Annotated in this window: 238 protein-coding genes, 1 pseudogene and 8 riboswitches (2 of these 247 running past the window's edge); of the genes and pseudogenes, 79 read left to right on the top strand and 160 right to left on the bottom strand. The window is 38.4% G+C overall.

What is annotated here, in order from left to right; all coding sequences use genetic code 11:
- Together AC1VNJ_RS15925 and AC1VNJ_RS15920 are read left to right on the top strand one after the other, a co-directional pair.
- Positions 1 to 694, top strand: partial view of a sensor domain-containing diguanylate cyclase gene (locus tag AC1VNJ_RS15925; protein WP_182421181.1) — the 3' end only. 818 nt of this gene lie to the left of the window's left edge; only the last 694 of its 1,512 coding nucleotides appear in the window; its start codon lies beyond the left edge, outside the window; it ends in the stop codon at positions 692 to 694.
- Positions 695 to 854: 160 nt separating this feature from the next.
- Positions 855 to 1,166, top strand: a complete 312-nt coding sequence (locus AC1VNJ_RS15920) for a DUF6509 family protein (protein ID WP_014460946.1) — start codon at positions 855 to 857, stop codon at positions 1,164 to 1,166.
- 387 nt (positions 1,167 to 1,553) lie between these two features.
- Here AC1VNJ_RS15920 and AC1VNJ_RS15915 read toward each other — a convergent pair whose 3' ends face one another.
- Together AC1VNJ_RS15915 and AC1VNJ_RS15910 are read right to left on the bottom strand one after the other, a co-directional pair.
- A complete protein-coding gene (locus AC1VNJ_RS15915; RefSeq protein ID WP_013056130.1) occupies positions 1,554 to 1,757 on the bottom strand; it encodes a cold-shock protein in 204 nt (67 codons plus the stop codon).
- 285 nt (positions 1,758 to 2,042) lie between these two features.
- Positions 2,043 to 2,210 carry a hypothetical protein gene (locus AC1VNJ_RS15910; RefSeq protein WP_013056129.1) on the bottom strand — a complete coding sequence of 56 codons (168 nt, stop codon included), beginning with the start codon at positions 2,208 to 2,210 and terminating at the stop codon, positions 2,043 to 2,045.
- Between the two features lie 111 nt (positions 2,211 to 2,321).
- Here AC1VNJ_RS15910 and AC1VNJ_RS15905 point away from each other — a divergent pair, with 111 nt between their 5' ends.
- The 4 genes from AC1VNJ_RS15905 (at position 2,322) to AC1VNJ_RS15890 (ending at position 5,810) form a co-directional block, all read left to right on the top strand.
- Positions 2,322 to 2,867, top strand: coding sequence for a YhcN/YlaJ family sporulation lipoprotein (locus AC1VNJ_RS15905; RefSeq protein ID WP_014460948.1), 546 nt, complete (start codon positions 2,322 to 2,324; stop codon positions 2,865 to 2,867).
- A 292-nt stretch (positions 2,868 to 3,159) separates the two neighbouring features.
- Positions 3,160 to 4,638 carry a sodium/proline symporter PutP gene (putP, locus tag AC1VNJ_RS15900; protein WP_042992235.1) on the top strand — a complete coding sequence of 493 codons (1,479 nt, stop codon included), beginning with the start codon at positions 3,160 to 3,162 and terminating at the stop codon, positions 4,636 to 4,638.
- Between the two features lie 183 nt (positions 4,639 to 4,821).
- Positions 4,822 to 5,481: an SIMPL domain-containing protein gene (locus AC1VNJ_RS15895; RefSeq protein WP_482641040.1), complete on the top strand. Its 660-nt coding sequence runs from the start codon at positions 4,822 to 4,824 to the stop codon at positions 5,479 to 5,481.
- Between the two features lie 62 nt (positions 5,482 to 5,543).
- The gene (locus AC1VNJ_RS15890; RefSeq protein WP_115653383.1) at positions 5,544 to 5,810 is read left to right on the top strand and encodes a hypothetical protein; all 267 of its coding nucleotides are present in this window, start codon (positions 5,544 to 5,546) and stop codon (positions 5,808 to 5,810) included.
- 36 nt (positions 5,811 to 5,846) lie between these two features.
- Here the strand turns inward: AC1VNJ_RS15890 and AC1VNJ_RS15885 are convergent, their stop codons facing one another.
- From AC1VNJ_RS15885 to AC1VNJ_RS15865, 5 genes are all read right to left on the bottom strand, one after another.
- Complete coding sequence (locus tag AC1VNJ_RS15885) at positions 5,847 to 7,028, bottom strand: trans-sulfuration enzyme family protein (RefSeq protein WP_028414067.1); 1,182 nt, start codon at positions 7,026 to 7,028, stop codon at positions 5,847 to 5,849.
- Positions 7,009 to 8,157 carry a trans-sulfuration enzyme family protein gene (locus AC1VNJ_RS15880; RefSeq protein WP_049163646.1) on the bottom strand — a complete coding sequence of 383 codons (1,149 nt, stop codon included), beginning with the start codon at positions 8,155 to 8,157 and terminating at the stop codon, positions 7,009 to 7,011. The genes AC1VNJ_RS15885 and AC1VNJ_RS15880 overlap by 20 nt, the downstream gene beginning before the upstream one ends.
- A gap of 71 nt (positions 8,158 to 8,228) precedes the next feature.
- A riboswitch (SAM riboswitch) is annotated at positions 8,229 to 8,346 on the bottom strand.
- A 166-nt stretch (positions 8,347 to 8,512) separates the two neighbouring features.
- A complete protein-coding gene (locus AC1VNJ_RS15875; protein ID WP_028414069.1) occupies positions 8,513 to 9,175 on the bottom strand; it encodes a hypothetical protein in 663 nt (220 codons plus the stop codon).
- A gap of 69 nt (positions 9,176 to 9,244) precedes the next feature.
- Positions 9,245 to 10,336: a spore coat protein gene (locus AC1VNJ_RS15870; protein WP_482641039.1), complete on the bottom strand. Its 1,092-nt coding sequence runs from the start codon at positions 10,334 to 10,336 to the stop codon at positions 9,245 to 9,247.
- A 131-nt stretch (positions 10,337 to 10,467) separates the two neighbouring features.
- On the bottom strand, positions 10,468 to 11,553 hold the full coding sequence (locus tag AC1VNJ_RS15865; RefSeq protein ID WP_049163639.1) for a CotH kinase family protein: 1,086 nt from the start codon (positions 11,551 to 11,553) through the stop codon (positions 10,468 to 10,470).
- Positions 11,554 to 11,724: 171 nt separating this feature from the next.
- Here AC1VNJ_RS15865 and AC1VNJ_RS15860 point away from each other — a divergent pair, with 171 nt between their 5' ends.
- Positions 11,725 to 12,267: a CotG/ExsB N-terminal domain-containing protein gene (locus tag AC1VNJ_RS15860; RefSeq protein ID WP_482641038.1), complete on the top strand. Its 543-nt coding sequence runs from the start codon at positions 11,725 to 11,727 to the stop codon at positions 12,265 to 12,267.
- Between the two features lie 151 nt (positions 12,268 to 12,418).
- Positions 12,419 to 12,565: a hypothetical protein gene (locus AC1VNJ_RS15855; RefSeq protein WP_482641037.1), complete on the top strand. Its 147-nt coding sequence runs from the start codon at positions 12,419 to 12,421 to the stop codon at positions 12,563 to 12,565.
- Positions 12,566 to 12,596: 31 nt separating this feature from the next.
- On the opposite strand, the gene AC1VNJ_RS15850 is transcribed toward AC1VNJ_RS15855, so the two are convergent.
- A complete protein-coding gene (locus AC1VNJ_RS15850) occupies positions 12,597 to 13,010 on the bottom strand; it encodes a YppG family protein (RefSeq protein ID WP_013056116.1) in 414 nt (137 codons plus the stop codon).
- A 229-nt stretch (positions 13,011 to 13,239) separates the two neighbouring features.
- Between AC1VNJ_RS15850 and AC1VNJ_RS15845 the strand changes: the two genes are divergently transcribed.
- Positions 13,240 to 13,434 (top strand): YppF family protein, encoded by a 195-nt coding sequence (locus tag AC1VNJ_RS15845; RefSeq protein ID WP_013056115.1) that lies wholly within the window; start codon positions 13,240 to 13,242, stop codon positions 13,432 to 13,434.
- A gap of 125 nt (positions 13,435 to 13,559) precedes the next feature.
- Entirely contained in the window at positions 13,560 to 13,730 is a 171-nt protein-coding gene (locus tag AC1VNJ_RS15840) for a hypothetical protein (RefSeq protein WP_165573332.1), read from the top strand.
- Here AC1VNJ_RS15840 and AC1VNJ_RS15835 read toward each other — a convergent pair.
- The 3 genes and pseudogenes from AC1VNJ_RS15835 to AC1VNJ_RS15825 all read right to left on the bottom strand — a co-directional run bounded on the left by AC1VNJ_RS15835 (position 13,710) and on the right by AC1VNJ_RS15825 (position 14,777).
- A pseudogene (locus AC1VNJ_RS15835) lies at positions 13,710 to 13,958 on the bottom strand (hypothetical protein). The gene AC1VNJ_RS15840 and the pseudogene AC1VNJ_RS15835 overlap by 21 nt on opposite strands.
- Before the next feature lie 168 nt (positions 13,959 to 14,126).
- Positions 14,127 to 14,477: a YppE family protein gene (locus AC1VNJ_RS15830; RefSeq protein WP_013056113.1), complete on the bottom strand. Its 351-nt coding sequence runs from the start codon at positions 14,475 to 14,477 to the stop codon at positions 14,127 to 14,129.
- Between the two features lie 45 nt (positions 14,478 to 14,522).
- Entirely contained in the window at positions 14,523 to 14,777 is a 255-nt protein-coding gene (locus AC1VNJ_RS15825; protein WP_033578427.1) for a hypothetical protein, read from the bottom strand.
- Between the two features lie 227 nt (positions 14,778 to 15,004).
- Between AC1VNJ_RS15825 and AC1VNJ_RS15820 the strand changes: the two genes are divergently transcribed.
- Positions 15,005 to 15,106, top strand: coding sequence for a hypothetical protein (locus tag AC1VNJ_RS15820; protein ID WP_016763465.1), 102 nt, complete (start codon positions 15,005 to 15,007; stop codon positions 15,104 to 15,106).
- Between the two features lie 11 nt (positions 15,107 to 15,117).
- On the opposite strand, the gene AC1VNJ_RS15815 is transcribed toward AC1VNJ_RS15820, so the two are convergent.
- Positions 15,118 to 16,110, bottom strand: coding sequence for a DUF2515 family protein (locus tag AC1VNJ_RS15815; RefSeq protein WP_482641036.1), 993 nt, complete (start codon positions 16,108 to 16,110; stop codon positions 15,118 to 15,120).
- Between the two features lie 73 nt (positions 16,111 to 16,183).
- Between AC1VNJ_RS15815 and recU the strand changes: the two genes are divergently transcribed.
- Together recU and AC1VNJ_RS15805 are read left to right on the top strand one after the other, a co-directional pair.
- The gene (recU, locus tag AC1VNJ_RS15810) at positions 16,184 to 16,783 is read left to right on the top strand and encodes a Holliday junction resolvase RecU (RefSeq protein ID WP_328173729.1); all 600 of its coding nucleotides are present in this window, start codon (positions 16,184 to 16,186) and stop codon (positions 16,781 to 16,783) included.
- 63 nt (positions 16,784 to 16,846) lie between these two features.
- Positions 16,847 to 19,672, top strand: a complete 2,826-nt coding sequence (locus AC1VNJ_RS15805; RefSeq protein ID WP_482641035.1) for a transglycosylase domain-containing protein — start codon at positions 16,847 to 16,849, stop codon at positions 19,670 to 19,672.
- Between the two features lie 35 nt (positions 19,673 to 19,707).
- Here AC1VNJ_RS15805 and AC1VNJ_RS15800 read toward each other — a convergent pair whose 3' ends face one another.
- The 19 genes from AC1VNJ_RS15800 to AC1VNJ_RS15710 form a co-directional block, all read right to left on the bottom strand.
- Positions 19,708 to 20,208, bottom strand: a complete 501-nt coding sequence (locus tag AC1VNJ_RS15800; RefSeq protein WP_482641034.1) for a YpoC family protein — start codon at positions 20,206 to 20,208, stop codon at positions 19,708 to 19,710.
- Positions 20,195 to 20,866, bottom strand: coding sequence for an endonuclease III (gene nth / locus AC1VNJ_RS15795; RefSeq protein WP_033578424.1), 672 nt, complete (start codon positions 20,864 to 20,866; stop codon positions 20,195 to 20,197). The genes AC1VNJ_RS15800 and nth overlap by 14 nt, the downstream gene beginning before the upstream one ends.
- Before the next feature lie 140 nt (positions 20,867 to 21,006).
- Positions 21,007 to 21,714 carry a DnaD domain-containing protein gene (locus AC1VNJ_RS15790; protein ID WP_016763459.1) on the bottom strand — a complete coding sequence of 236 codons (708 nt, stop codon included), beginning with the start codon at positions 21,712 to 21,714 and terminating at the stop codon, positions 21,007 to 21,009.
- Between the two features lie 334 nt (positions 21,715 to 22,048).
- Positions 22,049 to 23,341: an asparagine--tRNA ligase gene (gene asnS, locus AC1VNJ_RS15785; protein ID WP_033578423.1), complete on the bottom strand. Its 1,293-nt coding sequence runs from the start codon at positions 23,339 to 23,341 to the stop codon at positions 22,049 to 22,051.
- Positions 23,342 to 23,496: 155 nt separating this feature from the next.
- On the bottom strand, positions 23,497 to 24,681 hold the full coding sequence (locus AC1VNJ_RS15780; RefSeq protein ID WP_013082327.1) for a pyridoxal phosphate-dependent aminotransferase: 1,185 nt from the start codon (positions 24,679 to 24,681) through the stop codon (positions 23,497 to 23,499).
- Between the two features lie 133 nt (positions 24,682 to 24,814).
- Positions 24,815 to 25,303 carry a cell wall elongation regulator TseB-like domain-containing protein gene (locus tag AC1VNJ_RS15775; RefSeq protein WP_013056103.1) on the bottom strand — a complete coding sequence of 163 codons (489 nt, stop codon included), beginning with the start codon at positions 25,301 to 25,303 and terminating at the stop codon, positions 24,815 to 24,817.
- An 11-nt stretch (positions 25,304 to 25,314) separates the two neighbouring features.
- On the bottom strand, positions 25,315 to 25,485 hold the full coding sequence (locus AC1VNJ_RS15770; RefSeq protein ID WP_013056102.1) for a YpmA family protein: 171 nt from the start codon (positions 25,483 to 25,485) through the stop codon (positions 25,315 to 25,317).
- A gap of 188 nt (positions 25,486 to 25,673) precedes the next feature.
- Positions 25,674 to 26,471 carry a ComEC/Rec2 family competence protein gene (locus AC1VNJ_RS15765; protein WP_047751376.1) on the bottom strand — a complete coding sequence of 266 codons (798 nt, stop codon included), beginning with the start codon at positions 26,469 to 26,471 and terminating at the stop codon, positions 25,674 to 25,676.
- Positions 26,472 to 26,558: 87 nt separating this feature from the next.
- Complete coding sequence (gene dinG / locus AC1VNJ_RS15760; protein ID WP_154989275.1) at positions 26,559 to 29,360, bottom strand: ATP-dependent DNA helicase DinG; 2,802 nt, start codon at positions 29,358 to 29,360, stop codon at positions 26,559 to 26,561.
- A 202-nt stretch (positions 29,361 to 29,562) separates the two neighbouring features.
- Entirely contained in the window at positions 29,563 to 29,946 is a 384-nt protein-coding gene (gene panD, locus AC1VNJ_RS15755) for an aspartate 1-decarboxylase (RefSeq protein WP_028407965.1), read from the bottom strand.
- Positions 29,947 to 30,804 carry a pantoate--beta-alanine ligase gene (gene panC / locus AC1VNJ_RS15750; protein ID WP_482641033.1) on the bottom strand — a complete coding sequence of 286 codons (858 nt, stop codon included), beginning with the start codon at positions 30,802 to 30,804 and terminating at the stop codon, positions 29,947 to 29,949.
- Position 30,805: 1 nt separating this feature from the next.
- Positions 30,806 to 31,639, bottom strand: a complete 834-nt coding sequence (gene panB / locus AC1VNJ_RS15745) for a 3-methyl-2-oxobutanoate hydroxymethyltransferase (protein WP_033578419.1) — start codon at positions 31,637 to 31,639, stop codon at positions 30,806 to 30,808.
- Positions 31,640 to 31,912: 273 nt separating this feature from the next.
- On the bottom strand, positions 31,913 to 32,902 hold the full coding sequence (locus AC1VNJ_RS15740; protein ID WP_013056096.1) for a bifunctional biotin--[acetyl-CoA-carboxylase] synthetase/biotin operon repressor: 990 nt from the start codon (positions 32,900 to 32,902) through the stop codon (positions 31,913 to 31,915).
- Entirely contained in the window at positions 32,887 to 34,080 is a 1,194-nt protein-coding gene (locus tag AC1VNJ_RS15735; protein ID WP_482641032.1) for a CCA tRNA nucleotidyltransferase, read from the bottom strand. The genes AC1VNJ_RS15740 and AC1VNJ_RS15735 overlap by 16 nt, the downstream gene beginning before the upstream one ends.
- Positions 34,081 to 34,095: 15 nt before the next feature.
- Complete coding sequence (gene bshA, locus AC1VNJ_RS15730; protein ID WP_028414087.1) at positions 34,096 to 35,223, bottom strand: N-acetyl-alpha-D-glucosaminyl L-malate synthase BshA; 1,128 nt, start codon at positions 35,221 to 35,223, stop codon at positions 34,096 to 34,098.
- A complete protein-coding gene (gene bshB1 / locus AC1VNJ_RS15725; RefSeq protein ID WP_482641031.1) occupies positions 35,224 to 35,934 on the bottom strand; it encodes a bacillithiol biosynthesis deacetylase BshB1 in 711 nt (236 codons plus the stop codon).
- Between the two features lie 10 nt (positions 35,935 to 35,944).
- The gene (gene mgsA / locus AC1VNJ_RS15720) at positions 35,945 to 36,343 is read right to left on the bottom strand and encodes a methylglyoxal synthase (RefSeq protein ID WP_033578417.1); all 399 of its coding nucleotides are present in this window, start codon (positions 36,341 to 36,343) and stop codon (positions 35,945 to 35,947) included.
- A gap of 12 nt (positions 36,344 to 36,355) precedes the next feature.
- Positions 36,356 to 37,156 (bottom strand): 4-hydroxy-tetrahydrodipicolinate reductase, encoded by an 801-nt coding sequence (dapB, locus tag AC1VNJ_RS15715; protein WP_013056091.1) that lies wholly within the window; start codon positions 37,154 to 37,156, stop codon positions 36,356 to 36,358.
- Between the two features lie 13 nt (positions 37,157 to 37,169).
- Positions 37,170 to 37,499, bottom strand: coding sequence for a nucleotide pyrophosphohydrolase (locus AC1VNJ_RS15710; protein ID WP_013056090.1), 330 nt, complete (start codon positions 37,497 to 37,499; stop codon positions 37,170 to 37,172).
- Between the two features lie 312 nt (positions 37,500 to 37,811).
- Here AC1VNJ_RS15710 and AC1VNJ_RS15705 point away from each other — a divergent pair, with 312 nt between their 5' ends.
- A complete protein-coding gene (locus tag AC1VNJ_RS15705; protein ID WP_028414090.1) occupies positions 37,812 to 38,678 on the top strand; it encodes a YitT family protein in 867 nt (288 codons plus the stop codon).
- 29 nt (positions 38,679 to 38,707) lie between these two features.
- Here AC1VNJ_RS15705 and AC1VNJ_RS15700 read toward each other — a convergent pair whose 3' ends face one another.
- From AC1VNJ_RS15700 to AC1VNJ_RS15685, 4 genes are all read right to left on the bottom strand, one after another.
- A complete protein-coding gene (locus tag AC1VNJ_RS15700) occupies positions 38,708 to 39,385 on the bottom strand; it encodes a zinc metallopeptidase (RefSeq protein ID WP_013056088.1) in 678 nt (225 codons plus the stop codon).
- Positions 39,386 to 39,449: 64 nt separating this feature from the next.
- The gene (locus AC1VNJ_RS15695; RefSeq protein ID WP_034266841.1) at positions 39,450 to 40,226 is read right to left on the bottom strand and encodes a sporulation protein YpjB; all 777 of its coding nucleotides are present in this window, start codon (positions 40,224 to 40,226) and stop codon (positions 39,450 to 39,452) included.
- An 84-nt stretch (positions 40,227 to 40,310) separates the two neighbouring features.
- Complete coding sequence (locus AC1VNJ_RS15690; RefSeq protein WP_228307619.1) at positions 40,311 to 41,327, bottom strand: CAP domain-containing protein; 1,017 nt, start codon at positions 41,325 to 41,327, stop codon at positions 40,311 to 40,313.
- 190 nt (positions 41,328 to 41,517) lie between these two features.
- A complete protein-coding gene (locus tag AC1VNJ_RS15685; protein ID WP_028414093.1) occupies positions 41,518 to 41,937 on the bottom strand; it encodes a CBS domain-containing protein in 420 nt (139 codons plus the stop codon).
- 185 nt (positions 41,938 to 42,122) lie between these two features.
- On the opposite strand from AC1VNJ_RS15685, the gene AC1VNJ_RS15680 reads away from it, so the two are divergent.
- On the top strand, positions 42,123 to 42,482 hold the full coding sequence (locus AC1VNJ_RS15680; RefSeq protein WP_013056084.1) for a YugN family protein: 360 nt from the start codon (positions 42,123 to 42,125) through the stop codon (positions 42,480 to 42,482).
- Between the two features lie 36 nt (positions 42,483 to 42,518).
- Here the strand turns inward: AC1VNJ_RS15680 and ctaG are convergent, their stop codons facing one another.
- From ctaG to cyoE, 6 genes are all read right to left on the bottom strand, one after another.
- Positions 42,519 to 43,457, bottom strand: a complete 939-nt coding sequence (gene ctaG, locus AC1VNJ_RS15675; RefSeq protein ID WP_047751379.1) for a cytochrome c oxidase assembly factor CtaG — start codon at positions 43,455 to 43,457, stop codon at positions 42,519 to 42,521.
- A gap of 57 nt (positions 43,458 to 43,514) precedes the next feature.
- Positions 43,515 to 43,847 carry a cytochrome c oxidase subunit IVB gene (gene ctaF, locus AC1VNJ_RS15670; protein WP_014460982.1) on the bottom strand — a complete coding sequence of 111 codons (333 nt, stop codon included), beginning with the start codon at positions 43,845 to 43,847 and terminating at the stop codon, positions 43,515 to 43,517.
- A 4-nt stretch (positions 43,848 to 43,851) separates the two neighbouring features.
- A complete protein-coding gene (gene ctaE / locus AC1VNJ_RS15665) occupies positions 43,852 to 44,472 on the bottom strand; it encodes a cytochrome c oxidase subunit III (protein ID WP_013056081.1) in 621 nt (206 codons plus the stop codon).
- Entirely contained in the window at positions 44,472 to 46,337 is a 1,866-nt protein-coding gene (gene ctaD / locus AC1VNJ_RS15660; RefSeq protein ID WP_033578414.1) for a cytochrome c oxidase subunit I, read from the bottom strand. Before ctaD ends, ctaE begins: the two co-directional genes overlap by 1 nt.
- Positions 46,338 to 46,371: 34 nt before the next feature.
- Positions 46,372 to 47,427, bottom strand: coding sequence for a cytochrome c oxidase subunit II (gene coxB, locus AC1VNJ_RS15655; RefSeq protein ID WP_028414096.1), 1,056 nt, complete (start codon positions 47,425 to 47,427; stop codon positions 46,372 to 46,374).
- A 137-nt stretch (positions 47,428 to 47,564) separates the two neighbouring features.
- Entirely contained in the window at positions 47,565 to 48,503 is a 939-nt protein-coding gene (gene cyoE / locus AC1VNJ_RS15650) for a heme o synthase (RefSeq protein WP_028414097.1), read from the bottom strand.
- A 504-nt stretch (positions 48,504 to 49,007) separates the two neighbouring features.
- Here cyoE and AC1VNJ_RS15645 point away from each other — a divergent pair.
- Positions 49,008 to 49,910 carry a COX15/CtaA family protein gene (locus tag AC1VNJ_RS15645; RefSeq protein ID WP_482641030.1) on the top strand — a complete coding sequence of 301 codons (903 nt, stop codon included), beginning with the start codon at positions 49,008 to 49,010 and terminating at the stop codon, positions 49,908 to 49,910.
- Between the two features lie 39 nt (positions 49,911 to 49,949).
- Here the strand turns inward: AC1VNJ_RS15645 and pyc are convergent, their stop codons facing one another.
- The 3 genes from pyc to AC1VNJ_RS15630 form a co-directional block, all read right to left on the bottom strand.
- Positions 49,950 to 53,399, bottom strand: a complete 3,450-nt coding sequence (pyc, locus tag AC1VNJ_RS15640; RefSeq protein ID WP_033578413.1) for a pyruvate carboxylase — start codon at positions 53,397 to 53,399, stop codon at positions 49,950 to 49,952.
- Positions 53,400 to 53,532: 133 nt separating this feature from the next.
- Positions 53,533 to 54,723, bottom strand: a complete 1,191-nt coding sequence (locus AC1VNJ_RS15635; protein ID WP_014460986.1) for an FtsW/RodA/SpoVE family cell cycle protein — start codon at positions 54,721 to 54,723, stop codon at positions 53,533 to 53,535.
- 143 nt (positions 54,724 to 54,866) lie between these two features.
- A complete protein-coding gene (locus AC1VNJ_RS15630; RefSeq protein WP_370506486.1) occupies positions 54,867 to 55,133 on the bottom strand; it encodes an Fpa/YlaN family protein in 267 nt (88 codons plus the stop codon).
- A gap of 284 nt (positions 55,134 to 55,417) precedes the next feature.
- On the opposite strand from AC1VNJ_RS15630, the gene AC1VNJ_RS15625 reads away from it, so the two are divergent.
- Complete coding sequence (locus AC1VNJ_RS15625) at positions 55,418 to 55,915, top strand: hypothetical protein (RefSeq protein ID WP_028414101.1); 498 nt, start codon at positions 55,418 to 55,420, stop codon at positions 55,913 to 55,915.
- Between the two features lie 38 nt (positions 55,916 to 55,953).
- On the opposite strand, the gene AC1VNJ_RS15620 is transcribed toward AC1VNJ_RS15625, so the two are convergent.
- On the bottom strand, positions 55,954 to 57,282 hold the full coding sequence (locus AC1VNJ_RS15620) for a PhoH family protein (protein ID WP_013056072.1): 1,329 nt from the start codon (positions 57,280 to 57,282) through the stop codon (positions 55,954 to 55,956).
- A 216-nt stretch (positions 57,283 to 57,498) separates the two neighbouring features.
- Here AC1VNJ_RS15620 and AC1VNJ_RS15615 point away from each other — a divergent pair, with 216 nt between their 5' ends.
- A complete protein-coding gene (locus AC1VNJ_RS15615; protein ID WP_013056071.1) occupies positions 57,499 to 58,098 on the top strand; it encodes a YhcN/YlaJ family sporulation lipoprotein in 600 nt (199 codons plus the stop codon).
- Between the two features lie 26 nt (positions 58,099 to 58,124).
- On the opposite strand, the gene AC1VNJ_RS15610 is transcribed toward AC1VNJ_RS15615, so the two are convergent.
- Positions 58,125 to 58,580, bottom strand: a complete 456-nt coding sequence (locus AC1VNJ_RS15610; protein WP_033578412.1) for a pyridoxamine 5'-phosphate oxidase family protein — start codon at positions 58,578 to 58,580, stop codon at positions 58,125 to 58,127.
- Positions 58,581 to 58,765: 185 nt separating this feature from the next.
- On the opposite strand from AC1VNJ_RS15610, the gene AC1VNJ_RS15605 reads away from it, so the two are divergent.
- On the top strand, positions 58,766 to 58,966 hold the full coding sequence (locus tag AC1VNJ_RS15605; protein ID WP_013056069.1) for a YlaI family protein: 201 nt from the start codon (positions 58,766 to 58,768) through the stop codon (positions 58,964 to 58,966).
- 1 nt (position 58,967) lies between these two features.
- On the top strand, positions 58,968 to 59,402 hold the full coding sequence (locus tag AC1VNJ_RS15600) for a hypothetical protein (protein ID WP_482641029.1): 435 nt from the start codon (positions 58,968 to 58,970) through the stop codon (positions 59,400 to 59,402).
- Positions 59,403 to 59,428: 26 nt separating this feature from the next.
- Here AC1VNJ_RS15600 and AC1VNJ_RS15595 read toward each other — a convergent pair whose 3' ends face one another.
- Complete coding sequence (locus AC1VNJ_RS15595; RefSeq protein ID WP_013056067.1) at positions 59,429 to 59,746, bottom strand: YlaH-like family protein; 318 nt, start codon at positions 59,744 to 59,746, stop codon at positions 59,429 to 59,431.
- 160 nt (positions 59,747 to 59,906) lie between these two features.
- Positions 59,907 to 61,745 (bottom strand): translational GTPase TypA, encoded by a 1,839-nt coding sequence (gene typA, locus AC1VNJ_RS15590; RefSeq protein WP_013056066.1) that lies wholly within the window; start codon positions 61,743 to 61,745, stop codon positions 59,907 to 59,909.
- 113 nt (positions 61,746 to 61,858) lie between these two features.
- On the opposite strand from typA, the gene AC1VNJ_RS15585 reads away from it, so the two are divergent.
- Positions 61,859 to 62,044, top strand: a complete 186-nt coding sequence (locus AC1VNJ_RS15585; RefSeq protein ID WP_028414104.1) for a YlaF family protein — start codon at positions 61,859 to 61,861, stop codon at positions 62,042 to 62,044.
- Positions 62,045 to 62,152: 108 nt separating this feature from the next.
- Here the strand turns inward: AC1VNJ_RS15585 and AC1VNJ_RS15580 are convergent, their stop codons facing one another.
- Positions 62,153 to 62,959 (bottom strand): inositol monophosphatase family protein, encoded by an 807-nt coding sequence (locus AC1VNJ_RS15580; RefSeq protein WP_014460992.1) that lies wholly within the window; start codon positions 62,957 to 62,959, stop codon positions 62,153 to 62,155.
- A 195-nt stretch (positions 62,960 to 63,154) separates the two neighbouring features.
- Positions 63,155 to 63,340 carry a hypothetical protein gene (locus AC1VNJ_RS15575; RefSeq protein WP_013056063.1) on the bottom strand — a complete coding sequence of 62 codons (186 nt, stop codon included), beginning with the start codon at positions 63,338 to 63,340 and terminating at the stop codon, positions 63,155 to 63,157.
- 268 nt (positions 63,341 to 63,608) lie between these two features.
- Here AC1VNJ_RS15575 and AC1VNJ_RS15570 point away from each other — a divergent pair, with 268 nt between their 5' ends.
- Positions 63,609 to 64,244: a YktB family protein gene (locus AC1VNJ_RS15570; RefSeq protein WP_034266818.1), complete on the top strand. Its 636-nt coding sequence runs from the start codon at positions 63,609 to 63,611 to the stop codon at positions 64,242 to 64,244.
- A 2-nt stretch (positions 64,245 to 64,246) separates the two neighbouring features.
- Here the strand turns inward: AC1VNJ_RS15570 and AC1VNJ_RS15565 are convergent, their stop codons facing one another.
- The gene (locus AC1VNJ_RS15565; protein ID WP_165635682.1) at positions 64,247 to 64,474 is read right to left on the bottom strand and encodes a hypothetical protein; all 228 of its coding nucleotides are present in this window, start codon (positions 64,472 to 64,474) and stop codon (positions 64,247 to 64,249) included.
- A 128-nt stretch (positions 64,475 to 64,602) separates the two neighbouring features.
- On the bottom strand, positions 64,603 to 64,872 hold the full coding sequence (locus AC1VNJ_RS15560) for a UPF0223 family protein (RefSeq protein ID WP_165635681.1): 270 nt from the start codon (positions 64,870 to 64,872) through the stop codon (positions 64,603 to 64,605).
- A gap of 531 nt (positions 64,873 to 65,403) precedes the next feature.
- On the opposite strand from AC1VNJ_RS15560, the gene AC1VNJ_RS15555 reads away from it, so the two are divergent.
- On the top strand, positions 65,404 to 66,879 hold the full coding sequence (locus AC1VNJ_RS15555; protein ID WP_028414107.1) for an aminotransferase class I/II-fold pyridoxal phosphate-dependent enzyme: 1,476 nt from the start codon (positions 65,404 to 65,406) through the stop codon (positions 66,877 to 66,879).
- Between the two features lie 36 nt (positions 66,880 to 66,915).
- On the opposite strand, the gene AC1VNJ_RS15550 is transcribed toward AC1VNJ_RS15555, so the two are convergent.
- Positions 66,916 to 67,041: a GapA-binding peptide SR1P gene (locus AC1VNJ_RS15550; protein ID WP_013056059.1), complete on the bottom strand. Its 126-nt coding sequence runs from the start codon at positions 67,039 to 67,041 to the stop codon at positions 66,916 to 66,918.
- Positions 67,042 to 67,434: 393 nt separating this feature from the next.
- On the opposite strand from AC1VNJ_RS15550, the gene AC1VNJ_RS15545 reads away from it, so the two are divergent.
- A complete protein-coding gene (locus AC1VNJ_RS15545; RefSeq protein ID WP_033578409.1) occupies positions 67,435 to 68,955 on the top strand; it encodes a glycine betaine uptake BCCT transporter in 1,521 nt (506 codons plus the stop codon).
- A gap of 49 nt (positions 68,956 to 69,004) precedes the next feature.
- Here the strand turns inward: AC1VNJ_RS15545 and AC1VNJ_RS15540 are convergent, their stop codons facing one another.
- The 6 genes from AC1VNJ_RS15540 to AC1VNJ_RS15515 form a co-directional block, all read right to left on the bottom strand.
- Positions 69,005 to 69,247 carry a hypothetical protein gene (locus AC1VNJ_RS15540; protein ID WP_033578408.1) on the bottom strand — a complete coding sequence of 81 codons (243 nt, stop codon included), beginning with the start codon at positions 69,245 to 69,247 and terminating at the stop codon, positions 69,005 to 69,007.
- Positions 69,248 to 69,495: 248 nt separating this feature from the next.
- A complete protein-coding gene (gene lpdA, locus AC1VNJ_RS15535; protein ID WP_013082295.1) occupies positions 69,496 to 70,908 on the bottom strand; it encodes a dihydrolipoyl dehydrogenase in 1,413 nt (470 codons plus the stop codon).
- Between the two features lie 3 nt (positions 70,909 to 70,911).
- Positions 70,912 to 72,213, bottom strand: a complete 1,302-nt coding sequence (locus AC1VNJ_RS15530) for a dihydrolipoamide acetyltransferase family protein (RefSeq protein ID WP_028407941.1) — start codon at positions 72,211 to 72,213, stop codon at positions 70,912 to 70,914.
- Positions 72,214 to 72,315: 102 nt separating this feature from the next.
- Complete coding sequence (locus AC1VNJ_RS15525) at positions 72,316 to 73,293, bottom strand: alpha-ketoacid dehydrogenase subunit beta (RefSeq protein ID WP_013056055.1); 978 nt, start codon at positions 73,291 to 73,293, stop codon at positions 72,316 to 72,318.
- 3 nt (positions 73,294 to 73,296) lie between these two features.
- A complete protein-coding gene (gene pdhA / locus AC1VNJ_RS15520; protein WP_013056054.1) occupies positions 73,297 to 74,412 on the bottom strand; it encodes a pyruvate dehydrogenase (acetyl-transferring) E1 component subunit alpha in 1,116 nt (371 codons plus the stop codon).
- A gap of 581 nt (positions 74,413 to 74,993) precedes the next feature.
- On the bottom strand, positions 74,994 to 75,659 hold the full coding sequence (locus AC1VNJ_RS15515; RefSeq protein WP_028407940.1) for a YkyA family protein: 666 nt from the start codon (positions 75,657 to 75,659) through the stop codon (positions 74,994 to 74,996).
- A gap of 169 nt (positions 75,660 to 75,828) precedes the next feature.
- Between AC1VNJ_RS15515 and AC1VNJ_RS15510 the strand changes: the two genes are divergently transcribed.
- The gene (locus AC1VNJ_RS15510) at positions 75,829 to 75,939 is read left to right on the top strand and encodes a YjcZ family sporulation protein (protein WP_016763434.1); all 111 of its coding nucleotides are present in this window, start codon (positions 75,829 to 75,831) and stop codon (positions 75,937 to 75,939) included.
- Positions 75,940 to 76,113: 174 nt separating this feature from the next.
- The gene (def, locus tag AC1VNJ_RS15505; RefSeq protein ID WP_013056051.1) at positions 76,114 to 76,668 is read left to right on the top strand and encodes a peptide deformylase; all 555 of its coding nucleotides are present in this window, start codon (positions 76,114 to 76,116) and stop codon (positions 76,666 to 76,668) included.
- Positions 76,669 to 76,697: 29 nt separating this feature from the next.
- Here def and AC1VNJ_RS15500 read toward each other — a convergent pair whose 3' ends face one another.
- Entirely contained in the window at positions 76,698 to 77,480 is a 783-nt protein-coding gene (locus tag AC1VNJ_RS15500; RefSeq protein ID WP_033578407.1) for a Cof-type HAD-IIB family hydrolase, read from the bottom strand.
- A 549-nt stretch (positions 77,481 to 78,029) separates the two neighbouring features.
- Here AC1VNJ_RS15500 and AC1VNJ_RS15495 point away from each other — a divergent pair.
- Together AC1VNJ_RS15495 and rnjA are read left to right on the top strand one after the other, a co-directional pair.
- Complete coding sequence (locus AC1VNJ_RS15495) at positions 78,030 to 78,239, top strand: DNA-dependent RNA polymerase subunit epsilon (protein WP_013056049.1); 210 nt, start codon at positions 78,030 to 78,032, stop codon at positions 78,237 to 78,239.
- Between the two features lie 5 nt (positions 78,240 to 78,244).
- Positions 78,245 to 79,912, top strand: coding sequence for a ribonuclease J1 (gene rnjA / locus AC1VNJ_RS15490; protein ID WP_013056048.1), 1,668 nt, complete (start codon positions 78,245 to 78,247; stop codon positions 79,910 to 79,912).
- A gap of 42 nt (positions 79,913 to 79,954) precedes the next feature.
- On the opposite strand, the gene AC1VNJ_RS15485 is transcribed toward rnjA, so the two are convergent.
- The 6 genes from AC1VNJ_RS15485 to AC1VNJ_RS15460 form a co-directional block, all read right to left on the bottom strand.
- Positions 79,955 to 80,617, bottom strand: a complete 663-nt coding sequence (locus AC1VNJ_RS15485) for a potassium channel family protein (protein WP_028414113.1) — start codon at positions 80,615 to 80,617, stop codon at positions 79,955 to 79,957.
- A 149-nt stretch (positions 80,618 to 80,766) separates the two neighbouring features.
- On the bottom strand, positions 80,767 to 82,572 hold the full coding sequence (locus AC1VNJ_RS15480; protein ID WP_048020015.1) for an ABC transporter ATP-binding protein: 1,806 nt from the start codon (positions 82,570 to 82,572) through the stop codon (positions 80,767 to 80,769).
- A gap of 15 nt (positions 82,573 to 82,587) precedes the next feature.
- Positions 82,588 to 84,324 carry an ABC transporter ATP-binding protein gene (locus AC1VNJ_RS15475; protein WP_482641028.1) on the bottom strand — a complete coding sequence of 579 codons (1,737 nt, stop codon included), beginning with the start codon at positions 84,322 to 84,324 and terminating at the stop codon, positions 82,588 to 82,590.
- A 259-nt stretch (positions 84,325 to 84,583) separates the two neighbouring features.
- On the bottom strand, positions 84,584 to 85,480 hold the full coding sequence (gnd, locus tag AC1VNJ_RS15470) for a phosphogluconate dehydrogenase (NAD(+)-dependent, decarboxylating) (RefSeq protein WP_482641027.1): 897 nt from the start codon (positions 85,478 to 85,480) through the stop codon (positions 84,584 to 84,586).
- Positions 85,481 to 85,667: 187 nt separating this feature from the next.
- Entirely contained in the window at positions 85,668 to 86,114 is a 447-nt protein-coding gene (locus AC1VNJ_RS15465; RefSeq protein WP_028414116.1) for a TlpA family protein disulfide reductase, read from the bottom strand.
- 102 nt (positions 86,115 to 86,216) lie between these two features.
- Complete coding sequence (locus AC1VNJ_RS15460) at positions 86,217 to 86,765, bottom strand: peroxiredoxin (protein WP_014461006.1); 549 nt, start codon at positions 86,763 to 86,765, stop codon at positions 86,217 to 86,219.
- Between the two features lie 356 nt (positions 86,766 to 87,121).
- On the opposite strand from AC1VNJ_RS15460, the gene AC1VNJ_RS15455 reads away from it, so the two are divergent.
- Positions 87,122 to 87,985, top strand: coding sequence for a mechanosensitive ion channel family protein (locus AC1VNJ_RS15455; RefSeq protein ID WP_014461007.1), 864 nt, complete (start codon positions 87,122 to 87,124; stop codon positions 87,983 to 87,985).
- Positions 87,986 to 88,019: 34 nt separating this feature from the next.
- Here the strand turns inward: AC1VNJ_RS15455 and AC1VNJ_RS15450 are convergent, their stop codons facing one another.
- From AC1VNJ_RS15450 to AC1VNJ_RS15425, 6 genes are all read right to left on the bottom strand, one after another.
- Positions 88,020 to 88,265, bottom strand: a complete 246-nt coding sequence (locus AC1VNJ_RS15450; RefSeq protein ID WP_013056040.1) for a YkuS family protein — start codon at positions 88,263 to 88,265, stop codon at positions 88,020 to 88,022.
- A gap of 56 nt (positions 88,266 to 88,321) precedes the next feature.
- Positions 88,322 to 89,449 carry an N-acetyldiaminopimelate deacetylase gene (locus AC1VNJ_RS15445; RefSeq protein ID WP_098627124.1) on the bottom strand — a complete coding sequence of 376 codons (1,128 nt, stop codon included), beginning with the start codon at positions 89,447 to 89,449 and terminating at the stop codon, positions 88,322 to 88,324.
- Positions 89,450 to 89,593: 144 nt separating this feature from the next.
- A complete protein-coding gene (gene dapD, locus AC1VNJ_RS15440) occupies positions 89,594 to 90,313 on the bottom strand; it encodes a 2,3,4,5-tetrahydropyridine-2,6-dicarboxylate N-acetyltransferase (protein ID WP_013082280.1) in 720 nt (239 codons plus the stop codon).
- 129 nt (positions 90,314 to 90,442) lie between these two features.
- Positions 90,443 to 91,321 carry a LysR family transcriptional regulator gene (locus AC1VNJ_RS15435; protein WP_325076674.1) on the bottom strand — a complete coding sequence of 293 codons (879 nt, stop codon included), beginning with the start codon at positions 91,319 to 91,321 and terminating at the stop codon, positions 90,443 to 90,445.
- Positions 91,322 to 91,420: 99 nt separating this feature from the next.
- Positions 91,421 to 91,876 (bottom strand): cyclic-di-AMP-binding protein CbpB, encoded by a 456-nt coding sequence (cbpB, locus tag AC1VNJ_RS15430; RefSeq protein WP_013056036.1) that lies wholly within the window; start codon positions 91,874 to 91,876, stop codon positions 91,421 to 91,423.
- A gap of 382 nt (positions 91,877 to 92,258) precedes the next feature.
- Positions 92,259 to 92,495 carry a YkuJ family protein gene (locus tag AC1VNJ_RS15425; RefSeq protein WP_013056035.1) on the bottom strand — a complete coding sequence of 79 codons (237 nt, stop codon included), beginning with the start codon at positions 92,493 to 92,495 and terminating at the stop codon, positions 92,259 to 92,261.
- Positions 92,496 to 92,775: 280 nt separating this feature from the next.
- Between AC1VNJ_RS15425 and AC1VNJ_RS15420 the strand changes: the two genes are divergently transcribed.
- On the top strand, positions 92,776 to 93,012 hold the full coding sequence (locus AC1VNJ_RS15420) for a glutaredoxin domain-containing protein (RefSeq protein WP_013056034.1): 237 nt from the start codon (positions 92,776 to 92,778) through the stop codon (positions 93,010 to 93,012).
- Positions 93,013 to 93,041: 29 nt separating this feature from the next.
- Here the strand turns inward: AC1VNJ_RS15420 and AC1VNJ_RS15415 are convergent, their stop codons facing one another.
- The 3 genes from AC1VNJ_RS15415 to fadH all read right to left on the bottom strand — a co-directional run bounded on the left by AC1VNJ_RS15415 (position 93,042) and on the right by fadH (position 95,762).
- Positions 93,042 to 93,524, bottom strand: a complete 483-nt coding sequence (locus AC1VNJ_RS15415; RefSeq protein ID WP_048020016.1) for a DUF3993 domain-containing protein — start codon at positions 93,522 to 93,524, stop codon at positions 93,042 to 93,044.
- 156 nt (positions 93,525 to 93,680) lie between these two features.
- Positions 93,681 to 94,892 carry an EAL domain-containing protein gene (locus AC1VNJ_RS15410; protein ID WP_013056032.1) on the bottom strand — a complete coding sequence of 404 codons (1,212 nt, stop codon included), beginning with the start codon at positions 94,890 to 94,892 and terminating at the stop codon, positions 93,681 to 93,683.
- A 105-nt stretch (positions 94,893 to 94,997) separates the two neighbouring features.
- The gene (gene fadH / locus AC1VNJ_RS15405; RefSeq protein ID WP_028414119.1) at positions 94,998 to 95,762 is read right to left on the bottom strand and encodes a 2,4-dienoyl-CoA reductase; all 765 of its coding nucleotides are present in this window, start codon (positions 95,760 to 95,762) and stop codon (positions 94,998 to 95,000) included.
- Between the two features lie 171 nt (positions 95,763 to 95,933).
- Here fadH and AC1VNJ_RS15400 point away from each other — a divergent pair, with 171 nt between their 5' ends.
- Positions 95,934 to 96,800 (top strand): metallophosphoesterase, encoded by an 867-nt coding sequence (locus AC1VNJ_RS15400; RefSeq protein WP_013082275.1) that lies wholly within the window; start codon positions 95,934 to 95,936, stop codon positions 96,798 to 96,800.
- A 146-nt stretch (positions 96,801 to 96,946) separates the two neighbouring features.
- Entirely contained in the window at positions 96,947 to 97,285 is a 339-nt protein-coding gene (locus AC1VNJ_RS15395) for a hypothetical protein (protein ID WP_014461015.1), read from the top strand.
- A 39-nt stretch (positions 97,286 to 97,324) separates the two neighbouring features.
- Here AC1VNJ_RS15395 and AC1VNJ_RS15390 read toward each other — a convergent pair whose 3' ends face one another.
- Together AC1VNJ_RS15390 and AC1VNJ_RS15385 are read right to left on the bottom strand one after the other, a co-directional pair.
- Positions 97,325 to 99,448 (bottom strand): RNA degradosome polyphosphate kinase, encoded by a 2,124-nt coding sequence (locus AC1VNJ_RS15390; protein WP_482641026.1) that lies wholly within the window; start codon positions 99,446 to 99,448, stop codon positions 97,325 to 97,327.
- Positions 99,449 to 99,521: 73 nt separating this feature from the next.
- Positions 99,522 to 101,048 (bottom strand): Ppx/GppA phosphatase family protein, encoded by a 1,527-nt coding sequence (locus AC1VNJ_RS15385; protein WP_482641025.1) that lies wholly within the window; start codon positions 101,046 to 101,048, stop codon positions 99,522 to 99,524.
- 102 nt (positions 101,049 to 101,150) lie between these two features.
- On the opposite strand from AC1VNJ_RS15385, the gene AC1VNJ_RS15380 reads away from it, so the two are divergent.
- Positions 101,151 to 101,663 carry a L,D-transpeptidase family protein gene (locus tag AC1VNJ_RS15380; protein WP_028414122.1) on the top strand — a complete coding sequence of 171 codons (513 nt, stop codon included), beginning with the start codon at positions 101,151 to 101,153 and terminating at the stop codon, positions 101,661 to 101,663.
- Between the two features lie 254 nt (positions 101,664 to 101,917).
- Positions 101,918 to 102,385, top strand: a complete 468-nt coding sequence (locus AC1VNJ_RS15375; RefSeq protein ID WP_013056025.1) for a YkyB family protein — start codon at positions 101,918 to 101,920, stop codon at positions 102,383 to 102,385.
- A gap of 50 nt (positions 102,386 to 102,435) precedes the next feature.
- Here AC1VNJ_RS15375 and AC1VNJ_RS15370 read toward each other — a convergent pair whose 3' ends face one another.
- Positions 102,436 to 103,341, bottom strand: coding sequence for a chemotaxis protein (locus AC1VNJ_RS15370; RefSeq protein WP_033578400.1), 906 nt, complete (start codon positions 103,339 to 103,341; stop codon positions 102,436 to 102,438).
- Positions 103,342 to 103,638: 297 nt separating this feature from the next.
- On the opposite strand from AC1VNJ_RS15370, the gene AC1VNJ_RS15365 reads away from it, so the two are divergent.
- The 5 genes from AC1VNJ_RS15365 to AC1VNJ_RS15345 all read left to right on the top strand — a co-directional run bounded on the left by AC1VNJ_RS15365 (position 103,639) and on the right by AC1VNJ_RS15345 (position 106,995).
- Positions 103,639 to 104,238 carry a TetR/AcrR family transcriptional regulator gene (locus tag AC1VNJ_RS15365; protein WP_013082269.1) on the top strand — a complete coding sequence of 200 codons (600 nt, stop codon included), beginning with the start codon at positions 103,639 to 103,641 and terminating at the stop codon, positions 104,236 to 104,238.
- 113 nt (positions 104,239 to 104,351) lie between these two features.
- Entirely contained in the window at positions 104,352 to 104,546 is a 195-nt protein-coding gene (locus tag AC1VNJ_RS15360; protein ID WP_013056022.1) for a hypothetical protein, read from the top strand.
- 203 nt (positions 104,547 to 104,749) lie between these two features.
- A complete protein-coding gene (locus AC1VNJ_RS15355; RefSeq protein ID WP_013056021.1) occupies positions 104,750 to 104,971 on the top strand; it encodes an IDEAL domain-containing protein in 222 nt (73 codons plus the stop codon).
- A gap of 96 nt (positions 104,972 to 105,067) precedes the next feature.
- Positions 105,068 to 106,231 carry an aminotransferase A gene (locus AC1VNJ_RS15350; protein WP_033578399.1) on the top strand — a complete coding sequence of 388 codons (1,164 nt, stop codon included), beginning with the start codon at positions 105,068 to 105,070 and terminating at the stop codon, positions 106,229 to 106,231.
- A 152-nt stretch (positions 106,232 to 106,383) separates the two neighbouring features.
- On the top strand, positions 106,384 to 106,995 hold the full coding sequence (locus AC1VNJ_RS15345) for a nitroreductase family protein (protein WP_014461024.1): 612 nt from the start codon (positions 106,384 to 106,386) through the stop codon (positions 106,993 to 106,995).
- A 36-nt stretch (positions 106,996 to 107,031) separates the two neighbouring features.
- On the opposite strand, the gene AC1VNJ_RS15340 is transcribed toward AC1VNJ_RS15345, so the two are convergent.
- Positions 107,032 to 107,817: an SDR family oxidoreductase gene (locus tag AC1VNJ_RS15340; protein WP_028414127.1), complete on the bottom strand. Its 786-nt coding sequence runs from the start codon at positions 107,815 to 107,817 to the stop codon at positions 107,032 to 107,034.
- A gap of 140 nt (positions 107,818 to 107,957) precedes the next feature.
- On the opposite strand from AC1VNJ_RS15340, the gene AC1VNJ_RS15335 reads away from it, so the two are divergent.
- Positions 107,958 to 108,653 carry a GNAT family N-acetyltransferase gene (locus AC1VNJ_RS15335; protein WP_033578397.1) on the top strand — a complete coding sequence of 232 codons (696 nt, stop codon included), beginning with the start codon at positions 107,958 to 107,960 and terminating at the stop codon, positions 108,651 to 108,653.
- Positions 108,654 to 108,792: 139 nt separating this feature from the next.
- Here the strand turns inward: AC1VNJ_RS15335 and AC1VNJ_RS15330 are convergent, their stop codons facing one another.
- Positions 108,793 to 109,569: a hypothetical protein gene (locus AC1VNJ_RS15330; RefSeq protein ID WP_047751395.1), complete on the bottom strand. Its 777-nt coding sequence runs from the start codon at positions 109,567 to 109,569 to the stop codon at positions 108,793 to 108,795.
- Positions 109,570 to 109,810: 241 nt separating this feature from the next.
- Between AC1VNJ_RS15330 and AC1VNJ_RS15325 the strand changes: the two genes are divergently transcribed.
- From AC1VNJ_RS15325 to AC1VNJ_RS15315, 3 genes are all read left to right on the top strand, one after another.
- Positions 109,811 to 110,686 carry a LysR family transcriptional regulator gene (locus AC1VNJ_RS15325; protein WP_033578395.1) on the top strand — a complete coding sequence of 292 codons (876 nt, stop codon included), beginning with the start codon at positions 109,811 to 109,813 and terminating at the stop codon, positions 110,684 to 110,686.
- Positions 110,687 to 111,183: 497 nt separating this feature from the next.
- A complete protein-coding gene (locus AC1VNJ_RS15320) occupies positions 111,184 to 111,552 on the top strand; it encodes a CidA/LrgA family holin-like protein (RefSeq protein WP_014461029.1) in 369 nt (122 codons plus the stop codon).
- Positions 111,549 to 112,235 (top strand): LrgB family protein, encoded by a 687-nt coding sequence (locus AC1VNJ_RS15315; protein ID WP_033578394.1) that lies wholly within the window; start codon positions 111,549 to 111,551, stop codon positions 112,233 to 112,235. Before AC1VNJ_RS15320 ends, AC1VNJ_RS15315 begins: the two co-directional genes overlap by 4 nt.
- 41 nt (positions 112,236 to 112,276) lie before the next feature.
- On the opposite strand, the gene ptsP is transcribed toward AC1VNJ_RS15315, so the two are convergent.
- The 9 genes from ptsP to AC1VNJ_RS15270 form a co-directional block, all read right to left on the bottom strand.
- Positions 112,277 to 113,998, bottom strand: a complete 1,722-nt coding sequence (gene ptsP, locus AC1VNJ_RS15310; RefSeq protein ID WP_482641024.1) for a phosphoenolpyruvate--protein phosphotransferase — start codon at positions 113,996 to 113,998, stop codon at positions 112,277 to 112,279.
- Positions 113,998 to 114,264, bottom strand: coding sequence for a phosphocarrier protein HPr (locus AC1VNJ_RS15305; protein WP_013056011.1), 267 nt, complete (start codon positions 114,262 to 114,264; stop codon positions 113,998 to 114,000). The genes ptsP and AC1VNJ_RS15305 overlap by 1 nt, the downstream gene beginning before the upstream one ends.
- An 18-nt stretch (positions 114,265 to 114,282) precedes the next feature.
- Positions 114,283 to 116,337 carry a glucose-specific PTS transporter subunit IIBC gene (gene ptsG, locus AC1VNJ_RS15300; RefSeq protein ID WP_028414132.1) on the bottom strand — a complete coding sequence of 685 codons (2,055 nt, stop codon included), beginning with the start codon at positions 116,335 to 116,337 and terminating at the stop codon, positions 114,283 to 114,285.
- A 270-nt stretch (positions 116,338 to 116,607) separates the two neighbouring features.
- Positions 116,608 to 117,456 (bottom strand): glucose PTS transporter transcription antiterminator GlcT, encoded by an 849-nt coding sequence (gene glcT, locus AC1VNJ_RS15295; RefSeq protein ID WP_013056009.1) that lies wholly within the window; start codon positions 117,454 to 117,456, stop codon positions 116,608 to 116,610.
- A 131-nt stretch (positions 117,457 to 117,587) separates the two neighbouring features.
- On the bottom strand, positions 117,588 to 118,460 hold the full coding sequence (locus AC1VNJ_RS15290) for a hypothetical protein (RefSeq protein ID WP_033578393.1): 873 nt from the start codon (positions 118,458 to 118,460) through the stop codon (positions 117,588 to 117,590).
- A gap of 382 nt (positions 118,461 to 118,842) precedes the next feature.
- Complete coding sequence (gene ribH, locus AC1VNJ_RS15285) at positions 118,843 to 119,313, bottom strand: 6,7-dimethyl-8-ribityllumazine synthase (protein WP_013056007.1); 471 nt, start codon at positions 119,311 to 119,313, stop codon at positions 118,843 to 118,845.
- A gap of 91 nt (positions 119,314 to 119,404) precedes the next feature.
- Entirely contained in the window at positions 119,405 to 120,598 is a 1,194-nt protein-coding gene (locus AC1VNJ_RS15280; protein WP_028414135.1) for a bifunctional 3,4-dihydroxy-2-butanone-4-phosphate synthase/GTP cyclohydrolase II, read from the bottom strand.
- Between the two features lie 16 nt (positions 120,599 to 120,614).
- Positions 120,615 to 121,274 (bottom strand): riboflavin synthase, encoded by a 660-nt coding sequence (gene ribE / locus AC1VNJ_RS15275; RefSeq protein ID WP_482641023.1) that lies wholly within the window; start codon positions 121,272 to 121,274, stop codon positions 120,615 to 120,617.
- Positions 121,275 to 121,552: 278 nt separating this feature from the next.
- Positions 121,553 to 121,703, bottom strand: a riboswitch (FMN riboswitch).
- 107 nt (positions 121,704 to 121,810) lie between these two features.
- Positions 121,811 to 122,845, bottom strand: coding sequence for a YkvI family membrane protein (locus tag AC1VNJ_RS15270; protein WP_482641022.1), 1,035 nt, complete (start codon positions 122,843 to 122,845; stop codon positions 121,811 to 121,813).
- 332 nt (positions 122,846 to 123,177) lie between these two features.
- A riboswitch (SAM riboswitch) is annotated at positions 123,178 to 123,284 on the top strand.
- 107 nt (positions 123,285 to 123,391) lie between these two features.
- Here AC1VNJ_RS15270 and AC1VNJ_RS15265 point away from each other — a divergent pair.
- From AC1VNJ_RS15265 to AC1VNJ_RS15255, 3 genes are all read left to right on the top strand, one after another.
- On the top strand, positions 123,392 to 125,230 hold the full coding sequence (locus tag AC1VNJ_RS15265) for a bifunctional homocysteine S-methyltransferase/methylenetetrahydrofolate reductase (protein ID WP_034268187.1): 1,839 nt from the start codon (positions 123,392 to 123,394) through the stop codon (positions 125,228 to 125,230).
- On the top strand, positions 125,231 to 128,674 hold the full coding sequence (gene metH, locus AC1VNJ_RS15260; protein ID WP_034268190.1) for a methionine synthase: 3,444 nt from the start codon (positions 125,231 to 125,233) through the stop codon (positions 128,672 to 128,674).
- A gap of 367 nt (positions 128,675 to 129,041) precedes the next feature.
- Positions 129,042 to 129,839 (top strand): Cof-type HAD-IIB family hydrolase, encoded by a 798-nt coding sequence (locus AC1VNJ_RS15255; RefSeq protein WP_034268193.1) that lies wholly within the window; start codon positions 129,042 to 129,044, stop codon positions 129,837 to 129,839.
- Positions 129,840 to 129,896: 57 nt separating this feature from the next.
- Here the strand turns inward: AC1VNJ_RS15255 and AC1VNJ_RS15250 are convergent, their stop codons facing one another.
- The 5 genes from AC1VNJ_RS15250 to AC1VNJ_RS15230 all read right to left on the bottom strand — a co-directional run bounded on the left by AC1VNJ_RS15250 (position 129,897) and on the right by AC1VNJ_RS15230 (position 132,978).
- Entirely contained in the window at positions 129,897 to 130,103 is a 207-nt protein-coding gene (locus AC1VNJ_RS15250) for a hypothetical protein (protein WP_013055999.1), read from the bottom strand.
- Positions 130,104 to 130,151: 48 nt separating this feature from the next.
- Positions 130,152 to 130,415 carry a hypothetical protein gene (locus tag AC1VNJ_RS15245; protein ID WP_013055998.1) on the bottom strand — a complete coding sequence of 88 codons (264 nt, stop codon included), beginning with the start codon at positions 130,413 to 130,415 and terminating at the stop codon, positions 130,152 to 130,154.
- 204 nt (positions 130,416 to 130,619) lie between these two features.
- The gene (locus tag AC1VNJ_RS15240; protein WP_028414141.1) at positions 130,620 to 130,994 is read right to left on the bottom strand and encodes a hypothetical protein; all 375 of its coding nucleotides are present in this window, start codon (positions 130,992 to 130,994) and stop codon (positions 130,620 to 130,622) included.
- Between the two features lie 173 nt (positions 130,995 to 131,167).
- Positions 131,168 to 132,466: an NCS2 family permease gene (locus AC1VNJ_RS15235; protein WP_033578388.1), complete on the bottom strand. Its 1,299-nt coding sequence runs from the start codon at positions 132,464 to 132,466 to the stop codon at positions 131,168 to 131,170.
- A gap of 230 nt (positions 132,467 to 132,696) precedes the next feature.
- Positions 132,697 to 132,978, bottom strand: coding sequence for a hypothetical protein (locus AC1VNJ_RS15230; protein ID WP_033578387.1), 282 nt, complete (start codon positions 132,976 to 132,978; stop codon positions 132,697 to 132,699).
- A 653-nt stretch (positions 132,979 to 133,631) separates the two neighbouring features.
- On the opposite strand from AC1VNJ_RS15230, the gene AC1VNJ_RS15225 reads away from it, so the two are divergent.
- On the top strand, positions 133,632 to 133,991 hold the full coding sequence (locus tag AC1VNJ_RS15225; RefSeq protein WP_033578386.1) for a YueI family protein: 360 nt from the start codon (positions 133,632 to 133,634) through the stop codon (positions 133,989 to 133,991).
- A 163-nt stretch (positions 133,992 to 134,154) separates the two neighbouring features.
- Here AC1VNJ_RS15225 and AC1VNJ_RS15220 read toward each other — a convergent pair whose 3' ends face one another.
- The 4 genes from AC1VNJ_RS15220 to AC1VNJ_RS15205 all read right to left on the bottom strand — a co-directional run bounded on the left by AC1VNJ_RS15220 (position 134,155) and on the right by AC1VNJ_RS15205 (position 136,712).
- Positions 134,155 to 134,868 carry a cell wall hydrolase gene (locus tag AC1VNJ_RS15220; protein ID WP_045292786.1) on the bottom strand — a complete coding sequence of 238 codons (714 nt, stop codon included), beginning with the start codon at positions 134,866 to 134,868 and terminating at the stop codon, positions 134,155 to 134,157.
- 312 nt (positions 134,869 to 135,180) lie between these two features.
- Entirely contained in the window at positions 135,181 to 135,507 is a 327-nt protein-coding gene (locus AC1VNJ_RS15215; protein WP_013082248.1) for a hypothetical protein, read from the bottom strand.
- Positions 135,508 to 135,654: 147 nt separating this feature from the next.
- The gene (locus AC1VNJ_RS15210; RefSeq protein ID WP_033578384.1) at positions 135,655 to 135,849 is read right to left on the bottom strand and encodes a hypothetical protein; all 195 of its coding nucleotides are present in this window, start codon (positions 135,847 to 135,849) and stop codon (positions 135,655 to 135,657) included.
- 17 nt (positions 135,850 to 135,866) lie between these two features.
- Complete coding sequence (locus AC1VNJ_RS15205) at positions 135,867 to 136,712, bottom strand: patatin-like phospholipase family protein (RefSeq protein WP_028414145.1); 846 nt, start codon at positions 136,710 to 136,712, stop codon at positions 135,867 to 135,869.
- A 308-nt stretch (positions 136,713 to 137,020) separates the two neighbouring features.
- On the opposite strand from AC1VNJ_RS15205, the gene AC1VNJ_RS15200 reads away from it, so the two are divergent.
- Complete coding sequence (locus tag AC1VNJ_RS15200; protein ID WP_013055988.1) at positions 137,021 to 137,206, top strand: YkvS family protein; 186 nt, start codon at positions 137,021 to 137,023, stop codon at positions 137,204 to 137,206.
- Positions 137,207 to 137,522: 316 nt separating this feature from the next.
- Entirely contained in the window at positions 137,523 to 137,744 is a 222-nt protein-coding gene (locus AC1VNJ_RS15195) for a hypothetical protein (protein ID WP_049163571.1), read from the top strand.
- Between the two features lie 31 nt (positions 137,745 to 137,775).
- Here AC1VNJ_RS15195 and AC1VNJ_RS15190 read toward each other — a convergent pair whose 3' ends face one another.
- The 9 genes from AC1VNJ_RS15190 to AC1VNJ_RS15150 all read right to left on the bottom strand — a co-directional run bounded on the left by AC1VNJ_RS15190 (position 137,776) and on the right by AC1VNJ_RS15150 (position 145,532).
- Positions 137,776 to 138,477, bottom strand: coding sequence for an NAD(P)H-binding protein (locus AC1VNJ_RS15190; protein WP_028414147.1), 702 nt, complete (start codon positions 138,475 to 138,477; stop codon positions 137,776 to 137,778).
- 68 nt (positions 138,478 to 138,545) lie between these two features.
- Positions 138,546 to 139,043, bottom strand: a complete 498-nt coding sequence (gene queF, locus AC1VNJ_RS15185; RefSeq protein WP_013082243.1) for a preQ(1) synthase — start codon at positions 139,041 to 139,043, stop codon at positions 138,546 to 138,548.
- A 98-nt stretch (positions 139,044 to 139,141) separates the two neighbouring features.
- On the bottom strand, positions 139,142 to 139,873 hold the full coding sequence (gene queE, locus AC1VNJ_RS15180; protein ID WP_025749424.1) for a 7-carboxy-7-deazaguanine synthase QueE: 732 nt from the start codon (positions 139,871 to 139,873) through the stop codon (positions 139,142 to 139,144).
- The gene (gene queD, locus AC1VNJ_RS15175; RefSeq protein ID WP_013055983.1) at positions 139,866 to 140,306 is read right to left on the bottom strand and encodes a 6-carboxytetrahydropterin synthase QueD; all 441 of its coding nucleotides are present in this window, start codon (positions 140,304 to 140,306) and stop codon (positions 139,866 to 139,868) included. The genes queE and queD overlap by 8 nt, the downstream gene beginning before the upstream one ends.
- Complete coding sequence (gene queC, locus AC1VNJ_RS15170; RefSeq protein WP_482641021.1) at positions 140,306 to 140,971, bottom strand: 7-cyano-7-deazaguanine synthase QueC; 666 nt, start codon at positions 140,969 to 140,971, stop codon at positions 140,306 to 140,308. Before queC ends, queD begins: the two co-directional genes overlap by 1 nt.
- A 230-nt stretch (positions 140,972 to 141,201) precedes the next feature.
- A riboswitch (PreQ1 riboswitch) is annotated at positions 141,202 to 141,245 on the bottom strand.
- Positions 141,246 to 141,317: 72 nt separating this feature from the next.
- The gene (locus AC1VNJ_RS15165; protein WP_028414149.1) at positions 141,318 to 142,439 is read right to left on the bottom strand and encodes a GerAB/ArcD/ProY family transporter; all 1,122 of its coding nucleotides are present in this window, start codon (positions 142,437 to 142,439) and stop codon (positions 141,318 to 141,320) included.
- A gap of 22 nt (positions 142,440 to 142,461) precedes the next feature.
- Positions 142,462 to 142,698, bottom strand: a complete 237-nt coding sequence (locus tag AC1VNJ_RS15160; RefSeq protein ID WP_033578382.1) for a hypothetical protein — start codon at positions 142,696 to 142,698, stop codon at positions 142,462 to 142,464.
- Between the two features lie 11 nt (positions 142,699 to 142,709).
- Positions 142,710 to 143,909, bottom strand: coding sequence for a Ger(x)C family spore germination protein (locus AC1VNJ_RS15155; RefSeq protein ID WP_028414151.1), 1,200 nt, complete (start codon positions 143,907 to 143,909; stop codon positions 142,710 to 142,712).
- Between the two features lie 24 nt (positions 143,910 to 143,933).
- Positions 143,934 to 145,532 carry a spore germination protein gene (locus AC1VNJ_RS15150; RefSeq protein ID WP_028414152.1) on the bottom strand — a complete coding sequence of 533 codons (1,599 nt, stop codon included), beginning with the start codon at positions 145,530 to 145,532 and terminating at the stop codon, positions 143,934 to 143,936.
- 207 nt (positions 145,533 to 145,739) lie between these two features.
- Here AC1VNJ_RS15150 and AC1VNJ_RS15145 point away from each other — a divergent pair, with 207 nt between their 5' ends.
- On the top strand, positions 145,740 to 146,459 hold the full coding sequence (locus tag AC1VNJ_RS15145; protein ID WP_028414153.1) for a 3-ketoacyl-ACP reductase: 720 nt from the start codon (positions 145,740 to 145,742) through the stop codon (positions 146,457 to 146,459).
- Positions 146,460 to 146,524: 65 nt separating this feature from the next.
- Here AC1VNJ_RS15145 and AC1VNJ_RS15140 read toward each other — a convergent pair whose 3' ends face one another.
- From AC1VNJ_RS15140 to nhaC, 3 genes are all read right to left on the bottom strand, one after another.
- The gene (locus AC1VNJ_RS15140) at positions 146,525 to 146,650 is read right to left on the bottom strand and encodes a DUF6254 family protein (protein WP_013082238.1); all 126 of its coding nucleotides are present in this window, start codon (positions 146,648 to 146,650) and stop codon (positions 146,525 to 146,527) included.
- An 87-nt stretch (positions 146,651 to 146,737) separates the two neighbouring features.
- On the bottom strand, positions 146,738 to 147,619 hold the full coding sequence (locus tag AC1VNJ_RS15135; RefSeq protein WP_014461062.1) for an alpha/beta hydrolase family protein: 882 nt from the start codon (positions 147,617 to 147,619) through the stop codon (positions 146,738 to 146,740).
- Positions 147,620 to 147,928: 309 nt separating this feature from the next.
- Complete coding sequence (gene nhaC / locus AC1VNJ_RS15130) at positions 147,929 to 149,311, bottom strand: Na+/H+ antiporter NhaC (protein WP_482641020.1); 1,383 nt, start codon at positions 149,309 to 149,311, stop codon at positions 147,929 to 147,931.
- Positions 149,312 to 149,730: 419 nt separating this feature from the next.
- On the opposite strand from nhaC, the gene AC1VNJ_RS15125 reads away from it, so the two are divergent.
- Positions 149,731 to 151,845, top strand: a complete 2,115-nt coding sequence (locus tag AC1VNJ_RS15125) for an ATP-dependent Clp protease ATP-binding subunit (RefSeq protein WP_049163562.1) — start codon at positions 149,731 to 149,733, stop codon at positions 151,843 to 151,845.
- Between the two features lie 53 nt (positions 151,846 to 151,898).
- Here the strand turns inward: AC1VNJ_RS15125 and AC1VNJ_RS15120 are convergent, their stop codons facing one another.
- Complete coding sequence (locus tag AC1VNJ_RS15120; RefSeq protein ID WP_482641019.1) at positions 151,899 to 152,189, bottom strand: hypothetical protein; 291 nt, start codon at positions 152,187 to 152,189, stop codon at positions 151,899 to 151,901.
- A 340-nt stretch (positions 152,190 to 152,529) separates the two neighbouring features.
- On the opposite strand from AC1VNJ_RS15120, the gene AC1VNJ_RS15115 reads away from it, so the two are divergent.
- A complete protein-coding gene (locus AC1VNJ_RS15115) occupies positions 152,530 to 154,113 on the top strand; it encodes a PAS domain S-box protein (protein WP_482641018.1) in 1,584 nt (527 codons plus the stop codon).
- 25 nt (positions 154,114 to 154,138) lie between these two features.
- On the opposite strand, the gene AC1VNJ_RS15110 is transcribed toward AC1VNJ_RS15115, so the two are convergent.
- Together AC1VNJ_RS15110 and AC1VNJ_RS15105 are read right to left on the bottom strand one after the other, a co-directional pair.
- Entirely contained in the window at positions 154,139 to 155,833 is a 1,695-nt protein-coding gene (locus tag AC1VNJ_RS15110; protein ID WP_033578376.1) for a M3 family oligoendopeptidase, read from the bottom strand.
- Positions 155,834 to 156,004: 171 nt separating this feature from the next.
- On the bottom strand, positions 156,005 to 156,475 hold the full coding sequence (locus AC1VNJ_RS15105; protein ID WP_013082231.1) for a MarR family winged helix-turn-helix transcriptional regulator: 471 nt from the start codon (positions 156,473 to 156,475) through the stop codon (positions 156,005 to 156,007).
- 199 nt (positions 156,476 to 156,674) lie between these two features.
- Here AC1VNJ_RS15105 and AC1VNJ_RS15100 point away from each other — a divergent pair, with 199 nt between their 5' ends.
- Both AC1VNJ_RS15100 and AC1VNJ_RS15095 read left to right on the top strand, forming a co-directional pair.
- Positions 156,675 to 157,442, top strand: a complete 768-nt coding sequence (locus AC1VNJ_RS15100) for a DUF4931 domain-containing protein (RefSeq protein ID WP_482641017.1) — start codon at positions 156,675 to 156,677, stop codon at positions 157,440 to 157,442.
- 156 nt (positions 157,443 to 157,598) lie between these two features.
- Positions 157,599 to 158,330, top strand: coding sequence for a ZIP family metal transporter (locus tag AC1VNJ_RS15095; protein ID WP_028414161.1), 732 nt, complete (start codon positions 157,599 to 157,601; stop codon positions 158,328 to 158,330).
- 64 nt (positions 158,331 to 158,394) lie between these two features.
- On the opposite strand, the gene AC1VNJ_RS15090 is transcribed toward AC1VNJ_RS15095, so the two are convergent.
- The 11 genes from AC1VNJ_RS15090 to AC1VNJ_RS15040 all read right to left on the bottom strand — a co-directional run bounded on the left by AC1VNJ_RS15090 (position 158,395) and on the right by AC1VNJ_RS15040 (position 168,918).
- Positions 158,395 to 158,634, bottom strand: coding sequence for an aspartyl-phosphate phosphatase Spo0E family protein (locus AC1VNJ_RS15090; protein ID WP_013082228.1), 240 nt, complete (start codon positions 158,632 to 158,634; stop codon positions 158,395 to 158,397).
- Positions 158,635 to 158,911: 277 nt separating this feature from the next.
- On the bottom strand, positions 158,912 to 159,049 hold the full coding sequence (locus AC1VNJ_RS15085; protein ID WP_165573317.1) for a hypothetical protein: 138 nt from the start codon (positions 159,047 to 159,049) through the stop codon (positions 158,912 to 158,914).
- A gap of 127 nt (positions 159,050 to 159,176) precedes the next feature.
- Positions 159,177 to 160,517 (bottom strand): CoA-disulfide reductase, encoded by a 1,341-nt coding sequence (locus AC1VNJ_RS15080; protein ID WP_482641016.1) that lies wholly within the window; start codon positions 160,515 to 160,517, stop codon positions 159,177 to 159,179.
- Between the two features lie 86 nt (positions 160,518 to 160,603).
- The gene (locus tag AC1VNJ_RS15075) at positions 160,604 to 161,638 is read right to left on the bottom strand and encodes an ABC transporter permease (protein ID WP_028414163.1); all 1,035 of its coding nucleotides are present in this window, start codon (positions 161,636 to 161,638) and stop codon (positions 160,604 to 160,606) included.
- Positions 161,635 to 163,140 (bottom strand): sugar ABC transporter ATP-binding protein, encoded by a 1,506-nt coding sequence (locus AC1VNJ_RS15070; protein ID WP_028414164.1) that lies wholly within the window; start codon positions 163,138 to 163,140, stop codon positions 161,635 to 161,637. The genes AC1VNJ_RS15075 and AC1VNJ_RS15070 overlap by 4 nt, the downstream gene beginning before the upstream one ends.
- A gap of 16 nt (positions 163,141 to 163,156) precedes the next feature.
- Positions 163,157 to 164,233, bottom strand: coding sequence for a sugar ABC transporter substrate-binding protein (locus AC1VNJ_RS15065; protein WP_028414165.1), 1,077 nt, complete (start codon positions 164,231 to 164,233; stop codon positions 163,157 to 163,159).
- A gap of 122 nt (positions 164,234 to 164,355) precedes the next feature.
- On the bottom strand, positions 164,356 to 164,871 hold the full coding sequence (locus AC1VNJ_RS15060) for a cupin domain-containing protein (RefSeq protein WP_098112865.1): 516 nt from the start codon (positions 164,869 to 164,871) through the stop codon (positions 164,356 to 164,358).
- A 15-nt stretch (positions 164,872 to 164,886) separates the two neighbouring features.
- Positions 164,887 to 165,525 (bottom strand): methylthioribulose 1-phosphate dehydratase, encoded by a 639-nt coding sequence (locus AC1VNJ_RS15055; RefSeq protein ID WP_028414166.1) that lies wholly within the window; start codon positions 165,523 to 165,525, stop codon positions 164,887 to 164,889.
- Positions 165,522 to 166,187, bottom strand: coding sequence for a 2-hydroxy-3-keto-5-methylthiopentenyl-1-phosphate phosphatase (locus AC1VNJ_RS15050; RefSeq protein WP_048020344.1), 666 nt, complete (start codon positions 166,185 to 166,187; stop codon positions 165,522 to 165,524). The genes AC1VNJ_RS15055 and AC1VNJ_RS15050 overlap by 4 nt, the downstream gene beginning before the upstream one ends.
- Complete coding sequence (gene mtnW, locus AC1VNJ_RS15045) at positions 166,184 to 167,428, bottom strand: 2,3-diketo-5-methylthiopentyl-1-phosphate enolase (RefSeq protein ID WP_033578371.1); 1,245 nt, start codon at positions 167,426 to 167,428, stop codon at positions 166,184 to 166,186. The genes AC1VNJ_RS15050 and mtnW overlap by 4 nt, the downstream gene beginning before the upstream one ends.
- Positions 167,429 to 167,508: 80 nt before the next feature.
- Positions 167,509 to 167,615: riboswitch (SAM riboswitch) on the bottom strand.
- 130 nt (positions 167,616 to 167,745) lie between these two features.
- Positions 167,746 to 168,918 (bottom strand): pyridoxal phosphate-dependent aminotransferase, encoded by a 1,173-nt coding sequence (locus AC1VNJ_RS15040; protein ID WP_028414169.1) that lies wholly within the window; start codon positions 168,916 to 168,918, stop codon positions 167,746 to 167,748.
- A gap of 112 nt (positions 168,919 to 169,030) precedes the next feature.
- Between AC1VNJ_RS15040 and AC1VNJ_RS15035 the strand changes: the two genes are divergently transcribed.
- From AC1VNJ_RS15035 to AC1VNJ_RS15015, 5 genes are all read left to right on the top strand, one after another.
- Positions 169,031 to 169,813, top strand: coding sequence for a carbon-nitrogen family hydrolase (locus AC1VNJ_RS15035; protein WP_028414170.1), 783 nt, complete (start codon positions 169,031 to 169,033; stop codon positions 169,811 to 169,813).
- Between the two features lie 91 nt (positions 169,814 to 169,904).
- Positions 169,905 to 170,056: riboswitch (SAM riboswitch) on the top strand.
- A 135-nt stretch (positions 170,057 to 170,191) separates the two neighbouring features.
- Positions 170,192 to 171,364, top strand: coding sequence for an S-methyl-5-thioribose kinase (mtnK, locus tag AC1VNJ_RS15030; protein WP_028414171.1), 1,173 nt, complete (start codon positions 170,192 to 170,194; stop codon positions 171,362 to 171,364).
- Between the two features lie 35 nt (positions 171,365 to 171,399).
- On the top strand, positions 171,400 to 172,458 hold the full coding sequence (gene mtnA, locus AC1VNJ_RS15025; protein WP_482641015.1) for an S-methyl-5-thioribose-1-phosphate isomerase: 1,059 nt from the start codon (positions 171,400 to 171,402) through the stop codon (positions 172,456 to 172,458).
- A gap of 124 nt (positions 172,459 to 172,582) precedes the next feature.
- Positions 172,583 to 172,822, top strand: a complete 240-nt coding sequence (locus AC1VNJ_RS15020; RefSeq protein WP_154991552.1) for a hypothetical protein — start codon at positions 172,583 to 172,585, stop codon at positions 172,820 to 172,822.
- Positions 172,823 to 172,896: 74 nt separating this feature from the next.
- Positions 172,897 to 173,061 (top strand): hypothetical protein, encoded by a 165-nt coding sequence (locus tag AC1VNJ_RS15015; RefSeq protein WP_014461081.1) that lies wholly within the window; start codon positions 172,897 to 172,899, stop codon positions 173,059 to 173,061.
- Here AC1VNJ_RS15015 and AC1VNJ_RS15010 read toward each other — a convergent pair whose 3' ends face one another.
- From AC1VNJ_RS15010 to AC1VNJ_RS14975, 8 genes are all read right to left on the bottom strand, one after another.
- The gene (locus AC1VNJ_RS15010) at positions 173,062 to 173,565 is read right to left on the bottom strand and encodes a methylated-DNA--[protein]-cysteine S-methyltransferase (RefSeq protein WP_028414173.1); all 504 of its coding nucleotides are present in this window, start codon (positions 173,563 to 173,565) and stop codon (positions 173,062 to 173,064) included.
- A gap of 19 nt (positions 173,566 to 173,584) precedes the next feature.
- The gene (locus tag AC1VNJ_RS15005; protein ID WP_482641014.1) at positions 173,585 to 175,741 is read right to left on the bottom strand and encodes a PAS domain S-box protein; all 2,157 of its coding nucleotides are present in this window, start codon (positions 175,739 to 175,741) and stop codon (positions 173,585 to 173,587) included.
- 285 nt (positions 175,742 to 176,026) lie between these two features.
- Positions 176,027 to 176,740, bottom strand: coding sequence for a LutC/YkgG family protein (locus tag AC1VNJ_RS15000; protein WP_480381695.1), 714 nt, complete (start codon positions 176,738 to 176,740; stop codon positions 176,027 to 176,029).
- Entirely contained in the window at positions 176,718 to 178,157 is a 1,440-nt protein-coding gene (locus tag AC1VNJ_RS14995; RefSeq protein ID WP_014461085.1) for a LutB/LldF family L-lactate oxidation iron-sulfur protein, read from the bottom strand. The genes AC1VNJ_RS15000 and AC1VNJ_RS14995 overlap by 23 nt, the downstream gene beginning before the upstream one ends.
- A gap of 17 nt (positions 178,158 to 178,174) precedes the next feature.
- Positions 178,175 to 178,894: a (Fe-S)-binding protein gene (locus tag AC1VNJ_RS14990; protein WP_028414177.1), complete on the bottom strand. Its 720-nt coding sequence runs from the start codon at positions 178,892 to 178,894 to the stop codon at positions 178,175 to 178,177.
- A gap of 282 nt (positions 178,895 to 179,176) precedes the next feature.
- Entirely contained in the window at positions 179,177 to 180,007 is an 831-nt protein-coding gene (nadE, locus tag AC1VNJ_RS14985; RefSeq protein ID WP_028414178.1) for an ammonia-dependent NAD(+) synthetase, read from the bottom strand.
- A 35-nt stretch (positions 180,008 to 180,042) separates the two neighbouring features.
- Positions 180,043 to 181,563: a nicotinate phosphoribosyltransferase gene (locus AC1VNJ_RS14980; RefSeq protein WP_047751413.1), complete on the bottom strand. Its 1,521-nt coding sequence runs from the start codon at positions 181,561 to 181,563 to the stop codon at positions 180,043 to 180,045.
- Positions 181,564 to 181,701: 138 nt separating this feature from the next.
- Positions 181,702 to 182,421 (bottom strand): FadR/GntR family transcriptional regulator, encoded by a 720-nt coding sequence (locus tag AC1VNJ_RS14975; protein ID WP_482641013.1) that lies wholly within the window; start codon positions 182,419 to 182,421, stop codon positions 181,702 to 181,704.
- Between the two features lie 193 nt (positions 182,422 to 182,614).
- On the opposite strand from AC1VNJ_RS14975, the gene AC1VNJ_RS14970 reads away from it, so the two are divergent.
- Complete coding sequence (locus AC1VNJ_RS14970; protein WP_028414181.1) at positions 182,615 to 184,384, top strand: B12-binding domain-containing radical SAM protein; 1,770 nt, start codon at positions 182,615 to 182,617, stop codon at positions 184,382 to 184,384.
- Positions 184,385 to 184,411: 27 nt separating this feature from the next.
- Here the strand turns inward: AC1VNJ_RS14970 and AC1VNJ_RS14965 are convergent, their stop codons facing one another.
- The 7 genes from AC1VNJ_RS14965 to phaR form a co-directional block, all read right to left on the bottom strand.
- Positions 184,412 to 184,585, bottom strand: coding sequence for a thiamine pyrophosphate-dependent enzyme (locus AC1VNJ_RS14965; RefSeq protein ID WP_014461091.1), 174 nt, complete (start codon positions 184,583 to 184,585; stop codon positions 184,412 to 184,414).
- Between the two features lie 2 nt (positions 184,586 to 184,587).
- Positions 184,588 to 184,746 (bottom strand): hypothetical protein, encoded by a 159-nt coding sequence (locus tag AC1VNJ_RS14960; protein WP_025749458.1) that lies wholly within the window; start codon positions 184,744 to 184,746, stop codon positions 184,588 to 184,590.
- A 367-nt stretch (positions 184,747 to 185,113) separates the two neighbouring features.
- A complete protein-coding gene (locus AC1VNJ_RS14955; protein ID WP_255256020.1) occupies positions 185,114 to 186,493 on the bottom strand; it encodes a TrkH family potassium uptake protein in 1,380 nt (459 codons plus the stop codon).
- Positions 186,494 to 186,712: 219 nt separating this feature from the next.
- Positions 186,713 to 186,901: a hypothetical protein gene (locus AC1VNJ_RS14950; protein ID WP_080963408.1), complete on the bottom strand. Its 189-nt coding sequence runs from the start codon at positions 186,899 to 186,901 to the stop codon at positions 186,713 to 186,715.
- Between the two features lie 120 nt (positions 186,902 to 187,021).
- On the bottom strand, positions 187,022 to 188,110 hold the full coding sequence (locus AC1VNJ_RS14945) for a class III poly(R)-hydroxyalkanoic acid synthase subunit PhaC (protein WP_013055939.1): 1,089 nt from the start codon (positions 188,108 to 188,110) through the stop codon (positions 187,022 to 187,024).
- Positions 188,111 to 188,186: 76 nt separating this feature from the next.
- Positions 188,187 to 188,930, bottom strand: coding sequence for an acetoacetyl-CoA reductase (phbB, locus tag AC1VNJ_RS14940; protein ID WP_014461095.1), 744 nt, complete (start codon positions 188,928 to 188,930; stop codon positions 188,187 to 188,189).
- An 81-nt stretch (positions 188,931 to 189,011) separates the two neighbouring features.
- Complete coding sequence (gene phaR / locus AC1VNJ_RS14935; RefSeq protein ID WP_028414183.1) at positions 189,012 to 189,611, bottom strand: polyhydroxyalkanoic acid synthase subunit PhaR; 600 nt, start codon at positions 189,609 to 189,611, stop codon at positions 189,012 to 189,014.
- Between the two features lie 392 nt (positions 189,612 to 190,003).
- Here phaR and phaQ point away from each other — a divergent pair, with 392 nt between their 5' ends.
- From phaQ to AC1VNJ_RS14920, 3 genes are all read left to right on the top strand, one after another.
- Positions 190,004 to 190,444 carry a poly-beta-hydroxybutyrate-responsive repressor gene (gene phaQ / locus AC1VNJ_RS14930; protein WP_013055935.1) on the top strand — a complete coding sequence of 147 codons (441 nt, stop codon included), beginning with the start codon at positions 190,004 to 190,006 and terminating at the stop codon, positions 190,442 to 190,444.
- A 172-nt stretch (positions 190,445 to 190,616) separates the two neighbouring features.
- Positions 190,617 to 191,129, top strand: coding sequence for a polyhydroxyalkanoic acid inclusion protein PhaP (gene phaP / locus AC1VNJ_RS14925; protein WP_014461097.1), 513 nt, complete (start codon positions 190,617 to 190,619; stop codon positions 191,127 to 191,129).
- 143 nt (positions 191,130 to 191,272) lie between these two features.
- Positions 191,273 to 191,470 (top strand): alpha/beta-type small acid-soluble spore protein, encoded by a 198-nt coding sequence (locus AC1VNJ_RS14920; protein ID WP_013055933.1) that lies wholly within the window; start codon positions 191,273 to 191,275, stop codon positions 191,468 to 191,470.
- A gap of 52 nt (positions 191,471 to 191,522) precedes the next feature.
- Here the strand turns inward: AC1VNJ_RS14920 and sigI are convergent, their stop codons facing one another.
- The 5 genes from sigI to AC1VNJ_RS14895 all read right to left on the bottom strand — a co-directional run bounded on the left by sigI (position 191,523) and on the right by AC1VNJ_RS14895 (position 200,012).
- Complete coding sequence (gene sigI / locus AC1VNJ_RS14915; protein WP_033578364.1) at positions 191,523 to 192,233, bottom strand: RNA polymerase sigma factor SigI; 711 nt, start codon at positions 192,231 to 192,233, stop codon at positions 191,523 to 191,525.
- 362 nt (positions 192,234 to 192,595) lie between these two features.
- Complete coding sequence (locus AC1VNJ_RS14910; protein WP_028414185.1) at positions 192,596 to 193,411, bottom strand: TerC family protein; 816 nt, start codon at positions 193,409 to 193,411, stop codon at positions 192,596 to 192,598.
- 96 nt (positions 193,412 to 193,507) lie between these two features.
- Positions 193,508 to 193,603, bottom strand: a riboswitch (yybP-ykoY riboswitch).
- A 76-nt stretch (positions 193,604 to 193,679) separates the two neighbouring features.
- Positions 193,680 to 196,703: a PAS domain S-box protein gene (locus AC1VNJ_RS14905; RefSeq protein WP_482641012.1), complete on the bottom strand. Its 3,024-nt coding sequence runs from the start codon at positions 196,701 to 196,703 to the stop codon at positions 193,680 to 193,682.
- Positions 196,704 to 196,862: 159 nt separating this feature from the next.
- Positions 196,863 to 197,606, bottom strand: a complete 744-nt coding sequence (locus AC1VNJ_RS14900) for a LytR/AlgR family response regulator transcription factor (RefSeq protein ID WP_028414187.1) — start codon at positions 197,604 to 197,606, stop codon at positions 196,863 to 196,865.
- Positions 197,607 to 198,356: 750 nt separating this feature from the next.
- Positions 198,357 to 200,012 (bottom strand): alkaline phosphatase, encoded by a 1,656-nt coding sequence (locus AC1VNJ_RS14895; protein ID WP_028414188.1) that lies wholly within the window; start codon positions 200,010 to 200,012, stop codon positions 198,357 to 198,359.
- Positions 200,013 to 200,214: 202 nt separating this feature from the next.
- Here AC1VNJ_RS14895 and AC1VNJ_RS14890 point away from each other — a divergent pair, with 202 nt between their 5' ends.
- Genes AC1VNJ_RS14890 through AC1VNJ_RS14880 form a run of 3 tightly spaced genes read left to right on the top strand, consistent with a single transcriptional unit; the run spans position 200,215 to position 203,972 of the window.
- Positions 200,215 to 201,735, top strand: coding sequence for a spore germination protein (locus tag AC1VNJ_RS14890; protein WP_028414189.1), 1,521 nt, complete (start codon positions 200,215 to 200,217; stop codon positions 201,733 to 201,735).
- 14 nt (positions 201,736 to 201,749) lie between these two features.
- Entirely contained in the window at positions 201,750 to 202,835 is a 1,086-nt protein-coding gene (locus AC1VNJ_RS14885) for a Ger(x)C family spore germination protein (RefSeq protein ID WP_028414190.1), read from the top strand.
- Positions 202,836 to 202,847: 12 nt separating this feature from the next.
- Complete coding sequence (locus AC1VNJ_RS14880) at positions 202,848 to 203,972, top strand: GerAB/ArcD/ProY family transporter (protein ID WP_482641011.1); 1,125 nt, start codon at positions 202,848 to 202,850, stop codon at positions 203,970 to 203,972.
- A gap of 25 nt (positions 203,973 to 203,997) precedes the next feature.
- Here AC1VNJ_RS14880 and msrA read toward each other — a convergent pair whose 3' ends face one another.
- The 6 genes from msrA to AC1VNJ_RS14850 form a co-directional block, all read right to left on the bottom strand.
- Positions 203,998 to 204,960, bottom strand: a complete 963-nt coding sequence (gene msrA / locus AC1VNJ_RS14875) for a peptide-methionine (S)-S-oxide reductase MsrA (protein WP_028414192.1) — start codon at positions 204,958 to 204,960, stop codon at positions 203,998 to 204,000.
- 153 nt (positions 204,961 to 205,113) lie between these two features.
- Positions 205,114 to 205,542 carry a MarR family winged helix-turn-helix transcriptional regulator gene (locus AC1VNJ_RS14870; protein ID WP_028414193.1) on the bottom strand — a complete coding sequence of 143 codons (429 nt, stop codon included), beginning with the start codon at positions 205,540 to 205,542 and terminating at the stop codon, positions 205,114 to 205,116.
- 203 nt (positions 205,543 to 205,745) lie between these two features.
- Positions 205,746 to 206,246, bottom strand: a complete 501-nt coding sequence (locus tag AC1VNJ_RS14865; RefSeq protein WP_025749472.1) for a MerR family transcriptional regulator — start codon at positions 206,244 to 206,246, stop codon at positions 205,746 to 205,748.
- Between the two features lie 137 nt (positions 206,247 to 206,383).
- Positions 206,384 to 207,175, bottom strand: a complete 792-nt coding sequence (locus AC1VNJ_RS14860; RefSeq protein WP_228307609.1) for a phosphotransferase family protein — start codon at positions 207,173 to 207,175, stop codon at positions 206,384 to 206,386.
- Between the two features lie 305 nt (positions 207,176 to 207,480).
- The gene (locus AC1VNJ_RS14855) at positions 207,481 to 208,647 is read right to left on the bottom strand and encodes an ABC transporter permease (protein ID WP_028414195.1); all 1,167 of its coding nucleotides are present in this window, start codon (positions 208,645 to 208,647) and stop codon (positions 207,481 to 207,483) included.
- Between the two features lies 1 nt (position 208,648).
- Positions 208,649 to 209,386 (bottom strand): ABC transporter ATP-binding protein, encoded by a 738-nt coding sequence (locus tag AC1VNJ_RS14850; protein WP_028414196.1) that lies wholly within the window; start codon positions 209,384 to 209,386, stop codon positions 208,649 to 208,651.
- 175 nt (positions 209,387 to 209,561) lie between these two features.
- Here AC1VNJ_RS14850 and AC1VNJ_RS14845 point away from each other — a divergent pair, with 175 nt between their 5' ends.
- The 3 genes from AC1VNJ_RS14845 to AC1VNJ_RS14835 all read left to right on the top strand — a co-directional run bounded on the left by AC1VNJ_RS14845 (position 209,562) and on the right by AC1VNJ_RS14835 (position 212,749).
- Positions 209,562 to 210,260, top strand: coding sequence for a LytR/AlgR family response regulator transcription factor (locus AC1VNJ_RS14845; protein ID WP_016763353.1), 699 nt, complete (start codon positions 209,562 to 209,564; stop codon positions 210,258 to 210,260).
- A gap of 17 nt (positions 210,261 to 210,277) precedes the next feature.
- A complete protein-coding gene (locus tag AC1VNJ_RS14840) occupies positions 210,278 to 211,228 on the top strand; it encodes a sensor histidine kinase (protein ID WP_482641010.1) in 951 nt (316 codons plus the stop codon).
- A 219-nt stretch (positions 211,229 to 211,447) separates the two neighbouring features.
- Positions 211,448 to 212,749 carry an NCS2 family permease gene (locus AC1VNJ_RS14835; protein WP_013055916.1) on the top strand — a complete coding sequence of 434 codons (1,302 nt, stop codon included), beginning with the start codon at positions 211,448 to 211,450 and terminating at the stop codon, positions 212,747 to 212,749.
- 31 nt (positions 212,750 to 212,780) lie between these two features.
- Here the strand turns inward: AC1VNJ_RS14835 and AC1VNJ_RS14830 are convergent, their stop codons facing one another.
- Complete coding sequence (locus tag AC1VNJ_RS14830; RefSeq protein WP_028414198.1) at positions 212,781 to 212,975, bottom strand: hypothetical protein; 195 nt, start codon at positions 212,973 to 212,975, stop codon at positions 212,781 to 212,783.
- A gap of 174 nt (positions 212,976 to 213,149) precedes the next feature.
- Here AC1VNJ_RS14830 and AC1VNJ_RS14825 point away from each other — a divergent pair, with 174 nt between their 5' ends.
- Positions 213,150 to 214,319: an MFS transporter gene (locus tag AC1VNJ_RS14825; RefSeq protein ID WP_028414199.1), complete on the top strand. Its 1,170-nt coding sequence runs from the start codon at positions 213,150 to 213,152 to the stop codon at positions 214,317 to 214,319.
- A 256-nt stretch (positions 214,320 to 214,575) separates the two neighbouring features.
- On the opposite strand, the gene AC1VNJ_RS14820 is transcribed toward AC1VNJ_RS14825, so the two are convergent.
- Positions 214,576 to 215,022 carry a GNAT family N-acetyltransferase gene (locus AC1VNJ_RS14820; RefSeq protein WP_482641009.1) on the bottom strand — a complete coding sequence of 149 codons (447 nt, stop codon included), beginning with the start codon at positions 215,020 to 215,022 and terminating at the stop codon, positions 214,576 to 214,578.
- A gap of 113 nt (positions 215,023 to 215,135) precedes the next feature.
- Here AC1VNJ_RS14820 and AC1VNJ_RS14815 point away from each other — a divergent pair, with 113 nt between their 5' ends.
- Both AC1VNJ_RS14815 and AC1VNJ_RS14810 read left to right on the top strand, forming a co-directional pair.
- Positions 215,136 to 215,459, top strand: a complete 324-nt coding sequence (locus tag AC1VNJ_RS14815; RefSeq protein ID WP_482641008.1) for a CotG/ExsB N-terminal domain-containing protein — start codon at positions 215,136 to 215,138, stop codon at positions 215,457 to 215,459.
- A 147-nt stretch (positions 215,460 to 215,606) separates the two neighbouring features.
- Entirely contained in the window at positions 215,607 to 216,404 is a 798-nt protein-coding gene (locus tag AC1VNJ_RS14810) for a VOC family protein (protein WP_482641007.1), read from the top strand.
- A gap of 18 nt (positions 216,405 to 216,422) precedes the next feature.
- On the opposite strand, the gene AC1VNJ_RS14805 is transcribed toward AC1VNJ_RS14810, so the two are convergent.
- From AC1VNJ_RS14805 to AC1VNJ_RS14785, 5 genes are all read right to left on the bottom strand, one after another.
- Positions 216,423 to 218,036: a M20/M25/M40 family metallo-hydrolase gene (locus tag AC1VNJ_RS14805; RefSeq protein ID WP_482641006.1), complete on the bottom strand. Its 1,614-nt coding sequence runs from the start codon at positions 218,034 to 218,036 to the stop codon at positions 216,423 to 216,425.
- Positions 218,037 to 218,502: 466 nt separating this feature from the next.
- A complete protein-coding gene (locus AC1VNJ_RS14800; RefSeq protein ID WP_482641005.1) occupies positions 218,503 to 218,745 on the bottom strand; it encodes a hypothetical protein in 243 nt (80 codons plus the stop codon).
- Positions 218,746 to 218,813: 68 nt separating this feature from the next.
- A riboswitch (SAM riboswitch) is annotated at positions 218,814 to 218,915 on the bottom strand.
- Positions 218,916 to 218,978: 63 nt separating this feature from the next.
- Positions 218,979 to 220,133 carry an amidohydrolase gene (locus AC1VNJ_RS14795; protein ID WP_482641004.1) on the bottom strand — a complete coding sequence of 385 codons (1,155 nt, stop codon included), beginning with the start codon at positions 220,131 to 220,133 and terminating at the stop codon, positions 218,979 to 218,981.
- 47 nt (positions 220,134 to 220,180) lie between these two features.
- A complete protein-coding gene (locus tag AC1VNJ_RS14790) occupies positions 220,181 to 220,687 on the bottom strand; it encodes a GNAT family N-acetyltransferase (protein ID WP_482641003.1) in 507 nt (168 codons plus the stop codon).
- A gap of 206 nt (positions 220,688 to 220,893) precedes the next feature.
- Complete coding sequence (locus AC1VNJ_RS14785) at positions 220,894 to 222,138, bottom strand: methyl-accepting chemotaxis protein (protein WP_482641002.1); 1,245 nt, start codon at positions 222,136 to 222,138, stop codon at positions 220,894 to 220,896.
- Between the two features lie 261 nt (positions 222,139 to 222,399).
- Between AC1VNJ_RS14785 and AC1VNJ_RS14780 the strand changes: the two genes are divergently transcribed.
- From AC1VNJ_RS14780 to lepB, 3 genes are all read left to right on the top strand, one after another.
- Positions 222,400 to 223,152 (top strand): M48 family metallopeptidase, encoded by a 753-nt coding sequence (locus AC1VNJ_RS14780; protein ID WP_482641001.1) that lies wholly within the window; start codon positions 222,400 to 222,402, stop codon positions 223,150 to 223,152.
- Between the two features lie 290 nt (positions 223,153 to 223,442).
- Positions 223,443 to 223,778, top strand: coding sequence for a LapA family protein (locus tag AC1VNJ_RS14775; protein ID WP_416789334.1), 336 nt, complete (start codon positions 223,443 to 223,445; stop codon positions 223,776 to 223,778).
- Between the two features lie 190 nt (positions 223,779 to 223,968).
- Positions 223,969 to 224,520 (top strand): signal peptidase I, encoded by a 552-nt coding sequence (gene lepB, locus AC1VNJ_RS14770; protein WP_048020272.1) that lies wholly within the window; start codon positions 223,969 to 223,971, stop codon positions 224,518 to 224,520.
- A gap of 35 nt (positions 224,521 to 224,555) precedes the next feature.
- On the opposite strand, the gene AC1VNJ_RS14765 is transcribed toward lepB, so the two are convergent.
- A complete protein-coding gene (locus AC1VNJ_RS14765; RefSeq protein WP_016763336.1) occupies positions 224,556 to 225,002 on the bottom strand; it encodes a YndM family protein in 447 nt (148 codons plus the stop codon).
- Positions 225,003 to 225,143: 141 nt separating this feature from the next.
- On the opposite strand from AC1VNJ_RS14765, the gene AC1VNJ_RS14760 reads away from it, so the two are divergent.
- Positions 225,144 to 226,019, top strand: a complete 876-nt coding sequence (locus tag AC1VNJ_RS14760; RefSeq protein WP_482641000.1) for an aldose 1-epimerase family protein — start codon at positions 225,144 to 225,146, stop codon at positions 226,017 to 226,019.
- Between the two features lie 156 nt (positions 226,020 to 226,175).
- Here AC1VNJ_RS14760 and AC1VNJ_RS14755 read toward each other — a convergent pair whose 3' ends face one another.
- Both AC1VNJ_RS14755 and gloA2 read right to left on the bottom strand, forming a co-directional pair.
- Positions 226,176 to 227,042 carry a gamma-glutamylcyclotransferase family protein gene (locus AC1VNJ_RS14755; RefSeq protein WP_140450289.1) on the bottom strand — a complete coding sequence of 289 codons (867 nt, stop codon included), beginning with the start codon at positions 227,040 to 227,042 and terminating at the stop codon, positions 226,176 to 226,178.
- A 5-nt stretch (positions 227,043 to 227,047) separates the two neighbouring features.
- A complete protein-coding gene (gene gloA2 / locus AC1VNJ_RS14750; protein ID WP_014461134.1) occupies positions 227,048 to 227,446 on the bottom strand; it encodes an SMU1112c/YaeR family gloxylase I-like metalloprotein in 399 nt (132 codons plus the stop codon).
- Between the two features lie 147 nt (positions 227,447 to 227,593).
- Between gloA2 and AC1VNJ_RS14745 the strand changes: the two genes are divergently transcribed.
- The 3 genes from AC1VNJ_RS14745 to AC1VNJ_RS14735 all read left to right on the top strand — a co-directional run.
- Positions 227,594 to 227,794 carry a hypothetical protein gene (locus AC1VNJ_RS14745; protein WP_028414212.1) on the top strand — a complete coding sequence of 67 codons (201 nt, stop codon included), beginning with the start codon at positions 227,594 to 227,596 and terminating at the stop codon, positions 227,792 to 227,794.
- A 228-nt stretch (positions 227,795 to 228,022) separates the two neighbouring features.
- The gene (locus tag AC1VNJ_RS14740; RefSeq protein ID WP_033578339.1) at positions 228,023 to 228,388 is read left to right on the top strand and encodes a MerR family transcriptional regulator; all 366 of its coding nucleotides are present in this window, start codon (positions 228,023 to 228,025) and stop codon (positions 228,386 to 228,388) included.
- Between the two features lie 59 nt (positions 228,389 to 228,447).
- On the top strand, positions 228,448 to 229,293 hold the 5' portion of the coding sequence (locus tag AC1VNJ_RS14735; protein WP_482640999.1) for a hemolysin family protein. The gene runs 510 nt beyond the window's last position; the window shows 846 of its 1,356 coding nt (coding positions 1-846); it begins with the start codon at positions 228,448 to 228,450; its stop codon lies off the right edge, out of view.

Below are 229,293 nucleotides of genomic sequence, written 5' to 3'. Positions count from 1 at the left end.
TACCGATGAAGATCGAAAGGAGATTTTAAAACGTCTTCAACAAGAGAAATATGTAAAAAACTACATCCTAGAAGCACGTGAACATGGAGATTCTAAGTGGGTTATGATCAATTATGAATTACTAGAGTATCAAAGCGAAAGCTGCATACTCGCCGGTATTACCGATATAACCGATTTAAAAGCGGTTGAGCATGAATTGAGCTTGCACGCTTCAACTGATATGCTAACCGGAATTTTAAATCGAAGAAGCGGAATGGAAAAACTGCAGCTGGAACTGCTGAGAGCTAAAACCAATCATACATCTTTTCTATTATGTTTTATCGATATTAATTCTTTAAAACTAGTAAATGATCAATACGGTCATAGAGAAGGCGACTGGCTTATTAAAACAATAGCAGAATCAATTGGTGGCTATATTAGCAAGAATGATACGCTCTTTCGCTACGGAGGTGACGAGTTTTTATTAATTGCTCCTGAACAAACGGAAGAATACGTACACGAGCTGTGGCAAAATATTAATGAACAGCTAGAAGATAAAAAGAAAGAATTTAATAAGCCATATACACTGTCTGCGAGTTACGGGTTTATTATATGTGCGCCTTCAGACGACACCAACCTAGATACATTAATTCAAAAAGCAGATGCTGCTATGTATAAGCAAAAACATACGCGCGTTTCTTCCGCCTTTAAGTAAATCATCGAAGTCCTTGCGCCATCGCATCAAGTAGATTCGCTAAATAGAATGATCAAGGAATAAATCCGTGCATGAATTACGCGTGCACTTTCTTTCTTTGCAAAGAAAAACTATAATAGATGATGCAAGTATTTTACTGATATACGGAAAGGACGTACATATGTTTACAATTAAAGAATATACAGCTGAACAATTGCAGGATCCATTTGGTCTCCTTCTAGGTGAACGCTATGAATTTCATTTATACATTGAGGTAGAAGAAGAGGATGAATTATATACCGGCAGCGACCTTGCACTACGCGTAGTATATATTAAAGGCGAAGATAACACTTCTATTGCCCAAACTCATTTCTACGAAGTTTCAACAAATAAAGTATTAGACTTCGACCTTGAAGAAGAAGAAGCAGCAGCTGTCAAAGAGTTTTGTGGGAAACATTTACCTTCAGAGGAAGATACAAATAACGAGGAATAATTAAAAGAGGCTTGGACAAAAGTATTCTAGTTAAAGTTAAACAAGAACGATTAATCAAAATCACTGATTAACAGTTCTTGTTTTTTTCTGTCATGGTAAACATAGCTTTCATCTACTTCGTTTTTCCATTAGTTTTTTAACTACTTCTTTTGGTTCCCAGCATGTAAACTGATAAGAAGGACGGGTGTCATAGCCTAGTCTTTTGCATTGATACTTCATTCCCTTATCCAATTTAATGCTTTGAAAATGTTGACATGTGGCACAGCAATGAAATGAATTCATACCTTTCCTTCTCCCCTACTTTAATCTATTTTCTTAATCATACAAATAAAACGAATTTGCACAAAAAAAAGCTGCCTATTGGCAGCTTTCATATGTAGCGTTGAATTATAATTTTACAACATTCTCCGCTTGAGGTCCACGTTGGCCTTCAACGATTTCAAATTCAACTTTTTGGCCTTCTTCTAATGTTTTGAAGCCTTCAGATTGGATAGCTGAAAAATGAACGAATACGTCATTTTCGCCTGGTACTTCGATAAAACCGAAGCCCTTTTCACTGTTAAACCATTTTACTGTACCTGTAGTAGCCATGTAAAAAACCTCCAAAAAATGTAAAAATTTTAATATGTTACTCTATATTTACATTTATACCGTAAATAAAAAATTCACATATTATAAAAGAGACCTACGCGAAGTAGATCTCCTTTATAACAAGTGAATTTTCACTAAATCTAATTCGAGTGTATGGTCAAACGTAGTATTCATTACATTTATTAAATTTGGTTGCGTTTACATTATACTATACCTATATGTAGAATGCAAATATTGGGCCATTCTTAGCATACGGCTCAGCCGTTTTGCAAAATATTATCTTCCTTACGTCAACATGTTATCAATATGGGCGTCGATAATTTCTTTTCGCTTATTTTGCAGGGTCTCAAATAACAGCTTAGCTTCTTCTGAAGTTAACGCAAACGTTGTTGTTTCTTCATGGTTTTCTTCTTTTGTATGAAGCACAAATATGCTTTGTTGGATTCCACTCATACATATTCCTCCTTTTTCGATAGTATAGGCTTTTTTATATTTTTCATGTATGCTTCACACGTTTTTAACAAATTATAAGAAAGGTTAAAACTTATAAGGAGTGATACTATCATGAAGAAATCGTTTTTGTTTGTTGTAGGCTGCATGACGACCCTTTCTTTATTCGGCTGCAGCACAGCAGATCAAGGTAAAGATGGCGTCATTGACGATAATACAGTTCGCAACGTCACATATGAAAATGGAAACAATAAAACGAAAATGAATGATGTAAACGATACGCAAGACGTACAGCGTAATGAAAAAGAACAGTACAATCAGTCCGGCGGAATGAGAGTAGCCGATGTGGCAGCTGATCGTATCGTAGCGTTAAAAAACGTAAAAGATGCTAACGTAATCGTAACCGATCATACAGCTTACGTAGCAGCTGTATTAGACGATAACAAAGAAGGTAATCTCACAAAAGATATGGAGCATAAGATTGCACATGAAGTGAGAAAAGCTGACGGCAGTGTTCATCGAGTGTTTGTATCAACAAACCCTGACTTTGTAAACCGTATGAACGGATATGTAGACAAGCTTCAAACCGGCAAACCAGTCTCTGGACTGTTTGACGAGTTTTCAGAAGTGGTTCGCCGCGTATTCCCGAACTCACGCTAATATACATGAATGACAAAAGAGCATTTTACGAAATGCTCTTTTTATTTTATTTTTTGCATAAAATATTGCATAAAAATTGCTCTTATAAATTTCTGAATATTTTTATTTTACTTTATTTTGAAAACGTTTTCATTTCTGTAATATAAAGGTTTAGGGGATTTTAGACTTAGGTAATTTACGGTTTTGTGGGTTGATAGTAAGGGAAAAGTTTGTTAGTTTTAGAAACCATAAGATGTTTGCATGGCGAGCAGTGCTCGTTTCATGCATAAAAAATGCATAAAGGGGAGATTTGGTGGATATTGGTGTTTATATTTCACTGGGCATTTATTTTGTAGGAATGCTTGGAATAGGATGGTATGCCTACACAAAAACAACTCAAGACGTATCGGGTTACATGCTAGGCGGACGCGGACTAGGTCCGGCCGTTACTGCGCTTTCAGCTGGCGCTTCAGATATGAGTGGATGGATGTTAATGGGGCTTCCAGGATCCATGTATGTGACAGGCCTTTCAAGTTTATGGCTTGCAGTAGGTTTATCTATTGGTGCTTATTTAAATTATTTAATCCTCGCTCCGCGTCTTCGCACTTATACGGAAGTAGCGAACGACTCTATTACAATTCCAGACTTTTTTGAAAATCGTTTTGGCGACCACGCCAAGATTCTTCGAACAGTATCAGCGATTGTTATCTTTATTTTCTTCACTCTTTACACTTCAGCTGGTATGGTATCAGGCGGACGATTGTTCGAATCGGCATTTGGTGTGAATTATCAAATTGGCTTATTTGTAACAGCATCTGTTGTTATTGCCTACACTCTTTTCGGTGGATTTTTAGCTGTTAGTTTAACAGATTTTGTTCAAGGTGTTATTATGTTTCTTGCCTTAGTTTTAGTACCCATTGTAGCTTTCACCAATGTTGGAGGCGTTAACACAACAATGGATATTGTACAGAACATTAATCCAGCATACCTGGACATTTTTAAAGGTACAACCGTTTTAGGTATTATATCTTTCTTGGCCTGGGGACTTGGCTATTTCGGACAGCCTCATATTATCGTTCGCTTTATGGCTATCTCTTCTGTTAAAGAGTTAAAACCCGCACGTCGTATTGGAATGAGCTGGATGATTATTTCTATTATTGGTGCTATGCTGACAGGACTTGTTGGAATTGCATATGTAGAAAAAACGGGTATGAAACTAGCAGATCCTGAAACTATTTTTATTAAATTTGCAGATATACTTTTTAACCCGTTAATTACTGGATTTTTATATGCAGCTCTACTAGCGGCAATTATGAGTACGATTTCTTCTCAGCTGCTTGTAACGGCAAGCTCTGTTACAGAAGATTTTTACAAAACATTTTTCCGACGCAAAGCCTCTGACAAAGAGCTTGTAACAGTCGGAAGAGCTGCCGTTTTAGGTGTTGCAATTATTGGTATTTTGCTTTCTTTAAAACCTAGTGATACGATTTTAGGACTTGTCGGATATGCTTGGGCTGGATTTGGTTCTGCATTTGGTCCTGCTATTTTACTAAGTCTATACTGGAAGCGTATGACTCGATGGGGAGCACTTGCAGGAATGATTGTAGGTGCTGTCACGGTATTAATTTGGGTAAATACTCCGTTGAAGGATACTCTTTACGAAATGATTCCAGGGTTCTTTTTAAGTTTATTAGCTGTCATTATTGTAAGTTTCCTAACAAAGAAACCATCAAGCGATGTTCAACAGCAATTTGTTGAAATGAAAGAAATTTTAATAAAAGAATCGAAGTAAACAAAAAGAGGATGGACAAACATATTTCAATTGAAGGAAGCTCCGGACGATTCATCGTTCGGAGCTTTTGGTTGTGATAGTGAACGTAGATTGAATTGATTTAGTTATATCTCAATCTCTTTTTGTTTTTAATCTCTCTTCCTTATCATATATATATTAAAGATTAATAAAGGAGGTTTTTGTATGCAACATTCTTATTTCCCTTACGAACCTACACAGCAACTGCGCGCAGATACACAAAATAGAGAAATTAAAGTAACTGGTGAAGGAAGTGCTTCAGCCATTCCAAATGAAATTTCCATGACGATTGGAACGCGCACGGAAAACCGAGACGTTCAAGAAGCCTTAAAAGAAAATTCAGCTGTTTCAAATACTCTGCTGCAAGAGATAAAAAAACTTGGAATCAACGACCAGCAAATTGAAACAGCTTCATTCACTATAAATCCTAAATATGATTACAGCGATGGAAAATCGACTCTTACAGGATACGAAGTACAGCATTTGTTTAGAGTAAGAGTACAAGATGTAAAACAAGCTGGCGATGTTTATAACGCTACGTTTTCAAGCGGAGCCAACGTAGCGCAAGATCTTCAATTTCACGTTACAAATGATGATAAATATGAACAAGAAGCGATAAGTAAAGCTTTGCTTAACGCTAAAGAAAAGGCCTTTACCATTGCCAACACGCTGCAGCTCCCTATTAACCAAATCCCCATTTTAATCGAAGAAGGCCCCGTCTATCAGTCATCTGGCTCCTCGCCTAAGTTATTAGCAGCCTCTCCCCCTATCCAAGCTCAGTCCTTGACTGTATCCGCTTCTGTAAAAGTTACGTACACGTATTAATACTTATGATAAACTATAGATTATTATAATGAAGAAACTAATCTAAAGGAGCTCTTTGCACAATGACTTCTGAACATTTACTAGCAGCTTATCAAACCCTATGGTTAAACCGTTCGTTTGCTTCCAAACAATCCATGACAAGTGAAGATCAGCTTCACGAAGCCATTTTGAAAGATTTAAGAGATGAAATGACTCATCCGCGCGTTCGGCAAACACCGCATGTCAAATATCACCTTGGCATAAAAAGAATTCTAAACAGCAGCCTTTCCTCTGATGAAAAAGTTGCGCTTGCGTCCCTATACACAAACCTTTTAGATAGCTGTATATAACGATAGAAAAGGACTTCCTTAATGGAAGTCCTTTTTTTATTTAATTAACGCTTTTTCTTCTAAGCTTTGAAAAACAGCGTTAAAGTCTTGCTTCAAATCCTCGAATTCCTCTAACCCTACTGAAAGGCGAAGAAGTGAATCAGTAATTCCTTTTTCTTCACGTACTTCTTTTGGGATACTTGCATGAGACATTGTTGCAGGATGCGTGAGAATGGATTCAACTGCACCTAGACTAACGCCAATTGAAGCTAATTTGACTCCTTGTAAAATATGTCGTGCTACTTTTTCATCCTGCACTTGGAAAGAAATCATAGCTCCGTATCCATTTGCTTGTTCTGAAATGAGTTTGTGGTCCGGATGACTTTTTAAGCCCGGGTAGTATACACGGCTCACTAGAGATTGTTCTTCAAGCCACTTTGCAAACTGCAGCGCTGTTTTTAACTGCTGATCTAAACGAACTTTTAATGTCTTAATGCCTCGAAGCAGTAAAAAACAATCCTGTGGTCCCAAGATAGCACCAAAAGCATTTTGTACAAACTTTACTTCTTCCGCTAGCTTTTCATCGCTTACCACAACTAGACCGCCAATGACGTCACTGTGGCCGCTGATATATTTTGTAGCACTATGAATGACAATATTTACACCAAGGTCAATCGGCTGCTGTAGATAAGGTGTTAAAAACGTGTTATCCACAATTGTAAGGAGATTGTGCTCCTTCGCCAAACTTGCTACTGCTTTAATATCCGTTACCTGTAAAAATGGATTTGAAGGGCTTTCGATATAAATAGCCTTCGTATCTTTTGTAATAGCTTCTTCTACTTTCTCAACCTTCGTTGTATCAACAAAAGTTGTTTTGATACCAAACTTTGAAAATAATCGTGTTAATACACGATATGTCCCGCCGTACGTATCGTGTGAAACTAAAATTTCATCCCCTGATTCAAAAATAGATAACACCGATGAAATAGCAGCCATACCTGATGAAAAAGCAAAACCAGCGTATCCATTTTCTAGCTGAGCAATAGTGTTTTCTAAAGCCTCACGCGTTGGGTTTCCTGAACGAGAATAGTCATAGCGGCCGTTGTTCGTCTCATCTTCTTGGTTAAATGTAGATACTTGATAAATAGGTACGTTAACCGCTCCAAAATGACCGTCAATTCCTGTATTTGCATGAATTAAGTTCGTACCAAATCTATGTTTATTGTTGTTGGTATGCATCAAATGCCTCCTTTAAATCTTTAATTAAATCATCTGCGTGCTCAATTCCAACTGATAATCGAAGTAAACAGTTTGTTACTCCGACACGATTTCGAATTTCCTCCGGAATGTCAGCGTGTGTTTGACGAGCTGGGAATGTCATTAAACTTTCCACGCCTCCTAAGCTTTCTGCAAATGTAATAACTTTAACATTTTCTAAAAGTACTGACACGATGTCAGGGTGTGAGACAGCAAAAGAAATCATGCCTCCAAATCCAGTTGCTTGTTTCTTCATGATTTCATAGCCCGGATGTGTTTCAAGACCAGGGTAATACACTTTTTCCACGAGATCATGAGCAGTAAGCCAATTTGCAATTTTCAGTGCGTTTTCGTTATGTTTTTCCATACGAAGCGCTAGCGTCTTAATACCGCGCAATAACAGCCAGCTATCTTGTGGACCTAAGATTGCCCCAGCTGCATTTTGATAAAAACGAATTTTTTCTCCTAAGCTACTACATCGAGCGACTACAAGACCAGCAACTACATCATTATGACCCCCAATGTATTTGCTTGCACTATGTATCACAATATCTGCTCCAAGCTCTAAAGGACGCTGATAGTAAGGGGACATGAATGTATTGTCAATGATAGTAAGCAAATCATGCTGTTTAGCTAACGCAATTGCTTCTGGCAAATCAGTCACGTGCATCATTGGATTTGTAGGTGTTTCAATGAATAAAGCTTTCGTGTTGGGACGAAGCGCATCTTTTACTTGCTCGAGATGGGCTGTGTTGACGTACGAAACAGTAATTCCTTGCTCTGAAAAGATTTCATTTAGTACTCGGTACGTTCCTCCGTATAAATCCTCTGATACAATTAAATGATCTCCGTTTTTAAATAGCGCTAAAACTGACATTACACCCGCCATTCCTGAAGCGAATGCTACTCCTACTTCGCCTTTTTCTAAAGCAGCAATTGCTTCTTCCAATGCCGTACGAGTAGGATTTGCCGTACGTGCATAGTCAAATCCTGTACTTTGCCCTAAAGCAGGATGAGCAAATGTTGATGCTTGGTAAATGGGTGTTGTAATAGAACCTGTTGAAGGGTCACGACCTACTCCTGAACGAACTAATAAAGTTTCAATTTTCATCTATTTCTCTCCTTAACTCAAAATAAAAAACACTCTTCACAGATGGAAGAGTGTTCGTTTATACACGATTTCTCTCATCTGTTAGAACAATACTGATGTTCCACAGGAATTAGCACCGTTCAAATGAATGTTTCATTTGATGGTTGCCGGGCATCGCAGGGCCAGTCCCTCCGCCACTCTTGATAAGAGTTCTATATAATTGTTGGTGGTTAACGTTTGTTGTTACTAACTTTAATAAAGATTTTCTTTATTGTCAACATAATTTTCTAAAAAATTTAAATCATCTCATTTGTTTATTCAATATACTTGTCCTGATAAGTACATAAAAAAAGAGACGACACCGAGGTCTCTTTTTCTAAGGCAAGTGCACAGATTTTACGTGAGCTAACTTCCAATACATACTTTCTCCATTTGCCGTAATTAGTTCAACAATATTATTAGAAACTTCTTTAAGTACGCCAATTTTTTCTGATTGATCCCCTAAATCTAATACGACCAGTTGATTTTCATATTTTTTAAGCTGCTCTTCAAAGTTTCTGACAAAAGGTGCAGAGGCAGGCCTTACTGGGAGCTCTTTGTCACTTAAAGAATAAGGGGTTAACTCATTACTATAAGGGGTAAGCCATTTCAAATGATGTAGAGAAACAAAGACATTTTTATACACTGGAGAATAAAACACAAGATAATCATTCAGCACGCTTGTAATATAGCCATGCAATGATTTTCCTCCTGTTACATAAATTTCAATAAATTTCCCTTTTGCCTGCTGTAAAATATTACGATAAGAAATCCGCTGACTTTCTTCTATTAAGTTCTCTTCTATGGTTCGTAAAGGTGTATAATCTTCTTCTGAAACCTCTCGCAAGCGATGTATGTGTAAAAGAGGAATATACAAATAATCATGTCCATTATATAAAACCATTACATCTAACCCGAGATCAACAAGTTTTCCTATAAACGTTGTTTTCCCTGATATATCGACTTCAACAATTTTATCAATATAATGATTCATACTCATTCTCATTCTCCTCCTTTTTCCTATATGATAGAAAAGGTGCTTTATAAGCACCTTTTACGTTCCAGTTCGTCATGCTTTCCAACGATAATTTTTCGTTTTAATAACTTTTTCACCTGGTGTTGAAGAGCGTGAACCCGTACGGCGTCCTCCCGAGCGATCGTCTGTGCGACCTCCTGTACGTCTTCCGGTACGTCTTCCGGTACGGTCTCCAGTACGGCCATCCGTGCGACCTCCGGTTCTATCTACTGTAGTTGACTCTTGCATAGAATCTTCTTCATTTGTATCTCCATTTTGCTCAGAATTTTCTTCATTTTGCTTGAAAGATCCTTTTGATCCTAAGGCAATGGTTTTTACGTGTCTTGGTTGTAAACGTAAAACTTGATTATTTTGTACAAGAGTAAAGTTTCCACTGCGGCTTTGAACTAATACACCTTCCACAGCCTCTGGGCCTCCACCGTTAATAGCTACCCATCTATGTGAAAACTCTTCAAACAGTTCATTAAAACTTTTCGCTTTGATATAATCAGGTGTTTCTTCAACTAATAATGGATTTTGCGGAACAACAGGTGTATTTTTGCTTACAACTTCACTTACACTCTTTATATGCTCTACATTGATATAAACGACGCCGTCATCTTCTGTTAATAATACGACATACGCAGATTCAAATGAGCCTAATACGTCAAGGATTTTACCCACTTTCTTCTCTGGACCACCTTGATTTATTTGCACCTGCTTATCTTTCATTAATAATAGAGTACCTGCAAATGTGTTAGCTCTGTGAAGTTCTACTTCACTATTAAATCCAGAAAATGTTTGTGCCGAATTAGACTTCGTATCCTCTGTAATGCTTTTAACATGGGCAAGCTGATAATAAATAAATGTATACTGCTGCTGTGGAATAAGCTGAGCCGGCTGATTATTTTGCTGGTTGTTATTTTGATTTGTTTCAAGAGCAAGTGTTAAATAATCTGATTGAACGTCAATTAAATATCCCGTTTTAGATTCAGGCCCTCCGCGATAGACAGTTACTACTCTCCCTTTTAATGGTTTAAAGTGGGCAGAGTAGCCCGTGCTTTCAGATTGTTGAACTTTACGAGCGCGACTACGATTGGCATTTTGAGTTTGGTCTTGATTTTGGTCGTAGTAATAGTTACTCATTATTTTTCCTCCTTATTAATTGTCCTTATTGGTCATTCATAATGTATATATACGTATCATGTACAGCTATTGTCTTCCTGCATTTGCCTATTATTCTTAAATTCCACTTTTGCCTATCAGTCTAGTAAAATTCAAAAATCAAAAAGATGACTTTTAATGTACGCTGTTCGGTCTTTTACGAAAGAAAGCATAAGGTCTGGTTCCTTATGGAATTGCTCCAAGTTATCTTTTACGTAAGGATCTTTTAATACATATGGAGCAATATACTCATGCAGTTGATAAATGATTGGTTTCATGTATTCTATTGTAAATTGATTATTTAGAACATTGTTCATTTTTTGAATATATCTCTTTTTAATGCTGTTCACCGCCAGTAAGCGAGCTGTAAGCGTATTAAATCCTTGTGCACGGACATAGTCTCCTTCCATTACTTTTCCATTTACATCTCTTCCCCAAGTTGCATCATAATCCCATGGAATTAGTTCAAAGCGCCCGCTTTCATGATTTAGATAGAGCGCATAGTTATGGACAAAACCGTCGTAATTCTGCATACAAATAATACCGACTAACCAAGATAAGTAGCGGTCGACGTTCAGGTACTTCTCAATATTCTGTTCGAATTCCGTATTTGTCCATGTATTAAGATTAAATATAAACTTTTCTAATTTTTCCTCGTCTCCTTCTCTCACTGCTTTATCTTCATATCCAGATAACAAAGTTGTTTTTGGCTTTTTATCCAAATCGCTCATCAAAGAAAAATTAGCATCTCCGTCTACTGCATAAAATATAGATCCATCCGCTAAATTTCTTTTTTTCAAAAATAGTTCATCTACCGATTCGAGCTGAAGATATATTCCTTCATTTTTCCCATTAATCTTAAGAGTGACAAACTGAGAGTGGGGAGATAAAACATCTAAAGAAGAGAAAAAATCGAGGGACAATTTGTTACGCATAAGCGATGGATCTTTGTATTCAGCGTTTAGGTGTATTTCTTTGGCGCGCTGAAATATTTTCGGAGAATAAAATTCAATATAATATGACTTTTTCTTCATCTTCCGAATATGTGAGCCTCTTAGGAGCAAATCAATATCGTAGCGTTTTTTGTTAAACTTCATCGTTGCCTGAACCGCTTCTTCTGACCAAATATCTCTTTGCATTTCCTTTAAATCTTTTACATTCACAAACAGAGCGTATTGAGGGACTTCTTTTTGCTTCATGATTCGACCACCTTTCTTCAATTATTAAAGTATATGAAGGGTAAATTCTCCATGATACCCCGCAGCATCAACTATTTCCGCAAACTCCACTTTTGACTCATATCAAGGACAAGCATCAGCGCGTATTCTATTAATGCAAGACCTAGTCCAATTGACAAGGAGGTTTTTGTATTGCATATTACACCTGAAGAAATTAAAGAGGCTGCTGAAGCCCTAGAATGTACAGAACTGAAATCTTTTATGTTTCAAGAGCCAACTGCCGGTCCACTAACAAAGGCACGTCGCTCTTCTCGTAGCACTGGCCGCCGCTCTCGCCGTTCTACCCGCGGTACGCGTCGCTCTTCTCGCGGCTCTCGTCGTTCTACTCGCCGTTCTCGTCGTTCTACTCGCGGCTCTCGCCGTTCTACTCGCGGCTCTCGTCGTTCTACTCGCGGCTCTCGTCGTTCTACTCGCCGCTCTCGCCGTTCTACTCGCCGTTCTCGCCGTTCTACTCGCCGCTCTCGTCGTTCTACTCGCCGCTCTCGTCGTTCTACTCGCCGTTCTCGCCGTTCTACTCGCGGCTCTCGTCGTTCTACTCGCCGCTCTCGTCGTTCGACTCGCCGCTCTCGTCGTTCTACTCGCCGCTCTCGTCGTTCTACTCGCCGCTCTCGTCGTTCTACTCGCGGCTCTCGTCGTTCTACTCGCCGCTCTCGTCGTTCTACTCGCCGCTCTTAATTTCTCTAAACACTCATCTTTATTGCAAAAAAACGCCGAAGAACTACGAATGTCTTCGGCGTTTTTTTCCACTTATAGAAGGTGCACATTTGGAAATATACTAAGATGGAGCGTTATTCATTTTACATAGAAATAGAAAAGGAGAGCTTTTATGAAAAAAAATAAGCATCGAATTTTAACTTCATCAACCACAGATGTCGAAGAAATCAAACGTTTAAATGCGCAGTCTGGACTAACTTACAATGAAGTATTTGCACTTCTTGGAGAAACCTATTTGAAAAATCAACAGAAAAAATAATAAGCTGGGACTAGAAAATAACTTCTAGTCCTTATACTTTGAAAATCCCGGAAAATCCTTTTACTAAGGATGTTAATTGGTTCATAGCTCCCATCATCTGCCCGGCAGTATTCATCATCTTGTTCATATCGTAATTGCCATCACTCGATTTAAACTGAGACATTAATGACTGAAATTGAGATGGCTGAGGCTTTTGCTGCTGAGCTTTAGGGTATGGATTAAAAGGCGCACCTGCATTGTTGTACATGGGCTGCTGGTACATTCCGTTCATATAGGGAATTTGCTGAGGGCCAAAAGGCATTTGTTGCTGAGCGTAAGGATGTTGCGGCATATAAGCTTCCGTCCATGGCTGCTGGTGATACTGTGGAAATGGATGTACCTGACTTAAATCAAAACGTTCTGGTTGATGTTGCTCATAATACGGATAGTGCTTACTTGTATACATGCAAAATCAATACCTCCTTTTTAATATTACATAATATATAGTATGTATGCAGAAATAAGAGGTGACGTTCGTCTACTTGTACTTTTGGAGAACGTATTCAAAAATATGTAGGTTTCTGTCGAAAGTTTAAATTTTTCAAAAAAACGAGATTATTCAAATATATGGTACGATAAGAACAAGTGATACTACGATACGTAGTGGCACAAATGGGGATTAGGAGGGAATTTACATGTATGTGAACGAACTTCAAGAAGCTTTTATAGCGGTGAAACAATATGAGCCGCAGTCAAGTAATGAATTACTCGATTTTGCTCAGCAGCAGTATTTAAAAGGTTTTTTAACTCCTATGAATTACAAAGCCGCTGTACGTGAACTCGAACAAATTGGAGCTACTAAGCCTGATTTTAGTGCACAAGATGATTAATTTTTTTACTACCACTGAGAAATCGGTGGTTTCTTTGTTTCCTATAAAGTGGACACATACTTCTTTTTTGACTTGTTTATACTATAAAGGCTTTAACGTAGTATTCAATAAAGGAGGTTTATTTCATGAGTCGTGGAAAACATTTTGATCATAAAAAACAAGGACAAAGTGCAGTAAATAAAACAAATAACGCCGTTGCTTCTAAACATACCGAAAAAGTTGATTATCATATCGATACAGTTGCTTCACAAGATCACCCAGCTGTTTCTATCCAATCACAAAAAGATTTTGATTAACTTTTTATTGATCATGATAAAAAGAGGCTGGGACATAACAAAATGAATCCAATCTAGAAACGAACAAATGGGATACATGAGCTGAACCGCTTATGACACCGCAGTTGATCTCGGTGCAAGGCTTCGCTTTCCGCGGGCGGCCGCTGAGCCTCCTCGTCGCGTACGCTCCTGCGGGGTCTCATCTGTTCCGCTTTTCCCGCAGGAGTCTTCGCCTTGCCCTCCAATCAACTGCTAGAAGGAACAAGACAAATGAAACCTATGCCTCTCATCAAAAAAAACGAACTACGAATCAAAATTTTTGATCGATAGTTCGTTTTTAAATTCGTGTGAAATACTTTTGTCACAATCTCACACATAGAAAATCCCCACCTTGTAGATCTTAACGGAAGGCCGGGATTAATTATTCAATATCGACTCGAGCACATACTTATTTGAGTGATACATCTTTTTAAATCGCTTTTCTCGCGTCTCGGGATAAAATGACTGTAGTACAACGTTTTGTAAATTTTCTTTTAACGTCTCTACTTGATTAACATGAATATATTTTGGTCGCTCTTTCTTCAGCCATTCCGTTACGAGACTAGCCCATTCATCAAGTTCTTTGAAGAAAATGTCTCCATAAGGCTTTACTTCTTCAAAAAATTTCACTTCATAATTTTCTTCCTGTTGAATAGACGCTAATCGTTCTACAGCTACTTCATTATATTGAAACATGATCTCCGTACTTTTTTTCACATCTTCATTCATCGTTATTCGTCACCTCTACGATGACTATTGTAACATAAACAATCTTTATACTGTATGAAGAACCATTTCTCTTCGTCTTCTACTCCATTCTGTTTCGGAAGGCATGCTTTCATACACAGCTACTTCAATTTCTTGCAGCGATTGGTCAATGCGATGAACTTGTTCCATATATGTTTCTTCACAATGTGTAAATGCTTCATTTATAGATGTAGACATCGTTTTATCCACTAGATCTACTTGCTCTAGTAAGCTATCTAATAAAGTCATCATTTCGCTTGTTTTAACCATACTTTGTTTCATCGCCATCCCTCCAAATTTTCCTTTGCATAACGTATTCTCTTTTTTATTCAATGTCCCTTCACACATGACAAAACTAGTTTCTATTCGTCAAAGAAAGATGTTTTCGACATTTTCATTTATGGTGAATCGAAAGAGAACATATTGAAAACACTAGTATAGACATTTCAGCTAAGGAGATACATTCTGCTGCTGAACGTTCATTACAACATGATAGGAGGTGCCTAGACATGGCCAACAAACAGCAAAAATCACAGCCTAAAAATAAGCCTGAAACAAAAACCTACGGTGATCCTAAAAAGTTAAACGGTCCTAACCAGCCTTCTACTTAAGAACAAAACGGTCACTTGTGACCGTTTTTATTTACATTAACTACTTGCGCTACTTTCATTAATATATGCAGCTGCTTTTGCTTTTGAAGATACCACTTTGTAAAATGAACTTTCTTTGGAAAATGCGGCTTTTTCATGAGCTTTTGTTCCTCTTTTTTTGTTAAAAACCACTTTTCTCTCTTTTTTTCATGATGTCTAATAACCGGATACACCTTTCGAAGTGCAGGTGTACAACTGGTTTCATCCACAAAATACTGCTCATAATCGTATCTCGACCCCGTATGCTTTGTTTTCAAAGAAAATTCATAAAACAAGGGATAATACTTTTCATGAAATAATAAAGCCGCTAATTTCTTCCCCAAACCAATCCGGTTATTTACTTTTGTAAAATCATGAACAGAACAACCGTATAGCTCCCCTTTTGTAGTAGGAAAAAGGACGGAACTAAAGTGGAATATATCTTGAAAAAAAAACAGCATACTTTTAAATACTTTATCTTGATAAAAAGGCTGTTCAATAACGGGCTTTTGAATAACGTGCTGCTCATTTACAATTAACGCATGAATAAGCTGCAGTTCAGAAGGTTTCTGCATAAATTGCCTCCACTTTTCTTCGATAAAAGATGAAACATTTAAATAGGGAAGTAAATGAACGTAAGAGACATGTTTTTTACGCGAAACAGCATACAATAGTAATTGCGGGAAGGCATCTTTAAAAATAAGCCAATTTGCTCTTTCATACGTCAAAAATAATAAATCGCGCGTTTGCTTTGATAACGCTTTTTTCATTGGTTCTCCTTGCAAATCACACATATTCCACCCTGCGTTGCGCGATACCATACTTGCGAGAAATGCCCACTTTACTTCAGGATATCTATGATAAAAAGTTGCATAAGCTTGGGTTCTTGATATATTATCAATATTCAGCTTGTCTGTTGTTTTATTAATCGCCGTCAACAGCGCTTGTTCCGAACTATTGAGTGACATCTCTTCATCTTCTTTCATCTATTTTTATTTGTAGGATTTGGTATAATAGAATTTGTTTGTTTAATAGATTTACACTAAAGGAGTGATGGTTATGATTCGCTATCCTAACGGAAAGGCCTATAAGCCATTGAATACCAGCAGTCCTTCCCCTAAAAAGCTAGAAGCTAGCTATAGCAATCGTGGTATGACGCTGGAGGACGATTTAAACGAAACAAACGAATACTATGTTTCAAAAGGAATAGCCATTGTTCACAAAAAACCAACCCCTGTTCAAATTGTAAAAGTAGACTATCCGAAGAGAAGTGCCGCTGTTATCAAAGAAGCTTATTTTAAGCAGGCTTCTACTACAGACTATAATGGAATCTATAAAGGAAAACACCTTGACTTTGAAGCAAAAGAAACGAGAAATAAAACCTCATTTCCTCTGCGTAATTTTCATGAACATCAAATTGAACATATGAAGCAAATTGTGAAACAAAACGGGGTTTGTTTCGTTATATTAATGTTCTCTACTTTACAAGAAATATACTTGTTCGAAGCACAGTTCCTTTTTCCTTATTGGGATTCCATGAAAAAAGATGGACGAAAATCAATCCCTAAGGCAGATATTGAAAAAAAAGGACATTTCATCGAACTTGGTTACCATCCGAGAATCGATTACATAAAAACTATAGATAAATTATACTTTTAAGAGTATGATATATATGTTTACGGAAATCATTCTCTTACAATGCGTTGAAAGGTAGGAGTTTTTATGTCAGATAATTATCGCTCTCGTGAAGAACGACGAAGAGCTATGAATGACAACAAACCAGAAGGTAAATCTCAAGGAAAACCGAAAAAGAAGAAAAAAGGAGGCCTATTTCGTAAAATTGTTGCCGCAGTTTTACTGATAGGAATCATCGGGCTCATTGCCGGAGTGGGAACTTTTTTTGCTATGATAAGCGATGCTCCAAAAGTTGATGACTCGGTATTAAAAAACTCTTTTTCATCTAAAGTATATGCAAACGATGGAAAAACAGTTGTAAAAGAAATTGGAGCTCAAAAACGTACATATGTGCAATACGATGAAATCCCTCAAGTCGTCAAAAATGCATTTATCGCTACGGAAGACGTTCGTTTTTATAAACATCACGGCGTCGACTTTTACCGTATTGGCGGAGCATTAATGGCGAACTTTAAAAACGGCTTCGGTGCTGAGGGCGGTAGTACGATTACTCAGCAAGTGGTAAAGAATTCGTTCTTATCACCAAAGAAGACGGTTAAACGTAAAGTACAAGAAATGTGGTTAGCTTACCAACTTGAGCGCAAATATTCGAAGCAACAAATTCTTGAAATGTATTTAAACAAAATATATTTCGCATCAGGTGAAGTATACGGTATTGAACGAGCAGCTGAGAAATTTTACGGAGTTAAAAGCGTAAAAGATTTAACCCTTGATGAAGCTGCTATGTTGGCAGGCTTACCAAAAGCGCCAACTACTTATAACCCAGTTACAAACCCAGAGAATGCTACTAAACGCCGTAACACAGTATTAAACTTAATGGCTAAAAACGGCTTCATTACACAAGCCGAGGCCGACAAAGCAAAACAAGTAGATGTACAGGCTCACTTAGCTAAACAAACTGAATCAACATCTAAGTACGATGTATTTATTGATCAAGTAATCGAGGAAGTAAAAAAGAAAACAGACGCGGATCCATTTTCTGCGGGCTTAGAAATTTATACAACGCTTGACACGAATGCTCAGGACTATGTGGATGATGTGATGAATAACAAAGTAGTCAACTTCCCGAACGATAAATTCCAAGCAGGTCTTGTCGTTGTAGATAATGAAACAGGCGGTATTCAAGCAATTGGAGGCGGACGTAATCGTGTATCAGGCGGCTTAAACTTTGCAACAAATATGAGACGTCAGCCCGGCTCAACAATTAAGCCGATCTTAGATTACGGTCCAGCGATTGAGAACTTAAAGTGGTCTACTGGACAACCGCTAAAAGATGAAGAATATCATTATTCAAACGGCACGCCAATCCGAAATTTTGGACGCAACTATAAAGGTTGGGTTTCAGCGCGTGAAGCTTTAGGACGTTCACTGAACATCCCTGCTTTAAAAGCGTTCCAAGCAACCGGTGCGGACAAAGCAAAAGAGTTCGCTACGGGCCTTGGGCTAAAATTAGATGAAGAAGACGGCGAAGCTTATTCTGAATCTTATTCTATCGGAGGCTTCCGTACAGGTGTTACACCTCTACAAATGGCTGGAGCCTATAGTGCTTTTGCAAATGAAGGTATGTACAATGCACCGCATACGGTGACAAAGGTAAAATTCCCTGATGGAACAGAAATTGATTTAACGCCAAAACCAAAACGCGCAATGCAAGATTACACGGCATTTATGATGACGGACATGATGAAATCTGTTGTAAACGAATCATATGGTACAGCTCGTGCTGTTCGTACACCAGGATTAGAAATTGCGGGTAAAACGGGAACTTCGAACTTTAGTGCTGCAGAAAAGCAACGATACAATATTCCAGACGCTGGTGAAAAAGACGTTTGGTTTAATGGATTTACGCCAAACTATACGATTTCCGTATGGACAGGCTATGAAACTGCTAAAGACGGCTATATTTTAAGTCCTAACGAAACAGGCATGGCAAAAAATATCTTTAAGCATGTTATTACTCATATTTCTGAAGGCAAACCTAAAGGAAGTTTCAAGCAGCCGGACAGCGTAGTTGAACGTTCCGTGGAAAAACCAACGGGCAAAGACTTAAAACGCCCAAGCGGCTCTACTCCTTCGAGCTTAATTACAAAAGAATACTTTGTGCGCGGTACTGCACCGACAAAAGTATCTCAAACGTTTGTGAAGAAAGAAAAAGAAGAAAAGAAAGAAGATAAAAAAGAGGACAAAAAAGAGAAAAAAGACAATAAAGATGTGAAGCCAAAAATTACTGCTTCGTATAGCGGAGGAGCAATTTCAGTTAACTGGTCAGCGTCAAACGCAGCCAGTGATACGACCTTTACAGTCACAATGTCATCTCCTAACGGTTCTGAACAACTCGCATCTGGCGCAGGAGCCGGTGGAAAAACAATTTCCAATCCAGCAGCAGGCGCAACGTACAGTTTCACCGTAACCACAAATACGGGCGAAAGCGCTAGTTCTTCTGTAAAAGTCCCTGATTCATCAGATCAAGCTACCGAAGATAATTCTACTAAGCCTGAAGATGACGGAACAACGGACGATAATCAAAATGAAGACAATAGCAACACTGATCAAAACAACGGCTCTGATCAAGGTGACGATTCATCTACTAAGCCGGATGATAACCAAAACAGCAATAATGGCAGCAATAGTGACGGTAGCAATAGCAGTAATAACGGCAATACCGATAATAACAATAACGATAGCGGCAATACTAACGATGGTAATAACAACAATAATAACGGAGGCACAACTCCTCCTCCAGCAGACAATGGTGGAAGTGACTCAGGAAGTCAAACACCACAAACTCCTGCTACACCATCGACGCCGTCAACACCTGCTACACCGCAGCAAGAGCCAACAACTGAAAATTAACGCAGCAGTAAAAAGCCCCTACACGTGTAGGGGCTTTATTTCTTGTGAAGAATAAGCATTTTTGCATACTGCTTACGCAGCTCATTAAATAATTCTGTCAGCTGAATATACGCTTGATAAGAAGAAACTCGCTGCAGCAAAAACATAAGTCTCTCAGCACAGTTAATAGGCTTATAGGTTAGGTCCGCTATGTCTTCTTGCAGCCGATTTAAACGCCGAACGGGCTGTCCATTAATCCAAAACAGTAAACTAATATACATAGCAGCAGCTTGTTTCATACAAGGCGCTGCTTCTTTTGCTTTTCGCTGAGAAAAAAGCGTATGCAGTTCTTCCCTTTGAGTTTCCCACTTTTCAAAAAATGGCCGTATGTTCTTTTGAACATCCCTCCAAGGTGTTTTCGTTTCTTTATGTACATCGTATAAAATATCATAAGCAAAATAATTTCTTCCATTTTTTGTATCTACTTCAAGAACCCGATCTTCTTTTGAATAAAATGGTTCGCATATGAAATGTGACGGCACTTCAATCGGTAACATCTGTCTTCTTCTCTTTTCCTTTCATTCGTTTCTTTCCTTCTCGGCAAAGCTCAAGAAGCGGGCAGACATGACATTGAGGAGACTGTGCTTTACAGTGATAGCGTCCAAAGAAGATAAGTCGATGATGCGTAACGGACCATTCATCTTTCGGAATTTTTCTCATCAGCGTTTTTTCTACTTCCAAAACGGAATCTTTCCACCTGCAAATCCCAAGGCGTTTACTTACACGTTCTACATGCGTGTCTACGGCTATTGACGGTACTCCAAAAGCTACGGATACAACAACATTAGCCGTCTTACGCCCTACTCCCGGAAGATTGGTCAGCTCATCACGATCTTTCGGAACTTCTCCTCCGTATTCATCAATGAGCATACGGCAGAGCTTTTGAATGTTTTTAGCTTTATTTCTATATAAGCCGATTGATCTAATATCTTGCTGCAGCTCTTCTAACGAAACGGCTAAATAGTCTTCAGGCGTTTGATATTTCTTGAATAAATCCGCTGTTACGCGGTTGACTAAAGCATCTGTGCACTGAGCAGATAGCGCCACAGCAATGACTAAATCAAAGGGATTCCGATGATTTAACTCACAGTGGGCGTCAGGAAACATTTCTGCCATAGCATCTAGGCACTGTCTGATTTGTTTTAACGTTAACATACTAGTTCTCCTTCTTCTTACAGGTAGTTCCCTCCTATTTTACAATAGGGTTCCTATCAAATGCTACTTTTGTCCACATTCTTTTAAAAAAGCTGCTTCAAGATTCAATTACTTGGATCTTGAAGCAGCTTTTTATCCTGTCATTGCTCTAGCCAGTTAAAAAAAGGAATGGCTGATGTAGACTGAGAAGGGTTAACAGAAGATAGTTTTTTGGGCTGTTGATTTTGACGAAATTTTTGGCTATGCTTGCGGGCTTGATCAATGGTCTGAATGCCATTTTTCTTCCATTCGAATAAAATACGATCAATATACCGGAAGTTTAATTTTCCAGACATCACCGACTCTCTTAGTGCCGCTTTAATAATAATGGGGTCATGATGATCTTGATCAATCCACATCGCTAGCGTTTCGCATTCAAACGGAGACAATGCTCTGCCAAACTCTTTTTCAAACATTGTATATAAATTAAGCTCTTCTTGTTCTTCTTCGCTTTTTTCTACTTCTCTTGTTTCTTGCATCATATGATGAATAAGCTTTTCCCAAAGCGGTTTTAATGAATAACGTTCACAAATAAGGGCGTTTTGCTGTTGATCTTGCTCAATAGATAAAAAGCCGCGCTGAATTAATGCTCGCAGCGTATCCATACACACAGCACTTGAAATACTCATTTTTGCCGCCAATTCGTTAGGTGTCGGGAAACCTTCACCGCCTTCAATGGAAACATAAATATGCATTAACGTCATGAATTCCGTTTCGTTCATTCCCAAATCGCTATAGTGATTAAACAGCAGCTTCGGAATTGAAACTGTGCCTTGTTCAAACCATTCAATTAACGTTTCTTTTTTCATATCCGAACACCTCAGTAGTTAGTATATCATGAAGTTTATAGTCAAAGTAATAATTATTCGAAGCTAAAAAGCTTCTATGTAAAACTTTCCGCTGAAACCGTACCATTGCTCTGCACATATAAAATATATACGAACGATGACTTCCTTCCAAGAATATTACACTAACTTATTTTTTGGAGAATTGCAACTCCCTTTTAAGTTAGACTCTCTTCTATGTTTGCCGTTGTTTCCTTGTGATATAAGTAAAAACCTCGTTTTTCTTTTCTTTTTATGATTCATAAAAAAAGCTAAAAAAGTATCCTGACTACAGGAGTCAGAATACTTTTTCACTTCCTTACGGGTATAAACGGTTTAATAAGCGTGGGAATGGAATCGTTTCACGAACGTGTTCTACGCCGCTAATCCATGCTACTGTACGCTCAAGGCCTAAACCAAATCCTGAATGTGGAACTGAGCCATACTTACGAAGCTCTAAATACCACTTGTATGTTTCTGTATCTAATTTGTGCTCTTCTACACGCTGAGCTAAAAGCTCTTGGTCATGAATACGTTCAGAGCCTCCAATGATTTCTCCGTAGCCTTCTGGTGCGATTAAGTCTGCACATAATACTACGTCTTCATTTGTTGGATCTGGCTGCATATAAAATGGTTTTAATGACGTTGGATAGTGTGTAATGAATACCGGCTTGTCATAGCTTTCTGCGATAGCCGTTTCATGCGGTGCTCCAAAGTCATCTCCCCACTGAATGTCTGTAAATCCTTTTTCATGTAAGAATTTAAGAGCCTCATCGTACGAAATACGAGGGAATGGCGCTTTAATTTGTTCTAACTTAGATGTATCACGGCCTAGTACATTTAACTCTAACTTACAGTTTGTTAAAACAGACTGTACGACATGAGACACATACTCTTCCTGTACTTTCAAGTTATCTTCGAATTGGTAGAAAGCCATCTCTGGTTCAATCATCCAAAACTCAATTAAATGACGGCGTGTTTTAGATTTTTCAGCGCGGAACGTTGGACCGAATGAAAATACTTTTCCAAGCGCCATTGCCGCTGCTTCCATATAAAGCTGTCCACTTTGAGAAAGATATGCATCTTCGTCAAAATATTTCGTGTGGAATAATTCTGTTGTTCCTTCAGGAGCACTTCCTGTTAGGATTGGAGGATCTACTTTTGTAAACCCGTTTTCGTTAAAGAATTCATACGTTGCACGAATGATTTCGTTACGAACCTTCATAACAGCATGTTGACGTTTAGAACGCAGCCATAAATGACGGTTATCCATTAAGAACTCTGTTCCATGTTCTTTTGGCGTAATTGGGTAATCAACAGCTTCATGAATAACTTCAAGGCTTGTAACTGTTAACTCATAGCCAAACGGTGAGCGCTCATCTTCGCGTACCACACCTGTTACATATAGTGATGATTCTTGCGTCATAGATTTAGCTAATTTAAAAGTTTCTTCTTCTACTTCAGCTTTTACAACTACCCCTTGCATGAATCCTGATCCATCGCGCAGCTGTAAAAAGGCAATTTTACCACTTGAACGTTTATTCGCTAACCAAGCACCAATTGTTACTTCTTTTCCTACATGCTTGTTTGCTTCTGAAATCGTAATTTTCACGATTAATATCCCTCCAAAAAACTTACATTTCGTAATTATGTATGCCATCCTATTATACATTTCGACAAACATAATAACAAGTAACAAACAAAAAGAGCCTTCTAACACGTGTGATTTGTGCTAAAAGGCTCTTTTGTTTTTAAATATAATCTTTTTTATTTCATATGACGAGTCATGAATGATTGAATTCGTTCCAATGCCTTTTCTAGCAGATCTAGTGATGTAGCATAAGAAAGACGTACGTTTTCAGGTGAACCGAATCCTGATCCAGGCACTAGCGCTACCTTCTCTTCTTCTAAAATAGCTTCTACCCATGCATCAACTGTATCAAAGCCAGTTAACTTTGCAGCTTCAATTGCATTAGGGAATAAGTAGAAAGCACCCTGTGGTTTTAAGCATGAGAACCCTGGAATGTTAATCAGCTTTTCATGAATTACGTTTAGACGCTCTTCAAAAGCTTGTCGCATCATTTCCACCGGCTCCTGAGTGCCGTTATAAGCAGCGATTGTTGCATATTGAGCAATAGATGTTGGATTTGACGTGCTGTGACTCGCTAGGTTTGTCATCGCTTTAATAACTGTAGCATCACCAGCTGCATATCCAATGCGCCAGCCCGTCATGGAATGTGACTTAGAAACACCGTTAATGATAATTGTTTTTTCTTTTAACGCTGGTGAAAGCTGTGCAATCGATACATGTTCATTTTGACCATACACAAGCTTTTCATAAATTTCATCTGATACGATAAAAATATCGTGCTTCAAGCAAACTTCTCCTAAAGCTTGAAGCTCTTCTCTTGTGTAAATCATACCCGTTGGGTTGCTTGGTGAATTGATAATAACAGCTTTGGTTTTAGCAGTAATAGCCGCTTCTAATTGTTCAGGTGTGATTTTAAATTCGTTATTTTCAGAACCTTCAACGAATACGGGTGTACCTTCTGCTAACTTTACTTGCTCAGGATAACTTACCCAGTAAGGAGTTGGGATAATTACTTCGTCACCTTCGTCTAACAGAACTTGAAATAACGTATACAGTGCGTGCTTAGCACCTGTACAAACAATAATTTCAGAAGGTGAATACGTCAGGCCTTGATCGCGTTTGAATTTTTCAATTACCGCTTCTTTTAATGGTGCAAGACCGCCTGCTGGCGTATATTTTGTCTGACCATCATTCATTGCTGTAACAGCCGCTTCTAAAATGTGCTGCGGCGTATTAAAATCAGGTTCCCCTGCTCCAAGTCCAATCACATCATGACCAGCCGCTTTCAATTCTTTCGCTTTTGCTGTAATCGCTAATGTTGATGATGGCGTTAATGCTGATACACGTTTTGCTAACTTCACTAAAATCTCCCCCTATGAACTAAAGCTATAATCAGCCCGCAGGCTGATTATAGATAAAAAATTGGCTTCATTTTCATAAAGCGCTGAAATCTTATATTATGACACATATGACATTTCATATGGTATAAACGATTTATGATTGAGATAAGCTGTATCGTTTTATAAATTCACCGCTAGAGAAATCAAGATAATAGTATGTTAAATGTTTCTTATCTTTATCCACATATGTTACTTCCCACAGCGGCTTTTTATTTTCAATGCCTAGGCGCACCGACTTAATTTCCTGCGGATTTTTATCATTTTTCACAATGGAAATGGCTTTCTCTTTTGTGATCCCGCTGCTTGCTTTCTTTAAAACAGCTGTTTGTTTTTTGCTTTTAGGCATCCAAGCAATTACCTTTTGATTGCTTCGGTTTGTACCTTCTACTACATAAAATGCATGATTGCCGAAATATGGCTGGGTGCTTGTGACAGATTTCAAATTAAATTCTTTTTTTGCTTGAGATGCTGCTTTTTCCTCAGCAGACTGAACATCCTTCACAGACGAGTGATAAATGCTAAAAGAAATTCCTCCGATAATTAAAAGCACAGCAGCTACCGCTACAATAATTAACTTTTTCATAAAATCCCTACTTATGTACGATAAATTGTAAATACAGCTTTGCTTTGATCTTCTTCATCTAACGCTAATCCGAACATCAAATCTTGCTTTTTCAACGTGCGATTCAAACTATCAACAATTTTATATAAATCCGAGGAATTTTCCACGCGGACAGTTGATAATACTTCAATCCTGCTTTCCATTGTAAACCTCCTAGCTCGTCTATCACGACGCAAAAATGACGATATCCGTATTATAACAGGTATCAAAAACCATCGTCATCTTTTTCACTCATCAATCCAGCCCGTACGTTTTGCGTAAAAACCGAATAAATAAGTAAACATATATAATATTATAAGGAATTTACCTCTTTTTGCAAAAGGAAATTTGTTTATTTTGCAGAAAATTTCATCACATCATAGGATTTTAGCGACATTTTAATAGAGTAAGCGCTCCCCTCTCTTACGTCATATAATTCAATCCATTCAGCTGTTAAATTTGAAAGCAGTCGAGGGGAATAGGAACGCCCTGGTTTCGTAAACGCAACGGCAAGCTGTATATCTAATTGCTTCAAAAATGTATTCGAAAAAAACGTTCCCTCTCCAAAATTAGGAATTTTCAATATATCTACATGAGTAAGGGGAATGCGTAAAAACTTTTCCTCTACTTCATCTGAGCCGCTCATGGCATATAGAACTCGGTGCTCTCCAATCGTGAATAATAGATCCATAGCCGCTGTTTTTTGCTTCGATGCATGCAAGACATCAACGTGTATATTATCCGTTAACTGAAATAAATCATTTTCTTTCCACTTCTCTGTTTGAAATTCCGCCTGGTACTGAGCCGGCACAATAATACGCTCTATATGATAATCCTTCACAGCTCGCTGAACATTTGAATCATAGTACTTTTGCTGTTTCGTAATTATTAATTGGTTGATTTTTTTTACTTTATATCGCTGCAGCCACTTGTTTAGCTCGGGATAGGAAGATGCACTCCCGGTATTTACTAAAATCGCCTCACCGCTTCCGTCTTGAATCAGACTTGCTTCTCCATCTGAAAGAGGCAGAAAGGTGATCACTACTTCATCAGCTTGCAAACCAAAATCTACGTTTTTAATGACGGCTGCTGAAACCGAACAGGTCATAAAACTAAAAAACAGTACAGCACTTAGCAATATTTTAATCATACACTGTCCTCATTTGCTTATCATAGTATATTACTATCGTCTCTCAAGTGAAGAAACAGTATGCATAAAAAAAGACTTAAGCTATGCTCAAGTCTTTTCATTCCACCATTCTTTGTAGTCCAGTAAGATATTTGAAAACGTTTTTTGAACAACCTGGACTTTTGGAAGCGAGTGAAGGAAATGGTATCCATATGCTGTTCGCGTAATACGATTATCAAAAATAAATATAGCTCCCCGGTCACTTTTTGAACGAATCAACCGTCCAAATCCTTGTTTAAAACGGATAACGGCTTGAGGAAGTGAATAATTCATAAAGGGACTTTTCCCTTCTTTTTTCATCTGCTCAAATTTAGCTGTCAACAGAGGTTGATTTGGAGATGAAAAAGGAAGTCTGACTATTACGAGACATGATAATAAATCTCCTGGCAAATCAATTCCTTCCCACAGACTGTTTGTACCCAAAAGAATGGAATGCTCAAATTGACTGAAGTCTTTTAACAGTCTATTGCGATTTCTAGTTGTGACTCCTTGACCAAGCAGGACAAACTCTTCAAGATCGTTTAACTCTTTCAAATAACCATATGTAGCTTTCAACATGTCATATGAAGTAAAAAGCACCAGCATACGGCCATTTGTTACTTTGGCTACGTCAAGAATACTTTCTGCCATCATAGCGCTATACTCATATAATGATACTTCGTTAACAGCAGGCATATCCTGAGGAATATAGACTCTAGCTTGCTTCTCGTAATCAAACTCGGAAGGAAGAATGAGTTGAGCAGGCTGAAAGTCATATAACCCTAGCTCTTGAATTAAATAATCAAATGTTCCATTCACCGTCAATGTAGCCGATGTTAAAATAACGCTTTGTTTCTTAGCGAAAAATTCATCAGCCAGCGTATCGGCAATGGAAGTAGGCTGACTATAGATATACGTAGCATTTGCTGCTCCTTTTGGCTCAATTTCAAACCACGTTACGTAATTGCTCTGCTGTTTGAACAAAAGCTTTTCTATTTGCTGAGATATATGCTCAAATCCTTTAACAGCCGTTTGAAATTCATGAAGAGATGACTGTTCATTTTTTGTGGCTTTGTCATATAGATCGTCAAAGGAATGTCTTGCCCCATCATTCCATGTAAAAAGATCGTGAATTAAAAAACGAATGCGCGACGCTGCTTCTTGAATAGCCGTCCAGTAATGCCCATGCTCTTTTTCCACTTTATACCGATAGCTGCTCCTTCCAATCTCGCCCTGCTGATTGCCTGTTCTTTTTTGAACAAAAGAATGAATCAAACGAAATAAGTCATCGCACTCCGAATGAAGCTGCACAAACAGATTTTGAAGAAATTCAGTGTTAAGCTCGATGCTATATTTTACAAGCGTATGGTGAACTTTTTTTAACAGCCCTTTGTCTTGAATGGTTCCGATTCGGTTTAATAGCGCATGAACCGCAAAATAATCTAAGCGCTCTCCCAGTTCTTCTCCGGCAATGTCTTCTAAGTGATGAGCCTCGTCAATAATAATTTGTTCATAATCAGGTAGCAGCTCATGATTACTCATCACATCCATCAACAGTAAGCGATGATTTGTCACTACTATATGGGCATTTTGCGCTCTGTTCTGCGCTCGTTCATAAAAAGAATAAAGCTTCCAAGGATGCTTAAAGTCACTTGGAGACGGATTGCTTTCATTTAGCTGTTCCCAAAAAAGTTTACCCCCAGAAGGCAGGTTTATTTCATCGCTGTCGCCCGTTTCCGTTTCGGTCAGCCAAATAAGCAGCTTCGCTTTTGTGAGGATCGCATCGTAATTATTATTTCGTTCTTTTAAGAGCTGAATGAATTTTCTTATACTAATGTAATGTTCTCTTCCTTTTAAAACAGCTGCTGTGACAGGAAACGGAACAATCTTTTCTAAAATGGGCACATCTTTTTCGACGATTTGCTGCTGAAGCGTTACCGTGTTAGTTGAGATAATGACTGGGTGGTGATGAACAGAAGCATAAAACACGGCAGGAACTAAATAAGCGTAGGTTTTACCAATACCGGTCCCCGCTTCAATTAAAGCATGCTCGTTGCCTGCAAAGCACTCTTGTACAAAGTTCATCATCTCCCACTGCCCTTTTCGTTCTTCAAACAATGGCAGAGCCTGATGGAACAGCTTTTGCTTTTCAGTTTCAAATATTTCGTAAGTATGAGAGTGCTGCTTTTCATTAGCTGAATGCGGCTGATATTTGTTTAGCGCAATGCCGTGTATAAATTCATAAGAATCATCCTCGGCATAACTTTTATCATCTATAACTTGTTGAATCAGTTCTCCAATTTCACTTTTAAAGTGTAAGCTTAGCGCGTATAGCTGCTTCAAGGTTGTTAAAGGGAGCTTCTTTAATTTTTCAATTAGTAAAAGTAAAATACGTGCCGTTACTTCTGCATCACTATCTGCTTGATGAGGGTTTTCATGTTCAATATGTAAATACTCAGCTAATTGACTAAGTTTGTACCCATCAACTGTAGGCAGCAGAATCCGGGCCAGTTCGACGGTATCCACGGTTGAATTATAAAGCGTCTCCATCCCGCACTGATAGAGTTCTTCTTGTAAAAAAGTTAAATCAAATGCCACATTATGTGCAACAAAATAAGCATCATCTAGCAATTCTATAATTTTAGGTGAAATTTCTTCAAATAAAGGCGCATCTTTCACCATATCATTTTGAATGTTAGTTAGTTGTGTAATAAAAGGCGGAATATCCATACCAGGATTTAAAAAACTAGAAAAACGTTCAACAATTTTGCCGTCTTCTACTATGACAGCAGCAAATTGAATCATTTTATCTCCTTGTTTTGGAGAATGTCCCGTCGTTTCAAGATCTACCACAACAAAGCGTTTATTCACGGTCAACACCTCGCAAGTCTGTCTTTTTATAGTATAAAGTGAAAGCCTGCTCTATATGCTTTAAAAGCGCAACTCCTTCTCGTGAAAAACAGAGAGGCTTTCATACATAGAAGTTTTACTTTAGTGTGTATAGAGGTTTATACCGTTCACTTACTAGCGTATGTATTCAAATAAAAATCCCCCTCATAAAGGGGGACTGTTCTTATAGAATTGTACCAGCTGGTTCTTGTTTAAGCAATTGTTGGATTTTATTCTGCTCATTCATAATCGCTACGGTTGGATGATGGTGAGCTACTTCTTCATTTGCTACGAGCGCATAAGAGATAATGATGACGATATCTCCAGGCTGCACGAGTCTTGCAGCAGCTCCATTTAAACAAACTACGCCGCTCCCTCGTTCGCCGGGAATCACGTACGTTTCCAAGCGAGCTCCGTTATTATTGTTTACAATTTGGACTTTTTCGTTTGCTGCGATTCCTACTGCGTCGATAATATCTTCATCAATGGTGATGCTGCCAACATAATTTAAGTTGGCTTCAGTGACATGAGCTCTGTGTATTTTAGCGTTCATCATCGTGCGAAACATTTAGTTATCCCCCTGTACGTCTACAATTACATTATCAATTAAACGAGCTTTAGAGAATTGAACAGCTAAAGCGATAATGATTTTTCCAGCGGCTTTCTTAATTGGTTTTAGCTCTGGATACGTATAAACCTCGATATAATCCACTTTACCGCTCGTATGTTGCTCAATTTCTTTTCGAATGGTCCCTTTAATGATTTCTACTTGCTTCTCTCCGCCTTCAAGAAGCTGCAGAGCGCTTTGTAAACTCTTAAATAAAACAGGTGCCTCTTCTCTTTCTTTATCTGTTAAATATACGTTACGAGAACTTTTAGCTAATCCATCTGCTTCTCTCACCGTATCTACTGCTCTAAGCTCCACCGGGAAATTAAAATCTTCAATTAAACCATCTACTACAGCAACTTGCTGCGCATCTTTTTTACCAAAGTATGCACGATCTGGGGTTACAATGTGAAAAAGCTTTGTTAGTACCGTGGCTACTCCGTCAAAATGACCAGGGCGCTTCTGTCCACACAATACTTCTACACGATCTCTCACGGTTATAGCAACTGAACGGCTTGACTTATACATTTCCTCTACTGAAGGATAAAATAAATAGTCGACGTTAGCTTCTTTTGCCACACGCTCATCGCGCTCAAAATCTCTTGGATACGTATCAAAATCTTCATTTGGTCCAAATTGAGTCGGGTTCACAAAAATACTTAGCGCCACTACTTCATTTTCTGTGCGAGCTGCTCCAAGCAGAGTAGCATGGCCTTCATGCAAATAGCCCATCGTCGGGACAAATCCAATTGAACGTCCAAGCTGCTTTTCTTTTTTCATCTCCTGCTGCATGTCTTTAATTGTTGTAATGACTTTCATCTTATTTCCCTCCGTACAGTGCCGTTAACTGCTCTTCTTTCATTGAAAAAGTATGTGCTTCTTTCGGAAACTCTCTTTTTTTCACTTCACTTACATACTGAGAAAGCCCTTGTAAAATAGGCTCATTTATTTTCGCAAATGACTGAACAAATTTGGGCACACGCTCTACGCCGTACGTTAATACATCGTGGTATACAAGTACTTGACCATCCGTGTCAGCTCCTGCTCCGATTCCGATTGTTGGAATGCTTAAGCGTTCAGCTACTTGTTTTGCTACTTGTTTAGGAACACACTCTAATACAACAGCAATAGCTCCCGCCTGCTCACACTTGATTGCGTCTTGGATTAGCTGTTTGGCTTCTTTCGCTTCTTTCCCTTGCACTTTATAACCGCCCAGAACACCGACAGACTGAGGTGTTAACCCGAGATGTGCAACAGCCGGAATACCAGCTTGCGTCAATTCTGAAATTGTATAGAGAACATCGTTTGCACCTTCTACTTTTAAAGCATGAGCTCCGCTTTCCTGCATAATGCGAGCAGCATTTTTCATCGTGTCTTCTTTCGACACGTGATAGGACATAAACGGCATGTCGGTGACGATAAATGTATCACTAGCCCCTCTTTTAACCGCTTTTGTATGATGAATCATATCATCTACCGTTACAGGAATCGTAGAGTCATATCCTAAAACGACCATTCCTAGAGAGTCGCCTACTAAAATCATGTCTACGCCTGCTTCTTCAGCGTACTTAGCTGACGGATAATCGTACGCAGTCAGCATCACAATTGGTTCATTGTTTTGTTTCATACGTAAAAAATCTAATTTTGTTTTCACTAACTTTCTCCTCCTTCTCAGAGGAGATGAGCGCACGTCTGCACACAAAAAAGCCCTTCTACCTATAAAAGGAAGAAGGACTTTGACAGACTTCATCTATAAAAAGCACACTTTACCTAATGTGCTTACCTACGCGTCATCCCTCTGTCCTAGTCCTTAATGGATCAAGGCAGATTTATTGTCGTATTAAAAATAAACAAACGAGTATCAAGTGAAGTTCTTTCGATACTACCTTGATACTCGTATTATAATAAAAATTTCTTTATTTTTCTACTATTTTTTAGCAGAGAGCTCAATATCTGCAGAATGAATTCGGTGTATAACACCTTCATCGTCTTCAATCAATAAAACGCCTTCATCTGTTATACCTTTTGCAAAGCCTTCAATGTTGGCTGTCATCGTCCGTGCTATAATTCGCTTTCCAATGCTGATTGCATACGTTTCCCAAAGAACTTTAATTAAACCAAAGCCATTTTTTAAGTATTCTTCATAAAGGGTTTCTAACTTTAAGAAAAACGCTTGCATCAAAGCGGCACGATTAATTTCTTCACCTTTTTCAATACGTAAAGATGTGGCAATGTGTTTGATTTGTTCATTAAAATCCGTTTCCTGCTGATTCACATTAATGCCGATTCCAATGATGACCGAATGAATCCGGTCAAAATCAGCCTGCATTTCCGTTAAAATCCCAACTAGCTTCTTCCCATTTAATAAAACATCATTCGGCCATTTAATGTCTGGAGAAAGGTTCGTCACTTCTTGAATGGCCTGTACAACAGCCACTGCTGATAGTAAAGTCAGCTGAGGAGCCTGCTGCGGAGGGATAGAAGGACGCAGTATAATACTCATCCAGGCACCAGTATATTTTGGGGAGTACCACGCTCTATCAAGTCTTCCTCTTCCTGCCGTTTGCTCTTCAGCAACTACGACCGTTCCTTCTTTTGCTCCTTCTTGAGCAATTCGATGAGCAATTTTTTGAGTAGAATGCACGCTTTCCTCATAGTGAATATACTGGCCGATTTTTGTTGTTTGAAGCCCTAATAAAAGCTCGTTGCTGCTTACTTTGTTCGGCTTCCCAACAATGCGATAGCCTTTTTTACGAACAGCTTCAAGTTCATAGCCGTCTTTTCGCAGCTCTTCGATATGCTTCCATACAGCTGTTCTTGAACAGCCTAATAAATCGCTGATCTTTTGGCCGGACACATAGTCCCCATCTGCGTTCGTAAACATTTCAAGCAGCGTTCTTCTTATATCTGACTGCAAGACTGCACCCACTTTCTTATTGAAGATTTCGTGTTCATTAACTCATTGTATAGAACTTTCTCCTCAATTTCTTTTAATAGTTGAGACACCCATGGACCACCCTTTTTACCTGTCCATACTAAAAGATCTTGACCATTTATATCTAAATCTTTTAAAGAATGAATAGGCAGCTCGCTATAGATGTAAAGAAGCTCATGTTCATTCATATACTCATTGCTTCGAAGAAGTTGTAAAATACGATTCACGCTCACGCTGGCCTGCTCTCCAATTGTATACATGATGCGTTTTGACCATCCATTTTCCAAAACGTCCCGAAGACCAATAGACTGAAGCTGAATATCTTTAATTTGCTTATTGGGTAATTTCCAGCTTTTAAAAAATGCCTGCTTGTCTTGAATGTCGAGCAGATGTACAAGAAGTGTCCACGACTCCGATACTCGCTGAAGCATCATCCAATCGTGTGCACAAACAGATCGGAATTTTTGCGGATCTACATTCAATTCGGGCAAGTAGCGATACAGCTCCGTATCTGCTACAAGTGCTAATGCTAAAGACGGCCGCTTTCCGCTCAGCATTTTTTCGAATTCAACTGTAATGCGTTCAATAGAAACATGCCTCAGTAGTTCACCGTATTGCTGAATGGCTCTTTTAGTTTGATCAGACAGCGAAAACGCCAGCTGACTGACAAAGCGAACGGCTCTCATCATACGAAGAGCATCTTCATGAAAGCGTTCTTTAGCATTTCCGACAGTACGAATTAACTGGTTTCGTAAATCTTCCCTTCCATTAAATGGATCAATAATTTCTCCTTTTGCATTCATAGCCATTGCATTAATTGTAAAATCGCGACGCTGCAAATCTTCTATCAAAGACGAAATAAACGTAACGGACGAGGGACGACGAAAATCATCATATTCTCCCTCAGAGCGAAAAGTGGTCACCTCATAGGTCTCGTTCTCATGGACAACGACAACCGTACCATGCTCGATTCCTACATGAATCGTCTTAGGAAAGAGTTCCATCACTTGTTCCGGCCTAGCTGACGTAGCGATATCAATATCTCCAATCGTCCGATTTAAAATGAGATCCCGGACCGCTCCTCCAACAAAATACGCTTCGTAACCGGCTGTCTCCAGTTTTTCAATAATATAAAGCGGATGAATGAACGGTTCTTTCATAACGTCCTCCATTCTTCAACCCTGTACCAATTTATAATAAAGTTTTTCATATTGACTCACAATCTCTGTTGAATGAAATTTATGATTAACTGCGCTTAGAGACGCTTCCCTCATTTGGTGATGCAGCTGTTCATTTTCAAGTAGCTGAATTGCTTTGCTCGCTGCCTCTTCGACGTCTCCAACTTCGCAAATATATCCTGTTTTTTCGTGTTCAATTACTTCGGGAATTCCGCCTATATTTGTTCCGATGCATGGAACACCACAAGCCATAGCTTCTAAAAGTACAAGCCCAAAGCTTTCTTTTTCAGATAATAACAGTTTTAAATCGCTAATCGAATATAATTCTGCTACATTTTCTTGTTTCCCAAGAAATAACACAGAATCTTGAAGATTTAGCTCTTTTACCAATTGAGACACAACCGTCATTTCAGGGCCGTCTCCTACAAGCAGCAGCTTAGACTGAAGCTTTTCATTAATAATAGCAAATGTTTTGACTATATCTGTAACTCGTTTGACTTGACGAAAGTTTGAAATATGAATAACGACTTTTTCATTTTCTAATATGCCATACTCCGCTTTTAAATACTGAACTTCTTTTTTATGATAAACTCGTTCATCAATAAAATTATACATCGTTTCAATTTCTTTATCTGGACTAATTAAATGGTGAGTTTGATCAACAAGTGACTGAGATACAGCCGTCACTGCATCTGATTTCTCAATTCCAAATTTAATTAAGTCTTTTAACGATGGATCCTCTCCTAGAACCGTAATATCTGTTCCATGAAGAGTCGTCACAATTTTCACTTCGTGCTCTACCATTTGTTTAGCTAAAATCCCGCAAACTGCATGGGGGATTGCATAGTGCGTATGAATAATATCAAGCTTTTCTCTTTTAGCCACTTCAGCCATTTTACTGGATAAAGCGAGATCATACGGAGGGTATTTAAAGACGGAGTATTGATTTACATCTACTTCGTGAAAATAAATATTTGGATATACTTTCGTCAATCTAAAAGGCATGCTAGAGGAAATAAAATGAATTTCGTGCCCCTTTTCAGCCAGCAGCTTCCCTAGCTCCGTTGCTACCACTCCTGAACCTCCAACGGAAGCATAACATGTAATACCAATTTTTAACTTCATTTATTTTCCACCTACTAAATCGTCGTACATCAAAATCGGTTTTTTAGATAAAAAACCTTCACCGTAAGCTATCCCGACTTCTTTGCCAAATAACCGCTCTCTGCTCTCTACCGTTTCAATATATCCGTTTACGAGCGGCGTATCAAACGTATCTGCTGTTTTTATAAATTGACTTTCATAAGCCTCTAGACTAGCTACTTTCTTTTGAAACGTGCTTGATACATCTACGATAAAATCTGGCTTATGAAATCCATTTATCATATAGAAATATAGAGACTCCGCACGATGAGCTTTTTGCTTCTTATCATCTATATAATTTTTAACGCCAGCGGAAAACATGGCCTCTTCTACAAGCTTTGCACAATTTCCATGATCAGGATGACGATCTTCAAAATAAGGAGCAAATATAATCCTTGGTTGATACGTGCGAATGACTGATGCAATTTCAGCTATATATTCTGGCTTTAAAAACAAACCTCTGTCTGTCAAATGCAGATGAATTCGCTCATGAACACCTAAGACTTCAGCTGCTTTAGACGCTTCTTGTTTTCGAATTTCAACCGTTCCGTTTGAAGAAAGTTCAGCTTGCGTCAAATCGCAAATAACTACCTTCAAACCTTGTTCACTCATTCTTGCAATGGTTCCACCCATGCCGATTTCTACATCATCGGCATGAGCACCAAAGGCAAGGATATCTATTGTTTCTTTCATTATCTTCACCCTATTTTTTTATAATTGAACGCCAATGCAAATCGCCTCGTTCAAGTCCATGAATTAAAATCTCTGCTGTTCCCATATTCGTTGCAAGAGGAACCGCATAGACGTCACATAGACGCATCAGAGCTGAAATATCAGGTTCATGAGGCTGAGCTGTTAACGGATCGCGGAAAAAAATAACCATATCCATTTCATTTTGAGCAATTAAAGCTCCTATCTCCTGATCTCCTCCAAGCGGTCCTGATTGAAAGCGGTGAACCTGCAAACCTGTTGCTTCTGAAATACGCGTTCCTGTTGTTCCTGTTGCGAACAGCGAATGTTCCTGTAAAATCGCTTGATAGGCTGTTGTGAATTGTACCATATCATTTTTCTTTTTATCATGTGCAATTAAGGCGATTTTCATTTTTCTCGCTCCTTAGTCAATAATATTTTCTAACCCATATACAAGTGTGTCTACGTTCATAACTGTGTCAACAGCTAGCTTCACACCTGACATAAAAGAAGCGCGGTTGTATGAATCATGACGAATTTTTAACGTTTGTCCAAATCCTCCGAACATCACTTCTTGGTGAGCAATCAGTCCTGGCAAACGTACGCTATGTAGGCGGATTCCTTCATAATCTGCACCGCGTGCGCCCTCTAGTAATTCTTTTTCCTCAGGGTGGCCCTGTTTTTTTGCTTCACGAACTTCACTGATCAGCTCCGCTGTTTTTAAGCCTGTTCCTGATGGTGCATCTAACTTTTGATCATGATGCATTTCAATGATTTCTACATCATCAAAGTATTTAGCTGCCATTTGTGAAAACTTCATCATTAAAATAGCGCCAATCGCAAAATTAGGTGCAATAATACAGCCAAGTTCCTTCTCTTCAGCAAGCTGCTTTAATTCTTTTAAATCTTCTTCTGAAAAGCCAGTTGTTCCTACAACAGGTCGTACTCCATATGTTAAAGCTGTTTTAGTATGAACGCGTCCAATTTCAGGTGTTGTCAAATCAACTAAAACATCTGCCTTAACGTCTTGAAAACATTTTTCAATATCCGTGTAGATCGGCGCTTGTACATTTGGCATTCCTTCAATATCACTTATGTATTTTCCTTCATTGATACGATCCACCGCTGCTACTAATTCAAAATGCTCTGTTTCTTCTATTAATAATACAGCTTCTTTTCCCATACGACCTCTTGGTCCTGCAAGTACAATTCGAATTTTGTCCATTCTTTTTCTCTCCTTAGTCTTCTTTTTTCGTCCAGCGATCTTTGTCACGCGTATTAAATTTATTCATAACGCGATCATGCGCTTCTTGTAAATCAATATTTAATGAATTTGCAAAGCAAATTAATACAAATAAAATGTCGCCCATTTCTTCTTCGACCGTACGTTCTGCTTCAGTCGTTTTCTTCGGCTTTTCACCATAATAGTGGTTAATTTCGCGCGATAATTCGCCCACTTCTTCCGACATTCTCGCAAGCATAGCAAGAGGACTAAAATATCCTTCTTTAAATTGGCTAATATATGCATCAACTTCTTGCTGCATTTGCTCCATCGTTTTTTTTGACATCTTTTTATTTCACCTCTTTTAGAAGTACACTCAGCTTACTATTATAACATCTTTACTTCAAATTATTTAGTGTAATTACTTCTTCTTACCACGCCTTTGTCAGATGCTCTTTCACAATATTCCTCACGTTTCCCTTAATTCTCAAAAATCTGTCTATATTTTACGAATTGAGGATACTACTAATACATAGCACTAGAAGAAACATCATCACTTTTTACTATTTTCAAAAATCTTTTCGATAGTTATTTACGAAATGAAATATATTCCTTTATGATAAGGTAGTGCAAAAACGGTCATAGGAGGTTTGTAAGTATGAAAGGTCTCAGATTAAAAAATATTATTTTTATACTGCTTGGTTCTGCTATATTTGCGTTTGGACTTGTTAATTTTAACATGCAAAACAATTTAGCTGAAGGTGGATTCACAGGCATTACCCTGCTTTTATTTTTCTTATTTAACATTGATCCCTCTTATTCTAACTTAGTGTTAAATATTCCTTTGTTTTTTGTAGGGTGGAAACTATTAGGGAGAACAGCATTTATTTATACCATGCTCGGAGTTGTTAGCTTATCGCTATTTTTATGGATATTCCAGCGCTTTCCGGTGAATATGCCCCTGCGCCATGATATGACTCTAGCAGCTCTTTTTGCCGGTGTTTTTATTGGAGTGGGTCTTGGCATTATTTTCAGGTTTGGAGGAACAACAGGAGGAGTCGATATCATTGCTCGTGTTGTTCAAAAATATATCGGGTGGAATATGGGGAAAACGATGTTTCTTTTTGACTTTATTGTAATTAGTGCGTCTCTCATTTATTTATCCTACCGAGAAGCTATGTACACACTTGTTGCAGTCTTTGTCGCTGCACGGGTTATTGACTTTATGCAAGACGGTGCGTATGCGGCCAAAGGCGCAACCATCATTTCGAATCATAACGAAGCCATATCGGATAAAATTATGAAAGAAATGGATCGAGGCGTGACGATTTTAAAAGGACAGGGTTCTTTTTCTAAGCAAGATACCAACGTGCTATACTGCGTTGTTAGTAAAAATGAAATTTTCCGTTTAAAGCAAGTTATTACTTCTGTAGATCCACACGCCTTCGTTGCAGTTACGGATGTTCATGATGTCTTAGGTGAAGGATTTACCCTTGATGAAAATAAAAAACCGCTTGAAAGATAAAAAAATACCGCATTAGCGGTATTTTTTTATTAGTCGTCGTTATTCATTCCTGTATAAATCATGATTAAACGAACCAACTCAAGAACTGCTACTGCTGCGGCTGCTACGTATGTTAAAGCCGCTGCGTTAAGCACTTTGCGCGTCTCGCGCTCTTCGTCATTTCGAATCGCTCCGACTGAGACGATTTGCGTCATCGCTCGGCTTGAAGCGTTAAATTCAACAGGCAGTGTTACAACTTGGAATACGACCGCTGCTGCCATGAAGATAATACCTAACAATAGCAACGGCTTAATCGACGCGATAATTCCAATCATAATTAAAATCCAAGAAGCGTTTGATCCAAGGCTTGCCACCGGCACAAGCGAGTGGCGAAGGCGTAAAAACGAATAGTTTTCTTTGTCTTGAATCGCGTGTCCCACTTCGTGAGCCGCAACGGCAGCGCCTGCGACAGACGTTCCGTAATAGTTGTCTTCTGACAAACGAATGACTTTTGAGCGAGGATCGTAGTGATCGGATAAAAATCCGCCTACAGGCTCTACGTGAACGTTGTACAATCCGTTTTCATCCAAAATTTTTCTTGCTACTTCTGCGCCTGTCATTCCTGATGAGTTGCTTACTTGTGAATATTTTTTGTAAGCACTTCTCACCTTAAACTGTGCCCAAATTGGCACAAGGATAATAATGAGAAAATAAATCAAAAAGCTCATTTACCCACACCTTTCATTATGTGTTTGACTACTCTTTTATTTTAGACAATTCTGCGCTTTTACGTCAATCATTACGCCCTCTGGCTGACTTTCTTTTCTGGTCAGCGAAATACTTTCGCGCTCCTACATAAAAAAGTGTAGCAATAATAATACTTCCGGTGGTGATTGTAACCCAAATAAAAGACGGGTCCGTACGATTTTCTTTTACTTGTTCAAAAAAATCTTTTAAATTTTGTTCCATTTGGTTGAACTGGTCATCGTTAATCTCACTTAGCGTTCCTTCACTTTGTAAAAAGTGAACGTCTGCGCTCACACGCTGTACGTAGGGAGACGACACGTCTACCTGCGCGCTCGGTAAGATCATATCATATTCCTTTAAAAATTGCTTAAGCTGCGCTTCATAAGCCGCCTGTTCTCCTTTTACTGCTTCATTTCGCATCTCTTTAAATGTTGCTAGCATACTGCCTTCGAGTTCAGTCCACATAGGCTGATGCTTGCTGTGCAGCGCATCGACTAATAATCGAAATTGAGTAGCTTTTTGAAGACGTTCTTCATCACTGGAATCAGAAGATAAAAGAGACCTTTCTACCTGTTCATAACAAAGAGTTAAAATACGTATATCTTCGGCCGATACGCCCAAAGAAGCTGTATTGAGACTGGTAAATTCATTCGAAAAATTTCTGAACAAATGTTGGGCTGCTTTATACTCCTTTTGCTCTACAAGCGATAGCGTTTGATCAGATAAGTTATCAAGCTTTTCCCACTGCCCTTCAGCTGCATGTACAGTAGTCGTATATGCAAAGAAAAGTACGAGCAATATTCCTACTATTCTTCCTTTCATTCTCGTCCCTCCTCTAACCTCTACTAAAACTTATGAGAAAGAGGACAAGAGTAGACCTATTTTCAAAAGGAAGTTTTAATCTTACTATTCATTCATCGGAGTGATAAAGTTTTGCGTATAATACTTCTCATATACACCTACACCAAGACGCGTAAACTCTTTATTGAGTAAAGCCTTACGATGTCCCTCACTATTAAGCCACCCTTCAACCGCAGCGATTCCATCCTGATAATTCGAGGCAATATTTTCGCCCGCGATACGGTATACTACATCACCTTTTTGCAGACGGTTGCCTAAATCACCTTGTGCTGGTGAAACGTGAGAGAAATAGTTTAAGTCACTCATTTCTTTGCTGTGTAAATAAGCTACTCCGGCAGTGGCTTCGTCCCAAGCTAAAGGTGACAGCTGAAAACGGTCTCGAATTACATTTGTAATATCGATAATTTGCTGCTCTTCTCCTTCTTGGACACTTTTCCACTCCTCTGCTGTCAATGACGGAGCTGTTGGAAGCTCGCCGCGATAAACAATTTCGTACGGACGCTGTTTTAATAGCGTGTCCATATCCATAATTCGAATACTTGAGATTGTATTAAGGAACTGATCAAAATATAGTTGGACGTATACATCTCCATATTTAATAATTGGACGCATTTTCATATCCTCTTCACTCAGACGAAATCGGTATTCATTTCCGTCTTTTTGAAGCGTGAGTTCGGATGAAAGTGAAACTCTTTTTTCCACTTCTTCTCGCTTCTCACCAATCTCAAAAGGATCTGTATTTGTTTTTGAACCAATGACGTATACGGATACGACTTGATTATTTTCTACTCCTACCTGCGCATACGTTTGACGATTCTTTTTGTAAATCCACCAGTCATAGCCATATGCAGAAGAATCAATACGATTCGGCTCTCCAAGCATTCCAATTAACTGTTCTGAATGATCTCCAATGAGCCTCATCATATTTTCACTTTGTTTTTCATAAGAAGCCACTTCTTGGGTGGGCTGACTTTTGGAATCCGTTTGGTTTTGCTCAATATTTTGACCCGTTAGATATTTTTCTAGCTGAGGTAAATAATCCTCCGCGTATACAAATGCCACTATTAATACGAGAATAAAAATAACTTTTTTCAGCTTTTCTTCCTCTCCTTACACCTGTTTTCTTTACCTGTTTAACTTATTTTTATCTCTATTATACATGCATTCAAAAAAAAATAGCTATCGGTATGAAGGAAACAAAAGAAAAAGCCAACTATTTACGAATATCCTGCAAACAGTTGGCTTTCGCTTTTTAATGCGTATGTTCTGAAATGTCTGAGAGCGCTTCTCCTGCACGTTCATTTGCATAGCGAAACGTTGATAAATCACCTAGCGAAACAATCCCGACTAGCTTTTGATTTTCCACAACAGGAAGACGACGGATTTGATGTTGAGCCATAAGCTTAGAAGCTTCTTCTACAGAGGCTTCCGCTGTAATAGTTATAAGCTCTTCACTCATAACATCCGTTACTTTACTTGAATTTGGCTTCTTTTCTGCAATGCCTTTTATAACTAAGTCTCGATCTGTAATCATTCCTACTAACTGATCTCTATCGACAATTGGAATTGCGCCTACATTCCATTCCTTCATTTTCACTGCCACTTCATATACGTTATCGAGCGTGGTGCATGTTTCCGTATCAGCTGTCATTACCTCTTGTACAGTTTTCATTGTTTTATCCTCCTTTACATAGTGTGTTCGCTTTATAGTGTGACCAACTTTTTAGTAAACTTTCGCATTTAAAACGTTTAAATAAAAATAGATAACGTTTACATTTTTCCTTATTAGATATTGCAAGTTTTATCCATTCGGCTTATGATTTAGTTGGGGTATATCTGTTTTGGGAGGGAGTTCATATGAAATTTGAATATGCAAAGTTTGATTCATTAAAGGTAGATTTAGATTTATTAGATGAGATTATGCATCAATTTGGCCTGGTCCGCGCCGGACAATGGGATTATGAACGCGTGACGTACGATCGAAAATTCGAGTTTCAGCGAGATACCTTCTATTTGCGAGTCCAAGGACATGCTATTTCAGGCGATGTAGGGGGCAGGCATGCTGTTATTCACCTTATGACACCTCTATTAGGCAAACATTATTATCCTCACGGTGTAGAATATGGAGACGGAGAATATTTCCCGCCATCCCTTGTAGAACAGTGTGAAAAGATATTAACACAAATCAAATCACAGCTTGAAACCGTTCAGCTATAGAATTAGAAAAAGCGCAGTAATCAGACTGCGCTTTTTTTAATTCAAAGGAGGAGTAGACGGAAATTCCTTTGGTTTTATATCTTGAGATTCAGTAAAATCAGGCATGTACGTATCTTTCTCTCGTTCTTTTCGAGCCCACTGAAAAAAAATAAAGCCTAAAACCGTTCCATACACAATTTCTTGAATGATCTTCATAATAACGCCGCCTAGCTGCTGGTCTTCCACGGGTGGCAGCGTATTAAACATCTCAGGAGCAAGCTGACCTAAACTTGCAATCATAGAAGGCGGTACACAAAGGGAAAGAGCTTGTACCCAAGCGCTTGAGTCTGTATACGTCGCATACAAAGAATGGTTTGCAAAAATAATCAGCGCGCACGCTGGAGTAAGAAGTACGCCATCTGCAAAAATGTATCCAAGCTTTTTTAAAGAACTTAGCGTTTGTTCTTCTTCTAGCTGATTAATGAGTGGCCACCACATACAAAATGCAGCGATAAATAATACAACACTCACGATTCCGTGAAGCGTCATATCCGTTTTAATAACATCAAAAAGTAGCGGAATATGATACAAAGAAAATAACCCATTGAATAATAGTAAAGCAATTAAGGGCTTTGTAAAAAATTTAAAAACAGGTTTAACCCCTCTTACATAAATAACAGAACGAGCTAACCACGGTGGAATTCCTAAAATAAAAAGCGGAGGAATCACCAAGTAAACAATTGCCATTTGCGTCATATGAGCACTAAACATAAAGTGCCCTAGTAAATCTACAGGTCCTCCTTTACATATATACAAAAGAACCATGCTGATAACAAAATACGCTTTTGTTTTTCTGTCTACGGCCGCCGCTCCTATAAAATTCCCTCTCCATCTACCAACGATGAAAAAATATAAGACGGTCACCAGACAAATGGTTAAAAAATAGTAAGGACTCCAAAGTGCTTCAAAACCAAACATCTGCAAATTGTTAATCAACGTATATTCCTCCTTCTACAGATGATGAAAAGGACTGGCGTATGCCAGCCCTTTTCTTTACCACCAAATAATGGTTACAAAAGCTAAAATGGTTAAAAGAGCTACCAATACGCCTGAATACAAGAAAAATGCTGGTATGGTATGTCCTTTGTGGTTCATATGCATGAAATAATAAAGTTGAAAGATGACTTGAACAACCGCCAAGAGCACAATCACCGGCATAATGTACCATCCGCTAAACTCTTGATAAACCGCAAAAAAAGCAATTAGTGTTAAAAACAACATCATTGCAAAAGAGATAACTTGCATCTTCATATCTTCTGCGTTTCTTTTTTTACGATATTCTAAATTGAGCCTTGGGTTATCTGAGTTTGATTGATTTGTCGTCATCAGCTTATCCCACCATTCCCATTAAATATACAACCGTGAAAATAAAGACCCACACAACATCGATAAAGTGCCAGTATAAACTTGCGACATAATATTTAGGAGCGTTATATAAGTTTAGCCCCCGCTTCGCATTTCGAATCATCAAAGAACCAATCCAAAGCAGTCCGAACGTTACGTGAGCTCCGTGTGTCCCAACCAGCGCGTAGAAAGAAGAACCAAATGCGCTGCTTGTAAACGTATGCCCTTCATGAACATAATGCCTGAACTCATAGATTTCTAGCCCTAAAAACGCTAAACCTAAAAGCCACGTAACGCCTAACCATAGCTGCATCTTTTTAAACTCAAAATTTTTCATATGATACATAGCATATACGCTTGTTAGTGAACTTGTTAATAAAATCATGGTTGCTGCAAAAACAAGCTTAATATCAAACAATTCTTCCGGCTTAGGTCCTGACATCGTTGAATTGCGCAAAGCTAAATAAGTAGCAAAAAGTGAAGCAAACAAAACCGTCTCCCCGCCTAAAAAGAGCCAAAAGCCGGTAAATTTATTTTTCCCTTCAAGCGTTGCTTTTTCAGGCGAAGCAGGGAAAGTTTCAGCGGTTAGCTTTTGTTCAGTCTCCATTACATCTTCGCCTCCTTGTCATCATCAACTAAGTCTTCTTTGTGAATATGAAAACCGTGATCATCAATCCATGAACGGAAGAACATCGATAAAAACATGACGATCATTCCGATAATCCCTACAACATCTCCCCACGCATGATCATTTCGATACAAAAAGCCAATCCCTGCAATAAACATCCCAAGCGATATCATAAATGGAATAAACGATGAGTTTGGCATATGAATATCACCAAGAGGTTCGGCTGGCGTCATTTCTTTATTTCCTGCCATTTTTTCAATCCAATATGCATCTAACCCGCGTACAAGCGGCGTTTGTTTAAAGTTATACTCTGGTGGCGGAGATGAAATAGCCCATTCTAATGTACGTCCGTCTCCCCAAGGATCTCCTCCTACCTTTTGTCCTTTGGCAGTGGTTTTTATAATGTTAACAAGTAAAATGAGCGTAGCAACCGCCATGAAAGCAGCTCCTGATGAACTGATTGCATTCCCAAGGTCGAGACCTTGATTAGGCAAGAACGTCCATACGCGGCGAGGCATCCCCATTAGACCTAAGAAATGCTGAATAAAGAACGTTAAGTGGAAACCAATCAAAAAGAGCCAGAACGTTGCTTTACTTAACTTTTCATCTAACATCTTGCCAAACATTTTTGGCCACCAGTATGTGACACCTGCTAATATAGCGTATACGACACCGCCTACGATAACGTAATGGAAGTGAGCAACGATAAAATAAGAATCTTGAAATTGATAATCTGCAGGTGCTACAGCTGCCATAACTCCTGTTACTCCCCCGATAACAAATGACGGAATAAAGGCGACAGCGTAAAGCATTGGAGACGTAAACTCAATACTTCCTCCCCAAAGCGTAAACAGCCAGTTAAAAATTTTAATTCCAGTTGGAACGGCGATGGCCATCGTAGCGACAGCAAAAATGGCATTTGCAATCGGACCAAGTCCGGTTGTAAACATGTGGTGAGCCCACACCATGAACCCTAAAAATCCGATTAATACGGTAGCAAAAACCATCGACGAGTATCCGAATAATCTCTTTCTTGAAAAAGTAGGTAAAATTTCTGAGAAAACACCAAACGCTGGAAGAATTAAAATATATACTTCCGGATGACCGAATATCCAGAAAAGATGTTCCCAGATAATCGTATTTCCACCCATTGTGGCGTCAAAAAAGTTTCCACCGAACAAGCGGTCAAAAATCATTAAAAACAATCCAACCGTCAGTGCTGGAAACGCAAACAAAATAAGAGCTGATGCAACAAACGTCGTCCACGTAAACAGCGGCATACGCATATAAGTCATACCTGGCGCCCTCATGTTAATGATTGTTACGAGAAAGTTGATACCTGAAATCAATGTCCCGGCTCCGGAAATCTGTAAACCTATCGCATAAAAATCAATTCCGTGACCAGGCGATGCAATAGACAGCGAAGCATATGATGTCCAACCTGCATCAGGTGCTCCTCCTAAAAACCAGCTTAGATTTAAAAAGAGTCCCCCAAAGGCAAACAACCAAAAACCTAACAAATTTAAAAATGGAAATGCTACATCTCGAGCTCCGATTTGCAGCGGAACAACTGCATTCATCATAGCAAAAAGAAGCGGCATGGCAGCTAAGAAAATCATCGTTGTTCCATGCATTGTTAAAATTTCATTATACGTTCCTGCACTAACAAAGTCATTGCTTGGTATAGCCAGCTGAATACGTATAAATAGCGCTTCCACTCCTCCGACTAGAAAAAAGATACCGCCGGCAATTAAATAAAGAATGGCGATTTTCTTATGATCCACGGTTGTCATAAAGTCCCAAATTGTTCCACCTACACCCTTCTTTTGACTGAGTGTACTCATCGCTAAACCTCCCCTTTTAAAAACGACTGGACGTTTATTTTTCTTTTAAACTCATTAAATAGTCTGCTAGCTCATTTACTTGTTCATCAGTTAAGTCAGGATATGTACCACTCATCTTATTACCCGGCTTAACTTTCTCAGGGTTTTTTAACCATTTTTTGATATTTTCCTTGTTGTGAGGAAGCACTCCGGCTACACGCTCACGTTCAGAAAAACCGGCTAAGTTTGGTGCTTGACGAGCTTGCTCTGGACGATTGTCTTTGACATCAACAGCATGGCATCCGATACAGCTTTCATTAAAGACCTCTTGACCCGCTTTTGCGGATGCTGTTTCTACATCAGGCTTTGCCTTTTTCAAATCTTTTGCCCACGTATCAAATTCATTGCTTGATACAGCCCTTACTTTAAAGTCCATAAGAGAATGAGATGGACCGCAAAGCTCAGCACATTTTCCGTAGAAAACCCCGTTAGCTTCCTTCGATTTTTTAGAATCAAACACTAGCCAGAATTTATTATCATTTTCTGTGTTAGCATCGAGCTTTCCTCCAACTGAAGGAATCCAGAATGAGTGCTTGACGTCAGAAGCTTTAATATTAAAGTAGACTTTTTTATCCGTTGGAACAACTAGATCTTGGGATGTAATAATTTTTTGATTAGGATACTCAAATTCCCACCAGTACAAGTTAGCACGCACATTTACTACGACAGCATCTTTGTCCTTCATTCCTTTTACGTCCGCTAGCTTAAATGTTGAGATGACCGTTGGAACAGTCAAAATAATGAGCAGCAAGATAGGAATCACTGTCCATATAATTTCTAACTTTCTGCTTCCTTCCACTTGCTTTGGAATCACGTTTTCTTCGCCTTTACGACGGCGAAAGCGCAGAATAACAAATATAAAGATAATGGTGACCACAATAATAACTAAAACCATGATGGCTGTACTAAGAAGCATAAGCGAATATTGTTCTTCAGCTACCTCACCTGCAGGCTTAAGTGTTGACAAAAACGGTTTTCCACAGGCCGATAACACGAATGCAAGCAGCGTAAATAACGACAAAACACGAAAGTTCAATCGCCATTTTTTCATACCATTCCCCAACCTCTCTTTCATTGACGTGATTTCATCTATGCCCTCTTGAGCATAAAACTTATTCCTTCTATAATGAATTCTACATGTAGAAGAAATCCCCCTTGTGCAGCGTCGCATTCAGTGAAAGATTTTATCTAGGCAAAAAGCGTTGCGACAATCATTGAGACAAATAAAATAGTTAAATAGTTTAGTGAGTAGACAAACATCATGCTAGCCCACTTTGTGTCTTCTTGTTTATTGTATTGAGCAAATCCTAAAAATAGCCATCCTATGTTTAAAACAGTGGCCAAAATTAGAAATGGAATGCCTAATTCGTATAAATAAAGAGGTAATGGCAACAAACAAGCAATCCAAATGAGAATCTGTCGTTTTGTAAGCTCAAAACCATGTACAACAGGCAGCATAGGGATTCCCGCTGCTCGATATTCTTCACATCTTCGCATAGCAAGAGCTAGAAAATGAGGCGGCTGCCAAATAAACATGATTAAAAATAATACCCAAGCCACTACGTGTAAATTGGGATCGATAGCGGCCCATCCAATTAATGGCGGGACAGCGCCTGATATACTTCCGATTACTGTATTAATTGTGTATAGTCTTTTGGACCACATGGTGTAAAGAACTACATATGTAAGTATTCCTGCTAATCCGATGAGAGCGGCTACGGAAGAAACAACTAGTAGCATAAGCAAGCCGGTTAACGTCAAACCGATTCCAATCCCAAGGACCGTCAAAGGTGTAAAACTTCCTGTCACTGTAGGTCGTCCCTTTGTTCGTTCCATTAGAGGGTCAATGTCACGATCTATGTAATTGTTCAAACTGCATGAACCGGCGATGATAAGTGAAGAACCTATTAAAGTAAAAAATGCTTTATCCAGGTTTTCTAAGAAGTGTTGTTCGTTGAAGAAAAGAGCTAGCCAAAAACCAGTAAAGGTGGTGATGAAATTTGAGTTGACTATTCCGATTTTAATCGTAGCTAAAAAATCTGACCAAATGGAACTATTTTCGCTTACATGAGCTGTGTTAGGCGATGCAGAAAGCGTTGAATCTTCCACCATTTTTGAATCTTCCATGGCGCTTCCTCCTTTACTCATCCACAGACTTTTATCTAGTAAATAAAGAGTCTATAAATGAAGGCGTTTTCAACATATTTTTACAAAAATCTCCTCTTTGTTCACAAAGAAGTCATATTCCTCTCACCGAAACTACTTAAAAGCTTCACATGTAAACGATAAAATAGTAGAGAATTATCTATTTCTCATGTTTATTAAACCATATTTTGCCGTTACTTTGTGAAGAATTCATGAAAAAAATATGGATTTTTTTTGTCATGAGCTAAATGCATGTCCCTGTCACTTGTTAAAAGATATTTCTGCAAGTAAAATAGTTTTCTGTACGGTACCTTTTACATATCTGCAGAGTCAAACTCATGAACAAACCTTACACTTTCTACCATTATAACAAATTCAATCAAGTTTATGGAGAATAAATGAAATTTATGTTTAATATACAAAAAGATTAGGATAAAATGTTTAGCTCGTTATATTACTTACTTTGCTTTTAGGATGGTGATTATTGTGCGACTTGGATTAAAGTTTTTATCCGTTGTGACGAGCATAGCCATGTTACTTATTCTACTTGGCGGTGCTCTTGTTACGAAAACTGGTTCAGCAGACGGGTGCGGAGATTCTTGGCCTCTGTGTAACGGACAGCTCATTCCCGACCCTTTAACATTTGAAACCGTTGTTGAATTAAGCCACCGCTTAGTTTCTAGCGTGTCGGGCTTTCTTGTACTCGCTTTATGCGTATGGGCGTGGATTTCACTAGGACATATAAAAGAAGTTAGACCTTTAGCGTTTATCTCTTTTTTCTTCCTAGTACTGCAAGCATTAATTGGGGCCGCTGCCGTTATGTGGGGGCAATCAGATGCGGTGCTTGCTCTTCATTTTGGTATTTCCCTTATTTCGTTTGCTTCTGTGCTGCTGTTAACACTTATCATCTTTGAAGTGGATCAAAAGCTCGACACAGCTAACATGCAGCTAGGCTCTAAAATGAAAAAACATATTTACGGGGTTATCTTATACACATATGCCGTTGTGTACACGGGCGCGCTTGTTCGCCATAAAGAAGCTAGCTTAGCCTGTCCAGACGTTCCATTTTGTTCAAACGGAAACGGTTGGCTACCCGTTGATTTGAATCAGTGGATTCAAATGGGACATCGATCCGCTGCTGTTTTAACGTTTGTATGGATTTTAGCTGCCTTTATCCATGCAGTTAAATATTATCGTCATCAAAAAAATATTTTTTACGGATGGTTAGCTGCTCTCATTCTAGTTATTTTTCAGGCGGTTTCCGGTATGCTTGTTGTTGTCACACGTCTGCAGCTAGAGCTCGCGCTTGCTCATTCTTTAATTATCTCTTTCCTATTCGGTGTATTAAGCTACTTGACCTTACTTGCAACGCGTCATACACATAATTAATTAAAAAAGGTACGAGCTCTGAGCTCGTACCTTTTTTGATTAGCTTTCTAATTCAATTAATAAATCTCCCGGCTGGATGCCATCTCCATTCGATACGTGTACTTGTTTAATCACGCCGTCAAATGGTGCTTGCACGGTTGTTTCCATTTTCATTGCTTCTGTGATCATTAAGTGATCACCTTTTGAGACTTTATCGCCTTTTTCTACTACTACTCGAATAACGGTTCCAGGCATTGAAGCGCCAATGTGGGCCGGATTTCCTTGGTCGGCTTTTTGTTTTGCCGTAACGGTTGTTTTGACACTTTCGTCTTTAATCACGACTTCACGAGGCTGACCGTTTAATTCAAAGTATACTGTTCGCGTACCGTCTGCCTGCGGTTCTCCAATGGATACAAGGCGAACGATTAAGGTTTTTCCTTTTTCAATCTCAATTTCAGCCTCTTCTCCTAAACGCATGCCGTATAGGAAAGTCGGTGTATCAAGAACAGAGATGTCTCCGTATTGTTCGACTGCTTTGTGATAATCCATAAATACTTTTGGATACAGTGCATAAGCAATGGCGTCAAAACTCGTCACTTGACGATTTAAGTCTTTAAATAGCTTTTCTTTCACTGCATCGAAGTCCACATCTTCTAACAGTTCTCCAGGACGAACTGTAATAGGTTTTCTGCCTTTTAGAATGATGCGCTGAAGCTCTTTAGGGAATCCCCCGTGAGGCTGTCCTAAATACCCTTCAAACAATTCAATAACGGAATCCGGGAAGTCAAGCGTTTCACCGCGCTCAAACAGCGTTTCTTCTGTCAAATTGTTTTGAACCATAAACAATGCCATGTCTCCAACTACTTTTGATGATGGCGTAACTTTTACAATATCACCAAATAACAAATTCACGCGTGAATACATATCTTTTACTTCATCCCAGCGGTTTCCTAAACCAACTGCTTTTGCTTGTTGCTGTAAGTTGCTATATTGACCGCCTGGCATTTCATGCTCGTACACTTCCGTATGAGGAGCATTCATCCCGCTTTCGAAGTCTTGATAATATTTTCGCACGTCTTCCCAATAGTAAGAAAGCTCTTCTAGATTTTTAATATCCAGATTTGGTCTGCGGTCCGCACCTTCTAATGCGTAATAAAGAGAGTTAGCGCTCGGCTGAGACGTTAAGCCTGCCATTGAGCTTACGGCTACGTCTACAATGTCTACACCTGCTTCAATTGCTTTTGCGTACGTGTATACACCGTTTCCGCTTGTATCATGCGTATGAAGGTGAATTGGAATATCAACCGTTTCTTTTAGAGCCGATACTAAATCATAAGCTGCCTGTGGTTTTAAAAGACCCGCCATATCTTTAATGCCCAGGATATGTGCTCCAGACTGCTCAAGCTCTTTTGCTAAGTTCTTGTAGTAATCCAAATCATACTTACGGCGCGTCGGATCTAAAATATCACCTGTATAACACATCGCTGCTTCTGCAATCTTCCCTGTTTGACGAACGGAGTCAATTGCAAGAGTCATTCCTTGCACCCAGTTTAAGCTGTCAAAGATACGGAAAACATCAATACCTGCATAAGCTGATTTTTCAACAAATTCCTTGATTACATTATCAGGATAGTTTTTATATCCAACCGCATTTGACGCGCGAAGAAGCATTTGGAAAAGAACGTTTGGCGCTTGTTGACGTAAAGTAAGCAAGCGATCCCACGGATCTTCTTTTAAGAATCGATAAGCGACATCAAACGTTGCTCCTCCCCACATTTCCATAGAAAATAAATCCGGAAGCAAGCGTGCAGTTGGGTTAGCTACTTGTTTTAAGTCGTTTGTACGAATACGCGTTGCTAAAAGAGACTGATGGCCATCACGGAAAGTTGTATCCGTTAATAGCACTTCCTTGCGTTCTTTCACCCAATTTACTAGCCCTTCAGCGCCTTTTTCATCTAAAATCTGCTTTGTTCCGTTTGGAATTGGTTGTTTTATATCGACATTAGGAACACGCGGTTTCGTAAAGATTGGCTTTTTCTTTTCCGATACACCCGGGAATCCGTTTACCGTAACATTCCCAATGTATGTAAGCATTTTAGTTCCGCGGTCTTTTCGCTTAGGGAAGACAAAAAGTTCAGGCGTTGTATCAATAAAGGATGTATCATAAGCGCCTGTTAAGAACTTATCATGCTTTACTACATTTTCAAGAAATGGAATATTGGTTTTAATTCCACGAATACGAAACTCTTTTAAGTTCCGTACCATTTTTGATGCGGCTTGATCGAATGTTAAGGCCCATGTTGTTACTTTTACTAACAGTGAATCATAATACGGCGTAATGACAGCACCTTGGAAGCTGTTTCCCGTATCTAAACGTACGCCAAAACCGCCGCCAGAACGATAAGCCATAATCTTACCCGTATCCGGCATAAAGTTATTTAACGGGTCTTCTGTCGTTACACGAGATTGAATTGCATATCCATGTACGTGAATTTGGTCTTGTGCAGGAATAGACACTTCCTTGCTGTGAAGTGCGTAGCCGTCCGCAATTAAAATTTGCGATTGAACGATATCAATACCTGTAATCATTTCAGTAATTGTGTGCTCTACTTGAACACGTGGATTTACTTCAATAAAATAAAAATCGTTTCCTGATACTAAAAATTCTACTGTACCAGCATTTATGTACTGCACTTTTTCCATCAGCTGCACAGCTGCTTCACAAATGCGGAGACGTAAGTCTTCATCTATAGAAACACTTGGTGCTACTTCTACTACTTTTTGGTGACGACGCTGCACTGAACAGTCGCGTTCGTAAAGGTGCACAACATTTCCTTGTTCATCACCTAAAATTTGCACTTCAATATGTTTTGGATTTTCAACTAGTTTCTCGACGTATACTTCATCATTACCAAAAGCCGCTTTTGCTTCTGATTTGGCACGATCATAAGATTCATTCAGGCTGTCTGCATCGCGAACGATACGCATGCCTCGACCGCCTCCGCCCAAAGCTGCTTTGATCATTAGAGGATATCCATGCTGATTAGCAAATTCTTTTGCTTCGTCAATTGAATCAATAGGACCATCTGTACCAGGAATAACGGGAATATCTGCTTGAATAGCCTGATGACGTGCTTTTACTTTATCGCCAAACATATCAAGATGCTTGGATTTTGGGCCAATGAAAATAATGCCTTCTTCTTCGCAACGTTTTGCAAATTGGATATTTTCTGACAAAAAACCATAGCCAGGGTGAATAGCATCTACATCATGAGACTTAGCAATGTCGATGATGCCTTCTATATCTAAATAAGCATCAATGGGCTTCTTCTCCGCTCCTACTAAATAGGCTTCATCCGCTTTGTAACGGTGATAAGAACCTGCGTCTTCCTTCGAATAAATTGCAACAGTCCGAATATTCAGTTCAGTACATGCTCGAAATACACGAATCGCAATTTCTCCTCGGTTTGCTACTAATACTTTTTTGATTTTTTTAGTTACAAAACTCATGTTGCTAATCTCCTCTCAATTTCGTATAAACTTCAATATATAGCAAAATTGGATAAAAGAAAAGCAAAAATCAATGGAAAATAATAAAATTCCAATAAATTTTTGCTTTTTTTACACAATTTTTTTACGAAAATCAATCACTTGTTGTTGATGTATTGTTCGGATGTAGCACAATATTTTCCGTATTTTTCTGTTTTTTATTTTGATAATTTACGAAAAACGAAATATTTACAATAATTCCCATAGATACCATCAGCGTTAGTAGCGAAGACCCTCCGTAACTGATAAACGGAAGCGTGACGCCGGTAATCGGAATGAGTCCCGTAAGCCCTCCAAGGTTAATGCCTGTTTGAATACCTATCATACTGGCTACTCCAATACAAATCATGCTAGCAAACGGATCCTGAGATTTTTTAGCCAGCATTAAAATCCTGAAAATTAAGAAGCCTAAAAGGCCCAGCACGAGCATAACTCCAAAGAATCCTAATTCTTCTGCAATAATGGCCATAATGAAATCGGTATGGGGCTCAGGAAGATAACCATACTTTTGTACACTTTCTCCTAAACCAAGGCCTTTTAAGCCTCCTGTACCTATTGCTAAATATGAATTAACCAGCTGATAACCGGTTCCTTGAGCATTAGCAAACGGATCTGACGCACCGGTAAAACGGCCGATTCGATTGGCAGTAAACTGACCTGTAAAAAAACCAATCGTAATAATGACCGTAAGCAAAATAATACCTAGTGCTAGCATGCGGAAAAAGGTTTTTTTAGAGATTCCCGAACATAGCATAATGGTAACGGCAATCGCAAAAATAATTGATCCCGTTCCAAGGTCAGGCTGAATCGCTACAAAACCTAATATTAGAAATACAAGACCCATAGGTCCAAAAAAAGCTTTTTTGATGTTGTCAATATACTCTTGCCTTTTAGACAAAACATACGATAAGTATAAAATGACAACAAGCTTGGCATACTCAGCCGGCTGCATGTTTGCTCCGCCCAGCTGCAGCCAACTTTGCGCATTGTTACTCGTATGCCCCATTACAAACACAAGCAAAAGCAGTACAAAAATGCCCAGAATCGCATAAGGCAGTATTTTAGGATACAGCTTGTAAGGTGTTAGCATTGTTAAAATGAACAATACAAGCGTAAAAGCAAGCCACATTTTTTGTCTGTTGTAAAAGAAATCACTTGACGTATGATATCTTGTAATACTTACAATCATACTTGAACTGTAAACCATAACTAGTCCAACCGCACAAAGAAGCAGCACTGGAATTACAATTGAATAGTCAAAATGCCTAAATATTTTTTTTACCATAACCCTCTTCCTTTAAAAATGACGTGTTTCTGTTTCGTTTCATTTTTTATGTACAAATTTGAGTAAATTAGGAAATTTCAACCACCTGTAATAAAAAACTCAAACTACGTTTGTATATAGTTTGAGTTTCGATCGCGTGATTTTTATTTTTTTGTAAACGCTTCATGCAGTGCAGAAAGTTCACGCTCGAGGCGGTCTAGCAATGTTTTTCCAACACGTTCATCAATTAAACCAAGACGAACTGCAAAATCAATTTCTCTTGATAAACCAAACATTTGTGTATCTAAAACCTCTTCATAAAGAGGACATTGTGGCATTGTTAAGTTATCCATTTGAACTTGAATTAATTGCAAAATCTTATCTGCATCAGCTTTTAACAACGCATACGCTTTTTCACGATGATCTATCATTGTCTCAGGCGTCAAACTCAATCCCTCCGTTCGCGAGCGATTACCTAATCTATCTCTCAATTTTAAAGGCTATGCTCCAAAAAAGCAAGGATAAACATGTCCGTGAGGCTGGCCGTCTTTTTTATACTGTTACTTTCTCAAAACCATTACCATAGATGTAGGAAATTTCGCACTTTCGTTGACTCTTACATTATATCATACGATAATCACTCTCAACTAAATTTTTTCATCAAAGTGACAAATAAGGAGAAAGCGCTTATACTTTTAGCAAGGGGGCATTTATTATGAATTCAATTATTATGTTAAAAGGAAAAGTAAAATATACGCTGACACTCGACCCAAGCGTGTGGATTTTCGATGACCGCAAGCTCGATATGGACGTTTTCTTTGAACATCCACCGGAGCAAAAAGACGAGACAGAAGCGTACACAAAGGCTGTTTCTAAGCATTGGGACCGTGAAATTCAAGAAGGAGCCGTCTTTCCTCCTACGTTAAAAACCGAAAAGAAATTCAAAAAACAGGAGCTAGTAAATGGAACATTTGGGATTTTATTTGCACCTTTTCTAGCAAACGCTTCACCTACTGAAGACGCTACCAACGTTTCATTTAAAACAAAAGACGCGCTGATTTCTTTTTCATTAGAAGAAGCGCAAAAACTAATCTTTGGTTTCAGCCAAGACGGAAAGCCTCTTAGAGAAGACGGGCCTATCTATGTCTATTTACCGGATGGATCTAACCGAAATAACCCTATTAAATATGTGGAAGAAATCATCGTTACATAATAAAAAAAGGTGGGGTTCCAAAAGGAACCCCACCTTTTTTAAAGAATATCAGCTGCTAATTGTGCTAGCCCGGAGCGCTCTCCTTTGATTAACCGAACGTGGCCCGATACTTTTTGCTCTTTAAACTTTTCAACTACGTACGTTAATCCGTTGTTATACTCATCTAAATAAGGATGATCAATTTGAGCCGGATCTCCCATAAGCACAATTTTACTCTTTTCCCCTACCCTTGTTAAAATTGTTTTAATTTCATGCTTCGTTAAATTTTGTGCTTCATCAATAATAATAAACTGTTCCGGAATGCTTCGGCCTCTTATATACGTCAAGGCTTCCACTTCTATTGAACTCAGCCCCGCTAGAATCGCATCCAGTTCTCCAGGTTTTTTAGTGTTGAATAAGTACTCTAGGTTATCATAAATTGGTTGCATCCATGGACGAAGCTTCTCCTGCTTTTCTCCTGGCAAGAACCCAATATCTTTCCCTAAAGGAACAATTGGACGAGCTACAAGCAGCTTTTTAAAACACCCTAGATCTTCCGTCTGCATAAGTCCTGAAGCTAAAGCAAGCAGCGTTTTACCCGTACCTGCCTTTCCAATTAACGTGACCAGTTGAACGTCGTCTCTAAGAAGAAGTTCTAACGCCATAATTTGCTGAACATTTCGAGGTTTGATTCCCCAGATATGATCATATTCAAATAACAGTTTTTTTACTTTCGTTGTTGTTTGATCGACAATGCCGATGGCTGATCCGGATCCTCCAAATGCATCTTTCATCACTAAGAATTGATTTGCAAAAAAGGAGTGGTTCGCAATTTGAGACGTTAGCAGCTCTCCTTTTTCGTAAAATTGACTCAGCAGCTCTTTTGCAATATAGACTTCTGAAAAGCCTGTATAAATACTATTGAATTCCACTACTCGATCACTTAAAAAATCTTCTGCTCTTAAACCGATTGCGTCAGCCTTCACACGTACCAACACATCTTTACTTACTAGTATCACTTCACGTCCATCTTCTTTTGTTTCCTCTTCAAGGGATAAATTTTTAGCAACAGCTAAAATTCGATTATCATTTGTTTTTTCCACAAAGATTTCTTGAAGCTGCTGAAAAGAGCGATGATTGAGTTCAATTCGCAAATGGCCCCCATTTTCTAACGGGATTTTCTCATATAACTTTCCATGTTGTCTCAAGTTATCAATGAGTTTGGATACCTGCCTTGCATTTCGTCCGACTTCATCCATATTTCTTTTTTTCGAATCAACTTCTTCTAGTACAACGGCTGGAATCACTACTTCGTTATCATCAAATGAAAAAATTGAATGCGGATCTTGTAATAAAACATTCGTATCTAATACATAAATTTTTCCCAATAATTCAGCCTCCTACTCCGATTGTTTTTCCTGTAAGGAGTGAAACAAGGCACCCATCCATTTATATACTATGTAACGCACATGTGTGAAGTGACCTTAAATGGACGGACCATTTTCTTTAAATATATGAACACGTGTATAAAGATAGAAGAACTATTAGAAACTAAATACAAATTACTACAAAAAATGAGTCATTCATAAGGAGGAGTCTCCCACATGAACAAATTTTTTCTATCCATTAGCTTATGTTTTATTACACTAACCGGCTGCAACAATAATCAAGCAGACGTTGAAGAAGGACAAAAAACAGATCGAATTGTACAGGTCAAAAATTCATCTCCTGAACGCTCTCACAAGCGTACTGCTAATGAAATATCAGCCCATTTAGTTGAACTGGCTTCAAGCGTTCCGAATGTAAATGATGCTACCGCCATTGTGCTCGGCAAGTATGCAATCGTAGGCATTGACGTCGGCAAAGATATTGATCGTTCAGAAGTAAGTTCAATCAAATATACAGTTGCCGAAGGTCTGAAAGCTGATCCGTACGGCGCTAACTCTGTTGTTATTGCAGATCCTGATACGGTCGCTCGGCTAAAACAAATTGGAAATGAAATTCGCAAAGGTCGGCCGGTTACAGGATTTTTAGATGAATTAGCAGCCATTGTAAACCGAGTGATGCCTGAATTTGCAGAAGAAATCCGCCGAAATCCTAGTTCAACAGATACAAACAATCAAAAATTAAATAATAAACAAGAGCAAAATTTAAAGAATGAGCAGGAAAAACAATCTAATAATCATCTTCAAAAAAATGAATAAAAAAGTCGCTTAGCGGCAGGCTGCTGCTAAGCTTTTTTTATCGCTTCAATTACTTGCTTATCGAGTTTAGCGGCTGCTACTGGATCATAGGTCTTTTCATATGAAGGGTTTACTGAAATCTTAGAGCCATAGAACATGACATCTCTTACTTCATTAATATCTAGTTCAATTAGCGTCAGCTTTAAAGCTACTCCGTCTAACTTTTCTTGCACTACCTCAGCTATTCCGCTGATTGAGTAGCATGATTCATTAGCAAGAATATTTACCACTGCTTTATTCGTATGTTTAATGTTTTCTACAATCCTCGATTTGACATCTACGGCAAATCGAATTTTTTGTTTAGTCGGAGCTACTAACCACGAAATGGCACTAACATTTGGAGCGTTTGTTTCAAAATCAATAGTTGAAATGGTTGCAAATCTCTCTGTCTGTAGCTCATCGTATAATGCATCTACTAATTGAGTCTCGACTTCGTTGGCCATTTTCATCCCTCCTACTGTTTATGTACTTACTAGTTACTATCTTCGAGCTAACAAGCAAAATTACCTGCTTCTTTAGGAATGTTTTCCTATCGTTCCTTTTCTCCTGAGAGATAGCACCGCAAAAAAACTTTATAAAACAAGAATTTTCGGCTAGAATGATGTATAGAGAAGTTGAGGTGATAGAAATGAGAGTACAATGTGTCATGTGCGATAAAATTGAAACAATTGAGGATGAAACGCTCGTGGCAAAACGACTGCGCAACCGTCCTATCCATACATATATGTGCAATGAATGTTCTGAACGGATTGAAAAACGAACAAAAGAACGCATAGCTACTGGTAACTTTAAACTATATGAGTCGAAAAAGACAGAGGAGGATTGGTAAGGTGCTCCGTTTAGGAATAAGTATCGGCATGTTCAGCGGGATTATCCTTGGGTTATGTTTGAAATGGATAGAATGGCTAACCGGCAAACAAGTTTATACCCTTTTATTAAATGTTGATTTTATTCCTATCATTGGCCCTATTCAATGGCCTGAATGGGTGGAGTTTGTTTTTCATTTATTCATTGCCGTTGCAATTGGTATCGTTTTTGTTTACATAGTAGGTAAATTAAACAATATGTCTATTCGAAAAATCGTATTGTGTTCTTTTTTATTAACACTTCCAACCATTCCTTTGTATTTTCCGTTGACGCTGCTTTCGCTTAAGCCTACGCCTGCAGTGGATGATGCAGTAGCAATTTTTTATTGGACAGCTGGCCATTTAATTTTCGCAGCCGCTCTTGTCTTCGGCTATATCATACTAAAAAGACGCTTGTAGCTACAAGCGTCTTTTTATGTAGTCTGTTATGAACCCAACGTGGAGTTTTGCTTTTTAGCCTGATACAGCCGTATTTTATAAATAATTAATACAAGCGCTGCAACCACTAGCCCTTCAGCTACAGGTAAAAAAATGCCTAAAAACGTTAAAATCGTACATCCAAAAGCTAAAAATAGATAAATAACCACAGATTTTAAAAGCGGCAGCTTCTTTGCAAACCCGAGTTTGTACACGAGAACAGATAGCCCTAAAATAGTAAAGTATAACAGCCACATTCCTATTTTTGCATGTTCATCTACTTGATACAAAGCAGCAAAAAATGAAAGGTGTTCTTTTACATCCATCTTCCTTCCCCCTATTCCTTACTTTACATTATTCGATATAAGCCACCTTTTTCCTTTCCAAATTCTCTCTTTATAAAACGCTTTCAAAAAATAGAAAATTCTGATATAATTGATAAAAAACAAGCCGCTAGCAAATAAAGCTAACGACTTCCTTTTTTTATTATTTCGTGTCAGCGTATTTTTTCTTTTTCGCTGCTTTTTCACGTTCATTTTTATCAAGAATTTTTTTACGTAGACGAATAGATTCTGGTGTGATTTCACAATATTCATCTTCGTTTAAATATTCAAGTGATTGCTCTAAAGACATAATACGAGGTTTTTTCATACCTGTTGTTTGATCTTTGTTAGCAGAACGCATATTCGTCATTTGCTTCATTTTACAGATGTTAACAACGATATCATTTTCACGAGTGTGTTCTCCTACGATCATACCTTCGTATACTTCTGTACCTGGCTCCACGAAAATTGTACCGCGGTCTTCTACTCCTTGGATTCCATAAGTAGATGATTTACCGCTTTCCATAGAAACAAGCACACCTTGACGGCGACCTCCAACTTGACCTTGCTGCATTGGTTGGTAGCTATCAAATGAATGGTTAATGATACCGAATCCACGAGTTAACGATAAGAACTCAGTTGTATAACCGATTAAACCACGTGCAGGAACCATAAAGATCAGACGAACTTGACCGCTGCCGTTGTTAATCATATCAACCATTTCACCTTTACGAGCACCCATTGATTCCATAATAGAACCCGTATGTTCTTCAGGCACGTCGATTTGCACACGTTCAACTGGCTCACAGCGAACGCCATCAATTTCACGAACGATTACTTCAGGTTTTGATACTTGAATCTCATATCCTTCACGACGCATATTTTCAATTAAAATAGATAAATGAAGTTCTCCACGTCCTGAAACGACCCATACATCCGGTGAATCAGTATTTTCCACGCGTAAACTTACATCTGTCTCAAGTTCAGACATTAAGCGCTCTTCAATTTTACGAGATGTAACAAATTTACCTTCACGACCAGCAAACGGTGAATTGTTTACTAAGAACGTCATTTGTAAAGTAGGTTCATCAATACGTAAAATTGGCAGTGCATCTTGGTGGTCAAACGGACATACTGTTTCACCTACGTTGATGTCTTCCATTCCTGATACAGCGATCAGGTCTCCTGCTTTTGCTTCTTCGATTTCAACACGCTTTAAGCCTAGGAAACCGAATAATTTTGTTACGCGGAATTGTTTTACCGTACCGTCAAGCTTCATTAATGCAACTTGCTGGCCTACTTTCATTGTTCCGCGGAATACGCGCCCTACACCGATACGACCAAGATAGTCATTGTAGTCAAGCATTGCCACTTGGAATTGAAGTGGTTCGTCGCTGTTGTCTACTGGTGCTGGAATGTGCTCGATGATTGAGTCAAATAGAGATGACATGTTCTCATCTTGCTTTTCTGGGTTCGTGCTAGCCGTTCCGTTGATTGCTGAAGCATAAACAACAGGGAACTCAATTTGTTCCTCACTTGCACCTAGTTCAATAAATAAGTCAATTACTTCATCAACTACTTCAGTTGGACGAGCAAAGTCACGGTCAATTTTGTTAACAACAACAATCGGCGTTAAGTTTTGCTCTAATGCTTTTTTCAATACAAAGCGCGTTTGAGGCATACATCCTTCGTATGCGTCTACTACAAGTAGAACACCGTCTACCATTTTCATAATACGCTCAACTTCTCCACCGAAGTCAGCATGTCCTGGCGTATCCATAATGTTGATACGCGTATCTTTATAATTAATAGCTGTGTTTTTCGCTAAAATTGTAATTCCACGCTCACGCTCAAGGTCATTTGAATCCATCGCACGTTCTTCAACATGCTCATTAGTACGGAATGTTCCGGACTGATGTAATAATTTATCTACTAACGTTGTTTTCCCATGGTCTACATGGGCAATAATGGCAATATTACGTAAATCTTTACGAATGTTCACGCATTTCACTCCTATGCTTGTAATAACTAAGCTATTATATCACACTAACTCTAGAATTGCAGAATGATTTTGTTGTACACTATAAATATCCGTTACAAATGGGAGGAATCAACATGAGAAACATTAAGTGGGTATTCGTTTTATATGCATTCATCGCAACTGCAGCTATTATGTCAATTGGCATATTTATCGGAGAAGGAAGCGCTCTCGGGGTCATTTTAGCTATCGTAGCTTTAATTGTTGTAATGGGTCTTGGCTTTACGACTAAGAAAAAAATGCGAGAAAAAGGGCAGCTGTAATTTTTTTGCGATGATTGAAAGCGTCATGGCCATTTGCAACATCAAAATGGTTCATGACGTTTTTTCATCACAAAATTCTTTGACTACACGTAAGTCTTCACTTCTATTTTATTTATTCCACTTTCCTTCAAGGTACGTACGAAAGATTTCGTCATGTAATGTTGGTTTGCTTACAAATACACTGCTTTTTTCAAGAATCTCTAACGGCTTCCCTTCTAAATCCGTCATGACTCCTCCAACTTCTTCAATCAACACTTTACCGGCAGCAAAGTCCCATGGAGCCAAACGTAAAGTAATGTATCCATCCAAGCGTCCAGCCGCTACGTAAGCAAGCTCAATAGCTGCGGATCCATATGAACGGGTCCCTCTTACTTTACGCACAAGCGGACTTAATACGGAAGGATCAATACGGCGGTTCTCCGTCACCCACGTTGCATTTAAGCTAATAATAGCTTCTTCAACTGGTACAGGTTCAAGTTTCGGCAATTGGATGTCATTCATAAACGCGCCCTGTCCTTTTAAAGCATGATACAGCTCATTATGAATAACATCATAAATATAACCTGCTTGTCCTACACCATTTTCGAATATACCGATGGAAATAGCAAAATTTCGCTGCTGATGAACAAAGTTCATCGTACCGTCGATCGGATCGATAATCCAAATCGTTCCTTCTTCTGATTCAAGCTCTTCCCCATATCCTTCTTCTCCGAGAATATGATGTTCCGGAAAGGTTTCATTGATTTTTGAGATAAAAAACTGTTCAATTTCTTTATCCATATTTGTTACTAAATCATTTGGATTCGATTTCGTTTGAATGAGAAGTTCTTTACTAAACGACTGTTGAATTTTTTGTCCAGCTTCTTTTAGCCACTCTTTAACGTATGTATCAATTTCTTTCCAGCGTTGTGTCATCTCAATTCCCCCTCAAAAATACGTCTCTTATTTAAGCTTAAAAAAACCTCTGCAAGATGTCAATTAACAGAGCACGTGGGAGAAGAACTGCCGCTTCTTCTCCCACGTGCTCTGTTACCACTTATGAATCTGCTCATTCAGTTTAATACTTTTTTACAGTTTACCCATATTTGTTCTATTTTATTCCCGTGTCTGCTACTGAAGAGATATCATTTCTTCACGAAGTTTCTCGAGCTTTCTCTTACATTTTTGTTTTTGTTCCTCATTATTCTCCATCATGGCTTCATATAACGTCGCTAACTCGTAATCTAACTCCAACCGAATTACACCTAATCTTTTTTGTCCATCATTCTTCTTATACATATTCACCACTTGTTTCATGTTTCAAACACCCCTCTCAAATTATTGAACTCACTTATAGAAAACTAAATTTTCAGATATTTTGATTGATATAGTCTATGTCGAAACCTAATCTCATGCAACTAAATTGTGTGATTACCTATAAAAAAATGATAGACACGTTTTGACAAGCATATGCGAATTAATTGGTGTTTATGCTTTTCATGTGGTAGAATCTTCGCGTAAATCATACTTACTTGCATAGATGCACAGCAGCTATACATATTCACTAAAAAAACGGAGGTTTCACATGGCATTCTCAGGATTTTCACAAGATGACTTTAACGTATTCCGTATCGAGGGGCTTGATGCACGTATGGAAGCCATCAAGACAACGATACGCCCAAAATTCGAACAATTGAGCAATCATTTTGCTCCTACTCTTTCTTCACTTTGTGGAGATGAAATGTTCGTACACATTGCCAAACATGCACGAAGAACAGTTAACCCGCCAGCAGATACGTGGGTAGCCTTTGCTAACAGTAAACGCGGGTATAAAAAGCTCCCTCATTTTCAAATTGGCCTTTGGGAAACACACGTCTTTGTGTGGTTTGCCGTCATTTACGAATCACCTATTAAAGAACAATTTGGAAAGCTGCTAAAACAAAACATGGAGGAGATTCGTCAAAATATCCCAGACTCGTTTGTTTGGTCGAAAGATCATACAAAACCTGATAGTAAAAAAATGGGCGACTTATCTTCTGAAGACTTAGAGAGTTTGTTTGAACGTCTAGAGACGGTTAAAAAAGCTGAGATCCTATGCGGCATTACAATTCCAAAAGAAGAAGCGATTGCAATGAACGGCGAAGAATGGATGGCTCGTATTGAACAAACATTTCATACGGTAACTCCATTATATGAACTAACTAAAAAAGCATATGCATAATTTTAACGAATTGATATAAAAAAATGAGGGTGAGACATAACGAAAGGAAGCTCATCGAAAGACCAATAAATGGGATACATAAGCTGAAACGCTTGTGACACCGCAGTTGATTTCCCTGCAAGGCTTCGCTTTCCGCGGGCGGCCGGTGAGCCTCCTCGTCGCTTGCGCTCCTGCGGGGTCTCGCCTGTTCCGCTTTCCCCGCAGGAGTCTTCGCCTTGCCTTCCAATCAACTGCTAGAAGAAACGAAACAGATAAACTCTATGTTCACCGTAACAAAAAAAACGAATCATTAATCAAACAATTTGATTAATGATTCGTTTTTTACTTCGGCTAAACTACTTTTGTCCAGTCTCAGTTTTTACATTTTTATGAGATCTCCAGAAGAAGCAGCCTTTGCTTTTTGAATCGTTCGATAAGAAGAGTATTTGCTTTGGTCTTCAAAATCGTTACAGATTGTTTTTTCTTCTGCTTTACTTGGCACAATTTCTTTAAATCGGCGATAGACTGCCATTAGGTGATCACGCTCAATACCTTTTTCATAAGCTCGTTCAATGCTTTCAAAAAACTTCACTACATCAATAATTTCTTCTGTACTCCAATCAAGGGAGATAGGGTATTGATATTCCACTTCTCATCACTCCATTTATTTCTTCATTCTATGTATATCTATATTCTTAACTCTATCACAATCTATAATGTACACAAAATTTATTCTCTTTTCACCCAAAAGAATTTCTCCTTTTTTTTCTTTTTATTTTCTCTTTAAAATATCTTTGCAAATAGGTTAATAAGTGCTATAATTCTTTTGTTTTATGGGGATTTTCAAAACATAAAGAACTATAAAATAATAAGTAATAAGCAGTTTACAATTACTTGTATTTTTTTAACTAAAAATTGTATTTATATTATCAAACAGTAGTAAACATACGCGTTTCATTCATTTATATAATGGTTAAAATCAAGAAAACTGCGGAGTAGAATTTCTGTTGAATTTCTTTTGTAGAAAAAAGATCTGATATTTTAATATGTATAATTCAACAGCCATTAGTTTTTGGTATATAAAATTGAATGCTGTAATTTGATAAAAAAACAATCAAAGTCCCTCTAAGCTTTGCTTAGAGGGACTGACAATTTATGATAAAAGAGGTGTATAGCAAAGTTGTCTTCTCAATTTTCAACTCCATTATTTACTGGATTAGTTAATCACGCTAAGAAAAACCCAACACAATTCCATATCCCTGGACATAAAAAAGGAAATGGAATGGATCCTGAATTCCGCTCATTTATTGGCGATGATGCTTTATCCATTGATTTAATTAATATCGGTCCCCTTGATGATCTTCACCAGCCAAAAGGCATTATCAAACAAGCACAGGATTTAGCTGCAGAAGCATTTGGTGCTGATCATACTTTTTTTTCTGTTCAAGGAACGAGCGGAGCAATTATGGCAATGGTTATGGCGACATGTGGACCTGGAGATAAAATTATCGTTCCTAGAAACGTGCATAAATCTGTTATGAGTGCGATTGTTTTTTCAGGAGCTACGCCTATTTTTATTCATCCTGAAATTGACGAAAATCTTGGCATTTCTCACGGTATTACATCGGACTCTGTAGAAAAAGCCTTAAAGCAGCACCCTGAAGCAAAAGCAGTGCTTGTTATCAATCCAACTTACTTTGGAATTTCCGGAGACCTTCGTAAAATCGTAGAAATTGCCCACTCGTATCAAGTGCCTGTACTTGTTGATGAAGCTCACGGCGTTCATATTCACTTCCATGATGATTTGCCTCTGTCTGCTATGCAGGCCGGTGCAGATATGGCAGCAACAAGCGTTCATAAATTAGGCGGTTCTATGACGCAAAGTTCCATTTTAAACATACGCGAAGGCTTAATTTCTCCAAAACGCGTACAGTCTATTTTAAGCATGCTGACAACAACATCAACCTCTTATCTGCTGCTGGCTTCTTTAGATGTTGCACGAAAACGTCTAGCTACAGAAGGAAAAGAGCTGGCTGAACGTGCAATTTCTCTTGCTGAAAAAGCACGAAAAGAAATTAATACAATTGAGCATATCCGATGTATAGGCAGAGAAATTTTAGGCACAAAAGCTACGTATGATTTAGACCCTACTAAATTAATTATTTCTGTTTCAGATTTAGGAATTACGGGCTATGACGTAGAAAAATGGATGCGTGAAGCTCATAATATCGAAGTGGAAATGTCTGACCTTTATAATATTCTATGTATTATCACGCCCGGAGATACAGAAGAAGATCTTTCACGTCTTGTCACAGCTCTGCGTGAGTTATCCGCAAAATTCCATAACCTTTCTGAGACAACGGCAAAACCGGCTATTTTATTACCTGATATTCCTGTATTGGCTTTAACACCTCGTGATGCTTTTTACGCTGAAACCGAAGTGGTACCTTTTCATGAGTCAGCAGGTCGTATTATTGCAGAATTTGTAATGGTCTATCCTCCTGGTATTCCTATTTTTATTCCTGGGGAAATCATCACTGAGGAAAATTTAACCTATATTGAAACAAACTTAGAGGCAGGTTTACCAGTGCAGGGTCCGGAAGATTTTGAATTAAAGACATTTCGTGTCATTAAAGAACATAAAGCAATTCAATAAAAAAGGTGCGGAATTCCGCACCTTTTTTTTATTGAATTAATCTAAATCTTCATCTGCTTTTTGACATTCTCCGCTTTTACATGTTGAGTATAATCGCGTCACTTTCTCATCTTCGAAATGATCAATTGTGCAGTTACATGTTTGACATACGATTGTTCCCATTTTGTAAACTCCCCTTTAACCGTCTTTTTTTGTAAGCGTTTTACAACTCTTGATATTATATTATTATGTCACATTAAATATGTCAACAACTAATTAGTATGTCACATTAAAAATATTTTTCTCATAAATGTTATATTTGTTTTCAAAAAGCTGACCCCTTAGCATCATCTCTATTTATATGAAAAAACTATGTCTAATTTCATATCTATTTCGGCACTTTAAAATAATTACGAAAAATAAGAATTTGAGATCTTGCCTTTTTTTCTTACTAATAGGGTAGACATTTCATACAAACTTTACTAGAATGTATAACCATGTGGTTTCATGTATAGCTAAAAAGGTTATATGAGAAACTATGTTATGTAAAATAGAATAGGAAAGGAGTGATAATCGATGAAAAAACTGACTCCTGTTTTTATCATTTCGGTTATTATTGCTGCAGTATTTATCGTATGGGGTGTTATTCCGGAATCTGTGCTAGGAAGCGCAGCGCTTACACCTGTCACATCGGCAATACATAGTTTTATCATCGAGAAATTTGGCTGGTATTATTTATTAGCAGCTACATTATTCTTAGTTTTTACGCTGTACTTAATTTTTTCAAAGTACGGAAACATTAAACTAGGTAAACCTGACGAAAAGCCTCAGTATGGTTATGTCTCGTGGTTTGCTATGTTATTTAGTGCTGGTATGGGGATTGGACTTGTATTCTGGGGTGTTTCAGAACCAATCAATCATTTTCATACTCCACCTTCTGGTGAAGGCGGTACAGCAGAATCAGCTCGTGCAGCTCTACGTTATTCGTTTTTCCACTGGGGTTTACATCCTTGGGCTATTTATTCCGTTCTTGCACTGGCCCTTGCATATTTTCAATTTAGAAAAGGTTACCCGTTCATAATCAGTAATATTTTACGTCCACTATTAGGAAAACGTGTTGATGGACCTCTTGGAACGATCATAAACGTTATCGCCGTATTTGCAACTATTTTTGGGGTGGCAACATCTCTAGGACTGGGCGCTATTCAAATTACTGGTGGAGCCTCTTACTTGTCGCCAAGTATTGATAATAATTTCACGACTCAATTAATTGTTATTATTATCGTGACGTTCTTGTTCATGCTGTCAGCACAGACAGGTCTGAACAAGGGTATTAAGTATTTGAGTAACATTAATATTGTTTTAGCTATTCTGTTAATGCTATTCTTGTTATTTGCAGGTCCAACCAACTTTATTATGGACTTATTCGTTACAACAATTGGCAGCTACATTCAAAACTTGCCGTCGATGAGTTTTCGATTGAGCCCGTTTGATAACAGCACCTGGGTTCAAGATTGGACAATTTTCTACTGGGCATGGTGGATCGCCTGGGCACCGTTCGTTGGTACGTTTATTGCTCGTATTTCACGAGGTAGAACCATTCGAGAATTTTTAATTGGTGTACTAGCTGTTCCGACCGTATTTGGCGGATTATGGTTTGCTGTATTCGGAGGTTCTGGGGTTTATCTAGACTTTTTTAAGGATCTTCCTGTTATGGATGTTATCAATAATAAAGGAACAGAAGTTGCTTTATTCTACGTACTTGAACAGTTTCCATTTGGTACGTTCATGTCCATTGTTGCTATTTGCTTAATTGCTACATTCTTCATTACATCAGCTGACTCAGCTACATTTGTTTTAGGAATGCAGACAACAAACGGTGATCTAAATCCTTCAGGCTCTATTAAGCTTACGTGGGGCTTAATTCAATCGTTAACAGCAATCATTTTGCTTTGGACAGGTGGTTTGGACGCGCTCCAAACAGCTGCGATTATAGCAGCACTTCCATTCTCAATTGTGCTGGTGCTAACGGTCTTCTCATTAATGAAAGCATTTAAAGAAGAAGGCGCGTTAAAAAGAGAAAAAAAATCTGTGTAAGACAAAAAAAGCGTTAGCTTATATAAGCTAACGCTTTTTTTATGCACTCTTACGCCGTGCAAAATAAAATTAGTTGATAACATGTCAAGCAGATAGCTGACGTTGTGCCCGTCATCATAAGCGCCAGTCTTTTAGATTTGACGTTCATTTCTGCTATACCGTAAGCTAAATAAGCAAATACTAAAAATAAAATAATTTTAGATGTCAATTGATCACGTTTTGATAATAATTCAACCAGTGAATACCCCATCCAAATAACAATGTGCAAGCTCCAAACGAAATATGTCTTCATAGCTCCTTCGCCGCCTTTTCATTCGTTATCCAAAGAAGCAATTTTGTATCCAACTATAAGCAAAGCACGTCCCACTTTATATGTATGCATCTAGAACTCATTTAAGACTGTCTCAGCGCTTTTTACATCTTTCTGCTAGAATTATACTCAACCAGTAAAAAAACTGTCTGACAAGCACCTTATACTTTATGAAAACCGTTTTCTTCAAAAAAAAAAGCTGATGCGTATGCATCAGCTTTTTAAAAACATTATTTTACAATGTGAATTGGGCTTCCAATTGCTACTTCAGCAGCTTCCATTGTGATTTCACCTAATGTTGGGTGAGCGTGAATTGTTAATGCGATATCTTCAGCTGTTACGCCAGCTTCGATAGCAAGACCAAGTTCAGCGATCATGTCAGATGCGCTAGGTCCAGCGATTTGAGCACCAACAACTACTCCGTCTTCTTTACGAGTGATAAGCTTCAAGAAGCCTTCTGCAGCGTTAAGTGCAAGCGCACGTCCGTTAGCAGCGAATGGGAATTTAGAAGCTTTAACAGCTAATCCTTCTTCTTTTGCTTGTGCTTCAGTATAACCTACAGATGCAAGCTCAGGCTCAGAGAATACAACTGCTGGAATTCCTAAGTAGTCAATTTCAGCAGGTTCGCCAGCGATTACTTCAGCTGCGATTTTACCTTCGTAAGAAGCTTTGTGTGCAAGTGGTGGTCCAGTTACGATATCACCAATTGCAAAGATGTTGCTTACAGATGTACGAGTTTGGTTATCGATTTCGATAAGACCACGGTCAGTCATTTTAACGCCAACTTGCTCAAGACCAAGCTCATCAGTGTTAGGACGGCGACCTACAGTAACTAATACGTAGTCAGCATCGATTACTTTTGACTCTCCGCCTACTTCAAACGTAACTTGTACGCCATCAGCAGTTTCTTCAACACCTTTAGCCATTGCTTTTGTATAGATTTCAACGTTTCCTTTTTTCTTAAGGTTACGTTTAACAAGAGAGCTCATTTGTTTTTCAAAACCAGCTAGAATTTCATCAGCAGCTTCTACAAATGTAACTTCTGTGCCGAAGTTAGCAAAAGCAGTACCAAGCTCAGTACCGATGTAACCTCCGCCGATTACAACTAATTTTTTAGGAACTTCTTTAAGCGCTAATGCACCTGTAGAGTTGATTACGCGCTCAGAGAATTTGAATCCAGGGATCTCGATTGGACGAGAACCAGTTGCAAGGATTGCATTTTTGAATTTGTACGTTTGTGCTGAATTTTCATCCATTACACGTACAGTTTCGCTGTCAACGAAGTAAGCTTCACCTTTTACGATGTCAACTTTGTTACCTTTAAGAAGGCCTTCAACACCGCCAGTAAGTTTGTTTACAACGCCGTTTTTGAATTCTTGAACTTTAGAGAAATCAACTGTTACGTTCTCAGCGATAATCCCCATGTCTTCAGAATGTTTAGCATGTTCAAAACGGTGACCTGCAGCGATTAATGCTTTTGAAGGAATACAACCAACGTTTAAGCATACGCCTCCAAGATTACCTTTTTCTACGATTGTAACTTTTTGACCTAATTGAGCTGCACGAATTGCTGCAACGTAGCCACCAGGGCCAGCACCAATGACAAGAGTATCAGTTTCGATTGGGAAATCTCCTACTACCATTTATTACGCCTCCATTAATAATAATTCTGGATCATTTAATAAACGCTTGATTTGGTTAAGAGCGTTTTGAGCTGTTGCGCCATCGATAATACGGTGGTCAAAGCTTAGTGATAATGCTAATACTGGAGCAATTACAATTTCACCGTCGCGTACAACTGGTTTTTCAGCGATACGTCCGATACCTAGAATTGCAACTTCTGGGTGGTTGATAACTGGAGTAAACCATTGTCCACCAGCAGAACCGATATTTGTGATTGTACAAGAAGCGCCTTTCATTTCAGCAGGAGCTAATTTACCATCACGTGCTTTTCCAGCAAGGTCGTTAATTTGATCCGAAATTTCGAATACAGATTTACGATCAGCATTTTTCACAACTGGTACTAAAAGACCTTTTTCAGTGTCAGCAGCGATACCGATGTTGTAGTAATGTTTTTGAATTACTTCATCTGTAGAATCATCAATTGAAGTGTTAAGAGCTGGGAACTTCTTAAGTGCTGAAGTTAACGCTTTTACCACGTAAGGTAAGAATGTTAATTTAATACCTTGATCTGCTGCAACTGTTTTGAATTTTTTACGATGAGCAACAAGAGCTGTTACATCGATTTCATCCATTAATGTTACGTGTGGAGCAGTGTGTTTAGAGTTAACCATAGCTTTTGCGATTGCACGACGGATACCGCTCATTTTCTCGCGAGTTTCTGGTAAGTCGCCTTCAGGAATAGCTTGTGCTGCAGCTGCTTTTGGTTCAGCTGAAGCAGTTTCCTCTTTAGCTGGAGCTTCAGCAGTTGCTGTAGCTGTAGAACCACCAGATAAGAAGCTATCGATGTCATCTTTAACAATACGTCCGTTTTTACCTGAACCAGGAACAGCTTTAATGTCTACACCTTTTTCACGAGCATATTTGCGCACTGAAGGCATAGCAATTACTTTACGGTTAGGATCAACATCAGCTTGTGCTGCAGGAGCTGTTGCTTCTTCAGTCACTTCTTCAGTTGAAGCTTCTTCTTTAGCTTCTTCTGCTGGTGCATCATCATGATCGTCACCTTTGAATTTTAAGTCTTCGTATCCAGGAGCATCAAAAGTAACGATAACTTGTCCTACAGTAGCTACTGTACCTTCGTCAACTTTTACTTCTAATACTTTACCTTTTACAGGAGATGGGATTTCAACAACAGCTTTGTCATTTTGTACTTCTGCTAGTACATCATCCTCATCAATTTCATCTCCAGCTTTTACGAACCATTTTACAATTTCACCTTCGTGGATACCTTCACCGATATCCGGCAGTTTAAATTCAAATGCCACGTGTCTTCACCCTCCTAGTTAGTTGCGTTCAATTTGTTAGTGTTTATTTTATCTAAGACAGAAATCAGCATAAAGCTGATTTCTATCACAGTAAAATGCTAATTAAAATTCAAGTACTTTCTTAGCTGTTTCAACGATATCTTTGTGGTCTGGTAACCATACGCCCTCAGCTTGAGAGAATGGGAACACAGTATCCGGTGCTGTTACACGTAATACTGGTGCTTCTAAGCTTAAGATTGCACGATCGTTAATTTCAGCTACAACGTTAGCTGCGATACCAGCTTGTTTTTGAGCTTCTTGAACTACTACTACGCGACCAGTTTTTTCAACTGATGCAAGAATTGTATCGATATCTAAAGGTTGAACTGTACGTAAGTCCACTACTTCAGCAGAGATACCTTCTTTTTCTAGTTCTTCAGCTGCTTTTAATGATGAGTGTACCATTGCACCGTAAGCGATAAGCGTTACGTCTGTACCTTCACGTTTCACATCAGCTGTACCTAAGTCAATAGTGTATGATTCTTCAGGTACTTCTTGACGGAATGAACGGTAAAGCTTCATGTGCTCTAAGTATACAACCGGATCGTTATCACGGATTGATGAAATTAAAAGACCTTTTGCATCGTATGGAGTTGAAGGAATTACAACTTTTAGACCAGGTTGAGATGCTACGATACCTTCTAAGCTATCAGCGTGAAGTTCTGGTGTATGAACGCCTCCACCAAATGGTGAACGGAATGTGATTGGTGCATTCCAGCGACCGCCAGAACGGTAGCGCATACGTGCAGCTTGACCTGATACAGAATCAAGTACTTCGTATACGAAACCAAAGAATTGAATTTCAGGAACCGGACGGAAACCTTGAGTCGATAGACCCACAGCAAGACCACCGATACCAGATTCAGCTAATGGCGTATCGAATACGCGATCTTCGCCGAATTCTTGTTGAAGACCTTCAGTCGCACGGAATACTCCACCGTTTACGCCAACGTCTTCACCAAAAACTAATACGTTTTCGTCGTTTTTCATTTCTGTGCGTAACGCATCAGTAATCGCTTGAATCATTGTCATTTGCGCCATGGCTTACTTCGACTCCTTCTCTTTGTAGATTTCATATTGCTCTTGTAAGTTTGAAGGCATAGTTTCGTACATGATTTCCATTAAATCTGTAACTTTTTGTTTTGGATAATCGTCAGCCTTCTTAATAGCTTGTTTGATATCTTCTTTAGCTTGCTCGATTACTTTGTTTTCTTCTTCTTCATTCCAGATGCCTTTAGCTTCTAAGAATTTACGGAAGCGAACAAGTGGATCTTTCTTTTCCCACTCAGTGTCAAGCTCAGCTGTACGATAACGAGTTGGATCGTCACCAGCCATTGTATGTGGACCATAACGGTAAGTTAATGTTTCAATTAAAGTTGGACCTTCACCGTTTACTGCACGCTCACGAGCTTCGCTTACTGCAACGTATACTGCTAGTGCATCCATACCGTCTACTTGAACGCCTGGGATACCAACAGCCGCTGCTTTTTGAGCGATTGTACGTGCTGCAGATTGCTTTTCAACTGGTGTTGAAATTGCAAAGCGGTTGTTTTGTACAACAAAGATTGCTGGAGCTTTGAATGCACCTGCGAAGTTCATACCTTCGTAGAAGTCACCTTGTGAAGCTCCGCCGTCACCTGTATAAGTGATCGCTACTGCTTTTTTACCGCGCTTTTTAAGACCTAGTGCCACACCAGCAGTTTGCACGATTTGTGCACCGATGATGATTTGTGGAGAAAGTACATCTACACCTTCTGGCGCTTGGTTACCGTGGAAATGACCACGAGAGAATAAGAACGCTTGATATAGTGGAAGACCATGCCAAATTAACTGAGGCACATCACGGTACCCAGGTAAAATGAAGTCTTCTTTTTCTAATGCGAAATGTGAAGCGATTTGAGAAGCTTCTTGCCCAGCAGTTGGTGCATAGAAACCTAAACGACCTTGACGGTTCAATGAAATTGAACGTTGATCAAGAATACGAGTGTATACCATGCGAGTCATTAACTCTTTTAATTTTTCGTCAGATAAATCTGGCAACGCTGATTTATTTACTACTTCGCCCTCTTCATTAAGAATTTGGAACGTTTGGTACTGCTCAGCGATTTTATCAAGTTGCTTTGATACATCAATAATAGCCTTTTTAGTTTTAGCAGCCATCTAAGTCACCTCTTCCTTTCATTTAAGCCGTATAAATTCATTTTACTAATCAAACAAACATACACGCTTTTAGAATGTCCCAAATGGACAAGTAAAAGTCATATTTTGTCGAGTAGCTTTTTGAATTCGCTAATCCTTAACATTTCTATGTATTCCCCAGCGAATTCTGTGCAAACATTTACGTAAAAGGAAAGTTTAAGCGAAACGAGCGTTTCGTTAAACTGTATTAATTATTTTGCAAAAATGATTAATACAACACTTACTACGCTACCTAGTTTACAATACACTAAAACAGTTCGTCAATGCATTTACATCAAGAAATTACGCTTTTTTAGTTTGTGAAATAAAACACATAAAAAAGACATGCTGTACTATTACACAGATACAAACTGTATTATATGTTTTATAATAACCTTCTCTTTTTTTACGTCTGCACATCTCCTATCTTGCCACAAATAAACGATTTTTTAAAACAATAACCTTTTGTAATTTTTACTTGAATCGTGTCGAAACTCTTTCTTTATTTCAGAAAACCTTCCTTTTCAGCCAAAAAAAAAGACCTGTAAACTTCACAGGCCTTCTTATTTATCCTCGCTATTTTTCACCTTTAACTTCGTTTTGTTATAAAAATCTTCTTTGGCTTTGTTATAGTCAGCTGTTAGTGTGTTAAACGTTTCTTTTTTCTTTTCAACTTCTTTATAAGTAGCATTGATCGAAGCGATTTGTGTTTCAAGATTCTCTAATTTCACATTGTCTTTTTCAAAGAGCGTATATAGCTGACGATCTAATTCAATGGAATGAAGATAGGCATCATGTAAGGACTGGTAGGCCTTATAACGCTTCTTCATTAACGAAGATAGTTCAAGCGCCTCTTCTTTTGCTTTGCCGTCCTCTAGCTTTTGGATCTTTGGCTCTGTCGCTTCAAACTGTTTTTGCGAAGCGCTGATGCTTTTTTCTTCTTTTTGTAATTTATTTTCACGCTCATCTAATAACTGCTGCGCTTTTTGTGCTTTATTTTTTATTTTCTTTTTATCTTTAATCCCTAGCTCAATAATTTGGTCGTATATCGCATTTTCTTGCTGTTCTAAATCAGCTAACGGTTTTTGCTGATCAGCAAATTGCTTTTCTTGTGCTACCACTTTTTCTAATCCATTATATACCTCAAGTTCAGGCGATGAGCCCTCTGCACAGCCTGCTAGTGACATAGCAGCAATGCCAATAACTATATATCTTCCGACGCATTTCATATTTGGTAAATCCTCCCTTATTCATGGGTCATTATACAATTTTTGTAGGAAATTAGCAATTTATCTACACCCTTTTTCCACCTTTTAATATATTATACTAACCCAATCGTGAAAAAAAGGGAGTTTATTACTTTTTACCTTGGGATTGATAACTACGGGAGGTTACATTATGTTGGGTTATGGTGGATATGGCTGCGGCGGTTCTAATAAAGGTTTCGTGTTATTAATCGTACTGTTCATTTTATTAGTTATTATCGGCTGCAGCTGTGGCGGCTGGTAATTATACAATAAAAGCGGCTAACTGCCGCTTTTATGTTTTCTTATGCATGTTTTTCCAAATGTTTGATACATATAATTAGTAGAAACATTTATGTGGTCAAGGTCGAGGTAATGACTTTTTTATACGGATTTGGTACACTTTATACCTATAAAATAGCCTAGGGAGATGTGAAAGTTGATTACAATGAACGATATTATCCAAGACGGACACCCAACGCTGCGAGAAGTAGCAAAAGAAGTACCGTTACCTGCTTCTGAAGAAGACAAAAAGATTTTACATAGCTTATTAGAATATGTAAAAAACAGCCAAGACCCTGAAATTGCTGCTAAATATGGACTGCGATCTGGTATCGGACTTGCCGCTCCTCAAATTAATGTATCAAAACGAATGATTGGGGTACACGTTACGGATGAAAAAGGCAAGCTATACAGCTATGCATTATTTAACCCTAAGATCATTAGCCACTCAGTTGAAAAGACATATCTTACAGGCGGTGAAGGCTGCTTGTCTGTCGATCAAGATATCCCAGGATTTGTTCCTCGATATGCACGCATCACAGTAAAAGGCACAACGCTTGAAGGCGAAGAAGTGAAAATTCGTTTGAAAGGCCTTCCTGCTGTCGTATTTCAGCACGAGATTGATCATTTAGACGGAATTATGTTTTATGATTACATCAATAAAGAAAACCCATTTCAAGAACCTGAAAATGCTTTTCCATATGAACGCTAAAAAACGCGAGCTAGAGCTCGCGTTTTTTCTTATTTTAACAATCCTACTAGCTCTAATCCGTGGAGAATACCACCTTCTGCTACATCTTTTGTAACAAGATCAGCAACTTCTTTCACGACTTCTTCCGCATTTCCCATCGCTACGCCATTTCCGACAAACTCAAGCATTTCGATATCGTTTAAGCCGTCTCCGAATGCATATACATCTTTTTTATCAAAGCCAAGCTTTTCAATCATGGTCTCAATTCCTCGCGCTTTTGATCCACCTTTTGGGAGAACATCAGTTGAAAATTCATGCCAGCGAATAAAGTCAAATTTCTTAAATTTTTCTTCATAAGGAGCTTCTTCTCCCGCTGTACAGAATAAGAGGGATTGATAAATTTCACGCCCTTTGAAATAAGCAGGATCGTGGTGAGGGTGGGTAAATCCAATTTTCAGCGTGCTGATGCTGGATTCGATATAATCATGAAATTCAATGTTTGATTTCATATCTTCATGATCCATGTATACGACAGGATGATCATGCTCAACAGCAAAAGCCGTTAAATCCTGAAGCTCTTCTTTATTTAACGGGTTTTTGTAAAGAACTTCTCCATTTAAGACAATGTACTGACCATTAAAGCTAATATATGTTTGAATATCCAACTCTTCACGCAGATCTTTAAACATAAAAGGAGCCCTTCCAGTTGCAATTGCCACTTCATGCCCCTGCTCTTTTAACAGCTGGACAGCTTTTTTTGTAGAAGCAGGCAGTTTTTTATCATGATCCAATAACGTTCCATCAATATCAAAAAAAATAATCTTTCGTTCCACGTTTATCACCTTATTTTTTATAATTTTTTATCTCTTTGTTAAGCCTTTCCAATTATACCAAACAAGCACTGATTTCTCTATAAATGGACGTTCCTATTTACAATTTTTCCATATTTAACCACGAGAAACCTCTCCCTTTTCATCATATAATAAAAGTACAGAGAGAGACAGGCAGGTATCGCAAAAAAACAAAGGAGCTGAAAAATCATGTTAAAAGATTTTCGAAAAAGGCTGCTAAAACGCTGGAATGAATTATTGCGTAAAAAAACGATGGCATAATCGATTTTTTTAGGGCTTTCTGTTGTAAAATTTGCAGAGTGTGTGTCTGCATCGTACAATGGAATAGCCCTTATTTTTTATACGCCCGGAAAATATAGTCTTGTATCCGTTTCCTATTAATATTATTCTATAATTAATTGACTTGTTATATTTAGATGACTAAAATGTAGTGAAAGCAAGTTTCTTTAGAAAATACATGAAATACATACACATTTTATAATATAATAAAATAAGTTATTTGAATTTCGGAATTAAGGAGAGATTTTTGTTATGATTTTTAAAGTTTATTTTCAAGAAAAAATGAGTGAAGTAGCTGTACGTGAAAATACAAAAACAGTGTATGTGAACGCAGATTCTGAGCGTGACGTTCGTAAAAAGTTAAAAGCGCGTTCAATTAATATTGAGTTTGTTCAAGCAGTGACTGGAGACTATCTAGAATATGAACAACAGCATGAAGATTTTAAAGTATTGGAGATATGATGAAAATGAAATTTGTAAAAAATAATCAAACGGCAGTTTTCGCCCTGGGTGGACTAGGCGAAATTGGTAAAAATACGTATGCCGTACAGTTTCAAGATGAAATTATTCTTATTGATGCAGGAATTAAATTCCCTGAAGATGAGCTTTTAGGAATTGACTACGTTATTCCTGACTACAGTTATTTGGTAAAAAATGCAGATAAAATCCGCGGTCTTTTCGTTACACATGGTCATGAAGATCACATCGGCGGAATTCCTTACTTATTAAGAGAATTAAACATTCCTATTTATGCAGGAAAATTAGCCCTTGGACTTCTTCGCAACAAATTAGACGAGCACGGGTTGCTTCGTACAGCTCAGCTTCATGAAATTACTGAAGATGACGTAATTAAATTCCGTAAAACATCGGTAACGTTCTTCCGTACAACTCACAGTATTCCTGATTCTTACGGAATTGTGGTAAAAACACCAAACGGACAAATCGTACATACAGGAGATTTCAAGTTTGATTTTACACCAGTGGGCGAACCGGCTAACTTAACAAAAATGGCTGAAATCGGTAAAGAAGGCGTTCTATGCTTGCTTTCAGACAGTACAAACAGTGAAATTCCTAACTTTACGATGTCTGAGCGCCGCGTAGGTGACAGCATTCATGACATTTTCCGTAAAGTAGACGGCCGTATTATTTTTGCAACGTTTGCTTCAAATATTCACCGCTTACAGCAAGTAGTGGAAGCAGCCGTATTGCATAACCGCAAAGTTGCTGTATTCGGACGCAGTATGGAAGCAGCTATTGAGATTGGCCAACAGCTTGGATATATTTCATGTCCAAAAGATACGTTCATTGAGCCTTCTCAAATTAACCGAATTCCAGCTAACCGCGTGACTATTTTATGTACAGGCAGCCAAGGTGAACCGATGGCAGCGCTATCTAGAATTGCAAACGGTACTCACCGCCAAATTCAAATTATCCCTGGAGATACGGTTGTGTTCTCATCTTCACCTATTCCAGGAAATACAGTAAGTGTTAGCAAAACAATTGATATGCTATTCCGTGCAGGAGCAGAGGTTATTCACGGTGCTCTAAACGATATCCATACTTCTGGACACGGCGGACAGGAAGAGCAAAAATTAATGCTTCGTTTGATGAAACCAAAATACTTTATGCCAATTCACGGTGAGTATCGCATGCAGAAGATGCACATCAAACTTGCAACAGACTGTGGAGTTCCTGAAGAAAACTGCTTCATTATGGATAATGGAGAGGTGCTAGCTTTAAGCGACAGCGAAGCTTCAGTAGCCGGCAAAATCCCTTCAGGCTCTGTATATATTGACGGAAGCGGAATTGGTGACATTGGAAATATCGTACTTCGTGACCGCCGTATTTTATCTGAAGAAGGACTTGTTATTGTAGTTGTAAGCATCAATATGAAAGACTTCAAGATCGCTGCTGGTCCAGACATTATCTCTCGTGGTTTTGTTTATATGCGCGAATCTGGCGACTTAATTAATGATGCACAGTCCCTCATTACAAAACACTTGAACAAAGTGATGGAACGTCGTACGTCACAATGGTCTGAGATTAAAAATGAAATCACAGACACATTGGCTCCATTCCTTTACGAAAAAACAAAGCGCCGTCCAATGATTTTACCAATCATTATGGAGGTTTAATAAAAGAAAAAGAGCAGATGCAATTGCATCTGCTCTTTTTTATTAGGAACTGGCAAATTTATTTTCGAAGCGGTTGATATCTGCGTCTGCTCCAATAACAATCAACACGTCTCCTTCTTGTATCGTTTCGGACGCCTGAGGAGAAACGATGATATCTCGATCACGCTTAATGGCTACAATGTTAATACCATATTTCGCACGAATGTCTAACTCAATCAGCGTGTTGCCAGCCATTCTTTTGCTTGCTACTAATTCGACAATGCTGTGTTCTTCAGATAGCTCCAAATAATCCAGCACGCTGTTTGAAATCATGTTATTGGCAATTCTTCGTCCCATATCTCGTTCGGGATGCACGATAAAATTGGCGCCAATTTTTGATAATACTTTGGCATGATAATCATTTTGCGCTTTTACCGTTATTTTTTCAACCCCCAGCTCTTTTAGTATAAGAGTCGTCAAAATACTTGCCTGAATATTGTCGCCAATAGCTACGATAACGTGATCAAAATTACGAATTCCTAAACTTTTTAGAACCCCTTCATCCATTGAATCGCCTACTACTGCATGCGAAGCAACGTTAGCATACTCATTTACCTTTTCTTCATCAATGTCAATCGCCAGAACTTCCATTCCTTGATCGCTTAATGTTTTACAAATACTTCCACCAAATCTACCTAATCCGATGACTGCAAATTCTTTTTTCATTTGAATTCCTCCATTATGTACAGGAAAAAATCTGAACTACCGTTATTTTACCACAATTCTTTTGTATCAACCTCATTTTCCCGTTAACAACGCTTATATGTCTTTACTATTTCTCATAAAAAAACAGAAGGATCAGCTCCTTCTGTTTTTTAAGCTGTAGCATGGGTTTGAACAAGGTAATAATATACGCCTTTTTGCTGCATAAGTTCCCTGTGATTGCCTGTTTCAATAATGCTTCCGTGGTCTAACACAATGATGTTATCTGCTTCTCGTATAGTCGATAGCCGATGAGCAATCATGATGGCCGTTCTGTTATTTAACAGCGTTTTAAGCGCTTGTTGAATCTTCACTTCTGTTTCTGTATCGATGCTTGCTGTCGCTTCATCTAAAATAATAATACGAGGATCAGCCAACAGCGTTCGAGCAAATGAAATCAATTGACGCTCTCCCACCGATAAAACGTTTCCTCGCTCTTCTACTTCCGTATCATAGCCTTTTTTCAGACGCTTTATAAAATCTGCAGCCCCTACCGCTTCTGCGGCCTTAATCACTTCATCATCGGTAGCATCCGGTTTTCCAAACCGAATATTCTCCGTGATGGTTCCTGAAAAAATAAAGGTTTCTTGCAGCACAATACTAATTTGTGCTCGTAAACTCGCTAACGTAATATCTTGAATAGGCATATTATCAATTAAAATCTGCCCTTTGTTCACATCATAAAAACGTGTGATTAAATTAGCAATGGACGTTTTTCCAGATCCAGTATGCCCCACTAAAGCAACCGTCTGTCCTTCTTTTATTTCAATTGATACGTTGTTTAGAGCTTTACGCTTCCCATCATAAGAAAATGAGACGTGCTTGAACTCAACTTTCCCCTTCATATTCTCTAAAGACGTAGCGGTTTCCAAATCTGCGACGAGAGGTTTTTCATCTAGAAATTCAAAAATGCGCTCGGATGAAGCCATTCCCATTAATAATTGATTGTACACTTGCCCTAAACGAGAAATCGGTTCCCAAAACATCCCCAGATAAAAAGCAAATGATACAAAAATACCAATTGTTAGCCGCTCATCTTGAATAAGTGCAGCACCGAACCAAATTAAAATGGCCGTTCCGACAGCATTTGTGAGTTCTACAAACGGTCGAAACATGGCATTTTTTCGAGTAGCTTGCCTCCAGCTCTCGTAATTTTCACTGTTTATGCGATCAAAAAACAGCATATTTTCTTGCTCTTGAGCAAATGATTGAGTAACGCGAATGCCTTGAATACTCTCATTTAAATGTGAATTTAATACTGACTGCTTCATACGAACAACTTGCCATGACCGGCGGATTCTTCTTCTCAGCTTTGTAGAAATCAAAAACATAATCGGTAAAATGACTAAAACAGCACATGTCAAAGCAGGACTGAGAGAAAATAATATAACCACAATTCCCACTAACAATAAGAGGTCCATAAATAGGTTAACTACCCCGTTGGTAAATAAATCTTGAAGAGAGTTAATATCATTCATAATCCTTACAAGAATAGAGCCTCCTGAACGCGTATCAAAAAACCGGTGCGACAGCCCTTGAACATGCGTAAATAAATGTTTTCTTAAATCATATATTACGTGCTGCCCGAGTTGATTCATCCATTTAATCCGAAAGACATTCGCAATATAAGATAGGATATACAAGCTAAAAATGATGAAAACTAACTGCATGAGCAGCGTGCTATTCTTATCTTTTACAGCATGATCAAGCGTATAGACACCTATCAAAATAGGAATAGCGAGTCTAATGACCGTCGTGATAATGACCATAAGAAACGAGAAAGGAAGCAAGTTTTTTCGATATGGATGAAGATAACGAAACAAGCGGGCCATTTGCTTCCAGTTAAACGTCTTATCAATGATTTGATCTGTTTGATAATAAAAGCGCTCTCGCACAACTTTATTTTTTTCGCCTGCCATTCTATTCCTCCCTTGTTATACGTTCATCACCGACGTACTGCTTTCATATTGAATGTCGTAAATGTTTTTATAAATCCCTTGCTTTTGAATGAGCGTTTCATGGCTTCCTCTCTCTTTTATACGACCTTCATGTAAGACCAAGATTTCATCGGCATGTCGCAAAGAAGAAAGGCGGTGCGCGATAATAAACGTCGTACGATTTTTCATCACTTCTTTTAAAGCCAATTGAATTTCTCTTTCTGTTTTCATATCAACGGCACTGGTGGCATCATCTAATACTAGAATACTAGGATTTAAGATAAGCGCTCGTGCAATCGCAATACGCTGCTTTTGCCCGCCTGATAACCCCAGTCCTCTCTCTCCCAGCATCGTATCATATCCATCTGGAAGCTCCATAATAAAATCATGCGCCTGCGCTCGTTTTGCAGCATCAATAATGTCTTCTCTAGAAATACCCGGCACGCCATAAGAGATGTTGGTTCCTATGCTGCTTGAGAACAAAAACGTTTCTTGAAGTACAAAGCTAATTTCTTTCCGAAGAACAGAGAGCGGATACTCTTTAATCGGACGATGGTTAACTAAGATCTGACCTGAAGTCGGTTCATAAAACCTCGTGAGCAGCTGTGTTAAGCTTGTTTTGCCGGCTCCAGTTGCACCGATTAAACCTACTACTTTCCCTTTAGAAGCAGAAAACGATATGTTCTCAAGCGATTTTTTATCCTCGTTTGGATAGGATAAGCTAACATGCTGAAACTCGACCGTTCCATTAATAGAGAAACTTCCGGCATGCTCATGGACTTTTTCTTCTTCTTCTAAAATTTCTAGCAGCCTTTCACCTGAAGCTTTAGACTGTGAAAACATATTGATAACAAACCCTAGATTCATAATCGGCCACATTAAATAAGAGGTTAAGCTAAAGAAAGCAACAAGCTCTCCAGGACGTACGCTTCCGTTCATAACAAGCGCTCCTCCGTAAGCAAGGAGACCAACAATAGATAAATTCCCTATAAACTCCATTAAGGGGAAATAAGTTGCCCACACATTCGCTGTTTCAATGTTTCGATTTTTATAAACTCCGTTGGAATCGTTAAATTTAGAGGTTTGAAATTTTTCTCTTGATAATGATTTGACCGTCTGTATGCCGCTTATATTTTCTTGAACATTTGTATTAAGTTCTCCAAACGATTGGCGAATTAAGCGAAACGCTGGATGAACGCGTTTATCAAAACGATAAACAGCTACCCCCAAAAAAGGCAGCAGGCAAATTGTGACAAGAGTGAGTGAAATAGAGTAATAGAACATAACGGAAAAGCTGGCAGTAAGTAAAATGACGAAGCGAATTAATTCTGAGAAGCCAAAAGATAGAAAAAAACGAAATCCTTCTACATCAGCTGTCAACCTGGACATCAAGTCCCCTGTTTTAGCATTGTCATAATAAGAAAACGGTAAATACTGAAGTTTGCGGTAAAGTTTATTGCGAAGAGTATACACGGACTTAATTCCAAATAAGTCGCCGTAATATTGCTGAATATATGTAAAGGTTCCTTTGATGATCATCAGTCCAATAAAAATAAATGCTACATTATCGACTAGCTGATATTGTTTTCCTAACACGATATGATCAATCGTATATTGCAGCACAATAGGGTAAATCACAGTGATGGAGGTTACAAATAACAAGCAAATAACAGAATAAAAAAAGTACATTCGGTACGGCAAATAAAAATCTTTTAGTTTTTTAAACGTTCCCATATACCCCGTCCTTTCCCTTAGCTAAGATGTGGCACACATATTTAAATATATCGGTTTCCGAAATAAATTACCATAATTTTTAGATATTTTTTCAAAAAAAGGTAAATAGTCATAAAAAAGAGGTTGGGATATAGCTAAATGAATTCCATCTAAAGACGAAACTATTCACTCAAACAAAAAAACGAACCACTAATCAAACATATTGATCAATGGTTCGTTTTTCACTTCGTCTAAAATACTTTTGTCCCAGCTTCTTTTTTTATTGTTTTTCCACTGCATGTCCGCCGAACTCATTGCGAAGAGCGGCAACTACTTTACCTGTAAACGTATCATCTTCAAGTGAGCGATAGCGCATCATTAAAGATAAAGCAATAACTGGCGTTGGCACTTGTAAATCTAAAGCTGATTCAACCGTCCATTTCCCTTCACCGGAAGAATGCATAACTCCTTTAATACTGTCAAGTTTTGCATCTTTTGAAAATGCACGTTCCATTAATTCAATTAACCATGAGCGAATAACAGAGCCATTGTTCCATACGCGGGCTACAGCTTCGTAGTCATAGTCAAATTCACTTTTCTCTAACACATCAAAACCTTCAGCAATTGCTTGCATCATGCCGTACTCAATTCCGTTATGAACCATTTTCAAGAAGTGACCGCTTCCTGCTGCACCTGAATAGAGGTAGCCATTTTCTACGTTGATGTCGCGGAAAATAGGTTCGATTGTAGCAAATGCTTCTTTATCTCCGCCAATCATCATACAAGCGCCGTTTCGGGCACCTTCCATTCCGCCGCTCGTTCCAACATCGAAGTAGTGAATTCCTTTTTCAGCAGAAGCTGCAGCACGTCGTACGGAATCTTTATACTTAGAATTACCGCCTTCGATAATCATATCTCCTTCTTCAAGTAATTCTTGAAGCTCAGAAATTACTTTTTCTGTGAGCTCTCCGGCTGGAACCATTACCCAAGCAATGCGTGGTTTTTCTAATTTGCTTACTAATTCTTGAATGGAAGAAACGCCTTCTGCTCCCTTTTCTGATACTTTCTGTACGGCTTCGTTGTTCACATCGAATGCTACCACAGAATGGTTATGATCTAGTAAATTCAATACTAAGTTTGCTCCCATTTTCCCTAAGCCAATCATACCTAATTTCATATGTAAATTACCTCCAATAGTAAGTTTCGTATCATGTTGTTAGTGTTAGTATGGTGTAAACTCACAAGAAAAAATCCACATTTTTATATTTCCTTTATCAGTTACTTCCTACACACAAAAAAGAAAAACATTCGATGCAAGTTCTACTAAGCATCGAATGCTTTTCACCTGTTACAACTGCCTGTATTTATTCGTTCTCGCCTAATACACGATTCACGCGCTTTTCAAGCATTTTCATACCGCTTCCACCAGCTTGGAAGTGGCGTAGCTGACCTGTTTTGTCAAATACATAATATGCCGGTACATATTGATTTTCAAATGCATCCGTTAATTTATGTTCACTGTCTACAAAAATTGGCTGCGTAATATCGTGTTCTGCTGCTACTTCTTTAATTTTTGTTAAGTCTAAATCATCTTCAGAGCGCGGCATATGAACGGCTACTACGTTTAGTTGTTCTTTGTATTGGTCGCGAAATTCATTTACTTGAGGCATTGCTTCTTTACATAGATGACAGCTTACTGACCAAAAATGAATAAGCGTTGGCTTTTCGCCAATTAGCTGCTCTTTTGTAACCTCTCCGTTTAACCATTCTGTAGCGCCCGTTAACTCAGGCATTGGCTGACGTAATTTCATGAATAAAAGCCTCCCTTGTTTTCACTATTATTGACTATATGTTCTTTATTATCCGATGAAAAAAAGGCCTAACGTGGACGTTAGACCTTTTAAACGTTGTGCTTACGCGTTTAAAGTAGCTTGACCTGGTTTCCAGTTAGCTGGGCAAAGTCCGCCAGTTTGTAACGCTTGAAGAACACGTAAAGTTTCATCAACGTCACGGCCAATATTGTTGTGGTTTACAACTGAATATTGTAATTCGCCTTCTGGGCTGATAATGAATAAACCGCGAAGTGCTACACCTTCTTCTTCAATTAAAACGCCGTACTCACGAGAAACAACGTGATTTGTATCAGCTGCTAATGGATATTTAAGATCACCTAAACCATTATCTTTACGATCAGTGTTGATCCAAGCTAAGTGTGTATGGATTGTGTCTGTAGAAACACCGATTACTTCTGCGTCAAGATCTTCAAACTCATCATAACGGTCAGAAAGTGCAGTGATTTCTGTTGGACATACAAATGTAAAGTCCATTGGATAGAAGAATAATACTGTCCATTTGTCATTTTTAATATTTTCTTCTAAGCTAACTTTACCGAATTCTTTGTTTGATAATACAGCTTCCATTTCAAAGCGTGGAGCTTGTTTACCTACCATACGTTCTGGCATACATGATCCCTCCAAATAATTATTAAATGAGAAAATGTATAAAACATTCTCACTTATGTACTGTTATAACGGTTTTCATTATAATGGATATTGTTTTTTTAGTCAATATTAATTAAGAATGAATTTAAACAACATCTTATAATGGTAACATAGTTGTTATGCCCGCCTTTAGGGCAAATTAAACCCTGACTTCAGCAAAAAAATGCTATAAAAGGGTTGCATTTATTTACCTTCTCAGTTTAGCATGTCTAATATCGGGAATAAACAAATGTGCTCATACTCTTACAAAATCTTTTCCACAGAATACATTCCCACTTATTAATATTGAAACAGAACATAGGAAGGATGAACAACGAATGTTTAAGATGCAAGACATCAACTGGGAACAGCTTCTTACCAATGCTGGAGTTATTGTGTTAAAACTTATTGCCATTACCATTGTATTTTTACTTGTACGAGCAATTGGTAAAAAAGTTATTGAGCGTTCCTTTGAAAAAATGAGTGAGCGCGAAAATACTACGCGCGGACGCATGCTCACACTCAAAAGTTTAACCGTTAATGTGTTTTCATATGTACTTATTTTTATTTTTGTCGTCATGCTGCTTGAAGCAGTAAATATCCATGCGACAGCTCTATTAGCCGGTGCCGGAGTTGTGGGTCTAGCAATCGGGTTCGGTGCTCAAGGACTAGTTAGCGACGTTGTAACAGGTTTCTTTTTACTTCTTGAAAAACAGCTGGATGTTGACGACTATGTAACAACCGGAAGTTTTTCAGGAATTGTCGAATCAGTAGGTCTGCGTACTACTCAAATTCGCGGATTTGATGGAACTTTACACTATGTGCCTAACCGTGAAATTACAAGCTTAAGCAATCATTCCCGAGGCAATATGCGCGCGTTGATTGATATTGGCATTTCGTATGATGATGATATTGACAAAGCAATTTCCGTACTAGAAAAAGTATGTGAGCGCGTTGCTGCAACAAATGAAAACATTGTAGAAGGACCAAGCGTGATAGGAGTTCAAGGTCTAGGCGCATCGGACGTTGTGCTTCGTGTAGTTGGCAAAGCTAAAAACGGTGAGCAGTGGGGGGTTGAACGTCAGCTTCGCAAAGAGTTTAAAGAAGCATTTGACGCAAACGGTATTGATATTCCGTTCCCTCATCAAGTAAATATTGATAAAAAGCAGCCTGAAGATGCCAAGCAGCCTCAGCATGCATAAAAATAGCCGAAGGATTTATTCCTTCGGCTTTCTTTTATCCTTGTACCTTGTTGCCTACTTGCTGACAAATTTCTTCTGCCGTTAATCCGCTAGCTGTAATAACTGAGCCTTGCGTTACTGCATCAGAAATCCCCATTACGTTTGAATCCTGCCCTGTTACAACACAGCAATCGCACCCTTGTGCATCACTTTCGTTGCGTAATTGTACCACTTCATGTCCGAGCTGCTGAAGTGCAGCCTGTACATCTGTTAAACCGTATTCTACACCAATTCGTGCCATCGTTGCCCACCTCCTCATGGTATTAATTTAGCCATAAGGAAAAATGATTATACGATTTATTGATTGCCTTTATGTTCAAAATATTTTGTAATAAGTGAAATCGCCGTATCTATTGCGCCTTCATGAGGCTGCAGCTTTGCATGATGAAGCCCATATTCAGACTGAACGCCAAGCCAAAACATAAATCCAGGAATATCTTTTAGCATATAGCCAAAATCTTCTCCCGTCATTGCTTCTTTGCATTCAATGACATCCACGTCGGTTTGCGCTTTGGCAAATTCCATAAACTCTCGCGTGACTTCATGGTGATTATATACTTGATGATACATACATCCATAATCAATGGCTGTTTCACACTGATACCCTACTTCTACTCCTTTAACAATCGCTTCAATTCGTTCTTTAACACGCGTCATTGATTCAGGAGATAGCGTGCGAATGGTCCCTTCTATGCGAGCTCGCTCCGCAATAATATTTTGAACCGTCCCCCCTTGAATTTTTCCTACTGTAATTACAGCGCTGTCTAGCGGATCAACGTTGCGAGCAACAATCGTTTGAAGCTGTGAAACGAGCTGACATGCAGCGACTACCATATCATTTGTTGTATGTGGATAAGCAGCATGCCCGCCTTTTCCTTTTAAATCAATAAATAGCTCAGACGTGTTAGCAAATAGTAACCCTTCCTTCAGTGCAATCGACCCAACCGGATATTCAGGAGCTACGTGAAGGGCAAAGATGAAATCTGGAAGCCATTCTTTCATGATATCGCTTTGGAGCATTGGCTGTGCTCCTCCTGGACCTTCTTCTGCCGGCTGAAAGATGAACAGTACGTTATCTTTGATTTCATGCTGAGCAAAGTAAGTCAGTACGCCTAGCCCAATGGCCATATGCATATCATGTCCGCAGGCATGCATGAGTCCTTCATGCTGTGATTGAAAAGAATAATTCGTTTCTTCCGTGATAGGAAGACCGTCAATATCTGCTCGGTAGCCTATTGTTTTAGTTGGGTTTGTACCATGTACTTTAACAAAGAGTCCCGTTTCCCACGTCTTTACTTCTAAGCGCTCTTGCGGAAGAGTGTTAATATAATCAAGCAAAAAACGCTGTGTTTTCACCTCTTGAAACCCTAATTCAGGAATTTTATGTAGCTCTCTTCTTATTTTCACAAATTCATTTTCAGCCATGTGTATGTCCTCCTCACGAAATAAAGAAGAAAGCGTGGTTGCCCACGCTTCCAACTTGTCCATATGATACGTTTAAGGATTCAGTATCCCAATCGCTAAAACCTATTAATTCAGCAAAGAAAAAGCGCAAACTGATCGTTTTTCTTATTCTTCGTTTAATTGACGCAATTCTTGCTTGATTTCTGTTTTAGACTTTGTTTTTTCGTCAATTTCTTTAATAACGCGTGCTGGCGTACCTGCTACTACTGTGTAAGGGGCTACATCTTCGACCACAATTGCACCTGCAGCAACTACGGCACCTTTACCTACTGTTACCCCTTCAAGAACAACAGCATTAGCACCGATTACTACATCATCTTCTACTACAACTGGTTTTGCAGAAGGTGGCTCAATAACACCAGCTAATACAGAACCTGCGCCGATATGACAATTTTTACCTACTGTTGCACGACCACCAAGTACTACGTTCATGTCGATCATTGTTCCTTCACCGATTACAGAACCGATGTTAATCGATGCACCCATCATAATAACAGCGTTGTCGCCGATTTCAACTTGATCGCGAATAATAGCGCCTGGCTCGATACGAGCTTTAATTCCTTTCATATCTAATAAAGGAATCGCAGAGTTGCGGCGATCGTTTTCAATTACGTAGTCTTCAATTTTTCCTTCGTTTGCTTCAATAGCAGCTTTGATTTCTTTCCATTCACCAAATACTACACCTGTGTTGCCCGTTACAAATGTTTTAGAAGATGAACCAAAGTCAATTCCTTCTACTTCACCTTTTACGTAAACTTTTACCGGTGTTGATTTTGTACTGTTTTGAATAAATGAGATAATCTCATTAGCATCCATCATTTTCATTATGTATTCCTCCTAAGTAAGCAATGTCTCATTTAATGTAACAAAATGCTTTCACAATGACAAGCATCATTATCGTTTTAATAAAAAGATAACGATTGCAAATAAAAAAAGCGAGCACCTGAGCTCGCTTTAGACCGTTTCTCTTACGTATTCACGTACAATATCAACAAATGCTCGAACTTGCTTCAGTTTAAACGCTGATTCATATCCAACTAAAGAAGTGTCTCGTGTAATTGGGTCGCCATTTGCTTTTAGAAGCGGCGTCCGATGAATATGGCTTCCAGCTTCTTTGATAGCAATCGATGGTAAAATAGCGAAACCAAGACCATTTAAAGCCATTTGTTTACACGTCTCAATCTGATCCACTACAATCGTACGCTTCGGTGTAGTATGAAACTCTCGATGCCACCATTCTAAAATTTCTTGATAATACGTTGAGTCACTTTTAAATTGAATAAATGGTCGATGAGTATTTACTACTTCCGCTGCCCTTTCAATTTCTGAATCAACTAGGTAAAGAGGATCTGTAAACAAATGTTCTTTGACGCCTTTCCAATCGGGATTTCCGCGTATGATTCCAATATGTACCTCATCTTCGTACAGATAGCGAAGCATTTCACTGCTCCAGCCGGTTACAAGAGAGATTTTAGCATGTGGGTAACGATCCATATAGCGTTTTAACACCGCCGGCAGCCAGTGCTGTCCAATAATCGAAGCCACCGCTAATTTGAGTGTACCATATACTTCATTATCTAAATGATGCAAGTCCTCGCGAACCCGATCTTCTTTTTCTACTACTTCTTTTGCAAATTGAACAATCTTTTCTCCAGCAGGCGTTAATGACAGTCCTTTTTGCGAACGAATGAAGATTTGTGTATCCCATGCTTTTTCAATGGTTTGCAGCCTCTGTGATAAAGCTGGTTGCGATACAAATAATCTCTCTGCAGCTTTTCTCATATTTAATTCTTGAGCTAATACAACGAGCATTCGACATTCTATTAATTGCATTCAGTTATTCCTTTCAAGCCTCTTTTTACTTTCATTTTACCTTTATCATATAAGAAAAAAACGGAGAAAGATAGGCTGAAACACGATTTCTTAAAAAAATTATTGAAATGACTCTTTCGGGAGAATGATGGACTGCCTTCTTAATGACTTTAACAAATTTCTTCGCGTTAAAATCCCTTCAAAAATACCATCTTCATTCTCTACGCACAAAAAAGGATGGTTAATCATGGCATTTATGACTTTTAATACGGATTTTTTCATGGAGACACGAGGAACATTTTGATTCATAACTTCTTCTACTTTCATGGTTTCTAATCGTTCAAATTCAATGCGCTTTAACCCTAAAATCGAATCTAAAATAAGCGTCATGCTCACGAACCCCTGCAGCTGAAACCTTGGATTTAATACGGGAATGGACGTATAGCCAGTCTTTGTTAACACAAGCAAAGCATGTTCTAAATTATTTCCCACTTGAACATGAGCAACTTTATCAGAAGTGACAAGCAAATCTCGAAGTTCAATTTGATTTAACTGATTGTGATCAATATCAATCATTTATACATTCTCCTTCCATTTCTCATAACTTCCACGTGTGTAAAGAGAAAAAGAACAAGCTACAAAATGAAAATAGCTTGCTTACGTAAATGCGAACCTTTAAGAGGGAATAGAAGCAGACACACTCGATGTTCTCCCTTATATGTTAAGTCTAGATTTTTTTAAAACAAGTGTCAACGAAAGTTCATAATTATCTGAATTTTTTATTTTGCTTTTTTTACAGCATTCGACCCTTTCCTTCCATTTATCAGAAAATCCGCTATCACTTTGTCGGTATTTCCCGGGAAAATAGGACAGAAGCCACCGCAAAAACTCCATACGCAGTAACAAAAAAATGCCGCAAAGTATAAAATCCTTTGCGGCATTCGTTTTGCTTTATCCCTTAATGAATAAGTTCAAAAATTTCAATTGCAATCATATCAACGTTATCAAATTGATAAACAGCTGGCTTTTCACCATCTTGATATACTTCAAGTTCGTATGTTTCAGTTTTTGCATGATATTTCACGCTGCAAATTCTTTTTCCCTCTACTTCGAAGAAGCGTTGTGGCGCTTCACTTCCACTTGCTTGCTCACGGAGATTCACAAGACGAGTTAAAATACCTTGTAATTGTGACATATAATCTCTCCTTTCACCTATTACATCATTACGCATTCGACTTTTCTACAATATCAATTCAAATAAGTACTTTATCTAAACTAATACTTAAAAGACACCATTTCACTATATGCCACATACTAAAAAAACACAAGTACTTTACGTGATTTTTCATAAGAAAATGCCTTATTATAGCGATATATGTCGTTTTTTATTATAATAACATAGCGATATACTATGTATCATCCAACACTTCATTCTACTTTAACACCATTCATTTTGATATAGGGAGGTGCTTTCATTGAGATCTATAGAGCTGTACACACAACCAGCTTGCCCACCTTGCGAAATTGTTAAACAGTTTTTACAGCATCACCACGTTTCCTATAAAGAATTTGACGTATCTAAAGATGCTTCTGCTCGAAAACGAATGACTACTGAGTTAGAGTCTTATTCCACTCCGACTATTCGTGTTGATCAGGAAATTATCAGAGGGTTTGACCTTCAAGCGCTTGAGAAGCTTCTGAACATTGGGTAACAGAAACACTCAAAATAAGCTTTTCTCGGCTATTTTGAGTGTTTCTTACTATATATAAGCTTTTGTACCTTCCATTTCCCCTGTTTTTTTACTAAAGTGATCATTTCATAATGATCTTGGTATTTTACTCGTTCATTATGCACAGCCGGAAAAAATTGATAGACATAAGCTTTGTTTTGGTCGGAATGAAGAGCTACCTTCGTCTGTTCATCGAAAGAAAAGAAAGGGATGTAGTGTGTTAAATATTCAGGTCCCTCTCCGACATATCCTTGAGCTTTTTGTAAGAGAGCCTCATTAAAAAATACGGATGCATACTCATCATCTAAAAATAATTTCAGCTCACGAGCAGCATCTTGATTAGCATGGGCAGACGCAGCTCTTAGCTGAGCCTGATAAGCGTCCTGCAAATTTATAAAGATTTCATGCCTAATCTCTCCTGACACTTCCGCATAAACAGATTTTCCTGAGTACAAGATCATCATCAAAAAGACAAGTAAGCATATTTTCTTCAAATTAACTCAGCTCCTTCGCTTCTTTTTTATTAGAATTCCGAAATTTCCCCTGCCTATGCATATCTCTATAACCGACTGTCGTTCCCCTCTAAAAAAACATAAAAAACCGGCAACCACTTTTGCTGATTGCCGGTTTAACTTCAACTTATATATTCTCTACAAAACGTCTCTTTCATATAAAAAAGAATATGAAATATCAAGGAATATATAGTGCATATTATCAATCGGATACGAAAAAGTCCGGATATTCTCACCTGTTTCAATATCATTATACAAATCTGATAATATGCCTTTTTTTTCATAGCTCATTCGAATAATATTCTCAAGAAAATATGGGCGCCAGCTCCAATTTTTCTTTACATATTCAGGCTCAAGAATCCAATCCTCGTTTTTCTTTACATAGTTAGAAGACTTTTGAAATCCATTTTCATCGCAGATGTAAAGGCGAAAACACACGTTGGATAGTTCTTCTGCAATAACAGGCAGCATATCGTCATACGTTTCTAGCTTTCTGCACTTTGTCATTACCTGCTGCATTTTATCTTGAAAGCGTTCCGTCAGCTGGTAAACAGCAAGCAGCTTTTTCTTTTCATGAGCGATATACATTTCGAAACGTTCCTTTAGTTTATCCTTTAAGATGTTCGGATCGACAAGTTCAGCAGCCGGCTTATGTAAATAATAACCTTGAAAATATCTGCCTCCGTTTCTCCATGCATACTGCAGCTGATAGGAGGCTTCTATATCTTCATATAGAAGCGTAGCACCCATTTTTCTTGCTAAAAGAGATAAAGAATACAATACGTCTTGATACGACTGCGCCATGTCCGTTTGTCTTAGAATATGTAAATCTACTTTTAAGATATCTGGTGACAGCAACCCAATTCTGTCTAGATTACTACTTTCTTTTCCTATATTATCAATTGCAATCTTAATACCATATGTTTGATAATACTTTAGTAAGTGTTGAAGCGATTCCAAATCTCCACTAAAATTGTGTTCTGTAATTTCGAGAACAATTCGATCAAGCGATAATCCTTTATTTTCGAAAAGTTGCAATAATTCTAGCAAGGATTCTCCATGATCGTTCATTAATAAATTAGGGTTCTGATTAATAAAAATTAAAAATTGTTCTTCCTGGGTCAACATATGCTCGAGCGCTTGTGTTAAAACAGCATAATCAACTTCTATGCGATATTCATCCGGAATCGCATCATCATGAAAGAATGGGCCGAGACTTTCAATTTCCCCTTCATTTTGAAACCTCGCCAACACTTCATAGCCAATTACTCTATGTCCATCTGCACTAAAAATTGCTTGATAATACGGAAGAGTTTTCTCTATGTTTGTTAATACATCTAACGGGTCCACTCAACTCTCCCCTCTCCTTGTTCACTTTACGTTAGTATAATACGAATAGCATAATTTTGCTAGTCCTTCTAGGTTTGCTTTGTACTTTTTAGTGCGTATCCAACCTTAAAAAGGATGCTGATTTAGCCACTGTCCCCCGTCCATTGTGATGCATTCCCCATTGATATAAGATGCTTCATCGGAGAATAAGAAACTAGCTAATCCTGCTATTTCCTCAGGAGTTCCAAGGCGTCCTAATGGTACAGAATTCAATGTACGCGCTTTCATTTTTTCTGACTCAAATAACTTATCGGCTCCTCCTGTTCGCTCGATCGGCCCCGGCGCAATCGCATTCACCCGTATACCGTATTTCTTTCCCCACTCTACTGCGAGCGTGCGCGTCATGGTTAAAACTCCTGACTTGGCACAAGCTGAATGAATAACACCTGCTCCTGCGTTCCACGCATATGTAGCCACAATGTTTGTAATGGCTCCTTTTGTACCTTTATCGATCCAATATTTCCCTACTGCGGAACTGCAATAAAATGTACCATTTAATACAATATTAATTACGCTGTTCCATCCGTTAACGGATAAGTCTTCAGCTGCACATATAAAATTTCCTGCAGCATTATTAACTAAAAAATCAATTTGTCCAAATGCCTTGTCTGTTTCTTGAACCATTCGTTCCACATCTTCTGGATTGCGTACATCCATTACCACGGAAAGTACCTGTCCATCAAACGTTTTAATTTCCTTTTCTGTCTCTTGTAATCGATCGGCTGACCTACCTGTGATTACCACATGAGCACCTTGTTCTGCAAATCGCTTCGCCATATGTTTTCCCATTCCGCTTGAACCGCCAGTAACAATTACGACCTTGTTCTTCAATTTATCTTCCTCCCCAAAACATAAGTGTTTTACAACTATCATTTTACTATTTTTTCTGAATAAAGTGAAACTTTTATCTATTTAACTTAAAAGCAGACTTCTCGTTGTGATGATAAAAAAAACAATGCTATAATGAAAACTTGAAAACTATAAGGAATAGGTTGATTTTGCATGAAAAAGACGTATACAAGACGATCTTTTTTGAAAGGACTAGCGTCTATTTCGTTAGGGTCTTTGCTCACCACGTCTTTTGGGTATACATATGCCAAATATATTGAGCCTAGACGTCTGCAAATTGTTCGTCATACAATTACTTCTAAAAACATTCCGAAAAGCTTTAACGGAATAAAAATTTTACAATTTAGTGATATTCACCTTGGACTCTCTTATGATTTATTACAACTAGAACAGCTTATGGTAACCATAAATAATTTGAAGCCTACTATTATATTATTTACTGGAGATTTAATGGATGTACCTAATGAATACCCGCATCCAGAAAGAATTCCCCCGATTTTACAGAGGCTTCAGGCTCCTCTTGGAAAATACGCAATATATGGAAACCATGATCATGGAGGGTATGGAACAAATATCTACAAACAAGCCATTGAAGACGCAGGATTTAGACTTCTAGTAAATGAAGTTGACACGGTTTCCATGCCCGATAAAAGCTACATTCATATTTGTGGACTCGATGATATTATGCTTGGGAATCCACAATATGAGGGAACGCTAGGACAATTACAGCCGGATATCTTTTCTATTGCTATGATTCATGAACCTGACGTTGCTGTCAAAGCAGCTCCTTTTCCAGTGGATCTTCAGCTCTCCGGCCACAGTCATGGAGGCCAAATTCAAATTCCTTTTTACGGTCCTTTGATTACACCGCCCTTTGGGACGGTTTACCCTGAAGGAATGTACGAAGTTGGAGATTCTAAAATGAAGCTTTATGTGAATAGAGGCTTAGGAACCACGCGCATTCCTTTTCGCTTTTTAGCTACGCCTGAAATTACGCTTTTCACCTTGCAATCAACATAAAAACGCCCTTACAGGGCGTTTTTATGTTTTTTTGTCTTTTTTTAGCTGATCATGACCGCCTAATTCTAGTCTTAAAGAAATAAACCAGGCTCAAAAACTTCCGTTCAGCCATACACTACAAAGACAACTGACAAGGAGGTTAAATTATGTACTATCAATATCCCTATACAGGATATCGTAATATTCCAAATGGTGACGAGCGCTTTTTTGGATTTCCTTTTGTTGCTGGCTTAGCTGGTGGGCTGCTTGGCGGACTAGCTGTTGGCGGCTTTGGAGGCAGACCTGGGTGCTGTCCGCCACCTTATCCTTATCCCGTTCCGTTTTACGGCGGTGGATTTCCTGGAGGAGGCTACCCTGGTGCCGGCTTTGGAGGCGTTGGATTTTCTGGAGGAGGCTACCCTGGTGCCGGTTATGGAGGCGGTGCTCCTGTTTATAACACATACTACGGACCTGGATACGGTCCTGGTGGTCCCATTCCTAGATAATAACATGACTAAAAAGCCGAGCACTCGGCTTTTTTTATGTTATTCTTGATCGTCGCAAAGAGCATATTGACAAAAGATCTCTTGACTATTGATAGAGAGCTCATTTTCTTTTTTTATGACGTAATGATAATTCCCTTCTTGATCTTGTTCTCGTGCTTTTACATTATCAGCAAGCATAACTTCAAGCCACTTCCACACTTTTTTTTTCAAATGTGTATCCAAGACAGGAAATAAAATTTCTACTCGTTTCACCATATTTCTTGTCATCATATCTGCAGATGAAAAGAAAAACTTTTCCTGTTTATTATGATGAAAATAATAGATTCGGCTATGCTCTAAAAATCGTCCGACAATGCTTCTTACTCTGATATTCTCGCTAACGCCTTGAATTTGAGGGCGCAAGCAGCACGCTCCTCTAACAATGAGTTCGATTGTCACACCCGCTATAGAAGCTTCATATAGCTTCATAATTAAAATTTTATCCGTCAATGAGTTCATTTTCCCAATGATTCTTCCATTGCCATACCGTCTGTGATACTGTATTTCCTGATCAATGAGATGCAAAAAATCGTTTCTTATATCAAATGGTGCAACGGATAAATGATGATATACTGGTTTTTGCGTATAGCCACTTAAGTAATTAAAAAAATTGGCCGCATCTATCCCGATGTTTTGGTTGACAGTAAAAAGACTTATATCCGTATAGATCTTTGCCGTCGCATCGTTGTAATTCCCAGTACCAAGATGAACAAATCGCTTAATATGCTCTCCTTCTCTTCTCACCACGAGCGTAATTTTACCATGCGTTTTTAAATGCGTCATTCCATATATCACGTGGCATCCTGCCCGCTCTAGCTCTTTAGCCCATTGCACATTATTCTCTTCATCAAACCTTGCTTTTAGTTCAACTAGTACCGTCACTTGTTTACCTTTTGCAGCCGCTCGTTTTAATGCTTTAATAACGGGAGAATCTCCGCTTACCCTATATAACGTTTGCTTAATAGCAAGCACATTTTCATCGTCTGCTGCACAGTTAACAAAGTCAAGCACCGGCTTAAACGATTCATAAGGATGGTGAAGCAAAATGTCTCTTTGAATCATTTGATCGAAAACATTTTGATCCGGGTGTAACTGTGTTGAAACCTTAGGAATAAAGGCTTTTTCAGCGAGCTCTTCATGCGTAGATTTAAGTAATCTATAAAACGAAAATAAACTGGTTAAATCCAACTGTTCTTTGATCTCATACACATCTTCATCGTCAATTTCAAGGACTGACTTTAAATACGCTAGTACACCCTGATCGTATGGACTCTTAATCTCAAGCCGAACAGCCGCTCCCCATTTTCGCTTCTGCAACTCTTCTTCAATCTCTTTTAATAAATCTTGAGCGTCTTCTTCGTGAATAGTCATATCTGCGTTGCGGGTAATTCGAAATTGGGAAACGGAAGAAACGCAGTATCCCTTAAACAACTTTTTAATAAAATAGGCAATCACATCCTCTAGCAATACAAATAGACGGGTAGAATCTGACGTAGCTATTTCAATATAGCGCGTTAGCATCGAAGGTACTTGAACGATGGCTAGTCTTCCTTTTATCTCGACAATTTGCTGCTCATCATTTAACTTTTCTGAAAGGACAACTGCTAAGTTCAAGCTTTTATTCATCAACATAGGAAACGGCCGGTATGTATCAATAGCCATAGGAGTTAATACGGGAAAGATTTGCTCGTCAAAATACTGTTCAAGCTTATCTAGATTTGATTTCTCCAGCTTTTCAACCGAAATGATTTCCACACCGTATTTCTGTAATTCGGGAAGAAGTGTGTGAATATACGTATCATACCGCTGCTTGACAAGCTCGTGGTTTTGTTTGGAGATAGAGAATAGCTGCTGTGTAGGAGTTAAGCCTGCTTTGTTTTCGGGTTTGTTAAATCCAGCCTTCACCTGATCTTTTAACCCGGCTACCCGAATCATAAAAAACTCATCCAGATTCGAACTGAAAATCCCTAGAAATTTAAATCGCTCAAGCAAAGGGTTTTTCGTATCTACAGCTTCTTCCAGCACCCGCTTGTTAAAGGCCAGCCAGCTCAATTCACGATTATTGTAATAAGCTGAATCAGCCACTTGTATGGTTTGCTTATAAGTGCGATTACTTTCTAACATTAGCCTCACCTTCCAGGATAATGAATTTAATCTAGTTAGCTATACTGAATATTCTAACCGATCCAGCGTTATTCTAAAGCTTAGTAAATTCAAGAACAATATTTTTTTTTACTACTTTTTCTAGATGCTTTTTCTGTTTTTCAGCCTGATATTGTTCAGGAAGAAAGGTTTTTGTACATAATAGTTTAATCGTCACTGTGTTTTCATCGCTTTTCACATCAATATGTTGAACAACATTTCGCTTTGTTGCATGTAAGCCATCAGCTATTTTTAAAAGTGCACCGAGCAGCTGAACTTTTTTTTGTTCGTCTTTTGTTAACCACTTTTTAAAAGGAGCAACATATTGCCTAAAAGAAGACTTCCCTTTATATGAAGAAACAAGTGCCAGCTTTAAACGTTCTCTATGTGAAATTCCATCTATTGTACGATTAGCAAGCACATAAAACGTATGCTGGCTGCTTGATTCTGCATCAATATACTTTCCTATATCATACACTTGCGCAGCTTTTATAAGAAGCGCTAAGTCATCCTCTTTTAACTCAACCGGTCCCTGCTCCCTAAGATGCTGAAACATCATACTAGCTGTGCGCGTAAGCTGTTTGACGTAATCTTTACTTACTTCAAACTCTTCCATTATTTCTTGAAAACTTTGCTGTATGACATCGGGGTACATTGGCTGGATATTAGCATCAGATGCTTCTTTAAATAACACCCCTTCTCTCAAGCCTTTGCGGCTTAGGATGAAGCGAGTCGCGTTCACTGTTTCATATACTGATTGAAATACTTCAATCGCTGGCAAAATTGTATCCGCACGATCGTTTGACAAACGGTCTAGCTTTTGAAGATTGTGATAAGACAATGAGCCTATAGCAGATTTCACATGCAATATATCAGCTAAATTCATTTCATATTGATGCAGCCCCGCGAGAGGATAGTGGATAAAACCTTGATGCAGTTGCACCATACTTCTTGCACTTCCTCCAATTGCTACAATCGGCACATGACGATTTAAAAGCCAAGGGACAGCATGGAAATGCCGGATCACGAAATCCCGGATTTTCGCTTTTTCTTCTGCAGTGGGAATATTGCCTTTGACGAACTGCAGACGTAGAGATAAGGCACCGAATCGAAAGCTGTGGTACTGCACTAACTCTCGATTGCGAAAATACGTAACTTCCGTACTTCCCCCGCCAATGTCAATTGTAATGGCTTCTTCGATCGAAGTGGAATGAATAACTGCAACAAAGCCGTAATACGCTTCTTCATATTCAGACAATAGTTGAATAGAAAAGCCCGTTTCTTTTTTTACAAGGGCTAGAACTTCTTTTGCATTAGTCGCTTGACGGATGGTAGCTGTGGCCACACAGGTAACGCGCAGCAGCTGATAATGCTTGGTAATAACTCCAAACGTTTTAAGCGTATCAAGCAAGGTATGTATTCCTTTAGCCGTTAACACTCCTTCTTTATCTAAATAATTTCGAATCCGTGCAGCTACTTTCACGTTTTCAATTTGCTTAAACCCTCTGCCTTTTTTGTATTCATAAATAACAAGGCGTATTGTATTTGAACCTATATCAATCAGTCCATGCTTATAAGTCAATGTAATTTCAACACCTTTTTCAAAATAACTTTAAAAAGTCACTTTTACTTTTTTCAATCGTATACTGTTACAGCATAGTCATATATCAAAGGAGCGAAGTTAATGAGATATATAGTAAAGCGCGGTGAAACCTGGCAAAGCGTTTCAGGTGACTACCGGATTCCGGTTGAAGACCTGTGGATGGCTAATCCTTTTGTAAGCCATCATGCGCTGAAGCCTGGGCAAGTAATCATCATTCCAAACCTCCCCGATAAAGAGCTCATTCCTTACACGATCCACGTGTTTATTGCTGAAAAACAGCTTGAATTACGAAGAAATAATATCATACAAAAAGTCTATCCCATTGCAGCAGGAAAAATGCTGAGCGCAACGCCTACTGGAGACTTTGTTATCGTTAACCGGGAACCAAACCCCGGGGGGCCTTTTGGTACAATGTGGCTAAGCTTGTCTAAAAAGTCATATGGCATTCACGGAACAAATGATCCAAGTTCTATTGGAAAAGCCGTATCCAAAGGATGCATTCGTATGTATAATGCCCAAGTAAATGAGCTAGCTCAAATTGTACCAAATGGTACTGGTGTTTATATTCGACCCTCTCGACGAATGGCTCAATAGTTCGGGATTTACTAATCAATGATTGTTTAACTGTGCGAGCAGCATTTTTTAAAAATAGAAAGTATGGCGTGCTGTTCCACTTTACTTGTATAAGGAAGCGTAACAAAACAAACCCTATACATAGGAAATTTCATTAATTACCAAAATACTTCTTCGTGTAATTATTTTCAAATGGGACAAGACACGCTATAATGAACGTATCAGCTTTCACCTTATAGGTTGAACAGCTGATATGATAGAAAGGGAGTGAACGTATGTCTCAAGCAAATGGACAAGGCTCTTTGACCCCGTCTGTATCTGAGATTGCACAAGCTATTTTCACTGTAAATCGTCACGCAAAAGCTGCTCCTGATCCTAAGCAGTTATATACGTTAAAGAAAATTGCATTAGATCAACTAATTTTAGAAGGAAAAGCAAAAAAAGAAGGACTTCACTTTTCGCCAAACCCTGGTAAAAGTCAGCAAAAATCAGATGTACTTGTATCAGTTGGAGACTACTTTTTCCATATGCCTCCAAAGAAAGAAGACTTCAAAGAGTTATCACACCTCGGCCATTTAAACCATCAGTATCGAAATCCCAAAACGACTATGTCATTATCTTATGCGAAGCGCTTATTATCTAAATATACGGGTCATCTCGTACAGCCGGCTAAAAGCCCTGTTTCGACTCCAAGAAAACGGCAAGCACCTGTGTTTAAACCGCTGGGTAAAAGTTATTTTTAAAAAAAGTGCCTGAAGTGGAGCAATCTGCTTTCAGGCACTTTTTTGTCTTCCTACAAAATATAGAGATCAATCAACTCAACAAGCTCTCCGATTTCCGGCTTACTTACTTGTCCTTCCGCTCCTACCATTTTTCCCTTGTGACGTAAATCTTCTGTGATAAGAGAAGAGAAAATAATAACTGGAAGGATAGAAAGCTGAGGATTTTCTTTCACTTTTTTAGTTAAATGATGGCCATCCATTTGCGGCATTTCTATATCTGTAATAAGCAGCTGGACTTGATCACTGATTTCCACTCCTTTATCGATCACCGAGCTTAGATAGTTCCATGCTTCCTCACCGTTCTCGAAAAATTCCGTGTTCTCATAACCTGCTTGTGCAAGAGTATCTTCAATCATTCGGCGCAGCAGCGGCGAGTCTTCAGCCACGACAATCTTTTTATTAGAACGTTCTCTAGCCCCTAGCTTTTTTATTTTCGACTGATTAATACCCGCATCAGGGTTCACATCAGAAATCAACTTTTCGAAGTCTAACAGCAGAAGCATTTGCCCGTTTAATTTTACCACTCCAGTAATCTGCGTTTCCAAACCTTGATACAAATCTGAAGGCTTCTCAATTTCTTTCCAAGAAATACGGTGAATTTGCGTTACTGCGTGTGTGTGAAAGACTATTTTTTGCTGATTGAACTCTGTGACGATTAACTTATCTTTTTCCGGCGTATTTGAAGGTTCCATTTTTAACGCTTTTGCTATGTCAACGACAGGAAGAACTTCTCCTCTTAGCTCTATAATACCTTCTATGTAAGAATGCGCATTTGGAACAGGTGTAATAGATACAGGATTAATAATCTCTCTAACTTTTACTACATTGATGCCAAATAAAACATTTCCTATCTCAAATTCGACAATTTCCAGTTCGTTTGTACCACTTTCTAACAGTATTCCTTTATCTTGATTCATATCACTTACTCCTCTCATCTCACCCGCTTATCTAATAGTTCATATTTCCTATTATAGTGACCGCCTCTTATATCCGTAAAGAAAAATTTTCTTATTTTATTATCCTTTTTCCCTAAAACATATACATAAAATATTGTTTTACGAATTAACAGAATATTATATACTATATAAAAACATGAGCGTTGATCCCTTTCGTCTTATCCTCTGCTCAGTTTTTTACTTGCTCTACTTTACTTCTCTATACTAGCTTATGAACTTGAGTCAAACGACCACTCCTATTCAAATGAGGTGTAATTTATGAACAGAGGATTACAAAAAGAAGAAACAAAAAAACGCATTCAAAAAGCAGCTATCTCTTTATTCCAACAGCAGGGATATCAAAAAACGACTGTGTCTCAAATTACGCATGAAGCGGGTGTAGCAAAGGGAACATTTTTTAATTACTTCAAAACAAAAGAAGAAGTTCTTCACTACCTTGGAATTAATTTCACAAACCGTATCTCCTATAAATTAGAACAGCTCCTTCAAACCGAAGAATCAACTGCTGCCATTGTTAAACAACTGTTTTTATTACTAGCACAATCAAACGAAGAAGCGAACCCTCACCTAATCCGTTCTTGGTTTCATATTGCTATTACCAACAGTTCCTTTCAACAATCTGAAATTCTTCAAATTGAAAAAATGCGCGCTCATTTTACAAAAGTTTTTCAAACAGGACAAGACCGTGGTGAACTTATAGTCGATATCCCTGCGGAAGAAATGGCTTCTATTGCTATACTTAATTTTTTTGGCACCCTTCTCTACTGGTGTACTAACCAACCCGACTCTGCTACCCTTCAAGAAAGAATAGACAAGTCGGTTACTCTTCTATTTAGAGGGTTTCTTATTCATTCCTAAAAGCCTGTTCACAAATTTTTAACAAGAAATCGAAGATAGCTGTGGACTCTACAGCCAAAACGGTTTATACTACACAAAGTGAATGAATAATCTTAAAAGAAGGTGTTCGTAATATGAAAGGCTCCGTCATTCTTTTTAATGACGATAATGAAATGACCATTATTGAAAACGTAGAAGAAGCTGTATATCAAGATATTAAAGAACAAGAAGGCTCTGATCACTGCGTTGTCACATTGGACGATCATGAAGTTGATTTTGGCTACGTTTCCCCCGTTTATTGGCGTGAAGGCCAAATACACACTGACTAATATACAAGACCTGCATATATATGCAGGTCTTTTTATACACTTATTTTTTTGAATCTAGAATTGAACGTGAAGCAAGGAACCTCTGATTTCCTAACACATACCTTAGCACATTCGCAGTTAAAAACAGGGTTAACAACTATATAGAAAGGGTACATTTCAAGTAATAGAAGCTGCGTTTTATTTTAAAAAAGGAGGTTTATGTTATGAGTTCTTATCGAAAAAATATGAATCACTATCCTCACTCATCTCAGTACACACCTTACCAACACTATTACGCAAAAGAAGCTGATCGTATTTTAACGACTATGAGTACAAACTTTAATAAACAGCATTTGAAATCTCTTATCGACGATGCGTTAGATAACAGAGATGAAGAACAATTTTATGAACTAACAACTGCTTATAATAAGCTATATAACACCTAACTTAAAACCACTATTTGCAAAATGCGCAAATAGTGGTTTTTTACCTATTTTCATTGTGATAAAATGAGTTGAAAATACGCGGAAGGATTTGAAACCATGGAGCACTTAATCAATAAACGTGTCAAAGAAATTGAACTATCAGGAATACGTACATTTTATAATATGGTCTCACAATACCAAGATGTTTTATCCCTCACAATTGGACAACCTGACTTCTTAACACCACAGCATGTAAAAGAAGCGGCAAAATCTGCAATTGATGGTAACCAAACTTCTTATACCCACAATGCTGGAACAATCGAACTGCGCGAGGCAGCAGCTCAATTTGTCAAAGAAAAATATGACTTGCACTATAACCCAGCGGATGAAGTAATTGTGACCATTGGAGCTAGTCAAGCAATTGATATTGCTCTTCGCACCATTTTAGAAGAAGATTCCGAAGTTATCTTGCCTGGACCTGTTTATCCAGGATACGAACCGCTTATCCGGTTAAACGGGGCTAAACCTGTACATATTGATACAACCGAAACAGGATTTCGACTAACTGCGGATTTAATCGAACAACATTTGACCTCTAAAACAAGATGCGTCATCTTACCTTATCCGTCTAATCCTACAGGTGTGACGTTGTCACAGCAAGAATTAGAAGAAATTTCCGCTCTTTTAAGCGATAAAAATATTTTTGTACTATCTGATGAAATATACAGCGAGCTCGTTTTTGATAAAAAACATCAGTCCATTGCCTCCATTTCATCTATGAGAGAGAAAACAATTGTTATTAACGGAGTATCAAAGTCTCACTCCATGACGGGCTGGCGAATTGGTCTTTTATTTGCTCCTTCTTATTTAGCCAAACATATTTTAAAAGTTCATCAATACAACGTGAGCTGTGCTTCTTCTGTCTCTCAAGCAGCTGCACTCGAGGCACTGACAGCAGGTAAAAACGATGCGGTGGATATGAAAAAAGAATACGAACAAAGACTGAATTATGTGTATGACCGACTAGTGAACATGGGATTTGACGTAGAAAAGCCGACTGGTGCTTTTTATATCTTCCCTTCTATCCAGAACTTCCACAGTAATTCATTTGATTTTGCCCTGGAGTTAGTCAAAGAAGCGGGTGTTGCACTAGTACCCGGCAGCGCTTTTTCTTCCCACGGTGAAGGATATGTACGCCTGTCGTATGCGTATTCCATGAACACGCTGCGTGAAGCCTGTGATCGAATTGAAGCTTATCTTACATCTCGTCAATCACGTTAAACCGATGGTAAGAAGTGTATGCATTTTTTTGTGAGTGATAGCACATAAGAGCGGGTATACTAGAAGCATATAAATTGACTTCAATAGTGTATCATTATAAAATGTGCATCGATTCACTAAAGAAATACATACTTTTAACGGAGGTTTTTATTATGACAAAAGATTTTTTTGATGTGGTAAATGAACGTACATCGATTCGAGAATATGACTCTTCAGCTAAATTAAGCAAAGAAGAATTAACGGAACTTTTAGAAGCAACAGTGAAGTCACCATCAGCTTGGAACTTACAGCACTGGCATTTCGTTGTTATTACAGACCAAGATGCGAAAGAACGTCTACTTCCAATTGCTTACAACCAAAAACAAATTACAGAAGCAGGCGCTGTAGTAGCTGTGTTAGGTGATTTAGAAGCCAATAAAAATGTAGATGACGTGTACAACCCACTAGTCGAAGCAGGTCACATGACAGAAGACGTAAAAAACATTTTGTCAGGACAAATTAACGGCGCTTATAAAAACGGTGCTTTCGCCCGCGATGCCGCGTTTACAAATGCTTCGCTTGCATCTATGACATTCATGCTTGCAGCAAAAGCAAAAGGATATGACACATGTTCAATGGGCGGATTTAACGCACAAAAATTTGTAGAAGAGTTTAAAATTGAGGATCGATACATTCCAGTTATGCTTATTTCAGTTGGAAAAGCAGCTAAAGAAGCACATGCTAGCGATCGTTTACCATTAGATCAAGTTACAACTTGGATTTAACAAAAAACCCTGCAGCTGCAGGGTTTTTCTATGTAACTAAATGGATTTCACCATGCCTCCGTCGATTAGAAACGACTGGCCTGTCATATATGAATTCGCTCCCGAAACAAAGAAAGCAACGGCTTTAGCAAACTCTTCAGGCTGACCGTAGCGCTTAAGAGGAATTTGGTTTCTCATCTCTTCTTCAACTTCTAAAACGTCTACTCCCATTTTTTCAGCACGAATGGTATCTAGCTCTTTCACTCGGTCTGTTGCAATTCTTCCTGGCGCAACCGTGTTAATTAAGATACCGTCCTCTGCTAGTTCTGAAGCAAGTGTTTTCGTAAGTCCCACGATTCCTGTACGGAAGGTATTTGACAGAATAAGTCCAGCAATTGGCTCTTTAATGGAAGAAGAAGCAATATTGACAATACGTCCTCCGCTCTTTTTCATAAAGGGCACTACCTCACGAATAATACGAATATAGCTGAGGAGATTTAACTCAAATGCCTGCTTCCAATCATCATCTGTTAACGAAAGGAAGTTCCCAGCTTTAGGACCTCCTGTATTATTAATTAAAATATCAATAGTTCCAAACGTATCTACTGTATATTGAATAACATCTTGAATGTCCTCTGTTTTTGTAACGTCTGCCGTTTTATGTAACACTTGTCCGCTTCCAAGGTATGAAATCTCTTCTGCTACTTGGGCTAGTTTCTCTTCTGAACGACTTGCAATCATAACGTTTGCGCCTTCTTCTGCGAGTCTAGCAGCAATCGCTTTGCCAAGCCCTTGGCTGGCTGCAAATACAAGCGCTGTTTTTCCTTTTAATTCAACATCCATTTCTTTCACCTCGTCTAATAGTTCGAATCTTTTTAACTTTATCACGTTCTCGTCAAATTCTTCAATAAATATGAAATAATTTCTTTTTTCCATATGGTATAATTATCTGAAAATTATTTCTTAAAGGAGGCAAAAAAGCAGTGTATAAAAAGCAATGCTTTGTCTTTCATCAAAATAAGCCTGTAATATGTACGGTACGATCATATACATCGAATGATTTTGATGAGTTGATTCGGATTCAAGAAGAAAGTTTTCCCCCTCCTTTCCCTTCTGAATTATTATGGAGTAAAGATCAGTTAAATAACCATGTTTCCCTTTTTCCGGATGGAGCGCTATGTGTGGAGATAGACGGGACAATATGCGGATCTATCACAAGCGCGATTGTTTCAGTGGAAGGAAATGCGGCTCACACATGGGATGAAGTAACAGGAAGCGGATATATTCATACGCACGACCCTTCTGGTAATACGCTTTATGTAGTGGACGTGTGCGTCACTCCTTCGCATCGATCAATGGGGCTTGGGAAGCTGCTGTTGCAGTCTTTATATGAAGTGGTGATTCATTACAAGTTAGAAAGGCTGCTCGGCGGGTGCCGCATCCCTGGATACGCACCAGTGTCTTCCTTGTACACGCCCGTTGAATATATGAACCTTGTATCAGCCGGAACTCTCTACGACCCCGTTATGACCTTTTTGATGCGCTGTGGCAGAACGCCTATTGGCCTCGCAGCAAATTATATTGAAGATGAAGATTCACACAACTACGCCGTACTAATGGAATGGAAAAATCCATTTTATACGTCTATTCAAAAAGAGGCTGGGACAAAAGCATTTTAGCCCAAGTGAAAAACGAACCATTAATCAACATGTTTGATTAGTGGTTCGTTTTTTTGTGATGGTGAATATAGTTTTATCTGTCTCGTTCCTTCTAGCAGTTGATTGGATTCATTACGTTATGTCTCAACTTCTTTTTAGATTATTGAACTTCTTCAATGCTCCACTCCAGTTCTTTATGAGTCAGAACAAGATGCGCCTGCAATTTACTCATCTCTTTGTGCTCAAACCGATCATTATACATTTCATTCATATCGTCAAAATCACCGATTGTATACAAAGGAATTTTAATATCTTTACGGGATTGAACCATATGTTCAAAATCAATAAACAAACCGTCATTCGTTAAAGTAAGAAGCGTATTTGCTAACACGAGCGGCAAAATCGGATATTCTAACTTCTTCCTTCTAAATACAAATCTTTTTTGCTTAATTGCTGACATTTTTAACGGAATGATTCGACTTAAAATGTGCTTCATATCATACACGTCTCGAAAATAGATTTTGTTATAAAATCCATCATCGTGAGCTAAATAAACAAATTGATTACCGAGTTTATTATTAAATGGCGAATTGAGCGGTTTTTTTAAATGACCTAAATACAGCAGCGCTGCAATATCTTGAGGTTCTAACAAATCCAACGAAGATATATCCTCAAAATCAATCCAACAAAAATCGCCATAATCATAAACATCATCCTCTGCTAAAAGATGAATTTGTTCTTCTTCTACATAGTCCATATGGGTTTGGTAATGGTAATCACTGTCTTCAAAACCGTGCTTTAACAATAATATATTTGCAAGCGGCGTAGGAAGGGAATGATAAAACTCTTTAAATTCAATTCCATATGTAATAAAGCATTTTTTATTTACATGGCCATTAATATAAACGATATCTCTTATTTCATCTGCTTTACTCAACCGTTCTAACCACCTTATTGATTGATTCTGTGATCGATATGTAACCGTTCTACTGATTTATATATTATACTTCTAAAATAAACAATGTGTAAATATATATTGTTGGCAATTTCTTTTGTATTCACTCCCCCTTCTACTGATCATTTTATTGGATAGGACAGAAAGGTATAGAGCTGATCGTGAATGTGGTAGAATGTGTGTATCTTATTAATTAGCATGTATGAACACGGAGGTATACAAAATGGATGTTCGCCATTTGCATTACTTAACAGAAGTGGCTAAACATAAAAATTTCACAAGAGCTTCTGAAGCGCTGCATATTTCTCAACCTTCTCTCAGTAAAATGGTTAAATCATTAGAAGAAGAGCTCGGCACACCTTTGTTTGATCGCGCTGGCAAACAAGTGCAGCTTACCGATGCAGGAATAATTGTGTACGAGCAAGCTGAAAGCATTTTATCTTCTCTCCGAGATTTATCGGATTCCCTCTATGATTTAATGCATTTAAAAAGAGGAACCATCAAAATAGGCATTCCCCCTATTATTGGTACATTGTTTTTTCCTACTATTATTAAAGCATTTCGAGAGCAATACCCTGAGATTGATATTCAATTAGTGGAATATGGCGCTAAAAGAATGCAAAAGTTTGTGGAACAAGGAGAAGTGGACGTGGGGGTAGTTTTACTTCCAGTTGATGAAAATATGTTCTTTACGACTCCTTTAGCTCGAGAAACGCTGCAGCTTGTTGTGCATAAATCTCATCCGTTGGCTCAGCATTCTACGATTTCATTAAAAGAGTTAAAAGACGAAACTCTTATTTCCTTTCATGAAGACTTCACCATGCATGAAATGGTCTATAACGAATGTTTAAAAAATGGATTTACGCCTAATATTGCTTTTAAAAGCTCTCAGTGGGACTTCATTGGAGAGCTGGTAGCTGCTAATCTCGGCATTGCTCTTTTCCCTTATTCATTATGTGAAAAGCTTGATTTGGAGCATATGAAAGTAATTAATCTCGAGAATGCTATTCCATGGGAAATTGCTTTAATCGTTAAAAAAGATCGATATATCTCTTATGCTACACAGGCTTTTATTGATTATATTAAAAGTACAGTTTAACAAAGCTGAGACAAAAGTAGTTTAATTAAAAATCCGAACGAGCCTGATTCTCCATCAAGAATCAAACTCGTTCGGATTTTTTTCATGGCGGTGTAACAAGTCATTCATACTAAATCATTTATCCCATTGGTTCGTCTTTAGATTGAATGGATGTAGGCATGTCACAATTTCTTTTTTTGATTGCCTTTTATTAAATAATTACACCTTATATTTCACAAACGCTTTTTTGAAAAGGTTACCAACGCATTTGTAAAGAGATTTCTTGCGACTATAACTAAAAAGAATAGTTATCATAGTTATTATATATTTCATATTATAGTCGTTTTTTTGTAAGATAAGTGTGTAGCATTCATTTACTTAAGTTGTATCCCCATTTGCAAAATCCAAATAGTTTCTCTTTTCCCATGATGGAGTCGTCTTTTCAGCATAGACGACTCCATTATTGTCTCAACAAACTAGGAATGAATGAATAAAAACATAAATAAAGGAGGCTAATCATGAAACTGATTATGGTGATTTTACAGATTTTATTACTAACGGCTCTGTTTTTAATAGGAGAAAGTATTTCACAGTGGTTTGACCTCCCAGTGCCAGGTAGTATCATCGGATTTTTCTTACTGTTTTTCTTACTGTACTTTAAAGTAATTAAATTAAGCTGGGTTGAACAAGGTGGAACACTGTTAGTGGGAGAACTATTATTATTTTTCATACCAGCCGTCGTTGGACTCATCAATTATGGAGATGTATTGATGCATTTTGGAATCCAGATTGTGATTATTATCACAATCAGTACGATTATTGTGATGTCTGTAACGGGAATCATTGCAGAACATATTTCAAGAAGAAAGGAAGGTTCGCTAAAATGACATTACTCACATGGATTGCTCTTCCGCTTACACTGCTCGTTTATGTCGGCACAAAAGTGCTCTATAAAAAATATAAGTCTATGCTAGTTTCCCCTATTTTACTAGCCCCCATTCTTTTAATTGGCATCTTATTAGTAACGAATGGCTCTTATGATCATTATAAGCAAGGTGCCAGTGCTATTAGCTTTATGCTTGGACCAGCAACTGTTGCTTTTGCTGTTCCTATGTTTAAATACTTTGATTTACTCAAAAAACATCGTGTTGAAATCAGCTTAAGCGTAGGGCTCGGAACGTTTGCTGCCATGATTTCTTCCATGCTGTTAGCATTAGTGTTTCATTTACAATCAACGCTGGTTCATAGCTTGATTCCAAGATCAGTTACGATTCCTATTGCCGTTAATGTGTCTCAGACGCTAGGAGGAGATCCGAATATTACCATTATGTTTGTGATTATAACCGGTGTAGTAGGATGTATGGTCGCTCCAAAACTGATTAAGCTCCTCGCACTGCATTCTTCTCTAGCAAGAGGTCTTCTTTTAGGAGTAGCTTCCCATGGGACAGGTACAGCAAGAGCTTTTGAATTTGGAAAAATTGAAGGCACTTTTTCTAGCCTTGGCATGATCGTAGCAGCACTTCTTACAATGCTGTTTGCAAATATGCTTTTGCCTACTATTTTCTCTTAAAAGATAAAAAAGGTGTGATCATATATGATCACACCTTTTTATTATCCAATATGAAAAGTTGATTTTACGAACTCAATAACTTCTTCCGTAGAAGACATTGATAGAATTGTATCTAAATGAGGTTCGATATCAGCTTTTGATAATTGACGGATTTGAGAACGAGCTTTCAGAATAGACGTTGCACTCATTGAGAATTCATCTAAGCCTAAGCCTAAAAGAATTGGAATGGCAATCTCATCTCCTGCCATCTCTCCGCACATGCCTACCCACTTACCTTCTTTGTGAGCCGCTTTGATTACCATATTCACTAAGCGAAGAATCGCTGGGTTATACGGTTGGTATAAATAAGACACGCGCTCATTCATGCGGTCAGCAGCAAGCGTATATTGAATTAAATCGTTTGTTCCGATAGAGAAGAAATCTACTTCTTTAGCAAATAAATCTGCGATTACCGCTGAAGAAGGAATCTCTACCATCATCCCTACTTCGATGTCTTCCGAAACTTGTACGCCTTCTTGTTGAAGTTTTGCTTTTTCTTCTAAAAGAATAGCTTTTGCTTGACGGAACTCATCAACAGTAGCAATCATAGGAAACATAATTTTCAGATTACCGTATACGCTTGCACGTAGAAGCGCACGAAGCTGTGTACGGAACATGTCTTGCATCTCTAGACATAAGCGGATAGCACGGAATCCTAAGAATGGGTTCATTTCTTTTGGTAGATTTAAATAAGGAAGCTCTTTGTCTCCACCGATGTCAAGAGTACGAACAACCACTGGTTTGCCTTCCATACATTCAAGAACTGTTTTATAAGAAGTAAACTGCTCTTCTTCCGTCGGAAGATCTTCGCGGCCCATATATAAGAATTCTGTACGATAAAGGCCAACGCCTTCGCCGCCGTTTTCTAATACGCCTTTTACATCTTCTGGTGTACCAATGTTAGCTGCAAGTTCAACGTGATGATCATCAGCTGAAACCGTTTTTTCATTTACAAGCTTAGCCCACTCAGCTTTTTGTTCTGCATACTCAGCGGCTTTTTTCTCGTAAGCTTTTACTGTTTCTTCGCTTGGATCAACGATAACTTCGCCATCTAAACCATCAACAATTACTAATACGCCGTTTTGAATGTCTTCCATAACTGTTTTTGTACCTACAACAGCTGGGATCTCCATTGAACGCGCCATAATTGCTGAGTGAGAAGTACGTCCGCCAATATCTGTTGTAAATCCTTTTACGAACTTACGATTTAACTGTGCTGTATCAGACGGCGTTAAATCTTCTGCGATAATGACAACTTCTTCTGAGATTAAGCTTGGATTTGAAACGTTTACACCTAAAAGATGAGCTAATACACGTTTTGTTACGTCACGGATATCAGCAGCACGTTCTTTCATATATTCATTGTCCATTGACTCAAACATATTAATAAACATTGCCGCTACTTCATCAAGTGCATGTTCAGCGTTTACATTTTCATTCGTAATTTTATCTTTAATTGGATTAATAAGTTCAGGATCGCTTAGAACTAATAAGTGAGCTTCAAAGATTTCTGCTTTGTCATCTCCAAGTTCTTTACGAGCGTGCTCTCTAATAATTTCAAGTTCTGATTTTGATTTTTCTAGCGCAGCTTCTAGACGTGCTACTTCTGCTTCAACTTCAGTTACTGATTTTTTTTCAACGGTTAATTCTGGATTTTCTAGACGAAATGCTTTAGCAATAGCAATGCCGCTAGAAGCGGCAATGCCTTGAATTTCCTTTGTCATTATTCGCCTAATCCTTCTTTGCTCATTGTATCTTCAAGAGCAGCAAGTGCATCTGCTTCGTCAGAACCTTCTGCAGAGATAGTGATTGTAGCGCCTTTTTGAATACCTAAAGACATAACGCCCATGATTGATTTTAAGTTTACAGTTTTACCGTTGAATTCTAAGTTGATGTCAGAATCAAATTTGCTTGCTGCTTGTACTAAAGTTGTTGCTGGACGTGCGTGAATTCCTGAGTCTGCTGTTACTGTAAATGTTTTTTGTGCCATGTTAAATCAATCTCCTTTTTACTTTGAAATGTTAATAATATTTGCTTCTTGTTGAGAAACTTGGCCCTGCTTTAAGATATCAATTTTTTCATCAGCTTGTAAATTCGTGAAAATGATCGGCGTAATCGTCGATGGCGCATTTTCTTTTACAAAGTCTAAATCAATTTTCAATAGAGGCTGTCCTTTTTTCACTTCATCGCCTTGGGCAACTAAAGCTTCAAAACCTTCGCCTTTTAAATTAACTGTATCAATACCAACGTGAATTAAAATTTCACGTCCAGTCGTTGATTCAATACCTAAAGCATGTTTCGTCGGGAATAAGTTTACTATTTTTCCGTCCACTGGTGCAACTACTGTGCCTGTTTTCGGAATAATCGCAAAACCGTCACCCATTAATTTTTGTGAAAATACCTGATCTGGTACTTCCGATAAAGGTACCAATTCTCCCTCAATCGGTGAAACAATATCATTACCATTATCGCTTCCTACTTCAGATGTTGCAACAGGTTTTTCAATTGTTTTTGTCTCTTCTTTTGTTACAACCGGTGTTTTGCCATTCATAATGTCTTGAATTTGACCTTTTAACGTGTCAGATTTCGGACCGAAAATAGCTTGAATATTGTTACCAACTTCAAGAACACCAGCTGCTCCAAGTTTTTTCAAACGGTTTTTATCAACGTTACCCACATCATCTACTGAAACACGTAAACGCGTAATACAAGCATCTAAATGTGTAATGTTTTCTTTACCGCCAAGTGCAGCCAAAATATTTGTCGGAAGCTCTGCTGCTTCTACTTTTACATCTTCTTCTCCTTCTTCTTTATCTTCACGACCCGGTGTTTTTAAGTTAAATTTACGGATTGCAAAGCGGAAACCGAAGTAGTAGATAACTGCTAGAACTAAACCTACTGGAATAACTAGCCACCATGCTGTGCGGTTTTGCATAACTCCAAATAGAACGTAATCGATAACCCCACCTGAGAATGTCATACCGATTTTAACATTTAATAATTGCATAACCATAAACGACAAACCAGCAAATACTGCGTGAATCGCAAATAATACTGGTGCTACGAATAAGAACGAGAACTCAAGCGGCTCTGTAATACCCGTTAAGAAAGATGTTAAAGCAGCTGAACCCATGATACCAGCTACATATTTTTTGTTTTCAGGACGCGCTTCGTGATAAATCGCAAGAGCGGCTGCTGGCAATCCGAACATCATGAACGGGAATTTACCAACTTGGAATGTTCCTGCTGTTAAAGGCACGCCATCTGCTAATTGAGCAAAGAAAATCTTTTGGTCACCATGAATATGTTGACCTGCTTTATTGACATAATCACCAAACTCAAACCAGAACGGAGAGTAGAAGATGTGATGAAGTCCAAATGGAATTAATGAACGTTCAATTAATCCAAATACAAACGCTGATAAAGTTGGGTTTGCATCAATCATGTTGGTAGAGAAAGCATTTAATCCGCTTTGAATTGGCGGCCAAATGAAAATCATAATAACACCTAAAAGAATTGAAAATACCCCAGTAATAATTGGTACAAATCGTTTTCCTGCAAAGAACCCTAAGTAAGATGGTAATTCAATATTGAAATAACGATTATACATGGATGAAGCTAAAATACCTACTATGATACCCCCGAATACACCCGTAGCTAACGTAGGAATTCCTAAGATGCTAGTGTAAGCTGGATTAGCACCCATTTTGTCAGGATCTAGTTGTCCTGTAGCCACTAAGATTGTGCTCATCGTTTTGTTCATAATTAAGTAACCTACGATTGCAGCAATACCTGCTACACCGTCACCACCGGCTAAACCAACGGCAACACCAACGGCAAACAATAGCGATAAGTTGTCAAATACGATTTGACCCGCCTGCGACAAAACATTTGAAACTAATTGAACCCAGTCTGCACCAAGTGCCGGTACTGCATCCAACAATGTAGGGTTTTGAAGCGCTGTCCCTACTCCAAGTAAAATCCCTGCTGCCGGTAAAATCGCAACCGGTAGCATAAGCGCTTTTCCGACTTTTTGTAATACTCCAAAAAGTTTTTTAAACATGACGCTTACCTCCTTTTATATATTTAGTGTGCAACAAGCTATTTATTTGATACGTGAATCATTAACGCGCTTTCATAAAACGCTTTCTTTAACTAGAAAACTCATTACATTTCCCGGTGTTATGAGGCGAAGTCTTCAATGATTGCGCTTTCTTATAACAAAAAAAGGCATGAGGAAAAAGAAACGACAAATGGATATACTCATCCAATTACACATCGCTTCATTTCTCACTCATGCCTGATCGTATCAGTAACACGTATTGAAATGATTTTATAAATCCGTTTTTGTTATAAGTCGCTGCAGATGCATCGTTAAGTAAACTGCTTCTGCTTCATACACAGGTAAATGTAACGCTTGCTGCATTACTTTTATCACTTTCCAAGACACATTGTAACACAGAGGATATTCTTCTTTCAATAGCAAAGCAATTTTTTTTGGTTCTTCTATTTTTTCTCCTGTTTTTACTCGATCAATGGCAAAATGCAAATGACGAATCAATCTCATATAGTGTACAGATTCTTTGTCTACCTGCAGATGAAGCGATTCTTCAATCACATTAATGATCGTTTGAATAAGCTGCGAGTCTTGATTCACTTCTAACAGGTTTTTTTCAGTCAGCGCACTATGGATATGAAGCGCGATAAAACCAATCTCTCCTACCGGAAGCTGCACGCCTATTTTACGACTAATGATCTCTACCACTTCAGATGCGATTGTATATTCCTCTGGATATAAGGCTTTTGTTTCAAGTAAAAATGGATTTTTAAGACCCATCCCCTGCTGAAAACGTTTTATCGCAAAGGCGATATGATCTGTCAATGAAATGTGTATATGCTCATTCAAAGGGATATTAACGCGTTTTTGAATATGCGTTACAATATCATTCATCATTTCAATTACATCTTCATCCACCTGAGCTAAAAGCTGCTTGTACTGTTCTTGCTCTTCTTCACTCTTTAGCAAAAACATTTTTTCCACAGCTTTTGCATCGATTTCATCGCCTTTTTTCTTGTTGAACCCTATTCCTTTCCCAATTAGCACAACTTCATCATAGGTAAGGTGTTTAGCAATTAATACATTATTATTAAGTACCTTTTCTACAAAAAAGGACTCTTTCACGAATCCTTCACTCCCCTGTTTCGGCTTTCTATTATTTGCTTTCCTATCTTACAAATAATACGCATAACCGTCAATTCATTTTTCTTTGCTTCAAATATTATTGAACTAAACTATTTGAGTTACGTATTATCTTAGTAGTTCTTCGCTGGAAACGCAACGTCTTTTTTACTCGTCCCATAACAATTTTTCATAATAAAATGTTGAAGCATAACGCTCAGAATGAATATACCCGCTTGTAAAAGCGTAAAAAGAACAAGTGAAGTGGTAATAGATACCAGTAAAATCCCATAGTGAATTAGTAAAATATCTACTATACGCAGCCCCGCTATAATGATCCCAGCTCCAATAAAAAATTCTTTGACTACACTCCAAACGAGGAGAATCGTAACAATACAAACATAAATCATCGTTGCATTTACGGAATCATGAGTAACCGACGCAAACCATCCCGTATAAAACCAATTATTATGAAAGTATGCTAACAGCAGAAACATAATAGTAGAAGTAATGGCGAGCATTCCCAGAAAAAATGTAGCGTAATGCACAAATGTCATATACCGTTCTGTTAGCCATACATACCAAATCTTTGAAATGCTAAAGCCTATAGTCATTAAAACGCCTGTATAAATTGTTTTCCACCAGTGATGTGTATAAATATCCCAGTGTAAAAATAATTCTTCAATCCCCATAAACATAGCCGAAATGATTAAAATATAGCGAAATTTTAATTGATAAGCAGCTACCACCATAGCCATGATTGGAAAAGCAAACGTTTGAGAAGTTAAGGACCCAAACAAATTATCAAAATATTCATTGGTCATAAAATCAGGATCGTACTCGTAACTTTCAAACAACACAAATACAACATACTCTAGTACATAAGCCATTCCAATGATAAAAAAAAGCAAAACGACTAGCTTTTTATCTTTTTTACGTATGAAGACTGTAAGCAAAACGGCTGTGCTGATAATAATCAATGCAAAAAAAGCAGTATAATGAGGCATAGACGTCTCCCTTTTACGACCTAATTATTACTTAGAGTAAGACGTTTTAGCTAAATTATACATAGCTAGCTGCTATTCAAAAGAGATTGAGACATACTACATCAATCTAATCTAAAGGCGAACAAATCGGATACATGAGATAGTATGGATCGCTTGCTGCACTGCAGGTGATTTCCCTGCAAGGCTTCGCTTTCCGTACAGGAGCCTTCGCCCTGCTCTCCACTCAACAGTTAGAAGCCTACATACAGGAAACCTATGTTGTAATGTAACCCTAACCATGAAAAAATCCGAACGATTCATCGTTCGGATCTTCTTTCAACTACCATACTTTTGTTTCAGCCTCTTTTAACTCTTTATCTTACAAAAACTGGAATGACCTCTATTATCCTTCAATCATTTTTGAAAGGTTGGCCATTTCGATAGCTGATGCTGCAGCTTCCCATCCTTTGTTTCCTGCTTTTGTTCCTGCACGTTCAATTGCTTGCTCAATTGTTTCAGTTGTTAATACACCAAAGATAATTGGTACGCCTGTTTGTAAGCTTTGAGATGCAACGCCTTTTGCTACTTCATTACATACAAAATCAAAGTGTGGAGTAGCTCCTCGAATAACCGTTCCTAGCGTAATAACCGCGTCATATTTTTTAGATTCAGCTAATTTTTTAGCGATTAATGGAATTTCATAAGCACCCGGTACCCAAGCCACGTCTACATCTTCATCAGCTACGCCGTGACGTTTAAGCGCATCTTCTGCTCCACTAAGTAAACGCCCTGTAATAAATTCATTAAAACGCCCTACCACGATTCCGATTTTTAATCCTGTGCCAACTAAATTTCCTTCATATAAATGATTCATCTCTTGTTCCTCCTGCTAGTAGTAATATATAGTTATTTACATTTCTTTTCATGAATTAGCTTCATTTGTTATAACGAAAAAAAGTGTAAACTTATAAATGTAATAAATGACCTAGTTTTTTAGCTTTGGTATCTAAGTATTTTTTATTGGCATCCACTGCCGGCATTTGAAGAGGCACTCTCTCTACCACTTCAAGGTCGTAGCCTTTTAGCCCAGTAATTTTGCGAGGATTGTTCGTTAAAAGCTTCATTTGTTTGACTCCAAGGTCCTTTAAGATTTGAGCACCGATTCCATACTCTCGTAAATCCGCAGCAAACCCGAGTTTTTCATTCGCTTCTACGGTATCGTATCCTTCTTCCTGCAGCTTATATGCTCTTAGCTTATTTAATAAGCCAATACCTCTGCCCTCTTGACGCATATACAGCAGAATGCCGCGTCCTTCTTCTTCAATTTGCGTAAGAGCTGCGTGAAGCTGAGGACCGCAGTCACAGCGCTCAGAGCCAAACACATCTCCAGTCAAACACTCGGAGTGAACACGCACGAGAACGGGGCTATTATGATCGATATCACCTTTGATAAGAGCCACATGTTCTTTATTATCAAGTTTATTTGTATATCCTACAGCCTTAAAATCACCAAATGCCGTAGGTAAGCTTACTTCTACTTCACGGCTAATCAGCTGGTCATGTTTGCGGCGGTAGGCAATCAAATCTTTTATTGTAATCATTTTTAAATCAAATTGCTCTGCAATCTTTGTTAAATCCGGTACGCGTGCCATTGTTCCATCTTCATTCATGATTTCACAAATAACACCCGCAGGCTTTCCTCCTGCTAACACGGCTAAATCAACAGCGGCCTCTGTATGACCCGCACGCTGCAGAACGCCCCCGTCTTTTGCAATCAACGGAAAAATGTGTCCTGGTCGTTGAAAATCACTTGCTACCGTTGCTTCATTTACAAGAGCCATAACGGTAGCAGAACGTTCGTACGCACTGATACCTGTTGTACTTGAAATATGATCAATACTTACTGTAAATGCTGTTCCATGTACATCCGTATTGTTCACTACCATTGGGTGAAGATTCAATTTATGCGCAATTTCTTCATTAACAGGTGTACAAATTAATCCTCTTCCATGAGTAGCCATAAAGTTAATAACCTCAGGCGTCGTTTTTTCGGCTAATGCAATAAAATCTCCTTCATTTTCTCGATCTTCATCGTCGCATACAATAACCACTTTTCCCTTTTTTAACTCTTCAATGGCTTCTTCTACTTTATGAAACATCTCTTTCACCTCACTGTTAATTTGTAAAACCATGCTGCTGCAATAAATCCTTCATATTACCTGAACGATTCGAGACGCCAGGAGTTGACTTATTCGTCATCATTTGATGCATATATTTAGCTAACATGTCGCATTCAATATTCACCTTGTCTCCTCGCTGTTTGTCTCCCACGACTGTGTGAAGCACCGTATGAGGAATAAGAGAAATAGTAAATGATTGGTTGCTGACATCAAAAATAGTAAGACTTGTTCCGTCTACAGAAACAGATCCTTTTAACATCATAAATTCACGAAGTTCAGGGTCGACTTGAATTTCATAATAAAAGGCATTTCCTTTACGTGTTTTGCTTACAATGGTTCCAATTCCATCAACGTGTCCGCTAACGAAATGCCCTCCAAACCGGCCATTTGCAGCCATCGCCCGTTCTAAGTTAACACGTGATCCAACGGTTAGAAGCTGCAGGGTACTTGCTTTAATCGTCTCCGGCATGACGTCGACCGTAAATTCATTTTGAGAGTAAGCTGTTACGGTTAAACAAACGCCGTTAACTGAAATACTGTCCCCTAAGTTCACATCTTCTAACACGGTCTTCGCATCAATCGTAAGAACAATTGCTTCTGTAGCCTTTTGAATCCGTTTTATTTTTCCAATTTCTTCAATAATACCTGTGAACATTTTCTTCACCTGCTTTGGCGCTATTCCAACTTCTTATGCCGTTTTGAAATAGCAGCTGCTTTTTTTTCATATTTATCTTTCCCCCAACCACTGAAAATAAAAAAGCCCCTTGAACAAATGTCCAAGGGGTCGGCTGAGCTGAATCAGTTTTATCTATGCAAAATTCCGCTAATTGTATACGAAATAAACAGTTATGTTTTGTGTATGAAAACAAGGGTAGCTTTAAAAAAGGCAAACCTGTCCCTTATTAATACAACACAAAAAAACAACTGTGCTTCCTGATCCTTCTCCCATCCAGACTTTTACTGTCGGCTCTAGATTTTAACTAGATCCACCGCTAACATACATCGTATGAAAACGGGTCACGGGCTTAAAAGCATATGCTTTATCACCGCCGGTTGGGACTTACACCCGACCCCGAAGGATAATATATTCGACTGCTAGAGTCTTATTTGTTTTACATTATAGCAAAGTAAAATCGACTTGTCACATCATTTAACTTCGTTTTTTCACATCCGCTCTTCAAAATCCAGCTTTTAGCTTATTTTTTCTTTTTTAATACATAGCATCCATACAAAAGCTAGTCCAATATAGCCAAATATCGGATACAAAAACTCAAGAAGCTGAGCATATCCAAATTGCCCGATAATAAAGCATGCCAAGATAATAAACGCAAAAGCTTGTTTGTCATTCAGGGGAAGAAATGATTGAAGCTGTTTAGCGATTCCAAATACATTTCCAATCAATGTAGTAAAAATCTCGCCTAACACAACTACCGTAAATAAAACATTCACCCACGCTGAGATATTTTTAACAACGGCACTCATAGGAATATCAAGTTGAAATGAATAAGGCAAATTGGAAAGGGCAAGATGAGTAGAAACAAGCATAAACGTAAGTACACATCCTCCTATTACGGCCCCTTTTTTGATCACGCTCTTATCTTTCACGGAGCTTCCTAATGGAACTAAAACGGCCTGAGCCAAAGCTAGATTTAGGGAAATATATAAAAAGGGACTAACCGCCCACTTCCACTGTGTGACGAGCGTTAAGTCTGGCTTCGTTTGAATCAGTGAGAAATAGCTGACATTTGGCACAAAGATGATAAAAGCAAATGAAAGCATCATCGGCACAACAAGAGAATTAACCATTAAAATACCGTTAATTCCTCTTGCGATAAATATATAAGTTAAAACAATTGTACAAACCATCCCAACAGGAGGCCACAGCCCGAACTGTTCTTTTCCTATTGCCCCCGTACTCGCTAGCATGACTGAAGTTACTCCAAATAAAATGACGATCATTACACCGTTTACCGCTTTTCCAAGTACATCACCAAATAAATATGTATTAAGCTGCTGATAAGAAGAAGCCCCAATTGCGTGCGAAAGCAGCATCATTTTCGAACCTAGCCAAATAAAAAACAAGCCGCTGACCAAAATTCCAACCATTCCAAGTTCCCCGTACTGTGTAAAAAATTGAACAATTTCCTTGCCTGTTGCAAAACCGGCTCCTACAACGGTGCCTACATACGTAGCAGCAACCTGCAGCGTGAGTTTCCACCTTTTCATGCCCATCACCCTTCTACCCTTCATAGTTCACTATATGTAGAAACGGTTAAAAAAAGACGAGCCTTTTATATGTAAATCCTCGCCTCACCCGGTGCTGTTCCTTTTTCGTTTTTTTATTTCCTTCTTGTTTTTTTCATGAAAACCCTTTATCCCTTAACATAACGGCAGTTTTCAAACAAAATATACGGATATTTTTCCTTTAGCTTTTAAATTTTCCTCAATATTTGCTGGAAATTCACAATTTACTGTTGTATAATTTCTAAAAATCAGATAAATTATTAAATAAGTATTCTTTCTATTTAAAAAAATATGTTTCAATTATATACAATTGATTCTTATCATGAGAGGTGGAGGGACTGGCCCTTTGAAACCTCAGCAACCAGTCGTTAGAGACATGGTGCTAAATCCAGCAAGCAATTTATTGCTTGGAAGATAAGAAGGCGAAAAAAGTCTTCTTCTTAAGAAGACTTTTTCTATTTTATCGGCATATTGCATAAAACGAATCACTCGTGAAATAGAAGCGGAACAATTTAAGGAGGTTTTGACATGGGGTTACTTGAAGATTTAAAGTCTAAAATTTTAATTGGGGATGGTGCCACTGGTACCCTCCTTTACTCACACGGTATTGACAGCTGTTTTGAAGAACTAAACATCACCAAACCAGAAGAGGTTTCTCGTATTCACAGAGCCTATGTAGAAGCTGGTGCAAACGTTATTCAAACAAATACGTACGCTGCTAATTATCAAAAACTTGCCCGTTATGGATTAGAAGATTCAGTCAAAGACATCAATGTTGCTGGTGTAAAATTAGCGAAACAAGCTGCAAAAGATCAGGCTTACGTGGTTGGTACACTCGGCGGAATTCGTTCTTTCCAAAAAAATGCTATTAGTTTAGAAGAGGTTAAGCGAAGCATTCGTGAACAAATGTTTTGGCTTTTAAATGAAGGCGTGGATGGCCTTTTATTTGAAACATACTATGATTTCGAAGAATTAAAGACCGTTCTTACACTAGCAAGAAAAGAAACGGATAAGCCTATTATTACCCACGTTTCCCTGCATGATATTGGCGTACTGCAAGATGGGCGTCCTTTAGCAGATGCATTAAAAGAATTAGAAGACTTGGGAGCAGATGTTGTCGGGCTAAACTGCCGTTTAGGTCCTTATCATATGATTCAGTCTCTTGAAGAAGTACCGCTTCCTGATCGTGCTTTCTTATCAGCTTACCCTAATGCCAGCCTTCCGGCGTATGTGGAAGGCAAGCTGGAATATGAAACGAATGAAGACTACTTTGTAGAAAGCGCGCGTTTATTCCGCGAACAAGGGGTTCGCTTAATTGGAGGATGCTGCGGTACAACACCAGCTCACGTACGCGCCATGTCGTCTGCCTTAAAAGACCTGCCTCCGATTACAAGCAAAGTCGTTAAAATGAGACCAGCCGTTACGGTTCAAGAGCGTGAGCAGCAGGATAAACCTCATATGCACGAAATTGTGAAGAAGCGCCGCTCGGTTATCGTCGAGCTGGATCCGCCTAAACAGCTTGGTCCGACGAAATTTTTAGAAGGCGCAAAAGCACTTGATAAAGTCGGCGTAGATGCTATTACATTAGCTGATAATTCTCTTGCCTCACCTCGCATCAGCAACTTGGCAATGGCAACACTGATGCAACAAGAAACAAAAGCACGACCGCTTATTCATATTACCTGTCGCGACCGAAATTTAATTGGACTTCAATCTCATTTAATGGGACTTCATACGCTAGGAATGAATCAAGTGCTTGCAATTACCGGTGATCCGTCAAAAGTTGGCGATTTCCCTGGCGCCACTTCGGTCTATGATTTATCTTCATTTGACTTGATTAGTTTAATCGCTCAGTTTAATGAAGGCCTATCTTATTCCGGCAAACCGCTTGGTCAAAAAACCAATTTTTCCATTGCAGCTGCCTTTAACCCAAACGTGCGTCACTTAGACCGAGCCGTTCAGCGCTTGGAAAAGAAAATCGACTGCGGGGCTCACTATTTCATTACTCAGCCTCTCTATTCAACTAAGCAAATTGAAGAGGTATATGAAGCAACCAAACATTTAACAACACCGGTATACATCGGGATCATGCCGTTAACAAGCGCAAGAAATGCTCGATTTATTCACCATGAAGTACCTGGAATTAAATTATCAGAAGATATTCTAGAACGTATGGACGCAACGGGAAATGACCGGATTCGCGGTGAAGTCGAAGGCCTTGCGATTGCAAAACACTTAATTGATACAGCATATGAGCTATTTGACGGTATTTACTTAATTACGCCGTTTATGCGCTATGAAATGACCGAAATTCTAACACGCTATATTCATGACAAGCAACTCGTTACATCAGAAAGGAAGATATAAATGAGCTCACTTATCGAACAACAACTAAAGAAGCGAATACTCGTCATCGATGGAGCAATGGGAACGATGATTCAAGATGCTGATTTAACCGCTGAAGATTTTGGCGGCGAAGAATATGAAGGCTGCAACGAATATTTGACCCGAACAGCGCCTCATGTGATTCAGCGCATTCATGAAGAGTACTTTGCAGCGGGTGCTGACATCATTGAAACCAATACGTTTGGCTCAACATCTACCGTACTTGATGAATACGATTTAGGCCACTTGGCGTATGAATTGAATATCGAAGCTGTGAAGCTTGCTTGTGCAGCCCGCGATAAATATTCAACTCCCGAATGGCCTAGGTTCGTAGCTGGAGCTATCGGCCCTACCACTAAAACTCTCTCTGTTACGGGAGGTATTACATTCCCTGAGTTAGTAGAATCGTACGAAGAGCAAGCTCGGGGTTTGTTAGACGGCGGCGTCGACTTACTTCTAGTCGAAACCTGTCAAGACATGCTGAACGTAAAAGCTGCGTTTTTAGGCATTACAGCGGCGTTTGAAAAACTGAAAATAGAAGTTCCAATTATGATTTCAGGAACGATTGAGCCAATGGGAACAACTCTCGCTGGTCAAGATATCGAATCTTTTTACTTATCACTGGAACACATGAAGCCTCTTTCAGTCGGACTTAACTGCGCGACAGGTCCTGAATTTATGACGGATCATATTCGCTCTCTTTCAGACCTAGCCACTTCAGCTGTTAGCTGTTATCCAAACGCTGGACTTCCGGATGAAGAAGGCAATTATCATGAGTCCCCTGAGCTGCTGGCTCAAAAAATTAAAGGATTTGCTGATAAAGGCTGGCTGAACTTTGTAGGCGGATGCTGTGGTACAACGCCTGCTCATATTAAAGCACTTGCTGAAGCGGTAAAAGAGGTTGCTCCTCGTTCGCTTGATCGCTCCGAGCATAATCATGCTGTAACCGGTATTGAACCGCTTGTATATGACGATTCTATGCGCCCTCTTTTTGTGGGAGAACGTACGAATGTAATCGGTTCTCGCAAGTTCAAGCGTCTGATTGCGGAAGGGAAAATTGAAGAAGCATCTGAAATTGCGCGTGCTCAAGTTAAAAATGGTGCTCACGTTATTGATATTTGCTTAGCAGATCCAGACCGTGAAGAAATGGAAGACATGGAGGAATTTATTCAAGAAGTTGTAAAAAAAGTGAAGGTTCCTCTTGTAATCGATTCAACTGACGAGAAAGTTATTGAAAAAGCTTTAACGTACTCGCAAGGTAAGGTCATTATCAACTCCATTAACTTAGAAGATGGTGAAGAGCGTTTTGATGCAATCTTGCCGCTAGTAAAAAAATTCGGTGCAGCTCTGGTTGTCGGTACAATCGATGAAACAGGCATGGCCGTTACTGCAGAAAGAAAAGTAGAGATTGCTAAACGCTCACATGATTTGCTTGTTGAAAAACATGGCTTTAATCCAAAAGATATTATTTTTGACCCTCTTGTGTTTCCTGTAGGGACTGGTGATGAACAATATATTGGTTCTGCTGAAGAAACAGTTAAGGGAATTAAAATGATTAAAGAAGCCCTGCCTGATTGCCTGACCATTCTCGGCGTAAGTAACGTGTCATTCGGTCTTCCTCCAGTCGGACGTGAAGTACTAAATGCGGTTTACCTTTATCACTGTACGCAGGCTGGACTCGATTATGCCATTGTTAATACAGAAAAATTAGAGCGCTATGCTTCTATTCCAGAAGCTGAAATTGAGCTTGCTAATGCGTTATTATTTAACACAACTGATGAAACGTTAAGCACGTTTACGGACTTTTATCGTGATAAAAAGAAAGAAGCAAAAGTAGAAATTTCTACGTTAACACTTGAAGAACGATTGGCAATGTATATTGTCGAAGGTACAAAAGAAGGATTGCTTCCTGATTTAGAACAGGCTTTAGCTCAATATGATGATCCGTTAGATATTATTAACGGACCGCTTATGAAGGGGATGGCGGAAGTCGGACGTTTGTTTAATGACAACCAGCTGATTGTAGCAGAAGTGCTTCAAAGTGCGGAAGTTATGAAAGCATCCGTTGCCTTTTTAGAACCTCATATGGAAGCAACTGAAAATGATTCTGGAAAAGGAAAAGTGATTCTTGCAACGGTTAAAGGCGACGTGCACGATATCGGTAAAAACTTAGTAGACATCATTTTAAGCAACAATGGTTTTAAAGTCATTGATTTAGGAATTAAAGTAACGCCGCAGCAGCTGATTGAAGCAGTAAAAGACGAAAAGCCAGACATCATTGGCCTGTCAGGTCTTTTAGTAAAATCAGCTCAGCAAATGGTTTTAACTGCACAAGATTTAACGCAATCAAGCATTGATGTTCCAATTATGGTAGGAGGCGCTGCCCTTTCCCGTAAATTTACTGACTTTAAAATTGCCCCAGAATATGAAGGTGCCGTCCTCTACGCCAAAGATGCGATGGACGGATTAGCGTTAGCAAATAAGCTGCAGAACAAAGAAGAAGTTATTCAGCTTTTAGCAGATTTAAAAACGCGTCAAGAAAAGAAAGTAACGGTTCGAGAACGCCAGCCTCAAACCGCTCAAGCAGCTACGGCTGTTTTAGAAAGATCCGCCATTTCAACGGATGTTCCTGTTTTTGTACCGGCTGATTTAAAGCGCCACGTTGTCAAACACTACGATTTGGCACAGGTTCTTCCGTATATTAACTGGCAGATGCTTTTAGGCCATCACTTAGGACTAAAAGGAAAAGTGAATAAGCTGCTTGCTGAAAAAGACGAGCGTGCTGTTCAATTAAAAGAAACCGTTGATGACCTTCTCGAACTGGCACTAAAAGAAAACTTAATTAAACCAGCGGTTATTTATCAGTTCTTCCCTGCTCAAGCAGACGGAAATGATTTAATTATTTATGATCCTGCTGATGAAAAAACAGAAATTGAACGCTTTACCTTCCCTCGACAAGCAAAAGGACAGTTCCTGTGCTTATCTGATTTTGCAAAGCCTAAAGAAAAAGAGATGGACTATGTATGTTTCTTCTCTGTAACAGCAGGAACAGGCATTCGCGAACGCGCGGCGAAATTCAAAGAAAACGGCGAGTTTTTAAAGAGTCACGTGTTCCAAGCTCTTGCGCTTGAACTAGCTGAAGGATTAGCAGAACGTGTTCACCAGCAAATTCGTGACCGCTGGGGATTCCCCGATTCGCCTGACTTTACAATGGCGGAGCGTTTTTCAGCCAAATACCAAGGTCAGCGTTTTTCATTCGGATATCCCGCATGTCCAGACCTTGAAGACCAAGCAAAACTGTTTAAATTAATTAAACCTGAAGACATCGGCATTCAGTTAACAGACGGTTTCATGATGGAACCAGAAGCTTCTGTTACAGCCCTTGTTTTTGCACATCCTGAAGCGAAATATTTTAACGTATTGTAAAACATGGCTGCGGTCTTTTAGACCGCGGCTGTTTTTTTACAGTGAACAAACCTAAAAAAAAGGCTGCGACAAATGGATTTTAGTTGAAGAAAGATCCGAACGGAGTTGATTCTTAATTGAGAATCAACTCCGTTCGGATTGTTTTCATTATGATGGTGAACTAGATTTCATGTAGCTGTTGATTAAAGGGCAAGGCGAAGACTCCTGCGAAAAAAAGTGATGTAGTTATGTCTTAATCTCTTTGAATTCACCGCCGGTTTGAGCTTTTTTTATGAGTTTCTTGGGAAACACTGATAGAATAAGGAATGTAATAAATTTGTAACACTCTTATCAAGGTAATTTTTTTAGGGAAAGGAATTTTCAAGAGATGATTAAATTATTTGTAAGCGACTTAGATGGAACTCTTTTACACGAAGAAAAATACGTAGAACAGCATAATGCAGACGCACTTAGTGAACTTCAGCGCCAAGGAGTAGAGGTGTGTCTTGCTTCTGGACGAATGGATACGGAAATTTTAAAGATTTCTACTGATATTAATAATACATTTCATCGCATTAGCCAAAACGGAGGATTTGTGTGGACCAAAGAAAATCAAGAACTTCATGGAAAAGTGTTTGAAGATGATTTAGCGGTTCAACTTTATAAAAAAACGATAGATCCTAACCGTATTACGCTTGTCTGTTCAAACGACACGAATTATGTAGAGCAGCGAAATGAAATTATTGAAACAATTGAAACTCACATGTTTTTCCCTATCGAAGAACAAATTGAAATGACAGATTCATTTGGTCACGCTCTTTCTCCATCTAAAATCACGGTTCTTGGAGATCATGATGAAATGGTAGCTCTGCAAAAAGAAGTGAACGAAGAGTTTGGTGATTATATTGATACATATATTTCTGCCAAGCAGTGTTTGGATATTATGCCTAAACATATCAGCAAAGGAAATGCCATTGAAATTTTATTAAATCATCTTCAGCTAAAACCAGAGGAAATTGCATGTGTGGGGGATTCATTTAATGATATTCCTATGTTTCAATTAACACCGAACAGTTTCGCTATGGCTACAGCTCCTGAAGCTGTTCAGCGCCATGCCTCTGCTGTTGTGTCATCTGTTAGTGAAGCAGCGCGTATTGTTTTAGAAAAAAATAAGCAAACAATCTAAAAAAAGCGGTCAACGTTTAAATTGACCGCTTTTATCTATTTAATAAGAAAACGGTAGTTATTTTTTTCGTAAAGAACGAAAAAATTCACCTAAGCTTTTTTGCTTCCCATCTGCATGCTCTCCATGATTAACCAAGCTGCTGATTCTTTCTCGTCGTACAACAACCATAATAAGGGTGGCAAAAAAGATAATGGAAACGGCAATGACAACCAGTGCAAGAACGGATGCTACAATAGCTTCAGAAGTCGTTAGTGACGATAGCATCTGCCTCGTACACCTCCATTTCGTTTGTGGCGAAAAGGAGCCTAGCAATTAGAAATGCAAATAATCTTTTTTCTCAGCTTGATGCATGTTATTATACACCATTTTCATTTTAGAAGCTGTAGCTTTTAAAGACGTAGACGAATCCACATCTTCGGCTAACATAATGTTTACTAAGTCAACCACAGAACGAGACAACAACTCTACATTATTTTGCAACTCCAATTCGTCATAAGTCGTACGGTCTTGAAGACGAAGTCGAATAATTTCATTTGCTAGCTCCCTAACACGCACTAATTGTTGATGTTCTCCCATAGTATCTCCGCCGCAAGAAACTTATAATCAGCCCTTTTATTGGCTTTTATAAGAGCTAGAAATTCCTGCAGCTTACCCCTCCTTATAAAGATGCCTAGCACACCTTTATGTAAATCGCACTTTCACCTTGTTTACATGTATATTCGCTATAGCTGGTTCTTTTTCCTTTTGAAATTAGCAGCCATCGTCAACCACCTTCTTGGTTTATCGTTCAGATTTCAAATTTTTAAGGATGTGATATACGAAAATTAAAACCCCAATAGCCGTAAGTGTTGCTCCTACTGCCACTACGGGTGTAAAAGCTTGGTTTTCTAGTACGATCATGAGAAATAAACCAATCATCATGACCGGTAATCCTATATTATGCAACCATACGTGCAGTTTAGCTAATTTACTTTCGCTAAACGCAGGAAACAAATAATAAATAAGTCCCGCTAACGTAAGCGACGTCCATCCTAATAAATTAATGTGCACGTGAACAGGCGTCAAAGCGTAGCTGTGAACAATTGACATATAATACCCCAATATGATGCCAATTCCAAAATAAACGGCTGATATTTTAATTAATTTAATTCCCATTGTTTTCTCCCCCTTATATCCCCTCCGACTTCTGTACTACTTTACGCAGGAAACGCCATTTTAGAAGCGGCTGATTAACCAAAGGACACGAAATACGGAGTATGATATCTAAAAAGAGGATTCTTTACCGCAAACACAAAAAACAGCTGAGCAAAAGTACTCAGCCGTCTATTTTAAGCAATATAATGCAGCACAAAATTCAAGAAAAACAATAGCGCGCTTACATACATGAACATCGATACTTCACGCATTTTACCAAGGAATAATTTAAGCAGTGGATACGCAATGAACCCAAATGCAATTCCATCAGCAATGCTGTACGTAAGAGGAATAAGCGCAATAATTAAAAATGCAGGGAAACCTTCTGTTAAGTCCTGTAAATTGATGTTTTTGATATTTTGAATCATTAGTGCTCCAATCACAATGAGAATAGGTGCAATAGCACTATCTGGAACCAGCTTGATAAATGGAATAAACAGAAGTGAACTTAAAAATAAAACTCCTGTAATAAGCGATGTTAAACCCGTTCGCCCTCCAGCTGCAATACCAGATGCTCCTTCTACAGAAGACACCGTTGGACTTGTTCCAAACACCCCGCTTAGCAAAGCTGAGGCGGCTGTTGCTTGAAAGGCCCGCGGAAATTTGCTATCTTGATTCATCATACCTAGCTGACCATGAAGCAAACCAATATTTTCAAAAATCAATACCATTGTTAATGAAAAGACAGCTGCCCAAAACGCAACGTCTCCAATGGCTCCAAAAGACAATGTGCCAAAGCTGCTAAAGAAGTCGTTCACGCTCGCAGCGGACTGTCCATTTTCTGCATTGCTTCTTACACCAAGTAAGAAGGCAAGGACGGATCCAGCAATCATGCTTAACAAAAAGTTACCTTTCACATTTCGGATAAACAGTACGATTGTGATAATTAACGTCAACAGCGTACTGATAACAAACGGATCTGACAAGTCTCCAAGTGCTACAAAAGTGTTTTCGCTTGGAACTACAAGCTTCCCTTTTTGCAAACCGATAAATGTTAAAAATAAGCCAACACCGACTGTTATCGCTTCTTTTAACGAATGCGGAATCGAAGAAACAATTTTGGCAGACAGTCGTGAAAAAGCTAATGCTATAAAAAGAAAGCCGGATATCACTACTGCTAATAACCCTTCTTGCCAAGATAACCCCATTGATTGAACCATCGTATACGTAAACAATGCGTTAATCCCCATACCTGGCACCAGAATGAGAGGCGCATTTGCCCAAAAAGCCATAATAACACAGCCTACAAAAGCCGAAGCCACTGTTGCGAATATTCCTGCTTCAAGCGGAATACCAGCATCAGACAAAATGGTTGAATTAACAGCAATAATATACACGATGGAAAGAAATGAAATGACCCCAGCTAAGCTTTCTTTTCCGACAGTTGTTTGGTGGTCGTTTAAACGAAACAACTTTTCAAATAATGCGTTCAATCTAATTTCCTTCTTTTCATCTATCCCTCGCCCACCCAGTGACCAAAAATGCCACCGAAGTTATTATAGCAAAATCAACAATTGTTGCAAGGAAAACTTGTCTCCTTTAGCTTAAGCGTTCATTCCTTATTTAAAACTGTTATCATTTTCTAAACGTAGCGTCTTGCATTCATTCTATATATACCTTGAATTGGACATAATAAAAGAGCGCTTTATCAGCGCTCACTGTTTTAATAATAATAATATGGTGGGTACGGCGGATAATATGGTGCTGGATAACCGTAATAACCTGGACCTCCTAATGCACTTCCAAGAACTAACCCTCCAAGAAATGGAGCTCCAAAGCCCCAACCCCAAGGGCGACCAAAGCCATAACCGAACCCCGGGCGGCCGAAGCCAAAACCAGGACGACCGAAACCAAAACCTGGGCGACCGAAACCGAATCCTGGACGGCCAAAGCCTCCAAAACCACCGAATGGTCTTCTTATGTCATTAATATCAAATTCTTGCATGATACATGCCTCCTCAAATTATATTTCATTCTCTTTATTACATATGTTATTCACCTACTTCTTGCATAGGCAATCGCCTCTTTTTTTGTGATTTCTTAAAAAATATTCTTTTTCTATCACCTCGTTAGAATCAAACAAGCGTACAGACATATTTTTTAAGGTTTTGAAACATACTAAGAGAGATGAAACGAGGAATGTCCTTTTAGCATTTTCAGCAGCTGCTGCAATGAGAAATAAACATAATATGAACGCATAAAAAGAACGCTCAACAAAGATGTTGACCGTTCTTCTTATGAAAATACATAGCGATTTTTTATTAATTTATCTGACCCTTTGCTTGACCGTATATGCCCTAAAGCTATATAATCCCCTTTTTATACAATGCGCTTTGAACATAAAATCATAGGAGCGTCTCCCCAAACGCTGCTATGTATGTATATCTGTAATCGCTTACAAACCTTTAATAAAAAACCGATATGATTTTCTATCTATTTACATTAAACAATATTTTAGGCTAAATTTCAACACATTTTTTGTTTTTCTTTGTACTCAGCAAAAAAACAGGTGATATAGCACAATGATTTTCCTTTTTTCCTGTCCCTTTTACTTATATCCATAATCGTTTATAGTTTATAACGAAAGGAAGTGACATAATGTCTGATCAACTAGAAGAATACTTAGAACGAGGAATGTACGGAGCAAAGGAAACAAAAAGAGACGAAAGAAGATATTTCTTAACTGCTCTACGTGAGAATATTGAAATTGCGCTAAAAAAAGGGCAAGTCATGAAAAAGGATGCAGCAAAAATAAAGCCTCTTTTAAAAAAAGTGAAAGACGGTCATTTGTTTTTAAATGGCTCTTTGTCTTATTCATACCTCTCCCCTTATATTCAAGTGGCTAACCAACATAAAGTGCCTTTTACCATCGTTCAGAACTTAGAAGCTGATACCGATATTGGTCTAGTTTTAACGGGTTCTGAAGGCAGTTTGGAACGAGATATTTTTTTAGACTAAAAAAAGAGGTTGACACATAACGAAATGAATCCAATCAACTGCTAGAAGGAACGAGACAGATAAAACTATATTCACCATCAAAAAAAAAACGAACCATTGATCAACATGTGATCAATGGTTCGTTTTTCACTTCGTCTAAAATACTTTTGTTGCAGCCTCTTTTTTATTTAGCAAACACGTGATGATCAATTGTTTTAATTACAGCACGTGAACGAATCCAGTTATCGGTAGCTGTTTTTGGATTATAAAAGTAAATAGAATCGTCTAAACGATCTTTTCTAGTCAATGCTTGTTCTACTGCTTTTTTCGAATCTTCTGAAGCAGGTTTGTTAATTGATCCATTTTGGACCGGTGAAAAAGCGTATGCTTTTCCGACAACCTGTTTAATCACTCCTGTTACCGTATCTGGAAACTTCGGAGAATCTACACGGTTTAACACCACTGTTGCTACTCCTACTTTTCCTTCATACGATTCGCCTTTTGCTTCAGCTTCTACTAAGCGAGCTAATAAATCTTTTTCACTTGCTGAAATCGAAACTGCAGGGGTTTCCTGGTCTGCAGGTTTGGCTTCTGGTTTTGGTTCTGGCTTAGCCGTATTAGCAGGTTCTGCCGTTGAAGGTTCCGTTGTTTCAGCAGCCAGCACTTTTGTCTTACTCGGAATAGCTAATGTTTCACCAATATAAATCATATCTCCTTGACGATTATTTAATTTTTTAATATCGTCAATTGTTACACTATATCTTTTACCTAACTTCCAAAGACTATCGCCTTTGACTACTTTATAATTAGTTGCAGCCGTAGCTGTTGCATTAAAACCTATAAATGAAAGAGTAGCTAAACAAGCTACTACCATTGATTTCATATAACTATGTTTCATAGGTAATACCTCCTGAAATTTCGTATGGTATTACTCTATCATAGCTATATGGGGGTTTCACCGAACGATTCAATTACATTTCTTTAAGTTTGATGAACAAAATTACGTTCGGAACACAAATATGACATTGTACCTTATTTTTTGTCATAATCACGGTAATTTTTCTAAAATACAGGTATATTTTCCCGCCTTATTTCAGTTTAATCAGAAATTTCTTCATTCGTTTTTCCCTTATAATTCTTATGATAAACATTTAAATTCATCTACTTTTACACAAAAGAGCTGAATGTTGTAATCAACATTCAGCTCTTTTTAATCTTCGATCTCAATTTCTACAACATCATAGAAATCAATCACTAGTTTAGCACCCGTATCATCCATAAACGTAAAAACGTCTTGATCATCTGATAAATGTATCACGTATCCGGTCAACTGCTGTTCACTGTTGTCGTAAACAGTAGTAATTAGAATTTTTTTATGATCTACATATGCTTCTTCTAATAACGAATGGAGGTCATAGTCCCCGTCATCTTCGGGCCGGTTCGTTAACAGCATCCCATAAGTCGTCATTCCATTTTTATCTTTCCATATATGATCTGCAAAATAAAAAGGTGCTGTACTTTTTCGAAACTCATCCATAATATCCCTCCTATAACTAAACACGTTTATTCGCTCTTACTATACGTTACTAAATAAACGCACAAGCACTTGTAACAGTATATTCTCTACTGTACAGGCTCATACATCCATTATATAAGGCATAATCAAATAATGCCATCATTTCGTTTAACTCCTAGGAATTTCTAGATACGTATAGGTAAAATCGCCTCCGCGTCCGGCGATTCCACGAAAATGTTTGAAATCAGGGCGATTTACTAAAAAAGGGCGAAAAGCAAGAAAGTCTTCTTTTTTAACTTTAATTTCGGTTACTTTTCCTTCACTTAACTCATTTAACATATTGATTACTGTTTGTTCATCCATTCAGTTCCACCTCGTTTTTAGCTGTTCAGCCAATTTTGCAGAGACGCAAATTGAGCTTCAGCTTCTTTATATCCTTGGTTATAAAGAGCGTCGAGACGCTCACGATTCTTCTCAATTCGCCCTACTACAAGAGGGGATTGCGGACGAATCACAAAGATATTCCCCTGTCTTTCCTGCTCTTCAATATATGACAATGTTTCATTATACAATTTATAGCGGTTCTCAAGCGCACGAGTCAGCCCATCATAATGACGATATTTGCGCTTCAATAACCAAAGCATATTTGATTTCTTTTTTCGATATCCTTCGTTTCGCGTTAGCACAACAATATTTTTTCTATATCCATCCTGCACTGCTTTTTTGATTGGAATCGGATCACTGATTCCTCCATCTAACAGCTCTTTTCCTTTATATGTAACGACAGGTGCTAAAAATGGAAGGGAACTAGAAGCGCGAACCGCTGTCAAAATATCCCGATCATACTCATCAAAATAAACGGGTTCTCCCGTCACGCAGTCCGTTGCTCCTACTACAAGCTTCTCTGTACGCTCAGCAAATGCCTCAAAGTCAAATGGAAGAAGCTGATTAGGAATTTCATCAAAAACGAAATCCATTCCAAATATCTCTTTTGTTTTAAAATAATTTTTCCACGACAAGTAGCGAGGATCCTCTAAAAAATCTAAATTAGCTTTGCGACTTCTTCCTATTTGTCTAGATAAATAAGAAGTGGCATGACAAGCGCCGGCTGAAACGCCAATTACATACGGAAGGTACAGATTTCTTTCCATAAAGTAATCTAAAACTCCGGTTGTATAAAGGCCTCTCATACCGCCTCCTTCGAGCACGAGTCCAGTATCTTTCAATTTCTACACCTTCTAATTCTTATAATTTATGACAAGATTATACCTCGTTTATTATAACGAAAGATGAACAAAGATGGAACTGTGTTGCTTCTCTCTTTCGTTAAAGCTACCAATTCCTTTTATTCCTCAGCACATTTTACTTGTTTTTTCAATTTTATTTTATATTTTTTCAAAAAACCCTTTACTAATTCCCAGTTTTAAGGCAAAATTGTAAAAAAAGAAAACGCTAACTAGTTTTACTATTTTCAAAATTAAAATTATTTAAAAAATTAATAATGAACTAATTTAAAACAAAGGAGCGATGAATGATGAAAATAGCAGAGGTAGGAAACTTGATAGAATTTAAAAATGGCTTACAGGGCATTGTCGAAAAAGTAAATGAAAACTCCGTGATTGTTGATTTGACTTACATGACAAACTACCGGGATTTAGACTTAGAACAGCGAACTGTTGTCAATCACAAAAACTACACGATTATTAATCCCGCTATGTAAAGGGAAAAAGCAACCGGAACGCAAAAACGGTTGCTTTTTTAGTGGTTTTGAAAGAACTGATTCTTTTGTTCTTCTGTAATAATTCCCAGCTTATACATGAGATAAATATACTGTTGAACCTTAACATCCTTCGAACTTTTTTTCACTGTACTCCCTCTTTTCTAAAATGTTTCTTCATACAATAATATATGGCTAAGATAAAAAAAGTTTCCTTAAAGAAACAAAACCAGGCCCCATTTTTTCTTGAAAGGGTCTTATTTTCGTGTGACAATAAGAACAAGCTACTACTACCTACTTACTGAAAGGAATTACTAGCATGTTTGATACTGTATTGTTTATCGTTGCACTTATTGTCATTCTTTTTTTCATCGTGCAGTTCGTTTTTAAACGCAAGCAAACTTCAAATAAAAAAACATCCGCTGAACCCATGAATTATGCCGAAGAAGATTCTAACTCCTACACAAGCTGGAGTGAATCTGCTTCTAATCACGATCACGATGGTGATGGTGATGGGAACGCGGATGCTGACGGAAGATAGAAAAAAGCCTCTTCTTATGAAGAGGCTTTTTTTATTTTGATAACACGCGTTTGCCGTTGGTAAACGAATAATAGCATTCACCTGTATAGATGTCTTGGCTTTCATGTACATGAACACCACATTTATCTTCAAGTGCAGCTTTCATCATGGATTTGGCTACGTTATACGCTTTAATTGGACGATATTTTCTCCACTTTCCTACAAGGCAAAATGAACACGACTTTAACGTGTATCCCCCAAGCTTTTCAAATAGGCGAAACTCTTGGCGCTTGCCTAATAATAACGATGGGCGGAAAAAGTGAGTAGAACGGATATACAAGCTTGCGATATCTTCTTCTACTTGCCCCTTTACTTTACTGTAAAAGAATGGCGAACGAAGATCAGCACCAATTGCTGTAATCGTTAAAAAGTTTTTGCAGCGATATTTTTCTGCACATTTAGCCGCTTTTAAAGGAAATTCGTAGTCAACTTTAATGAATTTCGCTTTTGTTTTTGCTTTTTTCATTGTCGTGCCTAAACAGCAATATACATCATCAACTGCAAAGCATTCTTCGTGCTTATCAAGCTCTGAAAAATCAATTTCAAGCTGACGTAGCTTTGTGTGTTCGATTGGTAGCTTTTTTCGAACAAACACTGTCACATGGTTATATAAGCTGTTGCTTAATAACATTTTTAAAAGTTCTTGACCAACAAGTCCGCTTGCACCTAATACTAATGCTGATCTCTGTGACATTCTTTCACCTTCTCATCTGTTGTTTTTGCAATGGAAAACAGGTTGCATACACAACCTGTTTGTTCGAATTAACGATTATCAATTGTTTCTGGGTATAAATCATGATTCATCAGGCGATAATTAGCCATTTCTTCATACTTCGTACCAGGACGGCCATAGTTTGTATATGGATCAATTGAAATCCCGCCGCGTGGTGTGAATTTTCCCCATACTTCAATATATCTTGGATTCATCAGTTTAATTAAGTCATTCATAATAATATTCATACAGTCTTCATGGAAATCTCCATGGTTACGGAAGCTGAACAAATAAAGCTTTAACGACTTGCTTTCCACCATTTTTTCATCTGGAATGTAACTAATATAAATGGTTGCGAAATCCGGCTGACCCGTTTTTGGACATAAGCTCGTAAATTCCGGACAGTTAAATTTCACAAAATAATCACGATTTGGATGTTTGTTATCAAATGCTTCTAGAATCTCTGGTGCATATTCAAACAAATAGTTTGTTCCTTGATTTCCAAGGAGTGATACACCTTCTAATTCTTCATCTTTTCGACCGCTCATTTGCATTTCCTCTCTTTCTACGATTGTCATTCTAACAGCGTTTTTTTATTTTGTATATATCTGTTTTTATTTTTCTTTGTAAATTTTTTGCTATGCGCTTACACGCCTCGTTTATTTCCCCAAACAAGGGCGTGAACCTGCGGCAGAACTCTTACATCGTTCATGTTTTTAGCTGCCACTGCCTTGTCGATTAACCACTCATACTTTTTAAGCAATTCTTGTGTTAACGACGCATTATCGATTGTCGTTAAGTCCTCGTTGCCTACTTGAACAAAAAATGGAACCTCAGGATAACGTTCATGAACAGACGCTGCATACTCAAAGTCCTCATCATTAAATACAACGACTTTTATGCTTATGTGCGCCATGCGTTTTTCCTTTATTAATGTCTCTATAATATCGTCTAATACGGAGAAATTTGTTTTCATTAATGAACTTGGAGGCTTAGGAGAAATCGTTAAATCATCGATCTTTAGGAACCAATCCTGATAACGGCTTCCCTGTGTTTCAAGAGCTGCTTTTACCCCATGACTGTGCAAAAGCTCTACAAGTGAACCAATCGCCTTGATAAGCGCAGGGTTTCCTCCAGAAATGGTGACGTGATCAAAGCACTCTCCTCCAATTTCTTTAAGCTCCGTCCAAATTTGTTCTGCTGTTAGCTGACGAATATCGTTTTTAGCTGATCCATCCCATGTAAAAGCTGAATCACACCAGCTGCAGGAATAATCACATCCGGCGGTACGAACAAACATCGTCTTACGTCCTACAACCATTCCTTCCCCTTGAATCGTTGGGCCGAATATTTCAAGTACTGGAATTGTATTAGCCACGTTTTTTCACCTTCTTTGGGCGGTAAACTACGTAACTTGTCGGCGTTTCCCGCACGAATACTTGTACGCAAGAAGGCTTATTTGGTAGTGTGTCTAGATATTCTTGAACCAACTCATAAATTTTACGAGCAACAACTTCAGTTGTAGGAAAATCATTTGGATTTTCTTCGTTAAAGATAGAATGATCGTTCAATAATGTATGATCAAATTGACCAGAAACAATTTTTTTCAATAGCGCAAAGTTTACTAAAAAGCCCGCTTCGTCTAATGTATCTCCGGCAACAGTTAAATTTACAAAATACGTATGTCCATGGACTTGACGGCATTTTCCTGCTTCTGTATGAGGAACAAAATGTGCCGCAGCAAACTGCATATCTTTGTTCAATTCATATTCATAGTCATGAAAGACTTGAGGATACATTTGTTGCAGCATTATTTTTCTCCTCCTTCTTTTGTTTGCAGGTATTGATCTAACCCGCGTTTTCGCAATTGACATGCGGGACATTCGCCGCACCCATCAGCAACAATACCGTTGTAGCACGTTAATGTTTTTTCACGCACATATTCAAGCGCTCCTAGCTCATCCGCTAACGCCCACGTTTCTGCTTTATCAACCCACATAAGCGGCGTATGAATCACAAACTCGAAGTCCATTGATAAATTAAGCGTGACGTTTAACGATTTCACAAATACGTCTCGACAGTCTGGATATCCCGAAAAATCAGTTTCACAAACGCCTGTTACGATATGACGGCCTCCGCTGTTTTTAGCCAGTACGGCAGCAAATGATAAAAATAACAGATTGCGGCCATCCACAAACGTTGTAGGCAACTCTCCTTCTTTTTGCTCAATTTCAATATCATCTCGCGTTAAGGCATTTGGTGCTAATTGATTTAAAAGTGACATATCTAGGACGGTATGCTTCACACCTAAATCAGCTGCGATAGCTTTTGCTACCTCTATCTCTTGACTATGACGCTGACCGTATTGGAAAGTAACCGTTTCTACTTCTTTAAAGTTTTTCAAAGCCCAAAATAGACATGTTGTACTATCTTGACCTCCGCTAAATACAACAATAGCTTTTTCATTTTTCATCATTATTGTTCGTCTCCTTTTTGATTGAAATCAAAAGAAGAAGAAACTTTATTGAACCGTTCGTTCCCTTTGTGACTAATTTTATAACACAAAAAAGAGACTGCTCTTTTCCAGCAATCTCCCTAAAAAGCAACTAAGATACACGTCCTCGCCAGCATACACGTCAAAAAGACGTGTTGATAGAAAAGCACGTGAAAGAAGACACGCTAAAACCGTGTCTTTTGTCATCAACGATGATCTTAGTTTTTTATAGAGGGAGTTTTCGAACCTCTCCCGTACATATACAAACGTGTACGGCGTTTCTTCTTGAATTGTCATCGTATACTATACCACATACGTATAAATAATGCTATGTTTGTTGGCTTCTATCACCTTTAGCTGCCTTATTTCTCTTTATATAAGAAAGCGCAATAAATAACAACGGAAAACAGACGCTTAGTACAAATAAATAAAACGGCCAGTAATATTTTTCAAAATAATTGAAGTATGCTGTATTTGGAATAATGTAATACGCCACGCCTGTAATGATTAGACCTAAAGGAAAGCTCAAAAAATTCCGCACCCGTAAATTACATAATTGAGCGATACTTAACTGAATAGCATAGAACACAATGACAACTTTAAAAAAGATAGATAACATCCAAATAATAGCTACTAATACTTCAACATGCTGTATCGTTGCACCTAACGAAATCATTTTTCCTAATAAATAAACTGGGTAGCTGTGCATTGATGCAATATTCGCGCCAAGAGCTAATATACAAGCCGCAACTGCAATCGTAATCGTCAAGCCCGATGCCACAGTGCCGATAACAATCATTCTTTTTACCTTTTTTCCATCTTTTATATGAGGCGTAATCATTAGCACAAAAATCAATTCCATAAACGGATTTCCTAAGAAATACGTGGTCCCTAACACTAAATCATCCATGCGGAATTCAAACAAAGGGTAAAGACGATCCAGTTTCATCTGAGGAATATTTAACGAAATTAACAATAAAAAAGGGACGACGATCCACGGTAAAAAGATTTCCGCGGTTCTCGCTATCACTTCAATGCCTAAATATCCTCCGTATATAACCGCTAAAATCACAAGAGCATGAATCCACGTAGGCAGCGTTTCAGGGACAATTTGCGTCGTCATAAATGTACTGATATCTCGAAGGGAAAACGTAGATTGAATGAACATAAAAAAAATGTAAATAAGAGACATACACGCTCCGGCGTAAGGACCTAGCGCTTTTTTAGCTATTTCAATGAACGTTTGCTGAGGGTAACGGTGCATCAGCCATAACAGCACCGCAACAATTAAAAGGGCAAAGCCAATAGCAAGCACACTACATACCCAGGCATTTTGTCTATTCGTTTCTAATAACGTAGCCGGAACTGCCAAAATAGCGCTTCCGATACAAAAAAAATAAATGAGAAAAAGAAGTTGTTTCGGAGTAATAAATTCTTTTATTTGCATCATACACCCCTTCTCTCCTACATGCTTACGTAAATAACAGATGATGAACGGTTTTAGTAAGAGGCTTAATGAGTTCCTCTAAAAAGTACAGAGGCGTAGGTACTTCTTTACGGAGTGTAATGGCTCCCCAAAAGAATAAACCCATACCTATAAGACAAAGATAGACAACGATTTCACGGTAATACTTTTCCTTTCGGAAGTTAATCATAATTTTTTTAGTCAAATAAGCAAGAAGTACGAGTAAGGCGATAAATCCCTCCATTTTCTTTCTCCTTAATGCTTCATTTGCTTCATATATGAGTTATTTAACGTGCCTAAGCGACGGATTTGAACTTTGGCATCTAAATCGACGGTTAAATCTTCTGCGTAAATTCTGTTCCAGTCTCTTTTCATTTTGTACCATCTCTTTACATCTTGTCTGTAAAACGTTTCTCCAAAACCGAAGATATCACTTTTATAATCTTTTTGAGCTTTTTCCACTGCGTCATTCATTTTTTCTTTTACGTCCGCTGCTGTTTTTCGTTCGAGCATATTGATTACAGCTGGGTCCTGTAAGTTTACTTGACACTCTACATCTGCCACGTTTGCTTCACCTTTTAAATCCACGTGAATATGAGGCTTATGGTTTTTCATAGAAGCCGTTACCTTCACGTTCGTTCGAAGCATTTCTACTCCGATGATATCGTGCTGTTTTTCTTTTCCTTCGCATGGAATAACAATTAACGTACTTTTTACATTTCCTGTAATATAGTTATATCCTTTACTTTCGTCTTCATTGAACCAGCCGATCAGCTTATCATTTTGAAAGACACCTAATCCTTTAAAATTGAGCAGGGTGGACAGATTGGTCCGGGAAATGCTCGACATATCTCCTGCCTTTTTCACGTCGCCTTTGACCAATACTCCCGATAACACCGCCTGCTTTCCTTCGCTCGTTAAGTTACTGATCAGTTCATTTAACTTTACGCCTCTAGTGGGTGCCCAAATACGCTGAGAGACGTCTAATGAAGCAAACATATGGTTAGCTGGTATTTTTTCAATTGTTGTTAATACGTTCAGAACGCTCGATGCTTTCGTGTTTTTAGCAACAACAACAAAATAATCGGTACGCACTTCATGATCCCGAGCAAAGAAATCAAGCACTTCAGCAATACCCTCTTCCGCCATGCTTTCGCTAATGACTAGCATTCGTAAATGAGAAAGATAAATTTTCCGCGGGGATTTTGTCGTTATTTTTCTTAACCCTTCCATTACAGACGAAGCCTTAATAGAGAATGTGGTAACAGAAGGCCCGTTTGTAGGGGTTTTGGCCTGAATATCACCAGGGTTAATCAGCTGAACTGTAACAATAATGCCATCTTCTGCTTTATCAATTCCGACAGCAACCGTAATGGCTAGCTCATTCAACTCTCGACTGCTCCAGCAGCCGCTTAACAGCAATGAACAGATACATAACATCAGAAATGCTTTCATAGTAACCGGCCACCTTTGCACAGTTTAGTTTTTTTGCGTCTTTTGACGTGAAATATTCTTCTCGTTAATAAGCTTTGGCCTTGTTTTCATTTTTTTGATCGAACGTCTAATTAGAACATCCTTTTGATCACGCTTCACAAAGGGAGCCATAGGTGTCATATAAGGGACTCCAAATGACCTTAAGCTGCATAAATGTAAAATCATTAAAATTAGCCCGAGGATAATACCGAACAAGCCAAAAGTAGCTGCTAAAACCATTAAAATAAAGCGCAGCATCCTTACTGCAATGGCCATATCATACACCGGTGAAACAAAGTTACTAATAGCGGTGATGGATACAACGATAACCATTGCAGGCGATACTAATCCAGCTTGTACGGCGGCTTCTCCTAAAACGAGTGCTCCCACGATTGAAATAGCTGAACCTACTGCTCGAGGCAATCGGACTCCCGCTTCTCGCAAAATTTCAAACGTGATTTCCATAATAAACGCTTCAATAATAGCTGGAAAAGGCACACCTTCCCTTTGAGCTGCAATACTAATTAACAAAGCAAAAGGAAGCATCTCTTGATGAAAAGTAGTTAAAGCAATATAAGCAGAAGGTGTTAAAAGGGCTAAGAAAAATGCCATGTAGCGCATTAAGCGAATCAATGTACTAATATCTGCGCGCTGGTAATAATCTTCGGCCGCCTGAAAAAATTGAATAAATAGGGCAGGAACCATCAATACAAAAGGTGTACCGTCTACTAAAATGGCTATCCGCCCCTCTAAAAGACCTGCTGCCACGGAGTCTGGACGCTCCGTGTTATGCATAGTAGGAAAAGGTGTATAATCTTCATCTTGAATCAACTCTTCGATATATCCGCTCTCCAAAATACCGTCTATATCAATTTTAGAAAGACGCTCTTTTACCTCTTGAATGACCTGTTCATCCGCAATGCCGTCTATATAAACGAGCGCAATATCCGTTTTTGTAAACTCTCCTATTTGCTGAGATTCAATCCAAAGTTTTGGAGATTTTATTCGGCGCCGAATCAATGCGGTATTCGTTCGCAGTGTTTCTGTAAAACTGTCTCGAGGTCCTCTTACAACGGTCTGAGATTGTGGTTCAGAAACAGCCCTGTCTCTCCACCCTCTTGTACTTGCCACAATACACGTTTGATACCCTTCTAAAAACAGCACGGTATCTCCTGATAAAACATGAAGAAGAGCATCATCCAATGTTTTGGCTTCCATAATTTCACCGGCCGCCAAACTATAGCTTTTAATCAACTCGTACATATTAACGACACCGTCATCATGAGTTAAATGCTCATCGTGATAATGCATAATGGAGTCCAGCGCATAGTGTTCAACTTCATCTTTATTTACCAATCCGTCGATGTAAGCAACACCTAAAGTGAATTTTTCTTCAATTGAAATTCGAAACTCTCTTGTCACTAAGTCCGTGCTCTGTCCCAATGCTTTTTTCATGTGGAAGATATTATCTCCCACTCTCTCCGACAATTTCTGCTCTTCCTCAGTGGAAGAAGCACTAGTTGCCTTAGAGTCCTTCGATTCACCAGCTTTTTCTTTCCGCTGTTTGGATTTATTCGTTAACTCCGATAGTTTTTTAATACGCATTGTTCATCCTCCACTACATTGAACGAAAAGAAACGGAATTTCTTCTTTTTAGTCTCTATAGTTTTTGTATGAAAAGGAAATTTATACTTGAAGCCATTTTAATAATCTTTATTTTTGACATCATTTGTGCATTTCTATAGGATAGTAATGGATAATTCTTCGTTATTATGAAGAATGTTTATACGGAACATTGAAAGGAGTCTATACATGGCACAATCACTTAAAGGCAAAGTAGCTCTTATTACAGGAGCAGGAAAAGGCATCGGTCGTTCAACTGCAATTGAATTAGCAAAAGAAGGCGTAAATATCGGTTTAATTGCTCGTACAGAGGCAGATTTAAAGGCTGTTGCTTCTGAACTGGAAGCATTTGATGTACAAGTTGCTTATGCAACAGCAGACGTTTCTTCTATGGAAGAAGTAAACGCAGCAGTTGAGCATCTACATACAAAATTAGGGGCAACGGATATCTTAATCAACAATGCGGGAATCGGTAAATTCGGAGGCTTTTTAGAGCTAGACCCAGCTGAGTGGAAACAAATCATTGATGTGAATTTAATGGGCGTTTACTACGTAACGCGCGCCGTTCTACCTCAATTAATCGAAAAAAATGGTGGAGACATCATCAATATTTCATCCACTGCTGGTCAAAAAGGCGCTCCCGTTACAAGTGCTTACAGCGCTTCAAAATTTGGCGTGCTTGGCTTAACTGAATCTTTAGCGCTAGAAGTGCGCAAACACAATATTCGTGTAACAGCTCTAACACCAAGTACAGTAGCAACGGAATTAGCATATAAAGAAAACTTAACGGATGGCAATCCTGATAAAGTGATGCAGCCTGAAGACCTAGCAGAAATTATGGTAGCACAATTAAAGCTGCATCCGCGTATTTTTATCAAATCTGCGGGCATGTGGTCTACAAATCCATAAACAAACATAGAAAAAGGAGAGCTTCAGCTCTCCTTTTTTGTGTCTTCTTTTATATGATGGTTAGCTTATTTACGTTTAGGCGTGATTTCTTCTGATAGTTCTTCAAAAGACTTTACTTTTCCATGCGATGGGTTTTGTGATTGCTTTCGTACGTTCCACTGACGCTCTTTTTGACTTTTAGACTGAGTCATTTTGCTTCATCCCCTTTTTATATGCTTACATGTAGTAGGATAAAACAAGCTGCTCTTTTCCATTCATCAAAACTGCTTCCAATTTCTTTACTGCTTAGCTAAATGTATTTTAAACCATTTATCAATTTCCGCGTTATATTGATCATAATAAGCAGTTAGCGGATGGTCTCCGTTTTTATACAGTACATATTTGTATTCTTTTCCCTGCTCATCTAGTTGTTTCACAAGCTTTTCAGCCTGAGTGTGATGAACTTTACGATCATGATCACCCTGTAAAATTAAAAGAGGTGAATTTACTTTATCGCTCCAGTAGACAACAGAACGACTTTTATACCTCTCTGGATACTGCGCCGGATCTCCTACAATTGTCCGCAGCACTTGTTTCATTTCAGGCCCTCTTTGGTCGTAGAATTGAAACATGTCTGTAATACCTGATTGTACGACAACAGCATCAAATTTAACGCCGTTTTTCATCGTTAAATACGTCATCATACCGCCGCGTGAATATCCTAGCGCTACCTTTTGCTGGTGATTTACATAAGGAAGCTGTTCTCCCCATTTAATAAGATTTAATACGTCGTCAATATCTTTACCGCCGTACGTCTCTGTTCCTTCACTTCCGCCATTTCCCCTGTATTGAGTCGCAACAACGACGTAGCCTTTACTTGCCCAGTATGACAAATACTGAAGTGTTTTTGCGCGAATCATGCCATGTTCGCGATTTCCTCCGCGATTATATACTAAAAGCGGATAATGTTTGTCTGCAATGTCTTTAGGCTGTACTAAAAACCCTTTTATCTTTAAATTATCACTAGGATACGTAATGCTATATACATCTACTTTATTTGAATAAGGCGATAATAAATTCAATTTTTCTTTATTTACATCATCACTTTCAGCTCGGTTAAAAACCGCTGTCACACCGAGCACAGCTACAGTGATTAATGCAATGATGCCCCATTTTTTCAACAGAAACCCTCTCCTCAATAAATATCTTTTCTCTTTTATAATGAGTGTTTTCATTTGCCTTTACCCTTCTTAAATGTTTGCTAAAAAGGGCATTCATCCCATCGCCAATACAGCTTATTTATCATACCGCAAAACCCAAATTTCTTCATTAATAAAGAAATAAGAATTCATACAAGTACATGAACAGGAAAGACGTAAAGACGTAAAGACGTATAGTAAATTGTATTATTAAATTATAGATTTGAAAAGTGGAATGATACTTTTTTTGTCGTTTTTTACCTGTCCTTTTTTAAAAAGAAAAAAGCCCAGTTAAGACTGAGCTTTTTTCTTGGCAATACCAATGCCTGTATATGCTAAAATAATTGAAAAAATCGGACATAAAATGCTAAAGAATGTAAATGGAATATAGTCAGCCGCTGGAATATTTAATGCAGTTGAAATAAAAGCTCCGCTGACACCCCACGGAATAATAGCATTAATAACCGTTCCACCGTCTTCAAGCGTTCGTGATAAGTTTTTCGGATCTAAGTTCCACTTTTCATACAGCGGCTTAAACGTTTGCCCAGGCAGAAGAATTGATAAATACTGTTCTCCTGTAATAACGTTCACTCCAATTGAAGATAGAAGCGTAGCAAAAATAACGTCTCCGCTGCGGCGGATTTGTTTTGCTAATCCTTTTAATAAAGCATCAATAATTCCAACCGCTCTCATCAAGCCACCTAGCGACAAGGCAATCATGATAAGAGAAATAGAAAACATCATGGACTGTAATCCGCCTTTGTTTACAATCGCATCGACTACTTTATTTCCTGACTCGATTGCCGGCCCGCTTTGAAGAACCCCTAGCAATTGACTCAGCGTAAATTCATGCTGTGTAATCATTCCTGTAATAATGGCCGTTACAATCCCTAAAACTAACGTTGGCAATACATCGACTCTTCTCATCGAAAAAATAAGAACTAAGAGTGGAGAAAGCAACGTTAACACGTGTAAATTAAACGTATGTTTTAATGCTTCTTGAATTCCTTGAATTTCTCCGTAATTGACGCTTTCATGATTTCCGTTCATTCCGATTACCAATGCAATGATTGCTGTAATAACAATACTTGGAACCGTCGTCCACGTAATATGCTGAATATGTTTAGGGAGCGGCACTTCAACGATACCAGAAGCAAAATTTGTTGTATCAGACAATGGAGACATCTTATCTCCAAACACAGCTCCTGAAACAATCATCCCTGCTGCTAGCCCTGGATGTACACCAATAGCAGTTCCCACGCCAAATAAAGCGACTCCTACCGTACTGACGGTTGTTAATGAACTTCCCGTGAATGTTGAAACTAACACGGTGATAACCAAAGCACTAATTAAAAAGTACTGCGGTGAAATCCAGTGGAAGCCGCAGGATAAAATCGTCGGTATCGTTCCTCCTACCATCCAAATCGCAATGAGCATCCCGATCAGCATTAGAATAAGGATAGGCTTAATGCCAAGTCTAACACCGTCTAAAATGCCTTTCTCCATTTCTGTCCACTTATATTTCAACAAAAAGCCAATCACACTAATAAATGCTACACCAAATATTAGCGGAATATGAGGCGGCAGCTTTAACATAAATAATGAAACAAAAATAATAGCTAATAGCACCAAAACCACCGCTATTGATTGTATAAATGAAATTTCTTTTTTCATGAGGTATTCCCTTTCTATCTTTCTTTTTCACTTAAACGCTTTTATGCTTTTACGCAGTTAAGTGCAAACCTTCTTGAGTATAATTTTTATCCTTCTTGCTGTCAATAACTTATTTTATCCAACGGCAGGCTCTGCACTCATTTTTCCACTTTTCTTCTTATTAATATTTATTCTCTATCTAAGCAAATCATTGTACAAAATGCTTCTAATGTTTTTATATATATAAAACGGGTACACACAAAACACACGTTTTTTTAATGTACTACCTTTTGTACATAAGCGAGGAACTTCCCTCAAAAAATTTTTAAGCAAAAGACTTGAAAGTCAAAAAAGGTCAAAGTATAATGAGATTACGAAAGGTCAAGAAAGGTCAAACACCTGCTGATCTTCGATTAAAATCATTTAGGGAGGCTAATTAAATGATTTGTCAAAACTGTAATAAACGTGAAGCATCTATTCAATTAAATGTACAAACAAATAATCAAAAATCTCAATATCGTTTATGTCATACATGTTATCAAGCACTAATGAAAGAACATAAAATCCCATCAGGCTTTGGAGGTGGCGGCTTTATGAACATCGATGATTTATTCAAGCAAATGGCGCACGAACAAGCTGCACCGGAGCAGCCACAGCAAGGAAACGGCGGCGGAGGCTTTTTAGATCAATTTGGTCGAAACTTAACTCAAATTGCGAAAACGGGATTAATTGACCCTGTTATTGGCCGCGAAGAAGAAGTAGAGCGCGTCATTGAAATTTTAAATAGAAGAAACAAAAACAACCCGGTACTAATTGGAGAACCCGGTGTTGGTAAAACAGCTGTAGTCGAAGGGTTAGCTTTAAAAATTGCGGAAGGAAAAGTTCCTGCAAAGCTGCTAAATAAAGATGTATATCTGTTAGATGTAGCATCACTCGTAGCTAATACGGGCGTGCGAGGTCAATTTGAAGAGCGTATGAAACAGTTAATTTCTGAGCTTCAACAGCGAAAAAACGTGATTTTATTTATCGATGAAATCCACCTTCTTGTAGGAGCAGGTTCAGCGGAAGGTTCAATGGACGCAAGCAATATTTTAAAACCTGCTCTTGCACGAGGTGAACTTCAAGTAGTCGGAGCTACAACTTTAAAAGAGTACCGTTCCATTGAAAAAGATGCGGCTCTTGAACGACGTTTCCAGCCGGTTATGGTTCATGAACCGTCTGTAGAAGAAGCCGTTGAAATTCTAAAAGGAATTCAAAGTAAATATGAAGATTATCACGGCGTTAGCTATACAGATGAAGCGATCCGCGCTTGTGTAAATTTATCACACCGCTACATTCAAGATCGTTTCTTGCCTGATAAAGCAATTGACTTGCTAGACGAAGCAGGTTCAAAAATGAACTTACAGGCAGGCATTACAAATAAAGACGACGCAGCCGCTCGCTTAAAAGAAATTACAAAAGAAAAAGAGCAGGCGCTAAAGGATGAAAAATATGAAGTAGCGGCAAAACTTCGCGATGAAGAAGCTGCTCTTGAAAAACAACTAAACGAAGAACAGCAAAAAATGAATGTGGATATTGCTGACATTCAAGCCATTATTGAAAAGAAAACGGGTATCCCTGTTGGTAAACTTCAAGAAAATGAATCAGCAAAAATGAAGCATTTAGCAGAGCACTTAGCTCAAAAAGTAATCGGACAGCAGGAAGCTGTCGAAAAAGTAGCAAAAGCAATTCGACGTTCTCGCGCTGGATTAAAAGCGAAGCATCGCCCAATTGGTTCATTCTTATTTGTCGGTCCAACAGGTGTCGGTAAAACAGAGTTAACCAAAACATTAGCTGAAGAACTGTTCGGCTCAAAAGATGCAATGGTTCGTCTAGATATGAGTGAATATATGGAAAAACACGCGGTGTCTAAATTAATCGGCTCACCTCCTGGCTACGTAGGTCATGAAGAGGCAGGACAATTAACAGAAAAAGTACGCCGTAATCCTTATTCCATCATCTTACTAGATGAAATTGAAAAAGCTCATCCAGACGTTCAGCATATGTTTTTGCAAATTTTAGAAGATGGACGTCTAACGGATAGTCAAGGTCGCACAGTAAGCTTCAAAGACACGGTTATCATTATGACAAGTAACGCTGGTGTAGGTGAAAAGAAAATTACGGTTGGGTTTGACGCAGAAAATGATGCGCTTAAGCAGGCATCCGTTTTAGATTCACTTTCATCTTATTTCAAACCAGAGTTTTTAAATCGATTTGATACAATCATTGAATTTAATCACCTTGAAAAAGATAACTTGATTAAAATCGTTGACCTTATGCTTGCTGAATTAAAAGAAACATTACAAGAACAAAACATCACGCTGAGCGTAGCAGATGAGGTAAAAGAAAAACTGGCTGAACTTGGCTATCACCCTGCATTCGGTGCTAGACCACTCCGCCGAGCAATTCAAGAACAGCTTGAAGATCGAATTACAGATTTACTGTTAGATGATGCGGACGTATCAACAGTGAACGTAACGTTAAATGCAGCAAACGAAATCACCGTACAAAACTAATAGAAAAAGCGACTCTACTTGAGTCGCTTTTTTTTTTATAGAAATACTTTCGTTTATTTACTTTCATCTGTTTTTTCATCTGTTTTTTCATCTGTTTTTTCGTCCGCACTATCCGTTGATTCTTCTTGATCATCAGCTGCTTCATCCCCAGATGAGTCATCTGCTTCGTCTTGCTTCATTGTTTCCTGTGAATCATCTGTCGTTGTATCCTCCGCTTGAGTATCATCCGACTGTTCGGTTTGCTGTTCTGTTGCATCTTTTTCATCCGTTTGTGAGTTGCATGCTGTGATTAACATAATTGCTAGAAGTGATCCAAATAACTTGACTAATAAACTTTTGTTCATTTTACCGTCTCCTTTCGAATCATCTGAGCCTCTATGTAGTCACCATTCATATGGCTCTACTGGCAGTATAGCCTATCCAATTGGAAAAAAGTTCACTTTTACAAGGTTATCACAAAAGCTTTACATCTCCTTCATTTCGTTCATATTCCCCTCATATTTCCTTAATAGTTTATGACCAGCCACATTCTAGATCTATCTTCCTTGGTCTAAGTGCTCAATTCGGCTATTCACATAGTTGTAACTATGCTAATATGAGTGATATATTACTGTATCGTGCGACTAGCTGACTATGAAGTTATTCTCCTATAAAATTATTCACCATTTAAGAAAGGGATTTTTTATGGAATCACACAACCTCATAAAAAAACGTAATTTTATTCTTTTACTTATTTTTTGGCTGCTGTATTTTGTCCACATTGTGTTATATCACTTTATTGCAGCTGATCCTCATCCGATTGTTTTTATAAGCGGAGGAATTTTATTATTGGTAGTGACGGCTATGTATTACTTTCATTTTCATCCTGCTATCATTATGTATTCTTTTTTCATATGCTATTATGCCTATATTGCGTACATAACATCTATTGAACCTGCTGTTATTAATTATTTGTTTTTGTTTCTTGGAATAATTGTTAGCTTTATTTACTATAGCTATATCGCTATTGTAACTTCTACATTAATGTCCATAATAATTGTTTTGTACTTTTATGTAAGCAACACTCTTTTTACATCTGTGACTTTCGTGAAATTAGATATCGTTTATTTCATTTTGTTTACGCTGATCACAATGATTATTTTGTTGTATTGTGCTCATTTCTCTAAAAAATTGATTGCTATTACGACGGTCAAAATGAACAAAACCGAAGATGAACTTTACTCAGCTCAAGAGTATTTACAATCTTTTTTCACATACAATCGCGACGCCATTTCCGTGTTCAGTCTAGACGGCAAAGTGATTAAAGTAAACGATGCTTTTGGGCAAATATACGGATGGAAAGCGGAAGAAATTGTCGGAAAAGCCATCCCATTTATTCCTGCTAGCTTAAAAGGCGACGCTGAAAACCGATTAGAAAGGGTTAAAAAAGGAGAAAAGCTGGTAGCCTTTGAAACCCAAGATAAGCGAAAAGACGGAAAAATAATTGACGTAGAAATTACTGTTTCACCTATTTTTAATCGTGATCAGCAAGTCGTTGCGCTTTTTGGTATTTCACGCGATCTTACAGAAGAAAAGGAAACAGAAAAATTTCTTCGCCAAACCGATAAATTATCTTTAGCCGGCGAAATGGCAGCGGGCATCGCTCATGAAATTCGAAATCCGCTTACTTCCCTGAATGGATTTATTCAGCTTATTCATGAAGACAGCAGCCGCTACCATTCTTATACAACCATCATGCTGAGTGAACTGAATCGTATTAACTCAATCGTTGGAGAATTTTTATTGCTCGCTAAACCTCATGATACGGTTATGAAAAAACATGCATTCTCTACTATTTTAAATGACGTTATTCTTCTGTATGAATCAGAATGTGTATTAAAAAACGTCGTAGTTAAAACGCAGGTGGAAGCTCCGCATACATACATCTGCTGTGATGCCAATCAAATTAAGCAAGTACTCATTAATTTATTAAAAAATGCGCTCGAAGCTATGCCTAGCGGAGGAGAAATCCATTTAAACGTTACTCAGCATACTAAAGGCCTTACTATTTTCATTAAAGATACAGGAGTGGGTATTCCCTCAAATTTGCTTACGCACATTCAAAAGCCCTTTTTTACCACGAAGCCATCAGGCACCGGTCTTGGACTTGTTGTGATTAAAAACATTCTGTATCAGCATAAAGGAACATTTGAGATTAAAAGCACTGTGGGCGAAGGAACCAGCGTTACCCTTACGATTCCTTTATGGAAAGAAGGAACATGTCAATAAAAAAAAGCCGCAAACGCGGCTTTTTTTATAGCTTTTTATCATCAATACTATTTAAATAGCTTTCAATTTCATCTACTACAGACTGCACGCAGCCCTCTTCGAATGGAGAGATCAAATTCGCTTCCTCTACTAATTCTAAAAATGGCTTACTTCCGCCAAGCTTACACAAATGAACGTAATCTTGCCATGCTTGTTCATGATTTTCCCGATCTTTTTTCCAAAATTGAAATGCACAAATTTGAGCGAGCGTGTAATCAATATAATAAAACGGAGACGTGTAAATATGAAGCTGACGCTGCCAGAAGCCCCCGCTTTCTAGATAGTGATGGCCGTCATAGTTTTTAGAAGGCATATATTTCTTTTCAATTTCTCGCCACGTTTGTTTTCGTTCCGAAGGCGTCATCTCAGGGCGTTCGTATACAGCATGCTGAAATTCATCAACTGCTACCCCGTAAGGCAAGAAAGTTAAGCCTGAGCTTAAATGAGAAAACTGGTATTTATCTTTGTCCTCTTTAAAGAACAACTCCATCCAAGGCCATGTAAAATACTCCATGCTCATCGAATGAATTTCAGCTCCTTCATGCGTAGGCCAGTGATACTCATTGGTTTCCATATCTCGGCTGGAATACACTTGAAAAGCATGCCCTGCTTCATGCGTTAACACATCAATATCGCCTGATGTTCCATTAAAGTTTGAAAAAATAAACGGCGCTTTGTATTCTTCAATAAACGTACAGTAGCCTCCGCCTGCTTTGCCCTTTTTAGCGACTAAATCCATTAAATTATTTTCAAGCATAAAGGAAAAAAATTCGTCCGTTTCTTTAGAAAGCTCCTTATACATAACCCGTCCATTTTCAATAATCCACTTTTCATCACCTTTTGGCACTGCGTTTCCTGTTTCAAACTGAAACGGTTCATCATAATAAGTTAAGCTCTCTACTTGAATTCTTTCCTGCTGACGCTTTTTTAGTTTTTCAGTAAGGGGAACAATATACTCTTTCACTTGTTGGCGAAAAGCGGCAACCATTTCAGCATCGTACCCTATTCTAGACATACGAGCATAGCCCACTTCTACGAAATTTTTATAGCCTAATTTTTCAGCAAGCTTGGTCCGCACTTTTACAAGCTTGTCGTAAATATCATCAAATTCCTCTTCATGATCAGTGAAAAATTGAAACTTCGCTTCTGCTGCTTTTTTTCTCATTTCTCGATCAGATGACTCCATAAACGGATCGAGCTGAGCTAACGTTCTTTCTTCTCCTTCAAATACAATTTTAGCTGACGCCACTAGCTTCGTATATTGAGATGATAGCTTATTTTCTTCCTGTAGCTCTTTTACTATTTCAGGAGAGAACGTTTTTAACTGCATTTCAGCAAGAGAAAACAGCTGCTTTCCCCACTTTTCTTCTAGTTCCGGTTTAAAAGGTGAAGAGATTAAGGCTTTGTAAAATTTCTCTACGTATCCTTCTAAAAGCGGCTGTGTTTCATCAAAATAGTCTTGTTCTTCTTTATAAAATTCATTGGCTGTGTCGATAGAATGACGAATATAGCAGATGTTCCCCATTGTACTGTACTGAGAATATGCATCGTTTGCTAGACGAATTGCCTCATTTTGCTGACTGACTGACCCTGCTTCCGTAAAATGTGTAATGGCCTTTTCAAACTGCTTTTCAATTTCATTCATATCAGGTCGCGTATATGTATAATTCTCAAATTTCATCATTTATTCCCCTTCCTCTATATGTCTGTATGTAACCTAATTCGTTTTTATCCAGCTGTATTCCTGTTAATTTCAATTTTTTGTCACTTTTTATTTTTTATGTCGATTGGTCATGAAAGAAGTCATAGAAAAAACTCGTTTGTTCAACAGAAACAAACGAGCTTTCCTTACTTAATTAGTCGATTCCGGCAAAAATTCATCTGCATAGTGCCCTAGTTTCTTAAGCATCGAAATGGCAACTTCCTTTTCTTCGCTAGATAAAACGGATAAAATATCATGAATTCTTTTTTCGTGACTCGGAAACATGCTTTCAATCATTTCCTTGCCTTGCTTGGTGATAGCTGCATAGGTTACGCGACGATCGTTCGGACAAGCAACGCGCTCCAAGAAGCCTTTTTTCTCAAGCTTGTCTACTACATACGTAATACTGCCGCTTGCCAACAGAATTTTTCCGCCAATTTGCTGAAGAGGCTGCTGGCCTTTGTGGTACAATAACTCTAGGACAGCAAATTCGGTTGGATTCATTCCATGCTGTTGAATAAATTTATGCACATGATCATTAATTGAACGATTGGCACGAGATAGTACAATAAATAATTTAAGAGATTGGTCTAACTCTTCTCTAGTTACATCATTCGTCATTTTAATCAGTTCCTTTGATATTATCTTGATATCAAGATAATACTAAAATTTCCCTTCAAAGTCAATCAAAGCAGGCTTATTTCATCGGTTATTCTCTCTGCTTGTACAATTTTTTTGATAAAAAATGTATATAAGTGGATTTATACATATGCTTTTAATACAATAAACATATGAACATTACATAAAAAGGTGAATGATTATGAAACCAACCCATTTATTATTTAATTCCGCGATTGGTTCGCAAAAGCCTGAAACAATCGTTAACCGGCAAAACCCCTGTCCCTTTTGCGACGTAGAATCTCTTACAGGCATCATTGAAAAACAAGGACCTATCATTTGGCTAAAAAATAAGTTTCCCGTTCTGCAAGATGCTTATCAGACGGTTATTATTGAGACCGATGAGTGTTTTTCAGAACTATCTATTTATCCAAAAGAACATCTGTATACCTTGCTGAGTTTTGCTACTGAACGATGGATATCGATGATGAACAGCGGAGAATATGCTTCTGTTCTTTTCTTTAAAAACCACGGCCCCATGTCCGGAGGATCATTACGACATCCTCATATGCAAATTATTGGTTTAAATGAGATGGATGTAAATGAAAATGTGAAGCTAGAGCAGTTTGAAGGAGTCACAATTGCCAAAAATGAACACGTCACATTTAATTTATCTGTAAAACCTCGAATGGGCTTTTTTGAATTTAACGTGATAACAGATCAGCTTGACAAAGAGCTGCACACGTTTGCAGATTATCTTCAAACGGCTGCTCACTATTTATTAAATCATTTTCATCGTAGCTGCACGAGCTACAACTTGTTTTTTTATAATCTTAAAAACGGCAAAATTGCAGCGAAAATCATTCCTCGCTTTGCCACATCTCCTTTGTATGTAGGATATGGCATTCCTCAAGTTTCCAATAAGCTTGAGCACATTGCTAACCAAGTTCAGGAGCTGTACTTCACCTAAAAAGTTGAACCTTCACTGGTTCAACTTTTTTGTAAAATTATTGCATAAAGCTGTTCATTTTTAAAATAGTCATGCTCATAGAAAACAAAAAAACATACACTAAAAGAACGATGTGAATTGAGGATAAAAAGAAGAATACGTAAAAGGAGACGGTTTATGACTGAGGTACTAATTGGAAGCATTCTTTCTGCGCTATCGACTGGAGTAGGCGCTTTGCCTATTCTATTTTTGAATCAAGAACTCACTCATCGCTGGAAAGATATACTTCTTGCGCTCACTGCAGGCATTATGACAGCAGCTTCTACTATGAGCTTAATTCCAGAATCTCTTCAAAGCGGCGGTTTTTTTTCCTTAGCGATTGGCTTACTGCTTGGCGTGGTAACATTAACACTCTTGGAGCAGAATATTCCTCACATTGATCTTGAGCATTCTAAAACCGGCATACAGTTTGATGAAAAAGCACTTTTAATTGTTTCCGCTATTACGTTGCACAACCTTCCTGAAGGACTGTCTGTTGGTGTGAGCTACGCTTCAAATGTTGAAAATACAGGGAACTTAATTGCCCTTGCAATCGGTCTTCAAAATGCACCTGAAGGACTGTTGGTCGCGCTATTTTTAGCTCAGCAAAATATCAGTAAAATAAAAGCATTTTTAATTGCTACCCTTACAGGATCAGTTGAAATTGTAACGTCTTTACTCGGGTTTTATTTAACTAATTTTGTGGAGTCTCTCGTTTCATATGGATTAGCGTTTGCTGCTGGAGCCATGCTTTTTATTATTTATAAAGAGTTAATTCCGGAAAGTCACGGCGATGGAAACGAAAGATTTGCTACTTATTCGTTTATTTTTGGTATTTTGTTTATGATTTTTTTAATTAACATTTTTTAAAGCTGAAGAGAGGCCACGGGCAGCGTAATTGTTTCACTGCCCGATCCCGAATGCTTGTCCTGCATTACAGCTTTGAAAAAGATAAAAAGCGGCTAATCAGTGTGGCAAACGATGTCTTTTCTTCCTCTTCTTTTAAACGCTGCTTTTGATAAACGAGTAAGAGCTGATCAAGCTCTTGACTACAGGTAACGGTTTCTTCATTAGTCAGACCTTTTTCTTCTCCGAGCTGCACCATCTTTTGTCTTTTTTGGACGATTTCCACTAATAATCTCTCTGATTTCGTTCTATTTCTCACTCCAAACACAAAATCCTCTCCTATGACAAAGAAATTAGCTTATAACGCATTATTACAAATTCTACTAAATATGTAAATAGAGTCGCAATAATAGACATTTTTTTCGCAAAAAAATTATTTTGTCGGAATTTATAAACGCTTACATTACTATAGGAATACCGTTTATCTTTTTTTTACAAGTTGTTTTTCGACAAAAGATGCTGCTTGTCGAATAAAAAAGAGGTTGAGACATAACGAAATAAATCCAATCGAAAGACGAACAAATGAGATACATGAGCTGGACTGCTTATGACACCGCAATTGATTTCCGTGCAAGGCTTCGCTTTCCGCGGGCGGCCGCTGAGCCTCCTCGTCGCTTTCGCTCCTGCGGGGTCTCACCTGTTCCGCTTTTCCCGCAGGAGTCTTCTCCTTGCCCTCCAATCAATTGCTAGAAGGAACGAAACAAATAAAACGATGTGCACCATCACACAAAAAAAGAACCACTCATCAAACAGGTTGATGAATGGTTCTTTTTTTACTTGGACTCAACTACTTTTGTCCCAGCCTCTTTTTTATTCAGCTTTTTGAGCAGCGATTTGTACAGCATCCCATACCGTAGCAAAAGGAGGGGCATATGAAAGATCTAGCATGGTTATTTCATCTGTTGTGAGGCGGCAAGTAATAGCTGTCGCAAATACATCGATTCGTTTTGCAACTCCTTCTTTCCCAATCATTTGAACTCCTAAAATCTCTTTTGTTTCAGGATGATAAACAAGTTTTATGACCATCTTCTCAGCTCCTGGATAGTAAGAAGCATGACTCGGAGCCTCGGCTGTGATGGCTTTGTATAAAAGAGAATTTTCTCTTGCTTCTCTTTCTGAGATGCCGGTTTTTCCAATTTCATAGTCCATCACTTTGACAATACTTGTACCTAGAACACCCGGAAATTCTCTATTTTCTCCCCCTAATCGGTAACCAAGAACCCTTCCCTGCTTATTGGCAATGGTTCCAAGAGCAATATGAACGTCTTTTTTTAATACGCGGTGATAGCTCGTTGCACAATCTCCCGCTGCGTAGATATGAGGCACGTTGGTTTCCAACTTCTCGTTTACTAAAATAGCTCCATTTTCAAGCATTCTTAGTCCGTTTCTTTCTAAGAATTGCGTATTCGGACGAACTCCTACATTTACAATCACTAAATCCGTTTGGTACGTTTGACGGTTTGTTTGAACGTGAGTGACGGAACCATCTGAATGCAGCAATGCTTCCACTTCTTCTTCGAAATGAAATAAAATATCGTCATCTAGCTGCTTTTGTAAATGCTCTGCCATGTCTTGATCTAAAATAGATAGAATCTGCTTTCCCTGTTCAATGACCCGTACTTCTTTTCCCAAAGCCTTCATTGCTTCAGCTACTTCCATTCCGACATATCCTCCACCAATAATAGTGACTTTTTCTACGGAGTGAGCCTGTAGATATGTATAGATTCTTTCGCTGTCTTCTAATGACTTTAATGTGCATACATTCGGCATGTTATCACTCATAAAATTAGGTTTAACAGCCGCTGTTCCAGTTGCAATGATGAGTTCATCATATGTTATCTCTTTTTCAGCGTGCGTTTTGACATCTTGTGCTACTATGTATTTCTTTGTATGGTTTACTTCTTTAACTTCGTGAAAAAGATGGACGGAGATATTTCGCTCTTCAAACTCTTGTTTCGTACGAGCAATCAAATCGTCTTTTTCTTTTACAACACCTGACAGATAGTAAGGCATGCCACATGCGCTGTAAGAGATATCTCCACCTTTTTCAAACACAAGGATTTCCACTTCTTCTTTTTCTTTCATCCGGCGAAGCTGTGAAGCTGCGCTCATTCCGGCGGCTACTCCTCCTATAATGACGACACGTTTCATCTATACTCCCTCTTTCTACATAAATAATAGATTATACTATTGTTTTTCCTTATTCTTCCCGATTTCAAACGAAAAAAAACGGCTGTTTACACAGCCGTAGATGTTTGTTTCGAGCGGTAATACGTTAGAGCCAAGGCTCCTGCTAATACAGCTCCTTTAATAATATCTTGCATATAATACGGAACATTTAGCATCGTTAATCCATTTAACAGCACACCAATTAAAATAGAGCCAATCAGCGTCCCGAATACATTCGGTTTCCCTGCTCCAAATACGGAAAAGCCAATGTATGTCGCAGCTACGGCATCCATTAAAAATGGTGAGCCTGCGTTCACTTCTCCTACTCCAATACGGGCAGCTAAAACGACTCCTCCAATTCCAGCAAGCAAACCTGAAAACATATAGGCATACATACGATAACGATTAACCGGTACACCCGAAAGTCTTGCTGCTTCTATGTTACCTCCTGTTACGTAGAAAAAACGACCAAACTTTGTATAGGAAAAAACGATATGAACAAGCAGCACAGTCAGCAGCATAATGATCACAGGGACGGGAATACCTAGAAAGTGACCTTGCCCCAGCGCAAGGAAAGAAGGAATGAAAATTCCCGGAGCTCTTTCTCCGCTTGGTAAAGGCATATTGGTATAAATAGCTGAGCCTTTTGTATACGTTAATAAAATCCCCTGTACGATAAACATCATTGAAAGCGTGGCTAAAATATCAGGAATCTTTACTTTCACTACTAAAAAAGCATTCACTAACCCGATGAGAAGCGATGCAATAATCGGAACAATGATCGCAACTGCAATTTCTTGTCTGTGTAAAACGAGCATAGAAGCTGATAAAATAGTGGCTAAACCAGCCGTAGATCCTACAGATAAGTCGAGTCCGTTGACGGTTAACGATATCGTTACACCAAGCGCAATTAAGGTAACAATGGAAATAGAGCGCAGAATATCACTAATATTTTCTCCTGTTAAAAAGTTAGGTGTGGCAATGGAAAAAATAATCATAATAACAAAAATCATTAAGACTGTCCCATATTTGTAAAAAAAGTCGAAAACGCTTATTTTTCTCTTTGGTTTCGCTACAGGTTCTGTTACATACTCCGCACTCATCCTTTTACTCCTCCTGCTGTATAATAAAATAATTTTTCACTAGTTGCTTCTTCTTTGGATAATTCTTTCACGATTTTCCCGTTGTACATAACATAAATTCGATCCGCTACCCCTAGCAGCTCTTCGAATTCACAGGTTGCATAAACAACGCCTTTTTGCTGTGACACAAGACCTGTAATTAAGTCGAATATCTCTCGTTTGGAGCCCACATCAACCCCTTTAGTAGGCTCATCGAACAACAGTACGTCAGAATCCGTAACAAGCCATTTTCCGATTGCTACTTTCTGCTGATTTCCACCGCTTAACGTTCCAACTGACTGCTCGATAGAATGAGACTTTACGCCAACTTGCCCAGTCGTTTTCTGCGCTTTTTCTTTGATCTTTCCTCGCTTTAGAAACGAATAATTTGTAAAGCGGGACAGACTTGGCAAAACTAAGTTATCGGCAATCGATTCATGAACAAAAATTCCTTCTTTTCTTCGTTCTTCAGGAACAAGAGAAAGACCTTGTGCAATATAATAATACGGCTGCTTATTCAACTTTAGTTTCTTTCCTTTTAACCGAACGCTGCCGCTGACATATTGCTCTAAACCAAATAGACTTCGGCAAAGCTCCGTTTTCCCTGCTCCTACAAGCCCTGCAATACCGACTACCTCTCCTTCTTTTACATGAAAAGAGATATTCGAAAGGCGCCCTGGAAGGGATAATGCTTCTACATGTAAAAGTTCGTTTCCAACTTCTACCGATTTTTTGACCCACTGTTTTACAGAAGACGTTCCTAACATGAGCGTAATCACGTCTTCAATTGATGTATGTGAAGTTTCTTTTGTAGCTACATAGCGTCCGTCCTTTAAAACCGTTAAGCGGTCGCAAATATCAACCACTTCTTGAAGGCGATGTGAAATATAAATAATGCCTACTCCGCTTTTCTTCAGCTCTCTCATCACAGAAAACAATTGTTTCGTCTCTTCCACACTAAGAGGTGCGGTTGGTTCATCCAAAATTAAATAATCAACATTCTGTACAATTGCACGTGCAATAAGCACCTGCTGTTTTTCTGATAGAGTTAGATCAACAACATTTTTTTTAACGGATAAAGAAGAACCAAGTAAAGAAAGAGCTTCTTCCGCTTTCTTATAAATAGATTTCCAGTTTACAAATGTCTTACTTTTCTTAGAAACCTGCACGTCTAACACAATGTTTTCAGCTACTGATAGCGAAGGAATCAGCGCTACATCGACTTCTTGGTGTACAATGCCGATGCCGTGGCTCTTCGCTTCTTTAGGAGAAGAAATAGAGATTTCTCCTCCGTCTTTGTAAATCTTTCCTTCGTACTCGTCGTAAGCTCCGCACAATATTTTCATCAACGTACTTTTACCGGCACCATTGGCTCCCAATAAAGCATGAATTTCCCCTTTTTGAACAGTAAAATCAACTTTGTTCAGCGCTTGAAAAGAACCAAAGTTTTTTGTAATGTTCTTCATTGAAAGCTCGTTCGTCATGTCTGTCCCTCCACTTCTACTCTTTTTTACCCCATTCTTCTACGTACTGACTAAGCTGGTCCATATTAATCGTTTGATTAGGCAAGTCAGTTTGTTTGACTAAAACCGGATCAAAGGAATAATAACGAGGGATCTCTTGACCGGAAATCTTTTTAAGAAGCAGATCAACCTGCTTTTCTCCTACTGAAGCTGGGTTTACAGCAGCTGACGCTTTCCACGGGCTGTTTTTTGCCTGCATCATTTGCAGGTCTTCATCAGATAAGTCCACTCCATATACCTTAATCTCATCTCGTCCTGCTTCTTTAATCGCTCTTGTGACTCCTTTTGCAAATTCGTCCCAAGGTGCCCAAACGGCTGCAATGTCTCCTTTATTTGGATACTGCTTTAATACAGCCGCCATTTTATTTTGAGTGTCTAGAGAGGTGTTGTCTGTTGCGCTTCCAAACGTGGCAATTTGTTTTACATCTGGATAGCGATTCATCATAATTTTATAAATGCTGTCGCGTTTTTCCATCGGTGCAAAGCCTCCAACAAACGCATATACAATATTTCCTTTTCCGTTAATGTCCTGCATCATTTGCTTTAGCCCCTGGAGCGCAAGCATATAATCATCTTGGTCAATCGTTGTAACGCCTTCTACTTTTAATTCTACGTCTGTTGCAATAACGGGAATCCCTTTTGCAATCGCGCGCTTCACGCCAGGTTCAAGGGTTTCAGCCCGGCCGTGGTCAATCATAATACCGTCAACATTTTGGTTAATAGCCGTGTCTAAATACGCCGCCATTTTAGATTGATCATTATTAGAATCAGAAACGGATAGCTGTACTCCTGCTTTTTTAGCCGCTTTTGTCACACCTGTTATGTACTGAGCAGCGTGAGTGCCTGACGTAAATTCAGAAATAAGAGCAATTTTTGTATCTTTCGTAATCTTTTTTCCTTCTTGCTGTACAGGCTTAGCAGAAGCCGCTTGCTGCGCTGGAGCTGCCTGTGCTTTCTCGTTTAGACTTGGCTGTTCTTTCGTGCAGGCAGCCAGCGCAAAAACTAGAAGCACGAGCAAAGTAAGTGGCCACAGCATTTTTTTACTCTTTTTCATGGTGTTCCTCCTATTAAACTTATTATTCATATAAAAATAGTTAGTTTTATAATAATCCAAAGAATACCCCGCTTTTAGATGTAAAAGCGGGGTGATCATGACCTATGCTTTACAAGTAGTTGTTATGCGTAAATAGGTACCCATCCTTCAGTTGTCACGAAAATTCGCACAGCGACTACTTTACGATCTTCCATTAGTGTAAAGTAATGAAGAATGTTTTCTGGTACTGAAATTAAATCGCCCGGCTCTAATTCAACATCAAAAAATTCACCGTCTTTTCCTTGAATAACAAAGATTCCATGACCGCTTACGATAAAGCGAACTTCGTCATCTGTATGAATATGCTTGCGCTGAAAGTTTTTTAACAATTCATCAATGTTTGGTGTAGATTCCGATAACGAGATAACATCTTGAGCTTTATAGCCGCGGCGTTCAGAAATATCTTTAATATCCTCACCAAAAGCGTTTAAAATTTCTGTTTTTTCTTCATCAGTTAAATCATATTTTTCACGAAGATTTTCTGGAAGTTTTGTAATATCCCAGTTTTCATAAATAACTTCATTGTTTGCCAGAAAAACTGATACTTCCTCTTGAGTTTCAATCCTTTTATTATTTACATGTAAGCGAATTTGCGCCATTTTTATTTCCTCCTTTTATAAATGCACCTTTGGCTTAATGCCTTTAAGTGATAGTAATTTCACATGGTAGCTAAATAGAAATTCATAGGCTTCTAGCGCTTTTTTTGTTTCAAACGCATTTTTCCCCCATACCGTAATCCCGTGGTTACGAATTAAAATCGCGCCTTGATCGCCTTTTATATGGTGAGAAAATTCTTCTGCTAGTGTCGGAATATCCGCGTAATTCGGAATAATCGGAACAGTAATTTCCGCATCTTCCTCCCAAATACCCAGTGCCTTAATAATTTCTTGGCCTTTGAATGAAATAAACCCTTCATCTCCGTACAGTTCAGAGATCACGTTGTTGTCGATTGTATGTACATGAAGGCTGCACCCAGCATTCGTTGACTCGTAAATCTTAACGTGTAAAAGCGTTTCAGCAGAAGGCTTTAAATGCGTTTCTTCTGCAGGCTTCCCGTATTGATCAACTAACAAAAAGTCTTCATTTGTGCGTTTTCTTTTATCTTTTCCACTTGCTGATACAAAGAAAGTTGTCGGATTTTGATCCACTTTAATCGCTAAGTTTCCGCTTGTACCGAAGAACCAATCGCGCTCTGCCAACTCATCTTTTATATCTGCAAGCTCGTGTAATCTTTGCTGAGCCATAATACTCATGCTTTCACCTCTTCTGTTAATTCTTGTAAATGGTGAATCACATCATAAAAAGTAGAAAAAGGACGATACGGTAGAGATAGCTCTTCGCATTTTTTAATTAAAAAGTCACGCGCAATGACAGTGTCAGCTAATTTGGCAGCCTGCAAATCTGTAATTGAATCGCCAATAACAACCGTATGATCTCTTTCATCTGCAAGATGGCGAATAATCGTTGGCTTACAGCAGCCGCAGTCATTTGTACACTGTTTATCACATGTATGAGGCCACGTAATGGAAATATGCTCACCGGAAAAATCAGATCCGTTGCAGTAGAGCATTTCCTCTGCAACTCGATTTCCCAAAAGCGGTTTTACAAAAAAGTCAATTCCTCCGCTTACAATATAAAGCGGAATATGATGCTCTTTTGTATAGGCAATAAAATCATCAAATCCATCTCGAATAGCAGACGTCTCTAAAATATAAGAAATAATATCTTCCTTTAATTCCACGGGAAGCAAGGCAAACATTTGCCCTACTCCTTCTTGAATGGAGACGCGCTGTGCTAGCACGTCGTCTTTAATACTTTCCCACTCCGGAGGAGCAAATTGTTTCATAATAGCAATAATGTTATCGCTATTTGTGATTGTTCCATCAAAGTCACAAAAGATTTTTAACGATGTCATGCTTTCACCTCTACTGTTCCCCATAGTTGCAAAGCTTTTTGCAACTCTTTTGATTCTTCCGCTTTTTCGGCTAGTGTTTGATGAGAGAGTACTCCATCTATCGCCGCACGGAATGCTTTTCCTCCTCCGATAGCGCCGTCTGGATGACCGTGAACTCCGCCTCCTGCATTAATAATGCTGTCGATTCCAAAGTCCTTCACAAGCTGCGGTACCATCCCAGGATGAATTCCTGCTGAAGGAACCGGGAAAGTCTGCTTATATTTGTACACAGGACGCGTTAATTCGTAGGCAATGCCTGTCGTATCTTCAAGAGAAAGCGCTACGCTTCCGTATGGTGATGGAAACAGTGAGAAATCTGCTCCGGCTAAGCGCAATAGTTTTCCAAGCAGTAATGAATTTGAAAAACCGTAAAACTCTGATGGCGTAAGCGCTCCGCTAACAGCTGGGTGTGCCATAATCGGCAAGTTAATTTCATCATCTTCTCGAAGTGCCTGCAGTACGTCTAACCCGTAAGCAAATACGTTGAATAAAAGAGCATCGGCTCCTAGCTCAGCTGCTTTTCTCGCTTTTTCTTTTAATTCAAACGTTCGTCCCGTTAAATTAACAGCATACAGCGTGCGGTGTCCCGTTTTTTCGTATACGTCATTCAGTACTTTTTTTCCTTCTGTAACGCGAGTTTCAAAAGGTGTTCGTTCACTATCAAACAAAATCTCGTCGTCTTTAACCAAATCCACTCCGCCAAGCGCTTGCTCACGCAGCTGAGTTGTTAAGTACGTCATGTCTCTTCCAATCACGCCTTTAAAAATACTCATCACAAGCGGACGGTCATAAACGCCTAGTTTCTCTCGTATACCTTCTATTCCAAAGCGCGGTCCTGGGAATTCAGCTAATAATTCATCAGGAAAATCCAAGTCTAATAATTTCACTTTTCCATCAAGTGATAGTTTTCCGAAAACCGTAACTAAAATAGCCGGTAAATCTCTTGAAAAGTTGGCAGTTGGATAAGCAATTTTGACAATAGCCTGCTTAACCTCTCCGCCTAAATATCCGTTAACACGTTCGCAGTCTTGAAGCTCAGTTACGGATACGACGCGCCCTTTATGCTTTTGAAGCTGCTGTTGATCTAAAAGCGGCAGATCTGTCCATGAGCCGACGGTTAGTCCTAAAGCGATTCCTTCCGCTTTTTTATGAAAATTTCCTTTATTGTCATGTAGTAAGTAGCTTGCAACGATTTCACTCATTATGCTAAAAACTCCCTTGCTGTTTAATATCGTTAATAAAAAAAACCTCTTCTGTGATTAAGAAGAGGCTTTCGTTGCTCTTCTTATCTCTCAGCTTCTGCTGCAAGAATTAGCACCGTGCTTAACATGCGTTAAGTCGGTTGCCGGGCTTCATCGGGCTAGTCCCTCCACCTACTCTTAATAAGAAAGTTGCTATTTATTTAAATTGAATTCGTAGATTATATACTAAATAAAAAATACCGCTAGGATTTATCGGTTATTAATCTCGTTAACTTCTTACATATTAAGCCAACTCAAAAAGGATTGTCAATGCGTTTTTAAAATAAATTTAATTTTTTTATTCGAGATACAGCTTCTCTCATGCGTTCTTCATCCGTCAGCAGTCCTACGCGCACATAGCCTTCACCATATGTTCCGAAGCCTACTCCAGGTGCCACTACAACGTGGGCTTTTTCAAGAAGTAAATCTGAAAATTGTTCAGAAGTATATCCTTTAGGAACTTTTAGCCATGCAAAAAAAGAACCCGCTGGAGATGTAACGTCCCAACCAATTTCTTGAAGCCCTTGAATAAAGGTATTACGTCTAGATTCATAGCGCTTAACTAAATCATTCACACATTGTTGAGATTCTAACAGAGCTGCCGCTGCTGCCTCTTGAACCGCCCCAAAGAGGCTGACATACATATGATCTTGAAGAAGATTAATAGCTTCTACTACACTTTCATTTCCTACAGCAAATCCAACTCGCCATCCCGCCATGTTATACGTTTTAGAAAGAGTATAAATTTCAATTCCCGTCTCTTTTGCACCAGGAGTCTGTAAAAAGCTGATTGGCTTTTTACCATCAAATCCAATGGCTCCGTAGGCAAAGTCGTGTACCACACAAATATCGTGCTTGGCAGCAAACGCCACGGTGTCTTCAAAAAATTCTGCCGTTGCCACTGCACCGGTAGGATTATTCGGATAGTTTAAAAACATGAGCTTTGCCTGTTCTTTAGCACGTTCACCTATCTCTTCGTATACGGGCAGAAAATGATTTTCAGCCGTGAGCGGCATCACTTCCATCTTTGCTTTTGCAAGCTCTACTCCAGACCAGTAATCAGGATATCCAGGATCCGGAACCAGCACCGTATCTCCAGGGTTTAATAAGCACTGCGGAATTTCTACAAGTCCACCCTTCCCGCCAAACAAAATAGCTACTTCTTTTTCAGGATCCACATCAACGCCATATTCTCGTTTATAAAAAGTCGCAACGGCCTCTTTTAAAAACTGGTGCCCCCGAAATGGAGAATATTTATGATGCATAGGATTAGCACTTGCTTTTTGGAGTGTTTCTACAATATGTGAAGGAGTAGGCTGATCAGGATTTCCCTGCCCTAAGTTAATAACGTCGTGCCCTTGGGCCATTACTTTTCCTACCTTGCCTACAAGTGATGCAAAAAATTGTTTTGGTAAACTTTTTAATAGTTCCGATTGCTCAAATTGTTTCATCATCGCACACCTTCTCAAAAAATTCTTGAAATTCTAGTCACAAATAATATATTGTAATACTCAACTTGTAAAGTCATTTTTTTCAACTACTAAAAAAAGGACGGATGATAAAGTGAGTGTAAAAATCACGTGTTTGCAGCTTGATATTGCGTTTGGAAACCCAACTAAAAACCGAAAATATATTCAACAAAAAATGACGGAAGCTCTAAAAGAAAACCCTGACATCCTTGTGCTTCCTGAGCTATGGGATACAGCTTATGATTTGACGCGGCTAGACGAAATTGCCGATGATGAAGGACAGCAGGCCAAGCAATTAATCTCTCAATTTGCTAAAACGAACGAAGTAAATATTGTGGCAGGTTCGATCGCGAAAAAAACAGAGCAAGGCGTCACAAATACGATGTATATTTTTGACCGAAAAGGTCGTGAAGTATCACAATACAGTAAGCTGCACTTATTTAAATTAATGGATGAGCACCTCTATCTAGAAGCAGGAACAGCAAAAAATCTTTTTACACTTGAACAGTCTTTATGCGCAGGAGTTATTTGTTACGATATTCGTTTTCCAGAATGGATTCGCGTGCATACTAGCAGCGGAGCAGAAGTCTTATTTGTTGTTGCTCAGTGGCCGGCTCCAAGACTTGCCCATTGGAAAGCACTGCTCATTAGCCGCGCAATCGAAAATCAATGCTATGTAATCGCGTGTAATCGTGTAGGCCAAGATCCTAATAACACATTTGCCGGACATTCCTTAGTCATCGATCCGTGGGGAGAAATAATCGCTGAAGCTGGCGATAGCGAAGAACTTTTAAGTGCCGACGTTAACCTGGAACTTGTAAAAGAAATTCGTAAACAAATTCCTGTCTTTACAGATCGCCGCACAGAATTTTATTAATTATGTATTGACAGCCGTTTTTTTGCATGATACGATTTTCACCAGATAACATAAAATTTTCAAACAAATTAAAATTGAATAAGTAATCGTACTCTTATCAAGAGTTGGCTGAGGGATTTGGCCCTGTGAAGCCCAGCAACCGACCGTCATTCCATCCTAAGATGGATCACACCCGTAAAAAATGTTTTTACAAAGGCACGGTGCTAATTCCAACAGAAAGTAATTCTTTCTGGCAGATAAGAGGTTTGAACACTACAATCAAGCCTCTTTCCAACGAAAGAGGCTTTTATATTTTCTAAAATTATAAAAGCCTCCATACATTCTTAAACCTATTAACTTAGTAAACAAATCAGTTTAATAAACTATGGAGGGATTCTAATGTCAACAACAAAAACAGAGAAGTATCAGCCTTTAACAGAAATTTCAGCAATCAAACTTGTGAAAAAGCTAGGTCTCTTTGATGCCACAGAAGCACTGACTGCCCGTGAAATCGGTGATGGCAACTTAAATCTCGTCTTTCACATCATAAATGATCAAACGAATAAATCCATTATCGTCAAACAAGCACTTCCTTATGCAAAAGTTGTAGGCGAGAGCTGGCCTCTATCCTTGAACCGTGCCACGATTGAAAGCAATGCGCTCAAGCAATTCGGTGCATTTACCCCTGAACTCGTACCAGCTGTGTATTACCACGATGAAACGCTTGCTGTTACGGTCATGGAAGATCTGTCTCATTTAACGATTTCCCGCGCCGGACTTATTCAAGGAGAAAGTTATCCCCTGCTTTCACAGCATATCGGTTCTTTTCTAGGACATATTGCGTTCAAAACGTCGGATTTTGCCTTAAAGCCTCAGGATAAAAAAGAAGAAGTCGTCAAGTACAGCAATCCGGACTTATGCAATATTACGGAAGATTTAGTTTTTACAGATCCTTTTTTTGATATCGATACAAATGAATTTGAAGAAGCGCTGCGTCCTGATGTAGAAGAATTGTGGAACGATGGAGATGTAAAGTTACAAGCAGCAAAATTAAAATATAAATTTTTAACAAATGCCCAAACGCTAATTCACGGTGATTTACATACAGGAAGCATATTTGCTAGCAGTCAAGAAACGAAAGTGATTGATCCAGAGTTTGCTTTTTACGGTCCGTTTGGATTCGATTTAGGCCAATTTGTTGCGAATTTATTTTTAAATGCTCTTTCTCGAAAAACAGATCGCGAACCGTTATTTGCACACATTACGAACACATGGAACGTATTTAAAGATACCTTTACTGCGCTTTGGCATTCTGAAAACACTGAACCTTTCGCTAAAGATGAGCGCTTGTTACATGAAATTTTAACGCAAACGTGGCAAGATGCTGTTGGATATGCAGGGTGTGAAATCATTCGACGTACGATTGGCTTAGCTCACGTGGCGGACTTAGACGAAATTTCTTCAGAGGAAAGAAAAATTAACGCTAAACGTACTGCGTTAAAAATTGGACGCTATTTACTTCTGCACCAACAAGACGTTTCACCAAATGAATTTGAACATTTACTTCGATAACGAATAATGTACACAATGAAAGGATCGGTATCAGCATGACAAATACACTATCACTTCCGCGCTCAGTGGAATGGAATGAATCATATATTACTTTATTAGATCAGCAGCAGCTTCCTGGCAAAGTTGAATATATTAAGCTGCAAACCATTAAAGACGTATGGGATGCTATCACTACCTTGAAAGTACGCGGAGCCCCTGCAATTGGCATTACGGCGGCTTTTGGTCTTGCTCTTTCTGCGCTTAGCTATGACACGGATTCAGTCAAGGAATTTAACAAAAAGCTAGCTCTAGATCAACAGTATTTAGCTAGTTCACGCCCGACTGCCGTCAATTTATTTTGGGCCTTGGACCGCGTAGCGAAAAGCGCTGAATCCGCTTCGTCCGTTAATGAAGCTAAAACAAAAGTTGTTCATGAAGCGATTCAAATTCAAGTAGAAGATGAAGAAACGTGCTACCGAATTGGAGATCATGCCCTTTCTTTATTTAAAAAGAAAGATAAAATCATGACAATATGTAATGCTGGTTCAATTGCTACAGCTTACTATGGAACAGCATTAGCACCTTTTCACTTGTCTAAGCAGCGCGATATTCCGCTTGAAGTATTTGCTTGTGAAACAAGACCCGTTCTTCAAGGTTCTCGCTTAACAGCATGGGAACTTCAGCAGTCGGGAGTAGACGTTACGCTGATTACGGATAATATGGCTGCTCATACCATTAAAACAAAAGGAATTAATGGGATCATTGTAGGTGCTGACCGCATTGCAGCAAATGGCGATACGGCTAACAAAATTGGAACGTATGGACTTGCTCTTTTAGCGAAAGCATTCGGTATTCCATTTTACGTAGCAGCGCCGCAGTCCACATTTGATTTATCTATTCAAGACGGAAGCAGAATCCCTATTGAAGAACGTTCACCTAAAGAAGTAACGCACATTGGAGATACGCAAATTGCTCCAGACGGAATCTCTGTGTACAATCCAGCTTTTGATGTGACGCCAAGCGAACTGATTACGGCCATTATTACAGAGCATGGAGTTATCCACTCCCCGTCTTTTGAATCCATTCAAAAAGTTTTGCTGCAATCTGCTCAATAAGAAGAGGCTGGGACAAAAGTATTTTAGCCCCACTGCAAAACGAACCACTAATCAACATGTTGATTAGTGGTTCGTTTTTTTGTGATGGTAAATATCGTTTTATCTGTTTCGTTCCCTCTAGCAGTTGATTGGAGGGCAAGGTGAAGACTCCTGCGGGAAAAACGGAAGGGGTGAGACCCCGCAGGAGCGCAAGCGACGAGGAGGCTCAGCGGCCGCCCGCGGAAAGCGAAGTCTTGCACGGAAATCAACTGCGGTGTCACAAGCGGTTCAGTTCATCTATACGAGTTGTTCATCTTTAGATGACATTGATTTTGTTATGTCTCAACCTTTTTTATTAAACAGCGCTTTTTGGCTGCATTTGTAACACAATTGTAACAGTACTCTCTGATTTTTCTACATATATTATAGGGGATTCTTTTTGAATAAGGAGGAGTAAAAATGAGTGCAGAGCAAAAAACGGATAAAAACAAAGCGTTGAATCGCAAGCAGCAATATCAGCTATTCGATTTATCCAAAGATGAAGAACTAAATTCCCTCCCTTCTCCTCAGCAAATTGACGGTGTTTTTGTGCAGGGAGAAGGCTGGAAATTAGACGGTGAATAGTTATTTTAACTCCAGAGCGCCTTTTGCTACATTTCTTTCAAGCATTAATAGTTTTTCTTTTATATGAGTTTGGGAACCTGCATAACCTGTTAAAGCTCCATTTTTACCAATAACACGGTGACAAGGTAAAATAATAGGCAGTGGATTTCGACGATTCGCTTGTCCCACAGCCCTTACGGCTTTAGAGCGATTAACAGACTCCGCTACATCACTATAAGACCACGTTTGTCCATAAGGTATACCTTTAAGCGTTAACCACACTTCTTTTTGAAAGTCTGTTCCTTTTATATCCAAAGGCACATCAAATGTTAGCGTGCGCCCTTCAGCATAATCCTGAAGCTGCCGCTTCGCTTCTTTCACAAGGTGATAATTCTCGTCATGGACAAGTTTTTTAAGCTGCTCGTTGTGATCATCGCTATCAAACCAAATATGTTGAACCCCTTTTTCCGAGGCTACAATATAAATTTTCAAATCAGAAAATAAGTTCATTTCTCCATAGTACATACTCGCTTATCCTTTCTAATTAGGCTGGAAGAATAACACGAAAAGCTGTTCCTTCTCCTATTTTGCTTTCCACTTCAATTCGCCCTTTATGTTCTTCGATAATTTTATATGAGACCATCAAACCGAGCCCCGTTCCTTTTTCTTTTGTCGTATAAAATGGTTCTCCTAAGCGCTTGATGCGCTCTTCGGGCATTCCGTCTCCTTGATCTCGAATGGAGACCGTCACGTAGTGCGGCTCTGTAGAATAGACTTCAACAAAAATTCTTCCCCCGTTTGACGTGACTTCAATTGCGTTTTTAACTACATTTATTAGTACTTGTTTAATTTGGTTCGGCTCGCAGTATACCATTGGCAGCTTAGGGGACACACTTAGTTCAAACTGAATATTTTCTAAAAGCGCTTGAGCATTTAATAAATCAATCGTTTCTTTAACAACCGCAGCTAGATTTTTCTTTTCGAACTTTACGGCCTGTGGCTTAGCGAGTACTAGAAACTCTGTAATAATAGTTTCGATTCTTTTTAATTCGGATTTAATAATATCAAAATAAAGAGAGTGATCTTCTTGAATGCTGCTTTCTAGCAGCTGAACAAACCCTTTTAAAGCCGTCATCGGGTTGCGGATTTCATGCGCAATCCCAGCTGCTAACTGTCCGACTACTTGAAGCGTATCCGATTTCCGAATCTGCTCCTGCATTTGATTTCGTTCCGTTACGTCTCTTAAAAGCGTCATATATAGACCTGGCAAGATATCTTTTTTCGTAGAGAATTCGATGTTTTTAACTTTTTCGTTCCCCGTAACGTACGTAATCTCTCCTTCAGCTTCCCCTTTTTGCTCAATTGTTTCTTTATGCTCAATGACCGCATCTAAATTCGCTGAAGAAATAAAATCCTCCATGGAATGCGCACAAATCTCCTCTTTGCTGAGTTCGAGAATATCACAAAGAGAAGAATTCACATCAATAATATTTCGCTTGCCGTCCCATAAAACTAACCCATCGATCGAACCATTAAAAATCTGTCTGAATTTCTCTTCGTTATTCCGAAGCTCTTGTTCGATTTTTGTACGTTCACTAATGTTTCGAAAAATGGTTAAATGGTCTCCTTCTATAATGCCTTTTTTCCCTGTGAATTCCAACTGTTTGATTTCTCCATTTGGCATGTAAAAAGGAAGCTGATTGCGAATTTCTCCTTCTTTTTGAAATGTTTGCAGCATTTTTAATGCACTAAAGCTTTGCTTATCGATAAACGTATACAAATTACTTCCAATCAATTTGTTCAACGGCAGCTCGAAAGTACGGGACGAAGCAAGATTAGCGTTTAAGATTTCCCCATCGTCTTTCCAAATCAAAATGGCTTCAATCGCATTTTCAAAAATAGCCCTGAAATTTTTTTCGCTTCTCAACAGCTGCTGCTCCATCAGCCGTTTTTCCGTCACGTCTCTCATAATGGACATATAGTATTGACTGTATATATTAGCCGTTGTGGTAAATTCAAAAAAAGTAACGTCTCCATTTTCGAGCTTAATCGGCAGCTCGCCGCTTGTCTTTCCTTCTTGATGCAGAGTTCTCCATAATTTTTTCACTTTATAATGATAAGTAGGTTCTACAAGCTCCTCTAACGTTTTGGTTAAAAGCTGTGCTCTTGTATAATTTAATCGCTCGCAAAATGAAGGGTTCGCGTCGATAAGCTGACCAGTTCGATCAAAAATAACAATTCCATCTACCGCTTCATTAAATACATCCATAAACATATGATGACTAATAAACCTTTCATTTTCCATCATCTTGTGCTGCGTAATATCTCGAAATGTACACACAATAATGCCCGACATGTGACTATGTTTGTGTGAAGTAAATTCAACATGTTTCATCATGCCGCTTTGAAGCGTCATCGCGCCTTCATATTTGAAATAGCTTTCTTCTAAAAGCGCTGGATAGTACGCTTCAATCATGTCATACGGAAAATACATCAGAAAATCTTTCATTTGATACGTTAATAGCTCATCCTTTGTTTTTTCAAACAGCCCGCAGGCTGATTCATTGGCATTTATAACTTGAAAATACTCATCAAATACGACAATGGCATCTAATACGTCATTAAAAATAGCTCGTAGCTGCTCTAATTCACCTTGCTGCTTTTGCGCAGCTTCAGATGTTAATTCTCTGTGTGGTGACATGCTCATTGCTCCTTTCTTTTGCACTTCCCATTTCCCCACCTTTTATCTATAGACTTAGTATTCTACAAGATTTGCTTTTTACCTTTTTAAAATTAGTCACGTTTATTCAAAATGCGACATTTCTTCACATTCTCCCGTTATTTAAAAAAGGAGCATGAATAAAAGAGGCTGGGACATAACAAAATGAAACCTATGCTCAACATAACAAAGAAAACGAACCGTGAATCAACATGTTTGATTCACGGTTCGTTTTTCACTTCGGCTAAAATACGTTTTCCCCAGCCTCTATCGATCATTCACTACAATATAAGTGGCTTGAATAGGTCCATGCACGCCAACGACTAGATTCATTTCAATATCAGCTGAATTGCTCGGTCCCGTAATAAAGTTAATGCAAGAAGCAATCGTTTCTCCTCGCTCTACTTTTTCATGAATCATTTCAGCAGCTTGTGTCATGCGAGGGACAATGGAACTTTGAGGAATGATCGCAATATAAGTGGCCGGCAGCAAACTGACCGATCGTCCTTTTGCACCGCTGCTGAACAAAACAACTGTGCCGGATTCCGCTAGCGTCAAATCACTGAATGTGATGCCTACATTTGCTTGTTCAGCTAGTTTAATATTCTCATCGCCTTTTACCGAATTCCATACGTGAAGGCTACTGCTTGTTTCCCATTTCTCCATCAGCAGATTCAATCCATATTCGGAAAACCTAGGATCATCCCACGTGCAGACAAGACCATTTCCATAGTTCGCTACGGCTTCTTCAAGCGCAGCTGGCAAGTGTTGTGATGATGTTTCTACATAGCGAGTATGAATACGTTCGCAATGGTTTTCAAGCTCTTTCTTTAGTTGATCCGGCGAATAGCTGCGGTAGACCTCATGCTGAGGAGCATGCTTCCATTGGGGCTTTACTACGCCGCTTGTTCGCCTGCTTCGCTTAAGATTAGCTGCAATATTATCTAAAAAACTGTCTCTATTTTGAATGCTTCCGTTCATCATCATCACTCCTTTTATCAAACCAATCTCGTAAGCGCTCTTTTGTAGGCGCCGGAAACTCTCTGCTTTCTGTCCACGCTTTTAATGGACCAGGTCCTTTTGAAATACTGCTTCCTGACATAAAAGGAGTAAGAGCAGCCGGTGCCACTTTAGCGCCCACTGTATATAGAGAAGAAGAAGCTGCTCCCAAGCCAAATGCTTTCATCGCCAGCTTTTCCGAAATAGGTGCTTTTCCTTCTTTCTCGACAATTCGCTGACGGTGCTTGTGTAATAGCTCATGCAGCGGAATTTTGACCGGACAGGCATCCGTACAGGCTGCGCATAGAGTTGAAGCATATGGAAGCTCTTTGTAGTCTTCATAGCCTCCAAGCAAAGGGGATAATACAGCTCCAATCGGACCTGAATAAATAGATCCATATGAATGCCCTCCAATATGGCGATACACGGGACATACATTCACACATGCCGCACAGCGAATACACTGTAAAACAGATTGAAACTCAGTTCCTAAAATCGCAGATCGTCCGTTATCTACAATCACTAGGTGAAATTCTTCCGGTCCGTCTACTTCTCCTGGAAGTCTAGGTCCTGTAAGCGCTGTTACGTAACTTGTAAGCCGCTGACCTACTGCACTTCTAGTTAACAGGCTTACCAACACTTCAAACTCTTCAAACGTTGGCACAATTCGTTCCATTCCCATAACCGTAATTTGCGTTTTAGGAAGGGCCGTTGTTAACCTTGCATTTCCTTCATTGGTTACAAGTGAAATAGACCCAGATTCTGCAATCGCAAAATTACATCCCGTGATGCCAATATCAGCTGATAAAAATTCTTTTCGCAGCATTTCCCGGGCGTGAAGAGCTAGTTCTTCAGGTTTTTCCGTTTTTTTATAAGAAAGCTTTTGTTGAAATACATCTCTAATTTGTTCTTTATTTTTATGAAGTGCAGGAGCTACGATATGAGAAGGCGGATCGTGATCATCTACTTGCAGGATATATTCTCCTAAATCCGTTTCAATAACTTCACAGCCCAGTTCTTCTAAAGCAGCGTTCATATGAATTTCTTCTGTAACCATTGACTTGGATTTAACGACTTTCTTTGCCTGCTTTTGCCTCGCTACATTTTTTATGTACTCATTCGCTTCTTCAGCTGTTTGAGCGAAAAAAACGTGGCCTCCGCGTTTAGCTACATTATCCGTGAGCTGCTCTAAATAGTAATCTAAATTTTCAAGCGTATGCTGACGAATTTCTTCGCCAAGCGCTCTCCATTCTTCCCAGTTCCCTAACTCTTCCGCCGCATCTAATCTACGGCTTCTTAAGCGCTCTTGAGCACCTGAAACCGCAAAGCGCATAAACGCATTATTGACTCCGTCATCGACGCGTTTTTTAAACTGATCGTTTCCTATTTTCATAGACATTCGGTATTCTCCTTTCTTTACATTCTGCTATTTAACACTTCAGCGATATGCATCACTTTTACAGGCTGTCCTTTTCGTTCAATTCTTCCTCCAATATTCATAAGACAGCCGCAGTCAGCTCCAATTAAGTACTCCGCGTTTGTTTTAGCTATACAGCCCACTTTTTCATCGACCATTTGTTCAGAGATTTGCCCCATCTTAACCGAAAACGTCCCGCCAAATCCGCAGCAGTTATGACTGTTTTCAAGATTCTCCATTTCAAGACCCTTTACATTGTTTAATAGTGTAAAAGGTTCTTTTTTTACGTTTAGCAAACGCGTCATATGACAGGAAGAATGATAAGTGGCTTTCCCATTTAAGCTGGCTCCCACGTCTTCTACTTTTAAAACGTTTACAATAAAATCCGTTAGCTCATACGTTTTATCAGCAAGCTTCACGGCAGACTCATGCCATGCAGCATCACCTTTAAAAAGATGAGGATACTCTTTAAACATTGTCACACACGAGCCTGATGGAGATACAACGTACTCTGCATGCTCAAACGCTTTTATCATGTTTTTCATTGCTTCTTTTGATTCTTTTACGTAACCGCTGTTATACGCAGGCTGCCCGCAGCATACTTGACTCTTTGGAAAATCCACTTCGCATCCTAATCGTTCTAACAATTCTACCGTCGCTTTTCCTACATTTGTTTGAAACATATCAATCAAACATGTGGCAAATAAAGATACTTTCATCATTTGCTCCCTCCAAGCTGATCATTTTACTTCTTTTAGTTAACAGGTCATCAGATGACTTAATGCTATTATACTCCTATGTTTTTCTAATTTCACTAGTTTTTCAAAAATACATTTCTTTGTTTGATATTTTTCCCACAAAATAATAAGAAATTGAGACACGTGAAACCTACGTTTGCCCTATTATTAAAAAAATCCAAACGAATTTGATTCTCCATCAAGAATCAAAACCGTTCGGATCTTCCTTCAACTCAACTACGTTTGTCTCAGCTTCTTACTTATTTATTTCCAAAAATCATCAAACACTGTGATTGGCAATTGGCGTTTATGCTGCGTTTTTAAGAAGTGACCTTCAATGACGTTACTTGCATGTTCACCTACATCTTTGCCTTCTAAATAATCGTCGATTTGCTCATACGTTACGCCAAGCGCTTCTTCATCCGGAAGCTGTGGACGATCTTCTTCCAAATCAGCCGTTGGTTTTTTCATATATAGATGCTCGGGACAGCCTAATTCTTTTAGCATTTGTTTCCCTTGTCGCTTGTTTAGACGGAAGATAGGCACTAAGTCAGCTCCTCCGTCACCAAATTTTGTATAAAATCCTGTAACAGCTTCAGCGGAGTGATCCGTTCCAAGTACGACTCCACTGTACATGCCTGCTACCGTATATTGCGCAATCATTCGTTCACGTGCTTTTACATTTCCTTTGTTGAAGTCGGAAACTTTATCATCTGCCGCTTCTTCAACAGCAGAAAGCATCGCATCTACTGCTGGTTTTACATTAATAGAAATAGATTTTGTTGGTTGAATAAAAGCAAGTGCATCTTGACAGTCTGCTTCATCTGCCTGCACACCGTATGGAAGACGAACAGCAATAAACTGATAGCGCTCTTCTTCGGCTTCTTCATTCAACTCATTAACCGCTAGCTGCGCCAGCTTTCCAGTTAACGTAGAATCTTGGCCGCCGGAAATACCTAGTACAAACGAACGTAAAAAAGGATATTTGTTCATGTAGGATTTCAGAAAATCAACGCTGCGGCGAATTTCTTCCGCGGGATTAATTTCTTTTTGCACATGCATTTCTTCAATAATTTGCTTTTGTAGCTCTTTCATAAAAAAACTCTCCTCTCATTACTAGCTGACGGAATCTACACAAGTACGGTATCAGATAGTAACTTGCTTCTAGTCTCTTCGATATTTTGCATTTTGTTATCCCAGCAGTTTGTACTTAAGTCTACTGGATACTCTGTAGGACGAAATACATCTTCGTTCGATTTTGTAATAACTTTGTAGTCATCCCATAGATGCTTTAAGTTTTGTAAGCAGTAGGCTCTCATTTCTTCAATGGTAGGCTGCTCATACACAAGCTTTCCCTGTGCAAAGATTGGCTGGTGAATTTTACGTGCGTTAAAGTTCGTGACAAACTTGCTGACGTGCGTATGAATAGGATGAAACATTTTTAAATGCTCCTCTTCATTCGGCACTTCGTCTTGCATCGTAATATAATCGCCTTCCCATTTGTGATTCACTTGATTTACAATTCGATATACTTCTTTTAGACCGGGAGTTGAAATTTTCTCCGGGTTTTCTGACAGCTTAATCGTATCCACCATGTTTCCATGATCATCTTCAATCGAAACCAGCTTGTACACCGCTCCTAGCGCCGGCTGATCAAAGGACGTCATGAGCTTTGTTCCAACTCCCCATCCATCAATTTTGGCACCTTGCGCTTTCAAATCTAGAATGCTGTACTCATCAAGGTCATTCGAAGCGAAAATTTTCACATCATGATAGCCCGCTTCATCAAGCATTTTTCTTGCCTCTTGAGAAAGATATGGAAGTCTTCCGCTGTCTAATCGAATACCGATAAAATTAATTCGTTCTCCCATTTCTTTTGCTACTTTAATAGCATTTGGAATACCTGATTTTAACGTATTATATGTATCTACTAAAAAGATACAGTTACGGTGTGATTCGGCATATTTTTTAAACGCACTATATTCATCACGATAGACTTGAACAAGCGCGTGGGCGTGAGTGCCGGACACAGGAATTCCAAACACTTTTCCCGCTCTTACATTACTGGTTGCGTCAAAGCCTCCAATATAAGCAGCTCTTGCCCCGTAAAAAGCAGCATCCAGCTCATGTGCTCTTCTTGAACCAAATTCCATAAGCTGATTTGTACCCGTATGTTCATATAAATTATCTTCTCCCGCGGCTAAGCGAATACGCGATGCTTTTGTGGCAATCAGCGGATGGAAATTTAAAATATTTAAAAGCGGCGTTTCAATAAGCTGCGCTTCTGCTAAAGGAGCGTCAATTTGCAGCATCGGTTCATTAGCAAAAATCATTTCGCCTTCTACGACCGAACGAATATTACCGCTAAATCGAACCTGTTTTAGATAGTCGATAAACTCCGCTTCATAATGTAATTCTTCATATAAATAATCTAAGTCCGTTTCGCTAAATCTGAAATTAGCAATAAAATCAATTACTCTTTCTAGCCCGGCAAACACCGCATAACCGCTTTCAAACGGCATCCGACGAAAGTAAGCTTCAAATACAGAACGACGTTTATGAATCTGGTCTTGAAAATACGTATGCGCCATATTCAGCTCGTATAGATCTGTATGCAAAGCTAGACTATCATCTCTATATTGCTTTTTCATACTTTGTAACCCTCCATTTGACAATCCTAGTTTCTATTATGTAAATCTTTTCACAATAGAGCAAGCATAAATTATCGGAAGGTGCTTGAATTTTAGTTTTTCTGTTGTTTAGAGCGCACTTTTCTGCCTGAAATGGCGTTATTTTTCTTCCGGTATGTATTTCATTAGTACATGTTCAACATTATCAAGGTGACTCATCATAAAATGCTGAGCATCTTCTGCATGCTGAGAAAGAATAGCTTCATAAATTTGCTGATGCTCTTTATAAATCCGTTCAGCCGTTTTCTCTTCTGCATAAAGCCAGATGCGTCTTGTCTCTTTCATCGTTTCAATCATCATTTCTGATACGTTATTCATAAGCTTCACTAAAAGAGGGTTTTGTGAGGCTTTGGCAATGGCTAAATGAAAATCAAAATCTGCTTTCTCTCCCAGTTCTTCATTGCCAAACGCTCCTTTCATTTGTTCCAGACTATTAGACAGCTGTTTAAGGTCCGCATCCGTTCTCTTTTGAGCTGCCGCTCGAACAGCTCCAATTTCTAATACTTTTCTCACTTCAAGCAAATGCTCAATATCGTTTTTATTCATTAATACAGCGCTAGTTACAGGCAAAGACAGCATATCTGAGTTAAATTCGCGTACAAATGTGCCTTCTCCTTGCTTCATCTCCAGAAGCCCCATCGCCCGCAAAGCGCTAAGAGCTTCACGAATAGCTGAGCGTCCTACCTGAAAGTTTTCCGCCAGCTGCTGCACTGAATCCAAACGGTCTCCAGGTTTCAAGCTGCCTTCTTTTATATTCTCAAGAAGCGTTTCGGCTACTTCTTCGTATATTTTTTTTGGCTTAATTCGCTTATATTCCACGTTTTCCACCTCATTTTTTTCGTTCACCAAGGTTCACATTAACCGAGACTCTTTCTTCTTTTACGTTTCTGTTACATTTTACCGAAATCTTTTCCCCGCCACAACAAAAGTGCAAAGGTATTTATACTTTATTTCTCAAATGTGCTAAAATAGTAAATTGATTTCATATTACGAGTTAAAAGGAGCTTTTTGAATGAACATTGTTGTCAGTACATTGAATGCGAAGTATATCCATACTTCTTTAGCCCTTCGATGTTTAAAAGCCTATGCAGAGCCTGACTATAAAGTGGATATGGCCGAATATACGATTAAAGATCCTGCTATGAACATTGTCACGGATTTATATAAACGCAACCCAGATATTATTGGTTTCAGCTGTTACATTTGGAATATTGAAGAAACGATTAAAGTCGCACAAATGCTTAAAAAGATCAATCCTGAGCTCATCATTATATTCGGTGGACCAGAAGTAACCTATGATGTAACTCACTGGTTAGAGCGTATTCCTGAAGCTGACTTTATCGCTATTGGTGAAGGTGAAGAAACATTCAAGCAGCTGTTAGATGAACTTCACGGCGAGCGTCAGTTTGAAAACGTAAGCGGCGTGGCTTTCCGAAAAGAAGGAAAACCAGTTGTTAACCCACAGCGCAATAAAATTGATCTGCGCGAAATGCCTTCTCCTTTCCGTTTTGAAGAAGACCGCCAAGAACTTTCAAAACGCGTTGTGTATATTGAAACAAGCCGCGGCTGTCCGTTTAGCTGTCAGTTCTGTCTCTCTTCTATTGAAGTAGGCGTTCGTTATTTCGACCGAGAAAAAGTAAAAGAAGATATTCGCTATTTGATGGATAACGGAGCGCGCACAATTAAGTTCGTAGACCGCACGTTCAACATCAGCCGCAGCTACGCCATGGAAATGTTCCAATTTTTAATTGATGAACATCGTGAAGGTACCGTATTTCAGTTTGAAATTACTGCCGATATTATGCGCCCAGAAGTTATTCAGTTCTTAAACGATAACGCGCCAAAAGGATTATTCCGCTTTGAAATTGGCGTTCAATCTACAAATGATGCCGTTAATGAGCTAGTCAAACGCAAACAAAACTTCAAAAAATTAACGCGTACCGTAACAATGGTAAAAGAAGGCGGAAAGATCGACCAGCATTTAGATTTAATCGCCGGACTGCCAGACGAAGATTACAACTCATTTAAAAATACGTTTAATGATGTATTTGCACTTCGTCCTGAAGAGCTTCAGCTAGGCTTTTTAAAAATGCTTCGCGGCACTGGCTTACGTTTAAGTGCGCCTCGCTATAATTATCAATACATGGATCAGTCGCCTTATGAAATTTTAAGCAATAACGTCTTGCCATTTTCAGATGTCGTACGTATCAAGCATGTAGAAGATATTTTAGAAAAGTTTTGGAATGACCACCGAATGGATGAAACGATCGAGTTTTTAGTAGAACACTGCTATGATACGCCTTTTGATTTTTTCCAAAACTTTGGGACGTATTGGGATGAAATGGGCTGGGTTCGAATCGGTCATCAGCTTGAAGATTTATTCAGACGCCTTAAACAGTATATTCAAACAGAAAGTTTTTCAAATGAAGAAGTAATTGAAGGGTTTATGAAAATTGATTATTTACAAAACCAAAAGCATAAGCCTCGTAAGCCTTGGTGGGACGATAAAGTAGAAAAACAAGTCCGCTCTCATTACTATCAGCAAATGCTTGCTAATCCTTCTATCATGGGACAGGCTTTTGAAGCTGAACAGCTTGCTGAAAAAGAATTATACAAGCACACTGTTTTAGAAATTCTTCCATTTGATTATATGTATTATAAACAAACAGGACAAATCAATGAACAACCATCTGTTCTTCTTGCTTATTATGATCAAAAAGCAAATGATACAAAACTTTATTCAGCACCTGTAGAAGCATTTGGTCTTCCAGTTGTAAGCTAAAACCTCGGATATCCGAGGTTTTTTTCTTTAGCATTCTTTTTTCTTTTCATGCTCTTTATCAGACTTTGTCTTTCCAAGGGATTCATATATTTTAGCTGCGTTCGGATCGCCCATTTCCGTTCCAAACTCTTCTTGCAGTAATTGTTTTTGTTTTGCTTCGGTGCTCGCGATGTGCTTATTGTTTTGTTTATGTTTGCTCATCGTTACTTACCTTGCTTTCCTTTTTTAGAATTGCGATTCGCGCCTTTAGCCGGCTCCTCGCCGCCAGCATATTCAGCAGCAAATTCTGCATCTGAAAGGCTCTCTTTTGGTGTATTGTTGTTAGTTAGTGCTGATTTGTACCCTACTTTACGCTTTGCCATCATCTATCCCTCCTATGCTTGGAAGTCCATTGAACTTCCTTTTCTTAGAATGCGCCTTTTGCTAAGCAATATAAGCAGAAAAAGCTGTAAAAAAGCGGTTGAAACATAACAAAATCACTTTACTCTAAATACGAACAACTAGGATAAATGCGTTGAACCGCTTGTGACACCGCTGTTGATTTCCGTGCAAGGCTTCGCTTTCCGCGGGCGGTCGATAAGCCTCGCCCTCCCATCAACAGCTAGAAGCAGCTACATGAAACCTACGTTCACCATCATAATAAAAAGATCCGAACGAGTTGGATTCTTAATCAAGAAACAAACTCATTCGGATCTTCCTTCAACTAACATATTTTTGTCCCAGCCTCTTTTATCCAATAATGATACGTTCTTTCGGATAGTGATAATCCGGTCCAGACGTTGGACGGCGAAGCATTAAGATAAATGAGAACATGCCAATTCGGCCAATGAACATTAAAATCATAATAACGCATTTTCCGATATCAGAAAGTCCTCCTGTAATGCCCATTGATAAACCGGTTGTCCCAAAAGCTGAACACACTTCAAAAATAAGCTCAATGAGAGAAAAATGTTCTGTAATACTTAAAATAAGAAGAGAAATCGAGCAAATGATCACGGCTAACATCGACACGGCTACTGATTTGATAATGTCATCTTCATGAATTTCGCGGCGAAAGATTTTAATCGTCTTATTTCCTCTTACGTAATAAAACAGGAAAAGAATATTTAATGCAAACGTCGTCGTACGAATTCCTCCTCCTACTGAGCTCGGTGAAGCCCCGATAAACATCATCGCGCTCATCATAATTAACGTAGGAAGTGAAAACTCATTAATATTCATGGTCGCCACTCCTCCGCTCCTTGTAGCAGCGGATTGGAAAAACGCATAAAAGAACGATTCATCCCAAGACTTATCTGCTAAAAACCCTGAATGCTCTAGCACAAGAATTAAAATTGTTCCCCCTGCTAACAGCAGAAAAAACATAATGGTCGTTAGCTTCGTAAATAGAGAAAATTGAAATTTACGCTTATCTTTAAATGTTAAAAAATAGTGCTTAATCTCAATTAACACAGGGAATCCAATCGCTCCAAGCGTAATTAAAATAACAGTTACCACTTGTACAAAATAATCATGGGCATACGGAATAAATGAAGATCCTGTAATATCGAAGCCGGCATTTGTTGTAGCGCTGACAGAAGCAAAGAAACCATGCAGAAACGCATCTGTCCAGCTCGAATAGTAACGGAGAAAATGTAATCCTAAAATAATGGCACCAACTAGTTCAATAGCAAAAATAATAAATAAAATATTTCTCATCAAGTCAACTAATCCTGATAAACGGGATTGGTTATGATCTGTCATAATGAGCTGACGTTCCTTTAAACCAATTTTTTTACCTAAAATCATCCAAATGAATGTACTGAGTGTCATCACACCAATACCACCGATTTGAAAGATAAAAGCGAGCAAAAAATAGCCCGTGGTACTAAATGTATCCGGAGTAGAAACAGGTGTCAGCCCTGTTACACTTACCGCACTAACGGCAATAAATAAGCGATCAATAAATGCTAACTTCACTCCCGGCTTTAAAGCTTCTGGAATACTAAGCAATAGAAATCCAAGCGTAACAGCCACTATGTAAAATGTAACAATAATTTGAGCTGAAGACATCTGCCTTACTCGTCGTTTCCATGGTTGCGGCATAATCTGACATTCCTTTTTTGTTATAATACTAATAGTTTTCTTCTTTCTTCCCAAAGCATACTCATTGTTACATGGATAGCAATATCCATGTAAAAAATCCCATGTTCAAGAAGGTGACTACATTAGTATAAAAGAAGTCACCTCACTTGTCATTAGATATCATAAATCCCAGCAGCCTGCATCAAGAACCGTCACTCAATATTGTCTGTTTATACAAAAAAAAGAGGTCGAGACATAATTAAATTAATCTAATCTAAAGACAAATAAATGGGATACATGAGCTCGTATGGACACTTGAGACACCGCTGTTGATTTCCGTGCAAGACTTCGCTTTCCGCGGGCGACCGCTGAGCCTCCTCGTCGCTTACGCTCCTGCGGGGTCTCACCTGTTCCGCTTTCCCCGCAGGAGTCTTCGCCTTGCCCTCCAATCACCAGCTAGAAGCAACCACATACTTGAAACCTGCGTTCACCATAACAAAAAACGAACCACTGATATCAGTGGTTCGTTTTTTACTTCGGCTAAAATATTTTTGTCCCAGCCGCGTCTTTATTTTATTTAGAACGTTTTTCTAGCCAATCGCCGATTGAAGGATATGTTTCCTTCACTGCTTTTGGACCAAATACAACAGATACGTGACCTGTTTGCAGCAATTTGTACTCTTTATCTTCACTTGAAACAGCGTCCATTAAAGCTGCCACTTGATGCGGCATCGCAATATGATCACGGCTAGCAGCAATGTTTAAAATATTAGCTTTAATATTTTTCAAATCTACTTTGCGTCCGCGAACTTCAAGTTCACCATTGATTAATTTGTTTTGTTGATAGAAGTCGCGAATCCACTGACGATAAGCTTCACCAGCAAATGGGATTCCGTCAGCAACCCACTTTTGCATTAGCTTCCAGCTTTCAACAAAGCGCTGATTTTCCGAACGATCCACCAGCGTTACATACGGACCGTAAAAATTTGTGATTGGCTTTAGCATCTTGTTTCCAAAGTCAATCATCTCTGGAGGGATGTTTCCGAATGTATCTACTGCTTTATCTAAATTAAAGTAGCGATCGTCTAGGAATGCTCCGTATAAACCTGTATCTGAAAAATCAAATGGACTTGTCATAAAAATTAAGTTTTTAATCGGCAAGTCTTCATTTAATGCAGCAAAAATAGATGTCATAGTTCCGCCCATGCAGTAACCAAGAACAGACAAATCAGGAGACTTAGAAGTGCGAAGCACCTTTTTCGCCGCTTTTGGAATATAATCTACAATATAATCATCTAGCTTCATATTGCTGTCTTCAAGCCCAGGAGTTCCCCAGTCAAGTAAATACACGTCAAAACCGCGGTTTAATAAGTATTCAACAAGGCTGTTTCCAGGTGTTAAATCCAAAATATACGGTTTATTGATCAGTGCATATACGAGTAAGATTGGTGTTTTATGCAGGTTATCTTTTACAGGCGTATAGCGATATAATTTTGCCTTATTCTTTTTCCAAATAACCTCTTTTGGTGTTAATCCAACTTCCGGTTCCGCTTCTGTTGTCATAATTTCATATGCACGCTTAAAACGTCTTGCAGAACTTTTATATTCACTTGGCATTGATTTGATTAATTTTTCCCACTCTTGCACGTAAGGAATTGCCACGAATATACACACCCTTTCATTTCATTAGTAGTTAGTTAACAAGCACAGCCCCGACAAAAGTCAGGGCCAGCATTTATTACATGTATAAGCCGCCGTTAATGTTTAACTGTTGTCCTGTAATGTACGCGCCGTCTTTTGCTAAGTAAACAACTCCGCGTGCAATTTCTTCAGCGTGGCCTAAGCGACGAGTTGGAATTTTCGCAACAACTTTTGCACGAACTTCTTCCGGCATTGCCATTACCATTTCCGTTTCAATAAATCCTGGGCAAATTGCATTAACTGTTACGCCTGACTTAGCAAGTTCAAGAGCTAATGATTTGGTGAATCCTAGCATACCTGCTTTAGCAGCTGAGTAGTTTGTTTGACCAAATCCGCCCGCTTGACCAATAATTGATGAAATATTGATAACACGACCGCCTTCAGATTCTAAAAGATGCGTTAGCGCAGCTGATGTTGTGTTGTATACGCTATGTAAGTTTACATCAATTACTTTTTTCCAATCTTCTTCGCCTAACTTCTTGAATGAACGGTCACGCGTAATTCCAGCATTGTTTACTAGAATGTCCAATTGACCAAACGCAGCTTTTGTTTCTTCGATTAGGTGTTTTGCTTGATCTACATAAGACACGTCAGCTTGAACCGCAATAGCTTCGCCGCCGTTGTCTTTAATTTCTTTTACAATTGCTTCTGCAGATTCTTTACTGCTGTTATAGTTTACTGCTACTTTTACTCCATTAGAAGCAAGCTCACGTGTAATTGCTGCCCCGATACCTTTAGATCCGCCTGTTACGATTGCTACTTTACCTTGTAATGTTGTCATGAAAAATTTCCCCCTTGCTTCTTCAGCGATGATTTTTACTGTAAATACAGCAGTTAATGTTGTTTTAAAATCCCCTATGCCCTACTTGCGAGCCGGCTGCTCAGTTTTTTGAGCGTTTGATGGTTTTGCTTCAGCTTTAGCTTCTGCCTTTGGCTTTTCAGCTAATTTTTCTTGTTTTTCTAAAAGCTGAGCCTGAAGCTGCTCACCTTGAGTTTTAATTTGTTGTTGAATCGTTTCTTTTAACTCGTCTTGTGTTTTTTGCTGCCCTTCAAGAAGAGATAACACTTTGTCGAGTTTTTTGTCTAATGATTTGACATCAGATTTCAGCTTAGTTACATCTTTTTTCAAAGCGGATGCACTTTCTTGCTGTGCTTCTAATTCATCAAAACGATCATCAAATTGCTCTTCTAATAATTCTACTTTTTCTTCCACATTGATGACTAATGACGCAACGTTTGCTACATCTTCTTTTGTTGGTACATTTACTTGGTGCAGATAGCGCCCCGTTACTTCATTTACTGCTTGTTGATATTGAAGGTTCATATTTAGCACATTTCCCATGAGCTGGGAAAATTCTTCACGATTCATATTGTCCCCAATAACTTTACCCCAGTAAGATTCGGTTTTGTCATATACGTCTTTCCATGCTTGAAACGGATCAAATACTTTTTGCTGTTCCAAAACTCCATCTCCTTTCTTGTGTACGTTAAAAGTGATGGCTTTCAATATGGACACTTAATGTGACAAGCGACATATTAGAAGCTCTAAGTAAACGCAACCAATTTTGCGTTTATTTATTGGATAATGTAAATCTTTTCACAATTCACTTACCAACAAATTATAAATGTTATAAAAATTACCTACATGTACTATTATAAATTCGTTTTCCAAAATAAACAATTCTAAATCTTTGTTTATTTTTGAATTTTTTTGACGCTTTTTGTCGAAATTCAAAAAATCGTTCTTTTTTCCTGTATTTGAAAGACCTGTTTTAAAGTGTTGACAATTTTTTCATCTAGGTGTAAATTACACATATAGAAAACAAATTCTCTTTTTTCGAAGGGGTGATTACCTTGGGATCAAGTGAAAAAGATAACACCTCTAATTCAAACAACTTAGAAAAATCGATTAGCGGTGCACCAAAAAACTTGATGGTTCCTTTTCTTCTTTTAAGTTTAAGAGGTTGGAATCTACATGGTTACAAGCTCATTCAGCAACTAATGAGCTTTGGATTCACATCAGTTGATCAAGGAAATGTCTACCGCACGCTGAGACAGCTTGAAAAAGACAACTTGATTACATCGCAATGGGATACGTCAGCTGAAGGACCTGCACGCCGGATTTACTCATTAACAGATGCCGGTGAACAATATTTAAGCATGTGGGCTAATTCACTTGAACAGTATCAAAACATGTTAGATTCATTTTTTCACATGTATACCGACATGTTGTTCCCTTTTAGCTCTTCTTCTTCTAAAAAGTCAAAAGAATCAAAAGAGGAAGAAAACGATTAAAGGGATTCACGCAGTACATCTGCGTTTCCTAATATAATGTTAAATAAATTTCACGGTCAACCAGCGAGCGCGGAATGTTAGGTTTATTACACAACTACGAATTTCCTCTTTAACGTTTTGTTCATTACGATAACTGTTCGCCAGACCAAATTATTCAAGGAGGAATTTGATTATGTCAACAGTAAAGTATGATACAGTAATTGATGCAATGTGGGAACAATGGACAAAGGGGTTACAAAACATTGCAGACGGAAACAAACAAATTGAGCAATGGACGTTAAAAGCACTTGAGCAACAGCAAGAATTTGTAACAAAAGCAGTTGAACAACTTCAAGCAACAGACAAACAGTGGAAAGCTGAATTAGAAGATCTTCAACAAAAAACAGTTGAAAACTTACGTAAAACAGCTGGTAACGCTGTTGCCGATTCTTATGAAGAATGGACAAACCGCACGCATGAAGCATTAAATAAATTACAAGAGCTTTCTCTTAACCAAAGCAAATCAAGCTATTCTTTAGTAAAGCAAGCTCAAGAACAATATCATCAAGTAGTAACACAATTAGTAGAAGAGCAAAAGAAAACGCGTCAAGAGTTCCAACACGTATCTGATGCATACGTAGAGCAAGTAAAATCTCTTCAAAAATCATTTGCTCAGTCTCTTGAGCAATATGCAGTTGTAAAATAATATATAAAAAAGCCCAGCTTCTTTGAAAGCTGGGCTTTTTTATACTTTCTTGCAAACCATTACCAGTATGCAAAATAGTAAACAGCAAATAATACAGGTACAGCAGTGAACTGCTGTACAAATAAAAAAGGAGATGACTAATCATGGCTAGAACAAATAAACTATTAACACCAGGAGTAGAACAATTTTTAGATCAATATAAATACGAAATCGCTCAAGAATTTGGGGTAACTCTAGGTTCTGACACTGCTGCACGCAGCAACGGTTCAGTAGGCGGAGAAATCACAAAACGCTTGGTGCAACAAGCTCAAGCTCACTTAAGCGGCAGCACACAAAAATAAAACATAACTTCATAACATGGCTAAAAAAAAGGCACCTGCGTGTGCCTTTTTCTTACATAATATAGTCTTTTAAATACACGTAGTCCCCCGCTAATATAATAACCATTGCGATGATATATTTCCGGTTTCTTTCAATTGTTTTCCGGCTCACTTTGACATGTTTTTCAATCAAGCGAATGGGAAGCTGCCGCTTTAAAAACAGCTTATCTTTTAATTCTTTTTCATTGACGATAAAAGATGCAACTTCCACTGCGTTTCCCCTTGCATCCTTATGTTTAGGAGACGTGTTAATAATGTCTTCAAGAGTTAATTTAAACAGTTCCAGCGTCTGACAAAAATAAGTCATTTCCTCTTGAATATATGAAGTTTCACTTTGCCTTTTATAGTTAGAAAGCGATATATCCCTTTCTACCTTACCTTGCATAAAACCTTCATTTTCAATTCGGCTATAGAGCAGCGTTTGGTTTCGCTTTTCTTTTCGAATATAGTCGATGACTCTTCTTTTAATAATCAGTTCCGCAAATGCAAGAAGGGATCGACCTTTTTGGATTGTGTAATTTTCAATGGCTTCATTAAACGCAATCAGACCAATGCTAAATTCATCGTCAGCTTCACTTATATAACGTTTACATACAGCTGAAACAACTTTAGCAATAAACGGTTTATATTGTTGAATCATTTCGTTATGTAATTGTTTATCCCCTTGCTGAATCGTCAGTACAAGTGTTTCAAGCGATGGAGGCGTTTGAACTTTTGTGAGCATTGGCTTCACCTCTTTTACTATACTCAGTTGCTTTATACCATATTAATATCCATTCTTTTGATGACAAACAGGGTAAAGAAGCGCTCTGCTCCTTTTAATTCTCTTTATTATAACCCATAATAGCTCAATTTTACCAATTAACATACATTTGAAATATATGTTTATGAACTGAAATAAACTTCATTGAACTGAATTATCCAACGCTGATTCTGTTCTTTACAGAATATGAACGAAAAAGCAAAACATTCGGATATACAGTAATTAAACACCAGTTAGTTCTTTTACCCTTTCCCAAAACAATTTAAACTAGGTATTTTATCTTAATACAAAAAAAACGCGCATTAAAAGCGCGTTTTTTTGTATTATTGATTTTCAATTTTCTTTAATGAGTCTTTTTCTTTCTCTGAACCTTCAAGATCAGTTTGTTCTTTGTTTTTAGATAAGAACCAGCCTGAAGCTGCTATGCCAAGTAACACAACCCAAAACGTAATTTTCCATACTTTTGATTCAGGGAAGTGTTCATTAATAATACCTAACTCCGGATGAGCAAGAGTGTAAACTGCTAGCTTAACCCCTACCCAGCCTACGATAGCAAAAGCCGCCGTTTCTAGCCCCGGGCGCGTATTTAATAGCTTGACGAACCAAGTTGCAGCAAAACGCATAATGATTAGTCCCATAATTCCTCCGGCAAAGATCACCAAGAATTGTCCGCCATCGAGTCCGCCAATTTTAGGAAGATTGGTTGTTGGCAACGTAACGGCAAGAGCCACAGCAGCCAAAATTGAATCAACCGCAAAAGCAATGTCCGCTACTTCTACTTTTAAAACCGTCATCCAGAAACCTGAGCCTTTTTTTCCGTCCGCTTCTTTTACTTTTTCATGATCACCTTTTTTCACATATCGCTTCACAATATGATTAATGGAAATGAACAATAAGTAAATGGCTCCTATTGCTTGAAGCTGCCATACATCTACCAAAAATGAAATCAAAAACAAGGAACCGAATCTAAAAATAAAGGCACCGGCTAATCCGTAAAACAATGCCTTCTTGCGTTTTTCTTCCGGTAAATGTTTGACCATAATGGCCATTACAAGAGCATTATCCGCCGCCAAAATTCCTTCTAATGCAACCAGCACCAGCAATACCCATCCATATTCTAACAAAAGCGATGCATCCATAAAAATCCCCTCTCGTTTCTTTGTATAAGTTGATTTATTCTCATTACCGGAATAAAACACAAAAAGACCTTTGCCAAATATGGCAAAGGTCTTGCTAAGCATAATCATTATGCCAACAAAGCCGATGGAATACTCCATGTAATGACGACTTTGTTTCAGGTTTCCCTGACGCTACTCCCCTTTACTCCGTAAGAAGTAAATGTATTAAGTTGTTTTTATTTTACAAAAGGTCCACTAATAAGTCAATGAAAAGCCTTCTAAACTTTTGTTAAGCTTTTGTAAAGCGATTTAATACATTCAAAAACGTGGCAATATGAATTGGCTTTGTTACGTATTCACTAAAACCGACTAAAAAAGCTTGATCGATATCGCTTTGCATTGCGCTTGCACTCAAGGCGACTCGCGGAATATGCTTCAACTCTTTTTCCAGCTGAAGCTGTGTGCATACCTCAAAACCATTCATATCAGGTAGATCAATATCAATTAAAACAATGTCCGGTGAAATGGACTTGATTAGCCCGATGCCGTTTTCTCCTGTTTTGGCAACTAAGAGCTTAACGTTTTTATATGGAGAAAGAATCGATTGCATAAGCTCAATATTTGTATCGTTATCCTCAATATACACAATTGAGATTGGCATAGAAAAACCTAAAAATGACTCGGCTTCCCCTTCATTGGATAAGCGTTTAGGAACAGGTGGATGTACTAAGGGAAAACGAACCCAAAATGTACTGCCTTTTCCTTCTTCACTTCGCACTCCACACGTTCCATTCATTAAGACAACAAGCTGCTTTACAAGCGCCAGCCCAATCCCTGTTCCGTCTTTTTCTAGTCTATTCACACGATAGAAAGGCTCAAAAATCCGATTTAATTCTGAAGCTGGAATTCCAAAGCCCCTATCTTCAATCAATATGGTTACGTGATGCTGAGTAATATCGGTATAGATAATGATATCGCGATAAGCGGGCGAATATTTAATGGCGTTTGTAAGCAGATTTAATAAGATCTGCTGAAACCGAAGTTCATCTACTTCAACAAAGACTTCTTGGTATGCGTGAAAGCGAGTATAAAATATACTATGCTTATCTTTTGCTAATGGTTTCATAATTTTAAGCGCGTCTTCAATTGCTTCTTTTACCGACACTGGTTCAAGGTTAATCGCTAAGTGACCTGATTCAATTTTCGATAAATCAAGCGTTTCATTTATTAAATAAAGAAGATGATTACCTGCTTTTAAAATTTTTCGTATACGATTCAATTGTTTTTCTGTTAAATCTTTTTCTCCTTGCTCTTCCAATATCTGTGCATAGCCTAAAATACTGTTTAAAGGCGTTCGAAGTTCATGGCTTACTTTTGATAAAAATTCTGACTTAGCCTGATTTGCTTTTTCGGCTTCTTCTTTGGCTATAATCATTTGCTGATTGGAATGAAGCAGGTCTTGTTCTTGTTCCTGCTGCTTTGTAATATCATAAAATGTGACAACTACGCCTTTATAATATTTGCTTTCTTGCAGAGGTTCAGCATTCACCGAAAGCCAAGTCAACTTTTTCTCATTTAAATAAATGCCCATGACTGTATTTCGCACAGGCTCTTTTGTATGAAGACAGCGGACAGATGGAATATCTTCGAGTGCAAAAGCTGTGCCATCAGGATGAATAATTTCCCAGTCTAAACCAAACGGGTTAACCGATAACATTTGGTCATAAGGCACGTTTAGAATCTTAGCAGCGTATGCATTGGCAGCAATTAAGTTACCTTCAAGGTCATGAAACACCACGCCTTCTGACATTGTAGAAAGAACGGATCGATACATGCTTTCACTTTTAGCCAGCTTTTCTCTTGCTTCGTGAAGATCAGTAATATCTACTATAGAACCAATAACTTCTTGTACTTCTCCTTTGTAGATATGAGGTGTTAATTTCGTATAGTAAGCAAAGTCGTTCAAAAGTACTTCATACGACACTTTCTCTCCCGCCCATGCTTTATCATAGTAACTCCTATTATCTCTTGCGTAGGATTCAGGTAAAAATTCCTCAGGTGTTTTTCCGACAACATCTATTTCCTCATATCCCATTTCACGAATCATTTTGCCTTCGCACATCGTATAGATATATCCTTTACTGTTCTTCACAAATTTAAAAATAGTACCATCTTGCTGTGAAAGCGTGCGTTTTAAATCTTTTTGTAAATCCAGAAGCTGCTGTTGAGCCCTTTTTCGATCTGTCACATCTTTGGCGATAACGTAACTTCCTTTAATTTGATCATAAACAATAATGGGCATTTGCGTGACTTCAACGTATACAGGCTGATTATCTTTGCGAATCAGCGTTGCCTCATAATATACAGAGTCTCCGCTCAGGGATTTCCACATATATTCTTCAGCTCTTTCAGCTTCTCTGAACATAGAAGGAAACGGGATTGTCTCCATTTTGTTTAACGTGTATCCTGTTAGCTCGATTCCTTTTGGATTAATCGTTTGAATATTGCCGTACAAATCAACCGCACACACAATATTGGGATTGTAGTTAAAAAGAGATTGATAATACTCTTCTTTTAATTGACTTTCCCTCACTTCTTCCTGACGCTTAAAAGCAGCAACGAGCAGGAAGACAATCAGTAGCGTAATTGTGATGCTTGCAATAATATTGGAAAACGGCGCTTGATACGGCAGCCACTGGCCCCACCTTCTAGCAACTGAATGTGCAATATGCAGCTTCATTCCATACATACTGATGAAATGCATAGCTGAAATGCCAATACCTAGCAAAATGGAGCTAACAAGTTTAAGAAATGGATTAGCTTTCACGCTTTTCGAACGAAAAAACAAGTGCATCGCATAAAATGCAACGACCAGGGCGATGATGATGGAAAGCAAAACAGATAGCATCGCATAATGAATGTGTGCTTCTGTTTCGATTGCTGCCATTGCAATGTAATGCGTACCCAGAATACTGCTTCCTAAAATAAGCCCTGACCATACCGACGTGCGCCATTTCCAGAATGTCCAAAACGCAACTAATGACCCGCTAATTGCTATTATTAAAGCAAGAACAGAAAGTACAGCATCAAAATGAAAGCTAACAGGAACATAATAAGCAAGCATCGCAATATAGTGCATCGCCCCCACTCCAAGCCCCATTGAAGTTGCTGACAGTGTAAGCCACAAATAATTGTTTCGCTGTTTTTTTATCATTTTGCTCACAATATCAAGTGCTGTATAAGAGGCAAGAATCCCTACAATGACAGCAAGAAATACGGTAAATTCATTATAGTGACCAGTAATTGAAATCATTTTCTTTCCTTTCACTTTAACGTTACTTCTTCTATCTAACTCTCCTTATAAGAACTATATTACGATCATTTATTCCGAAAGCAGACACATGAAATAGACGAAACTTACATAAGCTTCGTCCTTTCATCAACATAACTATTTTAGAAGCAGCAGCATCTCTTAATTTGTCATTAACTGATGCAGCTGTTTTTGAACGTCTTGGATTTTTAATTTTGAGATATGAGCATATTCATCAATTTCTAAGAAATAAACAAGATATGTTTCGTTTTTTGGCGTGATGTGCGAAACTTTCTGCAAATTTACGATATAAGACCGATGTGTTTGACTGAATACAGAAGGGTTCAAATACATATAGATATCACTAATATTTTCATATGTCTCATAGACACGTGATTGAGTATAGATTAAGCATTTTTTTCCGGACTTTTCGATAAAAATAATTTGATCAATTGGAATGTAATAAGTAGATCCATTAAATTTTACAGGCAGTCTTTTTAATTGCTCACCTGGCTTTTTTGACTGATTTTTATCAATTCCAATGGAGTTTTTTGCCCGCTCTAGCGCCATATAAAGTCTGGTTTTTTCAATTGGTTTTACAATGTAATCCAGTGCCGACAACTCGAATGCCTTCACAGCAAATTCATCATAACCGGTGATAAAAATGAAGTTTAAATTCGGCTTAATGCGCAGGCACTTTTTTATGGCATCTACACCGTTAATCGTAGGCATATTAATGTCTACGAGCAAAAGGTCTGGACTCTTAGCCATCACTTCCTGTACAAGCTGCTCTCCGTCTTTGCAGATGCCAATCACTTCAAATTCCGGAAGCTGTTCTATAAAATAATCTAAAATTTCAACCGAATCTTCGTTATCATCGGCAATAATTAAGTTGATTTTGTTCATCCTGACTCCCCCTAGGATACAATGTTAAAGTATAGTACGAACTATTGCCCATTCTGTTTTATGCATGTCTACACATCTTTATAGTGTTTTTATGTTGAGATGAATGATCTACACGGACGCTAATCGTTAATGGAACGCACAACGATTGTTCATGGGGAATATTGCAATAATTGTAGGTTTTCTAGAAGAAGAAATAAAACCGTTTATCTATTATCATTTATTTTCCTAACAATGATTTAATACCCTTTTTATAATCTGCAAATCAGCATGCCAGAATCTTTATTTAATATTTTTAATAAAGGCGACACGCTATTTTCAATCATTTTGTCTTCTCTTACTATTAAAACATGTTCTACGTTCTTCCACCCATACTTTTATTCATTTTTTACTTTTTATTCAAGGTAATTACTTACATACAACCCTTAATAACCCTGTATTTGTAATTTCACTTGAAGAAATTTATGTATTTTTTATTCATTTTATTATAAAAATTCTAGCATATAACGTTATGAACTTACATATGTATTCCGAACTAGTTCCTTTTAGAACTATGATTATTATACCATTTCATAGTATAAATCACATATATTTAAAGGTGAAGACTTTCCATTCCTTTAAGAGTTCAAAGCTATTTATTTGTAAAATAAATCAATTCATTCCTCTCTAAAGGCTAATACATCTAATTATCCATCTATTATCTGTAAAAAAACAGGCCTAAAGTTATACTTCGGCCTGTTTTACTTTCATTTCTTATTTTGCATTTTTTACAATTTGCTGTGCCTGTTTAGATACAAAGAAGCGACCTTTTTTATCCTGTACCACCACACTGTCCATCTGCATCTCTTTTCCATTTACAATCGCAATATTTTTATTTACCGGAAAACGTACCGTTCGCTTATTGTTTGTAACAACGAGCACAGGGTTGTTTTTATCTTTTGAGTCCACCGCTACATTTGAGCCTTTAAACGCTTTATTTGCTTCAATAAATAATTCATTTGTTAACTCGTTTAAGTTAATATTCATTGACTTGGCCATATGTTTGGCAATATCCGTATTATCAAAGTGCCCCGTTGGTCGATTGACGCCGTATGAATACAGAAATACATCCTCACCCGTATGACCGCCCGTTGTGAATCCAAGGTTTGCTCGGTTGGCTAATAGCTTCGATAGTGTAGCACTGATTTCTTTTTTATCTCTTGCTTTAGTCAGCTGCGCTTTTTCCTCTGAAGTTAGGTTTGATAAACCATACAAAGCAGCTACTTCTTCTTTATTTGATAAATCTTCTTTTAAGTTAGACGTAGCACCTTCTAACGTCATTTTTGCTTTTTTTAATGGATCAATATAAGCAGAAACAGGTGTGGTATCATATCCTTTTGTTGTATTTGCATTACCGATTGAAAGACCGCTGTTTCCGTGATCAGCAATCGCAATAACCATCGTATTTCCATCTTTTTTAGCGAACTCTACTGCCTTGCCCACTGCTTCATCAAACGCTAATACATCGCTAATCATGCCTACTGGATCATTCGCATGAGCTGCCCAATCCGTTTTGCTTCCTTCAACAAATAAGAAGAAACCGTCTTTATCTTTGGAGAGTGTTGTTATTGCTTTATTTGTCATCTGGGACAGCTTTGGCTGTTCTGCTTTTGTCTGCGGTCGATCCATATCATACGCTAAGTCTCGGTCAGCGAAGCTCCCCCAGATTTTTTTGGCGCGTGACTGCTCTAATTCCTTTTTATTTTCTACAAAGTCATATCCTCTTTTGTTCAATACATTGACTAAGTTTTCACCGTCTTTTCGGCTTTTTTCTTCTGCTCCTGGAAGAAGAGATTGCTTACCTCCTCCAAGTACTACATCGATGTTTTGATACACTTGCTGCTCCGCTAGCGTTTGAAAATCATCACGGCTGTAGTTGTGGGCTGAAAAACCAGCTGGTGTGGCGTGCTGGATTTCAGAAGTAGCCACAATTCCTGTCGCGCGCCCCGAAAGCTTTGCTCCTTCTAGAACGTTTGCTACGGGACGAAACTGATCTTCTTTTTCTACGGGTTTAACCCCAGGTGTATTCACTACTGAAGGGAGCACACCTACATAACCAGAATTTGATTTATTTCCTGTTGCTAAAGCAGTAGCTGCTGGAGCGGAATCTGTAATAGCAGATTCTGCCGAATACGCCCGTACTCCCCCGGCCATTAGCTGATCCATATGTAACGGTTTTCCTTTGTACCATCTTGCAAGTGTAGTAGCATTTGAGCTCGTCCCGTCCATTACCATCATAATGACATTTTGAGGTTTCTTAGCTGACTGATGCTCCACTTTTGCTTCCGTTTGAATAAGAGAGTTTCCTAAACCAAACGAGGCCAATGCTACTGCTCCTGCCAGTGTAATACCTGCTAATTTTTTCTCCATATAAATGTACCCGCTCCTTTATTTCATTATCTTCGACATGTCTAAAGTTACCATCCAAACGTAAATCTACTGTTTATCCACTGTAAAAGAGTGTAAAGTTTGTCTTTATATTCTTCCTTTCTTCTTGAGAAAAAATAGTCGAATAAAAAGGAAGTACATGAACAAACTACCAGTAATAGAAAGTCATGCGAGGGGCACGGTTATGTTTAAACATTTATTTAAAAAAAAGAATGCAGACGATCAGCCCAAAAAATCATTGGACGAACTGATTAAACAATTTAAAAAATCAAGTGATTTTACAACATTAGCTATTGGTTCGCAGCATCGAAAATACATCATTACTTATTTTAAGCAGCTCGTAAACATGCAAAGTGTTGAAGATAAAATACTTGAGCCTTTTCAAAAACTAGACTTCACGTTAAGCAGTGTATATGAAGTCGAAAACGTTCTGCCGATTGAAGATATTTCCGTTACAAAAGATACAAAAGAAATTTTAGAAAAGATGCTGCGCGGCTATGTGATGTTTCAATTGCATAAAGACGATAAGCTAGTAGCTCTTATTAAAGTTCAAAGCTTTGATACGGGCTTTCGAAAAGAAAATGAAACAGAAAATGAGTTCAGCGTCGTCGGGCCCAAAATTGGTTTTGTAGAGGATTTAGATGTCAATCTCTATTTAATGAGAAAAACGGTCATTTCCGAAAACCTTATTTTTAAAGAACTTACCGTAGGAAATAAATCGAAAACGCGCGTGGTGCTTGTTTATTTAGAAGGCGTAACGAACCCTCAGCACGTAGACACCCTGACCCAGCGCCTTAAAGATATAGATTTCGACGTCATTTTTGATAGTACAATGCTTGATCAATTAATTTCCGATAATTCTTCTACGGCGTTTCCGCTTTTTTTAACAACAGAGCGGATCGATCGAGTCTTGTTTAGTCTGTTAAACGGGCAAGCTGCCTTCTTTTCAAGCGGTTCACCCTACGCAGTTACGGGACCGTCAACGCTGCTTGACTTCTTTATTTCACCTGAGGACTACTATTTACCGTGGGTTCTAGGGTCATTTTTCCGAGTTATTCGTATTTTAGGCGTCTTTTTCTCTATTTTTGCTACGCCTCTTTATGTAGCGATTGTTACGTATCATTATGAAATGCTTCCAAAAGATCTGCTGGGTCCTATTATTTTTTCAAGGACAAACGTTCCTTTTCCACCCGTCATCGAAGTACTTTTTTTAGAAATCACCATTGAGCTGCTTCGCGAGGCCGGAGCCAGACTTCCAACAAAAGTAGGTCAAACGCTGGGAATCGTAGGCGGGATTGTTATTGGGCAAGCAACAGTAGAAGCTGCATTAACAAGCAATATTTTACTTATTATTGTTTCACTGACAGCTTTAGCCTCTTTTACAACGCCTATTTTTAAAATGTCTAATACCATCCGGTTATTACGGTTTCCGTTTATTTTGTTTGCTACTGCGTTTGGTTTAGTCGGCATCACCTTTGGCTTTTGCTTCTTGCTGGTTCACTTGCTTCGTTTAAAGTCTTTAGGCATGCCTTATCTTGTTCCGCTTTTTCCGTTTCGTCCAACAGAGTACAGAGATACCTTTTTGCGCTTGCCGTATAGTCATACAGCCAAGCGGCCAAGCTACTTGCGTCCTTTAGAACGCTTTCGCTATAACCCTAATAAAGCGAATAAGACTAAACGAAAAAGTAATTTAGATAATGAGTAAAGCGGGGAAACGTCATGAAGAGAATACTTATTTTATGCACTTGCCTTACTTTCTTAACGAGCTGTGCAGACCGTGAAACAATTGACGAAATTCAAGTAGTTAACTCCATCGGATATGATTATATTCCTCAAAGCAATAAAGTCAGAGGAACTATTTTATACCCTATTTATAAGTACGGGCCAACGGAAGAACCTAGTATTATTGCGGCTACTGCTAATTCATCATTTGATATTCCACTCCGCTTAAACAATAAATCATCTCTTCCAGTTGCTTTTGGGCAGCTGAGGAGCATCGTCATGGGAAAAAAATTTGCAACACATGGCGTGGATGAATTAGTAAATACAATTGCTAGGAATCCAGACCTTGGACGTAATATTAAATTAAGCATTGCAGATGGCAACGCACATGAATTATTGAGCTCCGTTACCAAAAAGAAAATTAAGGACTATCAGTTTATTTCTAATTTAATCGAACAAAATATCCGCACAGAAAATTTGCCTAACACTAATTTACAAATTTTTTTATTTAGTTTTTTTAGCGACGACCGTGACCCTTATCTTCCTGTTTTAGCCCAAGAAAAAGATGCTATTAAATTAAAGGGACTGGCGCTTTTCAAAAAACAAAAAGTCGTTACAACCATCGGAATGAAAGAAACGTTTTTATTTAAACTGCTAACAAGCGGAACAAAGCACGGCCGCTACTCAGTAAAAATTAAAGAGAGTGACCGCAAAGGCGAAATTATACTGCAAAACTTGCGCACCAAAACAAAGTATGAAATTAAAGGCAATCATCAACATCCAAGTATTGTTGCGCACTTAACTATCGATGGACTTGTAAAAGAGTTTCCTGGATGGATAGATTTAACAGACCCGGCTAATATTAAAATGGTTGAAAAAACGCTTCAAAAAGATATTGAAAAAGATGGGGATACCTTTATTAAGAAGCTTCAGCGGCACAAAATCGACCCTATTTGTTTTACAGATTATGTTCGAAGTAAAACGCGAGGGTTTAACAGTGAAAAATTCAAAGCGCAATATCCGGATATGAATATTGAAGTAAAAGCTCGCGTTCACCTTATTCAAACGGGTATTAGTAACTAGGAGGAAGAAAAGATGCACAATACAATTAAAGAAGAAAATCAAGTTTCCCCTTCTTTTCTTTTTTTCTTAGTGCACTCTACGCAAATTGGGGTAGGAATACTAGGATTTCAGCGTTATATTATGAAAGGTGCTGGGTATGAATCCTGGATATCCATCATTCTTGCTGCAATTAGCGTTTGTATTTTATTAGCGATGATTTTTAATATCTTAACTCGCGAGAACAGCGACATAATTGATATACACCGATTATATTTCGGGAAATACTTGGGAGGGGCTTTAACGCTTGCCGCCTCTATTTATTATTTTATCTTCGCCTTAACAATTTACCGAACGTATGTAGAAATTTTGCAAATATGGATGTTTCCGCAGTTAGCTACATGGATTGTATCACTCGTTTACTTACCTCTAATTTACTATACAATTTCAGGTGGGTTTCGTGTCATTACGGGAATTGCTTTTTTTGGAGTCATTTTGCCTTTGCCTCTCCTATTTGCTCTAATCTATCCGTTAAAATATGCTCATTTAAACAATCTATCTCCCTTGTTCGATCACACGATATGGGAATTTTTGATTTCAACTAAATTGATGACCTTTGAGAACCTAGGATTTGAATCCATACTTTTTTTCTACCCTTTTATAAAAAACGGTGCTACTAGTCAGAAATGGGGTCAATACGGTGTGCTGTTCAGTACTTTTTTATACTTATGTACAGCCTTAGTCTCGTTTGTTTATTTTAGTCAGGGACAGCTAGGCCATACAATCTGGCCAACCTTAACAATGGCTAAAATTATCGAAATTCCATTTTTGCAGCGTTTTGAATATATTTTAATTGCTCTGTGGCTCTTAGTTGTTCTGCCTACTATTGCTGTTAGCTTGTGGTGTACAATTCGCGGATTTAGTAAAACATTTAATAAACCGCCTACTATTTTTCTCATATTAGCCTTAATTGCACTCCTTGGCTTTTCTATTTTCTTTGATGACCGAGAAACGATTGATCAACTTAATACACGACTATCTATGACCGGCTTTTACTTTATTTATGGCTATATTCCTTTCCTTTTTCTATATAGCCTCATTCGAGCCAAAATAAAACAAAAGAAAGCACAAAAAGAAGAGCGTGAGCCAACTTTAAGTTGAATCACGCTCTTTTTCTCATATTATTTTATTTGTTAAATAAAACAGCGTATTCCCCGTATCCTTCTTTTTCTAAATCTTCCTTCGGAACAAATCGAAGAGCTGCTGAGTTGATGCAGTAACGCAAACCGCCTGCATCTTGCGGACCATCATCAAATAAATGACCTAAATGAGAGTTAGCCGTTTTGCTTCGTACTTCTGTACGAACCATATTATGACTAACGTCCATGTTTTCTTTTACTTCATCTTTATTAATCGCTTTTGTGAAAGACGGCCATCCGCATCCGGCATCATATTTATCAGTTGAACTAAACAACGGCTCTCCTGACACGATATCTACATAAATACCATCTTCTGTATGATCCCAAAATTCATTGCGAAACGGAGGTTCCGTTGCGTCATTTTGAGTAACTTCATATTGAATAGGCGTTAATGTCGTTTTCAGCTGCTCGTCGCGGCCAAAGTCTTTCCAGTTTTCTTTAATAAAACGATCACGTCCAGATCCTCGTCGATACATAGCATAGCGGAATTTATTTTTCTTATAATAACCTTGATGGTATTCTTCCGCTTCGTAAAACGGTTTTGCCGGTAGAATTTGTGTAGCAATCGGCTCAGAAAAACGACCGCTTGCTTCTAATTGCTGCTTCGATTCTTCGGCTAGTTCCTTTTGGTGTTCGTTGTGGTAAAAGATAGCTGTTCGATACGAGTCGCCTCGATCCGCAAATTGTCCGCCTGCATCCGTTGGATCAATTTGAGGCCAGTATAGTTCTAAAAGCTTTTCATATGGAAAAACTTCTGGGTCAAATGTAATTTGGACCGCTTCATAGTGGCCCGTTGTTTCTGAGCATACTTCTTTGTACGTCGGGTTCTCTTTGTGACCGCCTGTATAGCCAGATACAACTTTTATAATGCCTGGCTGTTCATCAAAGGGCTTCACCATACACCAAAAACAGCCTCCAGCAAAAGTTGCTACTTCATATTGTTCTGTCAAAAAGATGACCTCCTTCATGTGTTCTTTCTATTATTATACGCTGATTTGATATTCTCACCAACTAACTTGCTTCTTGTACTCTTTCCGTTTTAAGACAAAAAAATAATCAGTGAAGCTCATCTTCACTGATTATTCTTCCGCATTTAAAGCGCTTTATTTTTGATCACCTTTAATTTTGTGAAACAGTTTATTCATCGTTTCAATTTCTTTATCTGTAAAGTGCTCAAACCGCTCAAGGAAATACGCTCGTTTTTTTTCTTGAATCACATTAAAAATATCTTGCCCTTCTTTGGTCAGTTCAATATCAATAATACGTCGATCATTTTCAGACCGTTTGCGTGCAATGTAGCCTTTTGACAAAAGCAAGTCGGTTACCGCCGTAATGTGGCTTGCTGACACTTGAAGATACTTAGATAAATCAGTTGATCGCTGCCTGCCGGAATCAACCAGCATACGAAGCACCATAAATTCATTTGTTGATAGCTCTGAATTGTATACTTCATTAATTTCTTGGCGAAGCTGTCTGAACACAAAGCGAAACAGCGTCTCCATTTCTTGAACGAGCTCTTCTCTTTTTTTCACTTGTCACTCTCCTTAACGCTATCGCATGATAACGAATATGTATTTACGAAAGTATTTCACTTTCTTAACTTAATTAGTTTTATCAAATTACTAAGCGTTTCGTCAACTATTATTGAGATTTTTTTCCACAAATCTGTACGAATTGATGTATTTTTCATAAAATTCCATAAAAAAAAGCGATTTACCGTTATGGTAAATCGCTGCTAATAGCTAAAAATACCGGTTAAAAAGCTTCTCCATCTCGGAACAGGCTTTTTACCTTTTAAGCTGTCTTCACTTTTTAACTGACTTTCAAGTTCTACTACTCGATTTTCTAATTTTGTAATAACTTTATTTAATCGATCGATTTCTGAACGATGCTCTAAAATTTGAAAGGTCACTACTTCTCCCGCTTTTTCTTCTGTACGCTTTTCATTTTCAATCAGTCTTAAAAAAAGCTGATCAAGCTGCTTTTGCATATCTTGTGCACGTTCATCAGATATAACGACTTCCTCTTTTTCTACTACTTTTTCTACCACTTTGACGACGGCTTGACGATTGCGGTTTTTTTGAAAGTTTTTAAGTGCCTCAACATTTTCTTCTGTAAACTCACAGTGTCCCGATTCATTTCTCTCTAGCTCGATATCCGCCATTTTGACCCACTTTAATACCGTACTTGGATGTATTCCCAGTGACTTTGCCACATCTACCGTTTTCATCGTCATGTTCCATCCCTCCATTTTTTTCATTTACTAGCCATTTCGAGAGAAATTTTTAAATCCCTTCATACGTGACAAAACTAGTATGGATTCGTCAAAGAAAGTGGACGTTCAACAAATGAAGAAAATGATGTCATTATTCCTTAAAAAAACTCGTACAAACCTTCTGCAAAGTAACAAAATTCGCTCTGTGAAATCCCCTTGCCGTATCCCTTAAAAAAAGACGCGCGCTCTTTACCTGTAAAGATTCCGTCTTCAAAACGAACAGCCAGCGCCATATCATAACGAGCGTCTCCTAAAGTTCCTCCGCTCCAGTCAATAACAGCTGTTATCTGACCGTCGTGTACAAGTACATTATCAATCGTGTAGTCTCCGTGAATAAGTACCTCTTGTTTGCATATCATGTTTTGCTTCTGCAGTTGTTTTAGCAGCCGTTGATTTCCGTCTACCTCATAGTGGGTTAAATTGTACTCTGCCTCTTGCAGCATGCGGTGGATCCACGGCTGCTTACTCACTAATCGTTCTGGACACTCAGCATTGTGAATACGAGCAAGAAGACGCCCCATTTCATAGACAACGTGCTCACGCTTTTTTTCATTATCTTCCTTCTCTAAATACTCTCTTACCGTCTTTCCTTCAAAAAATTCTAGCAGCATCCAGCTCTCCTCTGCTGTTTGAACAAACTTGTAAGCGCTCGGGCTTTGAAAGTCCGCCAGTGCCTGTATATTTTTTAATACATAATATTCCTTATATAACCATTTTCTGTACTTTTCCCTTTTTGCCCGTTTTAAAACATATCTCCCTTTAGCGGTATGAAGAATACCGACATCCGATGTACACCCTTGCTTCGGAAACGTCACTTTTTCGATTTGCTTTACATACTTTTTTATCGAATGAGGAATTTCTTCTACTATAATAGGATGCAATTGTTCCACTCCCCTTTCTTTCTACATTCTCTTTTTGTTGCTCTTTCCCTACAAAAAAGTTGAGACATAACGAAATCACTTCAATTTAATACAAACAAATGGGGTGAATGAGCTATTATGAAGCGCTTGTGACACCGCTGTTGATTTCCGTGCAAGACTTCGCTTTCCCCGCAGCAGTCTCCGTCTTTCCCTCCAATCAACAGCTAGAAGCAACTAACTGCATACTTGAAACCTACGTTCACCATTCCAATAAAAAAATCCGAACGATTACTCGTTCGGACCTTCCTTCAACTAAACTACTTTTGCCCAGTCTCTTACCCTTTACCAAGCACCCAGCGGCTTTTCGTAAACATCGTATAACCAACCGCAAATAAAACAACCGTACAAACCGATAAGCTTCCTATTGTATAGACGAGACTCTGCATGTCGTAGACACCGTAGAGAAGCTGTTTCATAAGTGCAAATACGTTATAAATAGGAATTAAAAATCCGCTTGGTTGCAGTTCATGTACGGATTTTCCCATCAGTAAAAAGTATGGAAGTATCGCTACCATCACAATTTGAGATGTATAGCTCTGCGCTTCTTTAACCGAACTTGCTAAAAGGCTAAGAATACATAATACCATAGCTCCTAGAAGTGCTAGCAGGGTAAGGGTGACTAAAAACGAGAAGATAAAGGTTGTAACATGACCGTTGAGCTGCAATGCATTATTTAATACGGTTGTTAAATAACGTACAGACAAAACAAATGTAAATGTGGACAAAAGACCGCTCAATATACCAAATGTAGAGATAGTAAGCCATTTCCCAACCAGTAATTGCGTTCGTTTGACAGGAGACATCAATAAAGCTTCCATTGTTTTCCGTTCTTTTTCACCTGCAAAAATATCATTTGCTGAAGGAAGAATCCCCCCAAAAACGCCCATAATGATAATCATTGGCGCAAACATTGCAATCATTGTTAAAGAGCCGTCATCTTCTTTAGACACTCCTTTTTCAACCACATTAAACGGAGCTATCGTTTGACTATTCACATTTAGTTGGTCTAAGCGTTCGCTAACTATAGCTTCTCGATGTTTATTCAGTATATTTTGTATATACTCTGCGGTAGCACCTGAGTTCATGCTCGCTGAATCCGTATAAACAGTAACTTCTGGCGATTTCATCTTACGCACTTCTGAAGAAAAATCGTCTGGTAGCTTTAACGCCGCTAACGCTTTCCCTTGTTCTACAGCACTGAGTGGATTTCTGCTTTCAATTACTTTAATATTGTCATCGTTTTTTAACCAGTCGATCACACTGGCATCAGAATCTTTTGTAACAGCTACAGACATGGAATCTGTTTGATCACTAGCCATCATTTTGTCTGCAAAAAAGATAATCCCTACATTTAATAAAATCGGAATCAACACGCTAAAGATAATCGTTTTGCGATCTCGCAAACAATCTATTAACTCTTTTTTATAAATATGCCAAATCATATTAAGCCCCCCTCACGATACGCGACATAAAGATGTAGTTTAAGTCTGTACTTTCCTCTTCTTTATACAGCTGTTCATTTGTTCCTTGATAAATCATTTTTCCTTTATGAATCATAATGATAGATTGACACAGCATCTCCACTTCTTCCATAATGTGACTGGAAAAAACAATCGTTTTTCCTTCTCTTTGCAGACTTTTAATAAGCTCGCGAAACATGTTTGCTGATGTAATGTCTAATCCTGTAGTCGGTTCATCAAATAGGATAACGTCCGGGTTATGAAGAATAGTGCGTGCAATGGCTACTTTTTGACGCATTCCTTTTGAAAAGCCTCCGACGCGACGGTCCAAGTAGTCTTTCATTCCAAAACGTTTGGCCAGTTCCTCAATCCTTATCTTTGTTTCATGTTTGCTCATTCCATAAAACTTAGCAAAATAAGATAAGTTTTCACGCGCAGTCAAACGGTCATATAAACCTGTTTCACCGCCAAAAAGCACGCCGATTTTTTTCTTTATTTTATCAGGCTGTTTATGAATGTTTATTCCGTGAATGAACATATTACCTTCCGATGGTTCAAGTACAGTCGACAGCATACGTAAAAGAGTTGTTTTCCCCGCTCCATTTTCCCCTAATAGTCCTACAATTTCTCCTTGTGCGATGGTTACATGAATATCTTGAACAGCTGTAATTGTTTGCTTTTTCTCTTTAAAATATTTCGTCACACCTTTGATTTCAATCATATCCGCTCTCCCCTTTTACTGTGATTGACTATATCTTAGCTTATTTTTTATACAGCATCTTCCATCTTGTCATAAAGAGGTTTTTTTATGTCGCGAAACGTCCTTTCCATCTTGTAAATCATGGTAAAATAGTGTGGTAATATCCAATAGAATAAAACAAAGAGGGTTTTTATTTATGAAGGTAGGATTAGTGGATGATCATTCATATGATTTAGAAAAATTGAGGATTTCTTTAGAAAGAGAAGATGATATAGACATACTTTTTTCGACTAGCAGCGCGGAGGAAGCTTATAACGAAATTAAAAAAAATGAAATTGATTTATTAATTACAGATATTGAAATGCCAAAGCTATCAGGTTATGAGCTTGCAGACTTTATCAATGCTTACGCACTTGATATTCAAGTCATCTTTGTCACTGGGCACAGCGGCTTTGCCGTTCATGCATTTGAACTCAACGTTTTAGACTACATTATGAAGCCTTATTCTAAAGAGCGTCTGTTAAAAGGCATTCAGCGTTTTCATCAAAAAAAACAATCAACTGATACAAGAGATAAGCTTATTTTAAAACAAAAAACCGAAATGCAAGTGCTGAACAAACAAGATATTATATTTGCAGAGCGAACGGGTCGCTCTACCACCATCATAACGACAAATGGAGAATTTAGTACCTATCAATCATTAAACGAAATTGAAAAAGAATTAACAGCGAGTCATTTTCTAAGGTCGCATCGAGCTTTTATTATCAACATTTCCTATATTCAAAATTTCTCCCTGTATACTAAGCACTCCTACTCCGTGATGTTTCAAAGCACCGAAAAAACAGCTTTAATCACGAAAACAAATTTAGACATCTTGCAAAAAGAGTACTTTTAAAGGAGGGACTATCTAAAATGAAACTATTTTACACACTAGTTTTACTAACTGTTTTCGTGCTCCTCTTTTTTAAAGACCTGCCTGTTAGTTTACATCTCCTACTTAGTTCTTTTATAATTGGTTCATTTTTTATATGGAGAAAGAAATATCAAACGGCTCCTTCACTAACGATAAAAAAAGCAATCGTACTGACGTCTTTTTTTCTGCTTTTATTTAGCCTATCTTCACCTCTTAGTATTGGCCTTACCGTTATCACAATGATTGGTTACATGACCGACATATTTTCGTCTTATCAACAATACATATTCGTAGCTAACCGGGAAAGCAGTGCTTCACGTGAAATTCAAAAAAACAATGAGCTTTTTCAAGCGTTAAGAGCTGAAAGACATGATTTTATTAAACATGTCAGCGCCGTATCCTATCTTCTAGAAACAAACCAAAGACAGCAGGCACAAGAGTATATTCAAGATTACGTTGAAGCTTTGAATGATACCCATTCATATATTCAAGGTGAACATTCGCACGTTGCTTCTGTTGTACATCAAAGCAAGAATCAAGCACATACGTGGGGAATACATATGAATGTTCAATTAGATTCACCGTTATCACAGCTGCCTTTAAAGCACCTTGACCAAATGAATCTCATCATGAATTTACTGCATAATGCTTTAGAAGCCGCTCATTCTTCTGAGAAAAAAGAGATAACCGTTTCGAGTATGATTCGAAGTGGCATTTACATTTTAGAAGTCAGCAATTCTACCGCTCCTTTATCACGAGAGCGTCAAGATCACTTGTTTACTTCTTTTCATGTGACAGAAAAGAAAGAACGCCACGAAGGCCTTGGCACGTGGATCATTTCTAAACTTGTTTCCAACTACCAAGGACGCTTGGAATATACCTATCACGATTTAACTCTTTCCATTAAAATAAAATTTCCGATAGTCGTTTCCTCAAAACAAGCAACATAGCCGCTATAGCCTAAGCGGCTTTTTTTCGTATGAGCCTCTTCTATACGTACACACTATAAAAAGCACCGAAAAAAAGAAATATTTCACACTTGTTTTAGCTCTTTTATCGTCACTTTTTTAGTTTTTAATTTTTTATATGCAAATCTATTGCATTTCAAGTAAAAAACGAATATTATATATCATGTTGCTTTTAATGTTCGTTATTTTTGGAGGTTACTTATGTTTAAGTTAAAAGAATATAACACGGATGCTAAAACGGAGATTTTAGCTGGTATTACAACGTTTTTAACCATGATTTATATCGTCATTGTGAACCCAGTTATTTTGTCCAGCGCCGGCGTTCCTTTTGATCAAGTATTTACAGCTACTATTATTTCAGCAGTCGTAGCTACGCTATGGATGGCTCTTGCAGCTAACTATCCAATCGCTATTGCTCCCGGCATGGGAATGAATGCATACTTTGCTGCTTTAGTTGTCGGTTCAAATGGAAGTATCGACTATGCTACTGCTTTTTCAGCTGTATTCGTAGCGGGTATTATCTTTATCATCCTATCGTTAACATCGTTTCGCGAAAAATTAATTGAAGCTATTCCAAACAATTTAAAGCACGCGATCAGTGCTGGTATCGGTTTATTTATTGCTTTTATCGGGCTTCGTTCAGCCGGTATTATTGTTGCAAATAAATCAAATTTAATTGGACTTGGTGATTTGCAGTCTGAGAAAGTAGTTTTAACACTGATTGGACTTGCGATTACAATCATTTTATATACGCTAAATGTAAACGGCGCTTTATTCTTCGGTATGATTATTACCGGACTAATTGCTTTCTTTAGAGGACAGCTTTCATTTGATAAAGGTTTGTTTGCTTCTCCTCACCTTCCGGACGGCTTAATGATTTCAAATCCTTTTGCTGCTTTTGGAGATGTTATTCATCATGATTTGTACACAGTTGTTTTTTCTTTCTTACTTGTTACGATTTTTGATACAACAGGTACAATGGTAGGAGTAGCTCAACAGGCAGGTCTTATGAAAGGTAATAAGATGCCTCGCGTGCGTCAAGCATTGCTTGCTGACTCATTTGGTACAACGATTGGCGCTTTATTTGGTACAAGCCCAACAACGGCTTACGTTGAATCTTCATCTGGTGTAGCAGCAGGCGGACGTACAGGTCTAACGGGCGTGACGGTAGCCATTCTATTTATTGTGGCAGCATTCTTTAGTCCGGTTGTAAGCTCGGTTTCTGGCGTAGCAGCTATTACTTCACCTGCATTAATTATTGTCGGAAGCTTGATGATGGGTGCTGTAGCTAAAATTAATTGGAATGACTTTGATGAAGCGTTCCCTGCCTTTTTAGTTGTTCTAGCAATGCCTCTTACATCAAGTATTGCAACAGGAATTGCCCTTGGCTTCATTTCTTATCCGTTAATGAAGCTGGTAAAAGGAAAAGGCAAACAAGTTCATCCGCTTGTGTATGTCTTTGCTGTTTTATTTCTCTATCAGCTCATCTTTTTACCTCATTAAAAAAGCTTGGAGATTTCTCTCCAAGCTTTTTTTATTGAAAGTAATTGTTATTTTCTTTTGTTTGATAAAGATAATTTTCCACATAGATTTGTTCTGCCTCAGAAGCATTCTTTATCCCTTCTTCTGGATCTAGCTCGATACTTCTCTTTTTAGCTATATAATCCACTAGCGCCCCAAATCCTAAAAGACCGCCTATAATCCCAGCAAATACAATCCATATTGGCAATCGCTTCACGTCCCTTTTCTTTTAATTGTATCAGCTTCAGCGCAACAGGTAAATATTAACATAGTTATCCATTTATAAATAAAGCGCTTTTTACCAAATATACGTAAAAAACGTCTTGGTATTTGGTATACTAAACTCACGGCATGTTCTACAGAGAAAGGGGCTTAATTGCATATGAACAAACAGCTTGGAACGTTAATGTTTGTTATTTTTATGGTATTTGTCGGCTTTGGAGTGATCATCCCCATCGTACCTGAAGTTATTCGTGCCACGGGTGCAAGCACGGTCAATTTAGGGATACTAATGGCTAGCTATTCGATCGCATCTTTTATTACCGCACCTTTTTGGGGGAAGCTTTCCGATATAAAAGGCCGCCGTCCCATCTTACTTTGGGGCTTACTTGGCTTTAGCGCAAGCTTTTTTCTTTTTTCGGTGGCAGAAAACTCTCTGACTCTGATGTATACGTCACGCATCATCGGAGGTTTGTTTGCAGGAGCTGTTATTCCTTGTGCTTTTGCATATGCTTCTGATAGTACAGATGAAGAAAACCGCACGAAAGCAATGGGACTGTTAGGGATGTCAATTGGCTTAGGCTTTATTTTTGGACCGGCATTAGGCGGTGTCCTTTCGTCTTTCGGCTTGTTTGTTCCCTTCGTTATCTCTGGTATCTTGTCACTGATTATGACAGCGTTCTCATTCTTTACGTTAAAAGAATCGTTACGAAAAGAACCTGCTGCCAAAGTACAGACATCCAGATGGCATGACTTCACGTCAGATTTTCAAGGAGCTATGAAGTATTTATATGTTCTTTCATTTTTAGCTACTTTTACGCTCGCTGGTTTAGAAGCTACTTTTCAATTTTTTCAAATAGCGAAAATCAATGCTACTCCCACGACAATCGGATGGATGTTTATGGCGAGCGGTTTAACTCAAGCCCTGATTCAAGGCGGTGTACTGCAGCGATTTAAAAAAGGAAATGAAAAAAAACTGATGGCTATTGGCTTATTGGTTTCAGCAATAGGATTTACGTCTATTTTGTTATCTTCTAGTGCCGTTAATGCTACCTTATTTCTGTGCATATTTACAGCAGGAAATGCCCTTATTCGTCCTTGTGTCCTCTCATTAATTACGATGAGAACCAAAGTAGGATATGGCTCTGCTTCAGGGTTAACTGCCTCAATGGATAGCTTAGGGCGTATTTTTGGCCCTCTGCTTGGTGCATTTGCCTTTAAACTCAATATGACGCTGCCTTTTATTATCGGAGCAGTTGTCACTTTAGCTGCTTTACTGCTGATTCAGCGTCATACAGCTCTAGATTATTCTGAGCAAACACTATCATCATAGAGGCTGAGACAAAAGTATTTTAGCTGAAGGAAAATCCGAACGATGAATCGAGATTCTTGATGAAGAATCCAACGCGTTCGGATTTTTTTATTGCTATGGTAAACGTAAGTTTCATGTATGTAGGTACTTCTAGCTGGTGATTGGAGGGCAAGGCGAAGACTCCTGCGGAAAGCGAAGCCTTGTAGGGAAAGCAACAGCCGATTCCTACTAGCTCATGTAGCCAATTTGTTAGTCTTTGGATTAATTTAGCTATGGCTCAATCTCTTTTCATCGTTACTAACACAAGATTATCCGCAGCTGCAGTGTGTTTTATAATTGAAAACCGATGAGCTTCGTATAGCTTAATCGCAGGTGTATTTTTTTCGGCTGTGGAAACCATACACTCACATTCTGAATATCTTTGAAGTACATATGTTAAAAGACGGCTTCCAATTCCTTTTCGAAAGTAACGAGGACGCACAACGAGGCGGCAAATCGTTAATCGCTCATTTTCTTTTTCAAACGACAGCACTCCTGCTAGCTTACCTTCAATCATTTCTCCGATAAACACTTCCTTGCTTTTCATAATATCTTCTTTGCTTTCTGTAAGCTGAGGAATATCTGAAAAGCTAATGAGCCTTGCTTCTTCTTGATAAGCTTCTACTTGCACAGCTACTATTTGAAGAGCGATATCCACTCTTTGATGTTCGAGGATTTGAAGCATGAAAACCACTCCATTTCTTTCACAAATTTAGACAAATTCCATGTTTTCACTATATCCAAACGCCTTCCTTGTACATATTGTATTATGTACCGAATTAGCCAGGAGGTGTTTATATGCATATCACTGCTGAAAGAATTAGAGAAGCAACAGAAGCGATTGCTTCTACTGAGCTTGAAACATTTATGTACCAAGAGCCAACTGCTCTTCACAGACGCTCTCGTCGCCGTTCTACTCGCCGTTCTACTCGTCGCACTACTCGCCGTTCTACTCGTCGCACTACTCGCCGTTCTACTCGTCGTTCTACTCGCCGTTCTACTCGTCGTTCTACTCGCCGTTCTAGCCGTCGCCGCTGTCGCTGCGGTTCACCTTGCTGCTCATACCCATGGTTTAATAAATCATTTGGCTGCTGCTTTAAAGGGCATGGCTGCCGTCGCTAACTAACTCTAAAGCAAGCCGAGTCTAAAACATACGCGGCTTGCTTTTTTCAAGATTTTTATTTTACATAATCATTCGTTTTACTCTTCTTAAAAAAGAAAACAAAGTATAATAGTGGGAAAGAATCTCTCTTAAAAGGAGGACTATCCATGCGCCTATCTTTTGATCACCTTGTTCATTTTTCACCTGATCCTATTAAAGCTCAGAAAGAACTAAACGAATACGGAATCAATGTTATTAAAGGCGGCATTCATGAAAAATGGGGCACTTTTAACACGTTGGCTTACTTTAATCTTAGCTATATTGAATGGCTTGGGCTTAGAGACATCGCGTTAGCTCAAAACGTTACAGATAATAACCTTATTCAGCAGCTTGTTAACGAACATACACCGGTTGGTCATTTTGGTCGATTTGCACTCCGTACAGATGATATGAATTTGCTGATAAAAGAGCTGGAAAGCAAGAACGTCACTGTAAAAGGTCCTGTAGCGGGTTCTCGTCAAACCAATGATGGAGAAAGACTTCAATGGAAAATGTGTTTTGTTGAAGCTGATCACGATTCCCTGCCTCTTCCTTTTTTTATTGAATGGGGTGAATCAGAAGAAAAACGCAAGCCAAAGCTAGCGGCTCTTTCTTCTCACCAAGCTGGTCAGCTGCATCTAAAAAATATTTACTGTGCTGTACATAACCTCGAAGAATCCATCAGCAAGTGGACGAAACTGCTGGACGTTCAGTCTGGCGAAAGCTACAAAGACTCTTTACTTGATGCACGTTGTCAAAAACTATATGTCAATGGAGGAAACCTTATTTTTTGCAGCGGAACCCAAGGTGTTGTCCATGATACATTAAAAAAAGTTGGAGAGCGTCCATTTTTGGTTGAATTGGATCACGCTCTAACACCGCAACAAATTACCGTACAAGGAGCTTCGTTTAAATTCAACAAATAAACATCCGCAGGCGGATGTTTATTTCTGCGCTTCTTTTATAGCTTGATAAATGAAATGAGGCAAAATTTCAAAGGAATACTGAACATCTAATCTTTCGGTCCATTGATGCGCATCTCTTCCCAGCGGTCCAATGTTCAGCACCGGCATCTTCAGCTCCTCTAGCTCTTCTAGCGGGATATGATATCCTTTATTCCATAGAGGCATATTGGCTACTAACGTGTTAAATGTATGAAGCGGATGCTGCAGGCTGGCATAGCTTAAATCCGAAATTCCACCAAAATAACTTTGTTCAACTAGCTCCACTTGGAATTGCTCTTTGGCAGTTGCCTGTACGTTTGACAAAATCTTTTGTACAAAGAGATCATCATGTGAACAAACGGCCGGGTAAAAAGGCGGCGTAAAAAATAAGACTATCATCGGAGCTGCTTCTTTACATAAACCAGCTAAAGAGTTTACTAATTTAATGGTTTTATTTCTGTCATCATCTTCTTGTGCCAAAAGTGCCGCTTCCATTTCTTGCACATATTTTTCACCGTGCTGTTTGACTGCATGAGTATAAAGTTCTTCATACGTCCATACGTTCACGTCAAGAGATGAACCCTCCATTCCCGCAGCGTACTGCCTAGCGGCTTTATTATAATGTTTTTTTACATTCAAAGCCGCTTTGTCAGCCGATTTCAACAGCAAATCTGTTACTTCTTTAAGAGAGCGGTTTAACATAAATAAATTAAATAATACAACGGCAGAGTGCGGAACTTGAACGGAATACTCTTCTTTTAAATCTTTTTGTATCAGCACCGTAGGAGGTGGACTCGTTTCATTTCTTACTTTTTCGCAAAAATCAACGTTTAGTTCTATTTCTTTTGTTAAATAAGAAGCTAGTAAATTAGCATTTAAACCAGCTAGCGGTTCCCCTACATGAGTTTCTTTTCCATAACACAAAAAGCTTGGCATGATCTTGCCAATCGATCCTGAGTACACATAGTTCGTTTGATCACCAGGATAGCGGCTGAACACTGGTTCTGCATTTAGCATGAGAGAAAAATCCAGCTGATGTTTGCACGCAAGTTCTAAAAGAACAGGCACTGCTTTTCTCATTCCGAGCGAATTTACTTCTTCATCCGGTACCGACAGAAGCAGGATGTTTCCGTCAAACTCTCCGTTGCATGCTCGTTCAATCATACTGATATGCAGAGCAATACCTGCTTTCATGTCCATCGTTCCTCGGCCAAAAAGCCAGTCTCCTTTTATCATATCTTTTTGTACGTGCGCCGGAACTTGTTCCATATCATTATAAAAAGTACTCGTTAACGTATCAGCGTGAAAAGCATCCTTTTTCCACTGTCCATAATCTTGTACATCCACTACGTCGTAATGACTGACTAATACAACTGTTTTATTCGTATTTTTCCCTTCAACAAAAGCTGTGACAATCGATCGCCCGTCTCCTGTTGAATGAAGCTCAACTTGCTCGTTTTTTTGAAAGTAAGGCAGCTTCAATAAATACGACGCTATCGATTCAGCCATTTCCACTTCTGCCATCGTTCCTGTCACGCTAGGTATAGAAACCAATTCGCTTACAAGCTTCTTTAACTGTTCTTTTGTTTGATACAAAGATGTTTTGTTCGACATACCCTTCATCTCTTTCCTTTTTCTAAATTTTCCATCAAACAAAACGATTCGTCAATCCCTTTGACAGAGACCCTTTCATTCTATCCCTATGTATCATAGTATGCGCTTCCTTGACGCACATGATAAAAAAAGAGTGCGCGGCTAGGGCTAGCACCGCACACTCTTTTTTTTACTTTTCGTCATCTTCTAAAAAGTCTAGGATACGATCAATAAGCTGTTCGCTTCCTGCATCGTTTCCATGTTCAAGAGACATTTCCATTTCAATGCTCCTTTCATAAAATATTCTTGTTTTATAACATACCACAATTCATTTCGAATGTAACCTTTAATTTGTGTAAAAATTTCGACAATTTATGATTAATTTTAAAGCCTAGTGAGTAATGAATATACCCACCAGATTCTTCAATTGTCAAAAAAAATGCTTTCTATTTAAAAACACTTTAAAAATAGAGGCGCGAGCAGACTTCTATAAAAGACAGCCTACTCGCTCAAGCTTGGAACAGCATGATGAATAAATTTCTAGTTCATTTGCTTTTTGTACATCTTTAATATCTATGCCTACAGCATATGTACGAACATGGTTTTCGACCACAATTTCATAAAATGTTTCTAATTCACGATAAGCTACTTGATAATGCTTTCCTAATAATTTTACGGCTTCCTTTAATGCTTTCTCTCCTGTATGTGCTGCAACTGCTATATGACTCATAAAACCCTCTCCTTTTAGAAAAATAAAAAAAACTCATTTTGCTTTGATGCAAAATGAGTTTTTCACCCGTTTTATCACCCAAAGCACATGCTTTGCTGGTAGGAGCACCTTACATTCGTAGGTTGCTGTGGAGTCAAAGAGCCAGATCTCTCGTCCACTCGTGATAACTTTTTTAATTTAAAATTTATTTTATCAAACAATTCCATCCGCGTAAATAGAAAAATAAAAATATTTTAATTTTTTTGGTAATGGAATGAATTCAAAAAGTCAAAGCTTAGATTAGCAAAATAAGAAGCTGCTACAAGTAATGCCTCTTCATTTAATGAAAAAGAAGGATGGTGCCATTCATATTCTCCAGCCGTACCCATCCATACAAAAAATCCTGGTACACGCTGCTGATATACGGCAAAATCTTCTCCTCCAGGCGATTGTTCAGCTTCTACGACTTGATAACTAAGATTCTCTGCAGCGTTAATAACCAATTTTTCCAGCGTATCATCATTGTTTACTACAGGAAGATACGGATACCATTTAACGTCTACTGAAGCGCCGAAAGCTGCTCCAATCCCTTCAGCAGTTCGTTTCATAAGAGCCGGTATTTTTTCTCTCGCTTCTTCTTGAAAGGTACGCACCGTTCCTTCAAGCGTTACTTTGTCAGGAATGACGTTCCACGAGCTCCCTCCGTGGATTTGAGTTATGCTGACAACAACATTTTGAAATGGGCTGAGATTACGGCTGACAATGGTTTGTAAACTAGTAACAATTTGACCAGCAACAGCAATCGGATCTACTGTTTTTTCTGGAATACCTGCGTGACCGCCTACTCCTTTGACGTCAATTTCAAAACGATCAACGCTTGCCATTAAAGGTCCCGATTTGACACCAATGGTTCCTACAGGAAGATTCGGTTTGTTATGCATTCCAAATATCGCTTCTACTCCTTCGAGCACACCTGTTTCAACGAGCATTTTTGCCCCAGAAGCCGTTTCTTCGGCCGGTTGAAAGATAAATCGAACCGTACCGCAAAGCTCCTGCTGACGCTCTTTGAGAAGAATGGCTGCTCCGATTATAGAAGCCGTATGAAAATCATGTCCGCATGCGTGCATAACACCGTTCACTTCAGAAGCAAATGGCAGATTGGTTTTTTCTTCAATTGGCAGCGCATCAATATCAGCTCGAATAGCGATAGTAGGTCCCGGCTTTCCTCCCACAATTTCCGCTACTGCTCCCACGTCTAAATGGAATGCATCCGCTATAGAAATATCGTAGTGCTTTAACCACTTTTTAATACGTTTAGTTGTTTCATATTCTTTCATTGAAAGCTCTGGAAACCGGTGCAGCTCACGGCGTATGTCTATTAGCGTATTTAGTAGTAATTGATCTGTCATATTTATCACTCTTTCACATTTCTTAATTTAGACCACTTCTCTATCTTTTAAGACAAAGAGTGTACCTCATTGAATTTTTTATAAAGAAATACGGTCGTATAGCCTTGTGCAAGGTACTTTTCTTTAGCTTGAACATATCCTTTTCGTTCATACATCTCAACTAACCAAGGATGTTCTTTTGCTGTTCCTAAAGACACACCTGGCGATTTAAACGTATTCTTTATTACCTCTTCCTCTACTAGATGCAGCAGCTTAGATCCAACGCTTTTCCTGGCAAACGACGGGTCCACTGCAAACCACCAAAAGTGCGGAACAGCAAACGGACCTGGATGTTCTCCCCAAGGCATTCGTATAGATACAGTGGCAGCGATTCTTTTATCTTCTTCATATACATAGCAAAGGTTTTGAGAAATATTTTTCTTAACGAGGGCAAGATCAGCAGTAGCTGCTAAGAAAGGAATGCCTAGCTCTCGAATAGGCTTATATGCTTGTAGAGTTAAGTTCAATAAGTTATCCGCGTCGTCATTTGTTGCCAAACGGAATTCATTTTTCATCTCTTTGTCTCCTTATATAGTACTTAAATATTTTATTTAACTTATAAGTTTACTAAGAATTAAAAAAGACAGACTGCCGCCTTGCGTACTCACTATACAACTGCTTTGATAACGTGTCAATTCTATTTATCGTTTTCTATAAAAGATATAAATAAAACGAATACACGCAGAAAACTGCGCGTATTACGTACATATCAAGATAGACTTCAGGACTCACTTACCGTAGCTTTTAAATTAGCTGCCAACATCACAAGTTCTTCTATAGATGCTAACTCTTCTTGTGAAGCCGAAGCTACTTCTTCAGCGTAAGCAGCTGCTTGTTTAGCAACCTCCGAAAGGGTCATGACGGACTCCATTACTTTGAACGAATACCCATCAATCTCTCCTGTTGCTTTTGTCATTTTGTTCATTTGTTCTTGAGCAGCAAAGACATCTTCCATAATTGTGGAAAACTGTTCAGTTACATCTTCGACAGTGGCAATACCAAGCGTGACTTCTTCCGTATTCACTTCCATGTTTCGATAAGCCCGCTTTGCCTGTACTTCAATTTCTTTTAACAAATGACTAATTTGTATAGCGGACGTTTTAGATTCTTCCGCTAGCTTACGTACTTCCCCTGCCACTACAGCAAAACCTTTTCCATGTTCTCCAGCCCTTGCAGCTTCAATAGCAGCATTAAGTGCAAGAAGATTTGTTTGTTCAGCAATTCTTGTAATCGTATTAATAATGCGGCCAATCTCTGCGGAACGATCTTCGAGTCCCTTTACTTCACTGGTCGATATCTTAACGGTTTCATAGATTTTATTCATTTGATTCGTCACATCTTTCACCGCAACATTTCCGGTAGAAGCATGTTCAGAGGCTCTGTTCATCGATTGTTGTACCTTTGAAGAATGATCAGTCATTTTCTGAAGCAGCTTGGCCATATCCACCATAGCCTGCTCGGTTTCAACCACACTTAGCAACTGCTTATCAGAACCCGCAGCAATTTCTTGAATAGACATCGTAACTTCTGTCACAGCTGTTTTTGTTTCCTCCATGCTTACAAGCAATTGCTCTGAGGAATGACTGACCGTGCTCTTTGTTTTACTTATTTTCTGACGCAGCATTCTCATGTGAGTCATCATTTCATTAAATGAAGATATGAGTGTACTAATCTCATTTTTCCCTTTCAAAGGAACAACATCTACAGATAAATCGCCGTTTGAAATCCCTTTCATTGTTTTTGACAAATTTTCAACCGCAATTATGTAGCGACGTATGATAAAATAGAACACGGTAGTTGTAAAAGAAACAAACAGAAATGTAATCACTAGCGTAATCGAAGCTGCTTGCTCTTGTTTCACAATAAGATAATAATTGGTTACTTCAATTACAGTAGATGTTATGGCCATCATGGCTGCAATCATACATAGCATTTTCATGCGTAAACTTTGAAAAGCTTTTTTCATTTTTTCATCCCCTATACAATCTAAAGACATAGAATGTCTAATCTATATTAGTAGTATCGGCATATTTTTATATTTTTTTGTAAAAACTAAAGAAGAATTGAAACAATTATTATTGGCGCTTTTCCACTAAATATTGGAATACATATCTTCCTGCAAGGCGCTGCAACAGCAGTTGATAACTGTCTGATTATTCTTTCATTTGACCAAACTCTACCTTTGCTTATAAAATGAAGATTTGTAGAAAGGAGTACGAAAAATTTTATGTATACGTATCAAACAGGCAATCAAACAATTGACTACAAAATTGAAGTCGTTCCAAATAGAACCGATATCACGGTGCAAATTTGTGACAAAGAAGGGGTAAAAGTTATTATCCCAAGAGGTCTTAATGAAAACAATGTGCGTTCAATCATCGCACGCAAAGCAACATGGATTTTAAAACAACTAAACGGTTCACAACCAGCTGAGGAAAAGCCAGCTGCTCCAAAGAAAGAAGCAGTAAAAAAAGAAACAGCTAAAAAAGAGGCTCCTAAAGCAGCAGCTTCTGCAGCTAAAACTGGTTCTTTTGAAGAAGGAGACAAATTCCCTTACCTAGGGCGTCAATACCGCTTAAACATCGTTCGTGGAGATGTAGCAAAAGCTGAAATGACATTCCGTGCAAAATTCATTGCTACAGTACCTGAAAGCTGGAACGAGCAGCAAACAAATGAAGGTATTGGACAACTATTAACAGAATGGTACCAAGGCCGCGCAGGTGAAAAATTCCAAGAAGCTTTGAAATCTGTTAAAAAAGCAGCTGACAATGCTCCTGAATCTGTTAAGTGGGACGAGTTAGGTGAAGAATACACTACGACTCAAGATAATACAATCGTATTAAACTGGCGTTTGCTAACAGCTCCTCTTGCAACAATTGAATATGTCATTGCTTCTCAATTTACAAATGCAGATGAGTTATTCGAAGATGCAGCTGAACGCAAACAGTGGTTAAGCGATAACACCCTAAACGCATTTTAAGTTTATACATAAAAAAAGCACGCGGCGAACGCGTGCTTTTTTTATGCCAATGAAGCCTTATACCTACTCCCTTCCCTCAAAAATCCCCCTCTATCAGGTCTTTGGACATGTCAAAGCTTCTACACCAATCGATATATTGTGTTTTAAAAGAAAGATATATATAATCAAGAAAATGTTTGATTTTGTTTAAATGTGGATACGTATACCTATAAGCAAGATAGCAAACACTTAAGATGAGTGGTTACGCTATAAAAGTTGTAATGACCATGTAAAGAAAGGAAGTGCAGCTTATGAAAGGACAGAGCTTTTTTATTTTAGGACTTATATTTGCTCTTATCATTGCTGTTTTAGCTGTAATTAACAACGATCCTGTACAATTTAACTATGTATTTGGTTCACAAAAATGGCCTCTTATTTTAATCATCTTAACAACGGCTGTGTTTGGAGGAGTTGTTGCTGCTTCATTGAGCTTTGTGAAAATTGTTCAACTAAGAGGACAAGTGAAACAGAAAAACAAGCGAATTGCTGAACTGGAAGAAGAAATCAAGCAGCATAAGCCTGTTGAGCCTGTTGTGGAAAAAGAACCAAATCAACCAGCTACTCGAACTGAGCGCGCTCAGTTATAATAAAGAAAAGCCGTTATTCTCTAGAATAACGGCTTTTTTCATTTTTTGTTCCGCCAAGCATATTTTCGGGATACACGCATAAACAGATAGATATGGAAAACTTTAGTTCTGAATGGTACAATCAACACTGTTATATCTCTATGAAAAACCTAAATTGATAGTCTTACCGTTAAGAAGGTGTTCATCCATTATGATCAATAAAAAAATAAAGCGCGAAATTCTTACATACACAAGCGTCATCCTCGGCACCGTTTTGCTTTCTGTTGTCGTTCAGCACTATTGGTTTCAGCCCTACACTGTAAAAGGCGATTCTATGAAGCCTATTTTGCACGAAGGCAATCGAATTATTATTAACAAACACAGCAAGCTGGAGCGCTTTGATATTGTCGTGTTACAAGCTCCCTATAGCAGTGATTTTCTAGTAAAGCGGATTGTGGGCTTACCAGGAGAAACGGTCGAATACAAAGATGATGTTCTGTATATAAATAACAAAGTCAAAAAAGAGCCGCATCTTCATAAATATTTATCCAAAGTGCCCGCTTACGAGCGATTTACTGAAAACTTTTCCACTTACGAATTGTCTCCAGACGGCACGATACCGGATGGATACGTGTTAGTGCTAGGTGACAACAGACGCATAAGCCGGGACGGAAGACATTTTGGCCTCACTCCCATTTCTTCAATCATGGGAGAAGTCAACATGAAATATTGGCCTTTAAAAGAAATGACTTTTATGCATTAACATATAAAAAGAAAGCTCAAAATTGAGCTTTCTTTTTATTTTGGATTTTCCTTATTTTCTACATGCTGTTCTTCTGCAAATTCTGTGTCATACGCTAGTTTTCGCTTAAAAGCCGGGCGCGTTCTCGCTGTATGCTTTGTTTCAATATGGTTGAATAAGTAGCGGTGAACAAAAACTTCAGCAAATGTAATAATAGCTGCAGAAATAATACTTCCCCAAGCAATTTGAACGTAACTGTCTAATAACAATGTGCCAAAAATCCATACGCTCATATACGTTAGAACAAATTCAACAATAATGGCATCACGATTTCCCACTCGAGGCAGTACAATTCGATCCACTACTAGATATGTCACAACTGTCGTTAACAAGCTAAAAGAAATAATGTCTCCGATGGTTGCATCAAAAAACAAATCAAGGCCTATACCAAACGCAATAAGTGCCGCTGCAAATTTAATGAGCAATAATGTTGCATGATTCATATTTGAACCCTCCTTTTTCTATATTAATTTGAACAAAAATAGGGAAATTAATACCTTTTTTGCCAAGAAGGGTATAATATAAGCAAAGCCAGTACGTTTGAGACAGCTCTAGCGTACAACAATGATTTGGGAGATGTTGTAATGATTGTACTAGAAAATAGCAAAATGAAAGTCAGCATTGAAGAAAAAGGAGCGGAAGTTGTAGAAGTATTTCATAAAGAAAAAGACCTGCAGTTCATGTGGAGCGGAGACCCCGCTTATTGGGGACGAGTATCGCCCGTATTGTTTCCAATCGTAGGCCGATTAAAAAATGATCAGTATACCGTTGATCAGCGCGAATACTCTTTGCCTCAGCACGGCTTTTTACGTGATTCTACTTTCAGCGTGATTGAGCAAACAAACGAAACAGCACGGCTGAAATTTGCCACAAACGGCCGGTTTAAAGACGTGTATCCATTTGAATGTTCAGTTGAAATTAGCTACCGTCTGGAAAACAATCGATTAACGTTTCAGTGGAAAGTAGTAAATGAAGATAAAGAGGATATGTATTTTTCAATTGGAGCCCACCCTGCTTTTCGTATTCCGCTACGTGAAAACGAGCAGATTTCTGATTACTTTTTAGAAATAGAGCCTTCTGAAACTACGCCGAAGGAATTTGCATTAAAAGACGCTCTTATTCATGAAAAAGGGGCTGCAGAAAATTTGCACAAGCTGCCGCTAAGCGCAGATTTATTTGCAAATGACGCGTTAATTTTTAGCCATATTGACGGAATTACAATTAAATCACCGGTTAATGAAAATCAAATTAACGTTCAGTTTAATGATTTCCCTTATGTCGGTATTTGGTCAAAGTATGATGCAGAAAATCATACAATCGCTCCTTTTCTTTGCATCGAACCTTGGTTTGGAATTGCAGATACGCATGACCACAACGGAAATTTCAAAGAAAAATTAGGCATCAACCGTTTATCAAAAGACGGTGTATTTCAAACAGAATTCTCTGTTTCCTTTAGCTAATGCAACAGAGAACATAACAAAATCAATCCAACCTTGAGACGAACAAATGGGATCAATGATCTGGACTGCGTTCACCATAACAATGAAAAGCTCCGAACGATTACTCGTTCGGAGCTTTCTTCAGCTAAACTACTTTTGTCTCTGCGTCTTTTTATATTAATTATTTACAACATCGCTATTTTTTAGCGCATGTACTTGCTCTATTAGCTTCTGAACGTATTCTTCGCTGAGTACACCTGTTGCTCCTCGAATAATTTCAGTCGAATAGTGATCCGGAGGTGCGACTTCTTTTTCTTTATTTAACACAAAAAAAGTAAGAACATGATCCACCATCTTACCTTCATGCTCGACAGAAATAATAGCAGGACGATAGCCGTTATTATCTACCCCTTCTCTGCCATACAAATACGTAATTGCTTCGGGCGGCACGCGGTACAGTTTGCCTTCAACAACTCCGCCTTCTTCAACCATGTCTGCACGTCCTCCGTCATGAATAACGTGGTTATATCGAAGCGTATAGCCTTTAAAAACAGCTCTGCCAAGACAGTCTTGGAAATGCTGATCAACGCCGTGCTTAATAAAACGATCGTTATCCATACATGAACCGTAAGCAAAATACAGCATGCCTTCTAATAAATCTTCTTTCCATACGCGCCAGTTTCCGCCTGGAATAAATTCTTGCAGCAGAGAACGGTCTCTTGCTACATATACAACGGCTTCAAATTCACCTTGGTCCGTTTCAACCGTTTGCACAACTTTATCATATTCATTGTCTTTATGACCTTCATGAATGTACCCTTCTAATTCATCAAGCGCCTTCCACATAAGCTGATCGGTCACTTCATATACTTCTCCGTATACAATGTGTTCACTGTCGATATCAAGCATCGGATAGCCTTGCTTAGTATCATATAATTTTCCTTTCGTTTTTGCCTGCTTGGCAATTGAGCGCGCATGATGCAGCAACCCGTGATTACCTTCTCCTTCAAGAAGCGTTCCGTATACGAATAAATAATTGCACATACTCCTTATTCCCCCTCTTTCTCTTCATAAAGCTCTAGCGGTAACCCGTCCGGATCAGCAAAAAATGTGAATTTTTTTCCCGTTAGTTCATCTACCCTAATAGGTTCCACATCAATCCCTTGCTGCTCTAGTTCACGCTTGGAATCCTCTACGCTTTCAACCGCAAAAGCTAAATGGCGTAAGCCGCACGCTTCAGGTCTTGAAGGACGCTGTGGCGGATTTGGAAACGAGAACAACTCAATTTGATAGCCAGGAGCTACTTCTAAATCTAGCTTATATGAATCTCTTTCTTTTCTATATGTTTCTTCTATAATCTTGCATCCTAACACATTTACATAAAAAGCTTTTGAACGTTCATAATTACTTCCTATAATGGCTACGTGGTGCATTCGTTTTAAATTCATTTCATTCTCCCATAAAAACCCTTTTCTAATCATCCTACACAAAATGCCGGCAAACATCAAATAATTACGTTATCACCTTTGACTAGAGTGATAAAAGTCACGGACATAGTGTCTCATAACAAGTAATATAACAACGAGGTGAATAACATGATTTCGTTAACATTTAAATCTAGAATTGACAGAACTCAAAATTTAGATTCGTTAAAAGAAGAAGCTGCTATTATGCACCGTATTGCTGATCAGCTATCTCCAATGAGCTCTGAGTTCATAGAATATACTGAACGTATTCAATATGTGTATGAACGCATGCACATTATCGTACGTCATCCTACTAAAAAACTCGCTTAATATAAGCGAGTTTTTTTTATAAAATCTTTGTCAAACTACCTTATTTTGAGATATACTGAATGCTAATAAAAAAATGAAACTTTTTGATCTTACGCGCGTATACTTAATTACGATAGGATAAAAGATAAATAGTTGCGTAGATAAAAACCATCACGTGATGGTTGACATAGTTAAAGGAGGTGGTATTCTGATGGGGTTGCGACATACAAAATTGGCGAACTTGCAGAGATGGCACATGTAACGAAGCGCACGGTTGACTATTATACTAACATTGGGTTGTTAAAAGCAGAACGCTCTGCTTCTAACTATCGCTTTTATAACGAAGAAGCGCTGAAACGTCTTTACTTAATTGAAAAATTAAAAAGCGAAGGCCGTTCTCTTGAAGAGATTTCTTCTCTCTTTTCTGTAGAGCAATCCGAGAATAGCCACTCCAAAGACGAATTAGCATCCAAATTTTACGTACTAAACGACAGTTTAAAAGAAGTTGCACCGCTTATGGAAAAGCTTAACGAAGAAGATCGAAAAGTAATGATGAATCGGCTTTCACCAGAAAGCGTCACTCTTTTGCACTCTTTACTGCTGCTGCTGTCGTAAATTTATTATTTACAGGAGGTGTTTACTTACTTTATAGCACTATAAAGTAAGTATATTCATTGATAACCATTAACTTAATTATTTTTGCGATTTTAATTGTACTCACTGCTTTTTTCGTTGCTTCAGAGTTTGCAATTGTGAAGCTTCGTAGTTCACGGGTAGATCAACTTGTTGCTGAAGGCAAAAAAGGAGCGAATGCGGTTAAAACCGTAACGACACACTTAGATGAGTATTTATCTGCGTGTCAGCTTGGTATTACGATTACTGCTTTAGGACTCGGTTGGTTAGGAGAACCGACTGTTGCGAAGATTTTGGAACCTCTGTTTGAAGAACTTGGTGTTGCTGCATCTTTAACACATATTCTTTCATTCATTATCGCATTTGCGCTTGTAACCTTTGTTCACGTAGTCGTTGGTGAATTAGCGCCAAAAACATTTGCGATTCAAAAAGCTGAAACAGTTACGTTATTGTTTGCTCGTCCGTTAATTTTATTCTATAAAATCATGTTCCCTTTCATTTGGTTACTAAATGGTTCTGCCCGTTTGTTAACTGGCATGTTCGGATTAAAGCCAGCTTCAGAGCATGAACTTGCGCACAGTGAAGAAGAGCTGCGCATTATTTTATCAGAAAGTTTTAAAGGCGGGGAAATTAACCAGTCTGAATATAAGTACGTGAACAACATTTTCGAATTCGATAACCGTGTTGCTCGCGAAATCATGGTACCAAGAACAGAAATTTCAGCTGTTTCTGAAGACGACAGCATTGAAGATTTCTTAAAGCTTGCTGTAGAAGACCGCTACACCCGTTACCCTGTTACCGTTGACGGAGACAAAGATAACATTATCGGCTTAGTCAACGTGAAAGAGATTCTAAACGATGTCGTAATTAACGATGCGTTAAAAAAG

Source organism: Priestia sp. 3CA3 (genome assembly GCF_056836725.1).
This window is presented reverse-complemented; position numbering and strand designations above follow the sequence as displayed.

What these genes read in the sequence shown, in the direction of transcription:
- AC1VNJ_RS15250 (WP_013055999.1), bottom strand. Translation starts at nt 130,103, where the DNA reads ATGCTATCGTCACTAACGACTTCTGAAGCTATTGTAGCATCCGTTCTT.
- AC1VNJ_RS15165 (WP_028414149.1), bottom strand. Translation starts at nt 142,439, where the DNA reads ATGATGCAAATAAAAGAATTTATTACTCCGAAACAACTTCTTTTTCTC.
- AC1VNJ_RS15190 (WP_028414147.1), bottom strand. Translation starts at nt 138,477, where the DNA reads ATGTCACAGAGATCAGCATTAGTATTAGGTGCAAGCGGACTTGTTGGT.
- AC1VNJ_RS15870 (WP_482641039.1), bottom strand. Translation starts at nt 10,336, where the DNA reads ATGAGTAACTATTACTACGACCAAAATCAAGACCAAACTCAAAATGCC.
- AC1VNJ_RS15375 (WP_013056025.1), top strand. Translation starts at nt 101,918, where the DNA reads ATGTCTCAAGCAAATGGACAAGGCTCTTTGACCCCGTCTGTATCTGAG.
- AC1VNJ_RS15000 (WP_480381695.1), bottom strand. Translation starts at nt 176,740, where the DNA reads ATGAACGGAAGCATTCAAAATAGAGACAGTTTTTTAGATAATATTGCA.
- dapB (WP_013056091.1), bottom strand. Translation starts at nt 37,156, where the DNA reads ATGGACAAAATTCGAATTGTACTTGCAGGACCAAGAGGTCGTATGGGA.
- AC1VNJ_RS15400 (WP_013082275.1), top strand. Translation starts at nt 95,934, where the DNA reads ATGAAAAAGACGTATACAAGACGATCTTTTTTGAAAGGACTAGCGTCT.
- AC1VNJ_RS15805 (WP_482641035.1), top strand. Translation starts at nt 16,847, where the DNA reads ATGTCAGATAATTATCGCTCTCGTGAAGAACGACGAAGAGCTATGAAT.
- AC1VNJ_RS15055 (WP_028414166.1), bottom strand. Translation starts at nt 165,525, where the DNA reads ATGAGTATTATGGCTCAGCAAAGATTACACGAGCTTGCAGATATAAAA.
- AC1VNJ_RS14910 (WP_028414185.1), bottom strand. Translation starts at nt 193,411, where the DNA reads ATGGATGCATCGCTTTTGTTAGAATATGGATGGGTATTGCTGGTGCTG.
- AC1VNJ_RS14880 (WP_482641011.1), top strand. Translation starts at nt 202,848, where the DNA reads ATGCACAATACAATTAAAGAAGAAAATCAAGTTTCCCCTTCTTTTCTT.
- AC1VNJ_RS15010 (WP_028414173.1), bottom strand. Translation starts at nt 173,565, where the DNA reads ATGTACTATGGAGAAATGAACTTATTTTCTGATTTGAAAATTTATATT.
- AC1VNJ_RS15150 (WP_028414152.1), bottom strand. Translation starts at nt 145,532, where the DNA reads ATGCGTATTAAAAAACTATCGGAGTTAACGAATAAATCCAAACAGCGG.
- AC1VNJ_RS15630 (WP_370506486.1), bottom strand. Translation starts at nt 55,133, where the DNA reads ATGATAGATCATCGTGAAAAAGCGTATGCGTTGTTAAAAGCTGATGCA.
- AC1VNJ_RS15075 (WP_028414163.1), bottom strand. Translation starts at nt 161,638, where the DNA reads ATGAGTGCGGAGTATGTAACAGAACCTGTAGCGAAACCAAAGAGAAAA.
- lpdA (WP_013082295.1), bottom strand. Translation starts at nt 70,908, where the DNA reads ATGGTAGTAGGAGATTTCCCAATCGAAACTGATACTCTTGTCATTGGT.
- cbpB (WP_013056036.1), bottom strand. Translation starts at nt 91,876, where the DNA reads ATGATTGATATTGATCACAATCAGTTAAATCAAATTGAACTTCGAGAT.
- AC1VNJ_RS14815 (WP_482641008.1), top strand. Translation starts at nt 215,136, where the DNA reads ATGCATATCACTGCTGAAAGAATTAGAGAAGCAACAGAAGCGATTGCT.
- sigI (WP_033578364.1), bottom strand. Translation starts at nt 192,233, where the DNA reads ATGCTCACAAAAGTTCAAACGCCTCCATCGCTTGAAACACTTGTACTG.
- coxB (WP_028414096.1), bottom strand. Translation starts at nt 47,427, where the DNA reads ATGAAAAAATGGCGATTGAACTTTCGTGTTTTGTCGTTATTTACGCTG.
- mtnA (WP_482641015.1), top strand. Translation starts at nt 171,400, where the DNA reads ATGACAAATACACTATCACTTCCGCGCTCAGTGGAATGGAATGAATCA.
- AC1VNJ_RS15390 (WP_482641026.1), bottom strand. Translation starts at nt 99,448, where the DNA reads ATGTTAGAAAGTAATCGCACTTATAAGCAAACCATACAAGTGGCTGAT.
- AC1VNJ_RS15840 (WP_165573332.1), top strand. Translation starts at nt 13,560, where the DNA reads ATGAGTCGTGGAAAACATTTTGATCATAAAAAACAAGGACAAAGTGCA.
- bshB1 (WP_482641031.1), bottom strand. Translation starts at nt 35,934, where the DNA reads ATGAAAGAAACAATAGATATCCTTGCCTTTGGTGCTCATGCCGATGAT.
- AC1VNJ_RS15200 (WP_013055988.1), top strand. Translation starts at nt 137,021, where the DNA reads ATGAAAATAGCAGAGGTAGGAAACTTGATAGAATTTAAAAATGGCTTA.
- AC1VNJ_RS15245 (WP_013055998.1), bottom strand. Translation starts at nt 130,415, where the DNA reads ATGGGAGAACATCAACAATTAGTGCGTGTTAGGGAGCTAGCAAATGAA.
- AC1VNJ_RS15445 (WP_098627124.1), bottom strand. Translation starts at nt 89,449, where the DNA reads ATGGCTGAAAATGAATTTGTGAAAATAAGAAGAGAGCTACATAAAATT.
- AC1VNJ_RS15255 (WP_034268193.1), top strand. Translation starts at nt 129,042, where the DNA reads ATGATTAAATTATTTGTAAGCGACTTAGATGGAACTCTTTTACACGAA.
- ptsG (WP_028414132.1), bottom strand. Translation starts at nt 116,337, where the DNA reads ATGTTTAAAAAACTTTTTGGAGTATTACAAAAAGTCGGAAAAGCGCTT.
- queD (WP_013055983.1), bottom strand. Translation starts at nt 140,306, where the DNA reads ATGCTGCAACAAATGTATCCTCAAGTCTTTCATGACTATGAATATGAA.
- ptsP (WP_482641024.1), bottom strand. Translation starts at nt 113,998, where the DNA reads ATGACAAAGGAAATTCAAGGCATTGCCGCTTCTAGCGGCATTGCTATT.
- AC1VNJ_RS14765 (WP_016763336.1), bottom strand. Translation starts at nt 225,002, where the DNA reads ATGAATCATGCAACATTATTGCTCATTAAATTTGCAGCGGCACTTATT.
- AC1VNJ_RS15290 (WP_033578393.1), bottom strand. Translation starts at nt 118,460, where the DNA reads ATGCCTCATTATACTGCTTTTTTTGCATTGATTATTATCAGCACAGCC.
- dapD (WP_013082280.1), bottom strand. Translation starts at nt 90,313, where the DNA reads ATGAAAATGATGGATGCTAATGAGATTATCTCATTTATTCAAAACAGT.
- AC1VNJ_RS14995 (WP_014461085.1), bottom strand. Translation starts at nt 178,157, where the DNA reads ATGTCTATGAAAATAGGAAACGATCAGTTTAAAAAACGCGTCGATGAC.
- AC1VNJ_RS15460 (WP_014461006.1), bottom strand. Translation starts at nt 86,765, where the DNA reads ATGCCAGAACGTATGGTAGGTAAACAAGCTCCACGCTTTGAAATGGAA.
- AC1VNJ_RS15850 (WP_013056116.1), bottom strand. Translation starts at nt 13,010, where the DNA reads ATGTATACAAGTAAGCACTATCCGTATTATGAGCAACATCAACCAGAA.
- AC1VNJ_RS15140 (WP_013082238.1), bottom strand. Translation starts at nt 146,650, where the DNA reads ATGACTCAGTCTAAAAGTCAAAAAGAGCGTCAGTGGAACGTACGAAAG.
- AC1VNJ_RS15765 (WP_047751376.1), bottom strand. Translation starts at nt 26,471, where the DNA reads ATGATTAAAATATTGCTAAGTGCTGTACTGTTTTTTAGTTTTATGACC.
- AC1VNJ_RS15065 (WP_028414165.1), bottom strand. Translation starts at nt 164,233, where the DNA reads ATGAAAAAGAGTAAAAAAATGCTGTGGCCACTTACTTTGCTCGTGCTT.
- AC1VNJ_RS15120 (WP_482641019.1), bottom strand. Translation starts at nt 152,189, where the DNA reads ATGAACAAAAGTTTATTAGTCAAGTTATTTGGATCACTTCTAGCAATT.
- AC1VNJ_RS15495 (WP_013056049.1), top strand. Translation starts at nt 78,030, where the DNA reads ATGATTTTTAAAGTTTATTTTCAAGAAAAAATGAGTGAAGTAGCTGTA.
- mtnK (WP_028414171.1), top strand. Translation starts at nt 170,192, where the DNA reads ATGTCAACAACAAAAACAGAGAAGTATCAGCCTTTAACAGAAATTTCA.
- AC1VNJ_RS14810 (WP_482641007.1), top strand. Translation starts at nt 215,607, where the DNA reads ATGCGCCTATCTTTTGATCACCTTGTTCATTTTTCACCTGATCCTATT.
- AC1VNJ_RS14790 (WP_482641003.1), bottom strand. Translation starts at nt 220,687, where the DNA reads ATGAAAAATGAATTCCGTTTGGCAACAAATGACGACGCGGATAACTTA.
- AC1VNJ_RS15485 (WP_028414113.1), bottom strand. Translation starts at nt 80,617, where the DNA reads ATGAAAAAAGAATTTGCAGTCATCGGATTAGGTAGATTTGGTGGAAGT.
- metH (WP_034268190.1), top strand. Translation starts at nt 125,231, where the DNA reads ATGAGCTCACTTATCGAACAACAACTAAAGAAGCGAATACTCGTCATC.
- pyc (WP_033578413.1), bottom strand. Translation starts at nt 53,399, where the DNA reads ATGAGTTTTGTAACTAAAAAAATCAAAAAAGTATTAGTAGCAAACCGA.
- AC1VNJ_RS15815 (WP_482641036.1), bottom strand. Translation starts at nt 16,110, where the DNA reads ATGAAAGAAGATGAAGAGATGTCACTCAATAGTTCGGAACAAGCGCTG.
- AC1VNJ_RS15195 (WP_049163571.1), top strand. Translation starts at nt 137,523, where the DNA reads ATGTTTGATACTGTATTGTTTATCGTTGCACTTATTGTCATTCTTTTT.
- AC1VNJ_RS15370 (WP_033578400.1), bottom strand. Translation starts at nt 103,341, where the DNA reads ATGAATCAAGATAAAGGAATACTGTTAGAAAGTGGTACAAACGAACTG.
- AC1VNJ_RS15525 (WP_013056055.1), bottom strand. Translation starts at nt 73,293, where the DNA reads ATGGCGCAAATGACAATGATTCAAGCGATTACTGATGCGTTACGCACA.
- queF (WP_013082243.1), bottom strand. Translation starts at nt 139,043, where the DNA reads ATGAGCGGTCGAAAAGATGAAGAATTAGAAGGTGTATCACTCCTTGGA.
- AC1VNJ_RS15475 (WP_482641028.1), bottom strand. Translation starts at nt 84,324, where the DNA reads ATGGGAACGTTTAAAAAACTAAAAGATTTTTATTTGCCGTACCGAATG.
- AC1VNJ_RS15155 (WP_028414151.1), bottom strand. Translation starts at nt 143,909, where the DNA reads ATGAAAGCATTTCTGATGTTATGTATCTGTTCATTGCTGTTAAGCGGC.
- AC1VNJ_RS14740 (WP_033578339.1), top strand. Translation starts at nt 228,023, where the DNA reads ATGGCACATGTAACGAAGCGCACGGTTGACTATTATACTAACATTGGG.
- AC1VNJ_RS15735 (WP_482641032.1), bottom strand. Translation starts at nt 34,080, where the DNA reads ATGAAAGAACCGTTCATTCATCCGCTTTATATTATTGAAAAACTGGAG.
- AC1VNJ_RS14825 (WP_028414199.1), top strand. Translation starts at nt 213,150, where the DNA reads ATGAACAAACAGCTTGGAACGTTAATGTTTGTTATTTTTATGGTATTT.
- ribE (WP_482641023.1), bottom strand. Translation starts at nt 121,274, where the DNA reads ATGTTCACAGGTATTATTGAAGAAATTGGAAAAATAAAACGGATTCAA.
- AC1VNJ_RS15510 (WP_016763434.1), top strand. Translation starts at nt 75,829, where the DNA reads ATGTTGGGTTATGGTGGATATGGCTGCGGCGGTTCTAATAAAGGTTTC.
- ribH (WP_013056007.1), bottom strand. Translation starts at nt 119,313, where the DNA reads ATGAATCATTTATATGAAGGAAATTTAGTTGGCACAGGATTAAAAATC.
- ctaE (WP_013056081.1), bottom strand. Translation starts at nt 44,472, where the DNA reads ATGGAGACTGAACAAAAGCTAACCGCTGAAACTTTCCCTGCTTCGCCT.
- AC1VNJ_RS14895 (WP_028414188.1), bottom strand. Translation starts at nt 200,012, where the DNA reads ATGGAGAAAAAATTAGCAGGTATTACACTGGCAGGAGCAGTAGCATTG.
- AC1VNJ_RS15595 (WP_013056067.1), bottom strand. Translation starts at nt 59,746, where the DNA reads ATGGATGTAAAAGAACACCTTTCATTTTTTGCTGCTTTGTATCAAGTA.
- AC1VNJ_RS15435 (WP_325076674.1), bottom strand. Translation starts at nt 91,321, where the DNA reads ATGCAATTAATAGAATGTCGAATGCTCGTTGTATTAGCTCAAGAATTA.
- AC1VNJ_RS14800 (WP_482641005.1), bottom strand. Translation starts at nt 218,745, where the DNA reads ATGAGTCATATAGCAGTTGCAGCACATACAGGAGAGAAAGCATTAAAG.
- AC1VNJ_RS15680 (WP_013056084.1), top strand. Translation starts at nt 42,123, where the DNA reads ATGAAATTTGAATATGCAAAGTTTGATTCATTAAAGGTAGATTTAGAT.
- AC1VNJ_RS15265 (WP_034268187.1), top strand. Translation starts at nt 123,392, where the DNA reads ATGGGGTTACTTGAAGATTTAAAGTCTAAAATTTTAATTGGGGATGGT.
- AC1VNJ_RS15450 (WP_013056040.1), bottom strand. Translation starts at nt 88,265, where the DNA reads ATGGCACGAATTGGTGTAGAATACGGTTTAACAGATGTACAGGCTGCA.
- AC1VNJ_RS14795 (WP_482641004.1), bottom strand. Translation starts at nt 220,133, where the DNA reads ATGACAGATCAATTACTACTAAATACGCTAATAGACATACGCCGTGAG.
- nth (WP_033578424.1), bottom strand. Translation starts at nt 20,866, where the DNA reads ATGTTAACGTTAAAACAAATCAGACAGTGCCTAGATGCTATGGCAGAA.
- AC1VNJ_RS15845 (WP_013056115.1), top strand. Translation starts at nt 13,240, where the DNA reads ATGTATGTGAACGAACTTCAAGAAGCTTTTATAGCGGTGAAACAATAT.
- AC1VNJ_RS15920 (WP_014460946.1), top strand. Translation starts at nt 855, where the DNA reads ATGTTTACAATTAAAGAATATACAGCTGAACAATTGCAGGATCCATTT.
- queC (WP_482641021.1), bottom strand. Translation starts at nt 140,971, where the DNA reads ATGATGAAAAATGAAAAAGCTATTGTTGTATTTAGCGGAGGTCAAGAT.
- AC1VNJ_RS14835 (WP_013055916.1), top strand. Translation starts at nt 211,448, where the DNA reads ATGTTTAAGTTAAAAGAATATAACACGGATGCTAAAACGGAGATTTTA.
- AC1VNJ_RS14885 (WP_028414190.1), top strand. Translation starts at nt 201,750, where the DNA reads ATGAAGAGAATACTTATTTTATGCACTTGCCTTACTTTCTTAACGAGC.
- AC1VNJ_RS15125 (WP_049163562.1), top strand. Translation starts at nt 149,731, where the DNA reads ATGATTTGTCAAAACTGTAATAAACGTGAAGCATCTATTCAATTAAAT.
- gnd (WP_482641027.1), bottom strand. Translation starts at nt 85,480, where the DNA reads ATGAAATTAGGTATGATTGGCTTAGGGAAAATGGGAGCAAACTTAGTA.
- AC1VNJ_RS15225 (WP_033578386.1), top strand. Translation starts at nt 133,632, where the DNA reads ATGTCTGATCAACTAGAAGAATACTTAGAACGAGGAATGTACGGAGCA.
- AC1VNJ_RS14745 (WP_028414212.1), top strand. Translation starts at nt 227,594, where the DNA reads ATGATTTCGTTAACATTTAAATCTAGAATTGACAGAACTCAAAATTTA.
- nadE (WP_028414178.1), bottom strand. Translation starts at nt 180,007, where the DNA reads ATGAAAGAGCTACAAAAGCAAATTATTGAAGAAATGCATGTGCAAAAA.
- AC1VNJ_RS15230 (WP_033578387.1), bottom strand. Translation starts at nt 132,978, where the DNA reads ATGCAAGAATTTGATATTAATGACATAAGAAGACCATTCGGTGGTTTT.
- AC1VNJ_RS15605 (WP_013056069.1), top strand. Translation starts at nt 58,766, where the DNA reads ATGAGAGTACAATGTGTCATGTGCGATAAAATTGAAACAATTGAGGAT.
- AC1VNJ_RS15625 (WP_028414101.1), top strand. Translation starts at nt 55,418, where the DNA reads ATGAATTCAATTATTATGTTAAAAGGAAAAGTAAAATATACGCTGACA.
- AC1VNJ_RS15875 (WP_028414069.1), bottom strand. Translation starts at nt 9,175, where the DNA reads ATGAGTATGAATCATTATATTGATAAAATTGTTGAAGTCGATATATCA.
- AC1VNJ_RS15305 (WP_013056011.1), bottom strand. Translation starts at nt 114,264, where the DNA reads ATGGCACAAAAAACATTTACAGTAACAGCAGACTCAGGAATTCACGCA.
- AC1VNJ_RS15545 (WP_033578409.1), top strand. Translation starts at nt 67,435, where the DNA reads ATGAAAAAACTGACTCCTGTTTTTATCATTTCGGTTATTATTGCTGCA.
- AC1VNJ_RS15570 (WP_034266818.1), top strand. Translation starts at nt 63,609, where the DNA reads ATGGCATTCTCAGGATTTTCACAAGATGACTTTAACGTATTCCGTATC.
- AC1VNJ_RS14855 (WP_028414195.1), bottom strand. Translation starts at nt 208,647, where the DNA reads ATGATTTGGCATATTTATAAAAAAGAGTTAATAGATTGTTTGCGAGAT.
- nhaC (WP_482641020.1), bottom strand. Translation starts at nt 149,311, where the DNA reads ATGAAAAAAGAAATTTCATTTATACAATCAATAGCGGTGGTTTTGGTG.
- AC1VNJ_RS15360 (WP_013056022.1), top strand. Translation starts at nt 104,352, where the DNA reads ATGAAAGGCTCCGTCATTCTTTTTAATGACGATAATGAAATGACCATT.
- AC1VNJ_RS15050 (WP_048020344.1), bottom strand. Translation starts at nt 166,187, where the DNA reads ATGACATCGTTAAAAATCTTTTGTGACTTTGATGGAACAATCACAAAT.
- AC1VNJ_RS15465 (WP_028414116.1), bottom strand. Translation starts at nt 86,114, where the DNA reads ATGAAATTACGTCAGCCAATGCCTGAGTTAACGGGCGCTACAGAATGG.
- AC1VNJ_RS14970 (WP_028414181.1), top strand. Translation starts at nt 182,615, where the DNA reads ATGAACATTGTTGTCAGTACATTGAATGCGAAGTATATCCATACTTCT.
- AC1VNJ_RS14775 (WP_416789334.1), top strand. Translation starts at nt 223,443, where the DNA reads ATGAAAGGACAGAGCTTTTTTATTTTAGGACTTATATTTGCTCTTATC.
- AC1VNJ_RS15455 (WP_014461007.1), top strand. Translation starts at nt 87,122, where the DNA reads ATGTTTAAGATGCAAGACATCAACTGGGAACAGCTTCTTACCAATGCT.
- AC1VNJ_RS15710 (WP_013056090.1), bottom strand. Translation starts at nt 37,499, where the DNA reads ATGTCAAAAAAAACGATGGAGCAAATGCAGCAAGAAGTTGATGCATAT.
- AC1VNJ_RS15905 (WP_014460948.1), top strand. Translation starts at nt 2,322, where the DNA reads ATGAAGAAATCGTTTTTGTTTGTTGTAGGCTGCATGACGACCCTTTCT.
- panD (WP_028407965.1), bottom strand. Translation starts at nt 29,946, where the DNA reads ATGTTTCGCACGATGATGAACGCTAAAATACACAGAGCTCATGTCACT.
- AC1VNJ_RS15910 (WP_013056129.1), bottom strand. Translation starts at nt 2,210, where the DNA reads ATGAGTGGAATCCAACAAAGCATATTTGTGCTTCATACAAAAGAAGAA.
- AC1VNJ_RS15070 (WP_028414164.1), bottom strand. Translation starts at nt 163,140, where the DNA reads ATGACGAACGAGCTTTCAATGAAGAACATTACAAAAAACTTTGGTTCT.
- phaP (WP_014461097.1), top strand. Translation starts at nt 190,617, where the DNA reads ATGTCAACAGTAAAGTATGATACAGTAATTGATGCAATGTGGGAACAA.
- pdhA (WP_013056054.1), bottom strand. Translation starts at nt 74,412, where the DNA reads ATGGCTGCTAAAACTAAAAAGGCTATTATTGATGTATCAAAGCAACTT.
- AC1VNJ_RS15895 (WP_482641040.1), top strand. Translation starts at nt 4,822, where the DNA reads ATGCAACATTCTTATTTCCCTTACGAACCTACACAGCAACTGCGCGCA.
- AC1VNJ_RS14965 (WP_014461091.1), bottom strand. Translation starts at nt 184,585, where the DNA reads ATGAGCAAACATAAACAAAACAATAAGCACATCGCGAGCACCGAAGCA.
- AC1VNJ_RS15515 (WP_028407940.1), bottom strand. Translation starts at nt 75,659, where the DNA reads ATGAAATGCGTCGGAAGATATATAGTTATTGGCATTGCTGCTATGTCA.
- AC1VNJ_RS14865 (WP_025749472.1), bottom strand. Translation starts at nt 206,246, where the DNA reads ATGACGATGAAAACGGTAGATGTGGCAAAGTCACTGGGAATACATCCA.
- AC1VNJ_RS15700 (WP_013056088.1), bottom strand. Translation starts at nt 39,385, where the DNA reads ATGAGCTTTTTGATTTATTTTCTCATTATTATCCTTGTGCCAATTTGG.
- AC1VNJ_RS14760 (WP_482641000.1), top strand. Translation starts at nt 225,144, where the DNA reads ATGATTGTACTAGAAAATAGCAAAATGAAAGTCAGCATTGAAGAAAAA.
- AC1VNJ_RS15240 (WP_028414141.1), bottom strand. Translation starts at nt 130,994, where the DNA reads ATGGGAATTAAATTAATTAAAATATCAGCCGTTTATTTTGGAATTGGC.
- AC1VNJ_RS15705 (WP_028414090.1), top strand. Translation starts at nt 37,812, where the DNA reads ATGAAAGGTCTCAGATTAAAAAATATTATTTTTATACTGCTTGGTTCT.
- AC1VNJ_RS14780 (WP_482641001.1), top strand. Translation starts at nt 222,400, where the DNA reads ATGTATACGTATCAAACAGGCAATCAAACAATTGACTACAAAATTGAA.
- AC1VNJ_RS15855 (WP_482641037.1), top strand. Translation starts at nt 12,419, where the DNA reads ATGAAAAAAAATAAGCATCGAATTTTAACTTCATCAACCACAGATGTC.
- AC1VNJ_RS15160 (WP_033578382.1), bottom strand. Translation starts at nt 142,698, where the DNA reads ATGGAGGGATTTATCGCCTTACTCGTACTTCTTGCTTATTTGACTAAA.
- AC1VNJ_RS15775 (WP_013056103.1), bottom strand. Translation starts at nt 25,303, where the DNA reads ATGAAAAAGTTAATTATTGTAGCGGTAGCTGCTGTGCTTTTAATTATC.
- AC1VNJ_RS15100 (WP_482641017.1), top strand. Translation starts at nt 156,675, where the DNA reads ATGAAACCAACCCATTTATTATTTAATTCCGCGATTGGTTCGCAAAAG.
- AC1VNJ_RS15315 (WP_033578394.1), top strand. Translation starts at nt 111,549, where the DNA reads ATGACATTACTCACATGGATTGCTCTTCCGCTTACACTGCTCGTTTAT.
- AC1VNJ_RS15880 (WP_049163646.1), bottom strand. Translation starts at nt 8,157, where the DNA reads ATGAAAATTGAAACTTTATTAGTTCGTTCAGGAGTAGGTCGTGACCCT.
- cyoE (WP_028414097.1), bottom strand. Translation starts at nt 48,503, where the DNA reads ATGGAAGATTCAAAAATGGTGGAAGATTCAACGCTTTCTGCATCGCCT.
- AC1VNJ_RS14785 (WP_482641002.1), bottom strand. Translation starts at nt 222,138, where the DNA reads ATGAAAAAAGCTTTTCAAAGTTTACGCATGAAAATGCTATGTATGATT.
- AC1VNJ_RS14980 (WP_047751413.1), bottom strand. Translation starts at nt 181,563, where the DNA reads ATGAAAAAGCAATATAGAGATGATAGTCTAGCTTTGCATACAGATCTA.
- panC (WP_482641033.1), bottom strand. Translation starts at nt 30,804, where the DNA reads ATGAAAGTCATTACAACAATTAAAGACATGCAGCAGGAGATGAAAAAA.
- AC1VNJ_RS15350 (WP_033578399.1), top strand. Translation starts at nt 105,068, where the DNA reads ATGGAGCACTTAATCAATAAACGTGTCAAAGAAATTGAACTATCAGGA.
- AC1VNJ_RS14905 (WP_482641012.1), bottom strand. Translation starts at nt 196,703, where the DNA reads ATGATTTCAATTACTGGTCACTATAATGAATTTACCGTATTTCTTGCT.
- AC1VNJ_RS14850 (WP_028414196.1), bottom strand. Translation starts at nt 209,386, where the DNA reads ATGATTGAAATCAAAGGTGTGACGAAATATTTTAAAGAGAAAAAGCAA.
- AC1VNJ_RS14960 (WP_025749458.1), bottom strand. Translation starts at nt 184,746, where the DNA reads ATGGCAAAGCGTAAAGTAGGGTACAAATCAGCACTAACTAACAACAAT.
- AC1VNJ_RS15695 (WP_034266841.1), bottom strand. Translation starts at nt 40,226, where the DNA reads ATGAAAGGAAGAATAGTAGGAATATTGCTCGTACTTTTCTTTGCATAT.
- AC1VNJ_RS15685 (WP_028414093.1), bottom strand. Translation starts at nt 41,937, where the DNA reads ATGAAAACTGTACAAGAGGTAATGACAGCTGATACGGAAACATGCACC.
- phbB (WP_014461095.1), bottom strand. Translation starts at nt 188,930, where the DNA reads ATGACAACATTACAAGGTAAAGTAGCAATCGTAACAGGCGGATCTAAA.
- AC1VNJ_RS15550 (WP_013056059.1), bottom strand. Translation starts at nt 67,041, where the DNA reads ATGGGAACAATCGTATGTCAAACATGTAACTGCACAATTGATCATTTC.
- gloA2 (WP_014461134.1), bottom strand. Translation starts at nt 227,446, where the DNA reads ATGAATTTAAAACGAATGCACCACGTAGCCATTATAGGAAGTAATTAT.
- AC1VNJ_RS15355 (WP_013056021.1), top strand. Translation starts at nt 104,750, where the DNA reads ATGAGTTCTTATCGAAAAAATATGAATCACTATCCTCACTCATCTCAG.
- AC1VNJ_RS15345 (WP_014461024.1), top strand. Translation starts at nt 106,384, where the DNA reads ATGACAAAAGATTTTTTTGATGTGGTAAATGAACGTACATCGATTCGA.
- AC1VNJ_RS14890 (WP_028414189.1), top strand. Translation starts at nt 200,215, where the DNA reads ATGTTTAAACATTTATTTAAAAAAAAGAATGCAGACGATCAGCCCAAA.
- AC1VNJ_RS15830 (WP_013056113.1), bottom strand. Translation starts at nt 14,477, where the DNA reads ATGAATGAAGATGTGAAAAAAAGTACGGAGATCATGTTTCAATATAAT.
- ctaD (WP_033578414.1), bottom strand. Translation starts at nt 46,337, where the DNA reads ATGAGTACACTCAGTCAAAAGAAGGGTGTAGGTGGAACAATTTGGGAC.
- AC1VNJ_RS15540 (WP_033578408.1), bottom strand. Translation starts at nt 69,247, where the DNA reads ATGAAGACATATTTCGTTTGGAGCTTGCACATTGTTATTTGGATGGGG.
- ctaF (WP_014460982.1), bottom strand. Translation starts at nt 43,847, where the DNA reads ATGACGACAAATCAATCAAACTCAGATAACCCAAGGCTCAATTTAGAA.
- bshA (WP_028414087.1), bottom strand. Translation starts at nt 35,223, where the DNA reads ATGAAGTTAAAAATTGGTATTACATGTTATGCTTCCGTTGGAGGTTCA.
- AC1VNJ_RS15220 (WP_045292786.1), bottom strand. Translation starts at nt 134,868, where the DNA reads ATGAAACATAGTTATATGAAATCAATGGTAGTAGCTTGTTTAGCTACT.
- AC1VNJ_RS14755 (WP_140450289.1), bottom strand. Translation starts at nt 227,042, where the DNA reads ATGTGCAATTATTTATTCGTATACGGAACGCTTCTTGAAGGAGAAGGT.
- AC1VNJ_RS15820 (WP_016763465.1), top strand. Translation starts at nt 15,005, where the DNA reads ATGGCCAACAAACAGCAAAAATCACAGCCTAAAAATAAGCCTGAAACA.
- AC1VNJ_RS15110 (WP_033578376.1), bottom strand. Translation starts at nt 155,833, where the DNA reads ATGAAATTTGAGAATTATACATATACGCGACCTGATATGAATGAAATT.
- AC1VNJ_RS15800 (WP_482641034.1), bottom strand. Translation starts at nt 20,208, where the DNA reads ATGTTACCGATTGAAGTGCCGTCACATTTCATATGCGAACCATTTTAT.
- AC1VNJ_RS15770 (WP_013056102.1), bottom strand. Translation starts at nt 25,485, where the DNA reads ATGGAAAGCAGGATTGAAGTATTATCAACTGTCCGCGTGGAAAATTCC.
- AC1VNJ_RS15915 (WP_013056130.1), bottom strand. Translation starts at nt 1,757, where the DNA reads ATGGCTACTACAGGTACAGTAAAATGGTTTAACAGTGAAAAGGGCTTC.
- AC1VNJ_RS15635 (WP_014460986.1), bottom strand. Translation starts at nt 54,723, where the DNA reads ATGGTAAAAAAAATATTTAGGCATTTTGACTATTCAATTGTAATTCCA.
- AC1VNJ_RS15885 (WP_028414067.1), bottom strand. Translation starts at nt 7,028, where the DNA reads ATGCATACCAACAACAATAAACATAGATTTGGTACGAACTTAATTCAT.
- AC1VNJ_RS15005 (WP_482641014.1), bottom strand. Translation starts at nt 175,741, where the DNA reads ATGTCACCACACAGAGAATTAACATCTGAAGCTGCGCAAAAGCAGCAA.
- AC1VNJ_RS15105 (WP_013082231.1), bottom strand. Translation starts at nt 156,475, where the DNA reads ATGACGAATGATGTAACTAGAGAAGAGTTAGACCAATCTCTTAAATTA.
- AC1VNJ_RS14920 (WP_013055933.1), top strand. Translation starts at nt 191,273, where the DNA reads ATGGCTAGAACAAATAAACTATTAACACCAGGAGTAGAACAATTTTTA.
- AC1VNJ_RS15210 (WP_033578384.1), bottom strand. Translation starts at nt 135,849, where the DNA reads ATGGATGAACAAACAGTAATCAATATGTTAAATGAGTTAAGTGAAGGA.
- mgsA (WP_033578417.1), bottom strand. Translation starts at nt 36,343, where the DNA reads ATGAAAATCGCCTTAATTGCACATGATAAAAAGAAAAATGATATGGTA.
- AC1VNJ_RS15325 (WP_033578395.1), top strand. Translation starts at nt 109,811, where the DNA reads ATGGATGTTCGCCATTTGCATTACTTAACAGAAGTGGCTAAACATAAA.
- AC1VNJ_RS15340 (WP_028414127.1), bottom strand. Translation starts at nt 107,817, where the DNA reads ATGGATGTTGAATTAAAAGGAAAAACAGCGCTTGTATTTGCAGCCAGC.
- rnjA (WP_013056048.1), top strand. Translation starts at nt 78,245, where the DNA reads ATGAAATTTGTAAAAAATAATCAAACGGCAGTTTTCGCCCTGGGTGGA.
- AC1VNJ_RS15395 (WP_014461015.1), top strand. Translation starts at nt 96,947, where the DNA reads ATGTACTATCAATATCCCTATACAGGATATCGTAATATTCCAAATGGT.
- AC1VNJ_RS15365 (WP_013082269.1), top strand. Translation starts at nt 103,639, where the DNA reads ATGAACAGAGGATTACAAAAAGAAGAAACAAAAAAACGCATTCAAAAA.
- AC1VNJ_RS15215 (WP_013082248.1), bottom strand. Translation starts at nt 135,507, where the DNA reads ATGGATGAGTTTCGAAAAAGTACAGCACCTTTTTATTTTGCAGATCAT.
- AC1VNJ_RS15040 (WP_028414169.1), bottom strand. Translation starts at nt 168,918, where the DNA reads ATGAAACAATTTGAGCAATCGGAACTATTAAAAAGTTTACCAAAACAA.
- AC1VNJ_RS15615 (WP_013056071.1), top strand. Translation starts at nt 57,499, where the DNA reads ATGAACAAATTTTTTCTATCCATTAGCTTATGTTTTATTACACTAACC.
- AC1VNJ_RS14900 (WP_028414187.1), bottom strand. Translation starts at nt 197,606, where the DNA reads ATGAACAAAATCAACTTAATTATTGCCGATGATAACGAAGATTCGGTT.
- AC1VNJ_RS15115 (WP_482641018.1), top strand. Translation starts at nt 152,530, where the DNA reads ATGGAATCACACAACCTCATAAAAAAACGTAATTTTATTCTTTTACTT.
- recU (WP_328173729.1), top strand. Translation starts at nt 16,184, where the DNA reads ATGATTCGCTATCCTAACGGAAAGGCCTATAAGCCATTGAATACCAGC.
- AC1VNJ_RS15585 (WP_028414104.1), top strand. Translation starts at nt 61,859, where the DNA reads ATGAGAAACATTAAGTGGGTATTCGTTTTATATGCATTCATCGCAACT.
- AC1VNJ_RS15610 (WP_033578412.1), bottom strand. Translation starts at nt 58,580, where the DNA reads ATGGCCAACGAAGTCGAGACTCAATTAGTAGATGCATTATACGATGAG.
- AC1VNJ_RS15080 (WP_482641016.1), bottom strand. Translation starts at nt 160,517, where the DNA reads ATGAAACGTGTCGTCATTATAGGAGGAGTAGCCGCCGGAATGAGCGCA.
- AC1VNJ_RS15280 (WP_028414135.1), bottom strand. Translation starts at nt 120,598, where the DNA reads ATGTTTCATAAAGTAGAAGAAGCCATTGAAGAGTTAAAAAAGGGAAAA.
- AC1VNJ_RS14845 (WP_016763353.1), top strand. Translation starts at nt 209,562, where the DNA reads ATGAAGGTAGGATTAGTGGATGATCATTCATATGATTTAGAAAAATTG.
- AC1VNJ_RS14840 (WP_482641010.1), top strand. Translation starts at nt 210,278, where the DNA reads ATGAAACTATTTTACACACTAGTTTTACTAACTGTTTTCGTGCTCCTC.
- AC1VNJ_RS15580 (WP_014460992.1), bottom strand. Translation starts at nt 62,959, where the DNA reads ATGACACAACGCTGGAAAGAAATTGATACATACGTTAAAGAGTGGCTA.
- AC1VNJ_RS15380 (WP_028414122.1), top strand. Translation starts at nt 101,151, where the DNA reads ATGAGATATATAGTAAAGCGCGGTGAAACCTGGCAAAGCGTTTCAGGT.
- AC1VNJ_RS15425 (WP_013056035.1), bottom strand. Translation starts at nt 92,495, where the DNA reads ATGTCACAATTACAAGGTATTTTAACTCGTCTTGTGAATCTCCGTGAG.
- AC1VNJ_RS15575 (WP_013056063.1), bottom strand. Translation starts at nt 63,340, where the DNA reads ATGAAACAAGTGGTGAATATGTATAAGAAGAATGATGGACAAAAAAGA.
- mtnW (WP_033578371.1), bottom strand. Translation starts at nt 167,428, where the DNA reads ATGAGTGAAATCGTTGCAAGCTACTTACTACATGACAATAAAGGAAAT.
- AC1VNJ_RS14805 (WP_482641006.1), bottom strand. Translation starts at nt 218,036, where the DNA reads ATGTCGAACAAAACATCTTTGTATCAAACAAAAGAACAGTTAAAGAAG.
- AC1VNJ_RS15480 (WP_048020015.1), bottom strand. Translation starts at nt 82,572, where the DNA reads ATGGCAGGCGAAAAAAATAAAGTTGTGCGAGAGCGCTTTTATTATCAA.
- lepB (WP_048020272.1), top strand. Translation starts at nt 223,969, where the DNA reads ATGATCAATAAAAAAATAAAGCGCGAAATTCTTACATACACAAGCGTC.
- AC1VNJ_RS14820 (WP_482641009.1), bottom strand. Translation starts at nt 215,022, where the DNA reads ATGCTTCAAATCCTCGAACATCAAAGAGTGGATATCGCTCTTCAAATA.
- AC1VNJ_RS15095 (WP_028414161.1), top strand. Translation starts at nt 157,599, where the DNA reads ATGACTGAGGTACTAATTGGAAGCATTCTTTCTGCGCTATCGACTGGA.
- AC1VNJ_RS15145 (WP_028414153.1), top strand. Translation starts at nt 145,740, where the DNA reads ATGGCACAATCACTTAAAGGCAAAGTAGCTCTTATTACAGGAGCAGGA.
- AC1VNJ_RS15865 (WP_049163639.1), bottom strand. Translation starts at nt 11,553, where the DNA reads ATGAAGCAAAAAGAAGTCCCTCAATACGCTCTGTTTGTGAATGTAAAA.
- AC1VNJ_RS15015 (WP_014461081.1), top strand. Translation starts at nt 172,897, where the DNA reads ATGAGTGCAGAGCAAAAAACGGATAAAAACAAAGCGTTGAATCGCAAG.
- AC1VNJ_RS15825 (WP_033578427.1), bottom strand. Translation starts at nt 14,777, where the DNA reads ATGAAACAAAGTATGGTTAAAACAAGCGAAATGATGACTTTATTAGAT.
- AC1VNJ_RS15790 (WP_016763459.1), bottom strand. Translation starts at nt 21,714, where the DNA reads ATGAAAAAAGAAACGTTAATTGAATGGTTTGAACAAGGCACAGTTTCA.
- AC1VNJ_RS14990 (WP_028414177.1), bottom strand. Translation starts at nt 178,894, where the DNA reads ATGAAAGTATCTTTATTTGCCACATGTTTGATTGATATGTTTCAAACA.
- AC1VNJ_RS15270 (WP_482641022.1), bottom strand. Translation starts at nt 122,845, where the DNA reads ATGAAAAGGTGGAAACTCACGCTGCAGGTTGCTGCTACGTATGTAGGC.
- AC1VNJ_RS15890 (WP_115653383.1), top strand. Translation starts at nt 5,544, where the DNA reads ATGACTTCTGAACATTTACTAGCAGCTTATCAAACCCTATGGTTAAAC.
- AC1VNJ_RS15320 (WP_014461029.1), top strand. Translation starts at nt 111,184, where the DNA reads ATGAAACTGATTATGGTGATTTTACAGATTTTATTACTAACGGCTCTG.
- AC1VNJ_RS15060 (WP_098112865.1), bottom strand. Translation starts at nt 164,871, where the DNA reads ATGGCGCAAATTCGCTTACATGTAAATAATAAAAGGATTGAAACTCAA.